This is a genomic window from Spiractinospora alimapuensis (assembly GCF_018437505.1).
GTDB lineage: Bacteria > Actinomycetota > Actinomycetes > Streptosporangiales > Streptosporangiaceae > Spiractinospora > Spiractinospora alimapuensis.
Map to the genome: position 1 here is coordinate 4,504,702 of NZ_CP072467.1, position 228,272 is coordinate 4,732,973.

Genomic DNA, 228,272 nt, shown 5'->3' on the forward strand with positions numbered 1-228,272 from the left:
GAGTCCATGACCGCCGGGTTGTGGAAGGCCGCACGGTGGTAGGGGCTGACGTGCACCAACGGGGGCGGATTCCCGTTGGCGTCCGTGGAGAACCCGTGCTCGGTCGGGAGCTGGCCGCGTGCCAGGAGTTGGGATGCGCGGACGTGGTACGACCGCGTGATCGAGGTCCAGTCCGCCACGAACTCGGAGGTCGGGGCGTCGCCGTCCAGTCCGGCCACCGTGTCCGACACCCGTCGCCGCAGGGTGGCCTCGTGGAGGCGATAGTGGTCGTCCCAGGGGCCACGAAGAGTCTCGGCCCCTGGGTACATGGCGAGAAAGGCGTCCGCGTGGGACCGGAACGACATGAACCCTGTGGTGACGCCGACGCCCGACAGGACGTGGGCGGTGGCGATCATCAGGTCCAAGGCATGGCCGAGACGGGGTCGACCGGTCGACACGTCTTGGAGTATCCGGAACGCGAGCTCGGTGGTGTCGGCGTGGAAGTCGGCGAGCAGGTCTACCGCCTCCTCACTGCCCAGGGCGCGGGGCCGACGTTCGAATGGAGCCTCGTGCAGGGTGTTGTTCGGGCGCCACGGCGTCAGCGGTCCGTGCTCGTCCTCGAGCCGTGCGAGTTCGCGGTGCCGCTGTTCGTACTCCTCGGGGGCCAACACCGTGCGGGACGGATGGCGTGAGAGGAACCCTCCGATCGTCTCGCGTGCCGCGGGGCGTACGACGCCCGCCATCGTCGCCGCGTCACAGCGCAGGTGGAGGCGTACGTGCGGTCCCAACCGCCAGTGACGCGTGAAGGACATCGCGGGAATCGTGGACGACAGGCGTCGGAAGAACGGCCGCACGGCCTCCAGGAGCAGGTGGTCCTTATCCCTGTCGTAGTACACGACGTGCAGACTGCGCCACGACACCCGTGTCCTCCCCGTTCTCGTTCCCCTCGGGAGCTTCCTCGGAGGCCAGCTCCCTGACAGCGTCGGCCGCCATCCCCCGCACCACGTCCTCGGCGTTCAGCAGCACGCCGATCCGGTTGCAGAACAAGTGGGCGCAGGTGTCCAGCACCTGGAACACCTCGATCGCCGGACGGTCCTCCGACGGGCACCGTTCCAGGGCGTCCCGAAGCGCGGTGACCGACCGGGACCAGTCGACGAAGGTTCCGGAGCGCCGCACCTGGTCCACGTGTGAGGCCAGGGTCCGCAGACTTCGCGCGATCTCGGTCGCCTCGCCGGTCGCCCCTCGGCCACCCCTGCGTGGGGAACCGCCCAGACCGAGGAGGTCCACGGACGCTGGCACCGTCGGACTCGCGGTACCGATCCGTTCGGCCAGGCTGGGCAGGTCCGGCTCACACGCCAGCCAGGCGAGCAGGATCGCCGCGTAGGCGCTGGTGGTGCGTTGCTCGGACGTCGTTCCCGGACGGAGTAGCTGGGACGCGAGCTCGCTCGACTCCGTGAAGTGGCGCTCCACGGCCTCGATCGCGGAGTTCCTCCCATACCGGTCGTGCTCACGGGAGTAGGGGAGGCACACCAGGGAGTTGTCGGGTCTCAGCTCGGTGGCGAAGGACGACTTCCGTTCCCGCCGGGAGTAGGAGGCCGCGAGGTGCAGGTAGTGGTCAAGCCGCATCCGTCCTCGGCTCGGGTTGTCGCGGAGGTAGGTCTCCAAGCGGTTCCGGAGCAGCTCCTCGACCGCACCGCGTCGACCGTCTTCCGGCAGGACGCGTAGCCGCACGTGCGGTCCGCCCTCCCAGTACCGCAGGAAGAACCAGTCGCGCAGTGCGTTCTCGGCCCGGAGTTCCCCCATCAGGGGGGCGATCCCTTCGGACACGAGCCCCTCCAGGTCGTCGTGCCGGAACACGTGGACACTGATCCAGTCCGATTCGGCCATGTCAGCTCCCTGGGTCGGAGAGTTCGACGAGAAACTCGGTCACGGCGGGGTCGGCCTCCGGGGCGCTGGCCTGGTCCGGAGCGGGCAACGCCTCCTCGAACACCGCCATGGCGGATGTGCCGCCCACCATCCGCTCGAAAGCGGCGACCAGGAACCAGTTGGCGAAGTCCACGTAGAAGGGCTTGTGGCCCTTGCCCCACAGCCAGTCCGGGTCGGTGTGTCTGCTGCCGTCGGAGCCTGGAGCGGATGCCCACACCCGCACGAAGCACTGGGTTGGCACGCGGTGGGTTCGCAGCCAACGCAACAGACGGAGCCAGTACTGGGTGTCGGACTCTCCTGACGGGCGTCGTGGAACCTGGTCCGCCGGTGCCACCCAGCACGCTCGCCGGAGAACGACGGAGCCGACGGCGACGCGCCGGTAGGCCGTCACGGACTCCGGCGTTGTCAGCTCGTTATCGGCGACGAGCGCCACGTGGGGATAGGTGTAGAAGCTGTGGCCGAACACCTGCGTGAGGAACTGGGCCGCCGAGGGAAGGAAGAGATCGCCCATCATGCCGACGTGGAGCGGCACGACACCGACCTCCCGGCTCTCGCTGCGCAGCCGGAGGAGTCCGACCGAGTCGTCGTGAACGACGACGCAGTCGCCCAGGCGGATCCGTTCCGAGTCCGGGCGCGTGCTCGAGGTGAAGGGGTAGTCGAGCTCGTGTGAGACCGCCGCGGTCCGGACGTTGACGGTCGATCCGAACTGACCGCTCAGTTCAGCCATCAGAGGGCCCGCGGCGGGTGCCGACGGCTGGCGGTCGGCGGGCGGAATTCCCCCCGCTCGGTCGACGAGGTGTGCCACGCGGCTCCTGCCCCGGCCGTGGCCGTTGTGCATGGCGTTGAGCACGAGTGACGGATCCCGCTCCCTGTTCGTTGCCTGTAGGTAGCAGGCGACGGAGGGCGAGGTCTCGACCCACCGGGGCCAGATGGTCGCCCAGGCGACCATCTCCGTCGGGTCGACGTGAACGACGCCGTCACGTACGTCGGTGGAGAGAACCGCGTCCCGCGCGGCGTCCTGGAGATGGGCCAACTCGCGAAGCCGCGGAAGCTGACTGCCGGTCAGGGGCCGGAGGAGCTGGGTCCGGGCGTGCATCAGCCGTACGACCTCCCGTGCCGCGGGAGTTCGACCGCCGTCGTCGCCGTGGCGCAACTCCTGGTGCAGGGCCCGGTGCGCCGCCAGGAAAGGCACGGCCGTGCCGGGACCGAACCGTTCGCGGAAGAACTCCGCGAAGGCCAGCTTGAGGGGAAGGGACGGGTCGAACAGAGCCAGCCAGCGGCGAACCGCGTCCAGGTCCTTAAGGGCGGGGTGCCACCGAGTGACCGCGCACGCCGTCGCGGGTTGGACATGGACGGAGCTTTCGTGGAACGCCCACTTCGCCGTCCGTGCGTCCACCTTGGTCGGTAGCGCCACGTGCGTGGCGACGCGATCGAGGAGCCGCGTCAGGTGCCGCTGGCGCTGGCCGTGCCCGGCGAGATCATCCACCGGAACGTCGCGGCCGGCCTCGTCGTGTAGTTCCCCGATCAGGGTGGCCAAAGGGGTGAGCCGCGCGTCGCGGGTTTCGGCCAACCACCGTGCCAGTGCGTCGAGGGGGGCCTTCGCGAGGTCCGGTGTGGGCGGTACCACCTCCAACAGCCCCAGCTCGACTAGCCCGTCCAGAAACGCTTCGACGTCGGCACCAGGGGCGTTCCCCAGGCGCGTCAGCGCGTCGCGCAGGTTCGCCCGGGGACACGCGGTACCACGTTCGAGGATCCCGGCGCACGCACGGAGGGCGGCGGTCGCGGGCATCGTCATGATGGCCTCGTCCGGGCGCGGCCCGACGAAGCTCACCCGGTCGCCGGTGAACGTCGCGCTCGGGTTGAGGCGCAGCGGTAGCGAACGCCTGAGCTCCGGATCGGTGGACAGGCTTCGGACCAGTCCTTGGACGAACGCCCCGTCCAGTTCGACCACAGCACGCACCCGTGGCCGGTCCACTATTCGCACCGCTGGTCCGTCGGCGCTCCACTCGCCGAGTCCGCTGACCATGAAGGTGCTGTACGGGCTGGTCTTGGCCGACGCCCGCGCGACGTACGAAGCCAGCGCGACCTGCGCGCGAAAGCGCGGAGCGCGGGGTGCCCCGCCCAACCAGGCGGAGACCTCCGCGGACAGTGAAGGGCTCGCCTGCGCGAGACCGCGGCGTAGGTTCGGGTGTCGCGCCGCGGCGCGGAGCGAGTCGAGTCTCTCCTCACGCTCGGCGGCGAACACCTCCTGAAGTCGCTCGATCTCACCGGGCGCTTCAAGGAAGTCACTGATCCACCGACGGACGTGATCGGCGAGGTCGAGGGGGAGAGCGCGCGCCACGATGGGGTTCCATTCGGTCTCCCGTGGGGCACGCGGTCTGTGCAGAGCCCTCCGGAGACCGACCATATGTGGTTTCGGTGGACCGTCCGGCAGGGTGCCGATGACGTCGTAGAGAGCGTCCGCGAGTTGTCGGGCCTCCGACTCCAGCCGGTGATGGTGCTCCGCGATCTCGTTGAGGGCTGTGAACGAACGTTCGAACCGAAGCCCCCGCAGAACCCGTACGGGAAGACCGGCCACGCGGACGACCGGGGGTGCCCCCACACGCGTACCGCCGGGCAGGGTCAGCGATGAGATCTCGGCGGCCATCGAATCGATTCTCAATTCACCGTCCATCCAGACCGTCCGCCCGTGCCATTCCTGGTGACCCGAAGGATTTGCCCTCATGGCCACCAGGGTTGTTGGGTCAGTGATTGGTCATTTTTACAGGGCGGATGTCAGGGACAGGTGGCCGGAATCGGTCAGCATGCCGGGCTGCTGCATGCGCACTTCGCTTCGTTGCAGATTGAGGAGGCACCGTTCTCTGGAAGTCCGTGGCCTTCGGTCAGGGTCTCGAGGGTGAGGCCGCGGTCCGCGAGGTCGAAAACATCGACAGGGACCGAGCTCAGGTCGAACTCGAGTTTGTCTGAGACGGATCCGTTCGGTTTGGGGTTGGGCACACCTAACTCCTCTCCTGGTCATCGTGCTTTCGCACGAAAATGCCAAGCGGATTTCGCTTGGACATCTGAGGTGCCCATGTCACCGGGTTCGGAATTTGTTCGCACCCGGCGGAGGGCTGTGACAGGGGGTAGTTGTTGGTAGCACTCTGCAGAGAGTAAGTGAGGTGGTTGGAGGGGTCAAGAGGCAGGTCAGAGTGCATGAGATGGTGAGGTCTCGGTCAATCCGAAACTGGGACACCGGATGGCTGTGTGGCGTGTGATGCCCCCGGGGGTGAGGTGATTCTAATGTCCGAGGGCGAGCGTGTCCCGTTCTCCGCGTCGTTTTCACCGGCGGGACCTGGGGGGTTCGAACGGCGCTGTGCGATCGAAGTCGATGATTTGTGGTCATGATTGGGTGTGTGCAGATTTGGGTGGCCCATCTCCTATCCCATTGTCTATTGCGCATTCCCCGAGTTTGTGTTCTTGTGGTCAATCGGAAAGGGGTAACGAGGGACTAGCTGTACGGCGACCCTGTTCTCCTGCGTAGCGAACACGCGTAACCGAGGAGACCCGACCGCGGAAATGGTGCCATGCGTCTGACGCGAGACATCGCCCGTCAGGTGAAACGTCCACCGAGTCTTCCGTATCCACGAATCGTGCAGACCGCCCTGTGGTTCCGTGACCCAAAGGGTGTGCTTACCCGGTGTCAGGAACGCTTTGGCGACGTGTTTCGTGTCGAAATGGCGCACCAGGGTACCTGGGTGTTCCTCAGTGGCCCAGAGGACGTCAAAAGCGTCTTCACCGCACCGGCGGACCAGGTCCACGCGGGCGAGGGGAACGCGATGGTGCGTCCCGTCCTCGGGGAGAACTCCATCCTGCTCTTGGACGAGTCCGCCCACCTGGAGCAGCGCCGGCTCATGCTTCCGTCCTTCCACGGAGCACGGACCAGGAAGTACGCCGACCAGATGACGGAGATCGCCGCTACGGAGATCGACGGATGGCCGCGTGCGCGTCCGCACCGGGTGCGGGCGAGCATGCAGGCGATGACGATGGACTACATACTCCACGTCGTGTTCGGTGTCACGGACGCGGAGTGGCTGGAACCACTGCGAGAGAAACTCAACCGGCTCCTCACCATCGGCGCCGACCCGAAGCACGCCCTGTTCCTGCTCGCGTTCGGACCGGACCGGCTCGAGCGGTTCCCCCCATTCCGGCGCGAGATGCGTGAGATCGACCGACTGATCTACGGGGAGATCGCTCGACGGTCGAACGCGCCGGACCTCGCGGATCGGGAGGACGTCCTCTCGATGCTCCTCCGCGCACAGCATGAGGACGGCGCGCCGATGACGCGTCGCGCGTTGCGGGACGAGCTGGTGACACTACTGGTCGCGGGGCACGAGACCACCGCGTCGGCGCTGGTCTCGGCGGTTCGTGAGTTGGTCCTTCATCCCGACGCGCTCGCCCGCTTGACGGACGACGTGCGATCCGGTTCCGACGTCTACCTCAAAGCCGTGATCCACGAGACGCTGCGTCTGCGTCCAGTGATCTCCATGATCCCGCGCACGCTGAAACGACCGATGGAACTCGGTGGTTATCGGATTCCCGCCGGCGTCAGGGTGGCACCCGCGATCTACCTGCTGCACCGTCGGCCCGATCTCTACCCCGAGCCCGACCGCTTCCTACCGGAACGATTCCTGGGCGGGCCTCCCGATCCCTACACCTGGATTCCCTTCGGCGGGGGCGTTCGTCGGTGCCTCGGCCGCGCGTTCGCGCAGCTAGAGATGGAAACCGTGTTGCGCGAGCTGGTGCGCCGCGTGGACCTTCATCCCGTCCCGCCGGGGCAAGCGGCGCGTGGCGGCGGAGCCGTGCCGACCTACGACGCCGAAGTGGTCGTCACCTGACCGAGTCGAGTACCGCGTGGTTGAGGGGTGAGCACCGTTTCCATCGATGGACGACAGGCACAGCACATCGGCTGGATCCAGCACGTCAACGGGTGGACGGAGTTCTGCGGCCTGAGGATCGAGGTTGACCCCGGGGTCTTCGTGCCGCGGCACCGCTCGGAGTTCCTCGTGCGCGTGGCGGCGGAGCTGCTCCCGCCGCGGGCCGTCGTCGTCGACCTGTGCTGTGGGTCGGGAGCGGTGGGGGTCACCCTGTGTTCAGCCAGCCGTGGAATCGAACTCCACGGCGTCGACCTCGACCCCGCCGCCGTCGCGTGTGCCCGCAGGAACGTCGCCCCTGTCGGCGGCAGGGTCTACGAGGGGGATCTCCTCGCGCCGTTGCCCGCCGACCTCACGGGTCGGGTCGACGTGATCGTGGGTAACGCGCCCTACATCACCAGTGACGAGAGCGGTCGTCTGCCCCTGGAGGTGCGTCTCTACGAATCCCGAATGGCGTTCGACGGCGGGAGCGACGGACTTGACATCCACCGGCGGTTGCTCCCGGAGGCAGGGCGCTGGCTCGCCCCGGGGGGTACCTGGTGCTGGAGTTGCATGAGAGCCAGGTCTCGTACGCGACCGAGCTGTTCACCGAGAACGGGCTCACGCCGCGCGTCATGTCCTCGGCGGAGGCCGACGCCACCGTCATCGTCGGCGTCAGGTCAGAGCCCGACGCCACGGGCGGCTGATCGACGGCGCCCACCAAACGCCCCCGGTTCGGATCTGAGGCGGCCCCGTTCCGGGGCTTTTCGTGTGGGCCCTGGAACGGGGACGGGGATCTCACGCCTGAGCTGGAGCGCGTTCCGGTTCCTGCGAGGTGACTTCGTCCTCGGCGGAACCGTCGCCGGCCTTGGGGCGGAGGTACAACGCGGCCAGTATGGCCAGTACCAGTGCGACGGCGGCGCTCAGGTAGGAGACGGTGGTCAGTCCGGTCGTGAACGCGTTCTCCGCGGCGGCCAGCAGTTCTCCCGCCTGTGCTGCGGGCAACTGTTCGGCGATCGCGGCCGCGGACGGCATCCCCTGCTCGGCCGCCGAGGTCACCGACTCCGGCAGGCCCTCGGGCAGGTCCACCCGCAACCGGTAGATCATCGCCAGTAGGGAACCGAAGACGGCGATCCCCAGCGCGGCGCCGACCTCCGCGCCGGTCTCCGACATCGACGCCGCCGATCCGCTCTTCTCCTTGGGTGCCACCCGCAGCACGATCGTGTTCACCAGCACGATCAGCGGGCTCACTCCCAAGCCGACGATGACCGAACCGAGGATGGGCCAAGGCGAGCACCGTGCCCCCTTGGGACAGTCCGTACAGACCGAAGCCGACGGCCGCGAGCAGGAGCCCCAGGGCCATCGCCCGATTCTCACCCAGTCGATTCGAGACCCTCGGGGTCAGCAGTGAACCAAGGACGGACGCCACCGCCTGGGGGATCATCCAGAGTCCCGCGGCCCCCGGGGAGAAGCCCAGAACCAACTGCAGGTACTGGGCGAACAACAACCCGAAGGCCCCCATCGTCATGGACGCGACCAGCATCGTGCCCAGGCCCACGCTGAAGACTCGATGGCGGAACAGACTGAGGTCGAACAGCGGGTTGGCGAGACGCCGCTGGAGACGCACGAAGACCCACCCGAAGGTCACCCCCACCACCAACGCGACGACCGTCGACAACTGGATCCCGTAGTTGGCGGCGTTCTTGATCGCGTAGACCGTCGGCAGGATCGCCAGCAAGGAGAGCACCACGCTCGCCAGGTTCATCCGCCCAGGGGCGGGGTCGCGGTACTCCGGAAGCAGGAACGGCCCCGCGAGAAGCACCAGCGCCATCACCGGCACACCGATCAGGAACACGGATCCCCACCAGAACCACTCCAGCATGGCGCCCCCGATCACGGGTCCCAGGGCCAGGCCGGCCATCAGCGTGGATGACCAGATCGCGATCGCCAGGCCCCGCTGCGTGGCGTCGAGGAAGAGGTTACGGATCAGCGCCAACGTGGAAGGCATCACCGTCGCTCCGGCGACGCCCAGGAGCGCACGCGTCGCGATCAGCATCTCGGCGCTGGTGGAGAAGGCGGCGAAGACGGACGCCACGGCGAAGGCGGCGGCGCCCATCATCAGCAGGCGGCGGCGACCGATCCTGTCGCCAAGCGCACCCATGGTGACCAGGAGACCCGCGATCATGAACCCGTAGATGTCCAGGATCCACAGTTGCTGGGTGTTGCTGGCGCCCAAATCCATGGCGATGGCGGGGATCGCCAGGAACAACACCGTGATGTCGACAACCAGCAGCAGACAGGGCAGAACCAGGACCGCCAACCCGAGCCACTCTCGTGCGCCGGCCCGCGGTGGGGAAGCGGAGGGCGGAGAACCGTCCGTCGTTGTGTGCATTACGTACTCCAGTGGGGAATGGGGCGACAGCGCGGACTGGGCTCGAGCCGCCCGGCCCCTGGGCGAGAGGTCAGGCCTGGTGGGGTGGCGTGCCGAACCCGTCCTCGTAGGTCGGGTAGTGCAGGCCGACGGCCACCGTGTCCTCCTCGATCTCGAAGACGGCGGAGACACCCTTGGGCATGTAGAGCATCTCCCCGGCCCGCACCCGAAAGACGCGGCCCTCACTGCGCACGGTGAACGCGCCCTGGGTCACCGCGGCGACCTCGTCGTAGGGGAAGTCGAACTCGAAGACGCCACCCCGACGGAAGTCCGAGTAGGCCATGCCCATAGGCGATCCCTCGGCCTTGTCCGCGAGGTAGCCGACGTACGCGCCGTGGTTGGCGTCCAAGGTGATCCACTGGGGCACGTCGGAGATAGAGAAGACCTGCATCGTCGTAGGATCGAAGAACCCGCCGCCCGCCTCCGGGCCACGGGGGGCGACGACGGGCGCGGACGATTCATGGTCGGTGTCGGTGTCGGTGTCCGCTTTGTACTCCGCCAGCGTCAGGCCCTGCGCTTTGGCGAACGTGGGGTAGTGCACGCAGATCATCTCCAGGTCCTCCTCGATCTCGAAGGTCCCGGGGACGCCGCGTGGCTGGTTCAGGATCTCGCCTTCCCGTGCCGTGATCCTTCGTCCGCCGGTGTGAATCGTCAGGCTGCCCTTGGTCACTACACTGACCTCGTCATAGGGCCAGGTGAACTCGAAGCGCACCCCCCTTCGGAACCGGACGAAGGCCATGCCCATCGAGACGCCTTCCTCATGGTCGGCGATGTAGCCGACATGCGTGCCCTCGTCTTCGTCGGTCCAGCTCCACAGTCTCGCGTCATCAGCGGTGTAGGCGGCGATTCGGGTGGGGTCGAAGCTCATGGTCACTACCTCTCTCTACGGGGTGAAGGGGCGTTGGTTCCGGGCGTCGCGCAGTGCGTAGGCCCACCAGTTCAATTGATCCATGAACGACTTGGCCGCGCCCTCGAGCGACACGCCGTCGGTGGTCTCGCCGTTGTCATCGAAGCGGTCCCAGTAGTTGTCGAAGCTGATGGTGTTGCGGATGGTGGCCGCGTGCACCTCGTTGAACACCGCACGCAGCTGCTCGACGGCGGACAGGCCGCCGCCGATTCCGCCGTAGGACACGAAACCGACGGGCTTGGCGCTCCACTCTTCGAAGTACCAGTCGATGGCGTTCTTCAGTGACGCGGGGTATCCGCGGTTGTAGACGGGCGTGACCACGATGAAGGCGTCGGCCTCGGCGAGTCGGGGTTGGAGTGCCTTGACCGGGGCGGGTGTGGGAGCGTTCTCGTCGTCCCCGGCCAGGATCTCCGGCAGCGCGGCGTCTTTCAGGTCGATCACGTCGACGTTGAGGTCACCGCGCTGTCGGGCGCGTTTGGCGATCCACTTCGCCGGAGTGGGGCAGAAGCGGTCCGTTCGGGTGCTGCCGATGATCACGGCGATGTTCAGGGGATTGTCAGTGGGCATGGGAGCTCCTCGTTGTTGGGCTGCGCCCCGGGGCGCCGCGCCGTCACGGCGACCCTGCGGAGTCCGTCGGAGTGGAACGCGAGCTGAGCGAACCCGGTGTCAGGCCCCGGGAGGGGCTGTGCACCGGTGTCCGACGGGGTGTGGCGTGCCGGTTCGGACCGTCGCCTCGGTTGTTCGTGCGCTCCGGCCCCGGACGTCCATCAGTCTTTCGAGGAGTGGCCGTGTGGGGTAGTTCGCTGGTCACGGATCCTGTGTGTGCGTTGGTCATGCGGTGGTGTGAATCCGTCATGCCTCCGTGGGCGGAAGCTCACGCCACCGCCGGACGGTAGCCTTTTGCGCGGGTGCGACGGGCCGCGTCACATCACTGGGAGTACGAGGGGCGGGTGCCGATGATCCGAGTGGTCCTCGTCGAGGACATGCGTATGATCCGCGCCGCGTTGGTCTCCTTGCTCAGGCTGGAGCCTGACATCGAGGTCGTCGCGGAGCTGGACTCCGGCGACGGAATCCTGCCCGCCGTGCGTGAGCACCGACCCGATGTCGCGGTGCTCGACATCGACCTGCCCGGAACCGACGGTCTCACCGCCGCCGCCCAGGTACACGAGCGATATCCACAGACCCGCACGCTGATCCTCACCGCCCTCGGCCGCCCCGCGAACCTACGGTGCGCGCTCGAGGTGAAGGCCAGCGGTTTCCTACTGAAGGACGCGCCGCCCGAGGAACTGGCCGCCGGGATCCGTGGGGTACACGCGGGCCGACGCGTCGTGGATCCCCAGCTCGCGGTGGAGGCACTGGAGAGCGAAGAGTCGCCCCTGACAACGCGCGAACTGGACGTGTTGCGGCTCACCGCCGAAGGCAGCGACGTCTCCGAGGTCGCCGGCCACCTCTTCCTCACCGTGGGTACGGTGCGCAACTACCTCACCTCGGTGGCGACGAAGCTCAACGCCCGTAACCGCGTGGACGCCGTACGCATCGCCCGCGAGTACGACTTGATCTGAGCCTCGATGGGGCTGGTGCGAGGAGGTCATCGGGCGACGCCCATCTCCCCGATCGCGCCCTCGGCGACGCCATCCAGTCGCGTCGCGCGAACCGCCGGGGAGTGATCTCCTCCGCACCGCGCTCCACGGTCCCGGCCGAGCGAGCCGGTTCACCTGACATGACGCGCGATATACCGACACCGGGAAACCGGTGAATCGGCGGACGGTGGAGAGCATCCGCGTGTATGCTACATCATGATTTGACTAATGTCAATGTGACACGCCGTATGTGGCTTCATCGTGAGTTCCTCAATATCTCGGCGTAATCGGAACACCCCAACTCATGGCATACGTTGGGCCCTACGCGTGAGGCGAACGTGCTGGTGGGGGGCACCAGTACACGCCGAGGCGCCACGGGACCACCGAGAACGGCATGCGGAAGGGGGGAGCATGTCCGAACCCGACGAGGGCGAGGAACGGCGTCCTTACCAGGGGGAAGCCGAGCAGGAGGGCGAACAGCCGAAGAAGAGGCGCATCGACCTGTCGGCGCCGCAGGTCGTCGCGGGTGGTGTGGCCACCCTGACCGCCGCCACGGCCGCGTCCTTCCTCGGTGTCTATGGGACCATCGCCGGCGCGGCGGTGATGAGCGTGATCAGTACGGCCGGGACCGCGATCACCCAGCGTTTCATCGAGGACGGCCGGGACAAGGCGAAGGAGACCGCACGGGCGGTCGCCGACCGTTCGGGTCGGACGGTCGTCCGGAACCCGCGCGAGGCCACACCCTCATACGGTGAGGGAGCCGCTGGGAGCGCACCGGATCCCGACGTCACGCGGGCGATGCCAACGGTCGACGAGACGGTGCCGGCGACGACGTCCTTCGCCGCGGGTGGCGCGGGTCACGGCGAGACCCGTGCCGTCGCGCACCACGGCGACGATGACGACGGCGAGGACGAGCGCACGTGGTGGCAGCGCTACCGCGTCTACGTGTTCTCGGCCGCGGCTCTCTTCGTCGCGGTCATGATCGTCATTCTGGTGTTCGAACTGCTCACCGGTCGCAGCCTGTCCGACACGGTTCGCGGCGAGGGGGGGCACTCGAGTCCCTCCCTGCTCGGGGGCGTCTCACAGTCCGAGGATCCTGGAGGCGACACCGACACCGGTGACACCACCGACACTGACGGCGGCGGCCCGGACGACCAGCGCGACCAGGACGACCCCGGAACGACCGACCAGGACCAGCCCGGCGGCTCCAACGAGGGGACACCCCAGACACCCGAGGGAGGGGACACCCCACCTCAGGAGGAGACCCCAGGCTCCGACGGCGGCTCCAACGGCCAACCGGACGAAGGCGTGCAGGAACCAGCGCCCCAGGAAGGGCCCGGAGCCGTCCAGCCGGAAGGTGGGGGAGCGGAGTGAGGGAACTAGGTACGCACGCCGCAGGGGAACGCTGACCCCCACCAGGGAGTCTCCACATCATCAGTGAATGCGCACAGCCATCGTGTGGTTGTGCGCATTCACTTCTTCCCGTGTGATGGGTGCGACCGCAGGCTGGGGCACAGCAGCCACAAAACACGACACAGCGCTTACGCCGCGGACCACTCCTTCGGGCGTGCGCGGACGAAGTCGGCGAAGGAGCGGGGCGGGCGGCCGGTCAGCCGGTGGACGGTGTCGGTGACGCGGGCCGCGTGGCCCTTGGCGATGGCGGTTTCCCCCTCGGCGAGCATGGCGGCGAAAGGTTCGGGAATGCCCGCCTCTGCGTTGCGTTGGAGCAACTCGGACACCGGGGCGGAGATGTGGCGCACGGGCCGCCCGGCAACCTCGGCGATGATCGCCGCCGCCTCTGAGTACCCCAAGGGCTCCGGTCCGGTGAGCACGTGCTCACCGGCGACCGGCCCCGGTGCGGTCAGCACCTCAGCAGCGGCCGAGGCGATGTCGGCCGCGTCGATCCATCCGACCTTCCCCGTCCCGGTCGCCGAACGGATCTCGCCGTGTTCCCGGATGCCCGCGGCCAGAGGGTGCGCCCCGGTGAAGTTCTGCATGAATCCCGACGGAAGCAGCACCGCCCATTCAGGGAACGACCGCACGGTTTCGGTCAGCTCGGCGGCCTCCGCGTCGTCGTGCACCGGCAGCAGGGAGCTGAGGAGCACCACGCGCCGTACCCCGGCAGCACGCGCGGCCTCCAGGAACGGACCGGCCGCCGGCATGGGGTTCAGATTCATTGGTGGTGGCACGAGGTACACCACGTTCGCCCCGGCCAGCGCCCGCGCGTGTGTCGCGTGGTCCGTCCAGTCGAAGGGCACGCCGTTCGGCCCGGGTCGGCGTGCGGCCACGCGCACGTCGGCGCCTCGGGAGCGCAGAGAATCGGTGATCGGACGGCCAGTATTACCGGTACCTCCAGTGATGAGGATCGTCATGCTTCGAGTCCTTTCCGCAGCTCCTCCAGAGCGCCGCCGGCGCGTGCCACCTGCACGGGGCTCCAGTAGTCGCGGATTTCCGCGATCATGCCGTCTTGGACCGTGACCACCTGGACGTAGTCCATCCGGTAGGCGGCGCCCGTGCGCACGGCCCGGCCCTCGGAGCTCAGCTCGACGATGATGGTCTCCGGGTCCTCGGTGCGGTGCACCCGCGCCACCGAAACACCGGTTGTGTCGTACACGTCGGGATATCTGACGAGATAGTCACGGACGGCTTCGCGTCCCTCCAGCAGCGTCGGTGCCCCGGCTTCGGCGAACGGGAACGCCGCCGTCCCGTCCGGTGCCCACAAATCGGCCATACCGTCCATGTCCTTGGCCACGAACAGTCCCAGCATCTGCCGGAACACTCGTTCGGTTGCGTGATCCATGTCGATCTCCGTGGCTCGGCGATTGCGTACATCAGTCACACTGCTGGCGTGCGGGATGTAGGGGAACGGCCGCGTTATCCCCGGACCAGCGGTCCGTGGCTCGCCGGTTGCGCGCATGGCACGCTGGACACGTGGACAAGCGTGAGCTCGGCGGGTTCCTACGCGCCCGCCGCGAATCCCTGCGCCCGGCCGATGTCGGCCTTCCTGAACTCGCGGGCCGGCGTGCACGACGCACGCCGGGGCTGCGGCGGGAGGAGGTCGCCGACCTCGCCGGGGTTTCGGTGGACTACTACGAACGGTTGGAACAGGCTCGGGCGCGGAGCCCGTCGCCGCAGGTGATTGACGCGATCGGGCGTACCCTGAGGCTGTCGGAGGTGGAACGGTCGCACCTGTCCCGGCTCGCCGGGCACGCGCTACCCGTACGACCCGGCCCGGCGGAACAGGTCCCGCGGGACGTGCTCACTCTCCTGGACCGGCTCGGCCCGGTCGCCGCCTACATCTGTGACGCCCGCCATGACATCCTGGCCTGGAACGACCTGGCGGAGGCGGTCATCACGGACTTCGGTGCGCTGCCCGCAGCCGAGCGCAACGTTCTGCGGCTGGCCATGAGCCTGGGCGAGACACTGTGCGCGGCTCCCCCGGAGGCGGCCGGCGGGTTCGAGGAACAGGCGGCGGCGCAGTCGCGAGAGGCGTTGACCCGCCGCCCACACGATTCCGCGTTGCGGCAGTTGGTCGGCGACTTCGCCGAGAGGTCACCCGGGTTCGCGGCGCAATGGCGGCGGCACGACGTCCGCCCGCGCGCGTCGCTGCGCAAACGCGTCACCCACAGCGAACTGGGCATGCTCGACCTCGACTGCCAGACCCTCGCCGTACCGGGCACAGACCTGCGCGTCGTCATGTTGAGCGCGCAACCGGGCACCCTCGACCATGACAAGCTCACCCGCCTGCAACTCCGCCTCACCCTTCCGGCAACCTCATCACACGGATAGCGAAGTTGCTTCGTGCCGGTTGACCGGTAGTGGGTTTGGGCTTCAGGTGGCTTCGCCCCGAGTGCCACGGACCCGATAGGCGCCCCCTGGGGCGCCAATAGGGTCATGACTACTCAGTGCTTGTAAGAAGTCGTCGAGAACCCGATGAATGTTGAGCCCAACGATGTCTGGGTTCCCGGGGGTCAGTTGGGCGTTTCGCTGCGCAGGCCGCGTAGGGCTATCTCTACGAAGCGTTGGGAAGCCTCTGTTTCTTCGCCGGGTGAATTGGCGATCACTCCAGCGTTGCCCTTCAGGATCAGCAACACGTCGTCGATGGTGAGGTCCTTTCGCACAACGCCTTCAGCGATCGCGCGCGCTGCCAGTGGCTCGAACGCGTCCAGGAGGGGCTCGCGCACCATGGGTTCGGACGCGGCGGACAAGAGGTGAGCGAGGGGACCGGCTAGCCCAGGGTCTTTCACTTGGTGAGCACAGCAGTCGAGTATGGGTGTGGTGAAAGCGGTCCAGGGGTCGGAGGTGGCCGATCGCGCGGTGCCTTCACGGATGTGAGCGAGCTGGGCGCGGACCACCTCGGTCACCAGAGCATCTTTAGTGGGGAAGCGACGCTGTAGCGTCGCGAAGCCCACCCCCGCCCGTCGGGCGATCTCGGTCAGCGAGACACCGAGACCCTCATCCGCGAACGCCTCGTGGGCGGCATCCATGATGAGCCTGCGATTCCGTTCGGCATCGGCGCGCAATGCCGGTTTGGACGGCTCTGTCCGGTCCGTTTGGCTCATCGCGCCTCCTCGCATGCCCTGGGCGGTGCTTCCCGATGATAGCGTCGAACAAGTGGAGTGCCTGCACCACTTAGTCGTTCTTTCGTGCGTAAGCCCATGTAGGGAGTCCCTAGTCAATCCACGAATGAGTGGAGTGTTTCCCCTCGTTTAGGAGTTATGTCATGGCTGAGCCCACGAGCAGTCCCGCCACCACCCACCCCGCTGACGAGATTCCCATGCGTCGCGGGTGTCCCATGCGGCCGCCCGCGGAGTACGCGGATCTGCGCGCCAACGGCCCTACCCGGATGCGCATGCCGGACGGCCAACCAGTGTGGGCGGTCACCCGTCACCGCGATGTCCAGGCCATCCTCGCCAGCCCGGACTTCAGCGCCGACAACAGGACCCCAGGGCTTCCCCTCATCAAGCCGGAGGCGCAGGAGGTGCTGGACAACCCGACGTTCCTCCGCAAGGACCCGCCGGAGCACACCGCCGAACGTCGGACCCTGATCCCGGAGTTCACCCTGCGCCGCGTCCGGCGGCTGCGCCCCGGGGTGGAACACGCCACCGCGGGTCTGCTGGACGAGATGCTCCGCAACGGCTCACCCGCCGACCTGGTGGAGAGTCTGGCACTGCCGCTGCCCTCCCTGGTGATCTGCCAACTCCTCGGGGTCCCCTACAGCGACCACGAGTACTTCCAGACGCGGGCAGGGGCGGTCCTGTCCCGGAGCAGCACCCCGGAACAGACCAGTACCGCGTACTCCGAGCTCTTCGCGTATCTGGACGACCTGCTCACCCGCAAACAACGCCACCCCGAGGACGACGTGATGAGCCGCCTGGCGACCGAGCACCTGAAACCCGCGGGAGATTTCGACCGGGAAACGGTGATACGGATGTGCACCCTGCTGCTCGCCGCCGGCCACGAGACCACGGCGAACATGATCGCGCTGTCGACGGTCACGCTGCTGGAGCGCCCTGACCTGGTGGCGGTGCTGCGGGACCAACCCGACAAGCGGTCTGATGTCGTGGCCGAGCTGCTGCGCTTCCACAGCATCGCGGACGTGATTCCGACCCGGGTCGCGGTTCGCGACACCGAAATCGGTGGCGTCACCATCGCCGAGGGGGAGGGTGCCATCGCCCTCCTCGCCGGGGCCAACTGGGACCCGGAGATCTTCGATGTCCCGGAGCGCGTCCAGATACGCGCGGGAGACCAGCGCCACCTTGCGTTCGGGTACGGGATTCACCAGTGCCTGGGAGCAAATTTGGCGCGTATGGAGCTGGAGGTGGTACTGCCCGCGATGTTCGAGCGACTTCCGGGGCTGCGACTGGACGCACCGGTCGCGGAACTGGACTACAAGTACGACGGCGTGGTCTTCGGCCTGCACAGCCTGCCGGTCAGATGGGAGACCCCGGCATGAGGGTGACCGCCAACCGCGAGGTCTGTGTCGGCGCCGGCATGTGCGCGCTTACCGCACCGGAGGTCTTCGACCAGGACGAAGAGGACGGCCGTGTGCATCTGCTCACCGATAACCCCCTCGATGAGCAGCGGGACAAGGTCCGCGAGGCCGAACGGCTCTGCCCCAGCCGGGCTCTGGCTATCTCTGGCTGAGCGCCCGCCCTCCGTCCCGAGGCGGTGGAGTTGGTCGCGGCGTGCGCATCCACGCAATCTTCCGCTGTTCAGGCCGGAGCACTCATCAACGATGCCCATGCTGCCCGGCAGATCTTGGCAGACAGCTGAGATCCGCCTTCCAGTCATGAGCTCGCCGCTCAACGCGTCCACCGTGCTAGAAGTTGGCTCGTCTTCTTGGGGGTGGCGTGGCCGGTAACGGTTCGGCCGTACGTCGGGTGGCGCGGCCCCGGCCGATCTCTCGAATGGAGCCGGCCGGGGGTCTGCTTCTCCCGCCTGCGCTGCGGTAAGAGAACCTGCCCCTCCCGGCGGCTCTCCACCGACCAACTCGAACAGGCGGTGCTCGACGCGCTACTGGAGACCCGCCGACGTAGCGACCCGACGGTCACCAGACACAGGTTCGCATGCCGTTCGGAATGGTGGCCCCAGCAGGATTCGAACCTGCGGCACCCGCTTTAGGAGAGCGGGCGGACTAGTCCAGGGAACTCCACTGCCCTCTACACCTGGATATATGCCAGCGTGTAGAGGGCAGTGGAGCCGCTTAGTGGGGCATCAACTGCAACCCGAACTGCAACCCAAGGGACCCACCTACTCCCGCCGCGCGCCGACCGGCCGGGGCGGGGTTCCTAGCGCCACGCCCCGTCGACGCGATCGACGTCCCGCCACTCACCGGCCGAGACCCGCCGCTGTACTTCCTCCGCTTCCCGGAGGACCCGCCGCCGGCCGTGGGGGTGGTCGGCCCAGTTGGTGCGGGTGATCGGCACGCCGCCGTATACGGGCTCGAAGGTCACCACATGGAAGCCCGGGACGTCCGGCAGCAGCGTCCTCAGCATGCTGACCGTGCGGCGGTGATACCACTTGCACACCGCCGTGATGGTGTATCCGGCCGCGATGGCCTCCCGTAGGTAGGGGAGTCCGAACTCGACGTTCTCCCATGTGCTGGAGGACTTTGATTCACGGCGAATCACGTGCTCGGGTACGCCACGCTCGACCAGCTCACCCGCGAAGGTCTCGGCTTCGACGCTCCCGTCGTGTCGGTTGACACCGCCGGTAGCAATGATCAGCGGTGCGAGGCCCGCATGGTAGCGGTCGGCGACGATGTCGACCGGCTCGGCCTGGTTGGTTCCGAACATGAAGAGCGCAGTCGGCACGCCGGCCGGCGGTGGCGCGTCCAGGTCGACGAACGCCGTGATCTCGGCGATCTCGGCCTGCGTCAGTTCATCTGCCATCGGGGCCTCCCGGGGGTAGCGACGGTGTGCTGGCGCGCTGGACCTCATCACGGTAGAGCGCGCGGTAGGAGGAGACCTCGCCGGCCCCGGCGAAGCTGTCGGCGAGCACCTGATCCAGCCGCCGGGCGAGCGCCATCGTCGCCCACGCCGGCGGAACGCCAGTGAGCGCCGCCGTCCCGGCCGCCGCCGCTTCGTCGGCGCGTCCCCGGCCGGCCTCGGCCAGGGCGAGGATGAGCAGCGCACGGGCACGAGACGGGCCAGGAGCCGCGGTGCACAGAACGCGCCCGGTCGCCGCGGCGGCGCCGTCGGCATCCCCGGACAGCAGCAGGGACGTCGCCACGTACGGCGGGCCGTCGGCGGTGAGATGGATCGAGAACGCGCCGGTGCCGGCGTAGCCCTCCGGGAGCGCGGCCACTGCCGCGTCCGCCTGGTGCCGCGCACGGGCCATGCCCTCGGTGTCCCCCAAAGCGGACCGCCCGCATCTCCTGCGCCGCGAGCCTGGCGTGCACCACCGTGCCTACGGGTGCGGCGACCCGGCCGCGTTCCGCGATGGCCGCCGATCGGCCGGCAGACCCCTGGTAGTAGGAGATGACCGCGCGTGTCATCTCCGACCACCCGACGATCTCCAGGTGTCCCGCCGCGCGGCCGTGCCGCTCGGCGTCGCGGCACCACACAACGGCCGCCGCCGTGTCGCCGGCGCCGCTGGCGGCCATCGCGAGCAGGGTGGACAACCACCCAGTGGCGACCGCCAGGTCCTTCCGGCGCGGGCCGGCGAGGCCATCGCTCAGCTCACCAGCGTGGCGTCGGAGCTGGAGCAACTCGTCATAGGCAGTCTCGGCGGCGGCGTGGGCGTAGTGATCGACGAGGTCATGCAGCGCGTCGACCGCGTCGGCGGCGTCGGCCTGGCCGATCACGTTCAGCGCGGCGACCGTCCGGGGCGTCGGCGGGGTGGGCGCGAGGGCATCCGGCGCGTCGCCATCGAGAAGACCGGTCAGCTCGTCGAGGGTAATGCCCAGCTCGGCCGCGAGCCGCGTCCGCACCCCCGGCCGTGGCGTTCCCGCCCCGCGCTCCCAGCGCGCGACGGTGCTCGGCTCGACGCCGAGAGCGCGCGCGAGGGACTCCTGGGTGTGGCCGTGCCGATCGCGCGCAGCAGCGAGTCGGCGGCGGCGGTTCGCCATGTGGCCCTCCCGGGGGTGAGGGGCTTGTGTGCGCGATGCTACCGGGCCGCGCCCAGCTCATGCCTAGTAAACGCCCAGGCGATGCTCTGGCCCGGTGCGTCGTCGCGGGGTTCACTCGGATGAGCGCGGATCCCCGCACACGAAAGGTCCCGGCGACAGCTCGCACTGTCCCGGGGGTGGCCACCAGCCGTAGGAGGGCTGATGACGCGGACGACGATACAGCCACACGGGCCGGCGCGGGACCCCGGCCGACGAAGGCGACGCCGGCACGCACGTGTGCGTCCCTACGTGGTGTGGATGCTGCACCAGCGGGCGGCGGCCGTGACCACGGCCCCGATGCGGGCGGTGGTCGTGTGATGCCCACCTACCTTCTCTTCGGGAGCGCCGGATCGCCGGAGCGCGCCGCCGAGCTGGCGCGTCGGCGGGGCGTGAGCTGGATCCGGGAACTCGGGGACGTGGTCGTCGTCTCCCCCGTCGGGCTGATCCGGCTGATGCGCGGCGGCGGCGCTCAGGAGAAGGACGGCGCGATCACCGTGAGGCCCGGGGGCGGGGCGGAACTCATCCTTCGCCCGCTCTGCGCGACCGATGAGGAGGAGTTCGCGTGACCGACCCCGACGACGACGTCGCGCCGGGCGACGTCCTGGTCGGCTGGACCGACGGCCCGACCGGGCGCAGGGTCCCCACCTACCTTCTTCGCGGCGGTCCCGCCCGTCGCTGGCACGGAGACCACTCGACCCATGCCGCACCGATCACTGAAGAGGAAGAGGCTACATGAGCGACCCCCCGCCGACCCCACCGCCCGACCCCGGGCGGTGGATATGCCCCAACTGCCGGAACCGAATGAGGTACTGCACCTGCGGGGGCGGCCACTAGACCGGCCGTCCCGCACGCCTGGGGGGCTCAGCGGGGCGGCCACCACTTCGCCGGATCCGGCGACACAGCCGGACGGGGAGTGATACGAAGGAAGTTCCCCGCCCGCGGGGACGGCCTGCCGGTTTCCTTGTCGGCGGCAGGCGGACTGAACTGCCCCCCGGTCCCCGCGAGCGGGGATGACCCGCCGGTCTGCTGGCGGCACGGAGTCGACGGATCGTCGGTCCCCGCTCGCGGGGATGTACGTTGAGATCATCCCGAGCCTGGCGCTGCTGACGAGCGCTCCCCGCGTCGCGGGGAGGCCGCCGACCACTACCGCACGGGCAGGCCGAATCCCCGCACGCGGGGATGGCCCGATGAACCGTCCCGAGTGCCATTTCCCCGCGCGCGGGGATGTTCTACACGGCCTCTTGCCTCGCCTAGGTGGCCGCATGCGGGCGTTCCGTGAGTGGGCCGCGCAGGCTAGCTTGTTGGCCATGGCTGTCCGTCGCGAACGCTTGTCCCTTCGGGGCCGTTTGAAGAAGGCCGTTTGAAGAAGGCCGTTGGAAGAGGGCCCCAGGAATCATCCGATGACGAGCGGCCCGCGGTCTGGCTGGGGTGGCTCATCGCTGCCGCGTGGGTCGTAGCCGCGACCGCGGTCCTAGCCATGGCGGGTCTCGTCTGGCTGATTCTCGGCACTCCCGGGATCCAACAAGTCCCCGATGAGCTCTCCCCCCGCGCGCTGGACGCGATCGCCACCCGGGCATTCGCGATCGTCGCCGGCCTCGGCGGTGTGGCACTGCTCGTGATCTCCTACCGGCGCCAGCTCACCACCGAAGCAGCTGAGAAACGCGCAGAGGAAGCGGCGGACCGAGAGGTCACCAAGCTCTTCAACGAACGATTCACCGCCGCCTACAGCGACCTGGGCAGCGAACACGCTGCCGTGCGGTTGGGTGCCGTCTACTCCCTTGCTCACCTCGCCGACGACGCACCCACCGACGACCTCACCCAAACCGTCATCGACGTACTATGCGCCTACATCCGCATGCCCTACACGCCAGCACCGGATCCACTGCCAAAGAACGCAAGCAAGGCTCAACGGGAAGACCACCGCAGGCAAGAACTGGACTTCGCCTCCTTCCGCGAAGTCCGCCACACCATCATCCGCATCATCGGCGACCGGCTCCGGAAGGAAACCCGATGGCGAGCCAAGGACTACGACTTCACCGGCGCCACCTTCGACCGATGCGACGTTCACGGAGCACACTTCACCGGCGGCACCGTCAGCTTCCGCGATGCCGTGTTCGCTGGGAGCGTGGACTTCTCTGGTGTGACGTTCTCGGGCGGAGTCGTGTCCTTCGACGGCACGGTGTTCTCCGGCGGATGGGTGACCTTCGCCAACGCGAAGTTCTCCGGCCAGGAAGTGTCCTTCGAGGATGCAAAGTTCTCCACGGAGAGCGTGTCCTTCGACAGCACGGTGTTCCTGGGTGAGGGCGTGTACTTCTCCAATGCAGTGTTCTCCGGCAGGGGCGTGTACTTCAACGATGCGGAGTTTTCCAGCGGAGCCGTGTACTTCGGCGATGCGGCATTCTCGAGCGCAGTCGTGTCCTTCGGCGGTGCAATGTTCTCGGGCGGGGGCGTGTACTTCCACGATGTGGTGTTCTCCAGCGAATTCTTGTCCTTCAACCATGCGGTGTTCTCCGGGGCAGACGCGAACTTCAACCAGGCGCTGTTCTCCGGCGGACGGGTGTCCTTCGACAGTGCGGTGTTCACCGGCGGAGCCGTGAACTTCCACGATGCGATGTTCTCTGGCGGAGCCGTGACCTTCGGCGGTGCGGTGTTCTCTGGTGGAGCCGTGAACTTTATCGACCCTGAAGATCCATTCTCTTGTGCGCATGGCGCATGCCCGGATGGCCTGCTGGACGGCATGCGCGCCGGAACGCCAGGCGTCGTGACTCTGCCCGCCGCGTGGCAGGAGAACGCGAGCAAGAGCGATTCGTCGACGGAGGGGACTTCAGAGGATGCCTCCTAGGCCGGGGCGAGTTATCCACAACCCGCGCACCCCCGCTGGCGGACGCCGCCCACACCGGGCACCGTGGAGTCACAGGGCCGCGTAGCGGTCACGCCCCACCGGGGGTTCATCCATGGCGCCCCGCCCGTAAGGGTCGGGCGCCGTCTACCTCGATGCTTCCGCGAAGGTCTCATCGGAATAGCGCACCGACTCCAGCCCCCCAAAGGACTCCGCACCCTTCCTTCGGGATGACACTCGAGTTGCTCACGAGTAAGTCGTGAATAGCCATCGGATAAGAAGTCGGGCCGTCAGCCCTGACCAGACGTCTCAGCAGTTGCCCTTTGACCTCTAGTTTCACATGCACATCCCGCATCCATTGGGATTGGATTCGGTGTGCGCTTCTCGTCCCTGGGTTATCCACAGGTCCTGCTGTGGTGTCAACGAAACCAGTCGCCTTTGGGTAAGTTTGGCCACGAAAAAGCCCCGGCCCGCCAGCCGGGGCGATGAACCCGGAGGTTCAGAAGTGACAGCTCACGACACTAACATGCCCCTAAAGTCCGCTGGCGAGGGGTCGCTCTTCGAAGTGATCAAGGATGTTGATGTAGACGTGCTTGACCTCATCGACCATGTCGCGACCAGCACCAGAATCGCAGTGCGACAAGCACGAAACGCGAAGGCCCAGCTTACCGACTACCAGTCGAAGGCCGAGAAGTACGACCGGTACCTCAACTCAAGCAACCTGATCACGCGCGAATCCATGGCGAAGAAGTTCGGCATGACCCAACACACCTTCGACCGCATCCTTCGCGATAATAATGTGCTGTGCAAGGACCGCCGGCTCGCCAGAAAAGGATTCGAGCACTGGTTCGCAGTGGTACACGAAGAGATCCAGATGGGGCGACACTCGAAGTGGGTCGAGGTATTGAAGGTCACGCCTGCCGGCCTCGATGGCATCGGTGACATGCTGACCAACATGGGCTATAGGACCGTAGGAGAGGGAGCTTAACCTCAACGGCGCCCGAAACACGAAGAGGGCGCCCCACCCGAAGGTGGGGCGCTCTTGGTTCGGCCGGCCTTCCCCAACCGGTCGAACGCGTGTGCGATGCTACCAGCTCATGATCATCGGGGCCAGTAGAAGACGTCCGACGTCGCGCTGGTCAGTCGGGCGGTGGTGTCGCCGAACTGGGCCACACGGACGCGTACGCGCCTGCCCGCGGCGAGGTTGCCCTTCCACGCGTAGGTGAAGTGCCCGCCGCCGCCGACGTGGGCGGGCGAGTGGATGGGCCGGTTGCGGACGATGGTCCAAGAGTCGCCGTCGTGCTCATACTCGGTGGCGCGCACCTGGACCTCGCAGCCGGGTTGGAGGTCCTGAATGGTGAGGCCGACGGAGAAGTCGTAGAACGCCCCGTCCTTCTCGTAGACGCCGACGAGTGAGTAGAGCTCCTCGTCGTTCTTGTCACCGTGGACCGAGTCGGCGACGGAGTCCATGAGCACGCTTCGCCAGCTCCCCGGTGGCAGCTCAACCTCCGTGCGTCCTTCGTAGCGGCGGTGCTTGGGCATGTCGTCCTCCAATGCGTCGTCGAGTGCGGCGCGTGTGTCCGGGCCGACGATCCCGTCGGCCTCCAGGCCCGCGCTCCGCTGGAACTTCTTCACCGCGGCCTCGGTCTCCGCACCGAAGTCACCATCAGCGCCGTACTCAGGCAGGCCGTAGCCGAGGCTGATGAGCTGCTCCTGGAGCTGGCGGACGTCAGGTCCGCGGTCGCCACGGCGAAGCAGGGAACCGCCGCCACCGCCTCCGCTGGCGACGTCGCGGTAGTTCGAGGAGCGCCACCACGAGTAGTTGCCGCTGCCCGGACACGACGTGGAGTTGATGTCCCGGTGGCCCTTGCGCGCCAACGTGCGGCCCGCCCGCCGGCATGCTTCGTCGTAGATCGCGATAACGGCGCGCTTCGCCGCGTCCGACATCCCATCGGAGCCGATGAAACAAACTCCGATCCCCTGCCGGTTACGCGGCGCCGCGTGCGCCCCCTGCACGTTCCACCCACGCCCCTCATAGGCGTTGCCGTCATTGTCGACCAGGAAGTTGTAACCGATATCCACCCAGCCACGAGAATCCATGTGGTAGTTCTGAATCGACCTCGGCGTCTGCGACGTGGAACCCGTGGAGTAGTGCAGCGTCACCTCCACCCGCTCCGACATCCCCACCGTGGTACGGCCACGGGGAGCGCGGGCGCCCCACGCGGCGCGCGAGATGATCGCCGACATCAAGCGTCCCCAGCGGTGACGACGTCCGGCCGCGGGGTGTGCGGGGCGAGGTAACCGGCGATGAACACGGCCACCGTGACCGCAGCGCCGGCCACGTCCGCGGGGACGTCGAGGCCCACCAGGCCGGCGACGAACACCAGGACCGTCGCAGCCGCGGCTGCTGCCGTCGCGGCGGTAACCTTCTTCTCCACTGTCTTCATGTGTGTCCTCCTGACATGGCGAAGCCCCGACCCATCTGGTCGGGGCGGGGATGGTCCCTCTGGTCAGCCGACGAGTGCGGCGATGATCGCCGCCACCGCCGCGGCGACCGCGCTGATGCTGCTGATGGGGAGCGCGTAGCGCCACGCCTCCAGCGACCTCAACCTGTTCTCGTGGTCGTCGAGCCGGTCGGCGTGCGCCTCTTGCCGCGCCAGCGCGGCCTCGACCTTCCCGGAGAGTTCGCGCTGTTGCCCGTAGACATCGGCCACGGTGACCACCGCGTAGGGCCTGGTCTCGTCGGTGCTCACGTGAGCCCCTGGACGAGGATGGAGCGCACCCGCACGATTCCGTTGGTGCCACTGGATACGCGGTGCATCATCCGGGTGTTGTACACGCGTCCGGGCGTGAGTCCGGTGACGACCATGAAGCCCGACCGGCCGCTGTTCGGGGAATCCGAGGAGGAGTCGCCGGCCATGCAGGAGAGGCCATCGTTGATGTTCGCGCTGGCCACGACGGGCCCCTGGCCGACGGACCCACCCTCGCGGACCTCTGGGCACATGCGGATCGTCGACCCGCCGTCGCCGGCCTTGTTGAGTTCGGCGTGGAAGTGGATCACCACGGCCCCGCTGGTCGGCGCGATGAACGAGGTCCCGCAGTCGATGTAGTCGCCGCTACTGACGCTGTCTTCCGCGCCCCACTCGCCTGTCGCGCTCACCTCGAACGTGCCCTGGTGAACGTCGTGCGCGGCAGCGGGGAAGTCAGTACTGAGCAGCCTCTGTCCTGCTCTGGGCATGGCGGTCCTCTCTATAGGCCGACGATCGCCGGGCGGTGAAGGCGGACGTCGGTGCCGCCCCTGTGCGACTTGCTGACGCCGTTCACGGCGCGCTCGACGGTGAGGACCTGAGGCCACCCCGTGCTCGCAGCCGTGACGCGCATGACCTCGCCGCCCACGGCGATGTCGAACGGCATGTCCGCGGGGTCGGTGGTCCAGCCGTGCCCAGGCACGGCCGCGGTCACGGGCAGCTCGATGGCGGTCTCGTCGAGGTCACCGACGAGGGTCGAGCCTGGCGTGTCGTATCGGTCGCGCTGGTCGTCTGGCGGCTGGTCGGGGTGGTGCCATTGGCCGATCAGCCACGGCGACGCCGGGGTGCACGTCAGCGTGATCTCCCAGGTGTGCAGGTTCAGCAGCTCTTCGTAGCCCTGCACGATGAGGTCGAGCGCGTCAGCCTGGGTCCAGCTCGGTGGATGCAGGATGCGGATCCGGTCGCCAGCGTCGAGGCGCAAGATGTCTTCAATGTGATTGCGCACCCTCGGGTTGGCCAGGTTGAGCCGGATCGACGGCCAGCGCAGAGCGTCCACGGTTCCCAGGTGGAGGCGCCACTCGGCTTGGGCTTGCGCCTGGGCGTCACCGTGCAGGTTCAAGCTCACGGATTCGTCGTACCGGCCGACCGCGGCGATGCCGAGTGGCCCGTCGTGGTCGGCGGCTTCCGCGCTCGACCCCGACGAGCGCTGGACCTCGATCTCGTTCCTAAGTGATTGGTCGTCGTCCTCTGGCTCGAACGGCTCTGAGATGACGCCGGCCTCGTAGTCGAGGACGAGCACGGGCTCGGCGCTGTACAGCGTGTCTCGCCCGCGGTACGTCAGCCCGAGATGGTGCCTGGCTTCGCCGGGCACTCCGAGGTCGGCTTCCTGTGCCTCCTCGATGATCGCCAGGGTCGACGCCTCGGGCTCGGGTCCCATCGCCTCGTCGGCCCGGCCGGTGATCTCCAGCGGGACGCCACGGTCGGCGGCGATGCGGTCGAGCCGTGCGCGGGCTGACTCGCCCGCGAAGCCCGGAAGGGAACTCAGCATCGCGGAGTGGCCGGTGTTGTCCCACACGCTGAGATGCCCGACTCCCATGCCGGACAGCTCGGGGCCGAACGTCCACTCCAGCCGTCGCAATGGAAGGGGCGGGCCGACCAGGTTGTAGACCAGGCCGCTTCCCCATTCCCCCTCTGCGGTCCAGTAGACGAAATGGATCTGGCCATCGGTCGACCGCACCCCGATCCGGCGCCACCCGCCGACCAGCCGGGGCGGCGAGTCCACGACCCTGGTCCCCTCGAAGTCGATCACATCGCCGTCGAGGCTGAGCTGGTAGATCCACAGGGTCGGTCCGCTGACGTCTCGGAGTGTGACGCGGATCCGCCAGTCGGCGGTGACGATGCTGATCAGTGTCTGCTCGGTCTCCAGTTCTGGCCATTCGTCGAGATGGATGGCAGCCGAGACCTCCCAGGTGGTGCTCTCCATCGCGAGGCTCGGGCCGATGATCCGGCCGCCTTCGCGAACCTGGGGCAGCGGCCCGGAGCCGGCGAGGGAGGAGTCCGCGGCGAAGTCGAGGCTCCTGGCCCTCACGGGCGGTACGCCTGGCACGAGTGATCGTGCCTGCTGTGCGTCGCTGCCTTCTTCCATCGGCCAGTAGGCGATTGGGAAGAACCGCGGCACTGTCCGTCTCAGCGGCGACGTGATCGGCTTTTGCCCCTGGCCGAGGCGACGGAGGATGCCGGACGCAGTGACCGGCGCCTGGACGTCGGAGTCCGACAGGTCCCACCGTGAGGGCCACGAGCTCACCTCGCCCGTGAACCGAACGTAGCCCGGATCCGGTGCCGGCGCTGGCCGCACCTCCAAGTCGCGGAAGTGCACCTCCACCGGGAGCGTGGTGGGATCGACGTTGTCGGTAGCGATCGCTCGGATGCCGAGCAGGCCGCCGCCCACGAGATCCGCATGCCACGCCTGGGCATGCCACACCTCGGGCTCGGGAGCACCGTCGGGCCAGACCCGCATCCGGATCTCGGGGCCGATCGCCTGGGCGCGCACCCGCAGCCAGTCGCCGGGGGTGTAGGGCAGGTCGGCCACGGGCGCGTCGAGGCCGCCGGTGATCGCGCCATCGCCCCCGCCATGTGAGATATGCGCCGAGATCCGTACCCGGCCGGCCGAGGCGACGCGCGTGCCGACGTTGCCCCGATACTCCACCCAGTCCGCGCCGCGCCGGCGTCGACGCATCACGATGGATCCATAGATCGCGCCGCCGGCCACGCCTCGGGGAGCGACCGGGACCATCATCGACACCGTCACGTCGACGTCACCGGCGACGTCATCGGCGGTATGGACGAGTCGCCATTGGTCGGCGCCCGCGGAGTCGAGGCGGATTCGGCCGGTGCCGTCCACGACCCGCACGGGGATACCGGCCGGGTCGGTCTCCCACGACTGCCCTGTGTCGGCGGTGCCCCACCCGCTGGTGATGGTGCGAGAGAAGGTGTCGACGAGTAGCGGTTCGGGGGCGGGCGCAGGATCGGCGACCCTCACACGTAGCGGGGTGTTCTTGCCGATCAGCCCGTAGTACGGCGACAGCGGATTGCGCGGGGAGTACTTGCCGTCACGGTTGTCGAGGGTGAGCGCGCACGACGACGGGTCGGCGCTCGCAGCTTCGTCGGCTCGGCCGCGCGTGATGTGGATGTCCTCGGACACGCGTACGTCCCCGCTGACATCCACCCACCGATCGCCGAGGAACAGCTCAGTCGTGACGCGCGGCGGGAAGCTCGGCCTGGTCCTCGTCGTCGCTTCCGCGGGCCGTGCCGTCAGCGACAGCATCCCGACCGCAGGAGTGTCGCCGATGCGACGGGACCCCACCGGCCGGGCCACCAAGCCCAGGCTGGCGCCGGCCGCCACCGTCGTGGCGCGCCGCGACGACGCCGACCCGACCAGACCCAGGTGCGCGCCCGCACCGACGCGCGTCGCCCTGGTGCTCCCCACCGGGCGAGGAGTCAGCGCCAGCGTCGCCTGAGCAGGCGACCGCCCATCAGCGATCCGGGTGGCATCGGCATGACCGGACAGGGTGAGAGTCGCCCGAGCCGAGCTGTGCCGCTGGACGACGACCGGGCCGATCCACTCGGCGGCATCGCTGATAGCGACCTCGTCGACATAGGCAGGCCCCGACCACCCCCCAGGACGGAGTAGCTGAAGAAGTGTCGCCGAGATCGTGTGCGTGGGTCCCGTGATGTCGACGTCAGGATCATCGACCGCGTGAGGATCGGTCCACCACGCACGAAGAGAGGTCGTCGCGGTACGGCCGGGACGGATCCACTCCACCCGTACCGTCCGCCCGACGAGGTCGGTCCCGACCTCCTGGCCGAGAAGTCGGTGCATGCCCTCGGCATCGCGGATCTCGATCGTGGCGAGCTGAGAGCCGCCCGTCCCGCCAGAGTTCGTGGCGCACACCAGCGACCCGCCCGCCGGGACATAGAAGTACAGTCGGGCCGCCCACGTCGCGCGACCCAGAGCAGCCCCCACCTCAACCGCCAAACCCGAAGCATCGGCGACGTCTTCTATGCGCGCCGAAGCGGCGCCGGCGGCAGTCCAGGCGGCCGAGTAGCGCACCACGCCAGCGACAGCAGCGACCGGGTCGCCATGGCCTCCGGAGTTCTCGGCCGTGACGACGGTCCCGTCGACGCCGTCGAACGAGTTCGACCAGACGACGGCCATCTACTTCTTCTTCACGCGGGCGCGCGCCGTCGCCACACCGGCCGCCATATCCAGTACCAAGGGCTCGACCGTCACCACCGACGGCGTGGGCGACGGCTGTGCCTGGGCGAGCGGAACCGGCCCAAGCCAGTTGCCCTCAGCGTCCCGCAGTCCGACGTGCGTCACCTCCGTGTCGCCCGTCATGGCCGGTGTCGAGAACGCCAGTTCTCCGGTCGCCGCGATAGATCCGCCGGCTGGCGACTCCCATGACACCGGCAGCCTTTCGTACTCGCCGCCGCTGACCTCGTCGGACCCGTCGCCGTCCGGTGCGGCCGTGTGCAGGGAGGCTTCTACCGCAGTCGAAGCGGCAGCCGACAGCATGGGGTGAAACAGATTGTTGGTGAACGCCATACGTGCGTCCTCTCTTCTACTGCCCGAAGGCTCTCTGGACGTCGCCGCGGCCGTCGGTGCGGACCATGCGGCGGATCAGTCTTTTGAATTCGCCGTCGGCGCCGGTGACGTCGATCGTCACCGTGGACCCCGACCCCCCACGGGACACGGACGCGTTGACGTTCGCGGGGATCGACCGCGCAACATCCCTCATCCCGGCGACACGAGAATCCAGCGGAGACATCAGCGCGTCGGCCGCGGCGTCGATCCGGCGAAGCTCCGACATGACGCCCTCGCCGAGGGTCTCGGCGATCCGCGCGCCGCTGACCTCGGGGGCGCCGGACCCGCTGAGCGGGCCGATCTCGGCGGGCGAGAACGGCAGGTAACTCCGGATCGTTCCGGCAATGGACGACATCGCTCCGGTCACCCGGCCGACCATCGACTGAATGCCGGACACCAGCCCGGAGATCACCTTCTTACCCGCATCCCTCAACCAAGATCCGGCGCTACCGAAGAATTTCTTGATCCGGTCGGGAATGGATCGGACGAAGTCAAGGAGTCTTTGTCCTTGCTCGCGGGCGCGGACGTACATTGTGAGGAAGTGCAGCCTGACAATCTTTGGAATCAACTTAAGCATTTCGACACGTAGCTTGATCGTGTCGATCCAACCCTGCACAAGCCCGACTATCCAGTCGACCGCACCCTGCACGATCGACACAGCCCAGTCCCAGGCGCCTTGGATAATCCCGACGACCCAGTCCCACGCCGCCTGAGCAGACGATTTGATCCATTCCCACGCGGCGGCGAGGAAACCCACGACCGCGTCGACAGCGGTCATCGTCGCGCTTTTGATCCACTCCCAGGCCCTAGACGCGGCGTCCTTGATGTCGTCCCAGTAGACGATACAGAGAATGATGATCGCGATCAGGGCGATGATCGCGATGACGATCCACGTGACCGGGGACGCCCAGAGTGCAACATTGAAGAGCATTTTCGCCGCAGCAGCGAGCTTGAAGAGCGGCACGATGATCTTCAGCAATGGGGCCAAATGCCCGATTGCCTGCATGATGAAGCCGAGCACGACCAACAGGGGGCCGACCGCAGCGAGAACACCCGCAATTATGCTGCCCCACTTAAGTAGGTGGGGATTGGTGTCGCTCAGCCCCTGGACAATTCCCGTCAGTTTCTCCACGAGCCCTGTCGCGAACTCTAGGAGTCCGCTGTCGGCGATCGAAAGCATCAGCGCCTCAGCGGCGCTGCCAAGCTCCTTGAGTGAGCCCTGCAAGCCCTCCATCCGGATATCGGCCATCTCTTCGGCCGCTCCCCCGGATCCCTCCAACTGCTCCGTGAAAGCTTCGAGGTCGTCTGCGCCGCGCTCCAGGATGGCCAGCATGGCGGGCCCGGCCTCCTGGCCGAAGATCGCGGTCATGTCGTTAACGTCGGCGCCCGCGTCCTCGAAGTCCCGGAATATGTCCGTGAGGCTCCGCATGTTGCCGTCGGTGTCATTGACCGTGACACCAAGGGCGTCCAAGGTGGACTGCGCGTCGCCCGTGGGGGACGTTAGGCTTGTCAAGGCACTACGCATCGCGGTACCACCACGGCTGCCTTGAATGCCGGCGTCGCCGAGGATGCCCATCGCAGCGGCGGTTTCTTCCAGGCTGATGCCCAGGCCCGACGCGATTGGTGCCGCGTAGCTCAACCCGTCGCCGAGCTGCTCCACCGAAGTGTTCGACGACGCGGACGCTTCCGCCAGCACGTCCGCGACCCGTGCCGCTTCGGACGCCTCGATGCCGAAGCCGGACATGATGTTCGATGCGATGTCCGCGGCGGACGCGAGTTCCAGCCCGCCGGCCGCAGCGAGGTTGAGCACGTCGGGTAGCCCGGACATGATCTCGGTGGTGTCCCACCCGGCCATGCCGAGGAACTCCATACCGTTCGCGGCCTCGGTCGCGGAGAACTGGGTGGTCGCACCGAGGTCGCGCGCCTGCTCCGTCAACTGGTCGAAGTCGCTGCCCGTGGCGCCGGTCACCGCGCGAACGCCGTTCATGCTGGACTCGAAATCACCCGCAGTCTTCAGCACCGCGGCGCCGAGCCCGACGATCGGCGTGGTCACACGGGCCGTCAGGGTCTGACCGACACTCGAAACGCGTTCCCCTGCGGAACGGACGGACCCGAGCTTTCCCTCGATTCCTTCGGCCGCGCGGTCAATTTTCTCTAGGCCCTCGACGTCCGCACCAATGCGGATCAAGAGTTCTTGGAGGGTGGCCATTTCACCCCCCGGGGCGTCTATTTCGTTGTGGTCTCGCGGCCGTTCACGGTCCCGCCGAACGCCGCATTCAGCATCTGCGCGACACTCTTCTGCTGCCGCCAGGACTGTTGTTCACCACGGCGCTTATCCCACTGCGGCAAGAAATCCTTGGGCTTCGCGGCCCGTGACTTCTTGTCCCGCTGTGCATTCGCTACGACCGCGCATAGCTGAGCAAAAAGAATGTCTTGGCGTTCCGGGCCGAGTGGCCCCGTGATCTGCTCATAGGCCATCCACTCGGTGAGCTCAGCCGAGGACGTGCGGCGAAGGAGTTCACCGACCGGTAGGCCTAAGTGGCCCGCTAGTCGGAAGTAGAAGCGTCGCTCGGGTCTGACCCGGAGTTCTCTTTTCCCTCCGCCACCGCATCCTTGCCCATGCCGGACAGCTCGCGCGCGATATCAAACAGGCGATCGACGACCGCCCCATTCTTCTGGCCGAGGACCTTGGCCTTGTCGTCGCCGAAGAGGCGCCGGCCTTCTTCGTCGACCAAACACTTAACGACCAGCTTGGCGCGGAAATTGGCCAGCCGGATGCTGGCCGCTTTTCCCTTGTTGTCGACCATGGCCGCTTCGTATGCGTCGCGGTCGGTACCGCTAAGCCCGACGACTCGGACGGTTCCGCCCCATTCCGGCACTTCCTCGTCGCGGTGCTGCCGGTCGTCGGCCGCCTCGATTTCTTCAGCAGAAAGAAGTGCCATCAGGTTCCCTCCTGGAGTGCGTTTCTGAATTCGACCTGCCGTGCGATCAGCGTCAGATGGACCTCCGGAACACCATCTGGGTCGACGGGGATCGTCACTGAGTCCCCGAGGATCGCATTTCCAGGGATCTCAATTCCATCAACCGTGATTGAGAATCCGCGGGCGTTCCGCACGACTGCTATGCGGTCGGCCAACATCAGTCCTCACCGCCGCCGTTGTCGTTCTCGGCGTCGTCGAAGTTCGGCCTGCCGGAAACCTTCCACGTCATGGACGCTTCGGCCGGTCCGTCGTGCGGGAAGTCCGGCTCGAAACCGGTCAGGCCCGCCTTAAAAGCCCACCTGCTGCCGTCGGGGAAGGTCATCCGGTAGTCGACCGGCTCGGAGGTATTGAAGTCGTCCAGGAGGGTGATGTGCTTCTCGGCGTCGAAGTACACGTCAGCGCTCACCTCACCGGAGCGCTTGATGCCGAAAATGATCTCCTCCCACTGGTCAGGTGACTGGTGGGTGGTGACGTCGTATTCCTCACGCTCCAGCCCCGGGCCGGAAATGCTGTGGATGTTGGCGACTTCCTCCCAGCTGCCCGGCCCGTTCTCGCTGCGTTCCAGCTTCACGCCGTGAGCGTCCTTGCCCGCCATAGCGGCCCTCCTTGCAAGCGAATGAGCCCCCGCCGTGGCGTGGGGCTCGTGGTCTATCTGTGTCAGGTCTGTGCTGTGCGGATCCGGAAGCGGGCCACGACGTGGCGTACCTCGGGGTCCTCATCCCGCAGGGTCTGGCCGAACTCGAACCGCAGGCTCGTGACGTACTGGCCGTCGCCGACGTCGAGCTCGGCGGGCCGGTGGTCGAGCAACGCGGTCACCCGGTTGGCGACGGCGTTGGCCTCAGCGAAGCCCCGGTAGCGGGACCACACGTGCACCGTGATGGTGGTGTCCCGGCCGATGAAACTGTGGCTGTTGGCCGGGGTTTCGATCGCCTCACCGAGCGTGACGTACGGCCAGGACGCCGCGTCCTTCTCGGGTACGTAGTCGTACACGGCCGCGCCCAGGGCCGCGTCCTCGGCGGTGAGGCGCTGATACAGGGCCGCCTGGATATCGGCCATCGGCCGGCGGGCCGGCGTGGACGCGGTCATGACGGCGGGAGCGCCCGGTTCAGCGCCGACGCCATCTCCTGCGGGAAACGCGCCTCGGCGACGCGGGCCGCCGGCTCGGCGAACGGAGACGCAGGCCGCGCGCTCGTGCCGAACTCGACCATCGCCGCGTACCACGCCCTACGCGCACCGAGCACTCCGACTTCGTGCGTGAGGCGGTCCCGCTGTCGGCTGTCGATCGCGCCCTGGAGCGTGCCAGACGCACGCGGCGCGGACGCCGACATCTCCTCCTCGACGCGACCCGCCTCAGCGGCGACCACGCGCCCGGCCTCGGCGACCACGGTCGGCCCGATCTGGCGAAGCTTCCGCTTCAGCTCGGGCAAGCCGACGATCGTCGTGCTCCTAGCCATGGTTCTCTTCCCCCTGCACAAGTTCGCAATCGCAGCGCCGGTAGACGGGCTCGGACGGCCGGTAAACCGCGGTGACCCGCCAACTACCTTCCGGTCCGCGTAGCTCATCGCCACGTCTCACGTCCGCGCGCGGGCGAACGTAGACCGGCTGGGTGTGCTCAGAGCCGGCCTGCTGTGCGGCGACCCGCTCGGCAGTCGTCGCCTGGGACACGCGGGCTCGGATCGATCCGAGGTGGACCCAGTCGGTGATGCCCCCGCCGGCCCCATCGGGCTCCTCCTGGCGGCGGTAGTGCTCCAAGAGTCTGTTCAGGTGCATGCCGATCGGCGGCATCATCCGGTCCTCATCACCGCAGCCCCACCACCGAAACGCGCCCGCAGCCGAGACCGGGTGGTCTCGGGCAGCTCGATCTCGGTCAGGGTGCCATCGTCGGCGAACGATGCCGAGTAGTCGCCGATCCTGAGCTGGGTCACGCGCTTCGTCGCCAGGCCTCCACCGGTCTCATCCGACCGCCAGGCCATCAGGGTCGTGGCCGCGATCCGGCAGACGAGAGCGATGATGTCCGCGGGCACCTCGGGCAGGCCGTGGATGTAGGTCACCTCGACCTCCGAGGCGTCCGACCCCCACCCGGCGGCCCGGTACAGCGACGCGCGCGGTCGGGACAGCCGCCACCCGCTGGCCTCGGCGTCGTCCAGGAGTACGGTGTCCACCGAGGTGATCGGCGGGCCTGGCAGAGGAAGGCGCTCCTCGCGCTGCCCGGCCAGCACCACCGTGGACGTGCCCTGACTGATGGGGCACCCAGCCGCTTCCCGCACGCTGGCGGACGCCACGGCGAGGTACCGCTCCACGATCGGCCGCTCGTCGCCCTCGACAGTGACGCCGAGCGCCTCCAGGTCCTCGACAGTGGCCAGCGAGCCCACGGCGACTACTTCTTCTTGGGCTTCGGCGGCTCGGCACCGAGGTCGGCGCTCTCCGCCTGAACACCCGCGCCACCGGCGTCGCCGGTGTCCACCTGGATCGGCTGACCGGTCACGGCGACGTCCGCGGTGCCCTCCACCGTCACAGGCAGACTGGAGTCGGTACCGGTGATGAACACCTGCTGGGTGCCACCGCCACCGTTGCCTCCGTCCACGACCTCCACGAGCGCGGTCGCCAACCCGGCGGGTTGGAACGTCTGGGCACCGAACACATGCAGACCTCGCACGATGTCAGCGAACCGCGCCTGCGCGCGGAGCGCCTCGGTCTGAGTGATCTGCTCGGCAACGCTGATCGCGTCCGGGATCCCAGCCATGACCACGCGCTCGCCGTCGTCGGTGGTCGGCGCGTTGTTGGACAGCAGGATGTCGAATCCAGCGGCGCGCCCGACGAGACCGTTCCTGAGGGTCTGGTCGGTACCTGAGGCGTCGACGCGGACGAACCGGTCATCACGCTGCAACACGCCGTGGAACTCGGGAGGCACCACGACGTACCTACCGTCGGTCGGGCAGTCTGCCTTGGTCAGCGCGACCGCCAGCTCCACGAGGATGTCGTAGGCGCCACCGGGTGCGCTCTTCGCGACCTCGATGGATCCAAGCTGGTTCGCAGTCAGGGCGCTGGTGTAGAGGCCCGCGACATAGGAGTCCAGACCGTCCTTGAGCCGGTACCCGGCCCGTGCGGTGGCCGGCCCCTGGAAGTCGCCAGCGGCTTGGACCCGGTCGACGTCGTTGACCCGGAAGCTGAAGTACTGCCCCTGGTCGATGACCAGGGATGTGCTGGAGTCGTCGAGATCCTCGGTCGTCAGATCAGTGCTCTTGTCGTAGGTCCGGATCGTGGGGTCAGCGATCGACGTCACGTGTACCGTGTCGCCCATCTGGCTGATCTCGCCCTCGTAGCGGCGGTTGGACACTGTGCCCTGGGCGTAGACCAAGGCCCGCTCGAACGGCACCTGGACGGCCGCGCTCCAGAGCTCGGGGATGAAGTTGGTGATGGCCATGACTGGCTGCTCCTTAGTTCTGCAAGAGGTTCTTCAGACGCCCTTCCTGGTGCGCCTTGAGCCGCTGGTCAGGCGTCATCTTCGCCAGGTCCTCACGGCTGGTGATCTGCTTCGGTCGTCCCCCGTTGCGGGATCCGCCGTCGCCGGTGCCCTGGAACCTCCGCGCCGTTGCGGCAGCCAGGTAGGGCTTGTTGGTGATCAGGTCGTCAATCGCGTCGGCGATCTCATCGGCATCGACTCCGCCGTCCCCGTCGACCTCGAACCCGTCGAGATCGAGGAACTTGAGTGCGTCCTTCGGGTCGGAGAGCTTCCCGGCCGCGGCGGCGCGCACCTCTGCGCGCACGATCCGCGCGTTCGCGCCGGCGACAGCCTCCTGTGTGGCCTGCTGTCGGATCGCGTCGGCGTCCGGAGCGTCCCCATCCGCAGACTGGGGCCGTCGGGCTTCCTCCAGCTCCCGCTCCAGTGCCCGGCGTCGGTCCCTCTCGGCCCGCCACTTCGCCTTGGTGGCGTCCAGCGCCTTCTTCCCCGGATCGCCGAGCGCCTCGGCGCCCTCCGGGTCGACGTCGACATCGACGTCCTGGCCATCGACGGCCTCGTCCTGGGGCTCCTCGACGGCGGGCTCGGTCTCTTCGGTGTTCACGTGTCGTCTCCCGTTGCGGGTCAATGCCCCCGTTGCGAGGGCGGTCAGTCCAGGTATCCGTGCTGGCGCAAGAGGTCGATCGCTTCGTCGCGGCTGTTCGCGTTCTGCATGATGGCTTCGGGCATGAGTCGTGGTTGGCCTTGGAGGCGCCGGTAGGCCCACCCTCGGCGCGTGGTGCCCTCGGTCGTGTAGCCGGCCGAGGTCATGCCGCGCTGAGCGTTCACTATCTGGTTCATGTCGGCGCCCTGGCGGATCGCCTCGGCGGCTCCAGCGCCGAACCGGGCGTCCTGCTCCGCAGTCGTCATAGCGTCGAAGATGCTCTGCGGGCTCTGCGCAATCTCGTAGTACTCGTCCGGCCGCATCGGCACCGTTTGGCATTTGCACTGTGGATGCCGCAGGAAACCAGTGCTCCAGCGGTACTGCCTTCCGGCGAGGACGAGACACCGGGGGCACGCGCCTGGCTCGACCACCCGCGTGTAGATCCCCACGCGGGGACGGGCAGCGATGCCCAGCTCGTCGGCGACGCGGCCGGCGTCGAAGATCTGCGTCCCAGCGAACATAAGCAGCGATGCCAGTCCAGAGGCCAAGGCGCGGGCGATCGACTCGCCGCGGCGGATGGCGCCCAATGCGACGATCGCCGGGTAGGCCATCAGGCTTACGAGGCTGCGTCCATCCGACGCCACTCCAGCCAGCGACCCCGGAACGACCCGCGCCACAGGCGCGACCGCCGACCCCGTACCGAGGACTCGTCCGAGGTAGGGCTCTGCCTGGCGCGCGGCTTGCTCCTGGGCCTGAGCGACCCGAGCGGTCACGCCCGGCACCTGGCGCGCCCACGACTCCGATATCGCGTCCGGGTCGACTCGCTGCCATGCCCGCTGAACATCCCGGGACGCCACGGCGGCTATTCGTTCGCGATCGCGGCGATGCTCGTGCGCCACGGCTGGCGTGGTCACACGTCACCCGCCGGCGGCTGCTGCCCCATGGCGTCAGTGATCGCACCGATCGGGTCCAGCGACCTTTCACGGTCGCGCATCGCAAGCACGTCGGCGATCTCCGTGGGAGTCAGCCCGTAGCGAGACGCGATGAACTCGAACGGGAACCCGATCTGCCGCAACTTCAACAGCGCGTCAGCGAGCTGCGCGTGCGACCGCGACTCAGCATCAGCCCACAGCACCCGACCCGACGTCAGGGCGCGGGCCTTGGCCTCGTCATTCTGGGCGAGAGCGATCAGCCGGAAGGCTTCGCGCAACCCCTGGCCGAACCAGAGCTGCTTCTCCTCGGTGCGCTTGACCAGGCCCGTCTCGGCCGCGATCAGGGCGTCCCCACTGAGGTTTGCCATCTTGCCAACCAAATAATGCTGAGGCGTTCTCGTCTGAGCCGCTATGTGCCCAACGCCGACCTCAATCACGGTGGTGAACGCGGACAGGTCCGCCGCGGACCACTCGGCTATCCGCGCGTTCTCGCCCTCAACCCAGAACACGCGGTCCTTGGCGAACTGTTTCAGATCCACCGGGCGTTCGCCGATGACCTGACCGCGCTCGTCGAGGATTGGCGTCTTAGGTACGTCGGCGCCAAGGATGACTCGCTGGGACAAACTGGCGTAGTCGCTGGCGGTGAACAGATGCGACCACAGGAGATTGATGGCGTCCTGCATGGCGGCCGCACCCGACACGTCCGAGAGCGGTTCATCGGCGAGCAGAGGCCGGTTCGGCAGCTCCACGACCGGCACGACGCCCATAGGGTTGGGCTGCGGGTTCGGCTCGTCCTCGCCCACCTCGCGGGGCTGCCACTCCAACACCTCATCAACCCCGGCCATGTTCATGCTCTTGGCCTGGCGCAGCAGCGGCCTCTTGAACTTCCACACCTCGGTGGGCAGGTACAGGGTGGCGAACTCGGCGCTGCCGTCCTGCCAGCGCTTGAGCGCCGCGCGACGCTTGCGGCGGGACCCCGGCTCGTAGGCCACGACGCACTCGCGCGCGTCCTCGAACGTCACCTCCGGCGTATCCGGATCGTCCGGGTGGCCCCACACGAGCACGAACGAGCGGGCCGCGATGCCCGCGCCGAGGAAGCCGAGCTGAGAATCGGCATCCAAGCCATTGGCCTGCCACACGCGCCACAGGTCCCGGTCGGCGCGCTCGGCCCGGTCGGCCTGCACGCCGGTGACGGTCAGCCGCTCCACCGGGGAGTCGGCGACCACCTGTGTCCAGTTGTCCGAGAAGCCTCGGTATCGCTGTCCGAAGTACTCACGGAACTCAGGACTCGCGAACCTGAGCGGGTGAACTCCCCCGTAGTAGTCGTTAAGTCGGCTCGCCTCGCCTGAGCGACTAACCAGTTCCGCCTCTAGGTCGTGTTTTTTGAACGGGTGAGGTCGCGGAGCCAGATCCGGATGGAGGCGATTTGCGTGGTTCCGTCGTAGATCACGGCTCGTTTGTCGTATCTGGTCGCGACCGCTCGGTTTTGCTTGAGCAGGTTGATGGACCGTTCGACGGTGTTGCGGTTTCGGTAGGTGTCCCGGTCGAAGGTCGGGGGTCTGCCGCCTTTGGCTCCTTTGCGTTTGCGGTTGGCGCTTTGGTCGGCGGGCTGGGCGATGGTCGCCCGGATGCCTCGTCTGCGCAGGTGGGCCCGGATCGCTGATGAGGAGTAGGCCTTGTCTGCCAGCAGACGGTCCGGGCGAGTCCGTGAGCGGCCGGCGCCGCGCGGCAGCCGTAGCGCGGCCATCAGCGGCTCGAACATGCGGGTGTCACCGCGCTGGCCGGGGCTGGTGGCGATGGCCAAGGGGCGGCGACGGTTGTCGGCGATCAGGTGAATCTTGGTGGTCAGTCCTCCCCGGGAGCGTCCCAGTGCTTCGGACCCGTCCGGTTCGTTCCGGGCCGCTCCCCCTTTTTTGTGGCGCCGGCGGCGTGGTGGTGGGCGCGCACGGTGGTGGAGTCGATGCCGACCTCGAGGGCCTCGCCGGTGGCGGCGTCGATACGCAGCCGTTCGGCGATCCTGTCCCAGGTCCCGTCCAGTGACCAGCGGCGGTGCCGCCCGGCAGCGGTCTCCCAGGGCCCGTACCGCTCGGGCAGATCCCGCCAGGGGATCCCGGTGCGGGTTCTGAACAGGATCGCGTTGATGACCTTGCGGTGGTCGGCCCACCGCTTTCCTTTGTGGGGGTGGGCGGGCATGAGCGGGGCGAGCAAAGCCCATTCCTCGTCGGTGAGTTCATGGCGTCGAACCATGCCACCCAACACTTCCAGACCACCCACCCACCCCGCAGACCCTCCACAAAACACGACCTAGGAGGGTAACGAGCTGGCGCGCCTGGTCGATGGAGACCACCGGGCCTCCTCTCTCAAGCGGTGTAGACGTAGGTCTTCCGGACGCGGGCCAACCCGGCGGCGACGGCGTCCATGGCCGCCTCGTGAGCGAGGATGCTGGTGACGGCGGCGTCGATCTTCTGGTGCTCGGACGCCTTGCGGAGCACGTACCGATCGCCGGGCCGGGCGGCCGTCCTTGCGTTGGCGATGTGGTCCGCGGTCATCTCGCATCCATCGTGCGTGAACGTCGAATCCTTCTTCGTCACGTCCGTGCGCAGACGCTCAGCCGCGGCGTGCATCTGCACCACCCGGCGCGTGTGCCAGCGGATGATCCGGCGCTCCCCGTACTTCTCGACCCACGTGTCGACCTCGGTCTCCCAATAGGGAGGATCCGCGTAGACAAGGGCGACGTCGTACACCCTCATGAGTTCGTCGAGGGCGGCGTCGACCTCCAGCCGCGGCACTTGGCCGTCCGGGTAGTCAGCCGGATTCCACACGGTCGGCCGCTGGTCGGGCCCATAGGTCGGCGTGAACTGGTGCCCGTCGAGGGCCTCGGCGCGGATCGCGGTGTGGTCGTCGATGTCGGACCCGTCGAACCCGAGCACGACCCGCGTGCCCGGCTTGACCTCCCGGGCCTCGGTCCGTGCGGCCCACGCCTCCGAATCCAGCCACGACCCGGTGCCGCTGACGACGCGGTTTCCGAAAAAGCGTTCCGCCTGCGCCGGGTCCTTCTCCAACAGCTCGGCGGCCTCGGCCTCGATGGCGTCCAGGTCCACGTGGCTGGATCCGGCGTAGACGTACCGGTGGATCTTCTGTCGCTGCCGTTTGTTGTCGTACTTCAAAGCCTTCGGGGCCTGCGGGTGGTACCGGAAGATGTCCTTCGCCCTGGAGGCAGCGGTGCGCTGGGCGTAGGAATCCTCGCTGGGGTCCCACGTGTTCGTGGTCTCCAACGACCGGCCAGACATACCCGCCAGGCCACGGCGCTGGGCTTCCGCGACTGGGATCATCTTGTTCGTGGTCGTGTACGTCCCGGTCTCGTCCTGCAACGCAAACACAATCGGGTTACCAAGCCGCGAACGCGCCGAGGAGGTGACGACGTCAGCACGGCCACCGCCGTCGCCGGTCAGGATGCGGGTGAACTCCTCACCCGTGGTCAACAGTTCGGCGAGCGGGCCGTTCTTGACCATCGCCTTCAAGTGGCCGTACACGTTCGTCTCGACCTGGTCAGAAGACGCACCGAGCATCTGGATCAACGGGTCGTGCCACGGCATCCCCATCGGTTCGCCGGGCTCGTAGGCGTACCACCACCCGCACCCACAGCCGTGGGCCGAACAGCGGTAGACTTCGCCACCCTTGGCCCATCCGGCGAACACGACCGGGCCGACCATCTCTGCGAGGGTGATCGCCGCGCTCCAAGGGCCCTTGCCAGTCTTCTGCGGAGCGACGACCTGGGAGCGCCGATAGTGAAACGCGGTGGAGCGCTGCCCGAACGTGGCCCGGGGCTTGATCCGGTAGTGGTTGACGGTGCACCACAGCTGCCAGGGGTAGAGCTCCATGGGCTCACCGGCTCGAAAGCCCCCGGGGATGGGCAGGTGGGATTCCATCCAGTCCGGCACGACCCACAGGGTGGGGAAGTCGACAACGAACGCGTCGGCCGCGCTAGGAGCCTTCGCCATCGCGGACGACCTTCAACCGGTCCCGCGCCGACTTGCGGGCCGTCGGCTTTGTCGCGGTTCCGGCGGCAGTCTCCTCGGCTTCGTGGTGATCCGCAGGGGCGATTTTCCACCGCAGCCGAGCCATGCCCGGCGCGGTCAGCCCCAGCGATTCGAGGTACTGGCGGGTGAGTTTGGCGTCCTCGGTGCGCGGCTTGTCGCCCTCGGCACGGGCCAAGGTGCGGGCGAACAGCGCGACCTCGAAGTGGAGGCCGTTCTCCTCCCACATGATCGCCTGCGGGCGCGTCCACAGGTCCCGCCACAGATCCCACTCGCGAGGCTGGACATCCTCCAACGGGAACTCCGGAGTCGGGCCGGTGCGCCCCTCGGCCGGGAGGGTTCGCCATCCGGCGGCGTCGCTCTTGCGGTTGCGTCGTAGCGCGGTCGGATCCGGGGCGGGGCCGGACGTTGCGCGGGCACCTCCACTGGGCATCGGGCCTCCTGTTGGTGGGCTGCGTTGCGCAGCACTGAGCGTCATCACATTGCGTGACGACTGGGGCCTTTTGATCTTGACGGAGTAGGCGAAGCCCTCCCCGGCGCCCCGGAGCAGCAGGTCAGAAGGGGGTCACCCCCCGGAGGTCGGTGACTTTCTGTCATTCCATCCGGCGGGCTGCTCGGCCGCGGTGATCCTGCTGTGACAACGTTTCGTCAGCGCCATCAGGTTCGTCCAGTCGTGACCGCGCGGTCCGAGCGGACCGAGACCATCTCGATGGTGAACCTCAGTGGCTCGCGGCCGGATGATCCACGGCTGCGCTGAATGCTCTTCGCACTCGCACAGCTCATGCACACGTAGATACTGAGCGCGCGTGCGATACCAGCGCGCGTCGTAGCCAGCGGCTGCGCTGGTGCGTCGGCGTGCGCGTGCTGTGCGGCGGCAGTCGTCGCACCGGCCGGCGCGGGTGAGGGTGGGGCATCCAGGGGTGGGGCACACCTGTAGGGCCCTGGGGGGCATGGGGGGTCACCTCCTGCGGGGGGTGCCTCCATGTGATCGGGGCAGCGCGATCTGCCCCCCGGTCGTCCTTCGCTGGCTTACTGGTCGCAGAGGTAGACCTCAGCGTGCCCGACCAGCGGCGCGGCGACCTTGCTGATCGGGGTGTCCTCACCAGCGGGCTGGAGCGACTGCACCACCGAGGTGGGGTCCATACCGTCAGCCAGGTCCTCGCACACGGCGTACCCGAGGTCCAGGTTGTCCTGGTCGCTGAGTCCGGCGATGCCGGACCCTGCCTCGCTCGCGTCGTCGTACAGCGCGTCGAGGAATTGTTGCTCGTGCTCGGGGAGGTCGGGGTCGCCGCTCCCGCAAGCGGTGACCGCGGCCAGGGCGAGAACAGTGATGGGGAGGTATGCGTGACGCATGTCTACTCCAGGGGGCTGGGGGATATACGCGTGAGACGTTCCCGCATCTGCGAAGGTTCCCCAGATCTGAGTAACTGGCCCGGCTCGACGCGTCCCCCTCAAGCCACGGAGCCGGGCCAGGCTTTGGGTGATCTGGAATGTGGCGCCGAGTTCCGGATCAATCGATTCTCGTGGGTCACACGACCAACAAGGATGCGAGAACTGAGGGGGTAGTCATTTCATTGCTGCCGGTAGATTCTCAGGGGCTAATTCGGTTCCGATGCCTATTGAATTCAAAAATGTTGCGATAGCCTCGCTGATGCTTCGAAGCTCACCAGCCGTCGATTGGCGCGCCGTCGACGGCAAGCGGCCCGTCGCGGCAGGATGATTCCAGCCGTAAAGGAACGCCCATGGTGGATGAGCCAGAGGAGCACCCGTGGTGGCTACACCCTGACGTACTGCGCGTGGCAGAGCTCCTGCTGCGTATCGTCTGGGAGGTGATGCGCCACAGGTAGGGCCACCACGATGTTCGTGGTGGCCCCTGGAGCCCCGCCGGGTGGAGTAGCTGGACGCGCCCGCCCGGTGGGGTACACATTTCAATGAGCAAGGTGTAACCCTGAGTTGCAACTTAGTGTTTCAAAATCCAGAGCGCCCTGCATGAAACATCTAGGCATGCCTGCATAAAACATATAGGCATGCCTATACATAGATAATCGCAGGACACGTTCACTGTCAACCGCATGGTTGTCAGAATGCGAACCGGGTGGTTCCATCCCGCTCAGTCCAGCAGATTTGACCGTCCGATGCCGAGCTGACTCCCAGGGGCTCGAAGGGCGAGTGCCCCGGACGCACGAAAGCCCCGCGCTGGGCGGGGCTTAAGTACAAGTCTTCGATTAGATCACTGAATCTAGCCGATGTGTCAAGTCGGCGCAACCGCCTGCGTCCGTGCTCCTCGTCGCCGGTCGGTCATGGCGGTGACGGTGGTGGTGTGGTCCGGACTGCCGCTGGTGCATCGGACGTGGCCGTCGATGCCGAGGCCGGGCGCCAGGAGGGCGACGAGGTCGCCGTCGCATGGGGTTGGCCTGCCGCCTTCGTCGAGGCTCACTGCGGGGCATCGGCGGTGAAGCGGAACACGCCGTACGGGCAGGTCCACCGCGCGCTGGGCCTGGCGCACCGCCGCGAGAACTTCGTCCACCAGCTCGGCGCCGTACGCCTTGTGGCGCGCCCATCCGACGAGTGGCGCGAGCCAGCTCGCCATGGCGCTGAGCTGATCATCGGGCAGTTCCCCGCCGGTCTCTTCGTGGATCACCCGCACCCACCCGATGAGGGTGGAACGCAGGACGTCGGCGGCTTCGCTTGCCGCGAGGTTGATCAGCAGCGGGCTCTCGGCGCTCCTGGACCGCCGACCCCCGCCGCCCCCACTGCCGCTTGTCCCCATCTTCGCGACCGCGAGGTCGAGGTCGACGTCGAGCCCGTGCACGCGCCCGTCGCCGGCGACCTGTCGGAGCGCCGCCGTGGCGCCCCCGGCGCACCCGCCGCACACGTAGGCGTCGTCCCCGCCTGCGTCGCGTCCGCACAACTGGCAATTCACTGTCGGCATCAGGACCCCCGAGTCGATGCAGTCAAGGTATGATGGCTGCGTACCTTCGGTTGGGGGGATTCCGGGGGAGCGCAGGCCCAGGTGGAGCACGACCGCCTGGGCCTTTTTCATGTGCGGCCTTCCTCGGGGAGGTCTTCGCGGGCGGGCCACGGCGCCTGGCGCTTGGGTGCGGGTGCGGTGCCGACGATGAGCCCTGTCAGGCCGGCGATGAGTCCGGTCAAGGCGTGGCGCCAGTCGCTGGCGTAGAGCGCGAAGACCAGGCCGGCGGGGAGCGCCAGGCCGAGCACGGCGGCGACGCCGGTGCGTAGGTGGGTCACAGAGACCACTCCTGTCGGTAGTCGGGGTGGTCCTGGTATCCGGCGGCGAGGTGGCGCAGGATCCGGTCGCCGATGTAGGGCTCCTCGGCCGCATCCCTGTCCCCGACGCGCCTGTCGGTGTCAACCGACATGTCCAGGCCCGACGCCTCAGCGGCGAGATCGATGATCTGCCGCTTGGCGGCGATCTCTCGGAGCACCCGCTCCGGGTCGTGGCGGGCGACGTGTTCCGCGAGGTGGCGGTGCCCCGATTGGCGGAGGAGGGTCCCGCCGAGTCGGTACCACTTGCTCCCGTCGGGGTGGTCTGGGTGGGGTGCGCCCACAGACCAGACCTCCTCTTCTGCGCTGCCGTACGCGGACCACTGCTCGTGTCGGGCCTGCGCGGCGGCGAGGTGTGCGGCCTGCTCGTCGTCGTCGAGGCGGGCGCGGAGGAACTCGACGATGTCGGTCACTGGGGCTCCTGGGTGGTGGGCCATGGGGTGGTGCCGTGTCGGTAGGGCGACCATGCGCATACGGCGCACAAGCCCACCCCGCCGATGACGTGGACCGCTCCGCTGGTCATGGCGTAGACCCATCCGACAGTGAGGGCGGGCCGGTCGCAGGCGGGGCATTGGTGGTCGTCGTCCATGCGGAGGGTCGGAGTCACCTCCTCGCTGCCGGTCACTGGGTCTCCTGGGTCGGTGTCCATCGCATGGCGTCGGGGCCAATGCTGGGGTCGGGTCGGGTGCCGTCGAGCCGGGCGAGGATCTCGCCCGCGGCGTCGGGCTGTAGGGCGTGGCGTAGGGCTTCGCCGGCGGCGTCCGCGGTGACGCCGTACGCGCGGACGGCCTCCAAGTCGGGGTCGGTCATGGTGTCTCCTTGTCCTCTCTGGGCTTCTCAGCGAGCCGTTCCTGTCGGGCCTTCTCGTTGGCCGGCGTCCCGTCGCCGCGGGGGATGCCGATCCGGTCGCAGCAGCGGCCGCACCGGGGCTGGCGCGTCCGCGACGCGTACCCGGGCATGCGCCAGGGGGCCCGGAGCCCGCACGTGGCGCGGTGTGTCGGTCCGGGGTGCTCGCACAGCAGGTCGACCTGGGCGTCGTCGTCGGGGTCGGCGACGGCGCGGGGGACAGCGTGGAGCCGGCGCCAGGAGCCCGTCACCAGCCACCAGTAGTGGTGGTTCCGCGGCGTCGGGTAGGCGGTCACTGGTCGTCCTTGCCGTCGACGACGCGGATGGTGGGACACGGCCACGGGACGGCGTACTCTCCGGGGGTGCCGCACGAGGAGCAGGAGGGGGCGATGTCGCCGTAGCCGCCATCCGGGAGGTATCCCTGCCCCGGGACGGGCCGGTGGAGGTCGCGGACGCGGTCGAGCTGGTCCACGCGGATCGCGGCCAGGTCGATGGGGTCACTCATGAGTGGTGTCCTTTCCGAGGATCGTGGCGGCGGTCTCGACCGCGGCACGTCGTAGGAGGTCGGCCGGGGACAGCTCTGGCATCGGTGTTCCTTAGGGTTCGCGGGTGTCGAGGACGACAGCGTCGCCGGCGGGGTCGGGTTCGCCGTCTTCGTTCTGGCGCTCCGTGTCACCGGTGAGCTCCTGGTAGGCGTCGTAGCCGACTTCCACCAGGAGCACTTGGCAGTGCGCCGCTGTGGGGTCTTCCTCGATCAGCCGGTCGGCGAGGTCGCGTAGTTCGGCGAGGGTCATTTGGTTCTCCTCAGAACGGGGGTTCGGCGTTCGGTTCGGCAGACGGCGCGCTGCCCCATGGGTCGTTCGCGGGTGGTCCGGCGTTGCCCTGCGGGCGGCCCCCCTGCCCCTGGCCTCCGGGGCGGGAGGTCTTGGTGACGCTGGCGGTCGCGCTCCGGAGCGAGGGGCCGACGTCGTCGACCTCGACCTCGTACACGGTGCGCTTCTCACCCTGCTGGGTCTCATACGAGCGTTGCCGTAGCCGGCCCTGCACGATGACGCGCATGCCGCGCTGGAGGGTCTCGGCGACGTTCTCCGCCGCCTGGCGCCACACGTTGCAGGTCAGGAACAGCGCCTCGCCGTCCTTCCACTCACCCGACTGGCGGTCGTAGAAGCGCGGCGTCGAGGCCACCCGGAACCGCGCCACCGCGGCGCCGTTCTGGGTGAAACGCAACTCGGGGTTGTCGACGAGGTTGCCGACGAGGGTCAACGGGGTGTCGCCTGCCATGGGGTTGTCCTGTTCTAGCTCATCCGGCGGTCGGTGCCGGTGATGTGGATGCGGGTGGTCATGCCGATGACGCGGGAGGCGACGCGGTCGCCGACCATGTCGGGGAGGTCGGCCGGGGAACGGTTGGTGGTGATCAGCGTCGGCCGCTGGTGGTTGTACCTCGCGTTGATGAGCCGGTACAGGGTCTCCTCGGTCCACGCGGACTCGCGTGCGGTGCCGAGGTCATCCAGGAGCAGCAGCGGGCTGGTCGTGGCCCGCCGCATCACACGCTCCCGGTCGGTGGCGTCGCCGGCGCCTGGGCGTAGTGCTGCGTAGAGGTCGGGCATGGTCCAGGCGGTGAAGGAGAACCGGGTCGGGCCGGCGAGGGCCACGTGCCTTGCGGCGGCGTAGGCGAGGTGGGTTTTCCCGCTGCCGGTGCCGCCCCACAGCAGGAGCGACGTCGCGGTGTCCGGGGTGGTGGCGACCTGGTCGGCCCACGCGGCGACCGCCGGGTGGTCGCACTCCACGCCGCGGTACCGAGGCGGCGCGGCGGCGTCGAACCGACTCAAGGCCGCCTGCACGCGCTGGCGCCGGTGGTACGCCGGGTGCCCCGGCTCGTCCGGCGACGGCCCATCGTCAACTGGTCCCGGCGTGGTGTCTTCGCCGCGCTCGGCGATGATTCGGGCGAGCCGGTCTAGGAGGTCGGTGTCGGAGCGGGTCATGCGTCACCTGCTTGCGGCCACGGGTCTGGGTTCGGTCCGTAGTCCGCGTTCCGATAGGGCTGGTGGCCCGAGGCGCCGACGGCGCGCTGGTGGGGCTGTTGCCACTCGGCGGCCTTGCGGATCCAGTTGCGCCAGCCGGCTTCCCAGTCCTTGAGGGCGCGGCCTTTGGAGTGCGCGTGGTCGATGAACGCCGCGGTCTCGCGGTCGACGTCGACGCCGGGCGCGTTGGCGGTTGCCCAGTCGCGCATCAGGGTGGTCGCGGCGAAGTCCGGGGGGATGCGGCGCGCGCGCCGCGTGGGCGCGTTAGCGCCCCCATTCCCTGTTCCTTTCCCTGTTCCCTGTTCCCTGTTCCGGCACTGAATCGTCAGTGAGTCCTCAATGAGTGCTCCGTGAGTGCCGTTTCCGCTGGTGAAGAGGGGAACGACGGTGCTGTCGGCGGGTTCGGCGACCGCGGTCGCGTTGTCGTCGCCACGCGTGCTCGATCCGGGCATTTCGGGCGCGTGTTGGGGGGCGCGTGAGCCTTCATCCGCCCCCGCTTGAGGACCGTGTGAGTCCTCACTGACGCCTCCGTGAGGACTCACTGAATCGTCAGTGAGCCGCCCGCCCGGTGGCGGTGGGTCGGCTTCACCGGGCGCCGGCAAGCGCGACGGTGTCGGCCGGTTGATTCGCTGGTGCTCCTCCCAGGCCGCGACCGCCAGCACCGGCCGCCCCCCGGCGCGGTACCGGCGGATCAGCCCCGCGGCGGCCAGCGCCTGGAGGTCGCCCTCGACATCAGCCGCGGTCCGGTCGTCCAGCGGCCACACGGCCGCCTTCACCAACCGGGAGTCGTCGACGGCGCGGCCCTCGTCGTCGACGTGGGTCCACAGCCCGATGAACGTCAGGCGCGCCTCGACTGTGAGGTCGGCAATGGTCAGGCTGGTGAAGAATTCCGGCTTCACCGTCCGGATCCTCGCCATGGTCCCCCCTGCTATGAGTCGGTGGCCGCCCCGGCCCCTCGCGCGGGGCGGCCTGGGTGAGTGGTCAGTTGGCGGTCGGCGCCAGCGCCGTGACGTCGATCCGCGCCCCGGGCCGGGCGAGCGCCCCGGAGAGCGCCGTCCCGTCGCCGACGTCCGGGTACGTCTTCGCGGCCGACAGGGCGACGACGCGCGAGTCGTCGACCAGGGCGCCGCCCTCGGCGAGGGCATCGAGGATCGCGCGACAGTGCTTGTCCAGGTCGCCCGCGGAACGCCTGAGCGGCCATGCGCGCGTGACTGTTCTCGGCCGCGCCACCGTGACGACCAGGCGGACCGCCACCGGCCCGTCGTGCGGCCAGACGCCGGCCGGTTCACCGAGGTGTCGCCGCTCCTGGATCACGCGCCGAACCTCGGCGGCGACCAGGTGGCGCCACGTCCGCAGCTTCGGCGAGTCGGCGACCAGCCGGCCGCCTCCTATATGGCGGAGGCTGCCTTGCGGGGCCGGCGCGCCGTACGCGGTCACAGCGAGCGCGGGGATGGGGCCGCCCCCGGTGGGGGCGGCCGTGGCGTGGGTGGTGGTCATTCCGCACCTGCTGCGAACGCGGACTCGGTCGGGGTCGGTTCGGCGCTCGTCGCCGGGTCGACCAGCTCGGCGTCGTACACCTCGCCTGTGTCTTCATCCACGGCGGGCGAGCCGCTGGAGGAGGGTGCTTGGTGTTGTTCGTTGGCGACGTCCTGGGCGGCGCGGAGCTGCTCACGCCGGTATTCACTGGAGGTGGGGATCCATTTGGCGAGCTGTCGGACAGCGGACTTGAGCCACATCGATTCCTCCCAGCGCTGCCACGGGGAGTACTGCGAGTCGGCACCATCGGATTGGGCTCGGATCTTGGCGATGTGTGCCCGGTTGAGCACGATCACCTTGCTGACGGCGCCGTCCTTCATGACGGCGTAGGCGTAGACCAGGCGCATTCGGCCGCGATCTTCGGTGTCCCAGTCGATCTCGTGCACTGGTCGGTCGTGGCGGCCCGGCGCGTAGTCGAACCTGTCGGCCTCGTGGACGATCTCGGCGACAACGGAGGAGATCGCCCCGGCGCGGTGCATCAGCTCGACTAGCCCTTGCCAGCCAGTGATGCCCTGGACTTCGAGCTGGCCTTTGCGCTTGCGTGGGGTGAGGTAGTACTCGGCGGTGCCCGGGGTGAGTCCTTGTTGGGCGGCCTCCATCAGCGCGGTCATCAGCGCGCCGGGGTTGTTGGCGGCGGCCTGGGCGAGTTTCGGGTCGCGGCGCAGTACACCTTGAGCGAGCCGGACCCACTGGGCGGGCTTGACGTGGGTCGGCATGACCTGGGTGAGGTCAGCGCGGTACTGCTCGACCATGGCGCCAGGGCCGGATTCGCGCTTGGCCACAGCGTTCGTGATGGTCTCGGTCATCGGGGCTCCTTGGCGCGTGCGGGCATGAGGGACTTCGTGGTGCCGTCGTCGCGGACGACACGGGTGGCGACCGGGGCGCCGAGGCAGACGGCACGCCGGCCAGTGCCGATCAGGTCGAGGATCGTCGACGTGGCGCGCCTCTTCTCGGCCTCTGCGTTCTTCGCGGCGGCCAGAGCTTCCCGGTACTCGTCGGCGACGAAGCCGGGAACGTCAACCTCGACGTCGTCCACGCCGTCGGGCAGTGTCTTGACGACCTGGTACGTGGCCGTGGCGCCGTCGATCGGCGGACGGGACCCCGGACGGTCCGGTCCGGGGAGGCTGGCGATGAAGTCGGTAGCGGCCCGCCGCATCAGCGCGATCTCTTCCTCGGCACCGTCACGCGTGATCACGTACTCGCGGTAGTCGCTCCCGGCGACGAGAACGGCTACGTGGGCCGTGTCGAGGTCGAGGACATCCAGGTACCACAGCACCTGGCACCGGTAGTAGACCGGGATCTGGGCCGTTCCCGGCTCGCCCCACCCGGTGTCGTCGCGGGCGGTCTTGATCTCCAGCACCGCGCGCGCCTTGCGGCCGTGACGCGTGTAGATCAGCCGGTCCGGGCTCGCGAGCCGGTCGCTGGCGACCGCGTCGCCGAGTGCCCACACGCCACCCGCACCGACCCGAAGTTCGGGGTGGGCGTCGGCGAACGCGGCGGCGATCGCGGGCTCCAGGCGGCGCCCCCAGTCCATCTGGGGGTTCTCCGGCTGCTCGCCGGCGAGCCCCGCCTTGCGATGCCACAGAGAGAACGCACTCTCCCACGGGGACAAGCCGAGGATCGCCGCTACGTCGCTACCGCCCACGCGCCGCGCGCGCTGGGCGAAGAACGCCGCGGATCCCGGAGTCCGGGGCGGCAGCGCAACCAAGTCGACGCGGCTACTCATCTTCATCCGCGACCACCGCGCCGCCGCCCTGGCCCTCGTCGGCGTCCTCCTGGTCGAAGGCGTCGCCGAGCTGAGCGGCGAGCTCTTTCATATCCATTGGTCCTCCTGGGGGTGGCCCGCCCCGCGAGGGGGCGGGCCGTGGGTGTGGTCAGGCGGGCCGCTTCCAGGCGTGGTAGCGGGCGCGGGCTGCGGCTGCCTCGGCCGCCCGGCAGTCGGCGCAGGGCTTCTCGCCGCGCCTGCGGTGGCGCCGGTATGCGGAGGTGGTGCCGCACGGGACGAGACCGCTCCTGGCCCTGGTGCGTGGCTCGGGTCGTGGCTGCTGGGGCGGCCCGGCCGCGCGCCACATGACACCGCCGGCGACCGTGCCGGCCGGGCGGGCGTCGCCGGCCCACGCCCGGCACGCGGCCAGGAGCGGGCAGCCGAGGCAGAGCCGGGCGGCCTCGATCGCGTCCGGGGCGTGGATGGACTGCGCGCGCGTCCACAGGTCGGGGTCGGGGTGAACGGCGCACACGGAGGCGGCCTCGGTGATCCACCCGGGCGCGGTCGGACCTGGCGTCACCACCACGACCACCCCCCGCCGGCGTTCGTGGCGGCCCGGAGCTGCCACGCGACGTGACCAGCGGCCACGACGAGGAGCCCGGAGGCGATCTCGGCGAGCACGAAGAGAGCGATCATCGTGACCACCGCCCTGTGCGCCGCGCCCGGTGCCGACCGCCTTCGACCTCGTCCACGACGTCGACTAGGTCCGTGAGGTCGTCGACGGCAGCGGCCGTCATGCGGCGGTGCCACGGGGACGTGCTGTAGCAGCCCAGACGAGACACGACCCGCTCGCGGGACACGGCGTCGGTGCACGCGGCACGCGTCGCCCACGCCGAGTACGCGACCAGGTCGTCGTAGGCGTCGAGCTGGCGGTTCTCCCTCGCGGCGGCGACGCACCAGCCGAGGGCGACCAGGAGAACGGCCGCGCCGACGATCGTCACCGCCAGGGCGACCGGCGGGAGGACGGAGAGGTAGCGGTCAAGGGCGTCCATCGGACCCCCCTTTGTCCTCGTCTTCGTCGTCCCGGCTTCGCCGGGCGTCCGGGTCGATGTCGCCCAAGACCGTGACGCCGTGCGCCCGGAGAAGGTCGACGACGGTCGTGGTCACATCCACGACGTCGTAGCGGCAGCACTGGTCCGTCCGCGCGATCGCACGGGCGATGGTGTCGACAGACACCCGAGCGTCAGATCCCATCGGTCGCCACCTCCTCGGCCTCGGCCGGGCGGGCCACCGCGGGACACACCGACGAGTGCGGAATCCGGGGGCACGCCCCGCAGCTCTGGCACCGGTCGGACGGGGTGCACGGGCCCCCGCGGTACGGATCGACCAGGAGGCACGAGCACGTGGGCGCAAGAAGGTCACTCATCGGCGGTCTCCCCCTCGCGGTCGACCATCGCCCACACCTCGACGGCGACGTCATCGACGACCGTGGTCGCGGTCACCTTGGTCCACGCGGGGCTGGCGTGGGTCGACCGCTCCTCGTGCGCCTCGACGCCGAGGGCCTCGGCCCACGCGGCGACGACCGCGCGCTCGGCGTCGTCGCCGGTGTGGGCGCACGTCTGGCCGACCAGCTCGCCCCGGCGCACCGTCCACTGGACGGGCGACGCGGCGGCATCGGAGTGGATGGTGAGCAGCACCATCAGGACGCGCGCGGCGTCGGCCTGCGTGGGGGTTCTCATCACTCGCCACCCCCCGCAGGGGAACCGCCGGTGAGCAGCGCGCGAACCTCGGTCTCCCGATACCGGCGATGCCCACCCAGCGTGCGGATCGAGGTCAGCTTGCCCGCCTTCGCCCAACGCGTGACGGTCTTCGGGTCAACACGGAACATCGCGGCGACCTCGGCAGGGGTCAACAGGGGCTCAGGCGTGAGCCCTCCGTGGTCTGGGATACTGGTCATTGGCCCTGTCCTTTCTCTTGGTGGTGATGGGGCCGAGCCCTCGTCCCGGCGGCATCCGGGCGGGGGCGCTTTCATGAGGGGTCAGGCGACGGCCTGGTCGACGAACTCGTCGAGGGCTTCGATCGGCACACGGCGTGCGGTGTGGATCTTGATCGACCGAAGTCGGCCGGTCTTGATCAGCGACCAGCACATGGCCTCGCTGATTGCGAGCGCACCGGCGGCTTCGTGGACCCGCAGTAGCCGGCGTGGCGTCGGCGCTGCGTCGGCGTCGACGGAATTCATGCCGCCACCTCCTCGGCATTTATCGGCATCCTGAGGATCGCGGCGCGCCGGACGCCGAGGGCGTCCGCGATGCGACCGGCAAGAACCGCCGAGCAAGCACGAGTTTCAAGTTCGATGTTGCTGACGTGCTGTGATGTGGTTCGGGCGCGGTCGGCGAGCTCGGATGTGCTCATGCCGAGGAGGTGGCGGAACTCGCGAATGGCGGTGCCGTTCACCGCCGCTGTGGGGGTCTTGGGCATGGCAGCACTATAGGCATCCATAGGCATGCATGCAAGTCAGTGAGGGCATGTTTCGGCATCATGCCCGGTGGGTTGTTACTTCAGGGGGGCCCTTACTGTTCCGCTATATACTCGTACCCAATAGGCAACAAGGATGCCTATTGATGCCTAGGGCGATATACGTAACGATCCTCGGTATGGAACACTTGCTCACGGCACGGAAGGGCAGTCCGCCATGGCGCGTCCAAGCATTGACCTTGGGGATCGCGCGGCCGAGGTTGGCGCCGCCGTGCGGGCGCGACGCGAAATGCTCGGTGTAGACCGCATGGAGTTCGCCCGGCGGGACCCCTCCGTTTCCTACCGGATGCTCCAAGACCTGGAACGCGGGAAGCGTAGTCGCTTCAGCGAAGATGTAATTGCAAAGGTCGAAGCGAAGCTTGCTTGGGCGCGTGGTTCGATCGAGCGGCTGGCCTCCGGGGTGGCGCCAGTTGATCTAATCCCTACTGGAGAAGGCAAGGTCGAAGCCGGACTGAAAGCGGCTAGCCTCGCGCAGCACATCGTTCGGGACCTCGCGGACGACATCGCGGCCGACGAGGACCTCTCTCCCGACGAGGCCAACGAACTCTTAAAGAGGGCACTGGAACAGGCCCGGACACAGGCGCTCATGATCGTTCACATGGAGCGCGAACGCCGCCGACGCGATCGATAGCACTACCCGGCGGGCGTAACAGAGAGTGTTGATTTCCAGGGCGAACAACCTGGAAAGCCTGAAATGATTTCGTTCTGTTACGGACATGTTGGGTGATCACGCTTACCGTGGCATTTCACCCCAGCAGAATCCCCCGGGGGGGCAATGTCCGTAACGCCCTTAACTAGCGCTCGTCCCCGCATTTGGATCATGCGGACGCGACTACCACCAGGAACCGCGATCATAACCGTCATCGATGCCGCTGGCGCCGGCATCGACGGCGGCTACCTGATCACCATTAACCAGACAGCCCCGACGGCAACCGCACACGCGGCCTTGGCCGCAGCCGTCCCGTCGCTCACCGATGTGGAGCTCGAAGTCGCCCTCGCCGCGGCCGAAGCTCCACCCGATCCCTAAAAAGGTGGGCCGCCGCGTTGCACCGCGGCGGCCCAGGCTCTCGTCCACAGCAGATGAACGAGGAGAACAGCATATGACCGACGAAGGACGAGGACGCGCCCCCAACCTGCGCTCCTCCATCTACTTCTCTGACTCCGACGGCCTCTGGCACGGCTGGGTCACCATGGGCGTCAAGTCCGACGGCCGCCCCGACCGGCGCCACCGGAAAGCGCAGACCGAAGCCGAAGTCACCCAGAAAGTCCAGGCGCTCGAAGCCGACCGGGACGCGGGCCGGGTCACGAAGACCGGCAGAACCCCTACTGTCGAGCAATGGTTCGAACGGTGGCTGACGAGGGTCGTTTCCCGCGAGGTCGACGAGAACACCCTCACGACGTCCTACGAGCCAACTGTGCGACGCCACATCATTCCGGGCCTCGGTCGCCACCGCATCGACAACGTGCTGCCGGACCACATCGAGGACTTCTACGAGCGCCTGGCTGACGAGAAGGGGCTCGCCCAGTCCACGATCTTGAAGGTTCACTGGAGGCTGATGGCTGGCTTCCAAGTGGCCACCGATCGGGATCTGATCAAGCGCAACCCGGTCTCATTGGTGAAGCCGCCCTCGAGTGAAGCGGTGGCCGAGGGCGAGCCGCTCGGACGGGAGGAGGCACGTGTACTCCTGAGGGCATGCCGGGGTCGACGGATGGGCATCCGCTGGTCGTTGGCACTCACCTTGGGGATCCGCCAGTCCGAAGCCCTCGGCCTCCGGTGGCCCTACCTGAAGGCCGCATGCGACCCATGCCGAGTGGTCTACGACCTCCAGGACCTGTTCGCTACCGACGCCAAGGGCTGCCCGGCGTGCAGTGGCCAGCTCCACTATGAGGCCCGGGTCGAGTGGCAGCTTAAGCACCGCCCGTTCCGTCATGGGTGCGAGGACATCGCGGCGTGTACTAAAGGTAGGCACCTCATCGCCTGCCCGACGGGGTGTAAGGGTCACCACAAGCCGAAGTGCGAGCCCGGATGCACGGCGCGGTATCACCAGTGCCCGAAGCGCCCGTGCCCGACAGCGTGCGAAGGCCACGGCCGTGAGTGTCCGGATCGGGTCGGCGGCGACTACTACTTCGGGCGGCGCAAGGCGTCGGGAAAAGGAAAGGGGAAGCAGCGCCTGGTCTTGCCCATCCCGCCCCCGTTGGTGACGGAGCTCCGGGTGCACTGGCAGATGCAGCGGCACGAGGCAGACCTTGCAGGAGAGAACTGGGAAGGCGCCACATGGGACCTGGTCTTCGCCTCTCCAGCCGGAGGGCCGATCGGGAAGCACACCGACTGGGAAGACTGGAAGCGCCTCCTGGCCGTGGCCGGGGTGCGCGACGTTCGGGTTCACGATGGGCGGCACACCGCCGCGACTATCCTCACGGAGCTTGGGGCAGACGCCAGGACCGTTCAGGAGATTCTCGGCCACTCCCAGATCTCGCAGACCGAGCGGTACATCCACGTGAGCAGCGACCAAGCGCGCGCGGCGATTGGGAAGATGTCGACGCTGTTCGACGAGTAGTAGAGGTGCATGGAGCGCTGTGGACTGCAACCTGGATTGCAACCCACAGGCTCCGTTCTTGGTGACGTTGCGAAGTGCTCGCAGGTCACCGCGTGTGGCCCCAGCAGGATTCGAACCTGCGGCACCCGCTTTAGGAGAGCGGTGCTCTGTCCCCTGAGCTATGAGGCCCGGCACACCAAGGATATCGGAACCGCCGGCAGGTCGTGCCTTTCATGCTCGGCGGGCGAGCGTGTGTGTGCGGACCGCTAGGATCGACCCTCTGTTGCGAGTAAGGTTTTAGGACGGTTTGAATCCGTAACCGACGGATCCAGTACCGCTCGAATGTGTGTGGGCCCCGGCCCCCGCGGTTGTGACCGGTTGTGGGAGACTGCCGCGCGTCGCATCGAGCGGGCGTCCGTATCGGAGACGGGTGTACGCTCTAGGCGCTGTGTCGGCGCCATCGGCGCGAGTCGCAAACCCCACCCTGACCGCGCCGATCGAGGTATGGGCAGTCGGAGGACCATTTCAGTGCCGTTCGCATCGGGAGTGCTGCCATGGACCCGCGGCACGACGACCGGCGGTTCGAGCAAGGGTGCTCTGCGTGATCACTCCAGGCTCACACGCAGCAGCGTCCTGGTGATCGCGGCCGCGTTGCTCGCCGGGCCCGTGGGCCAGACCGCGGCCGCTCCTGTCCTGTCGCCGGTCTCGGCCGACGATCTGGACGACTTGGCGGAGCAGGCCGAGGAGGCACGCGACGAGCTCGAGGAAGCCACCGACGCCTACACCGAGCGCGAAGAGGAGCTCGAGGCGGCCCAAGAGGAGTTGGTCTCGACCCTGCACTCCCTACAGCAGACCGAGCTGCGACTCGGTGAACTGCGGGAACCACTGGCCGAACTGGCGGCGACGCTCTACAAGCAGCCCGAGGCCGGCGTCGTCGGCGTACTGACCTCAGAGTCCCTCGGTACCGACCTCGAGGTGGAGTCCTACGTCCACAAACTCGCCGAGGACCGGGAAGCCGTCCTGGAAGAGGCGAGCGGGCTGCACGACGACCAGGGCGAACTGACCACGTCCGCCCAGGAGCTCCAGGCGAGCACCCAGCTCGAACGGGTGGAGCTGGAAGACGAACTGGAGGAGCTCCGCAACCTCTCCGAGGAGAGCACCGAAGCCCTCTACGCCGAGCTGGAGGCCCGCGGGATGTCCGTGGACGCCTACATGGCCGGCGTGGACTGCGACACCAGCCAGGTCGAGGCGGCCGACAACGCCCCCAACGGTCTGATCCCCGAGGACGCCCTGTGCGACGTGGGGGACGGTGACCTGCTGCGGGCCGACGCCGCGATCGACTTCCTCGCCCTGAACCAGGAGTACAACGAACAGTTCGGTGAGGACATCTGCATCACCGCGGCCTATCGTGACCTGCCGAACCAGCACCGCGTCTACGCCGAGCGCCCCGGATTCGCGGCGATCCCCGGAACGAGTACCCACGGTCGAGCCCTCGCCCTCGACCTGTGCAACGGGTTGAACAACTACCGTTCCGAGAAGTGGAACTGGTTGGAGACCAACGGGGCGCCCTACGGGTGGATCCACCCCGACTGGGCGAAGGGAAGCCCGTTCGAGCCGTGGCACTGGGAGTACGAAGGCTGAGCCGGCGGCCGCGAGGGGCGGCCGAGGACTCCGGCCAGTCCCGAACCCTCCGCCGTGGCGCCACACAAGGCGTGGGGCTTCGGGACCGCCGACAGCGCTGACCTCAGGTCGCCACCTGGGGCGTCACCTGGACGGTGCACTGCGAACAGCGCGTCGCCTCGTTCGGGATCTCGCTGCGGCATTCGGGGCACTCACGCGTGGTGCTCTCCTCCAGTCGGGTCATCCGGTCGTAGAGCGCGCCCATGGGCAGGACGACCAGGAAGTACAGGATCGCGGCGATGATGACGAACGCGATCACGGCGTCGACGAACGCGCCGTAGAGGAACTGGCTGCCGTTGATCTCGAAGTAGAGGTCCGAGAACTCCGGGACACCGCCGAAGATCCCCAGCAGTGGCGTGATGAAGCCCTTGGTGAACGCCGTGATGAGATCACCGAACGCGGCGCCGATCACGACCGCGACCGCGAGTTGGATCAGGTTTCCCTGCAACAGGAACTTGCGGAATCCGCTCACGACAGCACCCTCAATCAACCGTGTGTTTTCTACCGGCTGCGTATCGTAACGGAAAGCCGTCCGTCCACGGCGCTGGACGCCAGGGCCCGTGCCTCGTCCTCGGTCACCGCGACGAGCAGCAGCGCGTCCCCTCCGGTCGCGCCCTCGGCGTCGGGCACCGTCATCACCAGGCGGTCACTGGCCACAACGGCGGCGCCGCCCCCGCTCAGTCCCACCTCGGTCTCGGTGGTGGCGAGGACGTCGATGCGCGTCCCGGGCGCGACGAGTTCGGCGACACCGGGATCGGCGATCCGTACCGGGGCGGCCACCAGGTCGGGCCCGTAGTCGGCGGCGGCCGGTTCGGACAGCCGGGCCACGGTCAGGATCTCTCCCTCGCCCACGGGAGCGTTCAGTCGCGCCGTGGTGAGGTCGGCGTCACTGGGCAGCGCGCCGGCCGGGACCAGTGCTGGGGGAACCGAGCGCACGGTGACCGCCGAGCCGTCGACGGCGTCGCTCGCGGTCAGGTCGTGCGCGGCGGTGAGGACGGCGACGGACTCACCCTCCACCGGGCGCAGCGCGAGCACCGTGGCCGCCGCCGCGAGTAGCCCGCACAGCGCCGAGAGGCGTCGGCGATGGCGCAGGACGGACCAACGCAGGGGGAGCGTCCGCGCGGTCAGGGTGGGGTGGGTCCCGCGGGATCCACGAGAGGCCGACGGTGCCATGGCGCCTCCGACGAGGAGTGGATGGCGCCACCATAGGTCGGCGAGCGCGGTTTCGCCGTGGGCTGTCCACAGGTCCGCTCACCGCTGTCGCGAGTCGGGGCGGTTCGCGGGGGTCCAACGCGGCCACACGCGTCATGGTGGATCGGGTCCGTCGAGGACTGGGCACGCTGACGGGCCCCGCGGGTGCCGCGGGGCCGCGCACTGGGTGGGTCAGGCGTTGGCGCTGGCGGCGGCCTTGGAGCCGGAGGAGCCAGAAGACCCGGAAGAGGTGGAGGAGTCCGAGCTACCGGAGCCGGACGACGCGGTGGAGCTCGAGGAGGAGTCGCCGCCGGAGCTGGCGGTCTCCTTGGCACCGCTGTCGGAGTCCTTGGAGCCGCTGGAGCCGTTGGATCCCGCTGAGCTGGAGGAGTTCAGCGAGGAGCTGGAACCGGAGCGGCTGTCGTTACGGTAGAAGCCGGAGCCCTTGAACACGACACCGACGGCGGAGTACACCTTGCGCAGGCGGCCCTGGCACTCGGGGCAGGTCTGGAGGGGGTCGTCACTGAACTTCTGGACGGCCTCCAGCTCCTTTCCGCACTCGGTGCACGCGTACTGGTAAGTAGGCACGAACTCCTCCTCGTTGGCACTCTCGCCCGTCGACTGCTAAATGGTACGCGCACGGGGACGCCATTGCGAGTCGCGGGTCGGAGTCAGGCGTTGGCTCCGTCAGCTCACAACGCCGGGACCGGCGGATCTCTTCCCCTCCTGGGGGGTGCCGCCCGTTGCGTCGGGCTCGTGTCCGTCGATCCAGTGGATCCCGCCGCCGGGCGTCGCCACGGCCCGCACCGGGACGTCGTGCGGCTCCGCCGGAAGCCTGGACACGAACTCGGTGTCATAAATCACACCGATGGTGAGGGTGTGTGGTCCGGTGCGGGCCAAGGCCCGATCGTAGAAGCCCGCACCCTTGCCCAGCCGGAACCCACGCTGGTCGACGGCCATCGCCGGCGTCACGACGGCACTGACCCGGGCCAGGGCGTCCGGCCCGTATCGCGGTCCCGTCGGTTCCATCAGGCCGAACCGGGCCGGCGCCACACTGTCGGGGCCGTCGTAGGCCGCCCAGTCCAGGACACCGCCCGGAAGACACACCGGCAACAGCACGTACACCCCGTGCTTCCACAGGCCGGTGACCAGTTTGCGGGTGTCGGGCTCGGTCCCCACCGAGTAGTAGGCCGCGACCGTGCCACCCATGGTGAGCTGCGGAATCCCCAGGAGGATGTCCCGGAAGGCCGAACCCGCCGCGGACACCTCCTCGACCGACAAGGCCTCGCGGGCGCGTTCCAACTCCGCGCGCAACCGCGCCTTCTCCGACGGATCCCCAGCGAGTCGCTCCGTTGTCACCCCGCCAGTCTGCCACGCGGCCCCGAGCCACGCCGGGGTTCGTGGCGGCGAAGCTCCCCGCGACTACACTGCCCGGCCCGCGCGCATTCGGCTGCGTGTTACGTCGCTGCCCTAGAGTTCGCACATGAGTGTTTCCCCAGTTGATACGCATCAGATTCGCAAGGCGGTGGTGCCGGCCGCCGGCTTGGGCACGCGGTTCCTCCCCGCGACCAAGGCGATGCCCAAGGAGATGCTGCCGGTCGTGGACAAACCGGCCATCCAGTACGTGGTGGAGGAGGCGGTGGAGGCCGGACTCACCGACCTGCTGATGGTCACTGGGCGGAGCAAACGCTCGATCGAGGACCACTTCGACCGCGCCTACGAACTCGAGGAGGCGCTGCGAATGAAGAACGACACCCAGCGCCTCCACGCGGTCCGCGAGACCAGCGCGCTGGCCAACGTGCACTACGTGCGCCAAGGGGAACCGCGAGGGTTGGGCCACGCCGTGCTGTGTGCGGAGCCGCACGTGGGAGCCGAGCCCTTCGCGGTGCTGCTGAGCGACGACCTCATCGGTGGAGACCTCCTCAACGAGGACGCGACGCTGCTCAAGCGCATGATCCAGGTACGTCAGGAGCGCGGAGGCAGCGTCATCGCCTTGATGGAGGTGCCTCCGGAGCAGGTCTCCCTCTACGGTTGCGCCGCGATCGACGGAACCGAGACGGCCGATGTCGTGACCGTCACGGACCTGGTGGAGAAGCCGGCGCCCGATGAGGCGCCGAGTCGGTGGGCCGTGATCGGGCGGTACGTGTGCGACCCCGCCGTGTTCGACGTCCTGCGTGACACCGCGCCGGGGCGGGGCGGCGAGATCCAGCTCACCGACGCGCTACGGGAACTGGCCCAACGCGAGCCGAGCGAGGGGGGTCCCGTCTACGGGGTGCTGTTCCGTGGCCGGCGGTTCGACACCGGGAACAAGATCGACTACCTGCGAACGGTGATCGAGTACGCCGTGGATCGCCCCGATCTGGGCCCGGAGCTTCTACCCTGGCTGCGCGAGTTCGTGCGCCAGCGCGGATGAGGCACTGACATCGGGGGAGGGCCGCCGTGACTTCCTTCCCTCTCTCCGAAGGGAGAGGATTCCGTATCGTCGCCGGCGCCACCGGGAGGACCCCTCGCTGTCCGGCCCTCGCGCCGCCGGCATCGCCCGAGTAGCCCGGGCCGAGACTCGGCCAGCCGCGCAACGGTCCTCGCCGCGTTCAACCATGATCGTGCGGGGTACGGCAGACGGTGCGCCGACGCGTCCGGGTGAACCGAACCCACGTACGACAACCGACAGGGAAGCGAAGCATGTGTGAGCCGTGCACCGAACCCCTTACCGGCCTGAGGGCCGCGGCCTCCTTCGGGAGGAACCGGTGAAGACAGTGGATCAGCACGTCGCCGACATCGTGGGGACGGTGCGCCCGCTCGACCCCGTCGAGGTCGACCTGGCCGACGCCCACGGCACCGTGCTCGCCGAGCCCGTCACCGCTCCGGTGTCTCTCCCCCCGTTCGACAACTCCGCCATGGACGGCTACGCCGTGCGCGCGGCCGACGTCACCGAGGCGACCGAGGCCTCCCCGGTGTCCCTTCTGGTGGTCGGCGACATCGCCGCCGGGGACACCGCGGCCCACACCGTCAACGCCGGAACCACGCTGCGCATCATGACCGGGGCGCCGATGCCCAGCGGCGCCGACGCCGTGGTCCCGGTGGAGTGGACCGACGGCGGTGTGACGCGGGTGGAGATCCGGCGGCCCGCGGCTGCGGGTGGTGCCGTCCGGCCCGCCGGTGGGGACGTGCTGGCGGGTGCCGAGGTACTCACGCCCGGTACCCGTCTCACCGCCGGCGCCCTCGGGGTGCTCGCGGCCGTCGGACGACGCAAGGTCCGGGTGCGACCGCGGCCCCGCGTGGCGGTGCTGTCCACCGGAGAGGAGCTCGTCGCGCCGGGAACCTCGCTGGCCCCCGGGCAGATCTGGGAGTCCAACAGCTACTGTCTGGCCGCCGCGGCGGAGGAGGTCGGCGCGGTCGGTCGGCGCTACGACGCGGTCCGTGACGACACCTCGACGGTCCTCCGCAGGATCCAGGAGGTGCTGAGCCAGGCGGACATCGTCGTCACCTCCGGTGGCGTCAGCATGGGCGCCTACGACGTGGTGAAGGAGGTGCTGTCCGAGCTGGGGACGGTCACCTTCGAACAGGTCGCCATGCAGCCGGGCAAACCCCAGGGCTACGGGACGGTGGGCGATCCGGCCGTACCGATCCTCACGCTGCCGGGCAATCCGGTCAGTTCCTACGTGTCGTTCGCGCTCTTCGTCCGGCCGGCACTGCGAGTCTTGCAGGGCCTCGAACCCACGCCGTTGCCCACCGTGCGCGCGCGGCTGGACACCCCCGTGCGCTCGCCAGCGGGCCGTCGTTCCTACCTCCGGGGCGTTCTGACCTACGACCCCGCGCACGCCGCGACGGAGTCCGGCGCGCCGCCCTACCGGGTGGAGACGGCGAGCCGGCAGGAATCCCACCAGCTTTCCGCCCTCGCCGCCACCGACTCACTGGTCCAGGTCCCGGAGGACGAGACGGAACTCCCGGCGGGCACGGTCGTGGAGGTCGTCAAACTGCCGACGATGATGTAATTGGCGCCGAGCCCCAGACGCACTGGGGGGCCGAGCCAGACAGGGAACAGAGGAACGATGACCAACGCTGAGACCGCGCCACCGGAGCACACGGATCCCGGGGGCGAGCACCCCGCCGGGCTCACCCACCTGGACGCCAGTGGCGCCGCGCGGATGGTCGACGTCTCCGGCAAGCCGACCTCCGTACGAACCGCCACCGCGACCGGGTTCGTGCGACTCTCGGCGACCGTGACCACCGCCCTGCGCGACGGTGCGGTGCCCAAGGGTGACGCGCTCGCCGTGGCGCGGATCGCGGGAATCCAGGCCGCCAAGCGCACGCCGGACCTGGTTCCCCTGTGCCATCCGATCGCCATCCACGGGGTCGACCTCGACCTCCGGATCGAGGACTCCGGCGTCGGAATCACCGCGACGGTGCGGACCGCGGATCGCACGGGAGTGGAGATGGAGGCCCTCACCTGTGTGACGACGGCCGGGCTGGCCCTCGTCGACATGGTCAAGGCCCTGGATCCGGCGGCGGTCATCACCGACGTGCGGGTGGAGGAGAAGACCGGCGGAAAGACCGGTGTGTGGCGGCGCGACCCGTCGGACCAGCGGTGACGATCGGAAGCGCCGCGGTGATCGTGGCGTCCAACCGTGCCGCCTCCGGCGTGTACCCGGACCGGACGGGCCCACTGCTGTGTGATGCACTCGCGTCCCTGGACTTCCGGGTGAGCGGCCCCTGGGTGGTCCCCGACGGGGACCCGGTGGCCGCGGCGCTGCGCCGGGCCCTGGAGGAACGCCACGACGTGGCCCTGACCTCGGGTGGAACGGGACTAACCCCGACCGACCGCACTCCCGAGGCCACCCGGCCGCTGCTGGTTCGGGAGGTGCCGGGGATCGCCGAGACCCTGCGGTCCGTCGGGTGGAGTGCGGGCGTGCCCACCGCGGTGCTGTCCCGGGGACTGGCGGGGATCGCGGAGTTGGGCACGCACCAGATGCTGATCGTCAACCTCCCTGGCTCCACCGGAGGTGTGCGCGACGGTATCTCGGTCCTCAACGGGATCCTGCCGCACGCGGTACAGCAGCTCGCTGGTGGGGATCATCCACAGGTGTCCTGATCTCAACGGTTCCCGGTTGGCTCCCGGGAAGTGGGATACTGGACGCAAGCGCACCTCGTTGCCTCGAGGGGGCCGACACAGACGCCCCCGCCCAGTCCGGCCGTGCCGCAAGGGAGAGAATCGTGAGTCGAATCCCTGGCTGGCCCGTCACCCTGCGCGAGGGTCCCGTAGGCCTGCGTCCCATGCGGATGCGCGACGCGGGTGCGCTCCGTGAGACCCGGCGACGCAACATGGAGTGGCTGCGTCCATGGGAGCCGACCCTGCCGGAACCACCGTTGGAGCCCGCGCACCTCTCGCCCTACGTCGCGATGATCCGCGCGGTGCGCGCCGAGGCGCGCCGTGGCATGGCGATGCCATGGGCCATCACCTATGAGGACGTGTTCGCTGGTCAACTCACCGTAGGGGCGATCACCTGGGGTTCGGCGCGCAACGCTCAGATCGGGTACTGGATCGACGAACGGTTCGCCGGCAAGGGAGCGACACCCACCGCGGTCGCCCTGGCCGTCGACCACTGTTTCTTCACCACCGGTCTGCATCGGGTCGAGGCGAACGTACGGCCGGAGAACGGGCCGAGTCGCCGGGTGGCGGAGAAGCTCGGATTCCGGGAGGAGGGGATCCGTCGGCGCCAGCTCCACATCGACGGCGCGTGGCGGGACCACATCTGTTACGCGCTGACGATCGAAGACGTGCCACACGGCCTCGTCCATCGGTGGCGCCAGCGCCTGGCCAACGATGACCACCGGATCCCCGGTGGGCAGGACCCAGGTACCTCAGCGTCGTCAGCGGCTCCCTGACGGCCGAATTTTTCTTCCCGGAAGGGCTGCCGCTCGGGCGTGTCGCGCGGAATAATCTCCCGAAAGTATTGTGCCGGCCCACTGGTCATGGCACCCGTGATCACGTTCAGTGGTGAAAATACAACTCTCCGTGGGTCCCCTTTGTCTGGTATGTCGCCACATGCCGCAGAAAATATTGGATGGGGACATGCTGCAATCTCGCGACACACCGACCCGAATGCTGCGCATACGCGGACAGTGGGTCGTACGGTGCGGAATATAGACGTATTGGTGGGGGAGGGAGTCCGGAAATATACCGCACAACCCCGTGGGCGTGAAACCCGCGGTTGGCTCGTGCGAATGGCCACGGAACCGTAGGAGTCACCGGTGGCCGATAGGAACGGACGCGAAGTCACGCGCCGCGAACCAGGAATTTCACGATAACTCGGGCGTAAGCACGATGGTCGAAGGAGTGAGGGGGGCTATGACATGACCAGCTCTCCGCTGTACCTGGCTATCGTTGCGGTCTGGGCTGTCGTCCTGGTCCCCATGCTTCTTCGCCGGGACGCGGCCGACACCACCTGGGTCCCCAGGCGGGAATCCAACGGCGAAGACACCGAGACCGAAATGTACGACGAGGGCCTCGACGACCACGGCGAGGCGCCGCACGAGAACGACCCCCACGACACTCACGTCGACCTGGGGGACTCCGTCGAATCCACCGCGCCGCGGAGCGCGCCCGTGCGACGGGCCACGGTCATGGCCCGTCGCCGCCGCCGCACGTCCGGGCTGCTGCTCCTCCTGATTCTCACGGCCGCCGCCGCGATCTCGGGAATCGCCCAGTGGTGGGTCGTCGCGCCCCCGACGATCCTGTTCATCGGCCACTGCGCCCTGCTGCGCGAGGCCGCCAAGATCGACGCCGAACGACGCGTCCAGGCACGGATCCGCCGCGCGGCCCAACGCGCGGAGGAACAACGCCGAGCGGAGGCCGAACACGAGGCCAAGGTCATCGAACTCGCCTCGCGCCGCCGCGGCGTCTACGACCAGTACGCCGACGCGCACCTCCGCGCCGCAGGAGACTGAAAACCTGGTTCGCGCACGCCTCACGGACTGCTAGTCTGGTGAACGTCCAAGGGGCTGTGGCGCAGTCGGTAGCGCGACTCGTTCGCAACGAGTAGGTCAGGGGTTCGAATCCCCTCAGCTCCACGTAAAGTTGAACGTTCGAACCTTGCCCCGCATCATCGCGGGGCAAGGTTCTTTCGTTGTGTGGCCTGGGGTTGGTGGCCAGGATCGTCTGGATCGCTTCGGTCGGTTGGAGGGTGGCGTCGTCGTCGTCATCGATGGTGATGCGGTCGAACAGTGCCCGGTTGAGCATCCGCCGCTCGGAGGGTTCGGCCTTGGCGTAGACGTCGCCGATGTCGGTGAGGAGCCCGAGGATTGCGTCGAGCCCGACCTTGGCCTTGTCGTAGGTCATCTCCAACGTGTCGAGCCGGCCGGTGATCGCTTGCAGGCTCGCGCGGATGCGGTCTTGTTCGGTCTTGAGCAGGGCGATGGGGATCGCGTCGGCGTAATGGGCTTGGAGGAGCTTGACCTGTTCGGCTTCGAGCTTCGCCTTCTGCCCGGCGAGGAGCTTCTTCTCGTCGCTGGTGGATTCGGAGAGGGTGTCGAACACCTGCCCGAGCACACCCTGGACCTGCGCGGCCTCGCCAGGACTGATGGAGATGTCCTGGTAGCCGGCCTCGATGGACTGCTCGACGCGGTGGGTGAGGACGGCGGCGCGCTGGCAGTTGTTGCGCTTGAACCGACGGCCGGTGCAGGTGAAGTAGTCGTAGGCGACGCCCTGGTGGTTGCGGGGACGCTCGAACATGAGCCGCTTCCCGCAGGCGCAGTAGATCGAGCCTTTGAGGTAGTGATCGTACTTCTGCGGCTTGTCGCCGACGACGTGATTCTGCCGCAGAATCGTCTGCACCTGCTCGAACGTCTCCGGCGTCACGAGCGGATCATGTGTGCCGGGGTAGGTCACGTCACGGAAGGTGACGATGCCCTGGTAGTAGGGGTTCGTGAGGATCTTGTGCAGCGCGGTCGTGGTAACCGGCTTCGCGGGGAACGACGGCGTGGGCCGGGTGGTGAGGCCGCGGGTCTCCAGCTCGCGGGCGAGCTTCGATAGCGACCAGTCGCCGGTGGCGTAGGCGGTGAACGCGAACCGGATCAGCTCACACCGGTCGGGGTCGAGCCGGACCTCGCGGACTTCGCGCCCGTTCGCGTCGATGGTGCGGACGTTGAGGTAGCCGATGGGTGCCCGGTGCGGGGTGCCGCCGATCGTGGCTTTCTGCACGAGCCCCTTGGTGACCTCCTGGGCGAGGTTCAGGCTGTAGAACTCGGCGATCGAGGCCATGATGCCGTGCATCGACATCCCGGACGGGGTCTCGTCGATGTTCTCCATGACGGACACGAGCGTGACCCCGGCCCGGCGGAGTGTGGCGTGGATGATCGCGTCATCGAGCCGGTTCCTCGCGATGCGGTCGACCTTGTTAATGATGCAGTACCGGACGGGGTGCTCGGCGAGATAGTCGAGCATCTCTTGGAGGGCTTTGCGGCGCGCGGTCTTGCCGGACTCGCCTGGTTCGATGAACTCCGCGACGATGACCGCGTTCAGCTGGTCGGCCTTGCGCTGCGCGGCGTCGCGCTGCGCGGGGATGGAGAGGCCTTCTTCGAGACCGTTGCGGGTGGCCTGGTCCTTGGTGGAGACCCGCAGGTACGAGATCGCGGGCACCTTCCCATCAGGAAGGGCCGCTGCTTCGCTGGTCTGCTTCGGGCCGGCGGCCAGGGTGCGCAACGCGCCGAGGTCGAGGCCGGCGGGGAGATCGAGGAGCGTCATGGTCGTGACTGCCTTTCGGGCTCTCACCCAGCCCCAGCATTGGGGGTGGGTGCGGGCGCCGACGGGCGGTCACGACACAAATTGGGGAGGCCTGCCGAACCGCGACGGGTTCGGGCAACAGATGGGTAAGCCGGTAGCGCCCTGGGATGGACGTACAACTGGGATTCTACCGTTCGCTGCCCAGCAGCGCCCGGAGCTGGTCTCCGGCCCGGCCGACCGGGCTGGCGGTGCCGGCCTCGCGCAGGGCGACCCGGATGAGGACTTCGGCGATCTTCTCGGTGTCGATCTGCTCCCGCCTCGTGAACGTGACCCGCAGCCGTCGATCCGCCGAAGGGCGCTGGGTCTTGCGCTGATAGTTCCGCACCATCACCGCTCACCCGTCCTCAGAATCGGCGTCCTCGTCGGGGTCGGCGTCGATGTCGAGGTCGGCGTCGTCGAGGCGGGCGAAGAAGGCGTCTTCGGCGGCTTTGCGGCGGGCGACCTGTTCGATCACGAAGGCCACGAAGTCCTCCCGCCGGTTCGTGATCGGGATATCTTCGACCGGCGGGGCCGGGGGCTCGCCGGGCCAGGCGGTCTGCCGGTCGGGACGGTCGCGATCCAGGCGGGTGCCGGAGGCGGCGACCCAGTCGCGCAACCGCTGCCGGGCGGCGGCGAAGTCGCGATGCCACCCGATCGCGGCCGAGGCGTCCTGTTCCGGGTCGTAAGCGGCGAGCCAATGCAGATGCAACGCGGACAGCTCCCACTTGAGCGCCGGATGCCGGTGCCACAACGGCGGGATCACCGAGGCGGGCAGCGCGTACTCTCTCCTGACCCACTCGACCCACCGGTTCAGGGCGAGCCATTCCTGCTCCAGATCGTGCGCGAGCAGCAGGTTCCAGTTCACCGGCCGCGGCGGCCCCGGCACATCATCGTCGGGACCGGTCGGCCCGAAGTCTTCGTCCTCCCACTCGTCCTGCTGACCCTCGTCGTCGGGGGTCGTCTCGTCGGCGGGCGGGCGCGTGGTGTCGTCGTCCATCATCCGGCTCCTCACATGGCCCGGGCGGGCTGCTCGTGGCCGGGCTGTTCGTGCTCGGGCGGCTCGAAGCCGACCTGCCGCTGCGGCTGCTGCCGGTTCGGGGGCTCCATCTGGGAAAGCCGGCGCGGGCTGCCCACGTGGGTGTTCATGCGGGCGAGATCGTGGCCGAACCGGCTCGCGATGAACTCGGTCTCCTCGACCCCGGTCTTGGGGTGGGTGCTCGGTTCCGTGTGCCCGATCGCGAGGAACCAGTCGCCTTTGGCGAGCTTGCGATCGCCGGCTTCGGCCGCCCCGCGGAACGCGACGACATCGTGGAAGGTGGTGGGGAGCTTGATCCTGGACCCGTCGGGTGCGAACTCGTAATGCTCCTGCCCGGCCCGGAAGTACAGGCGCGGCTTGCCGTCGTGCGTGGTCGGCTTCGGATTCGAGGCGACGAACCCGTAGAAGGCTTCACTGATCTCCGGGTCGACGTTGGGCTTCTGCTCGCTCATCGTGTGCTCCTGCTCTGCTCATGCCGCCCGCTCGTCCGTGGGGGCTGCTCGTGGCAGGCAGGTGCACCCGACCACCCCGGCGGGTTACTGCTGGTGGGCGTTGTGCAGGAGCTGTTCGACCTCGGCTCGATCCGCCTGGAGCTGCGTGCCGTCGGGGCGGTCGGGCCAGGCACGCAGGTCGGTGATGATCGGCGGAGCCGACCGCAGCAGGGTGACGGCGGTGCCGAACGGGAGGCGTCGGATGTGATCGGGCGGGAGGATCGCGACCCGCCGCACGCTGCGTTGGTTGGAGCGGGAGCCGTGGTCGCCGACGGTGGTGGTGTCGGTGAGCTCGTCGCGTTCCCCGATGAGCGTGGAGAGGTCCTGGAGGTCGCGGCTGTTGGAGGCGCCGCCGAGGATGATTTTCACGATGGACGCGTCCCAGATCGCGCCGGCCTGGTGCTCGTTCCACTTGTCCCGCGCCTGCGCGAGGGACTGGAGCACGGCGAGGGTGGTGATGCCGGTGCCGCCGCCCTCGGCCATCAGGGTCGGCAGGCTGGGAAGAGGTGCCAGGTTCCCGATCTCATCCAGGCACAACAGCAGCGGCGGGTCCAACCGGGCACCGGTGGAGCGGGCGGCCATGCGGCGGGCGGTCTCCACGAGGTCTTCGACCAGTGCGGCGACGAGCGCGGCGCTGTTCCCGGCGCCGGCGCCGGTGGCGAGGAGGAACAGGGTGCCGCGATCGCGGATGAACGCCTCGGGGTCGAATTCCTCGCCCTCTGCGGGTGAGACGGCATCGAGCACCCGCGGGTCCGCCAGCGCCGCCAGCGAGAGGCTGACGCCCTGCCAGATGGAATCTCTCGTGCGCGGGTCGGCGTCGATCATCGACGCGAGCGAGTCCGCCCACCCGGTCGCCGCGTCGGGGTGGTTGGTGAGGATCGCGACCGCGTCCGCTGCGCTGGTGGGGTCGAGGGTCCAGCGGAACAGCTCAGATGGCGACCGGCTGTCGAGGGCGGCGGCGTGCAGCAGGGCCTGCAGCGCGGCTTTGGTTTTGCCTTCCCAGAAGTCGCCGCCTTCGACCCCGCCCGCGGAGAGGCCGGTCGCGGAGGCGAGGCCGGCGGCGCGGATCATCGCGGTCTGCGGGGACTCGCATCCGCGGATCGGTGACCAGCGCATCCCCGCCGGCAGGCCTTCGGCGAGATGCTGGGGGTCGAACACCGCGACCGGGCCGATGCGTTTGCGGGCGCGCAGGCACGCGGTGACGTTATCCGGGCGCGTGGAGGTGGTGACGACGGCGCCGGGGGCGTCGAGGATCGCCGGGATGATCAGGTGCAGGCCCTTGCCGGAGCGGGGCGGGCCGATCAGCAGGATCGAGTCCTCCACGCTCGCCCACACCTCCCGGCGGTGCGCGGTGCCGAGCCGATACCGGACATCACCCGGCTGCGGGTTGTCCAGGCTGGGGCGGAGGGTGCCGGCCCGCCGCATGAGCGCCTTCACTGACGCCGCCTTGGCGGCCTCATGCCGCGTGGCGGTGCCTTCCTTCCGGTGCGGATCGCCCGCGGCCTGCCGACTCAGCCGGCGGATCAGGCTCCAGACCCAGAGCCCCGCGGCGGTCAGGGCGGTGAGCATGAGGGCGGCGGTGATCCAGTAGACGACGGGGTTCAGACCCTCAGCGCCGAGCTGCCCGCCCGGGTCGGAGGGGTGGAAGAACACCGCGACCCCGCCGGTCGCCCCGGTGGTCGGCTGCGGGGTGCCGGTGAGGAACGCGGCAATACTGCCCGCGGCACGGAGCACGAACGCGACCCCGAGCAGTCCGCCGATCGCGATGAGCAGGATGTTGGTGAGTTCGTCGCCCATCGGCTGGCCGGCGCGGCCCTGCGGGCCGGTCATGACAGGCCCCTGACGGCGATCGTGCCCGAGACCCGCCCGACCAGCACCACCTCACCCGCCTTCGCCGCGGCGACGACCTCGGGGTCGAGGAGGGCGCGGGCTCGGCCGTCGGGGGTCGCGTCGGTGTGGGCGACGATGACCGCGACGGCGACGTCTTCGCCGGAGATGAACCCGTCACCGCCGTCGACCCGGATGGGGTCGGCCCCGCGACGACGCCGGCCCGCTTTCCTCACCGGCTCCGGCTCCGAGTCCGTGTGGCGCTTCAGGGCGGGACGTTTGGCGGCGGGGAGAATGTCGGTGAAGGTGCTGCCGTCGACCTCGTGCACGGTGACCCTTACCGGGATCGCCCGGTCGTGGGTGACGAGATCGATGATCTGCGCGAACATCGCCCGCCGCCACGCCCCCACACCCTCCGGCGCAGCGACCGGGTGGTGGTCGAGGGTCGCGGTGAGGGTGCCGTCCTCGTGCACGTCGAGCACGAGATGCGGCACCACCACCGGCGCAGAACTGGTCAAATCGGCGGGGCTCTGAGCGTGTCTCATGCCCGCCAGGTGCACCGCACCACCCCGGTCCGGTCAGCTGCGCGCCGCCGCCCGCGAGCTCGTGTCGAAGAGCCGATTCTCGGCCGGGTGCAGCTGGTGTTGGACGACGTAGGAGGAGCCCTTGATCTTCCACAGCCCCTGCCCGACCCCCAGCGTCGGCAGCAGGGCCTGTTCGGTGCCGGTCAGGCCGAGCGCCGCGGAGGTGGGGCCGAGCTGGTCGCTCTCTTGCCGGTAGATGATCCTCGTCTCCGCGTTCGCCAACAAGGAGTTGGCGAGGCCGCGCATGGCCGAGCCCTGATCGCCGACATTGTCGAGATCGGAGACCTTGTGGAAGATCATCGCGTTCGCGATCCCATACGCCCTGGCGAGCCGCCAGTGCGCGTCCATCCGCCTCAGCAGGGCGGGCTGGGACATGAGGCGCCAGGCTTCGTCGTAGATGCACCACCGCTGCCCGCCGGCGGGGTCGAGGAGGGCGGCTTCCATCCACGCGCTGGAGCAGGTCATGAGCGCGGAGATGAGGGTGGAGTTCTCGGTGACCTGGGAGAGGTCGAGGGAGATCATCGGCAGCGACGGATCGAACACCTCCGTCGAGGGACCATCGAACAAGCCGGCGAGGTCACCGGCGACCAGGCGGCGCAGGGCGTGGCCGACCATCCGCCCGTCCTCTCGGAGCCTGCCGTCCTCGTCGCCGGCGGGGTCGAGAAGGTGGTCAACGATCATCGGCAGGATCGGCACCGAGTTGCCGCGCATGGTCGCCGCCAGGGCGGTGTCGATCGCGGTGTGCTCCAACGGCGACATGGGCCGCGCCAGTACGGTCTCCGTCAATGCTCCGATCAGGTCGCGTCGCCGGGAGACGACGGTCGCGGTCCATTGTTCGTCGCTCATCCCGGCCGGCCGGTAGCCCTCATCGAGGGGATTCAAGCGTGAGGGCAGGCCGTGGCCGAGCTTGATCGCCCGCCCGCCGACGGCTTCCGCCACGGCCGTGTGTTCGCCTTTCGGGTCGCCGGGGATGTAGACGCGGCGACCGAACCCGAGCGAGCGCGTGTAGAGGCTCTTCGCCAGGCTCGACTTGCCGGAGCCGACGATCCCGGCGACCACGACGTTCGGGGCGGTGATGACCCCGTTCGCATACAAAACCCACGGGTCGTAAACGAATGACCCGCCTGAGTAGAGGTCCTGCCCGATGAACACGCCGTGGGAGCCGAGGCCGCCCTCGGCGAGAAACGGATACGCCCCAGACAGCATCGCCGAGGTGTCCTGATGCTTCGGGAGGCGAAACCGGCCCGGCGTGCGCAGCGTCGCCGGACCGGGCTCGCCGGCGGCGGGCAGATACCGGGTCGCCCGCAGCTCAGCCCGCTCACGCTCCCGCTTCGCCCTCGCCTCGGCCCGCTCACGTTCCCGCTTCGCCCTCGCCTCGGCCCGCTCACGTTCCCGCTTCGCCCTCGCCTCGGCCCGCTCACGTTCCCGCTGTGCGGCAACGAGCTCCGCCGCCGCCTGCCGGCGCTGCTTGCGCAGCCGGCGCCGCTCCTTGGCCGGGGCGACGAGGACGGCGGAGTGCAGCTTCTCGCGGTCGCCGCTCACCGGAACAACCCCCGGTCCTCGGCGACCTCATCGATCGCATCCGGCCGAAACCACGACGACGCCCCGCCCGATCGTGCCGTCCCGCCATGCCGCCCGCGCCGCGGCGCGGGCTCCGGGAGGGGCGGGATGGTGGTGCCGGAGGCCGGAGCCTCAGGGTTGGGGGCGTCGATGCGGCGGGACAAGCCCACGTAGTTCAGATCGAGGCTGTAGGTGAGGGCGTAGTCGCCGGACGTGGCGAGCCGGTCGGCGGCGCTCTGCGGGGCGGTGTCGTAGACGTACCCGTGCTCCATCGCATCGCTGACGGTCTCCTCGCCGTGATCCCAGCCGGCGAGGTGGGCGATCGCGGCGTCCGTGCCCTGCCGGTCGATGATCTCCATCACCGGGTCCGCGTCCTCGCCTTGGAGGAACACGATGCTGACCCACCGGTGCTGCGGATCGTCGGGCTTCCACGCGATCTGCCCCGCCTTCCCGGACGCCTGGTCGAGGGAGACTTCGGCCTGGTCCATGCGGGCGGACGCGGTGCGCAGCGCATCGATCGTGTCGCTGATGAGCGTCCGTGCGGCGAGCGGATCACCGTGATCGGTCGTCGCCCGTGCCGCACTGCGGTGATGGTTCTGGGCGAGCTGATCGGTGACCTGAGCCAGGTACCGGGTGCTGGCCAGCAGGTTCCCGATGACCTCATACATGACGCGCGGGTCCTCGATGGCGGCCGTGGCGTGCGCGAGACCGCGCAAGGCCTCAGCGGCTTCGCGGGCATCCGCTTGGGGATCGTTGAATGTCGGCATGACAGCTCCTCAGGTTTCGGCGGGCGCGGCGCGCCCCGACCCCGGCGGAGGTGAGATGGGGTCGGGGCGCTGTGTTCCCCAGGTGCGCACGGCTCTGCTCTGTCCGTGGTGCCGGATAGCGTTGCCACGCAGGTGAATCGAGAGGAGCCGAGGTGGGATCACAGCAGTACCGCGGGGAGCTGGAGCGCAAGCGCAAGCAGCGCGTCGACGCGGAGAAGAAGGCCGGTGAGTACCGGAACAAGGAGTCGAAGAAGCGTGCCGAGGCGGACAAGGCACGTCAGGAGGCGACGAAGACCAAGAGCGCGGCGACATAGAAATCGAAGTTGAGCCGGGCCGCGCAGCGTGACAAGGAGGCCGCGTCCGCCGGAAGCGAAGCGAACAAGTGGCAGGCCAAGGCCTCCGGCTACCGTAAGCAGGAAGCAGACCTCCAGACCAAGCTCGCACGAGCAGAGCGCTCCGAGGCCGACGCGGCGGAACGGAAGCGCAAGCGAGAGCAGACCGCGGCTGATCGGCGCGCAGCCGCCGAACGCGCGGCGACCGAAGCGCGCTTCGACCGCACGGAACATGCTGTCGGCGAAGCGCTCCGGGAACTGCGTGCACCCAAGCCCGAGAAGCTGCGGGTGCTGTTGCTCGGCGCGTCCTCCGAAGGCGATCTGCGCGTCGGGCGAGAGCAGAAGCGTATCCGATCCGCCGTCGAGTCCGCGCTGCACCGAGACCTGATCGAACTCGATGTCCGCCCTGCCGCGACCGCGAGCGACCTGCTGGACGGCATCACCAAGTTCCGTCCGCACGTCGTGCACTTCTCCGGACACAGCAACGAAGACCTCATCGTCTTCGAACACGACACCGACGCACCGCACGCCGGGCACGTCGTCACGGCGCGCGCGTTCTCCCGCGCCATCGCCGCCACTGACGACCCGCCCCTGCTCGTGCTGCTCAACGCCTGCAAATCTGCCGCGCAGATCGATCAACTCGTCGCGGACGTCGTCCCGTTCGCTATCGGCATGGCCGACAGCATCGACGACGGAGACGCCATCAACTACGCCGCCCAGTTCTACGCCTCCATCGCGAACGGACAGTCCGTGCGCTCGGCGCATCTGTCCGGACAGGCCGCGTTGGAGATGGCCGGCCTCGACGGTGCCGAGCTCCCGACCCTCGCCGCAGCTCCCGACGTCGACCCCGGTGCCACGATCCTGGTCGAGCCCACCGACTGACCACATCTCAGATGCGGCGGGCGATGGGCAGGGCGGCGGCGGTGAACGCGGCGGCCTGCTGCCCAACCAGGCGCCGGGTTTCGCATGACGCCTGGATCGCGGCCTGCTCGATCGCCGCGACCGCCGTGTCGAGCTCTTCGACGGTGGGGGCGGTGATGGCGATGAGGCCGGTGTAGCGCAGCACCCCGTGCCCGGCGGTCAGATCGGCTTCCTGGCGCAGCACGTCCTCGTACTCGGCGGTCTGGGAGGCGTCCTGGATCTGCCCGATCTTCGCCCGCTGGGCGCGGTCGCTGATGTACTCCACCTTCTTCTTGCGGATATCGCGCACGGCTTGGTCGGTGCGGAGCGGGGTGCAGATCAGCGAGATCGACCGCTGTATCCCTGTCGACAAGGTGATGGGGGCGAGGAACCCGGGATACACCATCGCGCGGGGCCACTCCGAGATCCAGAGCACGGCGTGATAGCCGGAATCGGTCCGCAACCGCTCCCACGTCTCGGCGACCGCGACCGGGCCGGCGGTCGCGAGGTCCTGGCCGAGCTGTCCGTGGCGTTCCAGAGTCGGCCCGATGGCGGGGTCGTAGGCGGTGCGCAGCATCACCGCCAGCTCGCCCGTGGACAGCCAGCCGGAGGGGGTGAGGTCGGCGGCGCGGAGCGCGGAGAGGAGGGTGGTCATCTCCTGGCGGAGCACGTTCGCCGCCCCTTTCAGGCCGCCACCGGCGGTGCGGATCTGCCGGCCCGCCGCCTTCATATCCAACGACAACGACAGCGTCGTGGCGTGACGTTCCCCGGCAGGCCCGGCACGGTCGATCAGCTCGCTGTAGGTGGTGGAGGCCCAGGAGTCGTCGTGGGTGCCGTGCTCGGCCCACCATTCGGCGAGCCCCTGCCCCGAATCCGGCAGCGTCCGCTCCAGGACTTGGAGGGTGGCGACCCGGCCGGAGCGGCAGATCGTGGCGAGCACGCGGCCCCAGGCGGTGACGCGGCGGTGCTGCTCGGACGGGTCGAGCAGCACGAACGCCGGATGCGTGACCGACACCACCACGGTGAGCGTGTTCGCGGTCGGGTCGTGGATCATCCCGGCCCCGGTCTCGGGATCGGTGTACTCGCGCAACCTGGCCATGTCGCCGGGCAGCGCGAGCGTGCCCTCCGGTCTCGGGGTGACGATTCGGCGGCGGTAGAGAAGCTGTCCGCCGGTGGTGCGCCAGGCCCACCAGGCGCAGACGGGTATCCATTCGACCAGGGCTCGGCCGCTGATCTTCACCCAGGTCAGGGCGATCGCGGCCGCCCAGATGGGGGCGGAGTAGGCGATGAGGATGCCGCCGCCAGCGTAGAGCGCTCCGATCAGGGAGGCGCCGCCGATGCCGAGGGCGATCATCTGCGACAGTGACAGGCCCAGGATGAGGCCGCGTCGGGTGAGGCGGGAGAACTTCACCGGCACCAGCTCGCCAGCTGACTCCGTTGTGTCGTCGGTGCGTGGCATCGTCTACTCCTTCCCTCCGGCCGGGCCGGGTTCTGCCGGTTCGGTTGGGGTGTTGGGCACCGGCGCCGACGGAGCCGGCGGCGTACCGCCCGAACCGACATCGCCTCCGGGGGTGGTGGTGTTGCCGGTGTTCTGCGCTCCCGCGGCGGCAGTGTCGGCCTGGGCGCCGACCTCATTGCCGGCCTCGGGGCCGGCCTCGGCGGCTTCTTTGGCCACGATCACGCCGGCCACGACCGGGGCGGCAGGCCCGCTGCTCGCGGCCGTCTCCGTTCCCGCCTCGGCGGTCGCGGTCTCCGTCCCCGCGGTCTCAGTGCTGGCGGGCGGCTTCGCCGCGGGCGGGCTCCCACCGCCATCCCCGTCACCACCACCGCCGCCGCTGGAGCCGTCGAGGATCTTCTTCGGGCCCTCACCGCCCCGGGTGGGGATCGGGAGGGGCCGGTTCATGGCGTTCTTCGCGTCCTGCTCGGCGCCCATGGTGTTGTAGAGGTCGAAGCCCACGAAACTCAGGAGCCGGTAGACCATGTAGGGGGCAAACGCCGCGATCCCGAGCAGCACGATCCCGGCGATCGGCTCGGTCACCGCGGTCAAGCCGGCGTCGATGGGGGTCGCGACCTGCGTGATCGCGACCAAGAACACCACGACGAGCACCAGCTTCGAGACGATCAGGGCGATCAGGAACGTCACCCACTTCCCGATCCACCCCTTCGTCACATCCCACGACGCCCCCGACAACGCCAGCGGGGCGAGGACCACGGTGACGAGGATCAGCGCCTTGCGGATCAACAAGCTGAACCAGACGATCCCGATCGCGGCGATCATCAGCCCGGCGAGGAAGATGCTGACGATCGCGCCCACGCCGGGGGCGGCGATGTTCAGCCCGGACAGGGCGCCAGCGAGGAGGAGGAGCTGGTTGCCCATCGATTCGGTGGTCTCCCCGGCGGCCTGGATGAGGCCGATGCACAGCTGGTCGACGATCTCCAGCAGCAGCACCGTCGTCAACGTGATGACCACGAAGCTGCCCAGGATCGACTTGCCCGCCCCGAGCGCGGCACGTGAGAGGGCGCCGGGGTCGCGCTGGATCATCCCCGTGATGAGTTGGAGGAAGAAGAAGATCGCGATGATGAACAGGGCGATCCCGAAGACGATGTTGTAGACCGAGACGAACCCGTCCTGGTTCAGGTCGACCAGGGTGGTGGTGTCGAAGACGGTCCACATCGTCTCCATCAGCCAGGCCGCGGCCCCGGCCATCGAGGAGGCGAGCCAGTCGAACGGGGCGGCGATCAGGGACGCGGTGCCCTCACCGACCGCGTCGCACACATTCGAGATGACGGGGATATCGCACACGCTCACGGCGCACCCCTCCTTTCACACGCCGAGGGGTTAGACCTGCTGGCCGACCGACCAGCCGAAGTTCACCAGCGCGACGGCGGCGCCGCAGATCACGGCCGCGCCACAGGAGATCAGCAGCCCCGTCTTCCCCCGCCCCGCCAGATGCGGGTTCGAGGAGTTGGAGCCGTAGGCCCAGACGATCGCGGAGACGATCAGCGCCAGCACGGCGAGGATGAGGCCGACGGTCATCACGGCGCCGACGATGGTACGCAGCTGCTCGATGCCCGGCAGTCCGCTGGAGTTGGGGTCGATGTCGATCACGATGTGCCCTTTCACGAGCCGAGAGACAGTTCCGACCGCCAGGTGCACCCCGCGACCCCCGGGCACACGAAAGGCCCGCCCCGAGGTGCCGAAGCACCCGAGGACGGGCCAGAGAAAACAGACGACGGCCGCAGCGGGGTTAGAGCTGGTTGCCGATGGTGATGAGCCAGTTCAGCCACGCCACGCCGGCGCCGGCGAGGATCGCGCCGGCGAAGGACACGAACACCCCGGCCCGGCCGCGGGCGGCGAGCTGGTAGTTGCCGTTGCTGGAGCCGATCGCCCAGCAGACGCCTGAGACGATCAGCATCAGCACCGCCACGATCAGCACGAACATCAACACCGCGCCGGCGACCTCCCGCAGATCCTCGATCCCCGACAGCCCTTCGAAATCCGGGAACACCTCCATCACGCCCCCTCCCGGACCGTGATGTGGAGGTGGTCGAAGTGCCCGCCGGTCACATCTGAGGGGTCGTGCATCCCGCCACCGCTGTAGTCGCGCCAGCCCTCATCGGCGCGGGCGAGGGACCAGATCTTCCCTTGCCAGATCAGGTACTCGACGCCGAGGATCTCGGCGTGCTCTTGGAGCCAGTCGGTGACCCGCCACCCGTACTCGAGCTGGGCCGGGGTCGGGTACTGGCCGATCGCATTCCCGAACGCCACATCACACGCACGCCCGATGGGATGCTCCGATTTCGATCCCGGCCGGGGCGAGTAGCACGCCCACGTCGACTCCGGGAACGCGGCGAGGGTCTGTTCGTAGACGCTGCGCGTCCGCACCGTGATCTGCCCACCGCTGGTGGGGTCGTCCACCAGCTCGTCCGGGTCGCCCTCCACCGGGGCCGGATCACCCGGCGCTTCGCCGTCGGAGCCGGTGTCGCAGCCTTCTTGCCCGGGCGGGGTGACGTCGGACTCGTCGAGGTCGGCGGCGTCGTGGTCGTTGAGCCACTTCGCGGGGTCGATGTACTCGCCGTCCGTGCCGCCGTCGCGGACCTCGAAATGCAGATGCGGCCCCGTCGACATCCCCGAGCTGCCGACGTCGGCGATGTGCTGCCCGGCCCGCACCGTGTCACCCGGCGCGACGTGGATACCGTGCTCCCAGGAATGCGCGTACGCCGTCGCCATGGTCTTCCCGTCGATGCGGTGCTCGATGACGACGAGACCGCCGTAGCCGCCGGAGAACTCCGAGACCGTCACGGTGCCGTCCGCGGCTGCGAGGATCGGCGTGCCGTCCGGGGCGGAGAAATCGCTGCCGGTGTGGAAGGACTGCTCCCCGGTGATCGGATGCGTCCTCGGCCCGAACGGGCTCGTCGGCACCCACGTGCCCTCCGGCAGCGGGAACACCACCCGCGAGGACTCGACCGGCTCCGCACCCACCAGGACCGGAGCACGGGTAGGGCCGGGATCGCCACTGCCAGTGCCGCTGCTGGTGAGGGCGGTGAGGATGTCTTCGGCGACCGGCTCGAAGTTGTCGTAGCGGTCCGGGAACGCGCTGACTTCCACCGACTGGGCGGCCTCGCCCTTGCCCATCTGCTCCCACCCGGGAATGTCCAGCAGCCCTCTCGGTGAGCCGCCGTTGGGGCCGCCCGGGCCACCGTAGAACGCGGCGGCCTGATAGTCGGGGTCCATGAGCTCGGCGACGGTGCCCCACCCGGAGGCCGGCCGCATCTGAAACAGCCCCAACGAGTCGTTGTCCGAGCCATCGCCGTCGTTCGGGTAGTCGCCGCTCTCCGGATACGCGGAGGTGTTGGCGAGCATCCGCATCCGCGACTCGGTCAACGCCGCCATCAACGCGATCACGATCCCATCCCGGCCGACCCCGTCAATGGTCGAACCGGTCTCGATGATCGTGGCGGCGTGGGTGAGCTCGGCCTTGCCGAGGACGATCGGTTCCCCGTCGCGGGTGGTCGAGGTCAGCTCGTCCGGCACGTCACCGACCTGCACGCTGCCGCCGGGGGCGGCGCAGGAGGCGGCGGAGGGGTTGACGAGCAGCCCGACCGAGACGAGCACGACCATCGGGCCGAGCAGGACGAGGGCGGCGAGCCCCGCGATCGTTTTGCGCAGCATCAGCGTCTCCTCCCCGGTGTCAGCGCAGGGGCTGGTCGAGGACGGACAGGCGCAGCAGATAACACGGGTCGCCGCCCGGCGGGCAGGTCAGGAAGATCGTGAACGCCACCTCATGCGCACTCGACGTCGCCTCGTCATTCCAGACCCCCTGCCGGTGGCGGACACCCTCGACCGTGTACGCGATGGTGCCGGGCGCCAGTTGCCCCGGCTGCGCCTGCGATTCCGCCTCCGCCCACGCCTCCGGCACGAACACATCGGTGAGCTCCAAGCGCTGGGTCGTGCTGTACTTGCGCAGCTCGACCCAGGTCTCCCGGTTCGGGAGATAGCCGGCGATATCCGAGGCCAGACCCGCCTGCTCGACCCCGGACGGATCGGCAACGGCCAGGAGAACGCTGGTGTAGTCCAGCGGCATCAGCCCGCTGGTCGTATCCCACCCGAACAGCGCCTCCGCAACGGCGCGGGCGAACTCCTCCGGGTCGTCGGTCTCAGGGATCGGCGCCAGCTCCCGCGGCCCCTGCTCCGTCGTGCCCAGTGCGGTCGGTGACGGGCGCGCGGGTGGCGGGTCGCTGGTGGTGCGGGGGCCGGCGACCAGGCCGTAGACGCCGACGCCGACCAGGAGCAGCACGACGACCGCGGCCGAGATCAAGACGACCAGTCGGCGGCGGGAACGAGAAGCATCTGTCGAGTTCATGCCCACCAGGTGCACCCCGACGCACATCCGCCCCAGCACCCCCTACAGGGGTCCGGGGCGGCCAAGCAACGTGAGGGTCAGAGGGCGCGCAGATGCCGTACCCCACCCTCGCCCTCTGCACGGTCGTCGTCGTTGTCGGTGTTCTGGTTGCGTGCGGCGCGGAGGGCGGTGGCGAAGCGGGCGGTGCCGTCGGCGATCGTCAGGAACATCTCGATCTGCTCCTCGGTGAGCTCGCCGGCGAGCACGGCCGGGTCGTAATGCGTCCACCAGTCGACCAGTTCGCCCCAGATCACGACGAACGAGCGGGCCGTCCACACCGTGAGCCTCGCCGGCGCGGGAGCGGCCGCCGTCTTCGTGCGGCGGGGCCGGTTCTTGGCGCGGGCGACCGCTTCCTGTGCGAGCCGGTCCAACTCCGCATCCCGGGTCCGGGCGGGGTCGTCGAGGAGGGCGCGGACCTCCTCGAAGATCGGATGCACCGGCGCGCCCGCCTCGATCCGTGCCAACGCATCCGCGACCTGGGCTCGGGTGTCGTCGGGGAGGTCGTCACGGTCGGCGGCCTGCTGGATCGCCTCGATCTTGTCCAGCGTCCGATACGACGCCGCGCCCGGGATCATCGCCGCCGCCTGCTGCCGCGCCTCACCCGCCGCACTCGGTGAAGGTGTCGGTGACGGTGTCGGAAATTTTCCGCCACCGTCCTCCCCACCCTCGCCGGTCTCGGACGGTTGGTGATCGGTGCTGAACCGGGATGCTTCCTGACGGCGGGCCGCGTCCTCGGCGAGGAGGGTCTTGAGCTCGCGGTAGAGGGATGCGGCTTCCAGTGGGGTGAGGTCCTTGTGTAGAAGGTTGTCGTCCTGCTCCGCGAGGAGTTGCCCGAGCCGGTCGGAGATCCCTTGCCGCACCCACACGTTCACGGTGCGCCAGCCGAGTTGCTGGATCGCGGCGAGCCGGCGCCTGCCGCACACGAGCACCCCGTCCGGGGTGATCGTCGGAGGCTGGAGCAGCCCGTCGCGAGCGATGGACGCGGCCAGGGCGTCGATGTCGCCCAGGTCGGTGCGGTGCCGGTTCCCGATCCTGATCGAGGACACGGCCCGTTCCAGCTCGATGCTCATCGCCGGCCCCCATTCCGGGGTGCCGCCAGTGACACTGTGAGCACGAGGTCGTCGTCGTGCAGCAGCACCGGCAGCGTCTCGCCGATCAGCAGGCGCAGCAGAATGCCCCGCCCGGCCGAGGTGGCTGCGACACCGGGGGCGGGGTTGCCGAGCAGCGCCCGCAGCAGCGCCGTCCACGAGGAGCCGGGCAGGTCGAGCAGGGCGCGGGAGTGCTGGTCGCGGCGCAGCACCTCGAACGCGGACTGCCGCGACCCAGCACGGGCGAGGGCGTGGCAGACATGCTCGACCGCGGCGCGGGCGGTCTGGGCCGGCCAGCCGAGGACCGTGACGAACGCGATCGCGTCCTCCACCGCCCCAGAGGCCGACGTGACCACCTCGGCCGGCTCCACCACCTCCCTCACACTCCCGTTCTCGTCGTGTTCGTCGTCGGGGTGGGGGTCGGTGATGTGGAACGCGGGATGGTAGTCATCCAGCGGGTTCTCGCGGTCAGAGAGGCGTTCTGCGTCATGGAAGACCGAGTAGTGCGGGCGGCGCGCCTGATGCGTCGAACAGAGCAGGCCTTGGGCGCGTTCCTCGGCGATGCAGGTGATCCGCACCGCGTGAGTGACCACGCCCCACGGGTCATCGGCCTCGCGCGCGGAGCGAGTGCGCATCACATCGAACGCGGCACCCGCCGCCTCCCACGGATCAAGGCCATGCTTACGCGCCAGAGCCGCATACTTGTCGGCCGCGTACTGCATGAGCTTCGCGGCGGTCGGGTCGGTGCGCCACGCTCCCGGTCCTTCCGCGTGCAGCCGGGTCAGCAGGGCGCGCAGGCCCTCGCCCGTCGTGTAGTCCTCGCCGCCCGGGCCGGCGGCGGTCGTTGTGTGCGGGATCATCTCGGCACCTCCTGCCAGGCAGGTGCACACCGGCTCCCACGAACAGCGGGGCGGTCAGGGAAAGAACGTCGGATCGTGGACATGACGGCTCACCCCTGGTCACTTCCTGCCCAGACCCAGCGCCTCGGGCGCGGGCTCCTCGCGGCCGAACGCCGACAGCGGCGGCAGCCGCCTCGCACCCGCGGCGATCTGCCGACCGACATATTTGGCGCTGACCGCGATGCCATGCCGGGTCCCACGAACGAGCTTGGCGTCCAGGTCGATGCCCCGCCGCGACAGAGAGCCGCCGCCACGGGCGATCAGATCGGAGGCGCGCACCCAGTCCACCCCGCGCGTCGGCCTCTCCACGTCCACGCCCTCCGCGCTCTGCTTCTCCCTGTCGACATCGGCGGCCTGGATCGCCTCCGGCGCCATCCCCGCCGACGGATCAGGCCGCTCCGGCCCTGCCGCCTCGGATGGTGGCTGCTCGGGCGACTGCTGGTCGTGCGGATGCTGTTCGGCGTTCATGACAGTTCCTCCTCGGAATGTTCAGGTGGGATGCCGGCCTCCTGCGGGCCGGACGACTCAGACACCTCGACCGCGGGTTCGGGCTTGGGCTGGGCTTGTTGGGGAAGCCAGCGGCCCACGGTGGAGGGATGCACGTCGAGCTCGCGGGCGATCTGCTTGTTCGACCAACCCGCCTCCCGCAGCCGCGCCGCCCGCTCCCGCCGCCCAGAACTAGCCACCGTCGGAGCCGGCTCGTGGGCCTCGTGGATCGCGGGCGCGGTCGGCTCTACTTCGTCTTTGTCCTCGTGCTGCGGTGAGGGGGCGTCGGGCTCCGGCGCCGGGCTCTGGGTTGGGGTCTCGGGTGCGGTGCCTGCCGGCGGGAGAGCCGGCAGCGGCTCATCGGTCTGCGGCGGGGTGGTCGTGGTGCGGGTGGAGCGGATGAGCACGACGGTCAGATGCGTGGACGCCAGCAGCACCAGGGGTGGGACGGCGGCGACGGTCGCGGCGAGCAGGCCCGGCACGGACGCCTCGGCGGTGACCAGGGCGTGCGCGGCGTTCGCGACCACCGAGACAAGTGCGCCGCCAATGAGCAGCGCCCACGGATACCACGCCGCCCGGTGCCCATCGAGAGCGACCACGGCGACGGTGGCGACGACGATCAGCCCGTCGACCAGCAGCGGCCAGATCCACGCCTGCCCGCCCCCGATCCCCGAGCGCACGGCGAGGTCGGCCAGCGCCGTGAACGACAGCCAGAACGCGCCCGCGCCGATGAGCACGGTGCCCGACGCGGCCGTGACCACCGCCCACCCGCGCCGCCGAGTCATCACAACCCCCTCGCCGGCGCGAGCCGCTGCTCCGGGGCCGCGTCATGTGACGGGCCGGGGCGGGACGCCCTCGTCTCACCTGCCGGAGCTGGGGTGCCGTGGATGCGTTTGTAGCCGGAGGTGACGGTGCGGGTGATCTCCCGAGACCCGAAGTCGGGCTGCTCGACCGTGAGCATCGCGTCCAGCGCCTCCCGATACGGCACGCCTTCCTCGGCGAGCACGCACGAGGCCCAGACCAGCTTCCGATTCCGGTCCGTGCGCTCTCCGCCCAACCAGTCCGAGCTTCTGCGGATCAGTCCGCCCCTGCCCGCGCATCCGAGGCGGGAATCGACGCGGCGGGCGGGGCGGTTCGAGAAAGCCCCGCAGCCGGCCCGCGTCCAGCGGGCGTGCGGGCTCAGTGCCGAGCTCGGTGATCCGGTACGGCACCATCTCGCCGTCGATCACGCGCAGCGAGGGTGGGGCGACGATGTAGCCGCCGTCGCCGCGGAAGTCGATCCCCGCGTCCCCGGCCTGCCACGACCGCTGCTCCATCTCGTCGGCGGCTGGGTAGTAGAGGTGCAGGCCGCCCGTCGGCGTACGCACCAGGAACTCCCACCCCATGACGAGGCCGGCTCGGTCGGCGCGGTGCAGGGCGTCGTAGCCGTTCGTGCCGTGCACGTCCACATCCACCACGACCAGCCCGGAGGCAGCGCCGGTCGGCACACCGATGTTCGCCTGCGGGAAGCGCCGCCACCACGCCTCGACCTGCCGCAGGTCAGTTGTTGCGTCCCGGAACCCGCGGCCGTGGCGGATCAGCGGCACCTTGTCGCGCGGCGCGACCGGGAACACCGGCACCCCCGCAGACGCAAGCCCGCGGGCCGCGTACGGGAGAGGCTGGTCGGTGGCGTCGAGGAAGATCGCCGACAGATCACGGACCGTCATCACAGCCCCCGCCCCGCCCGCTCGGGTCGCAGCTCCTCAGGCTCCGCGGCAGGCGCCGCCCGGCCGGCGCCACGTTCTAGTGGGCGGCGTTGGGTGTCGCGGTCGAGGCCGGGCGGGGTGCCATCGGGCACCTGGGTCGTGTCGAGCCCATCGAGGATGTTGATCGCGGTCTTGCGGATCCGCTCCCCGGCGGCCTGGACCACCTCGACCGGGTTCTTCCCATCCACGGCCGCCGCCCACCCGGCCACGTACGGGATCGTGTACTCGCTGGTGTCCATCCCGTGAGCGGCACCGATCATCAGCGCCACGGATTCGGCCTCGACCTCACCGATCCCGCGATGTCGGCGGGCCTCCTCCTGGTCGGGGCCATGCATCAGGACGTGGGCGAGCTCGTGGCCCTCGGTCTTCACCTGCGCGGCGTCGGGCATGTTCTCCCGCACGGCGACCTGGCGGGTCTCGAAGTTCGTGAGCCCGTTCGCGCCGCCGATCATGCCCTCGTGCGGCACCCACAGCAGCTCGAACCCCTCCGCCTTGATCCGTCCCGCCAGCCCCTCGCGCAGTCCTTCCGGCGCCTCCCCGGTCAGCAGCCGCGGCTCCGGCTTCTTCGGGAGCGGGTCGCCGGTGGTCTGGGAGACATCCCAGACGTAGGCCGGGCGTACCCCGACCATCTTCGAGCGCACAGTCTCGCCCGGCTTGGGCTTCTCGCCCCGGTTCAGGCGCCGCCACGACGCGGGATCGGAGGGGTTCGCCGACGCGAATCGGCCGGTGACGGGGGCGAGGATCTGGTATCCGGCCTGGCCTTTGCCGACCTGTCGGCCGAGCTGTTGCCACTGCTTGTACCCGGCGACATAGGTCGGGAACGGCTCGGGCACCCGGCCCTGCTCGAACGCGGCCTGATGCTGTTCCCAGATCAGCAGGACGTTGTTGAACGACCGCGACCGGAACCTCGCGGCGAACCGGAGCGCGTCGGCCCAGTCCTCACCGGTGACGAGTCGCTCGACCGCGCCGGTGAGCCTGTCGTGGAGCTCGTCGAGCTTCGCCTCCCGCGCCTGGCGGGCCTCCTCTTGCCTCGTCGCCATCGTCCGGCCTCCTCCAGGCGGGCCAGCCACCAGGGGCGGCGGCGGGCCCTGTACCTGCGAGGTGAGCCAGGCACATCCGGCGAGTCGAGACGGTCAGCGAACTACGGGATCGGTAGGTTGGCCGCCAGGACAACTTGTGGTCGTGCCTGACGTAGGACATACCGGCCTACCAGCGCTCCCGCCGACGGTCGACGGGAAGCGGGGATGTCCGGTCGGACGCCGGACGAAGTGAGGGTTTACCGGACCACGGTGCCGTTCTCGGGGTGATCCGTGGTGACGGGGCGCATGGCGCGGTAGCGGCTCGGGCTGAGCCCGGTGTGCTCGATGAACGCCTCCGTCGCCCGTGACCGGCTCGACCAGCCCACATGCCGGCCCGCAGCAGCCACGGGCAGGTCGGTCTCGCGCAGCAGCCGCGCCATCTCCTGCACCCGCAGCATCGTCAGGTAAGCGATCGGGGTCTTCCCGAACGCCTCAGCGAACACCCGCGTGAGCTGTTGCGGAGATAGCCGCACGGTCTCGGCCAGTTCGCCCAGCGTCCACGGGTGCGCGACGTTCTCGTGGAGGGCTTCGCGCGCGAGCATCGCTTCACGGCGCAGCGGCGCGAACCGCCGGGTACGCGGCAACACGGGACGCGAGCGCGCCCGCTGCAACGGCGTCAACCGCACCGGCGAGATACGGATGTGTGGGGCGACGACATCCATCACCGCGAACCAGAGGGCCTGCAACCGGTTGAACCGCTGCGGGAAACAGCCCTCAATACTGAGGGCGACCATCTCGTCCAGCCACGGCGTCACCATGCCCGCCCGGTCTCTGCCCAGGCGCAGGACCTGGGCCGGCTCGGAGTAGACCTTCTCGGCAAACCCTTGCGCGTCGAGCCGATCGTGCAGGACGGTCGAGTGCTGCCAGAAGAACTGATCGAGCGCGAAGTCGGTATCGACGTAGATCGCGGTGAGAGTGACGTAGTCTTCGGGTTCGGCGCTGAACAACACGTTCGGGCCGATCAGGATCGCATCACCGAAGCTGGCCGGCTGGTGCCCGAACTCGCTGAACACGATCGCGGACCCCGACCTGACGAACACGAGCTTGAGACAGTCGTAGACTATCGGCCCGACCGGACGACGGATTGAGCGGGTGCGGGCCAGGACTGGCAGAAACCGTCCGCGGTCAGGGGCCTTTACCATCCGCACCGGTCGGCCCTGATCCGCAGAGCGCGCAATGGCTCGACGCTGTCCGCGCTCGGCGTGGAGAGCAGAGCCCACGCCGCAGATACCATCTTCTTTGAAGCGCCGCGAATGAGTGTTCTGACCCATCGAGCCGATCAGTCGTCGAGCAGAGGGTTGTACTTCATACTCAGGCTGCGTTCGAGCCCGGCGGCTCCGGCCAGGATGATGAGTGCCACGTTCGTCCAGCCCGGTAGCGTCAGTGCCGGGACCTCGAACGACGGCAGTCCGACGAGCGGCGTCAGGTTCCCGGCAAGGTTGATCAGCTGGGGAAGCTCGATCCCGAGCACAGCCAGTAGGACGACGAGCGAGACCCAACCGACGACTCGGCTCGCGGTAGGGTGAGCGGTACCGACCCGCGCCCGCCATGCCTCGGCCGTTCCTTCGGCCGGTGGAAGCTGCACTGTGCCGCCAGCTTCGCCCTGTCGCAGGCGAACGTACTTCATGCCGGCCTTAGCGACCGCGGCCTCGATCCGTACGCCACCGCCGAGATGGAACGTGGCACGCCCGCGAGCAGTGTCGACGAGTCGCCCGTTCCGGTAGAGGCGGATGCGCTCGTCCAGGTCGAGGTAGTGAGCGTCGACGACGTAGGTCGCCCCGTCGTGCTCGGTCTCGAAACGGCCCCGGACCAGCCTCTCCCCGCGCCGCAGCGGCCGCAGGACCTCGGAGTCATCCGCCATGGCCGCCCTCCGTGTCGTCAGTCGTGCTCTTGCCGAGCCCGCAGGCCAGCGCCGCGTCTAGGACCCGGTGTGCCTCGTCGGCCCCGAGATGGCCGTGCAGGACTTCACTCGCGAGCCCGCCGGCCGTCGCAAGCAATCCATCAGAGATCATCTCCGGGGACGTGATGCCGGCTGCTTCCAGCGCGGAACCGGGTCTGCGTAAGACGAGCGCAACCTGATCGACCAGCAGCATGCGCAGCTCTGCGTGACCCTCCAGCAGTGCCCGCCCCAACGCCGGCTCGGTGAGCGCCAAGGTCTCAAACATGGTGACCACACGGAGATCTCTGAAGTCCTCGGGACTCCGCGGGATCATCGTGCGCAGAATCGCCGCGACCACCTCCGCAGGGCTCGGCTCGACTTTCGCGAGCGTCGCCTCCACACGAGAACGCGCCCTATCCTGCACAGCATCGAAGCAGGCCTGCACCAGCCTGGCGCGGTCGGTGAAGTAGTGCTGGACCCGTCCCGGGGATACATCCGCGGCAGCAGCGACCCGACGGAACGTCAGCGACTCGAGGCCCCCCTGCTCGACCGCGGCGCCCGCTGCATCGATGATCGCTTGCCGGACCACATCGTGATCGCGTCCGCGCCCTCGCGCCACAGCCCATCTCCCTTCCTTCCGCAGTGTAATACAAGTGTATCGAAGTAAATACGCGGTCTCCATCCCTTCTGGCAGGCGGGCGACGGCGGCAGGCCGACATTGGCGCTCTACGGTCACTTGGCGATTTCAGTGCCGTGGGAGCGACCGGACGCCAGGCGCGGTGTCAGGGTTCGGCCACGGCCGAGCCTTGAACCCCGGTCGCGAAGGGTGCCGGGCATTGGGGAGCGGAGAAAGCTGTCACATAATCTTCTTGACTCCTGGGATCGTGCGCACGACTGCAGCGAGCAGCCAGCAGGCCGGTACTGCCAGGAGGAGCAGGACGCCGAACTTCGCGATCGCCGGAGCCGTGACGTCCCGAAGCATCAGTGCAAGACCGACCAGGATTGCGGGATGAATGACGTAGACGGTGAACGCGTTCGCCGACAGAAACCTCCGGATCGGTCCGGTGTCCGGCGCGAGTCGTCTGAATATCACCAGCACTACCACGCTGAGCCCGACGCCGAGCGCGGCCGTGAGAACTCCCGCCGCGACCGCAGACACGCGAGGGTCGGGCGACATCATCCCAGGCGCGAGCGCTGAAAGCGTGACTGCGGACAGGGCTGCGGTCATCGCGGCGACTGAGGTGGGCACGCGTTCCAGCCATCGATGCCGGGACGCGAGCACGCCAGCGGCAAACATCAACGCGTACTGCGGAAGAAAGGACGGCGTCGGCAGACCCACGACTGGCCAATGAGTGCCATCGGGAACAATGAGCCGCCAGGCCGCCCCCGTTGCAGCCATGACGGCCATGAGCGCGAGGAGTTGGACGACGGCAACTCCGGGGCGAAGTTCGGAAGCGGTGTCCCGGCCAGGTGGAGGGGTTCTGCGTGCGGTGCGGTAGATGGCGTAGATCAATGAGAACACCAGCAGCACTTCGAGGAACCAGGCCGGTCCCGCATCGATAGTGCGAAGGTAGTGCAGAGCGTAGGGCGGCCGGTCCGAGTCGAGTAGCCAGGAGTGGAAGTTGGCAAGTGGCCGCACGATCAGCACGAAGCTGAGCAATGGGAGACCCAGACGGATGAGCCGATCCTGGGCGAATGTGCGCGGCCCGTGTCGGTCGACCGACACAGGAACGAAGTAGCCCGAGATGAGGAAGAATAAACCCATGAACCAGGTCTGGTTCAGCACAACCAGCGCGTCTAGCGCATAGGCCGACGGATCCTGTGGGGGCTCGTTGTAGAACCAGACGGGGATGTTCCCGTAGGTGACCGCGCAGTGGTGCGCTATGACCAGGACGGTAACTGCCACCCGGACCGTGTCAATCCACGGCAGTCGAGGACGAGCAGCGGCCTCGGCGCGGTGCAGCCCCCGCAAGTTCGGTTGAGACTCTCTATGCATCAGATTGGCATCCTGTCTTTGTTCTCGGCGGTGAACTGTCGCGGCATAGCCGAGTTGGTTCGCGTTGCTGTGGCGTGGGCAGAGACCCTGCAGGGCTTTGCCCGCCGAGGCCTAACCTCGGTTTGGGGGCTGCGGGCTTACCCCCGGGCGTCACAGCACTACGATACAATTGTATCGTTCAGGGTGTGAAGTCGATGGTTGCATCGTCGGGGTTGCGTGCATCGGGGGTTGCTCCTTCCGGGGTGGGGCGGACTGCGGGTGCGGAGAGCAGGCCGCGGACGTTCTCGATGACGACGAGCTCGGGTTGTAGCGCGTCGATCGCGGCCGCCATGTGCGACCAGAGCCCGGAGCGCGTGCCGGGTGCGAGGCCGGCGCCTCTGCCGACCGTGCTCACGTCTTGGCAGGGGAACCCTCCGATCAGCACGTCCACCGGCAGCACCGTCGCCCACTCGACGGATGTGATGTCGCCGAGGTCCGGGAAGCCCGGCCAGTGGTGGGCGAAGACGCGGATGGAGGTGTTGGTCTCGGAGAACCAGATCGTCTCGCCGCCGGTGGCGTACTCGACGGCAAGGTCGAGGCCGCCGTAGCCGGAGGACAGCGACCCGACGTGGAGAGGGCGGCCGCGAAGGGGATGGTCGTCGCGCATGAGGTGGCTCCGCAGGCTTCGTGAACTCGGGATCTCGACGCGACCGAACGGGCGCCGACGCTCCGGGCTGAACACCTGCCAGGTGTGCCACCAGACGACCGGCGCGTATCGAATGACCGCGACCCGAAGCGTCTTCGGCCGACTGCCTCCTCGAACCCGCGGCAGCGCGCGACTCGACCTCCTTCGTGACCGTCGCTCTCGCCGCCCCAACGAGCCGCCACACGTCTTTCAAGCGAGGCCCCTGCCGTCAACCTAAGTTGACAACGGGAGGTTGAGACGCTTCGCCGTTGTGAGATGCCGTCGGCTCACCTGGTCGGTATGACGGTCTCGATGCGAGTGATGAGCGCCGGCGACGGCTACGAGTACCTGCTGCGCACCGTCGCCGCCGGTGACGGCGACCGCTCGCTCTCGACCCCGTTGACGAGGTATTACACGGAGGAGGGAACTCCTCCCGGGTTTTGGATGGGGTCGGGCCTGCCGTACCTCGGCGGCGGCGAGCTCACCGAGGGCGGCCGGGTCTCCGAGGCTCAGCTTCAGCTCCTGGTCGGGATGGGTCGCGACCCGATCACGGGTGAGCCGCTGGGTGAGGCGTATCGGCAGTACGCGAGCGTGCAGGAGCGCGTCGATCAGCGGGTCGCTGACCTTGACTCGGAGCTGGGGCCGGTGTCTCGTGCGGAGCAGGTCGCGGCGATCGAGGCGGAGGAGGCTGAGCGCGGCACCCGCCGGGCGGTCGCGGGGTATGACTTGACGTTCTCGGTGCCGAAGTCGCTGTCGGCGTGGTGGGGTGTTGCGGACGGAGGCACGCAATCCCTGATCGCAGACGCCCATCATCAGGCGGTTGCGGAGGTGGTTGCGTTCCTCGAACGCGAGGTTGCGACCACGCGCGTCGGTGCCGCCGGGCCGGAGGGCGCGGTCGCGCATGTCGATGTCGCCGGCGTCCTCGCAACCGCGTTCGACCACTACGACTCACGCAGTGGTGATCCGCAGTTGCACACGCACGTCGTGGTCAGCAACAAAGTGCTGACGGTGCAAGATCAGAAATGGCGCACCCTCGCCGGTCGCCCGGTGCACGCCTCGGTCGTCGCGCTGTCCGAGCTGTACAACGCGATCCTCGCTGATCGGATCACGGGCATGTTCGGGATCGAGTGGGAGGCCAGGGAGCGGGGCCGGGATCGGAACCCGGCATGGGAGCTTGCGCCGGTGCCGGACGAGCTGATCTCGGAGTTCTCGTCGCGGTCGCGGCAGATCGAGGAGGAGAAGACTCGCCTGATCGACACTTACCGGGCCAAGCATGGCCGTGAGCCGTCGGCGAAGACGATCCTGAAGCTCCGCGCCCAGGCGACCCTCGCGACTCGTCCGGAGAAGCGGGTGCAGTCGCTCGCTGCCCTTACCGCCAACTGGCGCCACCGCGCCGGCGAGGTCCTCGGTGAGGACGCGACCGGCTGGGCGCGCACTCTCACCGGCACCGGGGAGCAGGCGGCGCTGTTGCGGGCCGACGATGTACCCCTGGACACCATCACCGACCTCGGCCAGTCCGTCGTCGCGGCGGTGGGTGAGAAACGGTCGACGTGGCGGCGCTGGAACCTCCACTCCGAGGCGAGCCGGCAGCTCATGGGCATCCGGTTCGCGACCGCCGCTGACAGGGAGGCGATCACCGGCATGGTCACCGACGCCGCCGAACAGGCGTCGCTGCGGTTGACGCCGCCGGAGCTGGCATCGAGCCCGATCGTGTTCCGCCGCCCCGACGGATCAAGCCGCTTCCGCCACCCCAGCGCCGTCCTTTACTCCACCGAAGAACTGCTGGCCGCGGAAGACCGCCTCCTCGACCGCTCCCACGCCACGACCGGGCCGACCGTGGAACTGGCCACCGTCGAGAAGATCACCAGCAGACCGGATACGGAGGGCCGCCGGCTCGGCCCCGATCAGGCCGATGCCCTACAGCGGATCGCCGTGTCGGGCCGGGTCGTCGACGTGCTCGTCGGGCCAGCAGGTGCAGGGAAGACGACAGCGATGAGCGCGTTGAAGCGGGCCTGGGAGCAGCAGCACGGCACAGGCAGCGTGGTCGGGCTCGCCCCGTCGGAGAACGCGGCACAGGTGCTCGGCGAGGAACTGGGGATCGCGACGGAAAACACGGCCCGCTGGTGGCAGATGCACCTCCTCCACGGAACCACGTTCGACAAGGACCAGCTCGTGATCCTCGACGAAGCATCCCTGGCCGGCACCGGCTCCCTCGATCGCATCACCGGCCTCGCCGAACAAGCCGGCGCGAAAGTCCTCCTCGTGGGCGACTGGTCGCAACTCCAGGCGGTGGATGCGGGCGGGGCGTTCGGGATGCTAGTCCACGACCGCGACGACGCCCCCGAACTGGTCGACGTACACCGGTTCACCCATCAATGGGAGAAGGCCAACTCGCTGGCCCTGCGGCACGGCCGTACCCCGGCCATCGACACGCTCATCGAGCACGACCGAGTGCGCGGCGGGGAACAGGACGCGATGATCGATGCCGCCTACACCGCCTGGCGGGCCGACGTGCAAGCGGGGTGGGCGTCGATCCTCGTCGCCGAAACCCGCGAGACCGTCACCCAGCTCAACGAGCGGGCCCGCGCCGACCTCATCCTCGACCGCACGATCACCCCCAGCCGAGAAGTCACCCTGCACGACGGCACCCAGGCATCCAAGGGTGACCGGGTCATCACAAGGGAGAACGACCGGCGCCTGCGGTCGAAGAACGGCAAGAACTGGGTGCGCAACGGCGACCGCTGGACCATCACCGCCGTTTCCAGCGATGGGTCGATCACCGTCCGCCCCGCCGGACGACGCTTCGGCGGCTCACTCGTGCTCCCCGCCGCCTACGTCGCCGAACAGGTCGAACTCGGGTATGCGATCACCGGGCACCGCGCCCAAGGCGTCACGGTCGACACCGCGCACACGGTCGTGACGGCGACGACCACGCGGGAGAACTTCTACGTCGCGATGACCCGCGGCCGGCACGGGAACTACGCCTACGTCGCCACCGACACCACAGACGACGCGCATGTCGCCCCGCACCCCTCCGACAACCCCGACGCCGCCGCCCGGTCCGTCCTGTACGGGGTGCTCCAGCACGTCGGCGCCGAGCTGTCCGCGCACGAGACCGTCACCGCCGAGCAGGAGCGCTGGGGGTCCATCGCTCAGTTGGTGGCGGAGTACGAGACCATCGCCCAAGCCGGCCAGCACGACCGCTGGGCCACCCTCCTCGAAACCTCCGGCCTCACCGAGGGGCAGGTCGATCTCGTGCTCGGCTCCGACGCCTACGGTGCCCTGTCCGCCGAGCTGCGCCGCGCCGAGGCCAACCATCACGACCTCGATGAGTTGTTCCCGTGGCTCGTGGCGGCGCGGGACTTCGCCGATGCCGACGACATCGCCTCGGTCCTGCACCACCGCCTTGCCCGCGCTACCGCCCGCCCCGCCGGGTCCGGACGCACCCGCCGATCACCATGGCTGATCGCCGGGCTCGTCCCGTATGCCTCCGGCGTCACCGACCCCGAGATGCACCACGCCCTCACCGAACGCGAAGAGCTCATCGAGCACCGCGCATCCGCGGTCCTCGACCGCGACCTGAACGAGGGAGAACCATGGACGGCCGCGCTCGGAACCAAGCCAGCAGACGCACGAACGGCGCAGCGATGGCGGCAGGCCGGCCGGGTCGTCGCCGCCTATCGCGACCGGTACCAGATCACCGACGACACCCCGCTCGGCCCAGGGCCCGGATCGGATGCGCAGAAACTCGACGCCGCCCGCGCCACCGCCGCGCTCACCCGGGCCCAGCAGCTCAGCCGCCACACCCCGAACACCGAGCAGCCGGACCTCACCATGGAGGCCCGGCAGGGCCGCGCGCTCTGACCCGCGGATCAGAGGGAGCGGCCGGGCCGGTACTGATCGACGGCATCGAGATCGCGACCGGCGCTCAGCCCCGTGGTTCGTGCCGGGGCCTGGCGTCGTCGGTCGCTGGTGAGGGTGGCGAGGTCGTGGTGGCCGGTGACGAGGGCGGCGGTGCCCTCGCTCAGCAGCAGATGCGTGCCGGTGCTCGCCGCGGACGTGACCGGCCCGGGCACCGCCCCAACCCCACGACCGAGGGCATGCGCTTCGCGGGCGACGTGCAGGGAGCCGGAGCGTGCCCCGGCTTCCACGATCACCGTCGCCGAGGACAGTGCCGCCAGGAGTCGGCCGCGGGCGATGAACCGGTGCCGGGTCGGCGCCGCCCCGGGCGGCATCTCACTCATCAGCAACCCCACATCGCCGACCCGTTCGAGCATGTCGCGATGCCCCGCCGGGTAGAGCCGGTCCGGCCCGCCGGGCACCACCGCGATCGTCTGCCCACCGCTACTCAGCGCAGCGCGGTGCGCGGCACCGTCGATGCCGTAGGCGCCGCCGGAGACCACGATCTGCTCCGCGTGCGACGCATCGTGCGCGAGCTCTCCGGCGACGTGATCGCCGTAACTCGTCGATGCCCGAGACCCGGTGATCGTCACCCGCGTCTCCTGCCGGACTGCGAGGAACGAGGTCGCCCCCTTCGCCCACAGCACATACGGGGCACGATCACCCAGCGCGTCCACCGAGACCGGCCAATGCGCATCGCCAGGGATCAGCGGCGCATACGACCCGTCCAGCAGCCCCGCCAGCTCATCGCCGAGGCTGCCCCGGGAAGCGAACTGCTGCGCGGTGTGGTGCAGGATCGACGCTTCCTCAGCCCGGACGCCCGGCATCGATCCGCCCGCGTCGAGGAGCCGGAGGGTATCGACGGCGCCTTCGCGGCGCAGCAGCCGACCGACGGTGCGGTCGGCGGGCTCGATCATCATCGAGAGCATCACGCGGGCCGTCCGCTCATCGGAGGCGTAGTCAGCCAGAGCAACCATGACCGGGTCCTTCCACTCACCAGGCACTACCAGCGCAGGTGCACCCGGCACCGCGACGAGACCTTCCCCTTCGCCAGGCCCCGGCGTAAACTAGGAGGTGAAGCGCAGGCATTCCATCTGTAGGGTCCTTCGGGATCGCCCCTTCCGGGGCCACCACCAACACGCCGCTTCTCGATCATTCGAACCGTGTTGAATGGAGGCCCACCGATGTTCCTCAGCGACCGCGCCCGACGCCGCTGGCGCCAGAGCGAGAACACCGCCCAGAACCTGGAACCGGCCCGCCGGCTCTTCCCGACGAACCGCATCCGCGATGCCGTCTACACCCGGCGCGGACTCAAATGGGGCGTTCCCGCGATGCTGCTCGCCGCCCCCTACATCGCCGCCGTCAAGCTCCTGAGCGATCACATCGAGCAGGGCGGTCCCGGCTGGCTCCACCTGGTCGTCCTGCTGTGCGCATGGAACGCGCTCAAGATGCTCTGGCTCGGCCCGATGAGCCTCATCGCCCTCGCCCGCGTCCGCTACCGCGAGCACGTCCAGCGCCGCGCTGCTCGCCGTGAAGATCGCCACCACACGGGGGTCGCGATAACCAGGTGCTGGGCATTCCGGATCGCCTGACGAGCCTCGACCAGATCAGGCTCGATAGGCATGCGCCGGGTGTATCCGAAGCGCAGCTGCAGGTCAAAGTCCAGATCCCGAACCGCAAGCAATCGCGCGTCGGTGGAATGGTGGGCGTAGGTACGCGCGATGGCGGCTGTCAGGCTGTCAGGATTTGGGTGGCCGTCGATGACGAGAACCGCGGGCATGAATTCCTCCGGGTCGAGGGTTGATGATGTTGACGTGGCGACTACGCCCTGCGACAAAGGCGCGTCAGATTACGGCGTCCACCCCGCCCGGTCGACGTCGAACGCCTTGCCTTCCTGGCGTTCGCCCACGAGTTCCCATTCCCCGCCGGGCTGCAACGCCGTCGTGCGCACCGGTGATCCTAGATGGCGCCGGCGGCCGGCGAGCGAATTCGGGTGTGGGCTCAGGCCTGGTCCCGCGGGCGATCAGGTGAGCCGGCAGTCGCGGGGGGACGTGGGACGCGAGGTTGCCGGTGCCTGTCACTAGGGTGAAGGTCATCGGTGCTGCTCCTGTCACGTTCACGCGTGGTTGCCCATCGACCTATTGACGGTCGAGCGAAGGAAACGTGACAGGCCCCACCGGGACCTGCTGGTCACCGAGCGGTGAGCGTGGCTCCCGCCGGAGCGGCGCTTCCGGCGGGAGCCACGGGGGCCTGATGCTCGCGTTAGGACGTGGGGATGGGGGCGGCCGCGTCCTCGGTTGCATCGTTGGGCTCGGTGTTGGTGGGTGGAGTGGGCCTGGGGCCTCGGAACAGGACGAGGAGCACCATCACGGCCATCACCGCGACACCGACCCACATGGCCTGCTGCCAGCCGGAGACGAACGCCTCCTGCGCGGCGGTGAGGATCTGCTGGGAGTGGACGCCGGCGGTCTGACTAACGGCGGTCGCGTTGGCGATCCCGTCGCTCGCGGTCGCCGCGAGGTCGTCGGGAACCCCGTCCAGGCGGTCGCTGATGGCGTTCTGGTAGCCCGCTGTCAGGAGCCCGCCGAGCAGCGCGATCCCCAGGGCGGCACCGAACTCCCGAGTGAGGTCGTTGAGCGCCGAGGCCACCCCCTGTTGTTCCCGGGGCAGGGACGAGGTGATCGCCTCGGTCGAGGGGGTCATCGCCAGCCCCGCCCCGAGCCCCATCGCGACCAGTCCCGGCAGGACGGTCAGGTACCCGCCCGAGGCGGAAACGAGAGTGGCCATCAGCGCCAGTCCGCCGGCGGCGACGGTGAGCCCGGTCGCCATCGCCGCGCGGACCCCGACCCGCGCGGCGAGTCGAGGAGCGAGGCCCGAAGCGGCCATCATCACCAACGCCATGGGCATCATGCCGAGAGTGGCGAGCAGCCCGCTCCAACCGAGGACCACCTGGAAAAACGGGTAGAGGACCAGAGAGACCCCGCCCTGCACCCCGAACAGGACCAGCAGCAGTGTGGTGCCCGACGACAGCCCGCGCGTGCGGAAGTGGCGGATGTCCAGCAGCGGGAACGGGGTACGCAACTCCCAGAGCACGAACACGACCGTCGCGACGAGCGCCGCGGTGAGGGTGAGGACGATGGCGGGGTCGCCCCAGCCGAGTGCGGGCGCCTCGTGTAGGGCGAAGGTGTACCCGACGGCGGCGACGATCGAGGTCACGGTCCCGGGTACGTCGAACCGTCCGGGTGTGTCGCCACGGGAGTTCGGGACGGCCCGAACACTGATCAGTGCCGAGACGAGCGCGAGGGCGAGCGGCAGCGCGAACAGCCACCGCCAGGTCGCGACATCCACCAGGAGCGCGGAGAGGTACATGCCGATGATGCCGCCTCCACCGGCGACCGCGGTCCACATGCCGATGGCCCGGGAACGCCGCTCGTCGGGGAAGGACGCTGTGATCACCGACAGGGTGACGGGCATGATCATGGCTGCCCCGACGCCGCTGAGCATGCGCGCCCCCAGCATCACCTCGGCGGTCGGGGCGAGCCCGGCGGCGACGTTCGCCGTCGCGAACACGGCGAGCCCCGCGAGCAGGACGGGCTTGCGTCCCCACCGGTCGCCCGCCGCCCCCAGAGGCAGGAGGAGTGCGGCCAGGGTAAGGGTGTAGGTGTTGATGATCCACAGCACCTCACCGTGCGAGGCGTCGAACGTCGCCGCCAACTGCGGCTGGGCCACGTTCAGCCCGGAGACCGACGCGACGACTGCCATCAACGCGAGGCAGACGGCCCACAGGATCGCGCGGCGGCGACGTGGGTCCTCGATCAACGGTGTGGGCGCGTCCGATCCGTCGGAGGTGGTGGAGATCATGGTCAGCTGGTCCTTTCGGCGGTGAGTCCCGCCCGGTGACGAGGCGCGGTGGGCGGCAGGCACCGGCGTCGAGGCGCGCGCCTCGACGCCGGGACGGACACGGATCAGGGCACGCGCTGGACGCGGACGACCACGTCGCGCAACTGCCGGGCGCGCCCACCCGCGTGTACGGTGCGGGTGTTCTCGTAGGCGGCGTCGACACGCCACTCCGGCGAGGGGAACAGCTCCGCGATCCCCGCCCGGGTGGCCGTGGCACCCTCGGGATGCCCGTGCCCGTGCCCGTGCCCGTGCTGTCCGTGGCCGTGGTGGCCGTGGTCGTGCTGTCCGTGGTCGTGGACGTGGCCCACGATCAGGAGGGTGCCGCCGGGGGCGACCCAGGCCGCGATGCGCCGGTAGAACGCGAGCTGCCCGATGTCGGGGTGGGCGTAGCTGGTGACCACGAGATCCCAGGCGCGTTCTGGCTTCCAGCGGGTCACGTCTGTCTCCACCCACTCCACCTGGCCGGCCAGCCCGGCGGCGTCGGCGCGACCCGCGGCGGTGGCCAACGCGTTCGCGGAGATGTCGGCGCCGGTGACGCGCCAGCCCCGCTCGGCCAACCAGAGCGCCTCGGTTCCGGTGCCGCACCCCGCGTCCAGCGCGGTTCCCCGGGGCAGGTGCGCGGTCTCGGCGGGTACATAGGGATTGACCGGCAGGAGCCGGCCGTCGCCGCCGACGGTGGGAGTCCAGTGGTCCTCCCAATAGTTCTTGTCGAACTCGTGCGTCACGTGCCCGCCACTTCCGCTCCACCGGGTGTCGTCGTCCGCCCGGCCGCTGTGGGTGGGCGTCAACGCCGCACCCTCACCGGTCACGCCACCTTCCGCACTCGCCTCGTTGCGCACCGGCGTGTTGTTCTCCGCGTTCATCGCGTTGTCCTCCCGCTCTTCGCGTTGCTGGGACCAGCATCAACGCCCACAGGGCGGACTGGCAAATATCATTGCCGAATGGCAAAATGGCCGTATGAGTGACACGGACGACCAGACTCTGGACACCGTCGGCCCCCGCCTGAAGCACCTGCGGCTGCACCGCGACGTCACGCTGACCCGGCTCGCCACGGAGACCGGGATCTCCGCCAGTACGCTGTCCCGGCTGGAAGCCGGACTCCGCCGGCCGACCTTGGAACAGCTCCTGCCGCTGGCTCGGTACTACGGAGTCACCATCGACTCCCTCGTCGACGCGCCCCGCACCGCCGATCCCCGCGTCGACCTGCGCCCATTGGCGTGCGCCGACGGGTCGGTGATCATTCCGCTCACCCGACGGCCGGGCGGTATCCAGGCCTACAAGTTCGTCCTACCGACCGGCCGCGACGACACCGTCCCCGACCCGCGTTCCCACGAGGGCTACGACTGGGCCTACGTCCTCAACGGGACACTGCGGCTGGTCCTCGGCGACCAGGACCTTCGCCTCCGCGCCGGCGAGGCCGCGGAGTTCGACACCCGCACGCCCCACTGGTTCGGCGCCACCAGCAGTGGCCCGGTCGAGTACCTCAGCCTCGTCGGCCGCCAGGGCGAGCGCGCCCACATCCGCGTCAATACGGATCCCGCCTAGCGTGACGCTGCTTCTCGTCGTGCGACGTTCGTGTGGCTGGCGACCGTCTGGGGCGTGGTCGCTATGGGGAAAACCGTGGCTGGTTGATCGATTGCGAACGCGTGTCCGAAACAGTGGTTCAATGGTGGTCCGCGCTCCGGCTCCCGTCGTCAACCAGTTCCGTGGAGATCGCCTGTGTCCAACACACCGAAGAAGACCGACCTCAAGAAGGAGCTGCCCACCTTTCGGGCGAGCGCCGGGGCGTTCGAGATCCTCGATGTTCCCGACTTCCAGTACCTGATGATCGACGGCCGTGGTGACCCCAACAGCTCACCGGCCTACGCCCAGGCACTCTCCGCCCTCTATCCGGCGGCCTACAAGCTCAAGTTCCACAGCAAGAAGGAACTCGACCGCGACTACGTGGTTCCCCCGTTGGAGGGCCTCTGGTGGGCGGAGGACATGACGTCCTTCACCACGTCCCGGGACAAGTCCCAGTGGAGCTGGACCATGATGATCATGGTGCCGGAGTGGATCACTCAGGAGGACTACGCGGCGGCGCTGGGCGGCGTGAAAGAGAAGGATCGCCCGGAACGGCTCGACGACGTCCGGTTGGCGACGCTCGCCGAGGGCCGCTGTGTCCAGACCCTCCACATCGGCTCCTACGACGACGAAACGGAGGTCCTCGCGCGCCTGCACACGGAGTTCGTGCCCGCCAACGGTCTCCGCATGGTCGGAACTCACCACGAGATCTACCTCAGCGACCCACGAAAGGTCGCCCCGGAGCGGTTGCGCACCATCCTGCGCCAACCCGTCCGGTCCGACGCGGGCCCGGACGCCTGAGGAGGTCAGAAGCCGAGCCCGGACAGTCTGGCCGTGAGCTCGGCGACCACCCGCGGCGTCCCTCGGTCGCGCGGGCGTTCCAGGAGCCCGGCGGGTAGGTGTGCGATCCGGCGGTGTCCCTGTCCGTTCGTCGTCGTCCGCCAAGACGGCGAACGCCCGCGCTCGCCGGAGGGGGAACGCGGGCGGGGGACGTCCGTCCGTCACTTGATGAGGCGGCCGATGGCGGCGGAGGCCTCTTTGAGTTTCTCGTCTGGGCCGGTGGCGGAGTGGGCGGCTCCCAGGACGCAGTGCTTGAGGTGTTCGTCGAGCAGGCCCAGGGACACGGTCTCGAGCTCGGAGGTGATGTCGCCGATCTCGGTGAGCATCTCGATGCAGTACTGGTCGTCCTGGATCATTCGGTGGACGACCTGGGTCTTGCCCTCGATGCGCTTCAGCCTGGTGATGTAGTCGTCCTTGTCGACACGGTGCCGGTCGTGGCCGGTGGGGCGGTCGGCGGTGGCGTGAGTCGTCATCGTGTCCTCCTGGGGGCGTGGTCGAGGGGAGAGGAGAGCCCCGGCCGCTTCGCTGGGGAAGTGACCGGGGCGGTGGGGCCTGGATCAGGCCGCGCTCACGTAGCGCTCGGGGTCGGCGTCGAACAGTGGCCCGCAGGACGAGCAGCACAGCCAGTACCGGGTCCCGTTGTGGTCGCGGTACAGTCCCGCGGCTTCGGCGTCCGCCTTCACCACGGTGCTTCCGCGCATCACGGGGCAGGTGGCGACGTCGTCGGCGTTGTCCTGACCGACCTGGACGGGCTGGGGGGTCGCGGCCTTGTCGTGGCCGCCGCAGCAGGAGGAGCTCATGGTTCCCGTTCTCCGATTCGTTTCAACTGTTGGTTAGACGTCCACGGTCTCGCGGCTCGGGGCCACGGGTCGTGGTTCCGCCGGCGCCTCGTCGGCGCGGGACCTGAAGGTGCGCAGTCGCAGACTGTTGCTGACCACGAAGACGCTGGAGAACGCCATCGCGGCACCGGCCAGCATGGGGTTGAGCAGACCGAGCGCGGCGAGCGGGATCGCCGCCGTGTTGTAGGCGAAGGCCCAGAACAGGTTGCCCTTGATGGTGCCCAGGGTGCGCCGGGCGAGACGGATGGCGTCGGCGGCCGCCCGCAGGTCCCCGCGGACCAGCGTGATGTCCGCGGCCTCGATCGCCACGTCCGTACCGGTCCCCATGGCCAGCCCCAGGTCGGCCTGGGCCAGGGCCGGCGCGTCGTTGACGCCGTCGCCGACCATCGCCACGACCTTGCCCTCGCCCTGCAGCCTGGCGACGACATCCACCTTGTCCTTCGGCAGGACCTCGGCGATCACCTCGTCGATGCCCACCTCCGCGGCCACCTGCCGCGCCACGGTCTCGTTGTCCCCGGTCAGTAGTACCGGAGTGAGGCCGAGTTCCCGGAGCTGCGAGATCGCCTGGGCGCTGGTGGGCTTGATCTGGTCGGCGACCACGAGGATCCCCCGAGCCTGACCGTCCCACCCGACCGCGACGGCGGTCTTGCCACCGGCCTCGGCGGCGCGCTTCGCCGCCCGCAGGTCGGAGTCCAGCTCCTGTGACCAGTCGGCCAGCAGGGCCTCCCGCCCCACGACCACCGCGTGGCCCTCGACGATGCCCTGCACGCCGCGACCCTCGACGTTCTCGAACGACTCGGGTGTGGGCAGCATCCCCACCTGCGCCGTCGCGCCGGCCGCGATGGCCTGGGCGATCGGGTGCTCCGAGGAGTCCTCCAACGCCCCGGCGATGCGGAGCAGGTCCTCACGGCTGGTGCCCGCGGCGGGAACCGCGTCGACCAGGCTCATCCTGCCGCTGGTGACGGTGCCGGTCTTGTCGAGGACGACGGTGTCGATGCGGCGGGTGGACTCCAGGACCTCGGGGCCCTTGATGAGGACACCCATCTGGGCGCCGCGTCCCGTCCCGACGAGCAGTGCGGTGGGAGTGGCGAGCCCCAGAGCGCAGGGGCACGCGATGATGAGGACGGCGACCGCGGCGGTGAATCCGGCGCTGAGCGGGAAGCCCGCCCCGATCCACGCACCCAGGGCGGCGACCGCGATCGCGATCGCGACGGGGACGAACACTCCGGACACGCGGTCGGCGAGCCGCTGGATCTCGGCCTTACCGGACTGGGCGTCCTCGACCAGCTTGGCCATCTGGGACAGTTGGGTGTCGGAACCGACCCGCGTCGCCCGGATCACGAGCCGTCCGCCCGCGTTGACGGTCGCTCCCGTCACGTTGTCGCCTTCGCCGACCTCGACAGGAACCGACTCGCCGGTGAGCATGGAGGCGTCGATCGCGGAGCTGCCCGAGGTGATCACGCCGTCGGTGGCGATCTTCTCCCCGGGACGGACCACGAACTCGTCCCCGACCGTGAGCTCCTCGATCGCGATGCGCCGCTCGGCACCGTCGCGCAGGACCGCGACGTCCTTGGCTCCCAGTTCCAGCAGGGAGCGCGCCGCGCCCGCCCGACGCTTGGACCGCTTCTCGAAGTAGCGACCCAGGAGCACGAAGGTGATGACGCCGGCCGCGACCTCCAGGTAGATGTGTCCCAGACCGTCGCTGCGCGAGATGGTCAACTCGAAGGGGTGGACCACCCCGGGTTGCCCGGCCGTTCCGAAGAACAGCGCGACGATGGACCACAACAGAGCCGCGGTGGTGCCGACCGAGATGAGGGTGTCCATGGTGGCGGAGCCGTGCCGCAGGTTCATGATGGCGGCCCGGTGGAACGGGTACCCGGCCCACACCACCACGGGGGCGGCGAGGACGAGTGAGGCGAAGCCCCAGTAGTCGAACTGCAGCGCCGGGATCATCGCCATCGCGATGACCGGCACCGCGAGCAGGGCCGAACCGATCACGCGCTGGCGCAGGGTGCGCAGTTCGGCGTCCTCACGAGCCTCGGCGGAACCGTCGTCGCTGCCCTGGTCCTGCTCCTTGGCGACCTGGGGCAGGGCGGCGGTGTACCCGGTCTTCTCCACCTCGGCGATGAGTTCGGCGGGGTCGAGGTCAGCCGGTGCCGAGACCGTGGCCTTCTCGGTCGCGTAGTTGACGCTCGCGCTGACACCCTCGAGCTTGTTGAGCTTCTTCTCGATCCGCATCGCGCACGACGCGCAGGTCATCCCGCCGATCTGCAGCTCGACCTGAGACGAGTCCGGCGCGGTGGCGCCGTCGTGGGCCATCGTCATTGTTCTCTCCTTGGTTCTCAGCGGGCGTCGAGGACGAACCGGGCGGTGTGAACCTCCCCGTCCACCTGGAAGTCCAGGTAGAGCAGGTACCGGCCCGGGGTGGGCGCGGTCGCCGCGAACGCCACGTCAGGTCCTGAGGTGGCGTCGGGTTCGGGGTCGTCCCCGTGGGGGTGCACGTGGAGGTACCCGAGGTCCTCCTCGCGCAGGGCGACCAGGTGCCCGTAGGCCCCCAAGTAGGGTTCCAGTGAGGTGACCGGTTCGCCGTCGGATTCCACGGTCGCGGTCAGCGTGGATGGCTCGCCCGCGACGAGTTCGCCGTCCAGCGCGACCTCGAAGTCGTCGACCTCGGTCGTTGTGACCTCCCCGGCGGCCTCATCCGGTTCGAAGTCCCCGGCCACCGCGACGGTGGACGACAGTGTGGCGTCCTCCCCGGTGGCGGCCGGGACGAAGTCGGCGAACACACGGTAGGTTCCCGCGGCGTCCCACTCCCATGGGACGGACCACTCGCCGTCGTCACCGCGCTCCGGGTGTACGTGCCGGAAGCCCTCACCGTCATCGCGAACCACGATGAGGTGCAGTTCCTTCTCGTGTGAGAGCTCGAAGTCCGTCAGCGCCGCACCCTCGGGGTCGAGGATGGTGAAGGACAGGGTGCCGTCGTCGTCGGGTTCCCGTGGGGCCTGGACGTCGGCCAATCGGTAGCCGTCCTGCTCCAGCGTGAGACCGAGGCTGCCCGCCTCGTGTTCGGCGCCGTCGTCGGATCGCTCCCCGCCGTGTCCGTCGCCATCGTGGTCCTGGGTTTCCTCGGTCCAGTCGTCGGCGACCTCGTCGGGTACGACCGCGCCGGCCGTCGCGAACGACGCGGCGAAGACGGCCACGAGTGCCCCGCCGTAGAGCCCGAGTCGAGTGGGGGTGCGCATGTCAGGATCGCACCGCCTCGTAGCCGGCCTCATCGACGGCGGCGATGACGTCCGCGTCCTCGATGGGCTTGGCCGCCGTGATGACCAGTCGTCCGGTGGCGGCACTGACCTCGATGCTCCGCACGCCGTCGATCAGGCTGACCTCAGAACGGATCGCGGTCTCGCAGTGTCCGCAGCTCATTCCGGTGACGGCGAATTCGGTGGTGGACATCGTCGCTTCCCTTCTCGTTCTCGATAGGACCACTAAATACCCCAAGGGGGTATCTGTCAAGCCCTGTGCTTCGACTTCGGTTCCTTGCGGTGTCGAGCGCGCGGCGCACCCCCAGGAGAGTGGGGGTGTCGAGGCTGGTGGTCGCGTGTTGCGTCCGCCCGCCCAACGATGGTACCCCTATGGGGTACTTATACCCCCCAGGGGTACACCTCTGGTTTTATATACCCCCATTGGTATCCAGTGCAACCGAGAGGAACGCGTGATGTCCGAGTACCGGATCGTCGTCGTCGGAGCCGGTGCGGCGGGAAACGCCGCGGCCCGTACCCTCGCCCGAGCGGGCGTCGACCTCGAGGTCCACCTGGTGGCGGAGACCGACACCCCGCCCTACAACCGCACCCTGGTGAACAAGGGGGTGGTCGCGGGGCTCATCGAGCCCGACATGGCGGCCCTGCCGCACCCCGAGGGCGCCACCCTGTCCCATGACTCAGCGGTCGCGATCGACGCCGACCGGGCCGTGGTCACGCTCGAGTCCGGCATGGTACTCCGCTTCGACGCCGCCATCGTGGCGACCGGTAGCGCGCCCCGACGGCTCGACCCCGACACTCCGGGGTTGGCCGGCGCGGTCACGACCGGACGGGTACACACCCTGCACTCAATGACGGACGCGCGGCGCGTACGTGACCTCACCCGGTCCGTGTCCGGCCCGGCCCGGATCATCCTGCTGGGCGCCGGGCTCCTCGCGGCGGAGACGTCCGCCCTGCTGCGCCAGGACGGTCACGACGTCACGCTCGTCGCCCGCTCCGTTCTCCCGGGAGCGACAGTGTTCGGCGCGACGATCGCCGCGGAGCTCGCCGCCCTGCACCGGGAGCACGCCGCCACTCACTTCGGGCGCGAACCGCGATCCTTCGCCGTCGACGACACCAGTGTCACGATCACCCTGGACGATGGAACGCGCATCCACGGTGACCTGGCCGTCGTCTCCATGGGTACGGTCCCCACCGCACCGGAGCTTCCCGGATCGGCCGACGGAGTCGCTGTCGACGACCGGCTACGGCACCTGGCGCTCCCCGCCATCTACGCCGCGGGTGGCGTCGCAGTCCACCAGGGCGTCGACGGCACGACCTACCGCGTCGACCACTGGGACGACGCGTCGGCGCAGGGAACCCACGCCGCCCTCGCCCTGGTCCACGACCTGGGCTGGGGAGACGACCCCGGCCCCTACCGTCCGCGCAGTGGATACGTGTCCCGCGTCTACGACGCGACTTTGTCGGGAGCGGGTCACGTAGGTGTTGGCACCACCGAGCGGGTCGTCGCCCAGTCGCCGCCACTCGCGGTGCACGAACGGGCCGACGGCGTTCCGACGGGTGTGGTCGGACTCAACGCCGGATCCGAGGTGCGCGCGTGGGCGAGCCGGTTGCACACGCGCGGATGACCCCGGTTCCCGCCGCCGAGCGGGTCGCACCGCACCAAATCCGATACCCATACCGGGTAGTAGTGCGGATGCCGATACGGTGAGATACGTGCGAAGCGTAAGAACAGGGATGAGCGGAAGACTGGTCGGTGCTCTCGCGGTCGGCGTGATCACGCTGACCGGGTGCTCCTCGACGGATGCGGAGGGCACGGCCGAGGAGACCAGCGGCGGGGGCGAGCCCACGGAACTGCTGGCCGAACACGGACTGGACGGGCTCGACGGCACGGAGTTGGTGGACCGTCTCGACACCATGGCGGTGTCGGACCGCCCCACCAACCTCGTCGCCTCGGTCCGACCGGACTCCGTGATGGTGTCGGACGGGATATCCGATGCCGAGGTCGCGATCGACGTCCCCGACGATCTCTTCTACGTCTCCGTCGCCCCCTACGTCGACCAGACGCACGAGTGCTACTTCCACAGTCTGACCACCTGTCTCGGTGAACTCCGCGACGAGGAGGTCGAGGTGACCATCACCGACGACGCCACCGGTGAGGTCCTCGTCGAGGAGACCACCACCACCTTCGACAACGGCTTCGTCGGCTATTGGCTCCCCCGCGACATCGACGCCACGATCTCCGCGGCGCACGACGGAAAGAGCGGCGAACTCCAGATCGCCACCGGCGACGAGGACCCCACCTGCCTGACCGAACTGCGCCTCGCGTAGGGCGTCACGGTGCCCTCCCTCGCCGCGTGCGGAGGGCGGAGAAGAGCGGTGCCCCCCACACGACAGAGGGCCGTCGCGCCCATGGGAGCGACGGCCCTCGACACCTCGCTAGTGCCCGGAGGACTCCACCGCGGGTCGCTCCTCGGCGTCCCCGTCAGTCGCGGTGTTCCCGTCCCTGGTGACGGCGCTGACCAGGATCAGGCCCACCAGGGACCCCGCCATCCCGAACGCCACGTAGGGGACCTCCGTCCCGCTGGCGTGCGCGACCCCCGCCGTGGCGACGCCGGCGAGCATCCCGGCGACGGCGCCGGAGCGGGTGAGGAACCGGGTCCGGCGCAGCGCGAAGCCGACCAGGATCGGCATCAGCATCGCGGACACCGAGTAGGCGAACGTCATCACCAACCACTGCAGCGCCTGCTGGTAGAACACGGCCAGCCCCACGCCGATCGCCACCACACCCACCGACGCCCAGCGGGAGAGCGACAGCATCCGCTTCGGGTCGGCGTCCGGCGCGATGTGCTCCTGGTAGATGTCCTTCGTCAGGTTCACCACGACGGACTGCACCGCGCTGCTCGCGGTGGACATGATCGTGGAGATGATGAACGCGGCGAACAGGGCGAGCAGCCAGGTCGGGATCTGTGTGAGCAGCCACCCCATGGCCATCTCCGGATTGTCGAGATCCGGCTTGAGCGCGTGGACCGTCAGACCCATCATGCTCGCCCACACGAGCGCACCCAGGTAGAGCAGCGCCGCGACCGCGATACCGGTCCGCGCGCCGCGTGTGGAGTCGGCGGCGAACACCCGCTGATAGACCTGCTGGTTGGTCAGGTTGCCCGGCATCACGGCGAACAGCCAGAACAGGACCGTCACTCCGCCGACGGCGACCATGCCCTCGGGGAAGGAGACCGCCTCGGAGGGGACACTCGCCTGGATCACCGACCAGCCGCCGGCCTCGCGCATCGAGAACACCGTGGTGAGTACGGCGAGCACCAGCATGCCCACCCCGAACACGAAGTCCGTCCAGGCCACGGAGGTCAACCCCGCGGGGATGACGAACCCCAGGCAGAGCAGACCGAAGATCGGGATCAGGACCTTGACGGACAGCCCCGTGATCAGGGCGAACAGGTTGCCGAAGGCCACCAGGTTACTGATCAACCAGCCGAACGGGATGACGACCGACATGACGATAGTGATGACCGCCATCAGTCGGCTGGGCCCGTAGAGCTTCACCAGCACGTCGGGGAGTGAACTCATTCCGCCCTGGCGCAGCCAACGCGCCATGATGATCATGGGGATGAGCCCGATGGCGCTCAGCAGGCCATAGGTCACGGCCGACCAGCCGTTCTCGTAGCCGATGCCGACATGGCCGACGAGAACGCCGCCGCCCATGAGTGTGGCGAGCTGGGTGCCCACGACCACGTACATCGGCAGGGCGCGACCACCCGTCTGCCAGTCGGCCGCCGTCGAGTGTCGGCGCGCGATGACGAGTGAGAAGGCGACAGTGCCCAGGAGCACCACCGCACCCGTCACGATCACCACAAGTATTCGTGTGTCCATGGTTCTTCCTCAACGATCGTCTGGGGCCGACTCGGGACGTCCCAGTGGTTGTGTGGGGTGGTCGCCGTAGTTCGACAGCCACCAGTCAGCGATCTCGGCGCGGCCGGCCACCCACACTCGGCTGTCCGCGGCGGCGTGCTCCAGCACGGTGCGCAGGGCCGCCGTCCGGGCCGGATGTCCGGCGATGCGGGGGTGGAGTCCGATCGACATCATCGTCGGACGCTCCTCACCCTCCTCGAGCAGATAGTCGAGGTTGCTGATCGCGTACCGAACGAAGTCGTCCGGGCTGGCGTAGCCGGTGCCGCGGACGAACTTTCCGTCATTGATGAGCTGGGAGTAGGGAACGACCAGGTGTCGGGCTCCCCGCACCTCGGTGAAGTACGGAAGGTCGTCGGCGTAGGAATCCGCGTCGTACCGGAAGCCTCCGTGCTCGACGAGGAGCTCCCGGGTGTCCACCGAGGGCCCGTAGCGGCAGTACCAGCCGTCGGGGGAACGCCCCGTGGTCCGGGTGATGGACGTCGCCGCGGCCGCGATCCGGCGCCGTTCCTCATCCCGGCCCAGCCGCCACACCTTCTCCCAACGCCAGCCGTGGGCGCACACGTCGTGGCCCCGCTCACCGATCCAGTCGGCGAACTCGCGGTTGCGCTCCAGGGCCACCGCGGAGGCGAAGACGGTCACGGGCAGCGCCATCCGGTCGAACAGTCGGGCCAGCCGCCACACCCCGACGCGGCTTCCGTACTCGTAGAGGGACTCCACGGCGAGGTCCCGATGTCCGTTGGGGACGCCGTTGGGCAGATCGACCATGCCTTCGACCTCGTCGTCGCCCAGCGGCGCCGACTGCTCCGAGCCCTCCTCGTAGTTGAGCGCGACGTTGAGCGCCACCCGAGCACCACGCGGCCACGTGACGTCCGGAGCGTGACGTCCGTACCCCACGAAGTCGCGTACCGGTCCCGCCACCGACGCGTCGCGCAGCGGGTACGGCAGCTCAGGCATTTCAGGCTCCTTCGGCAGTCAGGGACTCGGGCAGCAGCAGCGGAAGGGGGGAAGGTAGCTCGCGAAGGTCCAGGTCGGGCGGGTCGGCGTGGCGCATGGCGGTAAGGAACAGCAACGCGGCGGCGACGGGCAACAGCGGGCTGTGCCAGGTACCGGGCGCCCACCACACGCCGACGCTGTCGGCGAGGAAGGCCCGGACGTCCTCTGTCTGGGGAGCGTCGGGATGGTTCCCGGCGACGACCAGGACATAGGGCCCCGGCCCGGTCGGCAGGAAGAACTGGGCGGTATGGAGATGCCGCTCCACCGCCCGGAGTTCGAGGGAGCCGGGTTCCGATCGCAGCAGCCCCACGTTCACTGGAGACGGGAGCGACTCCGAGGGCACCACGTGGTCCCATTTCCGTCCGGCGCCCCCGTTGATGAGACGGGACGGGCCTTCGGGCGCGACGACCCCGCCGAGCCCGCGCAGAGAGTCCGCGGTGAGGCGCTCGACCACCACCGGGGTGTCGACCGCGCCGGTCACAGGGATTCCTGGATGGTCAGTGCCGCCTCCCGCAAGGCGGACAGCAGGGACTCCGCCGCGTCGTCGCTCGGCGCGGACTCACTGACGCCCACGACACTGAGCGAGGCCACGACGCCGCCCTCGACATCGGTGATGGGGACCGCGCACGCGTACAACCCCGGGTCGAACTGGTTGCTGGTGAGGTCGTACCGTCGGTCGCGGACCACCGCCAGTTGTTCCTCCAGCGCGGCGGGATCCGTCGTCGCCCCGAGGAACGGCTCGAGCTCCCCCTGGGCGTAGTAGGCCCGCCGCTCCGTCTCCGGCATCGCGGCGAACAGTACCCGCGAGGTCGCCCCCGCGTGCAGGGGGAAGAGTTTCCCCTGCGGGGCGGAGATGGCGATGGGCCGCCCCGAGGACACCGAGTCCAGGCACACCGCCCACCGATCGGTCCGTACGGCGAGCAGCGTCGTCTCACCCGTGACCTGAGTGAGCCGCTGCATCGGCCCCCGGGCGACGCGCAACAGGTCGTTGTCGGCGCGCACGATGGCCGCCAACCGCAGCAGCTTCGGCTGCAGCCGGTACACCCCGTCTTCCCCGGCGTCGATGAACCCGGAGTCGCGAAGCACCTTCACACTCCGGTACACCGAACTCTGCGGCTGCCCCACCCGCTCGGCGATCTCACCGACGGTCAGCGCCCGATGCTCGTAGTCGAAGGACTCGAGGACATCGAGTAGGCGTTCGCTCGCGCTCATCCAGGCCCCAGACGTTTTTGATAACTGATTCTCAGTTATCAATATGCGGCAGGATGTGGCCCAGGTCAAACGGGTGGCGGACGTGGAACACGCGGGAGAGCGTCAGGGGGTGCGCGGGACGCCTGTGGACGCACGGTTTCTGGGCACGCTTCGCTCGCCCGTGGCGGGGGTTCAGCGCAGGGTGCGGTGACCAGGACGACCGCGTCGACGTCCCGTGGCGGGCCGCGTCGACAGTGACGGGACGCGGCCAGAGGGACTGGGGCGGGTAGGTGGAACGCCCTGTAGGCGTGTTCGTGGCCGACGATGACGGCCGGCGGTGCGGGAGAGCTGGGAGCTACTTTCCGGTGCTGGGGCCACCACGCTTGGGCCGAGATTCCGGCGCCAGCCGCGGCTGGGTGGGTTCGGTCCGCCGCCTCTGTGGCTCCGAGCCGGGGCCCTTCGAACGGCGTTCCAGGGCGTCGCCAACCCCGTGGGGTGTGCCGGGGGGCAGGCCCCTCTTCGGACCCTGGTCACGCTGCGGTGCGCTGGGCACGGGCGGGATGGTTGTCGGCGCCTCACCGGGCCCCAGTGTCGGCCCGTCGAGAGCGGGCGCGGTGTGGCCAGCGTTGTCCTGTGTTCCGACGAGCGCCGGGTGAGCGGCCGGTAGCTCCCGCCCGTCCGGGCCCTGGACGGAGTGTCGGGCGGTGCCGGCGGCCGCCGTGGCCATGGCCCTTTCGACGTAGGCTACGGAGTCCGTTGGGGTGTAGTGGCTGAGACGTTCCCGGACCACGTGCCCCGCTTCCTGGTACTCGTCGAAGTGGTCGTACATGTGCATCATTCGATCGGCGACGACGGTGTGCCGGGGCTGTCCAGTCGCCTCGACCGAGCCCATAACGGTGCCTCGCAGACTGTGGGTGCCGGCATCGTCCATCACGAATAGGTCGGCTACACCAGCGTCCATGCGGTTCGGGTCCGAGAGCAGTTCCGCGAAGCCGTTTCCCACTCCCTTGGCGACGATGACGGGACGGCCGGTGATCGCGTACTCGTGCGCGGCCTGGCCGTAGGACTCGCTCTCCGACAGCATCACCTGTGCGTTCGACGCGGCGACGGCCCGATCCACCTCTGTCGAATCCCTGGTGAACTCGTTGAGCGTGACTCGGTCGGTCAGCCCCAGCTCCTGGACGGTGGCCTTCAGGTCCGCCGTGTACCGCTCTTCGAGCGCGTCCTCCGGGGTTATTCCCTGGAGGGTCAGTCGGATGTCGTAGCCTTCCGCCACCGCTGCCGCCAGCGCGTGCACCGCCTCGTGCGCACCCTTGTTCTCATCGTGCATCCGGCCCAGCATGATGAGTTCCAGGGGTTCGCCGCTGTTGGGTGTCCATGGCCGTGGTGCCTCGGTGGGCGTCTCGAACCCAGGGATGAACTCGTTGATCGGTGGGAGGGGCTTGTCCGGAGCCACGGCGGTGGTCAGGCGTACGGCGTCGTTCGTTGACTTGCCGCCCTGGGTGATGAGGACGTCCGACTTCGCGAAGATCTTGCCGGAGTCCTCCGCGCGTCGTCGCCCCAGCTCCGGAAGCCCGTCAGCGACGCATATCGGCTCTGGGTCGATCGTGACGAACGAGGCCAGGGCCGCGTTGGGGTAGTACCGATCCCTCAGCTCGATCGCGGTCCAGCCCGTGACGTCCTGGTGACTGTAGATCGCGTCGTAGCCGGCGGGGTCGGTGGGGAGACCGATCTCGGCGGGGGAGCGGAGCTCGAGGTGCGCGGAGAAGCGGGCCTGCAGCTTGTCGAAGAACTGCTCGTTCCCGTCCTCGATCTCGCGCACGGTACCGGCGGGGAGATCTCGGTCGTGGAGTTCGATCTTGGTGATCTTCCGCTCGTCGTACGCCTCGGTGTCACCGAGCGTCATCAGCGTGACGTCGTGCTGGTCCGACAGGGCGGTCATGAGGGAATGGGTGTCCTTGAGCGCGCCATTCACCACTTCTCCGGAACCGATGACGAAGAGGTAGCGACCCATGATCAGTCCTGTTCTAGGCAAGCGACCCAGAGTGTGATCGGCGCTGTTCGTCCACTGGCACCTGGGTCCTCATGACGACGGAGGAGAGCGGCCTCGGGCGACCGGGTGGCGAACCCCCGTCGCTCGCCTCGCGTGTCGGACCGACGGAACGATCTTGAGGTGAGGGCCGAGAGCAGGGTACTGGTCCCCGCTGGCGGGGGGTTGAGCACCCCTCCGTGAGCGGCTTGGCTACGGCGTTCGGCCGTCGTCCGGGGCGGGAGGTTGGTCGATCTGGGGTCGTGCGCTGTCGTCTGGGGTCACCGCCGCGTCCGGCTCCTCGTCTTTCACTGGTTCGGAGACGGTCGTCGTCTTGGGGGCTTGGGCGACCGGGGGGTTGGGGGCGGTGTCGCCCGTGAGAGCGACGGCGGCGAAGGGGATGGCGAGCGTCGCCGCGGCCGTGGTGACGGCGACGGTGGGGTGGGTGCGCAGCCAGCGCATGGTGGTGGCCGCGGAGACGATGCCCGGAATCCTGGGTTTGGGGCGGGAGACGTACCAGTTTGAGTGTGGCCGTTCGGCCAAGTCGCTGGAGGGCAGGACCATGATCCTGTCCAAGGCCTGGCGTCGGAGCCACCATTCACGCAGGGCGTATCCAAGCGGTAGCGTGCTCGCCACGAGCGCAAAAGCCGTGATGAGAGCGGCTTCGGGCATGGTGCGGGTTCCGTTCTGTCGTCGCTTGCGCGCCCTGTCCGATCGAGCATCCTCCCCGTCGCGCGTCAACTTCGAAGAGAAGACAGAGTGCTGACGGTTCGTGATCACATTGTTACATGACGGCGTCATGATGGGGCGCATGTGAATCGCGGGGGGCATTTTTCCCGAATGGCCCTCACGGTGGCTCACGATGCGTTATAACCGATATTTCGATGTCATCTCGCGCCCGGATTATTACTATTCGTAATCTTGCGAATACGGTCCGAAGTGAGTGATGCTTGAGCAGGACGGACGCTGAATGCGGACGCTCTAAGGGAGGGGAAAGTCGTGGTGAGGCGGCTCTGTGCCGTCTGGGTGCTGTCCGCGGCTGTCCTGTTGGGGGGAATGTGGACGACGTCGCAGTTGGCGGCGGAGTCCTCGGAGCCGACAGGTTTCACAGTCACGGACGAGGAGCCCAGCGGCGACACACTCGCTGGTCCAGGACGAGGACGAGGAGGTTGGAGTTGGTGGTAACCGACTGATGGGAGTTCAGTCGGCGCCCGCGTAGACGGGCAGGCCCAGGGAACCACGGTCGAGCGAGTCGACTACCGCCGCCGCGGCGCCCTGGGCCGCGGCTCCGAAGCCGAGAGTGGATGTCTCGATGACGTGGGACCCCTCGGCGGCCGCGATCGCGTGATCACCGACCGCGGCCCGGCACGACGGCAGCAGCCAGGGAGCGAGCGGCACGAAGTAGCCGCCCAGGATCACCACGCGGGGGCTCACCAGGTTGACCAGCGTGGCGATGCCTCGCCCCAGCCACCCTCCGGCGTCGCCCAACGTCTCCACCGTGGTTCTCTCGCCGGCCGCGGCCCGCGCGGCCACCAGCTCCACGGTCCGCCCGAGTTCCGCCGCGGAACGTGGCCCGGTCGTGGGTGCCACGTCCTGCGGCAGACACCCGCGTACGATCGTGTCGATCCCCGCCAGTGCCTCCAGGCAGCCATTCCGCCCACAGCCACACCGGGGGCCATCCACCACCAGGGGTATGTGGCCGATCTCCCCACTGTGTCCCGAGTGGCCGCGCAGGAGCCGGCCGCCGACGAGGATCCCCGCCCCGATACCCACCTCACCCGTCAGATACGCCAGGTCCGGGGTACCGGCGCGGTGGCCGTGCCGGTACTCCGCGATCGCGGCCAGGTGCGCGTCGTTGTCCACGAAGACCGGAACACCGCTCGCCGAGGTTCGGAGTCGCCGCGCGAGGTGTTCCCTGAGCGGGACGTCGCTCCACTTGAGGTTGGGCGCGGTGGTGACCGTGCCGTTCGTGGCGTCGATCAGCCCCGGGACCGCGACCGTCACCCCGATCGTCGCGCGGCGCGCGAGCGAGGGCTCCGCCTGGGTCTCCACCACGAGTTCGGCGAGGCGCTCCGCGCACGCCCGTGGTCCACTTCCCACGGCGTCGAAGGGCTCGTGCCGGCTCACCAGGACCCGCTCCGTGAGGTCGATCGCGACGAGCGTCAGGTAGTCGACGTTCACCTCCAGCCCGATGGCGCACGTCCAACGATCGTCCAGCGCCAACTGGATCGCCGGACGGCCCACCCGCCCCTCGCTGCTGCCCACCTCACGCACCACCCTGTGCTCGATGAGCTGACCCACCAGGCTGGAGACCGTCGCCTTGGTCAGGGTCGTGGTCGCGGCGACCTCCGCTCGGGAGCAGGGGGCGGCACGGCGGATCGCGCGCAGCACCACTCCGAGGTTCGCGGCGCGGACGTCGTGCGCGCCGACGGGGCCAACCGTCGAGAGTCCCGTCATCGCCGTGATCGACCCCCAGAAGATATTGACGACGAGTTTGTTCAGAGACAAAACTAATAGGCGTCCAGGGCACCGACCAACCCAGGCCGGTCCGGAACGTCGCGCGGACCACCAGCACGACCACAACGAACGCGAAGGGCGGAATCGATGGCGCTCGTGGCAGGGGTGGACTCCTCCACCCAGGGCACCAAGGTCGTGGTGCGAGACGCCACGACCGGACGGCTGGTGCGGCAGGGAACGGCGCCCCACCCGGAGGGAACCGAGATCGACCCCGAGGTGTGGTGGCAGGCCCTCCTCAATGCCTCCGACGGGGTCCTGGACGGGGTCGAGGCGATCTCCGTGGCGGCCCAGCAGCACGGCATGGTGGCCCTCGACGACGCCCGCGCGGTGATCCGCCCCGCGCTGCTGTGGAACGACACCCGGTCCGCGCGGGCGGCTGACGACCTGGTCGCCGAACTCGGTGGCGCCTCGGCGTGGGTGGAGGCCACCGGCGCGGTTCCCGTCGCCAGCTTCACCGTCACCAAGCTGCGTTGGCTCGCCCAGCACGAACCCGAGAACGCCCGCCGCACCGCCCAGGTCCTGCTCCCGCACGACTGGCTGACCTCCCGACTGACCGGCGCGGAGCAGAGCACCACCGACGCCGGCGACGCGTCCGGCACCGGGTACTTCTCGGCGGCGACCGGAGAGTACCGACCGGACCTGCTGCGGATGGCGCTCGGTTCGCGACCCGCACTGCCCGGGTCGCCGCCCCGTCCGAGGCCGTGGGGTCGGTGCGGGCACCGGAGCTCCCGTCGATCGACGTGGTGGCGTGCGGGACCGGCGACAACATGGGCGGAGCGCTGGGACTCGGTGTGGAGCCGGGGGACGTGGTGGTGTCCATCGGCACCTCCGGCACCGCCTTCGCCACCGCCACCGGCCCCGCCGCGGACCCCTCCGGCGCCGTGGCCTCGTTCGCGGACGCCACCGGCAGGTTCCTCCCGTTGGTCTGCACCCTGAACGCCGGACGCGTCCTGACCGCGGGGGCGCAGGCCCTGGGCGTGGACAGCGCGACCTTCGACGAACTCGCCCTCTCCGCACCGCCCGGCGCGGGTGGCCTGGTGCTGCTGCCCTACCTCGACGGCGAGCGCACGCCCAACCTGCCCGACGCGACGGGCGTCCTTCGGGGCATCACCCGGGCCACGATGCGTCCGGAGTACGTCGCCCGCGCCTTCGTCGAGGGGATGCTGTGCGGTCTGGCGGACGCCGTCGCCGAGCTCGAGGCCCACGGGGTGGTGACCCGCCGAATCCTGCTCATCGGTGGGGGAGCGCGGTCCGCCGCCGTCCGCTCGATCGCCCCCCAGGTGTTCGGCCGCCCGATCACCGTCCCGCCGCCCGGGGAGTACGTGGCCGACGGAGCGGCCCGTCAGGCCGCCTGGGCGCTGTCAGGAAGCTCCACTCCGCCGGAGTGGGACGCACTCGCCGCCGCCGAGACACACGAGGCGACACCCCAACCCGTGATTCGGGAGCAGTACGCCGCCACGACATGGAGATGAGGACACACGTGCCCGACTACCAGCCCACCCCCGAGGACCGGTTCAGTTTCGGCCTGTGGACCGTTGGCTGGCGGGGAGTCAACACCTTCGGATCCCCCGTCCGCGAACCGCTCGACCCCGGCGAGGCAGCCCGACGCATCGGCGACCTCGGCGGCTACGGACTCACCTTCCACGACGACGACCTCTTCCCCCCGGACGCCACCAGTGCCGAGCGGGAGTCAGTGCTGAAGCCCCTGCGCGCGGCGCTGGCGGAGAGCGGCGTCCAGGTGCCCATGGTCACCACCAACCTCTTCTCCCACCCCGTCTTCCGGGACGGCGGCTTCACCTCCAACAGCCGCGATGTGCGCCGCTACGCGCTGCGTAAGGTCATCCGCAACATCGACCGCGCCGTGGAGTTCGGAGCCAGCACCCTGGTGTGCTGGGGCGGCATGGACGGCGCCGAGAGTGAGGCGGCCAAGGACTCCCGCGTCGCGCTGGACCGGTTGCGCGAGGCGTTCAACGTCCTGACGACCTACGTGCGGGACCAGGGCTACGACCTCCGAATCGCCGTGGAACCCAAGCCGAACGAACCGCGGGGGGACATCCTCCTGCCCACGCTCGGACACGCGCTGGCCTTCATCAACGAGCTGGAGCATCCGGAGATGGTGGGCCTCAACCCGGAGGTCGGCCACGAGCAGATGGCGGGCCTGAACTTCGCGCACGGGGCGGCGCAGGCACTGTGGCACGGCAAGCTGTTCCACATCGACCTCAACGGCCAGCGCGGAGTGAAGTACGACCAGGACCTGCGGTTCGGCGCGGGCGACCTCAAGGAGGCGTTCTACCTGGTCGACCTGCTGGAGCGGGGCGGATACCAGGGTCCGAAGCACTTCGACTTCAAGCCGCTGCGCACCGAGGACTACGACGGAGTGTGGGCCGCCGCCGCCGCGTGCATGCGCAACTACCTCATCCTCCGCGACCGCGCGGCGGCGTTCCGAGCGGACCCGGCCGTCAGTGACGCCTTGCGGGCGTCTCGGGTGTTCGAGCTGCGTCAACCCACCCTCGCGGACGGCGAGTCCGTCGAGGACCTGCTGGAGGAGACGATCGACCTGGACGCCGTCGGGCCGCGGGGCTACCACATGGAGCACCTCGACCAGCTCGCGTTGGAACACCTGATGGGCGTCCGGTGAGAGGCGTGGGCACCACGCGGTGACGCCGCGGAGGAGTCGGCGTCACCAGGGCCGGTATGGCCGGTATGGCCGGTGTGGCCGCTAGGTCGCCTCGTCGTCGAAGGGTGGCCGGCGGCCGTTGAGGCCGGCGGTGGAGCGGCGACGGGGGCGGCCGCGGCTGTCGTCCTCGTCCTCCAGGAGGTGGCGGCGGACGAAGGCCTTGGGGTTGAGGTCGTTGACGTCGAAGTCCTTGAACTCCGGGCCGAGCCCGTCCTGGAGGTCCTTCTTGGCGCTGGTCGCCATCTTGCGGAGCTGGCGCAGGACCGAACCGACCTGCTGGATCGCTTTGGGAAGCTTGTCGGGTCCGAAGATGAGCAGCCCGAGGACCGCCAGGATGACGAACTCCCCGCCACTGATCCCGAACATCGCTCAGCTCCCCTCCGGAGCCGGGCCCCGGGATTGGCACCTACCAGGACCACATTATCCGCACTGGTCCGGGAGCCGGTAGACGCGGTGTGGAGCGACGCCCGAGGTGGCGTGCCGCACACGCGAACGGCCCCCACCGAAAAGGGGAGGGGGCCGAGCGAAGACCTTTAGAGCGCGCGCACGTCCTTGGCCTGTGGACCCTTCGGTCCCTGAGTAATCTCGAACTCGACTGCCTGATTTTCCTCGAGGTTGCGGAATCCACTGCCAACAATGGCGGAGTAGTGGACGAACACGTCCGATCCCCCACCCTCGACGGCGATGAATCCATAACCCTTCTCAGAGTTGAACCATTTCACGGTTCCCTGAGCCATGTGCTCTCCCTTTGGAGGACTGCAACGGGACCGCACCGTGCTGGTCCCGGGCTGCTGGGCGCCCACCCGAGGAGAGTCCTCTTGTCCAGCGCCCACGTGAAGTTCCACGGGCGCCATCGGCTCCAGGAAACTACAACCGCAACCGGTTTGACCCTACCAGTCGGCACCGCCAATTGCCGACTGTTCCTGGCTTCACATTCGCCACTCCGGTGCGCTTATCCGCAGCTTATCCCCCTGCGTTTCCACTGATCCAGGTCTCGAACCACATGCGGTCCGCCCACACCTCCCGCGGGATGATCTCCGCACTCAACACCGGGTACAAGTACACGAAGTTGATGACGATCAACAACAGTGCGGCGCCGAACACAACTCCCCCCAGCACACGACGCGTTTGGGAGAAACCCGTCGTTCCGGCGTCGGGGCCGAGCAACAGGCCGAGCGTGAGAACGATTCCCAGAATCAGGAAGGGCAGAGCGGGCAACGCGTAGAAGACGAACATCGTGCGGTCGGGAAAGGCGATCCAGGGCAGGATGGTCGCGGCCACCCCGATCAGGACGGCGCCTGCCCGCCAGTCCCGGAAGGTCATCCACCACCCGGCCATGACCACGAGCGCGATCAGCGCCATCCACCAGATCGCCGGCGTCCCCAGACCGAGGATGGTCCGCACACAGTCCTGCGCCCCGCACCCGTCGACCTCGCTGTCGAAGTGGTAGACCACCGGGACGCGCATGACCAGCCAGTCCCACGGCATGGACATGTAGTCGTGCTCGGAGGAGAGTTGGCTGTGGAACGACAACATGTTGGCGTGGTAGTGCCACAGGCTCCGCAGGGCGTCCACCACGGGCATCAACGGGCCGGGTGTGAGGTCCCAGATCCCCGGCGGCTGGTTCGCCGCCCAGTCCCGGTTGTGGCCGCCAGTCGTGAAGATCCACCCCGACCAGGTGACGAGGTACGTGGCGAACGAGACCACCACGACCTGCACGAACGCGGGGACGGCGTCGAAGACGAACCAACGCGGACCCACTCCCCGCAGGCCGACGGGCAGGCCGCCCACACGCAGCACGGAGTCCTGGGGCTTGCGTTGCCCGACGGCGCGGCGGGCCCCGTAGTCCCACGCCACCGTCAGCAGCCCGAAGGCCGCGATGAAGAACAGGGCCGACCACTTCGTGCCGAACGCCAACCCGAACGAGAGGCCGGCGGCCCACCGCCACCAGCGCATCCCCAGCCATCCCTCGGTCAGGAGACCCCGGTCGGCGAGGGAGACCAACCTCCTGCGCGTCTGGTCGCGGTCCAGGACCAGGAAGGTGAACCCAAGCAGGAGCCAGAAGGTGAGGAAGATGTCCACCATGGCGATCCGGCTCATGGTGAAGTGCAGTCCGTCCACCGACATGACCACGCCGGCCGCGCCGCCCAGCAGGATGGACCGCGTCATGCGGATCGCCAGAATGACCAGCAGCACCACCGACAAGGTGCCGAACACCGCCGCCGCGAACCGCCACCCCACCGGTGACATCGCCGTGCCGAACGGAAGAACCCCCCAGAACCAGTCACCCAGCGCGATCATCCACTTGCCCACGGGGGGATGGACGACGACGCTGCCCCCGTCGGTGAAGATGTCCGTCTGGCCCTGCGAGAGCATGTCGTCGGCCATGTCCGCGGACTCGGCGCGCTCGTCGGGATAGTCGACGGTCTCCCGCTCGTAGCCGAACTGCCACAGTCCGAAGGCGTCCTTGGCGTAGTAGGTCTCGTCGAAGTAGATCTGGCTGGGCTCGCCCAGCCGGAAGAACCTCAGCACACCCGCGAACGCCCCGATCAGTAGGGCCGGTGCCCACCTCAGCCACCACGGGCCGGGGAGCGGAGGGGCCAGCCGGGCACGGCGAGCGGTCTCACGGTCGGCGACGGGCGGCTGAGCGGAAGAAACGGCAGTGGATGACATCGTGGCCAATACTGGAAGGAGGGACACGTCGCGGTACGCCCGGCACGGCGCCGCGGTAAACGGTATCGAAAAGAGATTATGGCGGTGGCATGGCTGAGCACACGGACATCGGCGCGAGTGGGCGACTCACCCTCGCAGGGATGCCGATCGGTCAGCCGCTCGACGCCTCCCCCCGGCTCCGCGTCGCCTTGGAGGACAGCCCGATCATCGCGGCGGAGGATACACGGCGGCTGCGGCGGTTGGCCAGCGAGCTCAAGCTGGACATCGGGCGGGCGCGGGTGCTGTCCTACTTCGAGGGAAACGAACGGGGACGCGCCCCACAACTCCTGGAGGAGCTGAAACAGGGCGTCGACGTACTCCTCGTCACCGACGCCGGAATGCCGGGTGTCTCCGACCCCGGGTACCGCCTCGTGGCCGGATGTGTCCAAGCCGACATACCCGTCACGGTAATTCCCGGCCCCTCCGCGGTGACGGCCGCACTCGCCGTGTCCGGGCTCCCCACCGACCGGTTCTGTTTCGAGGGGTTCCCGCCCCGTAAGGGGCAGGCACGACGGTTCGAGGCGCTCGCTCGAGAGCCGCGCACGATGGTGTTCTTCGAGTCGCCCCGGCGTCTCGGCCCCACCCTCGACGCGATGGCCACGGCCTTCGGACCGAACCGCTCCGCTGTCGTGTGCCGAGAGCTCACCAAGACCTTCGAGGAGGTACGCCGCGGGTCCCTGGCCGAGCTGGCGACCTGGGCTCACGAGGGCGTCCGCGGCGAGATCACCCTCGTCGTCGCCGGCGACACCGGGGAGGAGCGCGGCCCGGTCACGGTCGAGGCCCTGGCGAAGGCCGTCGCCGAACGGGAGGAGGAGGGCACCCACCGGAAACAGGCCATCGCGGAGGTGGCGAAAGAGACCGGGGTACCCAAGCGCGAGGTGTACGACGCCGTGCACAAGGGGTGAGGGCGGCGCCGTAGCCAGTCGTGCGACCCCATGTTCGTGGGGCTCCACGTCCGCATACGCGCAGCGGCAGGAAAGCAAGGGATCGCCCCTCGTCTCCGCCAGCCCCTCGGGCACTGGACATGGGGTGGCCACTGTCGCGCCGTGGCAGGCGCGGCCGGTCGACAGGTCCCGTCCGGGCGGCGGGCGCGGAACCGGGCGTCGTGGTCGCCCACACGCCTCCGCGCGCCGGCACGGCGGCCTCGGAACGCACCGCGGGGGGTGCCCGGTGTGGGCACCCCCCGCGGCCGAACTCGCTGCGGCTAGACGATCGCGCCGTCGTCCTCGTCGCGCGTGCGCTCCATCTCCTTCCGGCGCTTGGACTGGCGTTCCTTGATGACGTGTGGCGCGGCCGTGCGGTCCCACCGCTGCAACCACGCCGCCAGGGGCGCCGCGATGAACACGGTCGAGAACACACCGGCGATCAGGCCGACCAGCATCGCCACCGCGAAGTTGGTGAGCGACTCCCCACCGAAGACGGCGAGGACCGACAGGATGAACACCGCGCCGATGGTGGTGTTCACCGTCCGGGGCAGGGTGTGCAGGATCGCGGAGTTCGCGATGTCCTTGAACGATCGCTTGTCGTCCTTCGCCCACTCGTCCCTGATCCGGTCGAAGACCACGACGGAGTCGTTGACCGAGAAGCCGATGACACTCAGCATCGCGGCCAGGAACACCCCGTCGAGCGGCGCGCCGAGGAAGGTGAACAGGCCGATCACCAGCACGACGTCGAAGCCCAGCGCCAGCATAGTGGCGAGACCGAACGACCAGCGGAACCGCCAGGCGAGGTAGGCCATCTGGACCGCGAGCGCGATGCCCAGGGCGAGCAGCGCCTGGTTCCGTAGCTGGTCACCCAGGCTCGGGCCGATCATCTCGTCGGAGACCCGATCCACGTCACCACCCTCGGTGGCCAGCGCGTCCTCAATCTCCTGAGCTTCGGCGTTGTCCAGCGGGCCGGTGCGCACGGCGATGTCGCCCTCACCGGACTCCTGGACGACCGCCTGCGGGTATCCCGCGTCGGCCACGATGGTGCGGGCCTCGTCGACGTCGATCTCCTCCGACACGGAGAAGTCCATGATGCGCCCGCCGGTGAACTCCACACCGAAGTTCTTCGGCATGATCGCGATACCGGCGATCGCGACGGCGGCGATCACACCGGCGATGCTCAGCCAGAGACCACCGCGCCCCATCAGGTTGGGGTTGCGCTCCACGAGCCAGGTGCGCACCCTGCTGAACTGCGAGATTCCGGTGATGTCCGGGTGACGCTTGACCACCTTGCGACGAATCGCCCACTCGGTCAGCACCCGGGCGATGATCAGAGCGGAGACCATGGAGGCGATGGTGCCGATGGTCAGCGTCCAACCGAAGCCCTGCACCGGCCCCGACGCCAGGAAGATCAACAGGATGGCGGCGAGGATGGTGGTGATGTTGGTGTCGATGATCGCGCTCCACGCGTGCTTCGTTCCGTTCACGAAGGAACGCTGCAGGTTGGGCGGGATCGCGCGACGGCGTCGGCGGGAGCGGCCTGGCTGTTCTCCGGCCTCGGCCTCTTCCTCTGTGGCGTCCTGCATGCCGGCCGACTTGTTGGAGTCGTAGACCTGTTTCTCGCGCTGGTATTCCTCTCGCGCTCGTTCGAAGATGAGCACGTTGGCGTCGATCGCCATACCGATCGCCAGCACGAAACCGGCGAGGCCGGGCAGTGTGAGCGTCGCGCCGAGCACCACCAGGGCGCCGTAGGCGATCAGGGTGTAGCACGCCAGCGCGATCGAGGCGAGGAAGCCGACCAGTCGGTAGGCGAAGCAGATGTAGATGATGGTCAACGCGAGGCCGACCAGAGCGGCCTTCCAGCTCGCGTCGATCGCGTCCGCGCCGAGTGTCGGGCCGACGGTCCGCTGCTCGATCTGCTCGACCGGGAGCGGCAGCGCGCCACCCTCGATCAGTACCGCGAGGTCCTCCGCGCTCTCCTGGTCGAAGTTGCCGGTGATGGAGGTGGATCCCCCGGTGATACCGACACCTTCCTCGACGTCCGGGTTGACCTGGGGTGAGGAGATGACCTGGTTGTCGAGCACGATGGCGACACGGCGCCGCGGGTCGCCCGGGTCGTAGGCCGCGGCTTCACCGGTGAGCTGGGCCCACGCGTCGCGTCCGTCACCACGGAAGGACACGTTGACCATCCAGGCCGTCTGGAACTCGTCCAGGGACGCCTCCGCGCTGCTGACGTCCTCGCCCTCGATCTCCGCCGGGCCGAGCTGCAGCATCTGCCCCTCTTCGTCGGGCAGTTCGAGTTCGACGTCCTCGGGGTCGGCCGGTTCGACCGCGGGAGGCATTCCGCCTCCGCCCTGCTCCTGCTGCAGTTGCTGGAGCTCCTGGATCTGCTCCTCGGTGAGCTCGCCGCCCTCCTCCGGGGCGTCCTCGCCGCCTTCGTCCTCAGGGGAGGAGGGGGCACGCGCCTCGTCGGCCTCGTCGCCGGCGTCCTCGTCGGGGGCGTCCTCGTCCTGCGGTGGCAGGCCCTCGCCCAGCTCCTCGCCGGGCATCCCGGGCTGCTGCGCCCCCGGGTCAGCCACGCCCACGACCGGGTGGAAGGTCAGTTGCGCCGTCGTCCCCAGGATGTCGGCCGCTTCCGTCGGGTCCTGGACCCCGGGCAGCTCCACGATGATCCGGTTCTCGCCGGACCGCGTGATGGTGGACTCGGCGACACCGAGGGAGTCGATGCGCTGCCGGAGGACCTCGACCGCCTTCTCGGTGTTCTCGGCGTTCGCCTCGACCCCCGAGTCGGAGTCGTGTGTCTCCAGCACGATCTGCGTGCCGCCGCTGAGGTCCAACCCCAGTTGCGGCGGTATGTAGAGCGCGGCGCCGAGGGCGCCGAGCATGACGAGCAGGGAGAAGACCGCGCGGAGAACGCGCCCCCCCGCCCCGGATGAAGTGGACAAGACCTACGACCTTTCGCGACGAAAACCAACACGGACCCACGTGCGCGCCGCGAGGCGGATCAAGGCACGTGGATCAGAAGGACATGACCAGTGGGGGTGCGGTGTGTACGGCGGCCCGTGGCGGACCGGAACATCTCACGCGACCCCGAACCGTTGCCCCTCCGGTGGTCCGCGCTGGTGGGCGCTGGATACGTGTCCCGACGCCGGGACTTCCCCGTAGGCGTCCGTCACCCAGGTGGGGGCGAACGTGGGAAGGGGAGCGACGAACTCGCCGATGATCCCGTGGTCGGCGTGGCTGGCGGGAGACGGACGCGGATCGGCGTTCCCACCCTTCACCGCGGAGGCGGCGGAAATAACCCCGCGAAGCGGACCGACACTGGGTATGCCGCCCTGGTCCGTCGCGCTCTCAGAGGCGACCTGCCCCCGATCCGCGTGGTCCGCGTGCGCCGAGCCCGCCGTGGTCGACGGAAGCAGGACCGCCACAGCGAGCAGCAGGAGAGCGAGGGCGCGCGCCATTCGCCACCTCCTACGACACGATGACCCCAGGGAACTCGGCCCGCCCAACCCTACTGGCTCACCCGCATGCTGTGCGTTCCGCGCCTACCACCAAGGTGAACAGGTGTGCTAGCCGGCCCCGTACGTCGCTTGACCCAAGGCGCATGCACCCAGAGGATCAACGGGCAGGGGAGAGGCGTTCACCAATGGCAGCCGCCGCTGCGTCCGGAGCGGCGCCGGGAGAGGCGAGGTGTGTCTGTTATGTCGGATTCTCGAGAAGTGAAGAAATTCGGTACTTTCCAGTGGTAAGTGCGCTGGTCGGCAAGTGTCTGTTCCCCGCACGCGGGGATGGCCCAATGCCCGATTTCTAACTTCCGGTATGTGGGGCGTCTGTTCCCCGCACGCGGGGATGGCCCCGCGCGAGTCGCGTCACCCACGGGGACATGGGGGTCTCTTCCCCGCACGCGGGGATGTTCCTTTCCACCGGTAGATCAGAAAAGCGATGGTGATGTCCTCTCCCCGCGCGGGGATGGCCCCGTTCACCACCACGACCACCCCCCACCGGCGGCGTCCTCTCCCCGCGCGCGGGGATGGCCACTACCGGCTGCAACTCCCCGGTGAGGTGGGGGGTCTCTTCCCTCCGCGCGGTGATAGCCCGCCGGCCGATGCTTCACCAGATGCCTCCGATGCGGTCTCCTCCCCCCCCCGTCGGGCTGGTCCTTGGCGGGGGTCGAGGCGGTGGTACAGGGGGCCTTCGCGGTGGGTAGTGGCTTGTCGCGTGTGGCGTGCGGGTGGGGCGGTGGCCGTGTGGCGCGTCTGGGGACGGCCTAGACTTCCCTGCTGTGAGCACCAGCAAGCGCGCCGGTCAGGCCGTTCGTAACCGCAACGCACAGACACCACCACCCGCGCCCGACGCCCTGGCGGTGCGGGTGCCCGACAGCCACACCCACATGGACATGCAGTCGGCGGGGGTGGGTGAGATCATCGCCGCCGCGGCGGACGTCGGGGTGGGGCCGCTGATCCAGGTCGGTGTGGACGTCGCATCGTCGCAGTGGGCGGCGGAGCAGGCGGCGCAGTTCGACGACGTGTGGGCGGCGGTGGCACTGCACCCCAACGAGGCGCCCCGGATCGTCCACGGGGACGGAGCCGAGGGGGTCGAACCGGAGTCCACGGGATGGGCGGGCAACCAGCGACCCGCCGCGGGCAAGGAAGGCCTCGAGGACGCCCTCGCCGAGATCGACCGGCTCGCCGGACTGCCGCAGGTGCGTGCCGTCGGGGAGACCGGGCTCGACTTCTTCCGGACCGGGCCGACCGGGGTCGCCACCCAGGAGGAGTCCTTCCGGCGACACATCGAGATCGCCAAGCGGCATGACGTCGCCCTCGTGGTGCACGACCGGGACGCCCACGACGACGTCCTGCGGGTACTGGCCGAGGAGGGCGCGCCGGAGCGGGTGGTCCTGCACTGCTTCTCCGGGGACGTGCACCTCGCGCGGGCCTGCGGCGAGCGCGGCTACTACATGAGCTTCGCGGGGAACGTCACCTTCGCCAACGCCGGGGCGCTCCGTGAGGCCGCACAGGTCGCGCCAGCCGAGCTGATCCTGGTGGAGACCGACGCGCCGTTCCTCACTCCCGTGCCCTACCGCGGACGCCCCAACGCCCCCTACCTGATCCCGCTCACCCTGCGGGCCCTGGCCGCCGAGCGGGGCGAGGACGAGAACGTGCTGGCCGCCAAGGTGGCCGAGAACACGCGACGTGCCTTCGGGCTGTAGCGCGCTGTCCCGCCCGAGCGGGAACCCTGCGAAAATGGGGACGTGAGTGACAGCGACACCGGTGCATCGACGTCCACCCTGCTGACAACCGCGGAGGTGCGGCGGTTGGCCCGGGAGCTGGATCTGCGCCCCACCAAGACCCTGGGGCAGAACTTCGTGATCGACCAGGGGACCGTGCGGCGCATCGTGCGCCGTTCCGGGGTGGGGCCCGAGGACGTCGTCGTGGAGGTGGGGCCGGGCCTGGGATCGCTGACGCTCGGCCTGCTGCCCGAGGCGCGCCGGGTCACCGCCGTGGAGATCGATCCGGTGCTCGCCGGCGCCCTGCCCGGCACGGTGGAGCGGCACGCGCCCGACCTCACCGACCGGCTCGTCGTGGTGAACGCCGACGCCCTGCGTCTGGGCAGCGTGCCAGGCCCGGAGCCGACCGCGCTCGTCGCGAACCTTCCCTACAACGTCGCCGTGCCGGTGGTGCTGCACCTGCTCGAGCTCGTGCCCACGCTACGGCGGTCCCTGGTCATGGTGCAGGCGGAGGTCGCCGACCGGCTGGTCGCGGGACCGGGGTCGCGGACCTACGGTTCTCCGTCGGTGAAGGCGGCCTGGTACGCCGACGCGACCCGCGCCGGATCCATCGGCCGGGCCGTGTTCTGGCCCGCTCCCAACGTCGACTCCGCGCTGGTCGAACTCGTCCGCCGTCCACCACCGGACACCACCGCGAGCCGCGAGGACGTGTTCGACGTCATCGACGCCGCGTTCGCCCAGCGCCGCAAGACCCTCCGCTCCGCCCTCGCCCGCTGGGCGGGCAGCCCCACCGCCGCCGAGTCGGCGCTACGCACCGCCGGGATTCCCCCGAGCACCCGCGGCGAGGCACTCGACATCACCGCCTTCACCCGTATCGCTGAGGCCAAGGCGGTCGAGGGCGGCGACGAGTCGTCCTAGCCGGGTGGGCTGAGGCGCCGTCAGAGGCGTGCCCCCGCACCGGGTGGGTGCGGGCGACCTCGCTGTGGCAGGTGAATGTGCCCACCCACCGGATGAATGTGGGCGAACTTCCCTGGGTGCGGAGAAATCCTGGTGGGGGAGGTACCTCGCGTGGGCTCGGGGGTCGGAAGGCTCGGCCTAGTTGGTCTCGGACACGCGGTCGGGGACGGGGATGCGGGCGCCGTCGCTGGTCTCGTTGCCGCGGAGGACGAGGTGTTCGGGGGTCTGGCCGTCCTCGATGAGGAAGACGATCGTGCCCTGGCCGTAGTCCCCGGGGCGTAGAGGCTCCCAGAGGGTGTCGTCGTCCTCGGTGGCGGGCCGCTCCGCAGGGTACTCCTGGTTGTCGGTTTCCAGGGACTGCCACTCGTGCTGGAGCCGCGTGGTGTCGCTGGAGATGTTCTCGACCTCGACCGTGAACCGGCAGAACGAGCCGTTCTCCGAGGAGAGGACACCGTGGGACTCGAGCCCACACTGTGCCTCGGCGACGGTGAAGGTCATCCAGGGGTCGCTCTCCCTGCTGGGGAACGCGCCCTCTTCCTCGGGCTCCTGCTCGGGCGGCGGGGCGTCCTGCTCGTCGTCCTGGGCGGCGCCGGCGGACTCGTCGTCCTGCCACGGGAGCGCGATCTGTCCGCTCATGCCCAGCCAGGTGAACAGGATGACGAACACCAGGAGCAGGACGCTGCCGACGATCGCGCCGGCGGTGAGCCAACGGATGCGCCGCTTCTCCGGGTCGACCGGCTTGTTCTGCTGTGGGACGGGCGGTATGTAGGGCTGACCAGGGTGGGCGTGGCCACCGTTCTGTCCCTGGCCGGGCTGAACGATGGGCACGGGGCCCGTCTGGTTGGGGGGGACCACCGGAAACTGACCCGTGTTACGCGCCGCCTGGTGTCCCGCGGGTACGGGTTGGCCGGGCTGGCCCTGCTGGCCGGGACCGGGCGGACCCGGGGGCGGTGGTTGGACCGGGGGAGCGGGGCGTTGCATCGCCTGGCTCTGGTTCGCGGGCATCCCCGGAGGCGGCCCCGGTGGGGGCGGTCCGGTCGGATGGGCACCGTAGGGCGCGGGGGCGTACGGCCCGCCAGGCATGGGGCCACCCATGGGGGGCGCGCCCGGCGGCATGGGGGGCAGGTTGGGCCGCCACGACTGGTGCAACGCGTGGCTCACCAGGGCGTTGGGGTCGTTGGGGTTGCTCTCGCCCCCACCCCCGGCCAGCTCCAGCAGGAGGTCCTGAGCCTTGGGCCGCCGCTCGGACTCCTTGGACAACGCCGCCCGCACCAACCGGTCCAGCGGACTGTCCAGCGCCCCGAGCTGCGGCTCGGCGAAGAGCACCCGCTTGCCCAGGGTCATGGCGTCGCCGTTGCCGAACGGGTGGCTCCCGGTGCCCGCGTAGGCCACCAGACATCCCCACGCGAAGATGTCGGCCTTCGTGGTGACCGTCTCCTCCAGCAACTGCTCCGGTGCCATCCAGCCGGGGCTGCCCATGACGATGCCGGTCTGCGTGTGATTGGAGTGCGTGTTCAGCGCGCGGGCGATGCCGAAGTCGATGACGCGCGGACCGGACAGCGACAACAGCACGTTCGCCGGCTTCAGGTCGCGGTGTACCAGCCCCGCACCGTGAATCGCGGCCAACGCGGCGGCGATCCCCAGAGCGAAGCCGTGCAGGGTGCTGGAGTCCAGCGGCCCGTTCTCCACGATGTGCTCGGCGAGCGCGGTGCCGGAGATGTACTCGGTCACCATGTAGGGACGGTTCTCGAAGGTGCCGTGGTCCAGCACCTTCGCCGTACAGAAGGAGGCGACGCGTCGCGCGTTCTCCATCTCGTCGCGGAACCGGGCCCGCGTCGCCTCGTCGAAAGCGAGCTCCGGGCGGATGACCTTGATCGCGACGAGGGACTCGCGTTCGGAGGAGCGGCCGAGATAGACGGTGCCCATGCCACCACTGCCCAGGCGCCCAGCAAGGACGTAGGGGCCGATGGCGGCCGGATCTCCGGCGGCCAACGACTCCAGGTTCTTAGGGAGCCCATCCGAGGCCAAGCGACCCTCCCGACGGTCAGGGCGACTCTGGTGGATATACGTCCCTACTCGGCGACGCTCAGATCACACCGCTGCGTTCTCGTCTCGTGCGCTAGGTACGACGCTGCTCCCTCTCCGGTCGTTTCATGTGACGGTTCCAAGGGACGCACCTCACGAATCCCCCTGCAGCCGTCGTTAGCACTCAGAAGTTACCCTTCTGGCCCCAAAGGTAGCGGTGATTGGTGCGCTACACCCACCCGTGAGACCTCATCTGGACGTGCGAGATCGGCACGGTACCGGCTACACATGGATTTTCCCACACCGGTCGGGATCTGGTGGTCGCCCGCCGCGGCGGCCGACCCAGGGGCGACACTCTAGGATGATGGACCCGTGACCTCCTCTTCCAGCCCCGTACGTGTGCGCGTCCCCGCCAAGGTGAACCTACGCCTGGCCGTCGGGCCCCCGCGCGGCGACGGCTTCCACCCACTGGTCAACGTCTTCCACGCGGTGTCGCTGTTCGACGAGCTCGACGCACGCCTCGCCGACCCGAGTGGTGACTTCGTCACACTCAGCGTTGAAGGGGCGGGCGCGGGTGTTCCGCTGGGGGCCGACAATCTGGTCGTCCGCGCGGCGGAACTGCTCGCAGCCGAGACGGGGAACGGGCGGCCCGTGGCGATCCGCCTGCACAAGGCCATCCCGGTCGCGGGAGGCATGGCGGGCGGTAGCGCGGACGCCGCCGCGGCGCTCCGAGCCTGCGACGCGCTGTGGGAAACCCGCCTCGGCGACGCGGAGCTGAACGAGTTGGCCGCTCGGCTCGGCAGCGACGTGCCGTTCGCGCTGCTGGGCGGTACCGCCGAGGGCACCGGTCGCGGGGAGCACCTCACGCCGTTGCCGACCGAGGGCCGGCTGGATTGGGTGTTCGCCCTGGCCGACGGTGGCCTGTCCACCGCGGAGGTTTACCGGGTCTACGACGAGATGTACCCGGAGGCGCCCGCGCCCACCTCCGACGCGGCCCTGGCGAAGGCCCTCGCCGAGGGGGATCGGGACGCTGTCGGCCGCGCGCTCAGCAATGATCTGCAGGACGTGGCGGTGTCCCTGCGTCCCGACCTTGGGGTCACGCTGGACGCGGGACGTTCGGCCGGCGCGTTGGGGGCGTTGGTGTCCGGGTCGGGGCCGACCTGTGCCTTCCTCGCCGACAGTCCGACACACGCCGCGGAACTCGCCGAGAGGCTGGAGGCGGGAGGTCACTGCGCCCGCGCCGTGACGGCACAGGGGCCCGTCCCGGGAGCCACGATCGTCGCTCCCTGAGCGGCCGTCACCTCCCGCGTTCGAGCCGGAAGCGGTGTCCGTCCGGAACCCGCACCGTCGGTTCCGGCCCCTTTCAGCGCCGGAAGAACGTCCCCGCCGCCGTGGCGATGCCCTCGACGTCCAGGCCGTGCGCGGTGTCGTGTTCCTCGGGGGTGCCGTACCGGCGCAGCTCCATGTCCCGGCTCACGCCGAGGCCGAGCTGCCGGTGTGGATGGTCCCGCAGCGCAGCGGCGATCTCGTGGGCGGAGGTGCCGGCGAGATACGGCTCCACGACGAGGACGTCGGCCGTCCCCGCCGCCGCGACCGCGCGGTTGAGGCCGGCGCGGTCGAAGGGGCGCACGGTCGAGGTGTACAGGACCGTCACGTCCAACTCCCGCGTCGCGGTGAGGACCCGGTCGAGCATCGGCCCCACCGCCACAACCACACCCGCGCTGTGCGCCGAACCTTCCCGCACCGTGACCAGGTTCGGCCCCCAGGAGTGGGACGCGGCGTTGCCCCGCGAGGACAACCGGACGTAGACCCGCTCGTCGGAGGCCAACGCGGAGAGGACGTGGGCGTCGGCCTCCTCGGCGTGACCCGGCACGTGGACGGTCCATCCCGGCAGCGTGTCGAGTAGAGCCACGTCGCCCGGCGCCATATGGGTTCGTCCGGCGGCCGAGACGTCGTAGGACCCGCCGATTCCCACCACCACCGCCCCCACGCCTTGGTGGCCGAGATCGAGCTTGAGCTGTTCGAAGGGTCGTTCCACGAGGAAGGACGAGAAGGTGTGGACCACCGGGCGCATCCCGGTCAGGGCCAGGCCACCGGCCGCGCTCACGAGGAGCTGTTCGCGGATCCCCACGTTGATGACACGATGCGGATGCCTGCCGGCGGCGCGGGCGTAGCGGTCCGTGGAGATGTCGGCGAGGAGGACGGCGACGCGCTCGTCGTCGTCCATGGCGTGGCTGATCACCGAGGCGGTGGAATCCCGCATGGGCGTGGGGCTCAGCGGGCGCGGCGGCAGGACGGGGATGGACATCAGGAGTTCCTCTCGACTTCGGCCACCACGACGAGCGGCTGTCGCGGGTGGGGTTGGGTGAACGCGTGCGCGAGCGCGTCGTGGTCGCGTCCGTTCACCACGTGGGCGGTCCAGCCCTCCGCGGTGAACCGGCTGGCGATTCCGCCTGGCCAGCCGTGGGTGGCGGAGCCGTTGTCGATCACGATTGTGGTGAGGCCGCCGAGCTCGAGGCGACCCGCGAGCTGGATCGCCTCCAGGTTGCTGCCCTCGTCCAGTTCGGCGTCGCCGACCAGGACGAACACTCGCGGCTCCGGCGCGGTGTGTTTCGCGGTCCGCGTCGTGGTCAGTCCCTGTGCGCGCAGGCCCAGCGCCGTACCGACCGCGAGCCCCAGACCGTGGCCGAGGGACCCGCTGCTGATCTCCACCCCGGGCACGAGAGCCCGGTCAGGGTGCTGGCCGAGGGGAGAGTCGAACTCCGACCATCGGCGGAGGGTGCCGAGATCGAGGAACCCCTTCGCGGCGAGCACGGCGTAGTAGGCCATCGGCCCGTGTCCCTTGGACAGCAGGAAGCGATCCCGCTGTGGGTCGTCGACTCGGTCGGGTGAGACATTGAGGATCCGGTCGTAGAGCACCCAGAGCACGTCCAGTGTGGAGGTGGCCGCTCCTTGGTGCTTCTCGTCGCCTGTCATCAGTCCGATCAGCGTTGGAAGGTCGGCGTAACGGGAGAGGACCGCCGGCGAAGCAGCTTGTGGTGTCATAGGACCAGAATGGAACCTCTACCGAACTTGAAGTCAAGCTGGTAGTTTCCTCTACATGTCCAAATCCTGGCTCACGATCGGCCAAGTCGCCGAACGCAGCGGACTGGCGAGCAGCGCCCTGCGTTTCTACGAGGACAAGGGCCTCATCGCCTCGGAACGGTCCGCCGGCAACCAACGCCGGTACCCACGCCACGTGCTGCGCCGGTTGGCGTTCATCAGCGCCGCCCAGCGCGTGGGACTCACCCTGGTCCAGATCCAGCAGGCCCTGGACAGCCTGCCCGAGGGGAGAACACCCACCACACGGGACTGGGCCATGCTCTCCCAGGAGTGGCGGGGAGAACTCGATCGGCGCATCGACGCGCTGCAGCGGCTCCGCGACCGCCTCAGCGGCTGTATCGGCTGCGGTTGCCTGTCCCTGACCTCCTGCAGCATCAACAACCCAGGCGACGAGAGCTTCGCGCAGTACGGCCCGGGTGCCCACTCGCTGATGCCCGGGGGAGACTAGGTCCACGACGGGGATGGTCCGGTCACGGTCCGGTGGCAGCGAGAATGGGATCGATGAATCTGGTCAACCTGCAGGACGTTTCCCTCGCCTACGGTCCGCTCGTGCTCCTCGACGACATTTCTCTGGGAGTCGCGGCGGGCGAACGGATCGGCGTCGTGGGACGCAACGGCGGGGGAAAGTCCACCCTGCTCTCGGTGCTCACCGGCCGCACCACCCCCGACAGCGGGCAGGTGGTGCACACCCGGGGGCTCCGCATGGGCTACCTCGCCCAGGGGGACGCCTACCCCGAGTCCACCGTGGGCGAGTTCGTGCTCAGCGGCCGTGCCGAACACGAGTGGGCCGCCAACGCCGGCATCCGTGGCATCCTCAACGGGCTCCTCGGTGGGTGGGACCTGTCCACCTCCATGAGTTCGCTCTCCGGAGGGGAACGCCGACGCGCCGCCCTCGCCCGACTCCTCGTCGACGAACACGACCTGATCGTGCTGGACGAGCCCACCAACCACCTCGACATCGAGGTCATCTCCTGGCTCGCGGAACACATCCGTGACCGTGCCGAGGCCGTGGTGGTCGTCACCCACGACCGCTGGTTCCTGGACGCGGTCTCCAACCGCACCTGGGAGGTCGTGGACGGCCGGGTGGAACGGTACGAGGGCGGGTACGCCGCCTACGTCCTGGCCAAGGCCGAACGGCAACGCATCGCCGCCGCGACCGAGGAACGCCGCCAGAACCTGATGCGCAAGGAGCTGGCCTGGCTGCGGCGCGGCCCACCCGCCCGGAGCTCCAAGCCGAAGTTCCGGGTCGACGCGGCCAACGCGCTGATCAGCGACGTGCCGCCGCCCCGTGACACCGTGGAGCTGGTCCGGTTCGCCACCGCGCGCCTGGGCAAGACCGTCATCGACGTCGAGAACGCCACCGTCCGTGCGGGCGAGCGCGTGCTGCTGCGCGACCTGACCTGGCAGCTCGGCCCCGGCGACCGGGTGGGGCTCCTCGGGGTGAACGGCTCGGGAAAGACGTCCCTGCTGCGGATCCTCGCCGCGGAGACCGAGCCCGCCTCCGGGCGGGTGCGCCTGGGCAAGACCGTGAGCTTGGCCCACCTGTCCCAGGGGCTGGCGGAACTGGATCCCACCACGCGTCCACTAACCGCGGTGGAGGAGATCCGATCTCGCATCCAGCTCGGCGACAAGGAGTACTCCGCGAGCCAGATGCTGGAGCGGTTCGGGTTCCGGGGTGAACGACAGTGGACGCCGATCCGCGACCTGTCGGGCGGGGAACGCCGCCGCCTCCAGCTCCTGCGGCTGCTCATGGGCGAACCCAACCTGTTGCTGCTCGACGAGCCCACCAACGACCTCGACATCGAGACCCTGACCGAGCTGGAGGACCTCCTCGACGGGTGGCCTGGATCGCTCGTGGTGGTCAGCCACGACCGGTATTTCCTCGAGCGCGTGAGCGACGACGTGTGGGGCCTGTTCGGCGACGAACGCCTCACCCACCTCCCCGGCGGCGTCGACGAGTACCTGCGCCGTCTGGAGAGCCGCCCCGCGCCCGGCGCGGTCACCACCGGGAGTGGCGGCCCGGCGAAGGAGCCGGCGGAGCCGGGGCAGGCCAGCGGCCCCACGGCCGCCGAGCAGCGAGCCGCGCGCAAGGAGATGCAACGCGTCGAACGCCGCCTGGAACGTATCGCCGGCCGGGAGACCGAGCTCCACGAACTCATGGCCGCGGCGGCCGAGGACTACACCCGCCTGGCCGAACTCGACACCGAACTCAAGACCCTGAGCGAGGAGAAGCAGGTCCTCGAGGAACAGTGGCTCACCGCCGCCGACTCGATCGGCGAATGACCCCCCACCGGGATCTCTCCGCTTCCAACCGGTGGGGGCGCACATTGACCCGCTATGGCGGGTGAACCAGCCCCCACACCTGTCGATGAATCACATCCCGGGCTGCCCTGCGCCGGCCGCGGAGAGTGGGCGGCGTTCGCCCCCTCTGGAAGGCCGGTGGGTGCCATCGACCCTGCGCTGGCGGGTGGGAGTGCACCCCCATCCGATGGATGTGGCTCGATTCTGACGGGGGCGGAGAAATCTCGGTAGGGGGTCAGCGGGGTAGCTCGCCGCGGAACACCTCGGCGATGAGCTGGCCGCCGGCGTCGTTGGTGTGGATGTCCGGGCCCAGGGCCGTGTCACACATCCACGTGTAGTCGCAGATCATCTGGACGTTGGTCGGGAGACCGGTGTCGGACTCCGACTCCTCGTCGTTGTCCCACTCGAACTCCCTCGCCACGTCGGCCAGGTCGACGTCGTTGGCGGCGTAGGCGTCGGCGATCTCGTCGTTCAGCTCCGCGAGGACCTCGTTTCCGTACTCGGCGAGGGCCTCACCCGTGAGCGGGGCGTCCTCGTCCTCCCCGGCGGTCTCGTCGTCGGACGCGGCGTCGGCGTCCTCATCGGTCGGTTCGTCCTCGGTGAGGGAGGCGACCACGAACGGGTTGTAATAGTTCATCCCGACGATCTGGACGTCGTCGCCCGCGGCGTCGCGAACCCGTTCCACGATGTCCGGCAGTTCGGAGTGGAGCCGGTCGAGCCCCTCGTCGACGCACTCCTCGTCGATGGTGAAGGCGTCGCCGTCCTCCTCCACACAGATCGTGAAGTTGTTGGCCCCGACGCCCAGAGTGACCAACCGCAGGCTGTCCCGGTTGTCCTCCATGAAGGCCTCGGCGGCCTCGAGCTGGGAGCCCTCGTCGTAGTGACAGAACTCCGAGCCCTCCAGCATCGAGGTGGTGTCTTCGCCAGGGCAGCCCATGGACTCGTGATCGAGCGTGGAGTCGCTGCCGTACAGGGACCGGTACAGCACCTCCGGGTAACCGTAGGGGGTCTCCCCGCCCCCGGACTCGTCGGGCTGGAAGCCGACGGCCAGGGAGTCACCGAGCGAAAGATAGGTGTCCTTCTCCAGCCCTTCGGCGTCGGCGGGCGAACACGCCGCCAACACCAGTACTCCCGCGGTCGCGAATCCAGCTATGTCCCGGCGCATGGTCACACCTCAACCTCGTCACTGAAACCAACGGATGAACGCGCGCCCCGCACGCGGCGCACGGGTTCGGGTGCGCCGCGACGTCAGTCAGCTTCGCGGATCGGAGGGCTCGACGTCGAGAGGGGACAGCAGCGACCGCAACAACGTTGCCAGTTCGGTACGCTGACGCTCCGTCATGTCCCCCAGTAGCGACTTCTCGTAGTCGATCAGGTCGGACAGCGCGGCGTCGACGCGGGAACGCCCCCGCGGCGTGAGCTGGACCAGCACTCCCCGGCGGTCCGCCGGGTCGGGGCGACGCTCGACCAGGCCGGCCATGGCCAGGCGGTCGATCCGGTTGGTCATCGTCCCCGAGGTCACCAGGGTGGCCCGCAGGAGTCTCCCCGGGGTGAGTTGGTAGGGGTCGCCGGAGCGGCGGAGCTCACTGAGAACGTCGAACTCCCAGGGCTCCAGGTCGTGCTCGGCGAAGATCTGCCGACGCGCCCGGTCGAGGTGGCGTGCGAGCCGGGAGATGCGGCTCAGGACATGGAGGGGTTGGACGTCAAGATCGGGTCGTTCCGAGGTCCACGCCTCGACTAGCCCATCCACCTCATCGCGCATAACCCCAGCTTATATCTTGATATCGAGATATAAGAGCCGGTTCACTCATCTTTTCTCTTGCGAGACAGCCCCGGCTTCTTGTCCATGTGCGACAGCCCGTTCCACGCGAGGTTCACCAGATGCGCCGCGACGACCTCCCGCTTGGGCTTGCGGACCTCCAACCACCACTGTCCCGTCAACGCGACCATACCCACGAGTGACTGGGCGTACAGCGGAGCCAGCTTGGGATCGTAGCCCCGGGACCGGAACTGTTCCGCCAGCACGTGCTCCACCCGGGAGGCGAGTTCGCTGATCAGGCTGGCGAAGCTGCCCGTCCCCGAGGCGGCGTGCGAGTCCCGGGTCAGGATCCGGAAGCCGTCGCTGCGCTCCTCGACGTAGCGCAGGAGCGCGAGCGCCGCCCCCTCCAACTGCGCACGCGCGTCGTCGGAGTCGGCGATGGCCGTGCTCACCATGCTCAGCAGGGCCTGCATCTCGCGGTCGACCACGACGGCGTAGATGCCTTCCTTCCCGCCGAAGTGCTCATAGACGACGGGGCGCGTCACACCGGCGCGAGCGGCGATCTCCTCGATGGACGCGCCCTCGTAACCGCGATCGGCGAACAGTCTCCGGCCGATGTCCAGCAATTGTTCTCGGCGCTGTCGGCCGGTCATCCGCTCCTTGCGGGAACGGGAGGTCTGCTCGCTCACGGCTCCCATAATGGCCGATTATTCTTCCACACGCTTGGCGGCGAGTCTTTCGGTGTTGGGCCAGCGTACGGTGTGGGCCCAGTTGAGTTTTTCGAAGAGCCAGATGACGCGGGCGGAGATGTCGATTTGGCCTTTGAGTACGCCGTGGCGTGCGCAGGTGGGGTCGGCGTGGTGGAGGTTGTGCCAGGACTCTCCGAAGGAGGGGATGGCGAGCCACCAGACGTTGCGGGACCGGTCGCGGACGGCGAAGTTCTCCTCGCCGATGGTGTGGCAGATGGAGTTCACCGACCACGTCACGTGGTGCAGGAGGGCGATGCGCACCAGGCTTCCCCAGAAGAACGCGGTGAGCGCGCCCCACCACGACATCGTCACCAGACCACCGATGAGGGCGGGGGCGAGGAGCGAGACCAACGTCAGCGGGATGAACAGCTTGTCCACCCGGGCAATGTCACGGTCCTTCAGCAGGTCCGGCGCGAAGCGCTTGGGCGAGGTCTTCTCCTCGCTGAGGAACAGCCATCCCATGTGGGCGTAGAAGAGGCCTTTGGCGACGGAGCGCCAGTCGTCGCCGAACCGCCAGGGTGAGTGCGGGTCACCCTCGGCGTCGGCGTACTTGTGGTGCCGCCGGTGGTCCGCCACCCACTTGACCACACTGCCCTCGACGGAGAGGCTTCCCGCCACCGCCAGCGCGATCCGCAGGGGACGCTTGGCCTTGAAGGAGCCGTGGGTGAAGTACCGGTGGTAACCAACCGTCACACCGAGCCCGCTGATCAGGTAGAACACCGCCGCGATGATCACGTCGGTGAGTGTCAGCCCCCAACCCCAGGCGAAGGGCACCGCGGCGATCAGGGCCAACAGCGGGACCAGGACGAAGAAGAAGACGGTGACGCGCTGCGCGCGACTGGTCCCCTCGGGGTCGAGATCGGGGTTCGCGGCGGGGGCTGTCGCCGCGCCGGCGGAGGGCTCGGGGGCGGTTGTCGTCACAAGGGCACCTCGGGATCCTTCGTGGCCGCGCGTCCCGGAATGCCCGTGCGCCCGGCTGGCGAATCTATACCTACGTAACTGTAACCTACAGCCGTGTAGGTCGGACAGTGTCGGACAGAAGAGGCGCGCGACCAGGGCGAGCCATGGGCATCGGGGCCGAGCCCGAGTGTCGGCAGCGGTGTTCACGCCTGGCGCCGCGCGGGCGCCGCGTGGGGGAGGTACGGATAAGGCGGCGCGCCGGATCCCCAGGTCGTGTCGGGCGCCTCCTTGTGGGAGATGGCACAACACCCAGGCGCCGGCCACCGGCGGGTGGAGTCCCCGACACCGGCGGGACGTTCCCGCCACCCCACGAACGTGGCCTCCGTCCCGGGAAACCGAGTCCAGGTTTTGGGGCGCAAAGCGCTATGGTGGTTCCTGCTTCGTCGCCGCGCGCGACGGCGCGGTCCCGGGTGGTCTAATGGCAAGACGTCAGCCTTTGGAGCTGTGAGATCTAGGTTCGAGTCCTAGCCCGGGAGCCCCCATCGTGTATCCAGGGCGGTCCTCGGTCGCCATGATCGTCCCCGTGTATCCTGCGTGTGTTGGCCCTCGGCGGGCGTCTGTTCGCCTGCGCGCCAACCGGTGTTCACTGGCGAATGCCGAGGTCAAACGCTTCCGGCGCATCGGGGCGCCGGACATGCGCGATTCCACCAGCGACACGAGGAGTCTCCGCCTTGAGCGCGAGCCGCCCCGCAGCCGTCATCGTCCTCGCCGCGGGTGAGGGCACCCGGATGAGATCCCGGACGCCGAAAGTCCTCCACGAGATCTGCGGCCGCAGCCTGGTCGCACACGTGCTCGCCGCCGCCGCCGAGCTCGCTCCGCAACGGACAGTGGTCGTGGTCGGGCACGAGCGCGAACGCGTGTCCGCGCACGTCGACGAGGTCGCCCCGGGCGTCACCACCGCCGTGCAGGACAAGCAGAACGGGACCGGACACGCGGTCCGCATGGCCTTGGACTCCCTGGCAGGGGACGACACGACGCCGGCCGACGCGCTCAGCGGCACCGTGGTGCTCTGCTACGGCGACACGCCGCTCCTGCGCGGCAGGACGCTCGGCGACCTCGTGGCCGCGCATGAGGCCGGCGGGAACGCCGCCACCGTGCTGAGCGCCCACCTGGACGACCCGACGGGATACGGCCGGATCATCCGTGACTCCTCCGGAGCCTGCGCGGGCATCGTCGAGGAGGCGGACGCCACGGCCGACCAGCGCGCCATCACGGAGATCAACTCCGGCATGTACGCCTTCGACGGAGCCGCGCTCGCCGCGGTGGTGCAGCGGCTGAGCACTGACAACGCCAAGGGCGAGGAGTACATCACCGACACCGTGGCCCTGCTGCGCGGAGACGGGCTGCGGGTGGGGGTCTCGGTGGCCGAGGACGCCGGCGAGATCGAGGGCGTCAACGACCGTGTCCAGCTCGCCGCCGCCAGAGCCAGCCTCAACCGCCGCCTACTGGAGACCCACATGCGCGCGGGGGTGACGGTCGTCGACCCCGCCAGCACGCTCGTCGACGTCGACGTGACGATCGGCCAGGACGCGGTCATCGAGCCGCAGACCCAGCTCCTGGGCGGGACCGTCGTCGGTGACGAGGCCCACGTCGGTCCGGGGGCACGCCTCACGGACACCGCGGTCGGCGCCGGAGCCACCGTGTCCCACACGGTCGCCGAGGGCGCCGAGATCGGCGAACGCGCCGTCGTGGGGCCCTACTCCTACCTCCGCCCCGGCGCACGTCTCGGGGGCCGGGCCAAGGTCGGCACCTTCGTCGAGGTGAAGAACTCCAACGTCGGTGAGGGGACCAAGATCCCGCACCTGACCTACGTGGGCGACGCCGACATCGGCAAGGAGGCGAACATCGGCGCGTCGTCGGTGTTCGTCAACTACGACGGCGTGCACAAGAACAGGACCGTCGTGGGGGACCACGCGCGGACCGGTAGCGACACGATGTTCATCGCCCCCGTCAACGTGGGGGACGGCGCCTACACCGGCGCGGGGACGGTGGTGCGCGAGGACGTCCCTCCGGGGGCCCTCGCGGTGTCGGAAGGGCATCGACAGCGCAACATCGATGGATGGGTGCGCAGTCGGCGCCCGGGTACGGCCGCCGCGGACGCGGCGGAGCGTGCCACCAGCGCCGAGGACTGACAGTGAATGAGGGGGAAAGATTTTGACCGGCATAGAGGCCGCGGGTCAGAAGAAGATGATGCTCTTCGGTGGGCAGCATCATCCACAACTGACCGAAGACGTGGCCGGTCAGCTGGGCATCGATGTGACGCCGACGAGGTTCGAGCGGTTCGCCAACTCCGAGATCTTCGTGCGGTACCTGGAGTCCGTTCGCGGATCTGACGCCTTCGTCATCCAGGCGCATTCCGACCCCGTCAACGAAGCCATCATGGAGCAGTTGATCATGGTGGACGCGCTCAAGCGGGCTTCGGCGAAGCGCATCACGGTCGTGACACCGTTCCTGGGCTACGCGCGGCAGGACAAGAAGCACCGTGGGCGGGAACCGATCTCCGGTCGTCTGGTGACGGACCTCTTCCGTACCGCGGGCGCCGACCGTCTGATGGCGATCGACCTGCACACCGACCAGATCCAGGGGTTCTTCGACGGCCCCGTCGACCACCTGTTCGCGCTGCCGATCCTGGCCGACTACGTCGAGGCCAAGCTCTCCAGCTCCGAGGTCACGATCGTGTCCCCCGACGCGGGGCGCATCCGGACCGCGGACCGGTGGGCCGACCGCCTCGGTGCCTCCCTGGCCTTCATCCACAAGCGTCGTGACCCCGACATCGCCAACGAGGTGCGGGTGCACGAGGTGGTGGGCGACGTCTCCGGCCGCAGTTGCGTCCTCGTCGACGACATGATCGACACCGGTGGCACCATCGTGAAGGCCGCCGACGCGCTATTCGAGTACGGAGCGCGGGAAGTGATCGTCGCGGCGACCCACGGCGTGCTGTCCGGACCGGCGGCGAAGCGACTTCAGGACTCCAAGGTGTCGGAGGTCGTCATCACCAACACCCTCCCGATCCCGCCCGAACGTCAATTCGATAAGCTGACCGAACTCAGCATCGCCCCCCTCCTTGCCCGTGCCATAGAGCAGGTCTTCACCGACGGTTCGGTGACGAGCCTCTTCGACGGGGCCAGCTGACGGACCAGCGCCGCGTCACGCCACATGTGCTGAGCTCTCCGGGAACACGTTAGACTTGTGCGGGCGTCTGCGCCCGATCGGGTTCGTGTTCCCGCCCAGCGCCTGCGATGGCGCGGCGAGGCCGTTGTTGCCCCCGTACGGGTTTTGTCCCATTAGGAGTTCCCTCTCCCGCATGCGCGGGATGAATCAGACCGAGGAGTATTGCCGTGTCAGAGGTACGCATCAGCGCCGAGACGCGCACCGAGTTCGGTAAGGGCGCCGCCCGTCGCGTCCGCCGCGCGGGCAAGGTGCCGGCCGTCCTCTACGGCCACGGCACAGAGCCGCGGCACATCGCACTGCCGGGCCACGACCTGATGCTCGCCCTCAAGACACCGAACGTTCTGCTTCGCCTGGACGGCATGGACAAGGACAACCTTGTTCTGCCCAAGGCCGTGCAGCGGGACGCCATCAAGGGCTTCCTGGAGCATGTTGACCTGATCGTGGTCAAGAAGGGCGAGAAGGTCACCGTCGATATCCCGCTCCACCTCACCGGCGAGATCGCCTCGGGCGGAGTGCTGAACCAGGAACTGGTCAGCCTGGAGATCGAGGCCGAGGCGACGCACATTCCGGAGTCCATCGAGTTCTCCGTCGAAGGCCAGGAGGTCGGGGCGCACATCACCGCCGCCGACATTCCCCTCCCGGCTGGTGCGACGCTGCAGACCGATGGTGAGGCCCTGGTCCTCACCATCGCCGCGGAGCGTTCGGACGAGGAGCTTGAGGCCGAGCTCACCACCGAGGAGGGCGCCGAGCCCGCCACGGCTGGTGAAGAGGAGTCCGCGTCGGAGTCCGCTGAGTAATCCCCTGAGGGGTCACCGCGATCGCGGAGGTGACGCAGGTGGTCGGTGCATGGATCCGTGGCCTCCTGCGTCGCCCGGACGATCCGGGAGAAGGAGGCGCCGGGGCGATGGGCTCCGACTCCGACGACCGGTGGCTGGTGGTGGGCCTGGGCAACCCTGGTCCGCGCTATGCCGGCAACCGTCACAACGTCGGGCACATGGTGCTCGATGTCCTGGCTCAGCGTTCGAGTGAGCGCTGGAAGGGGCACAAGACACGGACAGACGTCGCTGTGGTCAGGATCGAGGGCGTGCCCACGGTCCTGGCCAAGCCGCGTTCCTACATGAACGTCTCTGGCGGCCCCGTCGCGGGCGTCAGCGACTTCTTCTCCGTTCCCGTGGACCGGGTGGTCGTGGTCCACGACGACATGGACATTCCCTTCGGCGCGATCAAGATCAAGCGCGGGGGAGGCGCGGGCGGGCACAACGGCCTGCGGTCCATCTCCAAATCGTTGTCCGCCCCCGACTACGTGCGGGTTCGATTCGGAGTGGGGCGTCCGCCCGGCTCCCAGGACGCGGCGGACTACGTGCTGCGCGACTTCTCCTCCACGGAGCGCAAGGAGCTCGACGTCGAGCTGGAGCGGGCCGCGGACGCGGTGGAGGCCGTGTTGGCCCATGGCGTGGAGAAGGCGCAGAACACCTTCCACGGTTCCTGATCCCCACTCTCGGGTGGGGTCTCCCTTGGCGGAGCTCCGAGTACGCCCTGGTCGCCGCCGCCGAGTTCGTCGTCAGCACTCCTCGGTCGGCCGTGCGCCCTTCGGTGCGATCCCCGGAACCCCGGTTTCCTCGCGTGGATCTCCGGATCGGCACACCTCCCACAATTACTGTGTGCGATCATATTGCTACACAAAGGCAGGATTCTGTGGGGGGAATCGAGCGTTGGGAGGTGTGATGGTCGTGGTGAAACGTACGTCCCTGGGGGGTATCCGTGCGATGGGACGTATGAGCGCGATCTACGTTACGTTGAGAGCCGGTCGTTCGCGCTGTTTCGGCCGCTATGACCGGGATGGTGGATCCGTGTGCCGATCGGGATTGGGCTAGGTAGGGCAGGTGAGCGGTATCCGTAACGACCATGAGGTGGCTCGGGACTTGGCTACCGAGGCCGGCCAGCACCTGTTGCGTCTGCGGGCTCGTCAGGGGTTCGACGAACCCGACGTCCTGCGAACCCTGGGTGATCGCCTCTCGCACGAGTTCCTCTTCTCGGCGCTGGAGCGACTTCGCCCCAGTGACCCGGTGCTGTCGGAGGAGGGGGTCGTTGACGACCCCAGTCGCCTGACCGCACGGAGGGTCTGGATCATCGACCCCCTGGACGGGACCCGGGAGTTCGCGGAGCCCGGGCGCAGCGACTGGGCCGTCCACGTCGCCCTGTGGGAGGCGGGCGACCTGGTCGCCGGGGCGGTCGCCCTCCCGGCCCAGGGCAGCACCCTGTCCACCGTCGATCCGCCGTGGCTTCCGGGGGAGCGTCCGGCCGAGCAGCGACTGCGGATCACGGTCAGTCGCACCCGGCCGCCGGAGTTCGCGCGACGGATCGCCACCCAGTTGGGGGCGGAGCTGGTGCCCATGGGGTCCGCGGGGGCGAAGATCTGCGCGGTGCTCCTGGGCATCGCCGACATCTACCTGCACTCGGGGGGACAGCACGAGTGGGACAGCGCGGCTCCGGTAGCCGTCGCTCGGGCCGCGGGGCTGCACACGTCCCGCATCGACGGAAGTCCGTTGACCTACAACCAGCCGGACGCCTCGCTGCCGGACGTCCTGGTGTGCCGGCCCGAACTCGCGACGACGTTGCTGGCGAGCATCCAGTCCTGCGCGAACACCGAAAACAGCGCGTGAGAATGTGGGGCGGGTCACACCGCCCCGCCGCCTAAAACTGTATACTCCCGGTCGGTTAGGTAGGGAATAGCCGCCGGGAGTTCGGAGTGTGGCCACGTCCGGGCCACGCCCAGCCACCCCTCCCACGTTCGGGGCGACCACTCTGCCTGACCGTCCAAGGCGGACCGCTACGACGAGTGAGGCGTGGACGGACATGACGCAGGCGCCCAGCCGATACCAGATGTCCCAGCTCGACCTGCTCGAGGCCGAGGCCTTGTACATCATGCGGGAGGTCGCCGCGGAGTTCGAGCGGCCGGTCCTGCTCTTCTCCGGGGGCAAGGACTCGATCGTGATGCTGCGGCTGGCGGAGAAGGCCTTCTGGCCGGGACCCATTCCCTTCCCCGTCATGCATGTCGACACCGGGCACAACTTTCCCGAGGTCATGGAGTTCCGGGACCGACGCGTCGCCGAGACCGGCGTCCGGTTGATCGTCGCCTCGGTACAGGAGCAGATCGACGCGGGGGTCGTGCGTGAGCCCACCGGCCGGTGGGCCAGCCGCAACCGGTTGCAGACCTCGGCACTCCTGGACGCCCTGGAGCACCACCGGTTCGACGCCGCGTTCGGCGGCGCCCGCCGCGACGAGGAGAAGGCGCGCGCCAAGGAACGAATCTTCTCCTTCCGCGACGAGTTCGGTCAGTGGGAGCCCAAGGCGCAACGCCCCGAACTGTGGAACACCTTCAACACCCGGGTCGCCCAGGGGGAGAACATCCGGGTGTTCCCGCTGTCGAACTGGACCGAGCTGGACATCTGGGCCTACGTACGGCGCGAGGAACTCGCCCTGCCGTCGATCTACTTCGCACACGAACGCTCGGTGTTCGAGCGCGACGGGATCCTTCTGGCCGACAACCCGCACGTGCACCGGGACGACGACGAGACCGTGTTCTCCACCATGGTGCGCTACCGCACGGTCGGCGACATGACCTGTACCGGTGCCGTCCGCTCCACCGCCACCACCCTCCCCGACATCGTCGCGGAGATCGCCGCCACACGGATCACCGAACGGGGGCAGACCCGCGCCGACGACCGATCCAGCGAGGCCGCGATGGAGGACCGCAAGCGCGAGGGCTACTTCTAGGTCGTGCCCAGGCCACCACGAACACAGCGAACACGAGGCGGGGAAGCTTGCTGATGACCAACGACATCCTGCGATTCGCCACCGCCGGCTCGGTCGACGACGGCAAGAGCACACTGATCGGTCGGCTGCTCTACGACTCCAAGTCCATCTTCGAGGACCAGTTGGAGGCGGTGGAACGCACCAGCCGCGACCGTGGCGAGGAGGACGCCAACCTCGCGCTGCTCACCGACGGTCTGCGGGCCGAGCGCGAGCAGGGAATCACCATCGACGTCGCCTACCGGTACTTCGCGACGCCGCGCCGGACGTTCATCATCGCCGACACTCCGGGGCACGTGCAGTACACCCGCAACATGGTGACGGGGGCGTCCACTGCGGACCTGGCGGTGGTCTTGGTGGACGCGCGCAAGGGCCTACAGGAACAGAGTCGTCGCCACGCGTTCCTCGCGACGCTGCTGCGGGTGCCGCACCTGGTGTTCGCGGTGAACAAGATGGACCTCGTCGACTACGACGAGGCTCGGTTCGAGCGGATCAAGGACGAGTTCACCGACTTCGCGGCCAAGTTGGACGTCCCGGACCTCACCTTCATCCCCATCTCCGCCCTCCGGGGTGACAACGTGGTCGGCCGGTCCCCGAACATGGACTGGTACGACGGGCCCCCGCTGCTGCGCCACCTGGAGAACGTGCACATCGCCTCCGACCGGAACCTGGTCGACGTGCGCTTCCCGGTCCAGTACGTGATCCGACCGCACCGCGCGGCCGACCCGGCCCTGCACGACTACCGGGGCTACGCCGGCCAGGTCGCCGGCGGCGTCCTCAAGCCGGGCGACACCGTCACCCACCTTCCGTCGGGACTGGAGACCACGATCACCGAGATCTCCACGGCGGACGGTCCCGTGGCCGAGGCGTTCTCCCCCATGTCGGTGACGCTGCGGCTCGCCGACGACATCGACATCTCCCGCGGGGACATGATCTGCCGCCCCCAGAACCAACCGTCGGTCACCCAGGACGTGGACGCCATGCTGTGCTGGATGTCCGAGACCCGCCCCCTCACCGCTCGGAGCCGGCTGCTCCTGAAACACACCACCCGCAGCGTTCGCACCGTGGTCCGGGACGTCCACTACCAACTGGACGTCAACACCCTGCACCGCGACGAGTCCGCCGACACCCTCAGGCTCAACCAAATCGGTCGTGTCGCCCTGCGAACGACACAGCCCATCTTCACCGACGCCTACCGACGCAATCGCCTGACCGGCGGATTCATCCTCGTCGACGAGTCGACCAACGCAACCGTCGCCGCCGGCATGATCGTCGACACCTAGGCGACACAACGCTCGACTCACCCGTCCGCCCGCCGCCACCCACGACGGACGCGCTCCGCGCGCGGTTCTTGCTGGGGTCGGGGCTCCACGCGGGAACGCGTCGCCGGCGACCTGGCTGGGTGTTCCCTGACGTAAATCCGCGACGCGGGTGGGGGCGTCCGCGCGCGGCCCCCGACACAGGACCCACTGGACGCTCGCTTTGCTTTCGCCGCTGCGGACGTACGGCGCACGAGGCTCTCCCCTTGCGGGTGCATGGGGAACCGAACGGGGTGGATGCCAATGCCGACAGTGTGGGCGGTGTGTCAGAATCCTCGGCCGCGGCGGTGGAGCGTGTTGAGGATGGTGCTGGGGGACACGCCTCCGGCGATGGCGGTGGCCAGGTAGGCGCGTGGCTCGATGGGGTAGCTGCGTAGCGTGGTCGCGATCCAGCGGAGGGCCGCTCGTCGGTGGCCGGCCGCCGCCTCGGCGAAGGCGACCTGGCCGGCGACGCGTGCGTAGCCGGAGCGGACCAGACCGAACTCGGGGTACTCCGACAACAGCCAGCGCAGCGCACTGGAGGTGGCCTGCCATGCCTCGGAGTAGGGGGAGGGCAGGTGCCAGGGGACGCGTACCGCGGGTTCGGGGCACGCGCGCACGGTGCCGTTGCGCGCGATCCGCAGCAGCAGTTCGTAGTCCTTGGCGTATGTGCCGGGGATCCGTTCGTCGATGAGCCCGGTACGACTCATCAGGGTGCTGCGTCGCAGGAGGTAGGTGGAGGGGTGCACCTCGGTTCCGCGGTAGCGCAGGAGGTCGCTGAACGTGATCCGCCCCGGCCGTGGCGTGTGGTCGACCTCGCGCCGATCGCCGACCGCGCGAATGCCGCAGGCGACGAGGTCGGTGTCGGGGTGGGCCTGGAGCAGCTCGACCTGGGCCCGGAGCTTGTGAGGCAGCCACGTGTCACCGTCGTCGCAGAACGCCACATAGTCGGAGGTCGCCGCGAGGATCCCCGAGTTGCGGGCGCCGGCCAGACCAGGGCTGCGGGTGTTGGCGACGCCGGCCAGCGAGCGGTTCTCCGTTCCCGCCGGTAGTGAGGCGTCGGGCTCTCCCCGCGCCGGCACCACGAGCGTGTGGATCCGTCCGGGGTAGTCCTGGCCGGCCAAGGAGCGGAGCGTGCGACGGAGGGCGTCGGAGTGGGTCCGGGCCGCGACGACGGTGGTGACGTCGGGCCATCCGTCCTGGGGGCACACCGTCGGAAGTGGCCCGCTGCCCGCACGCCGGGGCGCGGGGAGGGACGGGGTGCCCTGTCGATGCCCCACAGAGTTCCGGTGGCCGGCCGTGACCGGGGCCCGAGGCACGGTGTCCCGGTTCACCCGGAAGTCGATGGGGTGTGCGAGGGCACGTTCCAACGCGTCAGCCAACTCCGAGGCGGTCGCGCAGCGAACGTGATCGGCGTCGGGCACGGAGAACGGGTGCTGCGCGGATCCGGCGTCGATCCGCTCCGCGTCGGTGTAGGGCCCGGCGACGATGGGAACGTGGCCGTGCCGTCGAGCCGTGCGGATGGACCGCGTGCACGGAGAGCAGACCACGACGATCGCCCGGTCCAGCGCGGCCGTGAGTCCGTCGTCCGGCGTGACGGTCGGCTCGTGCTGGACGGCCAGGGGCTCTACCCGCAGCAGGGGATGACGGGTGGCCCAGGCTTGCGTCCAGGACAGTGGGAAAGCAAAAGGAGAGTCCTCGGAATCGAGCAATACCAGGACGTTCGGCCGGTCCTGCATACTCTGTCTCACCTCGATGCTGTGTCGCCGCGCCGGGGGCCTCGAAGCTGTGGACGTACTGCGACTCGTTACATGGAATGAGCGGGCCGAGAGGAGGCGTGCGGGGTTACCGCGGGGGATCGGCCCTTATCGGCTTGCCGTAATCATGCCATAGCTAAAAGTAACTGGGTCGCTTCGTTCGGTATCGATTCGAACAGCGGTCAGGTCCGAGGATCACCAGGGGCTTTCGCCTGAGCGGCTACCGCCTCGTGCCGTTCGCACGACCCACCAGATTCCGGAGAATCGGCATCAGCCAGGGCCGAGGACTCCAGCTCGGGTCCTCACGCAGCCGTCGGGTGGTGCGGTCCGTGAGGTACAGGGCCATGGTGGTGGCCACGGTGCGGCTCGTCGGCGTCACTCCCGAACGCGCGAAGGCCGGGTCGTCGAGCAGCCTGGCCCCGCTGCGCAGCCAGGTGTCGACACCGGTGCGGGGATTGGCGCGCAGGCACTCCCGCAGGTTGTAGTGCAGCGCGTCGAAGCCGAGAGGGGCGCACACCTCGGCGCGCTCCCAGTCCCACACGAAGTCACGGCGCTGGGTACTGGACATGTTCCAACGCGTCAGGTCGCCGTGCCAGGCGCCGAACAGAAGGTTCACGTCGGGTAGTCGCGTGAGCTGCGCCCGCAGAGCGTCACCGAGCGCACCGCCGGGCAGCTCCTTCACCGCGCGGGTGAGCCGATGCAGGTACTCGCTGGCGGCGAGCGGCTGCTGCACGACACCCGCCGTGTTCGCGATCTGGATCGTCGCCCGCAGCAACCGGTGCCGGGTCGGCGGGTCGGTCTGTTCCCCCACCGGAAGGGCCTCCTGGACGAGGAAGGGCATCCCGCGCCACGAGCCGGCGTGCAGGACGCGGGGCACCGTGACGTCGGGCAGGTGACAGTGGCGCAGGGATCGGAGCGTCTCCGTCTCGGATCGGACGAGCCGTGCGGTGTGTTCGTCCACCGCGAACTTCGCGTAGCCCACGGCGCCGCCCAACGGAGTCAGGAGAAGCGCGACGGGTTTCCGGTCGCTGCCCGTGCCGCCCGTCCGCACCGCCAACACGAGGTCCCGGCGCAGCACGTCGGCGAGCATGCGCTCCAACCCGTGGGGCGGAGCGAGCCGGACCTCTCCCTCCGCCGCCAACGGCCCCAGCCCGGCGGCGAAGCTCAGCCCCAGCACGGTCGCGTGCACCCGTTCGATCCGTGGCTGCCCGGTGGTGAAGGCCATCAGTGCCCGGGCCGCCGCGTGTCGGTGCCCCGATGGGAGGAGGACTCGGTAACCGCCTCGGATCGAGGACACGAAGTAGCCGGGGCTCCGCTCGGACTCGATGCCAGGACGCACGAGAGACATCATCGTGCGCGTGGAGGTGTCCCGCCGGTACCGACCCGCCGTCCGTTGTCCGGAAGATTGGAACTTGCCGGACACGTTCGCCTGGCCGCGCGAGAAGAGAGCCCCACCCTGCGGCTGGCGGTGTTTTCGTTGGCCAGCCAGGAGGGGCGGAGCTCAGGCCACCCATCCTCCGGAGCGCAGGGTGTCGAGGACCAGATCCACCGCGTGGTCGACGGAGATCTCCGTGGTGTCAACGGTGAGGTCGGCGTCGTCAGGAACCTCGTAGGGGTCGGAGACTCCCGTGAACTCTGGGATGACGCCGGCCCGGGCCTTGGCGTAGAGGCCCTTTCGGTCGCGGGACTCGCACTCGGCCAAGGGCGTCGCCACGTGGACGAGGACGAAGTCGCCGTGCCGCTCCACCATCGCTCGGACCTCGGCCCGGGTGGCGGCGTAGGGCGCGATGGGCGCGCACACCGCGACGCCTCCGTGGCGGGCGATCTCGGCCGCCACGAATCCGATACGGCGGATGTTGGCGTCGCGGTCCTCCTTGGAGAAGCTGAGCCCCTTGGAGAGCATCCGGCGCACGACATCCCCGTCAAGGAGGGTGACCGGGCGGCCCGACTCACGGATTCGGTCGGAGACACCGCGCGCGATCGTGGACTTACCCGACCCCGACAGTCCGGTGAAGAACACGGTGAGGCCACGGTTCGGGCGTGGGGGCCACTGGCGTGCGAGTTCGTCGGCGACCTCGGGCGGGGTGAACCAACCCGGCAGGGGTTTCCCATGGGCCAGCATCCGGTGGAGTTCGGCCTGGCCAAACTCCGGACGCTCGACCGGCTCGACCAGCGTCCGGGACGCGCCGAAGCCCTGGGCGACCCCGACAGCGGTCTCGGGCGTGTACTCGGGCAGGGCGACGGCGACGACCTGGGTCCCGGCCGGCAGGTGGGACCGGGCCGCCAACACCGCGTGCATGGTCCGCTCGTCGTGGAACGGAGTGTCGACGAGGACCAGGACCTCGGCCGTCGCGGAGGTGGGGGTGCGTGTGTCCGTCTCCTCGGCCAGGTGGTGCGCGGCGGCGTGGATCTCCGCGAGCGCGCTGTGGTGGAGAGGGGTGGACGTCACCACGCACAACAGCGGATCGGACGGACGCTGCCGCCGTTCCCGGACGTCCCCGGGACTGAGGCGCAACCGGCGGAAGACCCCGTGCGCGGGTCGCTCGATCGTGGTCACGGGGCCGGCGAGGTAGGTGACCCCCGACTCCCGCCACCGCTCGGTGACCGCGAGGCGTGCCAGCGGGGCACCTTCGGGGTCGGTGAGTGTCACGGCGTCGCCCCGGGGCAGGTCGGACGGAACCGGTAGCACGACGGGGATCGACCAGGGACGTCCGTCCACGAGTCGACCGTGCTCCCGGACGCTGGCGACCTCCGCGCGGCCCATGAAACCGGACAGCGGATACGCGCCGTTCAGCAGCAGTTCCACATGTGCCAACGCGGCCGAATCCGGCGTGATCTCGACCGGCTCGCTGGAATCCACACTCGTACTGGTCACGGAATCAGCCTAGGGGGCCACCCTCCACCTGCGCCCGTCCCGCTCCCCGCATCGAGCCGATCTCGGACCCTGCGCCGTCGACCGTACGGGACACGCCGCGCGACCCCAGTCCGGCTCCGACAACCCACCCACAAGGGGGTGCTGGTCGCACGGCGACACCGTGGGTGCGGAGGGCCACCGGGCGTGACGCAGCGCCCCCGGCTGAGTGGTGGGCGCCCGCCACCACGTGCCACCCACTCGGGACGGGGCGCCACGGCTGCTCCACCCACCCGCACCCTTACCGCTGGCGCCGTGTCTCTGTCGCGTCATGGACCTCGTCGCCCAGCGCCCCGCCGGCGCCGACGAGCCAAGGGCGTCCGGCCGTGGCTCACCGTCGTGAGAAGCGGTGGGCCTCGTCGCCCGCCGAGTGTGCCCGTCGTGGGTGCGGGGCGTCGGGCTTCCGGGCGTGCGTTGACCTGTGTCCGCCGCGACGGTTCAGGGGTTCGTGTGAGGCGCTTCGTCGGCCCCGATCGCTTCGGACGCGTCCGGATCCGCTTCCCGGGCACGGTCTGACGGCCCACCGCTCCCTACCGCGGCCTACCGCGGGTGGCCGTCCTGACGTGCGAAGGGCCTCTACGTGTGGCGCGTCCACTGTGTCGATCCACTCGCGGGGGCGCACGGTGCCGAAGGGCGAGTGGCTTGTGCCGGTCGCCGCCCCGGACGGATTTCTCGAGACGTCTGTTACCTACAGGCGGTCTTCCTGGAGTCCGGGGACGTGGGGGCGCCGCACGCCGCGTTCCGTCCCACGGGTAACCCGGAGCCGGCGGGGGAGCAAAGGGATGGCCACGTGCGGTGTGTCCGTGGGTGTGTGGGGAATGGAGGGAACAGCGCACGTGGGTGGAGCGTTGCCTCTTGTGGGGCCGGGGAGTGCGTGGTGTGCAACCGCTCGGGGGCGACATAGTCTGTGCCCGGGGCTGTTCGGTCCATGTTTCCCGTCGTTGGGGTTCTGCCGTGGATCCGATGTTCGTCGTTGGCGGCGGGGGCGGTTCCGCGTCCGACTCCCACCGAGCAGCCACCGATGCTCCCGAGGGGTGTGGGTTCCCGCGGGAGGGGATGGCTGGCGCCTGGACACGCCGGCCCACGATGCGGGTGACGCATCCCGACGACGGCCCGCGGTCCCGGGGGTGGTGCGCTGGTCGGAGCGCGACACGGCGGCCCAGGCCGCACGACCCCGAGCGATCCACAAGTACAGAGCCTAAGGAACCATGAGTCTTTCTGGACTGCTCTCCGCCGTGCGCACGGATCCCGCGCTGAGTGGGGTCATCGAGGCAGCGCGCCAGGGAACCGAGCCCGAGCTGGACGTCGTCGCGCCGGGGGCGTTGCGCCCGGTGCTCCTCGCCGCGTTGGCGGCCGACGCGCCGACGGGGGGCGGTCGCCCCATCCTCGCCGTCACGGCGACCGAGCGTGAGGCGACGACCCTCGCCGATTCACTTGGTGATCTCCTGCCCGCCGAGTCGGTCGCGGTGTTCCCACCGTGGGAGACGCTCCCGCACGAACGTCTCTCGCCTCGCTCCGACACGGTCGGGCAGCGTCTGGCCGTCCTGCGCCGTCTCGCCCACCCGGACTCCGACGACCCCCTGAACCTCCCACTCCGTGTGGTCGTCGCGCCCGTGCGCAGCGTACTGCAGCCACTCGTGCAGGGCCTGGGTGACCTCGTCCCGGTGCGGGTGCGTACCGGGGACGCCGTGGCGATGGAGGACCTGGTCCAACGCCTGGTCGACGCCGGATACGCGCGCGTCGACCTCGTGGAGAAGCGGGGTGACCTCGCGGTCCGCGGTGGCATCCTGGACGTCTTCCCACCCCAGGAGGAACACCCCCTACGCCTGGAGTTCTGGGGCGACGAGGTGGAGGAGATCCGCTCCTTCCAGGTGGCCGACCAGCGTTCCATCGCCGGTGAGGACGCCGCCGCGGGCGGCCTGCTCGCGCCCCCCTGCCGGGAGCTGCTCCTCACACCCGAGGTTCGCGAGCGTGCGCGGACCCTCGCCGAACAGCACCCCGCCCTGGCCGACGTGCTGGACAAGCTCGCCGAGGGCATCACGGTGGAGGGCATGGAGGCGTTCGCGCCCGTGCTCGCCGGGGACATGGAGTCCCTCCTGCGGTACTTCCCCCGCGACGCCCACGTACTGGCCTGCGACCCCGAACGGATCCGAACCCGGGCGACCGAGCTCGTCGAGACGAGCCGGGAGTTCCTCGAGGCGTCCTGGATCACCGCCGCCGCGGGTGGCGAGGCTCCGATCGACCTCGGCGGCTCCGCCTACCGTTCCATCGGTGACGTGCGACGCGAGGCACTGGACGGGGGACTCGCGTGGTGGACCGCCAGCCCCTTCGACGCCGGCCACGTCGCGGAGGACACCGAAGGCGACACCACGATCGTCCTCAGCGCCGCCGGCGCGGAGACCTACCGCGGTGACACCGAGCGGGCCCTCACCGACGCCAAGACCTGGCTGCACGACGAATGGCGCGTCGTACTCCTCACCGAGGGACACGGTTCCGCCGAACGGCTCGTCTCCATGGTGCGTGAGGCGGGGCTCGGCGCACAGCTCGTCACCGACCTCGCCGAGGAGCCGCGCACCGCGGTGGTCACCGTAGCCACCGGACGGCTGGACCACGGATTCGTCTGGCGCTCGGTGCGCACCGCGGTCCTCACCGAGGCGGACCTGGCCGGGCAGCGCTCCTCCACCAAGGACATGCGCCGGATGCCCAGCCGTCGGCGCGGCACGATCGACCCGCTGCAGTTGAAGCCCGGCGACTACGTGGTCCACGAGCAGCACGGCGTCGGCCGCTACATCGAGATGGTCAGCCGCGAGATCCAGGGCGCCACCCGCGAGTACCTGGTCATCGAGTACGCCCCATCGAAGCGCGGCCAGCCCGGGGACCGACTCTTCGTCCCGACCGACCAGCTTGACGAGGTCACCCGGTACGTGGGTGGCGAGGCTCCCACCGTGAACCGGATGGGCGGCTCTGACTGGCAGAAAGCCAAGAGCCGAGCCCGCAAGGTCGTCCGAGAGATCGCCGGCGACCTCATCCGTCTCTACTCCGCGCGTCAGGCGTCGCCCGGTCACGCGTTCGCCCCCGACACCCCGTGGCAGCGTGAGCTCGAGGACGCCTTCCCCTACGTGGAGACCCCCGACCAGTTGGCGGCGATCGACGAGGTCAAGCGGGACATGGAGAAGTCCGTCCCGATGGACCGGCTGATCTGCGGAGACGTCGGCTACGGGAAGACCGAGGTGGCGGTGCGGGCCGCCTTCAAGGCGGTGCAGGACGGCAAGCAGGTGGCGGTCCTCGTGCCGACCACGCTGCTCGTCCAGCAGCACCTCTCGACGTTCGCGGAGCGCTACGCCTCGTTCCCCGTCAATGTGAAGCCGCTCTCCCGCTTCCAGACCGACGCCGACGTCGCCGCGACGATGGAGGGGCTGCGCGACGGCACCATCGACGTGGTGATCGGTACCCACCGGCTGCTGTCGACCGACATCCGGTTCAAGCAGCTCGGGCTGATCATCATCGACGAGGAGCAGCGGTTCGGGGTCGAACACAAGGAGTCCCTGAAGCGGATGCGCACCCAGGTCGACGTCCTCGCGATGTCGGCCACACCCATCCCGCGCACCCTGGAGATGGGGCTGACCGGGATCCGCGAGATGACGACCATCCTCACGCCCCCGGAGGAACGCCACCCCGTCCTGACCTTCGTCGGCCCCTACGAGGGCAACCAGTTGGCCGCGGCGATCCGCCGGGAGCTGCTGCGTGAGGGACAGGTCTTCTTCGTCCACAACCGAGTCGCCTCGATCGAGAAAGTCGCCGCGCAGGTCCGGGAGCTCGTGCCCGAGGCACGCGTCGCCTACGCCCACGGCCAGATGAACGAGAGCCAGCTCGAACGGGTGATGGTCGACTTCTGGGAGGAGAAGTTCGACGTCCTGGTGTCCACCACCATCGTGGAGTCGGGCCTGGACGTGCCCAACGCCAACACCCTGATCGTGGACCGCGCCGACACCTACGGGCTGTCCCAGCTTCACCAGCTCCGCGGGCGTGTGGGGCGTGGCCGGGAACGGGCCTACGCCTACTTCCTCTACCCGCCGGAGAGGCCGCTGAGCGAGACCGCCTACGAACGCCTGTCCACGGTGGCCCAGCACACCGAACAGGGCGCGGGCATGTTCGTGGCGATGAAGGACCTGGAGATCCGCGGCGCCGGCAACATCCTCGGCGCGGAACAGTCGGGGAGCATCGCCGGCGTCGGTTTCGACCTGTACGTCCGCATGGTGGGCGAGGCGGTCCGGGAGCTGCGGACGGGGGGTCCGGTCGAGGAGGAGGTCGAGACCAAGGTCGAGCTCCCGATCGACGCCCACATTCCGCACGACTACGTGCCCGGGGAGCGGCTGCGCCTGGACGCCTACAAGCGGATCGCCAGCGTCGGGGGACCGGAGGACATCGTCGCCATCCGGGAGGAGCTCTCGGACCGGTACGGGGAGCCGCCCCAGGAGGTCGACAACCTCTTGGAGGTCGCACGGTTCCGGGTCCGAGCCAAGAAGGTCGGCCTGACCGACGTCGTTCTCCAGGGGAACCAGGTCCGGTTCGCGCCGGTGGGTGAGCTGCCGGAGTCGCGCCAACTACGTATGAGGCGCATGTACCCCAAGGCGATCCTCAAGCAGGCCACGCAGACGCTCTTGGTGCCGATCCCCAAGGCCGGTGGCCTGGCCGGCAAGCCACTGCGCGACCTCGAGCTGCTGCGGTGGTGCACGGAGCTCGTGGAGGCCGTGCTGGAGTAGCCCCCGTCGTGTCAACCCCGGCGGCGACGGGTTCGCCGGGACCGATGCGGCGAACTTGATCGATTCCCCCTAAGCTGATGCGCGTCGTGTGTTGTGTGCGTCACGTGTGCCCGCTGTCGCCGTGAGAAGGGTCGTTCAATCGTGCGTGTCTCCGCCGCTGTCTGTGGCTCCTTGGGAGCGGCCGTCCTGATCGCGATCGCGGGATGTTCCCCGCAGCAGGCGGGCGCCGTCGCCGTCGTCGGCGACGACCGGCTCACCCACGACGAGGTGCGTTCGGAGATCCAGGACCTTTCCGAGACCCTCCCTGACGGGATGGATCTCACCGAGGAGGACCGGACCGCCATCGCGGCCGGCACCGTCGGCGGATGGGTGGCCGAGCGGCTCCTCGACGCCATCGCGGAGGACGACGGGATCGACGTCAGCCAGGACGCCCTGGACGCGAAGGTCGACGAGCTGGGTGGTCCCCAGGCCCTGGCCGCCAACGGGATCGGCCCCGACTCGGTGGACGAGTTCGCCAAGTTCCAGATCCTCATGACGGCGATGCTGCCCGCCGACGAGGAAGCGCAGCTCCAGGCCGAAGTGGAGTCCCAGGTTCGGGAGCAGGGCACCCTTCAAGGGTTGGACGGCGACGAACTGGAGGAGTTCGTTGAGTTCAATATGCAGCAGCTCTGGCCGCAGACGCGTGGCCAGGAGGTGCAGCAGCGCATCTCCACCCGCGTCGAGGAGCAGATGGACGTCACCGACGTCGACGTGAGCGGGCGGTACGGCGTGTTCGACGAGCAGACCCTGGGGATGCACCAGGGCGCGAGCGCGTCCACGACGGCCGGCTGGGACCCCGACGAGGCCGTGGACACGGGCAACCCGTTCGAGGACATGATGGAGCTCCAGGGAGCCAGCGGTGAGTGACGAGTCGATGCCCGCGACCTCGGCCCGTCCGCCGTCGGACGACCAGCCCGAGCTGGGGGCACGCCTGCTGGACCTGGTGCGGGTCATGGACACCTTGCGCGTGAAGTGCCCGTGGGACGCCGAACAGACCCACGAGACTCTCGCCAAGTACCTGGTCGAGGAGGCCTACGAGGCCGTCGAGGCCATCGAACACGGTGACCCCGCGACGCTGCGGGAGGAACTGGGCGACGTCCTGCTGCAGGTCGTGTTCCACGCGCGCGTCGCCCAGGAACGCGACGACGGCTTCACCATCGACGACGTCGCCGCGGCGATCGTCGCGAAGCTGGTGCGGCGCCACCCCCACGTCTTCGCCGAGACCCAGGTCGAGGGGGTCGACGACGTTCGCGCGAACTGGGAGACGATCAAGGCCGCCGAACGCGCCGCCAAGGGCGAGGAGGACGCCTCCGTCGTCGCCGGTGTCCCCTTCGGCCAACCGGCGGCGCTGCTCGCCTACGAGCTACAGAAGCGCGCCGCGCGTAACGGGATCCCCGAGGACCTCATCGCCGGTGGAGACGACACCGGTGCCGCCCTCTTCGACGCCGTCGCCGCGGAACGCCGGGCCGGATTCGACCCGGAGATGGACCTGCGCGCCGCGGCCCGTGGCTTCGACACCCGCGTCCGCGCGGCCGAGACCCGCGCACGCGCGGACGGCCACGACCCGCGTTCCCTCACGCACGCCCAGTGGCGCGAGTACTGGAGCGCGCGAGGCTGAGTGGCCGTGGTCGGACAAGTGGGGACCGCGCGGAGTCGGGGCGTTGGCGGCGTTCCCTTCGGCCAACTGGCGCTCCTGCTCGCACGCGAGCTGCGGAAGTGCCGGGCGTAACGGGATCCCTGATGACCTCATCGCAGGCGGCGATGACACCGGTGCCACCCTCTTCGACGACGCCCAGCGTCAGTGGGGCCAAGGCCCGCGCACGTGTGGACGGTCACGAGCCGCGTGCTTTCACGCACGTCCAGTGGCGTGAGCACTGGATCGCGCGGGGCTGAGTGGCCGTGGTCGGACAAGTGGGGACCGCGCGGAGTCGGGGCGTTGGCGGCGTTTCCTTCGGCATCGCCGGCGGCGACGGCACCGGTGCCGCCCTCTTCGACGCCGTCGCCGCGGAACGCCGGGCCGGATTCGACCCGGAGATGGACCTGCGCGCCGCCGCCCGTGGCCTCGACGCCCGCGCACGCGCGGACGGCCACGACCCGCGTTCCCTCACGCACGCCCAGGGGCGCGCTGTCTCGGCCGTGTTCGTCGGTGGAATCGTCGTCCGCTCCGTCCGGCCGAATCCGGCCGGGGATGGGACTGCGGTGTGGAGATCCGTGTCCGCCGTGGGTGAGTCCCTGGCACGGGTTCGACCGGGGCGCGACGGATCGGGCCGTGGCCATTATCCGCGTTGTGGAGCGCGCGGAGCTGGGCGGCTCTGGCCGGAAGCGGCGGCACCACGCCGCACAGGGGTCGAAGCGCCATATTCGTCCAGGTGGCGAAGTGGTTCATCCGGTCATGGCGGCGATGCGCGTCGGCGGACGGATCGAATCACGCCGGTCGGACGGCCTGGATCTGTGCGTTGCGCGGTATACGGGGGTTGGGGGAGTCGGGGCTACGGGGCATGCACTCAGGGCAGTGGTGACGGTGAGCGGCGACCCGCCGGAGCGTCCTTGGCCGGAGGCGGACACGACGGCCCCGAGCCGGCTCACAGGCGCCGCGTGTCCACACGCCTCGGGCCCGTCAGGCGGCCGGGGACCGTGCCGGCTCGGTGTCCCGTTGGTGTCGCAGGTGTTCCCGGGTGGACCACAGCACCGCCGCGCCCCATGCCAGGAGGAGCACCGCGTAGACGGCGAGTTGTGTGGGGGCGCGCATCGTGAAGGCCTCCATGCGCATCACGTTGTGCGCGTTCGTCGTGAGGATGAGACCGCCGACCAGAGGGCCGAGCATGCGTCCGGGGATCCGGTGCGCCAACCACGCCGCGATCGGCGCGGCGACCACTCCGCCGAGCAGCAGCGCGCCGACCCAGCCCATGTTCACGCTGCCCAGGCCCAGACCGAACGCGAAACCCGCACTGCCGGCGAGCACGACGACGAACTCCGCGACGCTGATCGATCCCACGACCTTGCGCGGTTCCAGCCGTCCGGTGGCGAGCAGCGCCGACGTCCCGATGGGGCCCCACCCTCCACCACCAGTGGAGTTCATGAAACCCCCGACGAACCCCAGTGGTGCGAGGAACCGATGGGCGAGCACCCGTCCGACCATGTCCTTGGGCGGTCCCCAGACCGTGAACCGGACCAGGACGTAGCAGCCGAGCACCAACAGGATGGTCGTCATGAGAGGCCGTGCGGCCTCCGTCGACAGCCAGCTCAGGAAGAACGCCCCGCCGAAGGCCCCGAGCGCCCCACTGACCGCCACGCCGCGCACCACCCGCCAGTCCACGTTCCCGAACCGCCAGTGCGCGAGCGCCGACACCGCTTGGGAGCCGACCTGGGACAGGTTCACCGTCGCCGACGCCAGGGCCGGCACCGTACCGATGGCCAGCAGGAATGACGTGGACGTGACGCCGTACCCCATGCCCAGGCTGCTGTTGACGAGCTGTGCGAGAAAGCCGAGGATTCCCAGCACCACCAAGCCCTGCACGCGCTCCTCCTGGTTCTCTCCGGCCACCAACGACGGGACCCCGCCCACGAGCGGACACGTGTGGGAAATGTACCGGGACGACGGGTGCGCCCTGTGTCGATAGGCTCACCTTGGCACGCCACATGCGATGCTCGGGCAAGGGCCGGTGGCTCCGGCGGCAGTGAGTCGGGGTCGAGGTCACCCCCTTCCACAGAACTGAGGAGTACAACGGTGCCGTCGATCGAGAGTGTGACTGCCCGGGAGATCCTGGACTCCCGCGGTAATCCGACGATTGAGGTGGAAGTCGAGCTGGACGACGGGACGGATGTTCGTTCCGCGGTTCCCAGCGGTGCCTCCACCGGGAAATTCGAAGCCGTCGAGCTGCGTGACGGCGGCGAGCGCTACGGCGGCAAGGGCGTCGAGAAGGCGGTCACCGCGGTCGAGGACGAGATCCAGCCCGCGCTGCTGGGCGCCGAGCCGGACGAGCAGCGTCTGGTCGACCAGACCCTGATCGACCTGGACGGGACCGCCGACAAGTCCCGCCTGGGTGCGAACGCCACTCTGGGCGTCTCTCTCGCGGTGGCCCGCGCCGCCGCGCAGTCGGCGGAGCTGCCCCTCTACCGCTACCTGGGTGGCCCCAACGCCCACTGGCTGCCGGTGCCGATGATGAACATCCTCAACGGTGGTGCCCACGCGGACACCAACGTCGCCATCCAGGAGTTCATGGTCGCGCCGATCGGTGCCGAGACCTTCGCGGAGGCGCTGCGCTGGGGGACCGAGGTCTACCACGCGTTGAAGGGCGTCCTGAAGGGGCACGGCCTGTCCACCGGCGTCGGCGACGAGGGCGGGTTCGCCCCGAACCTGGACAGCAACCGCGTCGCGCTGGACGTGATCGTGGAGGCGATCCAGAAGGCCGGCTTCACCCCGGGCGGCGACATCGCCCTCGCCGTGGACGCCGCGGCCAGCGAGTTCTACGACAACGGCGCCTACCAGTTCGAGGGCCGTTCTCGCAGCGCCGAGGAGATGACCGCCTACTACGGCGAACTCCTGGACGCCTACCCGCTGGTGTCGCTGGAGGACCCCCTGTTCGAAGAGGACTGGGAGGGCTGGAAGCACCTCACCGACCAGCTCGGCGACCGCGTGCAGATCGTCGGCGACGATCTCTTCGTCACCAACCCCGAGCGGCTGGAGCGCGGCATCACCGAAGGGGCCGCCAACGCCCTGCTGGTGAAGCTCAACCAGATCGGCACCCTGTCGGAGACGCTGGACGCGGTGCACCTGGCGCACCGCAGCGGCTTCGAGTGCATGATCAGCCACCGTTCCGGCGAGACCGAGGACACCACCATCGCCGACCTCGCGGTGGCCACGAACGCTGGTCAGATCAAGACGGGAGCCCCGGCGCGCAGTGAGCGCGTCGCGAAGTACAACCGTCTGCTGCGGATCGAGGAACAGCTCGACGACGCCGGCGACTATGTCGGCGCCCGTGCCTTCCCCCGCTTCCAGGCGGACGGCTGAGCGAGTGGCACAGCGTGAGACGCGACCATCCCGCCCGGCTCGCCGGGCGGGACCGGGCCAGGAGCGGGTGCGACCGGCACTGACGAGCCGGGCCGCCATCCTCGCCCTCGTGCTGTGCGCGGTGACGCTCAGCCTCGCCTACCCGCTGCGCGAGTACATCGCGCAGCGGTCGGAGATCGCCCAGCTCCAGGAGACACGGGCGCATTTGGAGGACAGCGTCGCCGACCTGGAGCAGCGCCGAGAGGACCTGACCTCCGACGAACACGTCGAACAGGAGGCCCGGACCCGGCTCTACTACCAGTACCCGGGCGAGAACGTCTACGTCGTGGTCGACGAGAACAGTGAGGACACCGGAGACCAGGTCCAGGACGGCGACTCCGCCGAGACCTGGTTCGCCCGGCTCTGGCGTTCCGTCGGCGAGGCCGACACCACCGACGCCCCCGTGGACGGCATCCCCGACGCCCAACCCCTCCCCCGCTGACGGGCGAGGCGGTTTCACGTACCGTGCCAGCGCCGGCGGCGCGGCGTCCCGTCCCTTCCGTCGGGTTTGGCGCGTCCCGCGCATTTGATCAGGTGTGGGACCGGACTGCTGGTAGCCTCGCCGGAGTGACGACAGCAGAGGATGTGGCCGCGATCCACACGCAGTTGGGGCGGCCGCCGCGGGGGGTACGGGGCGTCGCGCACCGGTGTCCCTGTGGGCAGCCGGACGTCGTGCGGACAGCGCCGCGGTTGGAGGACGGCACCCCGTTTCCGACGCTCTACTACCTGACGTGCCCGCGGGCGGCCTCCGCGATCGGGCGGTTGGAAGCCAACGGTGTGATGCGGGAGATGACCGAGCGCCTGGCGACCGACCCGGAGCTTCGCGAGGCCTACGGCAAGGCGCACGAGTCCTACCGCGCCGACCGGGATCAGCTCGCCGCGGAGGACGGAATCGAACCCCTCCCACCGGGTATGCAGACCACGGGTGGAATGCCGACCCGCGTGAAGTGCCTGCACGCGCTGGTCGCCCACGAGCTGGCCGCCCCGGGGGAGAACCCCCTGGGTCGCGAGGCTCTGGACATGCTGGAACCGTGGTGGACTGACGGTCCTTGTGTCGCCTCGTCCGACGAGGACGGCACCGAGGCCGGGACTGAGGAGTGAAGATGGATCCCGTCGCAGCGATCGACCTCGGCACCAACTCGATTCGGCTTCTCATCACGCAGCAGGTGGACGGGGAGAGCGAGGACCTCACCCTGGTCGACTTGGTGCGCCGGATGGAGATCGTGCGGTTGGGCCAGGGGGTCGACCGGACGGGAGCGTTCGCTCCCGAGGCCCTGGAGCGAACGTTCGCGGCGCTGCGCGAGTTCGCCACCGTGATCGACGCGCACGGTGTGGAGCGTTCCAGCGCCGGGGTGCGGATGGTCGCCACCAGCGCGAGTCGCGACGTGTCCAATCGGGACCAGCTCATCCGCGGTGTTCGTGACATCCTCGGCGTCGATCCGGAAGTGATCACCGGTGAGGAGGAAGCCGAGCTGACCTTCCTCGGTGCCACGGCCGAACTGGAGGCCACGCACGACTTCCAGCGGCCCTTCCTCGTGGTCGACATCGGCGGCGGGTCGACGGAGTTCGTCCTCGGGCAGCACTCCGACGACGCCGACACGATCGTGCGGGCGTCACGCTCGGTCAACATCGGTTGTGTGCGCATGACCGAACGTCACCTGCGCGAGGACCCGCCTTCGGCGGCGGAGATCGCCGCCGCCACCGCCGACGTCGACGCCGCACTGGACGAGGTGTCCCAGGTCGTTCCACTGGGCGAGGCCCGTACGGTGGTGTGCGTGGCCGGGACCGCCACCACGGTCGCGGGGATCGCCCTGGACCTGCCGGCCTACGACCCCGAGGAGATCCACCACGCGCGGGTCTCCGTGGACCGCACGCGCTCCATCGCCGAGGAACTGTTGGCGATGCCACGGGACCAGCGCGCCGCGCTGGGGGTCATGCACCCGGGACGAGTCGACGTGATCGGGGCAGGGGCGCTGATCCTGCAGCGCACCGTGGAACGGACCAAGGCGGGGGAGTTCGTGGCGAGCGAGCACGACATCCTCGACGGCGTCGCGTTCAGCCTGCTCCACGTCTGAGCCCGTGCCCGCTCACTCAGCGTGAGCCGGGTCACCGCAGTCGCCGCGCAGATCACATAAACAGGTCTCTGACCTGGCCAAACGGCGTGTCCGGCTGGCATATTATGGTCTAAACCACTTGATGCGGTCTTTCCTCGCGGCATGAGCTTGTGAAAGAATGCACAAGCGAGGATGGCAGGTCTGCCATTGGATGTTCGGGAAGCCAGACCAAAATTCTTCCCGGAACTAGGGCCCAACGTGACGTTCGAGAAAATTCTTCGAATATTCACGACCCCGGTCGGGGTGGGTCTGCGACGCAGGAGGACTGACGCAGATGAGCGCAACCCAGGAGAGGAACTACCGAGTCGTCCCTGGTGGCGACGAGGCCGCACGCATCCCACACATCCTGATCGTCGGTGGGGGATACCTGGGAATGACCACCGCGCTGCGCCTTCAGCGCAAGCTGGGCGCGGGGGAAGCGCGGATCACGGTCGTCGACCCCAGCTCGTACATGACCTACCAGCCGTTCCTTCCGGAGGCGGCTGCGGGAAGCATCCAGCCCCGTCACATCGTGGTGCCGCTGCGCAAGGTGCTCAAGCGCGTCAAGGTGCTCACTGGTCGCGTGGTCCGCATCAACCACGAACGTGGCGTCGTCGAGTTCGAACCCGAGGCGGGGGCGAACCGAGAGATCGCCTACGACTACATCGTCATGGCCGCCGGCGCGGTGTCGCGCACCCTGCCCGTTCCGGGACTCTCGGAGTGGGGGATCGGCATCAAGACGATCACCGAGGCCACCTACCTCCGTAACCACGTCCTGCAGCAGCTCGCGATCGCCGACTCGGCCGAGGACCCGGCGCTGCGCAAGAAGGCCCTGAACTTCGTGTTCGTCGGAGGCGGGTTCGCCGGCGCCGAAGCCATCGCCGAGCTCGAGGACATGGCCCGCGACGCCACCCGCTTCTACCCGTCCATCGGAATCGACGACCTGCACTTCTACCTCGTCGAGGCGGCCGACCAGATCCTGCCCGAGGTGGGGCCCGAGGTGGGGCGCAAGACCCTGAACCAGCTACGGCTCCGGGGTATCGACGTGCGTCTCTCCACTCGTCTGGAGTCCGCCGTCGACCAGCACATGGTGCTCTCCGACGGCACCGAGTTCGACGCGGCGACCCTCGTGTGGACGGCCGGCGTCAAGCCCAGCCCCATCGTCGAGGCCAGTGACCTGCCACGCGGCCCGCGCGGGCACGTGGACACCACGGAGTTCCTCACCATCCGCGACACCACCAAGGCGTTCGCCGCCGGGGACAACGCCCAGGTGCCGGTCCTGGACCAGCCGGGAACCTACTACCCGCCGAACGCGCAGAACGCCGTGCGGCAGGCGAAGGTGCTGTCCGACAACATCGTGGCCACCCTTCGTGGTGGCCGGCTCACGCCCTACAGCCACAAGAATCTGGGGGCCGTCGCCGGGCTCGGGCTGCACAAGGGCGCGGCACAGATGCTCGGCGGCATCAAGCTCACTGGGCGTCTCGCCTGGTACGCCCACCGTGGCTACCACCTGTCCGCACTGCCGACCTTCGGCCGCAAGCTCCGGGTCCTCACCGACTGGACGCTGGGAATGTTCCTCCGTCGGGACGTCGCCGCGCTCCCCGAGCTGAGTGATCCACGTCAGCCCTTCGAGGAGGCGGCCCAGCCGGTGGTGGAGGACGGACAACTGCTGCCCCGGTAGGTACACCCGTCGGCGGGGGAGGACGGCGAACGCTGCCCGAACCCGCCGTAGTCATCCGAACACACAGTTGTCTTTACCACAGTGGAACCCTTCCGTGCGGGGTGCTTCGTCAACCCGTGACGCAAGATCGGTATGATGATCGGGCCCTCGTAGCCCAATGGAAGAGGCAGGCCCCCTAAAAGGGTCACAAGTGTCGGTTCGAGTCCGACCGGGGGCACGGTCAGCCTCACCGCGCCACGTCACGCGAGTGCGGGTGTCGGCTTCGACGACCCGCGCTCCGTTCCTCGACGGTCATGCCCCGCATGGCCGTCTTCCCGCTGTAAGGCCACGTTTCGTGGCCCGATCACCATCGGTGTCGTCATGCGGTGCGTCTCGCCTGGCCAGCGCTGTGAAGACGTTCGCACGCGGTCACACGGGCGCGCCCAAGAGAACTCAGTGGACACGACCTGGGTCGGCGGCGTGGCGACGGGGCCTCTTCGGCGGCGCTCGCGAGGCCGCCGCCCGCGTGGCGGCTGAGCGGAGCCCCTCCCGCATGGACGCGGGGGGACGCCCGGTGGGGGGGAAGAGTCACGGGGCTCTCACCACGCATGTGGTCGTGCGGGGCGGGGTGGCCGCGCGCCGCGACGCCCGTCTGGTGGGACCGTAGAGTATGACCCCTGGTTCGACCTTCAGGAGTACGCCCATTGGATGCCGTCGCCGCGATCGTGCGGGCGTTTGGTGTGGCAGCGGACGTGGTCGGGCTCGAGGCGGAACCGGTGCCGAGGCCGGGGGCGGGCGAGGTCGTCGTGCGGATGGGTGTCAGTGTCGTCAACCCGTCGGACCTCATCACGATCTCCGGGGCGTACCCGTCGCGGACCTCCCTGCCGTTTCGCCCGGGTTTCGAGGGGGTCGGGACCGTCGTCGCCGCCGGCCACGGCGGGGGTCCTGTCTCGGTGGGGGATCGGGTGCTGCCGATCGGCACGTCGGGGACGTGGGCAACGCACAAGGTGCTGCCCGCGCGGTGGTGCTTTCCGGTCTCCGACCGGCTGGACGTGGAGCAGGCCGCGACGAGCTACGTCAACCCGGTCACCGCGTGGCTGATGCTCCACGGTGACTCCCCGGTGGCGCCGGGCTCCAGCGTTGTGGTCGACGCGGCCGCGTCCGGGATCGGGCGGATGCTGCTGCGGATGCTGAACGAGATGGACATCGAACCGATCGCCGTGGTGCGTCGGCCCGCCTCCGTCGCGGCGCTGGACTCCCGGGTGCGGGCGGTGGTCGCCACCGACGAAGGCGACGTCAGCGCACGGCTCATGGCCGCGACGGACGGTCGGCCGGTCGACGTCGTCCTGGACGCCGTGGGCGGCGAGGTGGCGGGGCGACTCGCGGGTTTCCTGCGTCCGGGCGGGCGGCTGGTGCACTACGGCCTGCTCTCCGGGGTACCGCTCCCGGTCTGGCTGCACCAGCCCGACTCCGGCGTCCGGGTGGAGCCGTTCCGACTGCGCGACTGGGTCCACTCCGCTCCCCGTGCCCAGGTCGCGTCGGTGCTGGCCACCGCGCAGGACCTGGTCGCGACCGGTGTGGCCCGGTCCGAGGTCGACAGCCGGTTCCCCCTCACCGAGGTGACCGCGGCGCTGCGCCGGCAGGAGTCACCGGAGCGTCGGGGCAAGGTCCTGCTCGATCTCGACTGACCGCCGCGTCGGCGCGTCCCGGCGGCCCCGTCCACCATTCCCATTCTGGTGCCGCGGGGAGGGTTTCCCTTGACCTGCCCGGGGTGAAAGCAGGGACAGCGCACAGTCAGCCTCAGCGTTGGGGGAGGCGTAGAGCATGACGACAGGTGGAATCGGGACGGCGTCGGTCGAAGCCGAGGTGGCGGCCGTCGTCGACGAATGGGTCAACGCGGAACGAGCCGGGGACGCCGACGCCCTGGACCGGATCATCGCCCCGGGGTTCCCGGGCATCGGCCCGTTGGGGTTCCGGCTCGACCGCGACCAGTGGCTGGACCGCTACCGGTCGGGCGACCTGACCAACGACAGCTTCGCGTTCCAGGACCCGGACATCCGTGTCTACGACAACACGACGGCCATCGTCATCGGGGTGCAGGACCAGGACACCTGGTGGCGTGGCTACCACAACCCGGCCCGCCTCCGGGCGACGTTGGTGCTGCTCCGGCGGGAGTCCGGCTGGATGATCGCGAACATCCAACTGTCCAACATGGCGGAGTCCTAGCGAGTCCTATGTTGACCGGGCAACGTGAAGCCCGCGCACACGTGTGCCCCGCGCCGGCCGGCGCGGGGCACACGTCGTTGATGGCGTCGCCTACTGGCCGCTGTCTCGCAGGAGCTGCTCGAAGGGCACGACGTCGGCGAACGGGTCCGGGCGCCGCGGGGTCGGTTGGCGCCGGATGGCGGCCACCAGTTCTCCCGCCGCCCGGGTGATCCGCTCGGCGAGCTCGGGGTCGCTGCCCCAGTCCGCGCTCGCGGCGTAGATCGCGGTCGGCACCGGAGCCGCGCGGAGGTAGGCCAGGAGCGGCCGCATGGCGTACTCCAGCACGAGCGAATGACGCTCGCTCCCGCCGGTCGCCGCGAGCAGCACCGGCTTCGCCTCCAGGGAGTCCGGGTCGAGGATGTCCATGAAGGACTTGAACAACCCGCTGTAGGACGCGGCGAAGGTCGGCGACACCAGGATCACCCCGTCCGCCGCCTCGACCTTCGCGAGGACCTCGCCCAGCCGCTCGCTGGGGAACCCGGTGAGCAGGCGGTCGGTGATGTCGTGGGCGAGTTCCCGCAACTCCACGACCTCCACGCTCGCGTCGGCCCCCAACTGCGTGTGCGTGGCCGAGCCCAGGCGGTCGGCGAGCAGTCGTGTGCTCGACGGCTGGGACAGGCCCGCCGTGATCACGACAACACTGGTCATGCTGTGGTCTCCTCCTGTGTGCGGGTGGCGAGCAGGGACTGGTGGGTCGGCGCGTCGGGAACGTGGGCGGGCTTGAGCGCCGCGAACTCCTTGCGCAGGACCGGTACGACCTCCTCGCCCAGGATGTCCAGTTGTTCCAGCACGGTCTTCAGCGGCAGACCGGCGTGGTCCATGAGGAAGAGCTGACGCTGGTAGTCGCCCACGTATTCGCGGAAGCCGAGCGTGCGTTCGATGACCTGCTGCGGCGAGCCGACGGTGAGTGGGGTCTGCGCGGAGAACTCCTCCAGGGACGGCCCTCCGCCGTAGACGGGAGCGTTGTCGAAGTACGGCCGGAACTCCTTGACGGCGTCCTGGGAGCTGGGCCGCATGAACACCTGACCGCCCAGGCCCACGATCGCCTGGTCGGCCGAGCCGTGCCCATGGTGCTCGTAGCGCTGCCGGTACAGGTTCACCATCTGCCGGGTGTGGTGCTTGGGCCAGAAGATGTGGTTGTGGAAGAACCCGTCACCGTAGTACGCGGCCTGCTCGGCGATCTGGGGACTGCGGATCGAGCCGTGCCACACGAACGGCGGGACGCCGTCCAGCGGGCGCGGTGTGGAGGTGAAGCCCTGCAACGGCGTGCGGAACTTGCCCTCCCAGTCCACGACGTCCTCGCGCCACAGTCGGTGGAGCAGGTTGTAGTTCTCCACGGCGAGCGGGATTCCCTGTCGGATGTCCTGGCCGAACCACGGGTAGACCGGCGGCGTGTTCCCCCGCCCCATCATCACGTCGACTCGACCATCCGCGAGGTGCTGCAACATCGCGAAGTCCTCGGCGATCTTCACCGGGTCGTTCGTGGTGATCAGGGTGGTGGACGTCGACAGGATGAGCTTCTTGGTCCGTGCGGCGACGTAGCCGAGCATGGTGGTCGGCGAGGACGGAACGAACGGCGGGTTGTGGTGCTCACCCGTCGCGAAGACGTCCAAGCCCACCTCCTCGGCCTTGAGCGCGATCGCGACCATCGCCGAGATCCGCTCGTGCTCGCTCGGCGTGCGGCCGTTCGTCGGGTCCTGCGTGACGTCCCCGACGGTGAAGACACCGAACTGCATGCCATCCTCCACCCAGTAGTTTAATCGTCAACTAAACCGGTGAACGTCCAGTATGACCACGCTATTCCACGCCGTCGAGCCCCGTCTGTTTGTCGTGGTCACGGCAATACCAGGCGGGTTTTGGCCGCCTTGGGGCGGGAACCGGTAACAGTACGTTGCTGACCGTTGGGCCGAGTCGGAGCGGGTGCGCGACGCGCGCCGCCGGAGCTGGGAGGACCCGATGGGGCGTGCGTTGCGGTACGGGTACGTCGCTGCCCTGCTGGCGACCGCGTGGACGATGGGGCTGGAGCTCGCGCACGTCCTCAAGCTGCCGGCCACGTCGGGATACGAGCCGGCGATGTTCGGGTGGCTGCAGCAAACCCTGTACTTTTGGTCCGGAGTCGTCAGTGGCACGGTGTGTGTCGTCGCCGTCGTCCTCACCGCCCTGGTCGCCCTGGCCACGCGTCACGACGACATCCTGCGCTGGTTCACCACCGGCGCGTTCCTCGCCGAGGGGCTCGCGACCATCATCTTCTTCGCGGTGATCTACCCCGTGAACCTGCGCTTCCCCCTCGGGGAGGACGGACAGCCCCCCGCGGACTGGGCGACACTACGTCTCCTCTGGGAGGCCGGTCACGTCGCCGGCTTCGTCCTGTTCACCCTCGCGTTCCTTCTTCTCACGATCGGGCTGGTACGCGCCGCGGCCACGACGCGCGCGTAGAGCACCCGCGCGAGGGTCCGCCGACAAGGAAGGCCGGGTGGTCGGCGCGCCCGGCCACCCGGTCTCGGGCCGTCACAACGTCACGTCCCCCACCACCTAGAACCCGAGGAGGTCCGGCAGCCAGTTGGAGAACTCGGGGACGTAGGCCACCAGGAACAACACCGCGAGCCCGGCCAGCAGGAACGGCCCCGTTCCGCGGATCACCTCCACCAGGGGGACCCGCGCGATGCCCGCGGCGACGAACAGGTTCACTCCGACCGGCGGGGTCACCAACCCCAGGGCGAGGTTCACGGTCATCAGCACCCCGATGGTGGTGACGTCCACGCCCACCGCCAACAGCACCGGCGCCACGATCGGCACGAACAGGTACAGGGCGGAGACCGCGTCGATGAACGCGCCGATGATCAGGAGCAGGATCATCACCAACAGCACGATCAGGAAGCGGTTCTCGGTGAAGGAGAGCAGCAGATCGGCCAGGTGGGCGGCGATGTGGTTCACCGTCACCACATAGGTGAAGACCGAGGCCGACCCGACGATCAGCATGATCACGGCGGACTGCGCCGCCGCGGTCACGAAGATCCGGTAGAGGGAGGAGAGCTTCAGCTCCCGATACAGGAACAGTCCCACGAGCATGGCGTAGGCGCAGGCGACCACGGCGGACTCGGTGGGGGTGACGACTCCGCCGTAGATGCCGCCCAGGATGATCACCGGCATCAGCAGGCCGGGCAGGGCGCGCAGGAACGCGGAGGCGAGGTCGCGCGTGGAGGCTCGACGCCCCACACCCGCGGCGACCTCGGCGTCGGCGGCGTCCGTGACGGGTGAGGATTCGGTGCCGACGAACGCGGAGCCCGCCTCGGTTCCGGCGGTGCCGCCCTCGGCGTTGGAGCCCGCGCCCACGGTGGCCTCGACGCGGGCGTCGCCGTCCCCCGGGTCTTGCGCGGCGGCCCGGCGGCCGTTGACCATCGCGCTGACCGTGGCCGTCGCACGGGGAAGGAACAGGCAGGCGACCATCAACGCGACCGCGAGCATGATGCCGGGGACGATGCCGGCGACGAACAGGCGGACGATGGACACACCCGCGTAGTCGCTCACCACCACGGCGAAGATGATGAAGACGATGCTCGGCGGAACGATGATGCCCAACGATCCAGCGCTGGCGACCAGCGAGGTCGCGTGCCGCTTCTGGTAACCGTGCCGGATCAGTGCCGGGATGAGGATGGTGCCGATCGCCGCCACGGTCGCCGGGCCGGAGCCGGAGATCGCCGAGAAGAAGAACGCCGCGATGATCACCACGATGGCCAGGCCGTGCTTGCGGTGGCCGACGCACGCGTTGGCGAAGTCGATGAGCCGCCGCGAGATCCCGGCGTACTCCATGATCACGCCGGCGAGGATGAAGAAGGGGATCGCGAGCAGGGTCTCGGAGGAGACGGAGCCGACGAACACGCTGGGCACCAGGGACAGGTCGCCGAGGCCGCCGACGGCGATGAGGGCGACCGCGGCGGACAGACCCAGGGCGAAGGCCACCGGTACGCCGACGAACAACAGGACGGCGAACGTCCCGAACAGGATGAGTTCGATCATCGCTCGACCTCCGCGTCGGTCTGGGGCGTTGTCTCCGCGGTCGGGGCTTTGGCGGTGCGAACCCCGGCCTCGACGGCCCGGTATCCGCCCAGCAGCGCGCCGATCGGCAGGGCGATGGTGAACAGCCACTGCGGGATCTCCATCGAGGGAGTCCCCCGGCCGCGTTCGGCCTGCTGCAGGGCCATCTCCATGCCGAAGTACAGCAGGATGGCGAGGAAGGCGAGGATCGCGGCCGTGATGAACACGGTCATCGCCGTGCGCAGGTGTCCCCGGGCCCGCTCGTGCAGGACCGCGAAGCCGAGGTGGGCGCCTTCTCGGAGGCCGATGACCGCGCCCATCATCACCATCCACACGGCGAGGTTGACGGTCACCTCACCGGTGAAGGCGAGCGAGACGTTGAGAAAGTAGCGGCTGAGCACGTTGACGAAGGCCACCAGGGCGACGACCGCGAAGGGTATCGCCGCGAGGAGGTTCTCGACCGTGCTGAGGATGCGGGAGGGCATGCGTTTCAGTCCTCGGGGGTCACGGCGTCGATCAGGTCGGTGCCCCACACTGAGGCGTAGTCGTCGTAGAGGGGCTGTACCGCCTCCCGGAACTCCGCCATCTGGGCTTCGTCCAGCACGGTGGTGTCCAGGAGTTCGGCCTGTTCCTCGAGCTGGACTTCCTCGGCGTCCCGGTTGAGCTGGATCTGGTAGGCGTTGGCCTCGTCCGCGGCGTCCTGGATGATGTCCTGGTCGGCGGGGTCCAGGGAGTCGAACAGTTCCTGGTTCACGCCGAGGATCAGGGGATCGTAGACGTAGTTCCAGACCGTCAGGTAGGCCTGCACCTCGGCCATTCCCGCCTTGTCGATGACGTCCATCGGGTTCTCCTGCCCCTCGATGGTCCCCTGCTGCAGTGAGGTGAAGACCTCGGCGAAGTTCATGGTGGAGGGGTTCGCGCCGCTCCCCCGGTAGAAGTCGGTCAGCAGGCCGATCTCGGGGATCCGGATCTTGATGCCCTCAAGGTCCTCGGGAGCCTCGATGGGGCGCACGTTGTTGGTGACCTGTCGGAACCCGCTCTCGCCGAAACCGAGCATGTGGACGCCGAACTCCGCGGTCAGCTCCTGGTAGGCCTCCTCCGCGCCGGCGGAGATGGCCGCGTCGGCCTGGTCGTAGTCGGTGTAGAGGAACGGGGCGTTGATCGCCCCGAAGCGGGGGTCGACGGCGGCGTAGATGATGGTGGAGTTGTAGGTGAAGTCCTTGTCGCCACTCATCAACTGCTCGACGCCACCAGCCTGGTTGCCGGCGGAGAGCTGCTCGTTGGGGAAGACGTCCACCGACATCCGGCCGTCCGACTCTCGCTCCAGGGTCTCGGCGAACAGCTCGGCGGCCTCGTACCAGGTGGACGCGGCGCCCACGGTGATCGTCATCTTCCAGCTATAGGTGGTGTCGTCAGACGCCGCACCCGCGGTGCCGCAGGCCGTGAGTGACAGGCCTGTCGCCGCGGCGGCCACCCCTGTGCAGAGCTTCGAGAACTTCCGCTGCACCCCAGGTCTCCTCTCGGCGCCAACCCGAGGGCCGGCTCGTCACGAGGGCGCCGCTCAGGGGAACGGCGCGTTGGTAGTGGGAGATCCATCGCGCGAAACGCCAGCGGATAAGCCGACATTCTTCGCGATTGAGACAAGTTGCCCTTCGTGGGGTGCCCGTTGATCATAGCGGGATGAGTGTTAGTGATCATCCGCTGCCTGGACAATCAGCCCGACTCGCCGGCCTCACCACCTACGTCTTCGGCGGCGGAGGCGGTCCGGACGGTGTGACCAACGGTGAGGCCGCCGCCGTCACCTACGCCCGGGCGGGCGCCGCCATCGCCGTCATCGACGTCGACCCCGACGCCGCACGATGGACGGTCGAGCACGTCCGCCGCGAGGGCGGCGACGCCGTGGCCGTGACCGCGGACGTCACCGACGAGAGCCAAGTCGCCGCGGCGGTCGAGCGGGCCTCCGACGCCGTGGGGGCGGCAGACGTCGTCCACAACAACGTGGGAGCGACAGTGATCGGGAACCCGGTCGACCTGAGCTACGAGGCCTGGCGTCGCGCCTTCGTGCTCAACGTCGACAGTGTGTTCCTGACCGCCAAGTTCACCCTCCCGGCCATGCTGGAGCGTGGGCGTGGCGCCTTCGTCAACGTGTCCTCCATCGCGGGACTCCGGCACGTCGGGTACGAGTTTCCCGCCTACATGGCCAGTAAGGGGGCCGTGAACCAGGTGACGGTCTCCCTCGCCCTGACCTACGCCGACCGCGGCATCCGCGCCAACGCGGTCGCCCCCGGATTCATCGACACCCCGCTGGTCCGCAAGCAGCTCGCCTCCCAGGCCGGTTCCATCGACGAACTCCTCGCCGCGCGCAACGCCATGAGTCCCACCGGTCAGATGGGCACCCCATGGCACGTGGCCCACGCGGCGCTCTTCCTGGCCTCCCCCGAGGCCGCCTACGTCAACGGTGTCTGCCTCCCCGTCGACGGCGGTCTCGCCATGCGGAGCGGATGAGGAGCGGTCCACGTCCCGCCCTGGGCCGGCCGGGCCCAGGGGCTTCCACCGGTTCCGGTCATGGTTAAACCGCGGCGCGTGGGACAAGAATGCCGAGCAGGGCCCCACCGGCCGTGGGGCGCTCACGACGAAAGGGGACTGCCGTGCTCCGTAAACCCCTCCTCGCGGCGGGGCATTCTCCGGTGATTCGGCGCGTGATCGAACGCGTGCCGCCGACCCGAAACCTCGTTGCCCGGTTCGTCGCCGGCGAGCGCCAGTCCCAGGCGATCCCCGTCGTCGCCACCATCACCCGCGACCGGCTCGTCACGATGGACTACCTCGGCGAGGAGGTCCGATCCCCGGAACGCGCGGAGGCGACCGCGCTGGAGTACATCCGGTTGTTGGAGGCGCTCGCCGACGCCGAGCTCGCCGACCGCGTGGAGGTGTCGGTCAAGCTCTCGGCGCTCGGGCACTTCCTGGAGGCCGATGGCGAGAAGGTCGCTCTGGAGAACGCCCGGCGGGTGTGCCGGGCCGCGTCGAACGCCGGAACCACCATCACCGTCGACATGGAGGACCACACCACGACGGACTCCACACTCGCGATCGTGGGCCAGCTCCGTCAGGACTTCCCGTGGGTTGGCGCGGTCCTCCAGGCGGCACTCCGCCGGACCGAGGCCGACTGTCGAGACCTCGCCCACGCGGGTTCGCGGGTCCGCCTGTGTAAGGGCGCCTACGACGAACCCGCCAGTGTGGCGTTCCGATCCAGGCGCGAGGTGGATCGGTCCTACGTCCGCTGTCTCCGCGTCCTGATGGAAGGCGCCGGCGAGCCACTGGTCGCCACCCACGACCCTCGGCTCCTCATGGTCGCCGACCGGCTCGCCACCCGGAACGGTCGCACATCGGACGGCTTCGAGTACCAAATGCTGTACGGAATCCGCGACGCCGAACAGCGCCGCCTCGCCGCCGAGGGCAACCGCGTCCGCGTCTACGTTCCCTACGGTGTGGACTGGTACGGATACGCCATGCGCCGCGTCGCCGAACGGCCCGCTGACCTCGCGCTCCTGCTCCGCTCCCTGGCGGGGCAGAGCTGAGCGCCGCTAGCGCACGCCGCACCGACGCCGTCCACACCCCAGCGAAGGGACGATCGCCACACGGAACGCGTCCTTCCGTCTGTCGTATGGCGATGTCCTGCCCGGGAACCATCCGTGGTCCAGGTACGTTAAAAGCGGCGTAAGCACGAATCCCCGAAAGGCTTGACTATGCGCATGCAGAGCAGCAACCCGGCGTTGAGCCGGGTGATGTCCCCGGGGCGTGGAGCGGGAAACCAGTCGTACGGGCCTTACGGAAGCCCCTACGGTCAGCCCGGCTACCCCCAACAGCAGGGGTACGGCGGCCCGGCCTACGCGCAGCCCGGAGCGGCGGGTCCCGCGAGTGAGGACAGCCGCCCGATGAGCATCGACGACGTCGTCCTGCGCACCGGCATGGTGCTGCTGGCCGTTGTCGCCGCCGCCGCGGTGAGCTTCTTCTTCCCCAACGCGCTCTTCCTGTGGGGCGGTCTGCTCGGCGGACTCGTGCTTGGTCTGGTCATCTCCTTCAAGCAGTCGACCAACCCCGCGCTGATCATCACCTACGGCATCCTCGAAGGGTTCTTCCTGGGGAGCCTCAGCTTCATGTTCGAGGCGATGGCCGGGGTGGAGGCGGGCACGCTCGTCGTCCAGGCCGTTGTCGGAACGCTGGCCGCGTTCGGCGCGATGCTCGCGCTGTACCGGATGCGCATCGTCCGGGTGACCCAGACCTTCGCCAAGGTCACCATCGCCGCGCTGATGGCTGCCGGTGTGCTGGTCGTGGTCAACCTCCTCATGGTCGTCTTCGGCGGCGGTGACGGACTGGGCATCCGCACCCCGAGCCTGCTGGGTGTCGGCTTCGGTCTGCTGATGATCGCCCTCGCCTGCGCGGTGCTGGCGATGGACTTCAAGATGATCGAGGACGGCATCGCCTCCGGCGTCCCGAACAAGTTCGCCTGGTTCTGCGCGTTCGGTCTCACCATGACGCTGGTCTGGCTCTACATCGAGATCATCCGGTTGCTCTGGATGCTCTACGCGATCTTCAGCGGCGACTGATACCGGGCGCCCGCTTTTCGGGCGTCCCCGTGATCGACATGAGGAAGGCCCCGCCGCTCCTGGGCAGGAGCGGCGGGGCCTTCCTCGTGGGTGCGTTCCTCGTGCGTCGCCAAGAGAGGTTTCGAGGGCGCTCAGGCGGTCCTCAGGACTGCCGGCCCAGAGCGACTCCGGGCCGGCAGCACTCTCGAGGTCAGTGGATCAGGCTCGCTGGCGCGGTACGAGTGGTGACCTGTTACGACGCCGGCGGTCGTACTCATGCACGATCGCCTGCGCGTAGCCGTTGCTGATCCCGTGCTCGTCGGCGAGCCAGGTGCTTCGCTCCGAGCAGCGGGACAGGGCGGGGCCACTTTCGAGGTGATCAAACCACTCGTGGAGGTCTTGGCCAGTGACTACAGGAATACGAGCGAGCAGCCGAGCGTGGATCTCCGGCGAGTGGGCTGGCGACATGTGCACCTCCATAGATGAACGGCACCTATCAGCGACACTGCGACAGGATCTCGTTTTGGACAAGACCTGGACGCCAGCTTTTTGCCGGGGTTTTACCGCGCGTCCCCCTGGAGGGCGGGAAAGTTGATGATGGTGGTGGGCACGGCGCCAGAGTGCCCACCACCATGGCGTCAGGACAGGCGCTCGAAAACGGCCGCCATGCCCTGTCCGCCTCCCACACACATCGCTTCCAAGCCGAAGGTGTGGTCGTGGAAGTCCAACCCGTTGAGCAGAGTCGTGGTGATCCGCGCTCCGGTCATACCGAACGGGTGGCCCACCGCCACGGCACCGCCGTTGACGTTGAGCTGCCCCTCGATGTCGATGCCGAGGTCGTCCGCCGAAGGCAGGACCTGCGCCGCGAACGCCTCATTGATCTCCACCAGATCGATGTCCCGGATACTCATGTTGGCGCGCCGCAACGCCTGCTGTGAGGCGGCCACCGGGCCGAGGCCCATGATCTCCGGCGAGAGCGCACTGACCCCGGTGGAGACGATCCGCGCCAGCGGCGTGACTCCCAGCTCCGCCGCCTTACGGTCGCTCATGATGATAAGCGCTGCCGCCCCGTCGTTGAGCGGGCAGCAGTTCCCGGCCGTGACGGTCCCGTCGGGCCGGAACACCGGGGCCAGCGACGACACCTTCTCCAGTGTCGTGCCGCGACGCGGACCGTCGTCGGAATCCACCACCGTGCCGTCGGGCAGAGTCACCGGAGTGATCTCGCGGGCCCAGAACCCGTTGTCGATGGAGCGCTCCGCGCGGTTCTGCGACAGCACCGCGAACTCGTCCTGACGTTGGCGCGAGATGCCCCGAAGCTGGGCGACGTTCTCGGCGGTCTGGCCCATGGTGATGTAGATGTCCGGCAGCGCACCGTCCTGCCGCGGGTCGTGCCAGGTCTCCGCACCGCCCTCGGCGCGACGTTCGGTCCGCTCGCGGGCGCCGGAGAACAGGGGGTTCTTGGTGTCGGGCAGACCGTCGCTGCTGCCCTTGGCCAGCCGGCTCACCGCCTCGACCCCCGCCGAGACGAACACGTCGCCCTCGCCCGCCTTGATCGCGTGGAAGGCCATCCGCGTGGTCTGCAGGGAGGAGGAACAGTACCTGGTCACCGTGGTGCCGGGAACGTCGTCCAGGCCCAACTGGACCGCGACGACGCGAGCGAGGTTGTGGCCTTGCTCCCCACCGGGCAGACCACAGCCCAGCATCAGGTCGTCGATCTCGGCGGGGTCCAACTGGGGGACCTGGGCCAGTGCGCTCCGCACGATCTGCTGGGTGAGATCGTCGGGACGAATGTCCTTGAGTGACCCTTTCGCGGCGCGGCCGATCGGCGACCGAGCGGTAGCGACAACGACGGCTTCGGGCATGAGTGTCAACCTTTCTCCCGGCCGCGCGGGGATCTTCGTTGGAATAGGCTACCGGCGGGTAATCGGCAACGGAGCGCGCGGACGATCCAACTTCGATCCAGTATCGAGGTCACAGGGTTGAACTCGTGCTCTGGGGTCGCCTTGGGTCGTCCCCGCACCGCCCCTGATCGGGTAAGACAGCACTGACGGCGCGATCGTCCGGCCCGCTCGGGGCGTGGAGCGGTCGGGCCGGATCCGGGGCCGGCATGATGGGCCCAACGGTGAACGACGAAGGTATCGACGCCGGTGACCAACGGCGATGGTGAGGGAGTCCGAATGCGGCTACAGAACTCCATGAGTGAGTTGATCGGCGACACGCCACTGGTGCGACTGTCCACAGTCACTCGCGGAGCCTCCGCCACGGTCGCGGCGAAAGTGGAGTATTTCAACCCCGGTGGTTCGGTGAAGGACCGGATCGCGCTCCCGATGGTCGAGGCCGCGGAGAAGGAGGGCCTGTTGCGGCCCGGCGGCACCATCGTGGAGCCGACCTCCGGGAACACCGGTGTGGGGTTGGCGCTGGTCGCCCAGTCCCGCGGGTACCGCTGTGTGTTCGTGTGCCCGGACAAGGTGGGTGCCGACAAGCTCTCCGTCCTGCGCGCCTACGGCGCTGAGGTGGTGGTGTGCCCCACGACCGTCGCGCCCGACCACCCGGACTCCTACTACTCGGTCTCCGACCGGCTCGTCACCGAGATCCCCGGTGCGTGGAAGCCGGACCAGTACTCCAACCAGAACAACCCACGTGCCCACTTCGACTCCACCGGGCCGGAGATCTGGCGGCAGACCGAGGGCCAGATCACCCACTTCGTCGCCGGGATCGGTACCGGCGGCACCATCACCGGTGTGGGACGGTACCTCAAGGAGGTGTCCGGCGGCCGCGTCAGGATCGTCGGCGCGGACCCGGAGGGCTCGGTCTACTCGGGCGGCAGCGGGCGCCCCTACATGGTGGAGGGTGTGGGCGAGGACATCTGGCCCGAGACCTTCGATCCGTCGATCTGCGATGAGATCATCGCGGTCAGTGACAAGGACTCCTTCCTGATGACGCGTCGGCTCGCCCAGGAGGAGGGGCTGCTGGTCGGCGGGTCGTGCGGCCTGGCCGTGGTCGCGGCGCTGCGTGTCGCGGAGACCGCGGGACCCGACGACGTCGTCGTGGTGCTCCTGCCCGACGGTGGCCGCGGCTACCTCGCCAAGATCTTCAACGACGAGTGGATGGCCGACTACGGATTCCTCACCGAGGAGACCGGGGAACCCACGGCCGGCGCCGTTCTCGACGGCAAGCACAACGAACTCCCCGAGATCGTGCACGTGCACCCCGAGGAGACCGTGGGCACGGCGATCGGGATCCTGCGTGAGTACGGGGTGTCCCAGCTTCCCGTGGTGAAGGCCGAGCCGCCGTTGATGGCGGCCGAAGTCGTGGGCGCGGTCGCCGAGCGCGACCTGCTCGACGGCCTTTTCACGGGCAACGCCGACCTCCAGGACCCCCTGCAGCGGCACATGGGGCCCGCTCTCCCCATCGTTGGTTCCGGCGAGCCCGTCAGCCGCTGCGTGGAGCTGCTGGGGCAGTCCGACGCCTTGATCGTGGTCCGCGACGGCAAGCCCGCCGGGATCCTGACCCGCCAGGACATCCTGGCGCACATGTCCGCGTAACCAACCACGGCCGAAGGACGGCGTTCTCCGAGAGAGGCACCCACACCCTTGCTGAGTTCGGTAATGGCAGCCCTCTGGACCACGATGCGCCGCCGCGCCGGTGTCCGGTACGGCAGCAGGGGAGCACGGAAGTTCGCCGCCTTCGGCCCCGGGACGTCCATCGCGTTCCCACCCGCCACGATCTTCGGGGAGCCCTGGATCGAGCTCGGATCCCATACCGTGATCGGGGCGGAGGTCACGATCACCGCAGGTCTCCTCCCCGACCTGGAGCTCGGTCCCGAGCCGGTGCTCCGCATCGGTGACGGCTGCACCGTGGGCCGAGGAAGCCACGTCGTGGCCCACCAGCGCGTCGAGATCGGGGACTTCGTCTTCACCGGCCCCTACGTGTACGTCACCGACCAGAACCACGGATACACCGACCCCGCCACCCCCGTGGGGCTCCAGTTCCCCCGTAACGACCCGGTGCGTATCGGACGAGGCTGCTGGATCGGCGCCAACGCGGTGGTCCTCCCCGGCGTCCGGCTCGGCCAGAACTGTGTCGTCGCCGCCGGCAGCGTGGTCCTGCCCGGCGAGTACCCGGACCACAGCGTCCTCGCCGGGGTCCCCGCCAAGATCGTGCGCTGGTACACCCCCGAATCCGGCTGGACCAACCGCCCCCGCACGACTCCAGATTCCAGCCCCGAGGACACGTAGCGCCGCGACCGTCCGGCTCCCCAGCGGATGGGCCGCATCGCCCGTCTTGTTCGGCGCGGCGTCTCGGTGGTCACCGGCACGGTCGATGCCGGCGGTCCTCCCTGCCCGCACACGTGCCGGAGGTTGGCCGGCCACGGGCGGCGTGCCCTGGTCCCGAGGCTCGCGTCGCGAGGACAGGGCGTGGCGGGGTGCCGGCACGCCGCTTCGGTGGAGAGGCGGACGCACTCGTGTCCACGTCCTAGTCTTTGGCCATGGCATTTACCGGTTTCGAGACACGCGCGATCCACGCCGGGCAGGAGCCCGACCCCCAGACGGGGGCGGTTGTGGTTCCCATCTATCAGGTGAGTACGTACGCCCAGGATGGTGTGGGCGGTTTGCGGGGGTATGAGTACAGCCGCACCGGCAACCCCACGCGTGCCGCGCTGGAAGAGTGTCTCGCGGATCTCGAGGGCGGGAGCCGTGGGCTCGCGTTCGCTTCCGGGATGGCCGCCGAGGACACCTTGCTGCGCACCATCGCGTCGCCGGGTGACCACGTCATCATCCCGAACGACGCCTACGGCGGGACTTACCGCCTGTTCTCGACGGTGTCGAGCAACTGGGGCGTGAAGTGGGACGCGGTTCCGCTGGCGGACCCGGAGGCGGTGCGGGCGGCGGTCCGGCCCGAGACCGTGGCGATCTGGGTGGAGACGCCCACCAACCCGCTGCTCAACGTCGCCGACATCGCGCTGCTCGCCGACGTCGCCCACGACGCTGGTGCGTTGCTGGTGGTGGACAACACCTTCGCCTCGCCGTACCTGCAGCGCCCACTGGTGGAGGGCGCCGACGTCGTCGTGCACTCCACCACCAAGTACCTGGGCGGTCACTCCGACGTCGTCAGCGGCGCGCTGGTGACCCGTGACCGGGAGTTGGGGGAGCGGGTCGCGTTCCATCAGAACACCATGGGCGCCGTGGCGGGTCCGTTCGACTCCTGGCTCGCGCTGCGTGGGATCAAGACCCTGGCGGTGCGGATGGACCGGCACTGCGCGAACGCCGAACAGGTCGTCGCGGCTCTCACGCACCACCCGAAGGTGACCGAGGTGCTCTACCCGGGGCTTCCGGAGCACCCCGGGCACAAGATCGCCGAGGCGCAGATGAAGGGCTTCGGTGGCATGGTCTCCTTCCGCGTCGCCGGGGGAGAGGAAGCGGCACTGCGCGTCTGCGCGGCGACGCGCCTGTTCACGTTGGCGGAGTCGCTCGGCGGTGTGGAGTCGCTGATCGAGCACCCCGGTCGGATGACCCACGCCTCCACCAGCGGTTCACCCCTGGAAGTGCCGAGTGACCTCGTGCGCCTGTCGGTGGGGATCGAGTCCGGTTCCGACCTGGTCGCCGACATCGAGGCGGCGCTGGAGACCGCCTGACCCGGCTGACGCCGGCCACGCCGCTCCCGACACATTCGGCCCCCGGGTCCGTGTAGCGAACACGGACCCGGGGGCCGTTGCCGTTGGGGGGCGCCTTGCGCCCCGTGGGGGACGCCCGTGGTCAGTGAGCCAGGGGGCTAGACCGCGAGCAGGGAGTCCGGGGAGTCGTCCTGAGATGTCCCGGATCCGCGCTCGTCGGGGCGGATGCTCAGTCCGACGAGTCGGCGGCCCACCCGGGCCAGCGGGCCCAGGCGCTCCCTGTTGCGCAGTGACCGGTATCGACCAGTGCGATCCTCTCCTCGGATGCCCAGGGAGACGGCCACGACGAATCCCAGCGCGACTCCCAGGAACACCAGGCCAAGCAGGATCAGGAGGGTGGTCATGGGGCACCTCCATACAACCCGGGCCGACAGTCATCGTGTCGGCAGGCTGAACCGGTTTATGATTGGTGTGAAGCAGATCATCCCTTTCTATGGACTCATATGATTCATACCAATCTTTTCCTCATAATCCGGGAGTCCGAACCGTGGGTCAAGGGTGTGGCGTAAATTGGTCGGCATGAACTCGGGGCGACGTTCGGTTCCCCATTCCCGGAGTAAGCGCCATCGGCTGGCCGACCACGTCCGGGAACGCATTCACGACGGTCGATACCCCGCGGGCGATCGCCTGCCCACGGAGGAGGATCTGGCCGCGCAACACGACGTGTCGCGCAACACCGTCCGGGACGCGATGAAGGACCTGGAGAACGAGGGTCTCGTCATCATCCGGCAGGGCAGCGGGACCTATGTCCGCGACAGCCGCCCCATCGTGCACCTGGCCACGTCGGTGTCCGGGGGGATCGACTCCGAACGCTTCCGCCAGGGGTTCCAGCCCGCCATGAAACTCGCCGGCTACGACCGTATCCAGGAGAAGGTCGCGATCGCGATCCTCACCGCCCAGGGCGAGGTCGCCTCCCGCCTCAACATCGACGAGAACCTCCCACTCGCCGAGCGGCAGATCGTCGAACGACGGTGTGACCGCCTGGTCGACGGTGAGTTGTGGCAGCAGCAGCTCGCCTACTACCCGGCCTCCATCGCACTCAACACCGAACTCATGATCCCGGAGCAGATCGAGCGCGGAACGCACGCCGTGCTGCGAGAGCTGGGCTACGCCCAGACGTGGTCCTACGACCTGGTCGGCGCCCGCATGCCAGAACCGCGCGAGCGGGCGTCGTTCGGGATCCCCTCCGGTGTTCCGCTGCTGGTGCAGACCCGGGTCGCCTACGCCGGCGACACCGCCGTGCGCATCACCGAGACGCTCATGCCCGCCGACCGGCACCGCCTGATGTACGCCGAAGGTGACGTGGACGAGGGCGTTCTCGTGCTCGGCACCGACGTGAACCTCATCGAACGCTGACCGCCCGGGGACGGAGCGCGGATGTCGACGACCCGGCGTGTTCGGGCATCCCCGGCGGGGCACTAACGTCGCATGGGACGTTGTGTCGGTCGATGAGGGGGCAGTGTGGCCCGGTTCGGGGATGGACTCGCGACGGGGACCGATCTCGTCGGCGCGGCCGAACGCGCGGTACTGCAGGCGCTGGAACCGTTGGACGGCGCGCCTGACCTTCTCTGCGTGTTCGTGTGCGGTGAGGACGCCGACGAGATCACCCAGGCCGGGGAACGGGCCATGGCGTTGGCGCCCGGGGCCGTCACGATCGGCTGCACGGCCAACGGCATCGTCGGTCAGGGCCGAGCGGTGGAGGGACGTGGTGGCGTCAGCGCGTGGGCGGCCCGCCTGCCCGACACCACTCTCACCCCGGTCCGCCTCGAAGTCGAGCCCGAGGACGAGTACCTGACGGTCGTGGGGATGGTCGAACCAACGCCCGCCGACTCCGCGATGATCCTGCTGGCCAACCCGTACGCCTTCCCCGTCCCGCCGTTCCTGCGCTACTCCAGCGAGTCCCTGGGTGGCCTGCCGATCGTGGGTGGACTCGCCGGTACGCTGCGCGGCGAGGAGTCGATGCGGCTGTTCAGCATGGGCGAGTCCGTGGACGCCGGAGCCGTGGGGGTCCTCCTCGGTGGGGAGGGGATCGTCGGCGCGGCCGTCAGCCAGGGATGCTCCCCGATCGGGCCCGCGCTCGCGGTCACCGGTGCGGAGGGCAACGTGATCACCGAGATCGCGGGAGTTCCGGCGGTCACCAAACTCGAGGAGATCGTCGACGCCCTCACCGATGGCGAACGCGCTCTCGCCTCACGTGGCCTGCAGATCGGTATCGCCATGGACGAGTACGCCGAACGCCATGGTTACGGAGACTTCCTGATCCGCGGCGTCGTCGACGCCGACCCCGAAACCGGGGAACTGGTCATCGCCGAGGTCGTCGAAGTCGGGCAGACCGTGCGGTTCCACGTCCGCGACTCCGCCACCGCCGAGAGCGACCTGTCGAAGAAGCTGCACGCGTTCCAGACCGACACCGAAGGGCGCTCCGACGCCGCCCTGCTGTTCACCTGCAACGGACGGGGCGCGTCCATGTTCCCCACCGCCGACCACGACGTGCGCCAGATTCGCCACGACCTGGGCATCACCCCCGTGGCGGGCTACTTCGCCCCGGGCGAGATCGGTCCCGTCGCGGGCCGGAACTACATGCACGGGTTCACCGCCTGCGTGCTCACCTTCGGTTCCTGACTCCACCGGGCCGCTCGCCCCCGCTCGTCCGCGCGGCCCGCGATGGCCCCTCCCGCCGGGCACGGTGGGGACGCCGCGATGTCCATCGGCGCGTCGCCTACGTCTCTTTGCGTAGTTATGTCATTACTTGTTGTGCGAATCGGGGTGAGTGGGGGAGAGACCGTGCGCACAACGTGGGGCATGTGGGGCGCCGTGGCGATGGGCGTGTCCGCGGCCATGGTCGCCGGGACCGCGGGGGCCGGCCACCACCCGGCGTACGCACAGGAGTGGCGCGTACTCGACCTCGACACGGCGGAGAGGGTGAACGCCGAGCTGGACGCCAACGGCCTTCGCGCCGAGAGCGCCGATCTCCTGGGGGCGGCCCTGGACGAGGAGTCGGCGCGGGCGAGCGCCCTGGCCACCTTCCCCGCCACCGAGCTCGACAGCGTCTCCTCGACGGTCGAGGTGGACGTCGATACCAGCGCCTCACCCGCTCGGCCGCGGGATCTCCTCGGCGAAGTACGTGGCCGAGACACCAGCGCGGGTATCGAGACCTGGAGCGAGTGGCGTGAACTCGACGACGTCGGCGCCGGCCCCTCCACCGTGGACCTCCCCACACCCTCCCGCGAGATCCAGGTCCGCGTCAGCCTCGGTCCCGACTCCGAGCGGGACGACGAGAGCGTTACCGCCGTACGGGTCCGCGTTCCCGACGACGCGGAAGCGCCGGAAACCGACTCCCCGGGCGGCAACGGGGAACGACGCGAGACCGGGGGAGAACAGGAACCCACCCCTGAGGCGGGGGACGACCCCGCGTTCTCGGCACGCCTGTTCGCGACCCGCATCGGTCTGGTGGGAAACCAGACCGCCAACGGGCACACCATCCGGAAGGACGACTACTTCGTGGCGCTCCCGTCCCGCCGGGGCCTGGCCCAGCGCGGCGACGGCGACTACACGGTGCGGGTGTGCACCATAGACGAGCCGCGCCGGTGCGCCTACCTGCCGGTGTGGGACGTCGGGCCGTGGAACATCACCGACGACCACTGGAACGAGGCCCGCGAGTCCTGGACCGACCTCCCGCAGGGCAGACCCCAGGCCGAGGCCGCCTACCAGGACGGCCACAACGACGGCCTCGACGGGTTCGGTCGCCGGGTGGCGAATCCGGCCGGGATCGACCTCGCCGACGGCGCTTTCGACACCGGACTCGCGCTTCCCACCAACGCGTGGGTGGACGTGGACTATCTCTGGACGGCGCAGGAGGGCGTCCCCGCGCGGGTGGCGACCGAGAGCGAGCGGGACCCGGTGGTGCTGCGTGGCGGCCCGGGGACCGACTACCCCGATGTCGGACGAGCGGCCCACGCCGCCCACGTCCAAATCGAGTGCCAGAGCGACGGCCGCGAGGTGTCCGGCCCTCAGGGGCCGAGCGACGCGTGGTACCGCCTGGGAGCCGCTGACTTCATCCCGGCCACCTTCGTCCAGACCGAAGGCGACGTGCCGGTCTGCGGTGAGTAGGGCGCCGTGACGAGTCCAGGGGGCCGCTTACGTCGGACCACCGGCGAGTACCCGGCCAGGTCGTGCCCCTCGGGCGGGTCTCGGAACGGGCTGGCTCCCCCATCAGGACTTCGCCACCGCCACCGGGATTACGCCACATCCAACCGGTGGGGGCGCACATCGACCCGCTCTACCGGAGTCGACGACACCCACTAGCGGCTGCGCACCACGTAGGTCTTCGCGGCCTTGTCGTGGATGGACTGGCCGTAGGTGTCGCTGAAGCCCACCATGCTCTCGATGAGCACGAAGATGTGTCCCAAGCACGTGATGGACTGCGGGAGGCCGAACATGGCGGCCCGGCCCAGCCCCTGTTGCTGGGTCAGCCGCTGCCCGTCGACGCTGACCACCTTGATACCCACCACGGCCTTGCCGGGTGTGGCACCCCAGGCCATCAGACACAGCCAGTCGTAGAGGCACAGCCACAGGCCCCAGGCGAAAAAGAAGAAGAAGGACCAGACGAGGTCCTCGCCGTCCCCGAAGTCGTCCGACCCCGTCACCCCGAACACCACGACGAGCATCACGAAAAGGAAGACGGCGCCGACGATACCGACGATCAGGTAGTCGAGCGCTCGCGCCACGATCCGCTGCCCGGGGGAGGCCAGCGGCGGCGACGCGGAACCGCCGCCGCCCCCTGCCGGAGGCCACGGTGGGGGCGTCGCCCCGTAGTTCGCTCCGTATGGTGCGCCATGACTCACGTCAGCCATTATGACGAACCATCCCACCACGCACGAATCGTCGCGTGCGTGGTCGTCTCGGCCAGGGGGTGATCAGGGGGCTCAGGCCCGGTCGTCCTGTTGCTCCTCGAAGTCGATCTTCGCGAACTGCCGGCGCATGCTCCTCATGATGAAGTACAGCGCGACAGCGATCGCCGCGATGACGAGAAAGCCCAACAGGCCGGGGGTGACCCGGTCGGAGAACTCGAGCGTGTCGGCGAGTACGAGTGGCATACCTCTATGCTCTCACCACGTTGTGTACCCCTGCGAACAGGTCCGTCTCTGGGAGCTCGGTGTCCACCAGTGACCGAGCCAGGTGGTAGTCCTCGGTCGGCCACGCCTCCCGCTGGATGTCCAACGGCACCGCGAACCAGAACCCGTTGGGGTCGACCTGGGTCGCGTGCGCGATCAGCGCCCGGTCGCGGGTCTCGAAGTAGTCCGCGCACTCCACCTTGGTCGTGATCTCCCACTCACGCCGGCGGCTCTCCTGGCGCTGCTTCTGCCGAGCGATCCACTCCGCGAAGGGGTTCTCCAGCCCGCGCCGCTCCAGCACCGAACTGATCGCCGCGACCCGGGGGCTGCTGAACGAGACGTGGTAGTAGAGCTTGAGCGGCTGCCACGGCGCCCCCTGGTCGGGGTAACGCTCCGGATCGCCGGCCGCCTCGAACGCCTCGACCGAGACACGGTGCGTCATCACGTGGTCCGGGTGCGGGTAGCCACCGTCCTCGTCATAGGTGGTGATCACGTGTGGCCGGAACCGGCGGATCAGCCCCACCAGCGGCGCCGACGCGGTGTCGACCGGCTGCACGCGAAGCAGCCCTCGGGCAGCGGCGGCAGCGGGTCCCCCTCGGGCAGCCCGGAGTCGACGAAGCCCAGGAACTCCTGCTCCACGCCCAGGATGCGACGAGCCTCCGCCATCTCCTCACGGCGGATCTCGGTCATGTTGGCCACGACCTCGGGGCGGTCCATCGCCGGATTCAGCACAGAGCCACGCTCGCCCCCGGTCAGGGTGGCCACCAGCACCTCCGCTCCCTCGGCCGCGTAGCGGGCCATAGTCGCGGCACCCTTGCTGGACTCGTCGTCGGGGTGTGCGTGGATCGCCATCAGGCGCAGACGCTCAGACACAGGAGGTCCCTCGCGATCGTTGACTCGGTCTTCCACCAGGTCCGGACGTCCGCCAAGTGATGGGGTGGATGTGGGGTCGCGCGAACCAGGGCTATCTTAGACAACATCGGTCCGTGAATCGGAGATTCCCGTATGGCGACGAGTGACGAGAACATTGACGATGGCTTGCCCGAGGCGACGCCCCAACCGCGGCGGCGCCGGCGAGAGCTGCCTTTCTTCGCCCTGCTGGCCATCGGCGTCGTCACCGTGATCGCCGCCGGCGGATGGGGAATCGCGACTGTGAGTTATGGCGGTGGGGCGTATGGCGTTCCTCATCAGATGGTCGCCTGGAACGCGACCTCCGAGGACTCGGTGTCCATCACCTTCCAGGTGAACAGCTCCACCGACGCCGCGTGCCTGGTCCGGGCCCTGGACGAGCGCCACGTGGAGGTCGGTCAGGACGAGGTCCAGGTGGACTCCGGGCTGCGCGACGTCACCCACACCCTGCGCACCACCCGACAGGCCGCCGCTGCCGAGGTCACGTCCTGTCGCGAACTCGAGTCCTAACCAGACCGAAACCGGCGTCCCGGGCGGCCCTCCGGTGGGTTCCCGTGACGCCATCGCGGTTTCACCGGACGCGTGTCGGGTAGCACCCCACAATCCATGTCCGACCGACACCGAAGGCAACACAAACAGAGGGGTCTTCCCGGAGCAATCCCCTGTAAACCAGGGTTTTCTCTCCCTTCCGTGTGGTGGCCTCGGTGCTAATCTCGTAAGTTCTACCGCGTCGAGAAGGCGACGCGGTGCCCAGGACGCACCAAGGGAGTTCCCGTGACCGAGACCCGCGATGACAACGTCACTTGGCTCACCCAGGAGGCGTACGACCGGCTCAAGGGGGAGCTGGAACACCTGTCGGGGCCTGGTCGCACGGAGATCGCCGATCGCATCGAAGCCGCCCGCGAAGAGGGAGACCTCCGCGAGAACGGTGGATACCACGCCGCCAAGGAGGAGCAGGGCAAGATCGAGGCGCGGATCCTGCAACTGCGCCAGATCCTGAACAACGCGCGAGTGGGCGAGGCGCCGCGGAGTTCGGGAACGGTCAGCCCTGGCATGACGGTCACCATCCGCTTCGAGGGCGACGACGAGGAAGCCGTGTACCTCCTCGCCTCGCGCGAGGAGAGTGGCGCCCCCATCGACGTCATCTCTCCCAAGTCCCCGCTGGGCGCCGCGATCAACGGCAAGCGCGTCGGCGAGACGGCCAGCTACCCGCTGCCGCGCGGCGGCGAGGCCAGTGTCGAGATCATCGAGGCCGTCCCCTACGGCGGGGACTGACCGCACGCACGCACCCGCGGGCCGTTCGATCCGCCTCCCCAGGTGACACGTTGAGGGGCCCGCCGGCCGGCGGGCCCCTCCGTCGCTCCACGGCGCACACCGCGCGTTCCGTGCGCGAGGCCAGTGTCTGGGTACACCTACCAGAGTCACCGACGGAAGGGGGCGCAATGGCGGACACACGTCGCCAGGAACCCGCGGCGAAGGTGCTGTGGCACTTCACGATGTCCCTGGACGGGTTCGTGGCCGGACCAGACCATTCGATGGAATGGATGACCGGCTTCACCCACCGTGAGGGACTGGTGGACGAGTACGCCCAGTCGACGGGGGCGATCCTCGGCGGACGCGATGCCTGGGACGTCTCACCGGACGTCGGCGCCATCTACGGTGGAGCCTGGAAGGGGCCGGTCTTCGTCCTCACCACGCATCCGGAGGACGCGGAACCCGTCGAGGGTGTCACCTTCCTGAATTGCGACGTCGCCGACGCCGTCCGAATCGGCCTCCAAGCCGCCGACGGCAAGAACCTCGAGGTGCTCTCCGCCTCCATCGGCCGTCAACTCCTCCACCGAGGCCTCATCGACGAGATCGACCTCCACGTCGCCCCCGTCCTCCTCGGCGACGGCATCCGCCTGTTCGACAACCCCGGGGGAACCCCCGTCCGCCTCGCCCGCGGCGACACCGACGACCCCACGTCCGTGGTGAACGTTCGCTACCACCCCCTCACCTCGGGATAACGCGCGGCCCACCCTGGCCATCAGACGCTCCTCAGCGGAGGAGCCGCTGCTCACCACATCGCCTCGGCCCCTGGACGGTTCACACCCAAGCGACCACTCGGTCCATCCCCGCGTGTGCGGGGCTTGCATCATCCAGATCCACGACCGAACTGCTATCCCCGGTCCATCCCCGCGTGTGCGGGGCTTGCGACACCGATCACGTAAGGCAGTAGCCCGGCATCCGGTCCATCCCCGCGTGTGCGGGGCTTGCCCGCGCCAGGGTCGACGTACGCGGCGGACAAAGCGGTCCATCCCCGCGTGTGCGGGGCTTGCCCTCACCGATGAGCAGGCGGCCGCCTACGGTCGCGGTCCATCCCCGCGTGTGCGGGGCTTGCCCCCCGGAGACGTTCATCAGGAGTACGTCATACAGGTCCATCCCCGCGTGTGCGGGGCTTGCCCGGCTGACGAGGGCGTTATCCGCGTCGCACGCCGGTCCATCCCCGCGTGTGCGGGGCTTGCCGCGCGCGGGACGGGATGGACATCCGCGGTCTCGGTCCATCCCCGCGTGTGCGGGGCTTGCGTGGCGAACACCAGCTTCCCACCGATGCTGCGGAGGTCCATCCCCGCGTGTGCGGGGCTTGCTCACCCTACGGGGTGGGGCGCTTTTCGTGTGCCGGTCCATCCCCGCGTGTGCGGGGCTTGCCGCCGAAGCCAAGATCGACGTCCTGATCATCGACGGTCCATCCCCGCGTGTGCGGGGCTTGCTACGACGCAGTTCCCTCCATTCCAGACAGGGCACGGTCCATCCCCGCGTGTGCGGGGCTTGCTGATGTTGGCCGCCGACCATAGTTTCCGCATGCCGGTCCATCCCCGCGTGTGCGGGGCTTGCTGCCCCTCCAGCTCCACCAGGATGTCGCCGACCGGTCCATCCCCGCGTGTGCGGGGCTTGCGCGAGCTCCGGTACGGCCTCCGTGAGTATCGCCGGTCCATCCCCGCGTGTGCGGGGCTTGCGTCCTCCCTTCTGGTTCAGGACAGTGACCGTCTCGGTCCATCCCCGCGTGTGCGGGGCTTGCATCGGGTCGGGCCGCAGCGCGCTGCGGTTATCCGGTCCATCCCCGCGTGTGCGGGGCTTGCGCTCGCTCACTACGCGCTGGATGAGTTGCCGGAGGTCCATCCCCGCGTGTGCGGGGCTTGCGGCTGCGTGGGCGGAGGTTATGCGTATCGCCCTGGTCCATCCCCGCGTGTGCGGGGCTTGCCCTGCGCGCGTGGGTGCAATCAGGAATGCCGTCTGGTCCATCCCCGCGTGTGCGGGGCTTGCGGTTACCCGAACCCTCCGCAGTGCTGGATGAGCGGTCCATCCCCGCGTGTGCGGGGCTTGCGAGCAGCGCGCGAAGCAGAACGCAGATGCGGCGGTCCATCCCCGCGTGTGCGGGGCTTGCTCGTCGGGGAGTAGGCATACCGTCACCCGTCCACGGTCCATCCCCGCGTGTGCGGGGCTTGCTTCCACCTCTCGCGGCGTACGGTCGGCCGCTACCGGTCCATCCCCGCGTGTGCGGGGCTTGCGCTGGCGCGTGCCTGCGAAGGAGCGCTGGACAACGGTCCATCCCCGCGTGTGCGGGGCTTGCGCCAGGGGTACTCACAATCTGAGCACCCTTCCTCGGTCCATCCCCGCGTGTGCGGGGCTTGCGCCGAGCATCCGCGCGGTCACCGGTCGGCGTCCTTCGCCTGGTCCATCCCCGCGTGTGCGGGGCTTGCGTCGGCGTCGGTCACGCGGGACCGGACGGCACCCTGGTCCATCCCCGCGTGTGCGGGGCTTGCTCAACGATGTCGCTCATGCACTCCGGCGTTCCGCTGGTCCATCCCCGCGTGTGCGGGGCTTGCAGCGAGCGACCTGGGGTTCTTTCGCGGTGTTACCGTTTCGCGATGTTCGGGGTCCGGTTTGACCGATTCCCGTTGCCCGGAAGGCGGAAAAGCGGACCAATGATGTCCACTTTCCCGGGTGGTGATTTCCGGACGGCTTCGGATTGAGGACAGGATAGGTCCTCGAAGCGGGGGCGCATCCTCACTCGATGCCGAGGCGTACGACATGTCTGGGTGCGGGGCTCTCTCTCGGATGAATCGGGGGATCGCTGGTCCGTGCTGGGGATCTCGCCGGTGGGAGCGCGCGGCCCGGGGCTCGGTGGGACATGGGGCGTCGTGGCAGAGTGGAAGTATGTCTAACCGTCTGGCCGACGCGACGAGTCCCTACCTGCTTCAGCACGCCGACAACCCTGTCGACTGGTACCCGTGGGGCGAGGAGGCGCTCGCCGAGGCGCGGATTCGGGACGTGCCACTGCTGATCTCCGTGGGGTACGCGGCCTGCCACTGGTGTCACGTCATGGCGCACGAGTCGTTCGAGGACGAGGACATGGCCCGGCGCATGAACCGGGACTTCGTGAACGTCAAGGTCGACCGGGAGGAGCGGCCCGACATCGACGCCGTGTACATGACGGCGACGCAGGCGCTCACCGGGCACGGTGGTTGGCCGATGACCGTGTTCGCGCGGCCGGACGGGACCCCCTTCTACTGCGGGACCTACTATCCGCGCCCGCAGTTCCAGCGGCTGTTGGCCGGGGTGACGGAGGCGTGGCGGGAGCAGCGCGAGGATCTCGACGAACAGAGCGACCGCATCGCCGAGGCCCTGCGCGGGGCCGGGCTTCCCGAGACCTCCGGTGTGCCCGACGCCGACGCGCTCGACGCGGCCGTGGACGTGCTGCACGGCGAGTTCGACCCCGCGAACGGCGGGTTCGGTACGGCGCCGAAGTTCCCACCGTCGATGGTGCTGGAGTTCCTTCTCCGCCATCACTCACGGCACCGGGGAGCCGGCGCCACCGCGGAGCGGGCACTGGACATGACCCGCCGCACGGCCGAGGCGATGGCCCGTGGAGGGATCTACGACCAGTTGGCCGGCGGCTTCGCCCGCTACTCGGTCGACGCCCACTGGCGGGTGCCGCACTTCGAGAAGATGCTCTACGACAACGCCCTCCTCGCCCGTTCCTACGCCCACCTGTGGCGCCAGACCGGGGATCCCCTGGCCGCCCGCGTCGCCACCGAGACCGTGGAGTGGATGCTCGTCGACCTACGGACGGAGCAGGGAGGGTTCGCGAGCTCACTGGACGCCGACAGCGAGGGCGAGGAGGGCCGCTTCTACGTCTGGACCCCCGCCGAGCTGCGCACCGTCCTGGGCGACGATGACGGTCGTTGGGCCACGGACGTGTTCGGGGTGACGGCGACCGGCACCTTCGAGCACGGAACCTCCGTACTCCAGCGTCCGCGCGAGCCGGAGGACGAGGACCGTTACCAGCGCGTGCGCCGGCTCCTACGGGAGCACCGCGAACGCCGGGTCTGGCCCGCTCGGGACGACAAGGTCGTCGCCAGTTGGAACGGCCTCGCGATCGCCGCGCTCGCGGAGGCCGGCGTGCTGTTCTCCCGGCCCGACTTCGTGCACGCCGCGCGCGACGCCGCCGAGCTCCTCGCCACCGTGCACCTGAGCGAGGGCCGACTCCTCCGTACCTCCCGCGACGGAACCGTGGGAACCAGCGCCGGCGTACTCGAGGACTACGCCAACACCGCTGAGGGGTTGCTCGCGCTGCACGCCGCCACCGGCGAGGCGCGCTGGGTGGACATCGCCGAGGCGTTGCTCACGGTGGTGCTGCGGAGGTTCGGCGACGGAGCGGGCGGCTTCTTCGACACCGCCGACGACGCGGAGCGGCTCTACACCCGCCCCCAGGACCCCACGGACAACGCGACGCCCTCCGGCCAGTTCGCCGCGGCGGGCGCTCTGCTGAGCTGTGCGGGGCTCACGGGGTCCACCGAGATGCGGGAGGCGGCGGCCGCCGCCCTGAGCCCGGCCACCCTGCTCGCCAACCGTGCCCCCCGTTTCTCCGGGTGGGGACTCGCGGTGGCGGAGGCACTGCTCGCCGGCCCCGTGCAGATCGCCGTGGTGGGTGATCCGCGGGACCCGGCGACGGCGCGGCTCCATCAGGAGGCCATGGGCACCACCTCGCCCGGTGCGGTGGTGAGTGTCGGAGACGGCCGTGACGACGTCGGGCTCGGACTCCTGCGTGGACGTACCATGGTGGACGGCCAACCGGCCGCGTACGTGTGTGAGGACTTCGCGTGCCGACTGCCGGTAACCACCGTCGCGGAGCTTCGTGCCGCCGTGCGCTAGGAGACTCTCCGCTGGGTGTCAGCGGAGAGGCCACGCCCCGTGCCCGCCCGTGTCTTAACAGTGGCGTGACGGGTGTCCTGCCATGATCTGGATCTGTCCAAGCCGGACAACTACGCGACGAGAACACAGGTATGTCCTGAATCGACGGACAACCCGGTTCGGAAGCGGCGCGTCTCCCAGACATCGGTCGGGCCGGTCACGGCCGCTCCTCGCGGCGCCGAAAGCGGAAAGGTGAACCCATGGGGCTACGTCACCCCCTCTACTGGCTGTACGAACGTCGACTCGAACGAGAGCTCGACGGCCGCGACATCCCGCGGCACGTCGGCGTCGTCCTGGACGGGAACCGGCGCTGGGCCGGCGTGAACGGGCACGAGGACGTCAACACCGGCCATCAGGCCGGTGCGGACAAGATCTTCGAGGTTCTTCGCTGGTGTGACGAGCTCGGGGTGCAGGTCGTGACCCTGTGGCTGTTGTCCACCGACAACCTGCACCGCAAACCCGAGGAACTGGACCCGCTGCTGCGCATCATCGAGTCGACGGTGGTCCGGCTCAGCAGCGAGGGGTGGCACGTCAACCCCATGGGCGCCTTCGACCTCCTCCCTGACTCCACCGCGCGCATTCTCAAGGAGGCGGGCGCCGAGACGTCGGAGAAGCCCGGCCTGATTGTGAACGTCGCAGTCGGGTATGGGGGTAGACGTGAGATCGCGGACGCGGTGCGGTCGCTTCTCCTCGCCGAAGCGGGGCGGGGGACGAGCATCGAGGAGCTCGCAGAGCGCCTCGATCTGGACGACATCGCCGAGCATCTCTACACGCGTGGCCTTCCCGACCCGGATCTGCTCATCCGGACCTCGGGGGAGCAGCGTCTCTCCGGATTCCTGCTCTGGCAGAGCGCCCACTCGGAGTACTACTTCTGCGAGGTCTTCTGGCCTGCCCTCCGCAGAGTGGACTTCCTACGCGCTCTTCGCTCCTACGGCGCACGCAACCGGCGCTACGGCGGCTGAATCGTCGCGCTCGTCCCGCCCCTCAGGGGATCCCGCCACGCGGGGGCCCGAGCGGGAGTCGTCCCTCTCCGAGTCCGCCCATGCACGGGCGGGGCCGCGAGGGGAACGCCGTGTGGGAAGGACTCGACGGTTCACCGTGCGAGCTCGACAGGCCACCAGGTCTGTTGACGCCACGGGTAGCGTCGATCTTGGTAACCGGAGCCGTTCCGGTTGCCAGGGAGGCCTCGACTCGGTGAGGGTTCTGTTGGTTCAGGAACTTCACGTAACAGGGCCGGTCCCGGTCCTGTGGGGCCGCCCGGTCCGTTTAATCCCGCGAGTCAAGGGCGCCGTTCGGTGCCCGGGGGAGAACGAGTGGCTAGTGCCTCGACCCACCACCCCGATGTCGCGTCCCACCGCGGCGTCTACGTGCTCGACACCAGTGTCCTCCTCGCCGACCCAGGCGCGGTGACCCGGTTCGCCGAGCACGAGGTGGTTGTGCCCATCGTGGTCGTCAGCGAGCTGGAGAGCAAGCGGTATCATCCCGAGCTCGGTTTCTTCGCTCGGGAAGCGCTTCGCCGGTTGGACGACCTTCGCAACGCGAACGGCTCCCTGGACGCCCCCGTCCCCGTCAACGAGCAGGGGGGAACGCTGCGGGTTGAGCTCAACCACAGCGATCCCAGTGTGCTCCCGGCAGGTTTCCGCGAGGGTGACAACGACACCCGCATTCTCACGGTGGCGTTGACCCTCTCCAGGGAGCGTGCCCCGGGGGACGGTGATGTCGTTCTGGTGAGCAAGGACCTCCCCCTGCGGATCAAGGCGTCCTCGGTCGGGCTGCCGGCGGAGGAGTACCGGGCCGAACTCGCCATCGAGCACAGTTGGACCGGGATGGCGGAGTTGGAGGTGAGCGCCCCAGAAGTCCAGGAGCTCTTCGACAACCGTTCCGTGGACATCGCCGCGGCCCGCGACCTCCCGTGCCACACGGGCGTCGCGTTGGTCTCCGACCGTGGGAAGGCCCTGGGCCGGGTTCTGCCGGACAAGTCGGTTCGCGTCGTGCGCTCGGACCGTGACGTCTTCGGGATTCGCGGGCGCAGCGCCGAACAGCGGGTCGCGCTGGACCTCCTCACCGACCCCGATATCGGCATCGTGTCCCTCGGCGGTCGCGCCGGCACCGGGAAGTCCGCACTCGCGCTCTGCGCCGGGCTGGACGCCGTGCTGGAACGCCAACTGTTCCGCAAGGTGGTCGTCTTCCGGCCGTTGTACGCCGTCGGTGGCCAGGATCTCGGCTACCTGCCCGGCACCGAGCTGGAGAAGATGGGCCCCTGGTCGCAGGCCGTGCACGACACTCTGTCGGCGGTCACGACCCAGGACGTCATCGACGAGGTGATGGACCGCGGCATGCTGGAAGTGCTGCCTCTCACCCACATCCGCGGCCGCTCCCTGCACGACTCCTTCGTCATCGTGGACGAGGCCCAGTCGCTGGAACGCGGGGTGCTGCTGACCGTGCTGTCACGTCTCGGGGCGAACTCCCGCGTGGTGTTGACCCACGACGTCGCCCAACGGGACAACCTCCGGGTGGGTCGCTACGACGGTGTGGTGGCCGTGGTCGAGAAGCTGAAGGGACACCCCCTGTTCGCCCACGTCACCCTGACCCGTTCCGAGCGGTCCCCGGTGGCCGCCCTGGTGACCGAGATGCTGGAGGGCTGAACCGGAGCTGAACCTGGCTGAGGCCGGAATTCGTCTAAGCGGCCCCGCGCGCCTGGCGCGCGGGGCCGCTTCATGCCTTCTGACCTGCGTGAATGGCAATCGATGGCGATGTGGGCTTCGCCACCCCGGTCCCCTCTTGTCTTCGTGGTGAGCACGCACGCCCGCATGGGGCGGACATCGCGCATCATGCCCCTGACCTGCACGTTAACCCTGTGATTTACGTTACGGCGATATTGGTGTTACTTGTCCGTGACCGTCAGGCAGTGTGGGGAGCTGTTAGGTAATGCGATCCCCAAGCGCCGCCAGGAGTTTTCCCAGTACGGGAGCGGCCGGGCGCATGCACCCTCCGGTTCATCGGCCAGCGGTTTTCTGAGATGTCGAGCCGGATCAGGCGTTGCGACAGTGCGTAGCAGGGGCGGGGATTCTCATCCGATCACACGCGATCGCTGGCGTGTGACTGGCGGAAGGTAATACTTTTGCTTCTCAGTCGTATTCCGCGTGGCATGGCGGCCGCCGCTGGCGCCGCCGCCGTCGTCGCCGGTACCACGTTCGGTGTCGCGGCCTTCGCTGACAGCGGGCCGGAGCCCACCGCGGCCGTCAACGAGGCCGCCGTTCCTGAGCAGGGTTCGTTCGTCGCCGACGCCGACAACGGAAACGAGGGGCAGGCCGACGAGGCCCGCACCCAGGCGGAGGACGCGCGCGCCGAGGCGGCCGACGCGGCCACCTCTGGCGCCGACGCGTCGGTCAGCCAGAAGGAGGAGAAGGAAGACCCCGAACCGCAGGCCGAGCAGGCCAGTAGCAGCGGCAGCGGCGGCGGGAGCAGCAGTAGCAGTGGCGGCGGTGAGAGCAGCAGCAGCGGTAGCAGTGGCGGCGGTGGCGGAAGCTCCGCTCCCAGCGGATCGCCGCGCGACATCGCCCGCGGCATGCTCGGCGACTACGGCTGGGGCGGCGACCAGTTCTCCTGCCTGGACAACCTCTGGGAGAAGGAGAGCAACTGGGACCCGTCCGCGCAGAACCCGAGCTCGGGCGCGTACGGAATCCCGCAGTCGCTCCCGGGTGACAAGATGGCCAGCGCTGGTTCCGACTGGCAGACCAACCCCGCGACCCAGATCGAGTGGGGACTCGGCTACATCAAGGACCGGTACGGCAGCCCGTGTGGCGCGTGGTCGCACTCACAGGCGAACAACTGGTACTGAGCACCTTCGACTAGCGCAGCGGTGTGTGCGTGTGGACGGACGACGGATGAGGTCAGTGATCCGCGTGAGGGTAATGTGATTTACTTCATACGGATTTGACTGTGACTCGGCCGTGACTTTCAGGCAGTCTTGTCCACTGTTAGGTAAAGGCCTGGAGCGTCAACGATCATCCCTTCGCATCGTTCGAACGCCCCGGTCTTCGTCCGGCTCGATGTTGAGCGGAGCGATCCGCGCCGAGCTAACTCCATGTTCGAAGGCCGTACGGGTCGATCCGTCCATACGCACACCACCTGCGTGACTGCGAAAGGTGCATTCTTGCTACTCAACCGGATCCCGCATCGGGTCGCCGCGGCAGCGGGCGCCGCGACCGTGGTGGCGGGCGTGGCGTTCGGCGCCGCGGCATTCGCGGATAGTGGCCCAGAGCCCGCCGAGGTGGCGGATGCCGCTCCCGAAGCAGAGGACATGCAGTTCTTCGCCATGGGGGAGGACCTCACCCCGGAGGAGCTGGAAACCCTGCTCTCCCAAGCCCAGGAGAGCCGTGAGAGCGCCCTTGACGGCGCGGTGACGGCGACCTCGGGCTCGGTCGAGGAAGAGGAGGAAGAAGAAGAGGAGGAGGAAGAGGAGGACAGCGAGGAAGCTGCCTCGGTCCCCTCCGGCTCCGCTCGGGAGATCGCCCAGGGCATGCTCGGCGACTTCGGCTGGGGCAACGACCAGTTCTCCTGCCTGGACAACCTCTGGGAGAAGGAGAGCAACTGGAACCACACGGCGCAGAACCCCAGCTCCGGCGCCTACGGCATCCCCCAGGCCCTGCCCGGCAGCAAGATGGCCAGCGCTGGTTCCGACTGGCAGACCAACCCCGCCACCCAGATCCAGTGGGGTCTCGGCTACATCGATGACCGCTACGGCAGCCCGTGTGGCGCCTGGTCGCACTCACAGGCGAACAACTGGTACTGACGGCCACCAGAAGTGCCGCACCGAGGCCGCGAATCCCGAGGGATTCGCGGCCTCCTTTGATTGACGCCCCTCATTCCGGACGTCGAATGTCAGACACTGAGGGAGACACGGTGCGCGGAGTGGAGGAGTGCGGTGGGCGTTCCACGGATCAGCGGGGGTTGCGTCGTGGTGGCGGCGGGGTTGATGGCCACGGTCAGTGTGCCGGCCTCGGCGGAAGAGCTGCCCTACGGCCCAGCCTGGGGCTCCTGTGGCTCGATGACAGTGGAGGTGGGCCTCTCCGCGCACTACTACGCGTTCCCAACCGGCGACGCGGAACAACCACACCTGTCCGCGAGCGTGACCGCTCAAGGTGAGGGGCAGGCGCCACCCGGAACACGCACGGGTGTTCGTGGCCAGGCCCTCGTCGAGATCGTGGAGAGACCACAGGGTTCCGCACCGCCGGAGACGGCGGAGCCGGAGGCCGAACTGACGGTACCCATGGAAGGAGACGGCACGTCGAACAGTGAGGGCGAGCTCCTCATACGGCTCTGGGGGGATGAAACGCTCCCACGATCCGAGTGGGATCCAGCCGCGCCCGCCTACGAGGCCCGACTGGTGGGGTTCGAGCTGGAGCGGCCCGCACTGGAGTGCTCGATGCCGGAGACCCGCACCGGTCCGATCGGCGTGGGACCGAACATGTACCCAACACCCACAGAGGCGGCGCAGGACGCGGGCCGCGGCCAGGACATGGACGCCGACCTGGCGATCGTGTTGGTCGCCGGGTCGGTCACCGTGGGCGCGACGGCCCTCGCGTGGTTCCTGGTGCGCACCCGTCGACGAGGGGCCGGCCGTTCGCGGTGAGCCGGGTCATGCCGACCGACAGGCCCTTCGTCAGGCGTCCAACTCGCTCGCGACGAACGTCTCCAGGGCACGATCGATGGCGTCCTGGTACTCCCGCTCCATGGACCGTGGGCCGTTCCACCACATGAAGTAGGCGTTGTAGTCGTGGTCGTGTACCTGCCACCACCGGACGAACCGCTCCGCCTCGTCGAGACCCTCGTCGACCATCTCGGGGACGGTGATGGTGTAGGTGGCCTCCCAGACGACCGTGTCCCAACTGTCGGGGAAGTTGGGGAGTTCGTCGGTCTGCTCGAGCCGGACCTGCTGGAACTCCAGGGCGTCCCCGGCGATGTCGTCCTCGATGGACTGGATGTACTCCTCGGCGGAGAACTCCAGGCCCTCGACGTCGTAGGACGACTGGTTCATGGCCGCGACGGCGAAGGACAGACCGTGGCTCGCGGTCGGGTGGGAGAACTCCGCGCCGTATTCGGTGACGTTGTCCAGGCTCACCGACCACTCCTCGGGGTGGTCGACCTGGAGCATGTCGTCCTCCCAGGAGGCGAAGCCGTCGTTGGAGCCGCCCCAGGGCACTATGACGAGCGCCGAGACGACGACGAGGACCACGGCGACCGCTCCACCCCCCATCAGCAGTACGGTGCGCCGCCGGCTGTTCGACGGGCCCGTTCCACTGCCCCCTGTTGACCGCACGGGCTCGGGGGCGTGCGGTCGGGGCGCGGAAGCGGGGTAGCCGTGTGGGGCTCCCAGACGTCCGGGAGGCCCCTGGGGTGGCGGCACTGGCGGTCCGCCGGCCTGGAGGTGGCCGTTGGGCCCGTGCGGTCCCCTCGCCCCGTGTGGAACGGGCATGCCGGGCGGTCCGGCCGGGGCCAGCGGCCCGTGCGGTCCCTGCGGCCCGGAGGGGTGTCCGGGCGGCGTGCCGTGCCACGCGGCGTGTGCGCCAGAGGGTGCGCCCGTGGGTCGGCCACCGCCGCCGGGAGGCCCCGGAAACGGCTCGGGCGGCGCCTGTGGACCGGATGGGCCCACGGTCGGCGGGCCGGGGGGCCGGAGTCCCGCCGACGGCGTAGTGGCCGTGCTCGGCTCCCCGCCTCGCGAGTTGGACAGCATCTCCCGTGCTCCGGAGGCCGACAACCTCCGCTCCGGCGCACGGTCCAGCAGTCCGACGATGACGTTCGTCAGCTCGCCGGCGTCGGGGGGCGGGATCTGGCTGGAGATCACGGCCCCGACCGTCGCGGCCATCGTGTCCCGCCGGAACGGAGTGCCCCCGGTCGTGGCCGCGTACAACGTCACGCCCAGGCTCCAGAGGTCCGACGCGGGACCGACCTCACTCGCCTCGAACCTTTCCGGTGCGATGTACTCCGGCGAGCCGAGGATCCCGGTCCGGGTGATCGCCGAGTCTCCTTCGATCGTGGCGATCCCGAAGTCGGTGAGAAGGACGCGTCCGTCGTCGGCGAGCATCACGTTGCCCGGCTTGACGTCGCGGTGCAGGATCCCCGCCTTGTGCGCGGTGTCCAGCGCGTCTAGCAGCCCCTCGGCCACCGGAGTCGCGGCGGCCGCCGACAGCGGCCCGTCGGCGCTCATGACCTGCTGCAGGGAGCGGCCCCGCACGAGCTGCATGACGACCCACGGTGCGGAGTCGACCTCGAAGACGTCGTAGAGGGTCACCACGTTGGGGTGGTCGGCCAGCCGGGCGGCGGTGCGCGACTCTCGGCGGAGCCGGGCCCGCGCGTCCGCGGCCTCCTGGTCACTCAGCTCGTCGGGGAGCAGGACCTCCTTGAGCGCACCTCCCGCTCCAGCTCGGTGTCCCAACCGCGCCAGACGACGCCCATCCCGCCGCGGCCCAGTTCGCCCTGGAGCACATAGCGTCCCGCGACGGTTCTGTTCTCGGGGGTCGGCTGCTCGACCATCTCCGGCACCCTTCTTCTGCTGCGGCGCGGTTCACGCCAGTGGGGGTTGGGGCAGTACGCGGCGTCAGCGGGGGGTCAGGCCTGGTCACCGCGCATGGAAACTCTCCAGGGTGTAGTCGATGATGTCCCGGTAGTAATCGCGTTCGTCGAGGGGACCGGTCCACTGGATCCAGTAGGCGGTGCCGTCGGGCGCGTGCGACTGCAGCGCGACCCGGAACCGCTCGTCATGGTCCAGGTTCTCCGCGTGGCGCTGCTCTCGGGTGACGTCGTGCGTGCTCTCCCAGTACACGGTGTCCCACTCGTCGGGGAAGTTGTGGTCCTCGGCCGCTGTGAGCTCCAGCCGTTCGTAGTCGCTGAAGTCCTCGGCGACGTACCCCTCCTGCAGGACGACTTCCTCGATCGCGTCGTCGTGTGTGGGTTGGTACCAGGAGATGGTGAAGTCGATGAGCCGGTCGTTCTCCCGGGGGTGGAAGACCGCGACGTAGTCCTCGGAGTCCTGGGTGACCAGCCAGTCCTGCGGATACTCGACCCCGATCGTGTCGTCGGACCAGTTGCGGTACTCCGTCGACGCCGGACGCGCGGCGAGGAAGTAGATCGCCACGCCGGCCAGCAGCACCAATGCCAGGGCGCCACCACCGATCCCCAGGAAGAGCCGCTTCCGGGACGGTGACGAACCGGTGGCCGCCGCGTTGGGGACGCGGGGGTCGGAGTACTGGGCGTAGGGCGGGGGCGTCGTCTGGGCCACCGGGGAAGGTGTCGTCCAGCCGCCCGGTCCCATCGGTGAGGGCCCGGCCGGCACTCCCAATCCGGGAGGAGTGGGCGGCACTGGAGGCCCGGGCGGCCCCTGGGGAGCCTGTCCGGGCATCCCACCACTGACGGCGATCCCCGGACCCGTCGGGTGGGTCGGGGTGTGGGTGGCCTGTGGCCCGCTCGGATGCGGCTGCGGGTTGGTGATCATGTCCTTCGCGGCGGCGGCCGTGAGCCGCTGGGCCGGGTCGCGCTCGAGCAGGCCCATGATCGCCGCGGTGAGGTGGCCCGCGGGGGGCGGCTGGATCGGGCTGGAGACGACGGCGCCGATCGTGGCGGGCAGCGTCTCCCGCCGGAAGGGTGTGCCTCCGGTCGCGGCCGCGTACAGCGTGACTCCGAGGCTCCACAGGTCCGAGGCGGCGCCCACGTCCTTGCCCTCGAACCGCTCCGGCGCCATGTACTCCGGGGACCCGGCGAGCACGCCCGTGCGGGTGATGCTGGTGTCCCCCTCGAGCGTGGCGATACCGAAGTCGGTGAGCAGGGCGTGACCGTCGTCGGCCAGCATGACGTTGCCCGGCTTCACGTCGCGGTGCAGGACGCCCTTGCCGTGGGCTTCGTGCAGGGCGTCCAGGATCTCGGTGGCGATACTGGTGAGTCGTTCCGGTGGGAGGGGGCCGCTGTCGCGGAGCACCTCCTCCAGGGAACGCCCCGACACGAGCTGCATGACGACCCAGGGGTTGCCCTCGAAGTCGAAGACGTCGTGCAGGGTGATCACGTTGGGGTGGTCGGCGAGCCGCGCCGCCGAGCGTGACTCCCGGCGCACCCGCTCGTGCGCCTCCGCCCGCTCGTCCTCGCTCATGTCCCGGGGGAGCTGGACCTGCTTGACCGCCACCTCCCGGTCCAACAGGGTGTCGCGTCCACGCCAGACGACGCCCATCCCACCGCGCCCGAGCTCCGCCACGAGCTGGTAGCGGTCCGCGACGATCCTTCCGCCCTCGTCCAGCGGCGCGACCATGGCGAACCCTTTCCAGCAGTGGGGGGCGACAGGAAAAGGCCCCCAGAAGCGTACTCACCGATCAGACGCACCAACGTGCCTCCTGGTTTCTCCCAGAAGGCAAGAGTGGCATTGGCCGCACCGGTGGGGGAGAGCGACGTACTTCCTCGGGGACTCTCCACCCCAACAGGGAGGAGAGACTCCACCCCTCGCGGGGCGGGTTTCCCGCTTCGCGCCAGGATCGCACAGTGGGGCCCGGCATCACCCGAGTGTTCCCGGGCCGCGACTCGACCAGCCGCGCCAACGTCCCTCACCGCGTCGGCGTCACGGTCGCGCCGCACACGGAGAACAGGACGCATGCGCTGGGGCGCGGGAGCGAACGCGCGAGACGCTCGACCTCCCAGCGGGAACGGACCGACGTGCGCGTCCCACGGGGATGAGCACAGGCGGCGGCCCCACGACGGGGACCGCCGCGGGATGTCACTGGCTGTTCGTCATCGCGAGGACGTCCAGCGCGGCATCGAGCTGCTCCTCGGTGAGTTTGCCCTGCTCGACGTAGCCGGCCTCGAGCACCACCTGGCGGATGGTCTTGCGCTCGGCCAGCGCGCGCTTCGCGACCTTCGCCGCCTCCTCGTAGCCGATGTAGCGGTTCAGCGGCGTCACGATGGAGGGGGAGGACTCCGCGTACTCCCGGCACCGTTCCTCGTTCGCCACGATCCCCACGACGCACCGGTCGGCGAACACGCGGGAGATGTTGGAGAGGAGACGGATCGACTCCAACAGGTTGCGCGCGATCACGGGGAGCTGCACGTTGAGCTCGAAGTTCCCGCTGGCCCCACCGAACGCGACGGCCGCGTCGTTTCCGACGACCTGCGAGACGACCTGCAGCATCGCCTCGGGCAGCACGGGGTTGACCTTGCCCGGCATGATCGAGGACCCCGGCTGGAGGTCCGGCAGGTACAGCTCGGTCAGACCGGTGCGGGGGCCGGACCCCATCCAGCGCAGGTCGTTGGCGATCTTGGCGAACCCGACGGCGATCGTCCGGAGCTGACCGGACAGCTCCACGAGCGCGTCGCGCGCACCCTGCGCCTCGAAGTGGTCGCGCGCCTCGGACAGCGGCAACCCGGTGGCCGACGCCACCTCGGCGATGACCCGCGGCGCGAAGCCCTCGGGGGTGTTGATGCCGGTCCCGACCGCGGTGCCGCCCAACGGAAGCTCGGCCACGCGCGGCAACACGGCCTCCAGCCGCTCCACGCCGTAGGCGACCTGGGCCGCGTAGCCCGCGAACTCCTGCCCGAGGGTGACGGGGGTCGCGTCCATCAGGTGGGTGCGCCCGCTCTTCACGACCGAGGCGAACTCCACCGCCTTGCGGTTGAGCTCGCCCTCGAAGTGACGCAGCGCCGGGATGAGGTCGTTCATCACCGCCGACGTCGCGGCGATGTGGATCGACGACGGGAAGACGTCGTTGGACGACTGGGAGGCGTTGACATGGTCGTTGGGGTGGACCGGCTCGCCCAGCCGCTCCGTCGCCACGGTCGCGATGACCTCGTTGGTGTTCATGTTGCTCGACGTGCCCGAACCCGTCTGGAAGACGTCGATCGGGAACTGGTCGTTGAACGTGCCGGCGGCGACCTCCTTCGCGGCGGCGCGGATGGCCTCGGCCAGCTTCGGCTTGAGCACCCCGAGATCGGCGTTGACGACCGCGGCCGCCGCCTTGATCTCGCCCAGGGCCTGGATGTGGGCGCCCTCCAGCCCCTGCCCCGAGATCGGGAAGTTCTCGACGGCGCGCTGGGTCTGGGCACGCCACTTGGCGTCGGCGGGAACCTTGACCTCGCCCATCGAGTCATGTTCGATGCGGAACTCGCTCATTGTGCATCCCAGGGCGTCCCCGCGCGTCACCGCACGAGGTCCCTGCCTCCAATCTCGCAACCGGTCAGTCAGTGCTCAGCAACAGTGCCCAACGACGGCCCCGTCGACGGTGCCGTCGACAGCGCTCATCAGATGGGGCGGACGCCCCCGGACACGGTGGCACGACCCGTTCTGATGAACACTGCGGCGCACGCGCGGGTGAACCGTGGTGAACACCTGCAAGCCTGCCAGACGCGGGCGTCAAGTCAGGGGTCAGCCCGCGGTTATGTGGCGCGCCGCCACGGACGCCAGGACCGCTTGCGCTTCGGGGCCAGCACCCACACCGACCCCAGCACGCTGAACCCCTGGATCTCCAACGTGGGGGCGTCCGGTCCGGCGACGCGCGCCGTGGTGCGCCGCCGCCCCAGGAACGTCCAGCCACGGACGCGCACCTGCACGTTGTCCGGCACATGGATGACGACACGGCCCACGACCGCTGAGATATCCAGGTGGACGTGCCGTTCGGTCAGCAGCGCCTCGCGCAGGTCGAGCTCCACTGTGCCGAACGCGGTGAAGGTGACGTGCCGGTCGGGGAGGACCCAGCGACCACCACGACTCTCGTTCCGGAACAGGGCCAGGATCGGCCCGTCGCGTAGCTGGATGGGTTGGCGTTCCGGGGAGAGCAGGTCCGTGGTGATGGGCGCCAGGTCGCCGAGCGTGCGGGCGGCGTACACCGCGTCGAGGCGTTCCTGGTGCTCGGTGGGGTCGATCCGCCCATCGGTCAGCGCGTCACGCAGGATGTCGGCGACACGCTCCCGGTCACCGTCGGAAGCGCGCATGTACTCCGGGGGCATGCTCACGCCCCAAAGGTACCGTGACCTCGGTGGCAAAATCGTTGGCGATCCGTCGCCACTTCGCCATAACGTTGCGCGTATGAGCTCTGACGCGCCCCGGTCCCGCGCTTCCGATCCTCAGGAGCCAGCGATTCTCCTCCGGGGGGTGATCAAGCGGTTCGGTTCCCTGACCGCCGTGGACGAACTGGATCTGGACGTCCCTCCCGGCATCGTCATGGGACTACTGGGACCCAACGGCGCGGGGAAGTCCACCTCGATGCGGATGCTCACCGCACAGAGCCGCGCGGACGCCGGGGAGATCAGAATCCTGGGACACCAGGTTCCCCGCGAGTCGAAGTGGGCCCGCTCGCTCATGGGGGTCGTGCCCCAGCACGACAACCTGGACGAGGAACTCACGGTCGCGGAGAACCTGCGCGTCTATACCTACCTGTACCGGGTCCCCCGCCCGGAACGACAGGAAGCGGTGGAACGCGCCCTGGCCATCGCCCACCTGGAGCACAAGCGCGACACCATCACCGAGAAGCTGTCCGGTGGGATGCGCCGCCGCCTGCTGATCGCCCGCGCGTTGGTGCACCGCCCGGAGGTCGTGCTGCTCGACGAGCCGACCGTGGGCCTGGACCCCCAGGTACGCCAGGAACTGTGGGGTCTGATCACCGCGTTGCGCGACGAAGGCGTGACGGTGTTGATGTCGACGCACTACATCGAGGAGGCCGAACGCCTCTCCGACGAGGTCGCCCTCATGGCCAGCGGCAAGATCGTGGAGCGTGGCGTGCCCTCGGAACTCATCACCACCCACGCGGGCAAGACAGTGGAGGAATACCCGGCCGGCCCGGACACCATCCGCCAGTTGGAGGAGCGGGTTCGCGGCGCGGGCTTCCAGACCCGGCGCACCGGCTCGGCGCTCGCGGTGATGCGCGCGGAGGAGATCCCCGACGCGCTGCGCGAGGAGCTCGGCCCCGCGATGCGTCGCGCCAGCAACCTCGAGGACGTCTTCGTCGCACTCACCGGAGAGCGGGTCGAGTAATGACCGTCACCGACAACGTTCGCGCCAACGCCCGACCCGCCGTCCACACCCGCCCCGGACGGATGGAGTTCGTGCCCATCCTCGGGATGCTGGGCCGAGAGTGGGTCCTCTACAAACGCACCTGGGCCCCGATCACCTTCGCCGCCATCGTCGAACCCGTGATCATGCTCCTGGCGTTCGGCATCGGGCTGGGAACCCTGATCGGCGCGATCGGTGGCTACGACTACATCGAGTTCCTGGGTACCGGCATCGTCGCCACCGCGGTGCTGTTCACGTCGATGTTCCCCGGCCTGATCGACACTTTCGTCCGCCGCGAGTTCCGCAAGTCCTACGAGGGGGTCCTCGCCGCCCCCGTCGACGTCCGCGAGATGGTGACGGCGGACGCCCTGTGGATCGCCCTCAAGGCCGGGGTGTACGGATGCGCGCCCCTCCTGGTCGCCATCGGCTTCGGCCTCCCACCCACCCCGTGGATGCTGCTCGTCCCCTTCATCGGCTTCATCACCGCGATGGGCTTCGCCCTGCTCGGCATCTTCCTGTCCGCGGTCATTCCGTCCATCCGCATGGTCGACTACGTGATCTCCGGGTTCATCACGCCCGTCTACCTGCTCGCGGGGACGTTCTTCCCTCTCGACCAGTTCCCGCAGTGGCTGCAGTACCTCACCCTGTTCAACCCCCTCTACCACTGCGTCGAACTGGTCCGCGGGACCGCCTTCGGCATCGCCCCCCTCACCGCCGCCGGCCACGTCCTCGCCATCCTGGTCTTCTGCGTCGTCACCTGGCTCCTCGCCGTCTGGCAGATGCGCCGCCGCCTGATCGACTGAACCACCGCTCACCGTCGTCGATCTCGTAGCCGTCGCATGTGACGGGCACCTCGCTGTCGATGACAGCGAGATCAACGAGAAGGAGAGGGGGCTCTCAGCGCGATTCTCGGCGTCCGCGTTGTTCGTCGGGGTCGGGGACGGGGGCCGCCGCGAGGAGGGCTTGGGTGTAGGGGTGCTCTGGTGCCCGCAGGACCCGGGCGGTAGGGCCGGACTCGACGACGCGTCCAGAGCGCATGACGTCCACGTGCGCGGCGAGGAGTTCCACGACGGCGAGGTCGTGGCTGATGAACAGGCACGCGAACTCCAGGCGGCGCTGGAGGTCGCGGAGGAGGTCCAGGACCTCCGCCTGGACCGACACGTCGAGGGCGCTCGTGGGTTCGTCGGCGATGAGGAGCGAGGGTTCCAGGGACAGGGCTCGGGCGATGCTGACGCGCTGGCGCTGCCCGCCGGAGAGCTGGTGCGGGTAGCGGTGCCGCATCGCCGGGTCCAGCGCGACGCTTCGCAGGAGCTCGTCCACCCGGTGGATCAGTTCGTCGCCTCGGGCCACGTTGAACCGGCGCAGGGGTTCGCCGACGCTGGCACCGATCGTCATCCGTGGATTCAGAGAGGACGCCGGGTTCTGGAACACGATCTGGAAGTCGCGTCGCATCGGGCGGATCTGGCGTCGGGACAGCCCGGTGATCTCGCGCCCGTTCACGGTGATCGACCCGGAGCTGGGGCTGATCAGACCGGCGGCACAGCGACCCACCGTCGACTTGCCCGAGCCCGACTCTCCCACCAGACCGTGGATCTCACCGGCGCGGATCTCCAGTCGCACGTGGTCCACGGCCCTGAAGGCTCCGTAGTCCACCACGAGGTCGTTGACCTCCAGCACGATGGGCGCCGTGTCCTCGGGGCCGGGGTCCGACTCCGTCTCCTCTGCGCGCAACGACGCCTGTTCGGGGCCCTCCCCGACGGACATCTCGCCCCCGGAGAGTCCGGGGCCGCCGCCGAGTCGGGGCACGGACCTCAGCAGGCGGCGCGTGTACTCGTGCCGTGGCGCGGTGAGTACCTGACGCACGTCTCCCGACTCCACGACGTGTCCCTGGTGCATGACCAACACCCGCTCGGCGATGTCGGCGACGACCCCCATGTCGTGGGTGATGAGCAGGATCGCCGTGCCCAGGCGTGACTTGAGGTCGCGCAGCAGGTCGAGGATCTCGGCCTGCACGGTGACGTCGAGCGCTGTGGTGGGTTCGTCGGCGATGAGCACCCGCGGGTCACAGGCCACCGCCATCGCGATCATCACGCGTTGGAGCTGTCCCCCGGAGAACTGGTGAGGGTAGGAACGCAACCTCCGACGGGGGTCGTCCAGGCCCACCAGGTCCAGCAGTTCCGCCGCGCGGTCGTTGGCCTGGCGCCGTGACATCCCCATGTGGCGGGTGAGGACCTCCCGGAGCTGCCATCCCACGGTGAAGAGCGGATTGAGCGAGGTGGTGGGCTCCTGGAAGACCACGGCCACCTCCCGGCCCCGCAGCTCCCGGAGGCTGCGGGCGTCCAGGCCGATCAGCTCCTGCCCGGCGAGTGTCGCCGAGCCCGCGACGGAGGTCTGGCGGGGAACCAGGCCCAGGACCGACATGGCGCTCACACTCTTGCCGGATCCTGACTCCCCGACCACGGCGACGACCTCCGCCGGGTGGAGTTCGAGGTCGATCCCGGACACCGCTTGGAAGGGGCCGTCCTCGGTCTGGAACCGTACGGCCAGGTCCGCGACACTCAGTACGGGTTCGGCCGGGGATCGCCTCGCGGAATCCTGTGTCTCGGTCACCGTCGCCGTCCCTTCGGGTCGAGCGCGTCCCGGAGTCCGTCTCCGAGCAGGTTGAAGCCGAGCGTGACCAGCACCAGCATCAGGCCGGGGAACACCGCCAGCCACGGGGCGTGGATGAAGAACGCCATGGCGTCCGAGAGCATCACGCCGAGGGACGGGGTGGGTGGTTGCACGCCGAGACCGAGGAACGACAGCATCGCCTCGCCGATCATCGCCGCCGGGATTCCCACGGTGATCTGCACCAGCAGCGCGTTCCCGGCGTTGGGGAGTATGTACTTGAACAGCACGACCAGGTCGCTGGCGCCACCCGCGATCGCTCCCTCCACGTAGTTCTCCTGCGACAGGCGCAGCGCCTCACCGCGCATCACCCGGATCAGTGGGGGGATCTGGGCGATGCCGATGGCGATGGCCGCGTTGGTCAGCGACGGTCCGAGGATCGCCGCGAGCCCTACCGCCAGCACGAGGAACGGGAAGGCCATCACGGCGTCGGTGAGTCGGGAGACGATCGGGTCCACGACCCGCCGGTAGTAGCCGGCCGCGAGCCCCAGCGGCACCGCCACCACGACGGCGAGCAGGACGGCGAGTACTCCCACGAACAGGGAGGACCGGACGCCGTAGATGACCCGCGCCACCTGGTCGCGCCCGAGCTCGTCCGTCCCCAGCCACGCGGTGAGGGACGGCTGGGCCAGCAGCCGGTCGAAGTCGACCGCGGCCGGGTCCTGCGGCGCCAGCAACGGGGCCGCGACCGCGACGGTGACCGTCGTCGCCGCCAACACCAGGCCAACGACGCCCGCGGGGTTGCGCAGCAGCCGGCGCCAGGGTGATCGGCCGTGGCTCGGTGCCGGAACCTGGTAGGGGGAGGCAGGCGTGGTCCGCTCGTCCGGTGCTGTGCTCTCCGCGCGGCCCGGGGTGGTCTCGGAGCTCATCGCGTCCCTCCCTGCGCCCGGATGCGGGGATCGACCACTGAGTAGAGCAGGTCGACGATCAGGTTGACCAGGATGTAGGCGGCGGCCGTCACCATGACCGTGGCCTGGATGACGGGGAAGTCGCGCGTGAAGACCGACTCCACCATGAGGTTCCCGAACCCGGCGAGCACGAAGATCTGTTCGGTCACCACAGCGCCGGAGATCAACGAACCGAGTTGCAGACCCAGGATGGTCAGCACGGTCACCATGCTGTTGCGCAGCGCGTGCACCAGGACGATCCACGCGGGGGCGAGCCCCTTCGCGTGCGCGGTGCGGATGTAGTCGGAGCTGAGCGCCTCGATCATCGACGACCGTGTCTGGCGCATGACCACCGCCGCGAGCGCCGTACCGAGCACGATCGCCGGCATGACCATGCTGGCGAGGTTGCCGCCCAGGGACTCGCCCAGGGGGACGTAGCCCGAGGCCGGCAACCACCCCAACGCCACCGCGAACAGCAGGATGCCCATCAGGCCGAGCCAGAAGTTCGGGATCGACATCCCGAGCAGGGCACCGGTGTTGGCGATCCAGTCGGCGGGACGCCCCTGTCGCAGCGCAGCGACCACCCCACCGAGGATCCCGATCACCGCCGCGACCAGGAGGCTGAGGAAGGCCAGCTCCAGGGTGACGGGCAGTCGGCTCAGGATGGTCTCCGAGACCGGAAGTCCCGTACGCACCGAGTCCCCGAAGTCCAACCGTGCCATCTGGCCGAGCCAGGTCAGGTACTGCACCGGCAGCGGCTGGTCCAGGCCCAGGCGCTCCCGGATCGCGTCGAGGGTCTCCTGGCTGGAGTCCTCGCCGGCGAGGAGGAGCGCGGGGTCGCCCGGCATCGCCCGCGTGCCCGCGAATATGGCGATCGAGACGAGGAAGAGGGTGATGACCGACTGGCCGAGTCGGCCCAACAGATAGCGCGCCATCCTCACTCCCCGGCCACGTGCCCGGCGTTGACGACCCGGATGAGCCCGTCTGGATAGGTCACGACTCCGGCCGTGTCGTCGCGATGGGCGTGATAGATCTGGTTGCGGTACAGGTAGATGATCGAGTTGCCGTCACGCAGAGTGGGGACCAGTTCGCTGTAGAGCTCACGGCGTCGCTCCTCGTCGGTCTCCTCCGCCGCGGCCTGGATCAGCTCGTCGGTCTCCTCGGTGAAGTTGCCGCCGTAGTTGTTGCTGCCACCCCGGACGTGGAACTGGCCGATGTTGCCGTCGGGGTCCGGTCGTCCCGACCATCCTTGGATGTAGGTGTCGAAGTTTCCGGCGCGCCCCTCGGCGACTCCGGTGGCGAACTCGGTCGGCTGTAGGCGGAGGTCGAAGTCGGCCTCGGCCGCCATCGCCTGGAGCACCTGGCCCAGACGCATGCTGATCGGATCGTTGGGGATCATCATCTCGATCCGGATCGGTGTCGGTAGTCCGGATTCCGCGACGAGTTCGCGGGCCCGGTCCAGGTCGTGCTCTGGGCACGCCTGGGTCTCCTCGGTCGCGTAGGCGCTGATTGGGGGGATCGGGCCACACGCCGGCTGGTAGAGGCCGCTGAACACGACGTCGTTGATGGCGTCCCGGTCCAGGGTCAGGGACAGCGCCTCGCGCAGCTCCGGGTGTTCCGCCATGACGGTCTCGGGCGAGCGGGGCTCCTCGTCGAGCCCGTCGGCGTTCAGCACGTTGACGGTGATCCCCATGTACTGCAGGGAGGGCTGGTTCAGCAGCTCGAGACCGTCCTCGGCGGAGACGGTGGTGACGTCGTCCGGGCTGACGTTCTGCACCACGTCCAGTTGGCCGGAGCGCAGGTTGGCGAGCCGGGTCACGTCGTCGGGGATCGGCCGGTAGACGACCCGCTCCAACGGAACCTCGTCGCTGGCGTAGTAGTCCTCGCTGCGTTCCAGGACGATACGGTCCTGCGCCACCCGTTCCACGTACTGGAACGGGCCCACACACACCGGGTCCTGGGCGAAGTCCTCGCCCAGCTCGTCGAGGGCCGTGGGGGAGAGGATCATGCCGGCGCGGTCGGCGAGGATCGACTGCAGCGGCGGGTAGGGGCGGGAGAGGTCCAGCTCGATCGTGTGGTCGTCGACCACCTCCACCGACTCCACGGCGCTGAGCTCGGTGGCCCGCATCGAGCCGGGGAGCTCCCGGTGCCGGTCCAGGCTCTGTTTCACGGCCTCCGCGGTGAACGGAGTTCCGTCATTGAATTGGATGTCGTCTTCGCGGAGCGGAATGGTGACGCGAAGTCCGTCATCGGAGATCTCCGGGGCGTCGGCCGCGAGTTCTGGAACGAGCTCGAGATCGGCGTCGACGTCATACAGCTTTTCGCACATACTGATGAAAACGTTGCGCCCGACCAGGGTTGTCGCCAGGGTCGGATCCAGGGCGTCGGGCTCGTCCTCAAGTCCGATGACGAGTTCGCCGCCGTCCTCCACCGGTGCGTCGACGACCGAACGCTCGGTACTGACGACGTCCTGCGGGTCGACCAGCGGAGCACAGCCCACGGCCACGAGAGCCGCTCCGACCGCCACCACTGACCAGCGTCGCGACCAGGGGGCCGGCGCGGTCCGTGGCGCACAGGGGAGACGGGAGAGCACCCCTGCACCTCCTCTTCCGTCATGATCCACGTGAGTAGGTTGGACCCTAATATGACGGAGGGCCTACTGTATACGGTGTTCATTGTTTGATCGTGTTAAATCCAGATAACCCGGACACAGAACAGTCGACAGCGGGACAGGAGTTGCCATCCGCATGGGGGAATTCACGAGTAGGCCGGAGCTGCGCGGACACTTCGGAATGGTCGCCTCGACACACTGGTTGGCCACCGGCGTGGGAATGTCGACCCTCGAGCGTGGCGGAAACGCATTCGACGCCGCCGTCGCCACGGGCTTCACCCTGCAGGTCGTGGAACCGCACCTGAACGGCCCCGCGGGAGACGTCCCCATCATCATGCAGGCCGCGGGCGGAGCCCCGACCGTAATCTGCGGCCAGGGACCGATGCCCGCCGCCACCACCCTGGACGCGTTCGCCGGCCTCGACCGGGTCCCAGGCAGCGGCGTACTGCCCGCGTGCGTCCCCGGAGCGTTCGACGCCTGGCTGCTCATGGCCCGCGACCACGGCACCATGCGCCTACGCGAGCTCATCACGCCGGCGATCGACTACGCCACCCGCGGCTACCCGGTGATGCCCCAGATCGTCGACAAGATCAACCTCGCCCGGCCGGTCTTCGAGTCCCACTGGCCGACCTCCCGCGCCCTGTGGATGGCGGACGGATCTGTGCCGACCGCCGGCAGCTTCCACCGCAACCCCGCCCTGGCCGCCACCTACCAACGGATCCTCGACGAGGCGGAGCGCGAAAGCCAGGACCGCGACGGACAGATCGACGCCGCCCGGCGAATCTGGCGTGAAGGCTTCGTCGCCGAGGCGATCCTGCGCTTCGTCGCCAGCCCCATCGCCGACGGATCCGGGGCTCCGCACACGGCACTGCTCTCCGCGGAGGACCTCGCCAGCTGGCGGGCCAGCTACGAGGACCCCGTGAGCATCGAGTACGCCGGCCTGCGGGTCCACAAGACGGGACCCTGGGGACAGGGGCCGGCCTTCCTGCAACAACTCCGCCTGGCCCAGGCTCTGGGTATCGGGGAACTGGACGTGTTCTCGCCGGAGTTCGTGCACCGCGTCACCGAGGCCGCCAAACTCTCCTTCGCCGACCGCGACGCGTGGTACGCCGACCCCGACTTCTTCGACGTCCCCCTGGACACCCTCCTGTCACCGGAGTACGCCGCGCACCGCGCCGGACTCGTCACCGACACCGCCTCCCTGGAACTGCGCCCGGGCAGCCCCGACGGCCGGACACCCTTCCTCCCCGAACTACGGCGCCCCGGCACCCTGCCCACCACCGACCTCACCAGCGGCGAGCCCACGGTGAACCCCGCCGGCGAACAGAAGGGCGACACCTGCCACGTGGACGTCGTCGACGCCGACGGCAACATGGTGGCGGCCACCCCCAGCGGCGGATGGCTCGCCAGCTCGCCCACCATCCCCGACCTCGGCTTCCCCCTCGGAACGCGTGGGCAGATGTTCTGGCTGGACGAGCGGGCACCGAGCGTCGTCGCGGCGGGCAAGCGGCCCCGCACCACCCTCACCCCGACACTGGTCACCCGGGAGAACGAGCCGGTGATCGCGTTGGGCAGCCCCGGGGGTGACCAACAGGACCAGTGGTCGCTGACCTACTTCCTGCGCCTGGTGCACGGGGGCATGAACCTGCAGGAGGCCATCGACGCGCCCATGTTCCACACCAACTCGCTGGCCGGGTCGTTCTACCCACGCGACTTCTCGCCCGGTGAGATCGTCGTGGAGTCGCGGGCGGGCGAGGCGACCCTCGCCGAGCTGCGCCGGCGCGGCCACCACGTCGTGGAGTCAGGTCCGTGGTCCCTGGGCCGCCTGTCGGCGGTCTCCCGGGATCCGGAGACGGGGATCCTGCGCGCGGCCGCCAATCCCCGAGGCATGCAGGGCTACGCCGCCGGCCGGTAGCCGTGCCTCCACGAGTTGCCGGAGCGGCCACACCACCCCCGCCCATGGTGTGGCCGCTCCGGAGGCCACGACCGGCGCATCCGGGGACGCGCCGATCGTCCTTTCGTGGTCCCAGGGTGGTTATTTCACGGCGCCCATGGACAGTCCGCGAACGAGCTGCCGTTGCGCGATCCAGCCGACGATCACGATGGGCAGGGACGCCATCAGCGCGGCCGCGGAGAGCTGCGCCACGAAGAGGCCCTCACTGGTGATGAAGCCGGTGAGGAACACCGGCACGGTCGCGGCCTGGGACGCGGTGAGGTTCACCGCGAAGAAGAACTCGTTCCACGCGAAGATCATGCAGATCAAGGCGGTCGCCGCGACCCCGGGCGCCATGATGGGCATCATGACCGACCACAGGATGCGGGGGAGTGCCGCCCCCTCGACCCGGGCGGCCTCCACCAGCGCCTCGGGCACCTCCAGGAAGAACGACCGGAGCATCCACACCGCGATGGGCAGGTTCATCGCCGTGTAGAGCACGACCAGGGTCCAGATGTTGTCCAACAGTGAGAGCCGGGACGCCGCGACGTAGATCGGCACCACGACCGCCACCACCGGCAGCATCTTGGTGGAGATGAAGAAGAACAGCGCGTCCTGGGTGCGCTTCACCGGTGCGATCGACAGGGCGTAGGCCGCCGGGATGCCCAGCAGCAGTACCAGGAACGTCGACACCAGGGTGGCGATCACGGAGTTGCCGACATAGGGCAGGAAGTTGGCGTCCCACACCGCCGCGAACCGGTCGAGGGTGGGTTGGAAGAACAGGGTCGGGGGATCGGTCGCGGCCTGGTTCTCCTGCTTGAAGGCCGTGAGCACCATCCACAGGACCGGGGACACGAAGAGCAGTCCGATCCCCCAGGTCACGATGGTGAGGGCGGCGGCGCCGGCCTTCCTGCCGGTCGCGCGGTGTGGAGGACGGGAACGTCGGGTCGGTTCCTCGTTCCGGCTGGCGGACTGTGTGGGGGCCTGGGCGGTCACGAGTTCCCCTCCCGAACGTTCATGAAGGTGCGGAAGATGAGGCGCAGCGCGAGCGTCGCCACGATGATCGTGCCGATGACGACCACGACGCCCATGGCCGCCGACTGGCCGATGTCGAAGCCCAGGAACGTGCGCTGGTAGATGTAGAACGGCAGGTTCGCGCTCGCCGTACCCGGTCCACCCTGGGTCAGGATGTAGATGGTGTCGAAGGTGTTCACGACGTAGATGGACCCCAGAAGCACACCCAGCTCGATGTAGCGCCGCAGGTGCGGCAGAGTGATCCACACGAACATCTGCCACCGGGAGGCGCCGTCGACCTGCCCGGCCTCCAGGACGTCACCGTTCTGACTCTGCAGCCCCGCCAGGACCAGCAGCATCATGAACGGTGTCCACTGCCAGACCAGGGCGATGAGCACCGAGACCACCGGGGCCTGGGAGACCCACTCGAAGTCCCCCACCCCGAACGGGGACAGCACGAAGTTGAGCAGGCCGAAGACCGGCTCCAACATGATGTGCTTCCACAGCAGGGCCGTGGCTACGGGGAGAATGAGGAACGGCGTGATGATCAGGGTGCGCACCACGCCACGCCCCAGGAAGTGGCGGTCCAGCAGCAGCGCGAGCCCGATGCCGAGCAGCATCGCCACGATCACGCACGAGGCCGTGATCAGGATGGTGTTCAGGGCCGCGCCCAGGAACTGGGCGTCGGTGAAGACCGCGGCGTAGTTGGCCAGCCCCACCCACGCCTGCGAGTCCGGGCGCAACAGGTTCCACGACCGCAGCGAGTACACGATGGTGGCGAGGAACGGCAGTTGCGTCACCACGATGGTGAACACCAGGGCGGGCATGAGCGGTCCCCGCCGTGCCCAACCGGCGGCGCGCGCCGAGCGTGCGCGTCGTGGGGCAGTGGCCGCCGCCGACGCCGTCTTCTCACTGGCGGCGGTGCTCATTCGGCACCCTCCTCGGCGTAGGTCTCACCGACGACCTCGGCGTACTGCTGGCTCTGGGCGAGTGCCTCCTCCACGGTGATCTGTCCGGCGATCGCCGCGCTGAGCTGCTGGCTCACCCGGGTTCCCAGGTCCTGGAACTCGGGGATGGCGAGGAACTGGATGCCCTCGTAGGGAACGGGGCGGGTTCCCGGGTCGGTGGTGTCGGCCTGTTCGATCGCCCGCAGCATCGGCTCCGCGTAGGCGCCGGCGACCTCCTGGTACTCCGGTACGTCGAACGTGGACAACCGGTTCCCCGGCGGGACCCGCTGCCACCCGTACTCCTCGGCCACGGTCTCCACGTAGTTCTTGTCGGTCATCCACTCCAGGAAGGTCCACGCCTCGTCCTTGTGCTCGGACGTCGCGGGGATGCCCAGCGACCACGTGTACAGCCAGCCGCCGTACTCCGTGTCGACCACCGGCGCCGGCGCGTAGCCGTTCAGCCCGGTGACGGTGCCGGACTGCTCGTCCTCGATCGTGGAGACCATCGCCGTGGCGTCGAAGAACATCGCCGCCCGCCCCTGGGCGTACCGGTTGAGGCAGTCGCCGAATCCGCTACCCGCGGCGCCCGGCTGCCCGTGGTCCTGCACCAGGTCCACGTAGAACTCCGCCGCGGCCTGGAACTCCGGGGAGTCGATCTCGGCGTTCCAGTCCTCGTCGTACCACCGGCCGCCGAAGGTGTTGAGTATGGCGTTGAACGGGGCGAGGACCTCCCCCCACCCGGCGAGTCCCCGCAGGCAGATCCCCGAGACCCCAGGCTCGAAGCCGTCCAGCTCCTCGGCGAGCGCGGCGACCTCCTCCCAGGTGGGTTGCTCCGGCATCTCCACACCCGCCTCGGCGAAAAGGTCCTCGCGATAGGCCAGGAACGACGACTCCCCGTAGAACGGCACCGAGTACATGTCCCCTTCGTAGGAGACGTCCTCCCGGATGGAGGGGATGAAGTCCTCATGGTCGTAGCCGGGGCTGTCGTCGATGTGGGGCTGGAGGTTCTCCAACCATCCGTACTCGGCCCACTGCCGCGTCTCGTAGTTGCTGATCATCACGACGTCGAACTCGCCGCCGCCCGTCGCCACGGAGGTGGTGATCTTCGCCCGGGCCTCGTTCTCCGGGAGTGACACGAAGTTGAGCTCGATGTCGGGATGCTCCTCGCGGAACTGGGTCGAGAGCGAGATCGCGTCCTGCATCTGCGGATTGGAGACGATGGCGATGACCAGACCGGTCGTATCGTCTCCCGACGTCACGGCGCCCGCGCCGGCACAGCCGGACACCAGGGCGGCCGCGGTGGCCAGTGCCGTCGTCGCGCGCAGACGGCGGGGGAAGGACGGGGCGCCGCTGGGGGGCGGCGCTGGGTCAGAGGGCACGACGTGGACCTTTCTCCGAGGGTTCAGTTGGGTGGGCGCTTGGCGGATCCTTCCGGGATGACCTGCACTTTCACTCCGGCCCCGGCGCGCATCAGCCCGAGCGCCTCAGGGAACCGTTCCAGCGGTTCGGCGTGGGTGAGCAGCGGCGCCGTCTCCACCGTCCCGGCGGCCAGCAGATCCACCGCGGCGCCGAAGCTGTGCAGGACCGCCATGGACCCGACGACGGTGATCTCGTCGTTGTAGATGCGGAAGGGAGAGAGCTGGACCCGGGCCTCGTCCGGCGCGACACCGAAGACCAACAGGCGGCCGCCGCGTCGCAAGCCGTCGAACGCCGCCTCGATGGCGCTGGGCGCCCCCGTGACGTCGACGGCCGCGTCGAACCCGGTATGGGGGAGGTCGGCGGCGTCGGTCGCGGTGGCCGTGGCCCCCAGCGAGGCGGCGATCCGGAGCCGGTCGGGGTTGCGGTCCACGACGTACACCTGTGCGCCGGCGTTCCGCAGGAGCTGCAGGAGGAGCAGGCCCATCGTTCCGGCGCCGATCATGAGGAAGCGTTCGCCCGCCTCGACCCCGACGCGACGCACCCCGTGCACAGCGCAGGACAGCGGCTCGACGAGCGCGCCCTCCTGCCAGCTCATGCTGTCGGGGATCCGGTAGCAGTTGGCGGCCGGGACCGCCACGAACTCCGCGAACGCGCCGTCCACCGTGTCGCCGATCGCGCCCCAGTTCGCGCAGAGGTTGCCTCGACCGGCGCGGCAGTACTCGCAGTAACCGCAGAACAGCGAGGGATCCACGGCGACGCGGTCTCCCACGCGCAGACCGCCGGGCGCTCGGGAGCCCACTTCCACGACCTCGCCGGCGAACTCGTGGCCGGGAACCAGCGGGTAAGGGCTGGGTGGGAACTCCCCGTCGGCGATGTGCACGTCGGTGCCGCAGATGCCGCAGGCTCCCACCCGGAGGACCACCCCGTCGAGCGTCGGCGTCGGGTCGGGCCGTTCGTCCACGGTGATCGACCCCGGCGTGGTGATGATGGCCGCTCGCACTTGGCTCCCCTCGAATCACGGTGACGCTCATATGAGCGCACCAGGTCACATATGTTTACTCATTGAAGATCCAAGGCTGAGGTGCTGTCAATGGGGACGTCACACCCGAGTAATCTGGTGCACATATGAGCAACCGGGGAACTTCGGAATCCGTCCCGCCGTCGGAGCACGGGCCCGCGGAGATGGTGCGGCTGGCCGCGATCGCCCGGCGTTTCTACCTGGACGGCCGCTCCAAGGTGGACATCGCCGAGGAGTTCGGCCTGAGCCGCTTCAAGGTGGCCCGCGCCCTGGACACCGCGCGTGACCTGGGCATCGTGCACATCGACATCCGTCTGCCCGAACGGATCGACCCCGAACTGTCCGAGCGCGTCCGGGCCACCTACGGTCTACGTCGGGCGATCGTGGTGGAGGCCGCCGCGGACCCCCTGCAGACCCGCCTCGACCTCGGCTCGGCCGCGGCGCGACTTCTCCCGGAGATCGTCCACCCGGGGGAGGTGCTCGGACTCGCCTGGAGCCGCGCCCTGCAGATCATGGGCGCGAACCTACGCCACCTACCGGAGTGCACGGTGGTGCAGCTCAACGGGGTGCTGTCGGAGTACGCGGGCGGTGGCGGATCGGTGGAGACCGTCCGGCGGGCGGCGGCCCTCGCCGGTGGTCGTGCCCACTCCATCTACGCCCCCCTGATCCTTCCCGACGCCGCGACCGCCGCCACCCTGCGCGCCGACCCCGGCATCGCGGCCGCCTTCGCCCGCTTCGAGCAACTCACCACCGCGGTGGTCGCCATCGGCGGCTGGAACGAGCAGGAGTCCACGGTCTACGACACCCTCGACCCCGACTCCCGCTCCCGCTACCGGGCCCTCGGGGTCACCGCCGAGATCTCCGCCCAACTCTTCGCCGACGACGGCACCCAGGTGCACACCGACCTCGACGAACGAGTCATCAGCGTCCGCGCCGAACAACTCCGCCGCGTCCCGGAGGTGGTGGCGGTGGCCGGGGCCGGCGGTGCCGGCAAGGCCCGAGCCATCCGCGCGGCTCTGCGCAGTGGCCTGTTGTCCACCCTCGTCACCGACACCGACATGGCGCGGGTCCTGGTGGAGGACACCGTCCGGGACGGATGATTCGTTCACGCCACGCATGGCGAGTCTCCTGGTCGTCCGTTGTCTCCGACGTCCTCCGTCGGTGCGGAGGGCTCGACCATCGGGGGCGACCAGCGGGTGGTGAACCCTTCCGCCGCCCCACCGTGGGTCGCGGTGTACGCGGCGTCGATCAAAGCTGGCGGCGAAGCCCCGCGATGAGGAGTTCGACCAGTCGACGCGGGTCGTAGCGGGGATCGCTGTCGGCGCCGATGCAGAGGTTTCCGACTCCCCGCAGGAGCTCATAGGCATCGACACCGGGATCGATCTCGCCGGCGTCGGCCGCGGCGTCCAGGAGTTGAGCGCACACGGGTATGAGGCGGTCGAGGAAGTACGTGTGCAGGGTGTCGAAGCGGGCGTTGTCGGACTGAAGTACGGCGGCTAGTCCGTGCTTGGTGACCAGGAACTCGACGAAGAGGTCGATCCACTGTGCCAGGGCGGCGTGCGGGGTCGCGCCGCTGGCCAACAGGGAGGGGCCCGCCTCGGCGCAGGTGTCGACCTGGTGGCGATAGACGGCGACGATGAGGTCCGCCCGGGTGGGAAAGTGGCGGTAGATCGTGCCGAGCCCGACGCCGGCCTTGGTCGCGATATCCCGAACTGGTGCTTCGACGCCTGACGTGACGAAGACCGCGGCGGCCGCGTCCAGCAGGGCCTCCTTGTTGCGCCGGGCGTCCTTTCGTCTGGACGGGGCCTGTCCCGTGCTCTCGTCTCCGCCACTCACCGCGTCGCTCCTTCCGGTGTCGAGCTTGCCAAAGCGGAACAGTGTTCCTTATTGTTGTCGGAACGCGGTTCCGTTTTCTCATGATGTCAGAACGGAGACCGACAACCAAGAACAGCACCGACGCCGCACCAGCGATGGAGGAACACCGTCATGCAGTACCGCACCTTGGGCGCACCGGTGTGCGGGTCAGCACCCTCGCACTCGGCGCGATGAACTTCGGCGCGCTCGGACGCACCACCCAGGACGAGGCCCACGCCATCGTCGACGCCGCTCTCGAGGGCGGGATCAACGTCATCAACACCGCCGACGTCTACAGCGGCGGCGAGTCGGAGGAGATGGTCGGAAAGGCCGTCGCGGGCCGTCGAGACGACATCGTGCTGGCCACAACGGCGGGCCTGCCCATGGGAGAGGAGCGCAACCGTCGGGGCGGTTCGCGCCGGTGGCTCGTCACCGCTCTGGAGAACAGCCTGCGCCGTCTCGGCGTCGACCACGTCGATCTCTACCAGATCCACCGATGGGACCCCACCACCAGCGACGAGGAGACGCTGTCTGCGTTGACCGACCTGCGGCGCGCCGGGAAGATCCGCTACTTCGGCTCCTCCACCTTCCCCGCACACCGCATCGTGGCGGCCCAATGGGCCGCCCGCGAACACCACCTGGGCCGTTACGTCACCGAACAGCCCAGTTACTCGATCCTCCAGCGGGGAGTCGAGACCCACGTCCTGCCCGTGGCCGAGGAGTACGGTCTCGGCGTGCTGGTGTGGAGCCCGCTGGCCTCGGGCTGGCTGTCGGGCGCGGTCCGCGAAGGCCGAGAGACCACCACCAACCGTTCAACGTTCATGCCGCAACGCTTCGACAGCACGATCCCCGCCAATCGCGCCAGGCTCGACGCCGTGGAACAACTGGCCAAGGTCGCCGACGAGGCCGGACTCACGATGGTCCAGCTCGCTCTCGGCTTCGCCACCGCGCATCCCGCCGTGACCAGCGCGATCATCGGGCCGCGCACCGTGGATCACCTGAACTCACATCTCGCCGCCGCGGACACCGCGCTCTCCGACGACGTTCTCGACGCGGTCGACGCGATCGTCGCCCCCGGTACCGATCTCGCCGCGCACGAAAAGAACGACACGCCGCCCGCGCTGCTCGACCCATCACTGCGGCGTCGCTGACCCGAAGGGGGTGCGGCCACCTCTCCGGACGCCCGTCCTCACCAGCGTGGGCGTACCTCGCGTGGTTACCGGGCAGCCGGGGGAGGGTGTCCCTGTCGGCGGGTGCCTCGCCGTGGTCGAGGTAAGGCGAGGCACCCGCGCGCCGCGTCAGCTCTGGGTCAGAACTTGACCTCGCTGTAGGTCATCAGCTTGCTCAGCCGGTGCTCGCCGCTGACACGCCGGATCGTGCCGCTGCGACCACGGGTCACGAGGGAGTCGGTCGCGGCCCCGCCATGGGCGTACCGGACGCCCTGCAGGAGTTCGCCGTCGGTGATTCCGGTGGCCGCGAAGAACACGTCCTCCGAGGAGACCAGGTCGTCGGTGGTCAGGACACGGGTGACGTCATGGCCGGCCGCTTCGGCCTTACGGCGTTCGGCGTCGTCGGTGGGGGCCAGTCGTGCCTGGATGACCCCGCCGAGGCACTTCAACGCGCACGCGGCGATGATGCCCTCGGGGGTTCCCCCCGTCCCCAGTAGCAGGTCGACACCGGTGTCGGGGCGCGCGGCCATGATGGCGCCCGCGACGTCGCCGTCGGTGATGAACTTGATGCGGGCGCCGGCGGCGCGCACCTCCTCGACCAGGTCCGCGTGCCGTGGACGGTCCAGCAGGACCACGGTCACGTCCTGCGGTGCGCCGCCCTTCGCCCGTGCGACGGCCTGGATGTTGTCGGCGACCGGCGCCTCGATGTCGACGTGCGGCGCGGCCAGCGGGCCGGTGACCAGCTTCTCCATGTAGAACACGGCCGAGGGGTCGTACATGGAGTGGCGCGGGGCGACGGCGATCACCGAGATCGCGTTCGGCATTCCCATGGCCGTCAGCCGGGTGCCGTCGATCGGGTCCACCGCGACGTCACACTCGGCGCCGCTGCCGTCGCCGACGTGCTCGCCGTTGAACAGCATCGGCGCGTCGTCCTTCTCACCCTCACCGATCACGACCGTGCCGTTCATGGACACGCTGCCGATCAGGTGACGCATTCCCCGTACAGCGGCACCGTCGGCCCCGTTCTTCTCACCCCTGCCCACCCAGCGGGCCGCCGCCAACGCGGCCGCCTCCGTGACGCGCACCAACTCCAGGGCGAGGTTGCGGTCAGGTGTGGTCGAATGTGCCGTGGTGTCGCTCATGCCGTGTCTTCCTCCCGTGTCGAGCGGACTCCATTGTCGCCTACGAAGGGCGGCGACCCGAGGCGGGGCGCGGCGACGAACAGGAGCGTCACGTCACGTAACCTGAGGGTTTCTTGACCGGCGACGGCGGCTGGGGACGGGACGAAGGTGGCTGAGGCGCAACGGTCGGTGCGGGGCGCGCACCGTGGAGACGCGACCCGACGGGCCCTGTTGGAGGCCGCGGCGCGGGTGTTCGGTGCCGTGGGGTTCGACAAGGCCGGTGTCAGCGAGATCGCGGCGGCGGCCGGGACGAGTGTGGGAGGGCTCTACCACCACTTCGGTGGCAAGGCCGAACTCCACCGTGCGCTGTTCGAGGAGTTCCAGCGTCGACAGCAGGGCCGGACCCGTCAGGCGGTGGACCGGGCGCGCGCCCAGGGCGAGTCCGATCCGACCCACCTCATGATCCTCGCCACCCACGCCTACCTCAACGGATGCATCGACGACCGGGACGCGGCGCACCTCTTCTACTGCGAGGACGGGCCACCCGGCTTCGAACGCGAACTGCGGGAGCGGCTGTGGGAGTGGACCGACCGCAACGTCGCGCTCTATCGCAAGGCCGATGAGCCGGTCGACGAAGCACTGCTTATGGTGGTGAGTGGGACGGGTGTCCTCGCGGTGACCCAGCTCGTCCGTGAGCCGGATCGCGCGCGCGCCGAGCGTCTGATCGACGACGTGCTCGCGGTGCTGCAGAGGTTGGTTCCGCCCCGGCCCCACTCCCCGGACGGGCATCCGACGCGACCCTCAGGCGAAGAAGGCAGAACCGCCCCGTGACCACCGAAACAGACGACGCTCCGGCACAGACCGCCGCACCGGCGACTCCGGAGAAGAAGCCGCGCAGTCGAAACGACGTCTTCGCCAACTACCTCGTGGTGCTCCTGGCCTTCGCGGGTATCTCGCTGGTGATCGTGCTGTTCGCGAGCTGGGGCGAGGAGGAGTCCCTCCCCGAGGTCGACTACGAGGCCGACGCGGAGCAGTTCACCGCGTTCGCCCCGTTCCCGGTCTTGGCCCCCGAGGACCTCCCCGACGACTGGGTCGCGACCAGCTCCCGGCTCACCCTCGCCGGCGCCACCGCCGGGGAGGAGATCACCGACCCCGTGAAGTGGGACGTTGGCTTCGTCACCAGCTCCGAGGAGTACGCGTCCCTGCGCATCGGCGACGACGACCCCGAGGACTTCATCGCCGACATGACCAACGACGGCGACCCCGACGGAGACCAACAGGTCGCCGACGACACCTGGGACCGTTACGAGACCCCCGACGGCGACCGCCGCTCCCTCGTCCGCCCCACCGAGGGCGCCACCCTCGTCGTCACCGGCACCGCGACCTACGACGAACTCGCCACTCTCGCCGAGTCCCTGGAACCCCAGGAGTAACCCCCCGCCGCCCCCCATCAGGGATCACCACCCTCACCAGGTGAGGGTGCACATTCACCTGCTATCGCGGGGTCAGGTCCTCCCACCCACTCCTGAGGTCCAGTGAACGAGGTTGATCTGTGGGTCGCGCAGCGTCTATTTTTAATAGACCGACCGTCGGTCTATTAAAAGGAGGGGCATGCCGCGCACCGTCGACCATCGCCTCCACGCGCACAGACGGGACGCGATCCTGGACGCCGCAGCAGACCTGGTCGCCACGCAGGGATACGCGGACATGTCCGTACAGGACGTGATCACCCGCGTGGGGATCTCCAAGGGAGCCTTCTACCACTACTTTGGCTCCAAACCCGCGCTCCTGGAAGGGCTCGTGGAGCGAATCGCCGCGGAGCTGGCTGGCCTGTGCCGTGAGATCGTCGACGACCCCACGCTTCCCGCCGGGGAGAAGCTGCGCCGTTGCTTCCTCACCATGACCCGACGCAAGGCGCGGATGCGGCCATTGCTCATGGAGATGCTGAGCGTCTGGTACTCGGACAGCAACGCCGTCGTGCGCCAGAAACTGTGTGCCACCTCCTCCGGTCAACTGGTGCCACTGATGGCACGTGTCATCCACGAAGGGGTGGACGAAAGGGTGTTCTCGGTCTCTGATCCATTGACCACGGCTGGGATCGTGTGGGGCCTCGCCCAGAACCTACGAGAGTCACTGGGCCGCCTCCTGCTCGACCAGTCCATCGGTGATCCGTTACCGGCGATGCGAACGAGGATCGCGGCGTACACCGAAGCGATCGAACGCGTTCTCGCCATGGAATCCGGAACGCTTCGGCTGATCGACGACGCCGTCGTCGCCGGGTGGGTCGACAGCTCGCTTGGGAGGTCTCGATGAGATTCGTTCTGGTGCACGGTGGTTGGCACGGGGCCTGGTGCTGGGAGCGCTTGGTTCCCCTCATGCGGGAGGCTGGGGCGACGGTCCACACGCCGTCGCTTACCGGAGTCGGGGAGCGCGCGGCCGACGCCACTCCCGACGTGAACGTGAGCACCCACATCGCCGACGTCGTCGAGGTCCTGGAAGAGGAAGACCTGTCGGACGTGGTCCTCGTTGGCCACAGCTACGCGGGATTCGTGATCACCGGAGTCGCGGATCGGGTTCCCGAGCGCATACGGCACCTCGTCTACCTCGATGCGGTGGTTCCCCGGGAGGGAAAGTCGGTGGCCGACGTGCTACCACCCCTGAACAAGGTAGTTCCTTGGGCGACCAACCGTTACGGTGACGGGTGGTTGATGCCGCACCCGCCGCTGAACATGGGGAAGGTGCCGGGCGTGCACGGCTTCTACGGAGTCACCGATGAGACCGACCTCAAGTGGATCAGCGCGAACATCACGCCGCAGCCGGTGCGTACCTTCACCGAGCCCTATCGCGGTCGTACCACGGGCTTGCTGGAAAGTCTTCCTCGCACCTATGTCCATTGCACCGGTGGCGGGCGGCTCGTGCAGTGGGCACGCAGGCCCCGTCGGGCGTTC

The 228,272-nt window shown here is 69.0% G+C and carries 219 protein-coding genes, 4 tRNA genes, 8 pseudogenes and 1 CRISPR repeat array (2 of these 232 only partly in view); of the genes and pseudogenes, 86 read left to right on the forward strand and 145 right to left on the reverse strand.

Annotated features, from left to right (window positions below):
- From J4H86_RS21060 to J4H86_RS21075, 4 genes are all read right to left on the reverse strand, one after another.
- Positions 1-899, reverse strand: partial view of a thiopeptide maturation pyridine synthase gene (locus J4H86_RS21060; protein WP_236539661.1) — the 5' portion only. It extends 211 nt beyond the left edge of the window; the window shows 899 of its 1,110 coding nt (coding positions 1-899); its start codon is at positions 897-899; its stop codon lies beyond the left edge, outside the window.
- Positions 856-1,866, reverse strand: a complete 1,011-nt coding sequence (locus J4H86_RS21065) for a thiopeptide-type bacteriocin biosynthesis protein (RefSeq protein WP_236539664.1) — start codon at positions 1,864-1,866, stop codon at positions 856-858. The genes J4H86_RS21060 and J4H86_RS21065 overlap by 44 nt, the downstream gene beginning before the upstream one ends.
- Position 1,867: 1 nt before the next feature.
- Positions 1,868-4,552 (reverse strand): lantibiotic dehydratase, encoded by a 2,685-nt coding sequence (locus tag J4H86_RS21070; RefSeq protein ID WP_236539665.1) that lies wholly within the window; start codon positions 4,550-4,552, stop codon positions 1,868-1,870.
- Positions 4,553-4,704: 152 nt separating this feature from the next.
- On the reverse strand, positions 4,705-4,902 hold the full coding sequence (locus J4H86_RS21075; RefSeq protein WP_236539667.1) for a thiomuracin/GE37468 family thiazolyl RiPP peptide: 198 nt from the start codon (positions 4,900-4,902) through the stop codon (positions 4,705-4,707).
- Between the two features lie 569 nt (positions 4,903-5,471).
- Here J4H86_RS21075 and J4H86_RS21080 point away from each other — a divergent pair.
- The 3 genes and pseudogenes from J4H86_RS21080 to J4H86_RS21085 all read left to right on the forward strand — a co-directional run bounded on the left by J4H86_RS21080 (position 5,472) and on the right by J4H86_RS21085 (position 7,504).
- Positions 5,472-6,782 (forward strand): cytochrome P450, encoded by a 1,311-nt coding sequence (locus J4H86_RS21080; RefSeq protein WP_236539669.1) that lies wholly within the window; start codon positions 5,472-5,474, stop codon positions 6,780-6,782.
- Positions 6,783-6,809: 27 nt separating this feature from the next.
- A pseudogene (locus J4H86_RS27680) lies at positions 6,810-7,205 on the forward strand (methyltransferase); the annotation flags it as partial.
- A gap of 152 nt (positions 7,206-7,357) precedes the next feature.
- Positions 7,358-7,504, forward strand: coding sequence for a hypothetical protein (locus J4H86_RS21085; protein ID WP_236544204.1), 147 nt, complete (start codon positions 7,358-7,360; stop codon positions 7,502-7,504).
- A gap of 91 nt (positions 7,505-7,595) precedes the next feature.
- On the opposite strand, the gene J4H86_RS21090 is transcribed toward J4H86_RS21085, so the two are convergent.
- The 4 genes and pseudogenes from J4H86_RS21090 to J4H86_RS21105 all read right to left on the reverse strand — a co-directional run bounded on the left by J4H86_RS21090 (position 7,596) and on the right by J4H86_RS21105 (position 10,702).
- On the reverse strand, positions 7,596-8,048 hold the full coding sequence (locus J4H86_RS21090) for a hypothetical protein (protein ID WP_236544205.1): 453 nt from the start codon (positions 8,046-8,048) through the stop codon (positions 7,596-7,598).
- Between the two features lie 109 nt (positions 8,049-8,157).
- Positions 8,158-9,189, reverse strand: a pseudogene (locus J4H86_RS21095) (MFS transporter); the annotation flags it as partial.
- 70 nt (positions 9,190-9,259) lie between these two features.
- Entirely contained in the window at positions 9,260-10,096 is an 837-nt protein-coding gene (locus J4H86_RS21100; RefSeq protein ID WP_236539671.1) for a cupin domain-containing protein, read from the reverse strand.
- 15 nt (positions 10,097-10,111) lie between these two features.
- Positions 10,112-10,702, reverse strand: coding sequence for an NADPH-dependent FMN reductase (locus J4H86_RS21105; protein WP_236539673.1), 591 nt, complete (start codon positions 10,700-10,702; stop codon positions 10,112-10,114).
- Positions 10,703-11,091: 389 nt separating this feature from the next.
- On the opposite strand from J4H86_RS21105, the gene J4H86_RS21110 reads away from it, so the two are divergent.
- Positions 11,092-11,697, forward strand: coding sequence for a response regulator transcription factor (locus tag J4H86_RS21110; protein WP_236539675.1), 606 nt, complete (start codon positions 11,092-11,094; stop codon positions 11,695-11,697).
- Positions 11,698-12,126: 429 nt separating this feature from the next.
- Positions 12,127-13,089, forward strand: a complete 963-nt coding sequence (locus J4H86_RS21115; RefSeq protein WP_236539676.1) for a hypothetical protein — start codon at positions 12,127-12,129, stop codon at positions 13,087-13,089.
- 167 nt (positions 13,090-13,256) lie between these two features.
- Here the strand turns inward: J4H86_RS21115 and J4H86_RS21120 are convergent, their stop codons facing one another.
- A complete protein-coding gene (locus J4H86_RS21120) occupies positions 13,257-14,087 on the reverse strand; it encodes an NmrA family NAD(P)-binding protein (RefSeq protein ID WP_236539678.1) in 831 nt (276 codons plus the stop codon).
- Positions 14,084-14,515 carry a nuclear transport factor 2 family protein gene (locus J4H86_RS21125; RefSeq protein ID WP_236539680.1) on the reverse strand — a complete coding sequence of 144 codons (432 nt, stop codon included), beginning with the start codon at positions 14,513-14,515 and terminating at the stop codon, positions 14,084-14,086. Before J4H86_RS21125 ends, J4H86_RS21120 begins: the two co-directional genes overlap by 4 nt.
- Positions 14,516-14,646: 131 nt before the next feature.
- Here J4H86_RS21125 and J4H86_RS21130 point away from each other — a divergent pair, with 131 nt between their 5' ends.
- Positions 14,647-15,504 (forward strand): helix-turn-helix transcriptional regulator, encoded by an 858-nt coding sequence (locus J4H86_RS21130; RefSeq protein ID WP_236539682.1) that lies wholly within the window; start codon positions 14,647-14,649, stop codon positions 15,502-15,504.
- A gap of 182 nt (positions 15,505-15,686) precedes the next feature.
- Here the strand turns inward: J4H86_RS21130 and J4H86_RS21135 are convergent, their stop codons facing one another.
- The gene (locus tag J4H86_RS21135) at positions 15,687-16,277 is read right to left on the reverse strand and encodes a TetR/AcrR family transcriptional regulator (protein WP_236539684.1); all 591 of its coding nucleotides are present in this window, start codon (positions 16,275-16,277) and stop codon (positions 15,687-15,689) included.
- A 161-nt stretch (positions 16,278-16,438) separates the two neighbouring features.
- Between J4H86_RS21135 and J4H86_RS21140 the strand changes: the two genes are divergently transcribed.
- Together J4H86_RS21140 and J4H86_RS21145 are read left to right on the forward strand one after the other, a co-directional pair.
- Complete coding sequence (locus J4H86_RS21140) at positions 16,439-17,671, forward strand: cytochrome P450 (protein ID WP_236539685.1); 1,233 nt, start codon at positions 16,439-16,441, stop codon at positions 17,669-17,671.
- Positions 17,668-17,862 carry a ferredoxin gene (locus J4H86_RS21145; RefSeq protein ID WP_236539686.1) on the forward strand — a complete coding sequence of 65 codons (195 nt, stop codon included), beginning with the start codon at positions 17,668-17,670 and terminating at the stop codon, positions 17,860-17,862. Before J4H86_RS21140 ends, J4H86_RS21145 begins: the two co-directional genes overlap by 4 nt.
- A 644-nt stretch (positions 17,863-18,506) precedes the next feature.
- Here the strand turns inward: J4H86_RS21145 and J4H86_RS21150 are convergent.
- The 3 genes and pseudogenes from J4H86_RS21150 to J4H86_RS27685 all read right to left on the reverse strand — a co-directional run.
- Entirely contained in the window at positions 18,507-19,109 is a 603-nt protein-coding gene (locus J4H86_RS21150) for a YdcF family protein (protein ID WP_236539687.1), read from the reverse strand.
- The gene (locus J4H86_RS21155; protein ID WP_236539688.1) at positions 19,099-19,557 is read right to left on the reverse strand and encodes a hypothetical protein; all 459 of its coding nucleotides are present in this window, start codon (positions 19,555-19,557) and stop codon (positions 19,099-19,101) included. The genes J4H86_RS21150 and J4H86_RS21155 overlap by 11 nt, the downstream gene beginning before the upstream one ends.
- Before the next feature lie 604 nt (positions 19,558-20,161).
- Positions 20,162-20,287: pseudogene (locus tag J4H86_RS27685) on the reverse strand (helix-turn-helix domain-containing protein); the annotation flags it as partial.
- Between the two features lie 201 nt (positions 20,288-20,488).
- On the opposite strand from J4H86_RS27685, the gene J4H86_RS21165 reads away from it, so the two are divergent.
- From J4H86_RS21165 to J4H86_RS21185, 5 genes are all read left to right on the forward strand, one after another.
- On the forward strand, positions 20,489-20,644 hold the full coding sequence (locus tag J4H86_RS21165) for a hypothetical protein (protein ID WP_236539690.1): 156 nt from the start codon (positions 20,489-20,491) through the stop codon (positions 20,642-20,644).
- Positions 20,644-20,892 (forward strand): hypothetical protein, encoded by a 249-nt coding sequence (locus J4H86_RS21170; protein WP_236539691.1) that lies wholly within the window; start codon positions 20,644-20,646, stop codon positions 20,890-20,892. The genes J4H86_RS21165 and J4H86_RS21170 overlap by 1 nt, the downstream gene beginning before the upstream one ends.
- Entirely contained in the window at positions 20,889-21,062 is a 174-nt protein-coding gene (locus J4H86_RS21175; protein ID WP_236539692.1) for a hypothetical protein, read from the forward strand. Before J4H86_RS21170 ends, J4H86_RS21175 begins: the two co-directional genes overlap by 4 nt.
- Positions 21,063-21,803: 741 nt before the next feature.
- On the forward strand, positions 21,804-23,168 hold the full coding sequence (locus J4H86_RS21180) for a pentapeptide repeat-containing protein (RefSeq protein WP_236539694.1): 1,365 nt from the start codon (positions 21,804-21,806) through the stop codon (positions 23,166-23,168).
- 502 nt (positions 23,169-23,670) lie between these two features.
- Positions 23,671-24,153 (forward strand): phage antirepressor KilAC domain-containing protein, encoded by a 483-nt coding sequence (locus J4H86_RS21185; protein ID WP_236539696.1) that lies wholly within the window; start codon positions 23,671-23,673, stop codon positions 24,151-24,153.
- Between the two features lie 113 nt (positions 24,154-24,266).
- On the opposite strand, the gene J4H86_RS21190 is transcribed toward J4H86_RS21185, so the two are convergent.
- From J4H86_RS21190 to J4H86_RS21405, 44 genes and pseudogenes are all read right to left on the reverse strand, one after another.
- Entirely contained in the window at positions 24,267-25,412 is a 1,146-nt protein-coding gene (locus tag J4H86_RS21190; protein WP_236539698.1) for a peptidoglycan recognition protein family protein, read from the reverse strand.
- A complete protein-coding gene (locus J4H86_RS21195; RefSeq protein ID WP_236539699.1) occupies positions 25,412-25,612 on the reverse strand; it encodes a hypothetical protein in 201 nt (66 codons plus the stop codon). Before J4H86_RS21195 ends, J4H86_RS21190 begins: the two co-directional genes overlap by 1 nt.
- A 63-nt stretch (positions 25,613-25,675) precedes the next feature.
- A complete protein-coding gene (locus tag J4H86_RS21200) occupies positions 25,676-25,918 on the reverse strand; it encodes a hypothetical protein (RefSeq protein ID WP_236539701.1) in 243 nt (80 codons plus the stop codon).
- Positions 25,915-26,403: a hypothetical protein gene (locus J4H86_RS21205; protein WP_236539702.1), complete on the reverse strand. Its 489-nt coding sequence runs from the start codon at positions 26,401-26,403 to the stop codon at positions 25,915-25,917. Before J4H86_RS21205 ends, J4H86_RS21200 begins: the two co-directional genes overlap by 4 nt.
- Positions 26,404-26,414: 11 nt before the next feature.
- On the reverse strand, positions 26,415-30,128 hold the full coding sequence (locus tag J4H86_RS21210) for a hypothetical protein (protein WP_236539704.1): 3,714 nt from the start codon (positions 30,126-30,128) through the stop codon (positions 26,415-26,417).
- Complete coding sequence (locus J4H86_RS21215) at positions 30,129-30,518, reverse strand: phage tail fiber protein (protein ID WP_236539705.1); 390 nt, start codon at positions 30,516-30,518, stop codon at positions 30,129-30,131.
- Between the two features lie 16 nt (positions 30,519-30,534).
- Positions 30,535-32,766 (reverse strand): phage tail tape measure protein, encoded by a 2,232-nt coding sequence (locus J4H86_RS21220; RefSeq protein ID WP_236539707.1) that lies wholly within the window; start codon positions 32,764-32,766, stop codon positions 30,535-30,537.
- 17 nt (positions 32,767-32,783) lie between these two features.
- Positions 32,784-33,047 (reverse strand): annotated as a pseudogene (locus tag J4H86_RS21225) (phage tail assembly protein T); the annotation flags it as partial.
- 56 nt (positions 33,048-33,103) lie between these two features.
- A complete protein-coding gene (locus J4H86_RS21230; RefSeq protein WP_236539711.1) occupies positions 33,104-33,499 on the reverse strand; it encodes a hypothetical protein in 396 nt (131 codons plus the stop codon).
- Positions 33,499-33,696, reverse strand: coding sequence for a hypothetical protein (locus J4H86_RS21235; protein ID WP_236539713.1), 198 nt, complete (start codon positions 33,694-33,696; stop codon positions 33,499-33,501). The genes J4H86_RS21230 and J4H86_RS21235 overlap by 1 nt, the downstream gene beginning before the upstream one ends.
- Positions 33,696-34,133: a phage tail tube protein gene (locus J4H86_RS21240; protein ID WP_236539714.1), complete on the reverse strand. Its 438-nt coding sequence runs from the start codon at positions 34,131-34,133 to the stop codon at positions 33,696-33,698. Before J4H86_RS21240 ends, J4H86_RS21235 begins: the two co-directional genes overlap by 1 nt.
- Before the next feature lie 62 nt (positions 34,134-34,195).
- Complete coding sequence (locus J4H86_RS21245) at positions 34,196-34,624, reverse strand: DUF3168 domain-containing protein (RefSeq protein ID WP_236539717.1); 429 nt, start codon at positions 34,622-34,624, stop codon at positions 34,196-34,198.
- Positions 34,621-34,992: an HK97-gp10 family putative phage morphogenesis protein gene (locus J4H86_RS21250; RefSeq protein ID WP_236539718.1), complete on the reverse strand. Its 372-nt coding sequence runs from the start codon at positions 34,990-34,992 to the stop codon at positions 34,621-34,623. The genes J4H86_RS21245 and J4H86_RS21250 overlap by 4 nt, the downstream gene beginning before the upstream one ends.
- Positions 34,985-35,326 (reverse strand): phage head closure protein, encoded by a 342-nt coding sequence (locus tag J4H86_RS21255; RefSeq protein ID WP_330932441.1) that lies wholly within the window; start codon positions 35,324-35,326, stop codon positions 34,985-34,987. Before J4H86_RS21255 ends, J4H86_RS21250 begins: the two co-directional genes overlap by 8 nt.
- Positions 35,323-35,910 carry a hypothetical protein gene (locus J4H86_RS21260; protein ID WP_236539719.1) on the reverse strand — a complete coding sequence of 196 codons (588 nt, stop codon included), beginning with the start codon at positions 35,908-35,910 and terminating at the stop codon, positions 35,323-35,325. Before J4H86_RS21260 ends, J4H86_RS21255 begins: the two co-directional genes overlap by 4 nt.
- 5 nt (positions 35,911-35,915) lie before the next feature.
- Complete coding sequence (locus J4H86_RS21265; RefSeq protein ID WP_236539721.1) at positions 35,916-36,962, reverse strand: coat protein; 1,047 nt, start codon at positions 36,960-36,962, stop codon at positions 35,916-35,918.
- A gap of 13 nt (positions 36,963-36,975) precedes the next feature.
- Positions 36,976-37,602 carry a hypothetical protein gene (locus J4H86_RS21270; RefSeq protein WP_236539722.1) on the reverse strand — a complete coding sequence of 209 codons (627 nt, stop codon included), beginning with the start codon at positions 37,600-37,602 and terminating at the stop codon, positions 36,976-36,978.
- Between the two features lie 44 nt (positions 37,603-37,646).
- The gene (locus J4H86_RS21275) at positions 37,647-38,414 is read right to left on the reverse strand and encodes a hypothetical protein (protein ID WP_236539724.1); all 768 of its coding nucleotides are present in this window, start codon (positions 38,412-38,414) and stop codon (positions 37,647-37,649) included.
- A gap of 137 nt (positions 38,415-38,551) precedes the next feature.
- A complete protein-coding gene (locus J4H86_RS21280) occupies positions 38,552-39,982 on the reverse strand; it encodes a phage portal protein (protein WP_269134596.1) in 1,431 nt (476 codons plus the stop codon).
- Positions 39,943-40,820: pseudogene (locus tag J4H86_RS21285) on the reverse strand (IS5 family transposase). Before J4H86_RS21285 ends, J4H86_RS21280 begins: the two are co-directional and overlap by 40 nt.
- A 113-nt stretch (positions 40,821-40,933) precedes the next feature.
- Positions 40,934-42,574 carry a hypothetical protein gene (locus J4H86_RS21290; protein ID WP_236539727.1) on the reverse strand — a complete coding sequence of 547 codons (1,641 nt, stop codon included), beginning with the start codon at positions 42,572-42,574 and terminating at the stop codon, positions 40,934-40,936.
- A complete protein-coding gene (locus J4H86_RS21295) occupies positions 42,558-43,043 on the reverse strand; it encodes a phage terminase small subunit (RefSeq protein ID WP_236539729.1) in 486 nt (161 codons plus the stop codon). The genes J4H86_RS21290 and J4H86_RS21295 overlap by 17 nt, the downstream gene beginning before the upstream one ends.
- Before the next feature lie 596 nt (positions 43,044-43,639).
- The gene (locus J4H86_RS21300) at positions 43,640-43,963 is read right to left on the reverse strand and encodes a DUF732 domain-containing protein (RefSeq protein WP_236539731.1); all 324 of its coding nucleotides are present in this window, start codon (positions 43,961-43,963) and stop codon (positions 43,640-43,642) included.
- An 898-nt stretch (positions 43,964-44,861) separates the two neighbouring features.
- Positions 44,862-45,653 carry a hypothetical protein gene (locus J4H86_RS21305; protein WP_236539732.1) on the reverse strand — a complete coding sequence of 264 codons (792 nt, stop codon included), beginning with the start codon at positions 45,651-45,653 and terminating at the stop codon, positions 44,862-44,864.
- On the reverse strand, positions 45,650-45,859 hold the full coding sequence (locus tag J4H86_RS21310; protein ID WP_236539733.1) for a hypothetical protein: 210 nt from the start codon (positions 45,857-45,859) through the stop codon (positions 45,650-45,652). Before J4H86_RS21310 ends, J4H86_RS21305 begins: the two co-directional genes overlap by 4 nt.
- Positions 45,856-46,308: a DUF6221 family protein gene (locus J4H86_RS21315; protein WP_236539734.1), complete on the reverse strand. Its 453-nt coding sequence runs from the start codon at positions 46,306-46,308 to the stop codon at positions 45,856-45,858. Before J4H86_RS21315 ends, J4H86_RS21310 begins: the two co-directional genes overlap by 4 nt.
- The gene (locus J4H86_RS21320) at positions 46,305-46,520 is read right to left on the reverse strand and encodes a hypothetical protein (protein ID WP_236539735.1); all 216 of its coding nucleotides are present in this window, start codon (positions 46,518-46,520) and stop codon (positions 46,305-46,307) included. The genes J4H86_RS21315 and J4H86_RS21320 overlap by 4 nt, the downstream gene beginning before the upstream one ends.
- On the reverse strand, positions 46,517-46,705 hold the full coding sequence (locus J4H86_RS21325; protein WP_236539736.1) for a hypothetical protein: 189 nt from the start codon (positions 46,703-46,705) through the stop codon (positions 46,517-46,519). The genes J4H86_RS21320 and J4H86_RS21325 overlap by 4 nt, the downstream gene beginning before the upstream one ends.
- On the reverse strand, positions 46,702-47,037 hold the full coding sequence (locus tag J4H86_RS21330; RefSeq protein ID WP_236539737.1) for a hypothetical protein: 336 nt from the start codon (positions 47,035-47,037) through the stop codon (positions 46,702-46,704). Before J4H86_RS21330 ends, J4H86_RS21325 begins: the two co-directional genes overlap by 4 nt.
- Positions 47,034-47,246 carry a hypothetical protein gene (locus tag J4H86_RS21335; protein WP_236539738.1) on the reverse strand — a complete coding sequence of 71 codons (213 nt, stop codon included), beginning with the start codon at positions 47,244-47,246 and terminating at the stop codon, positions 47,034-47,036. The genes J4H86_RS21330 and J4H86_RS21335 overlap by 4 nt, the downstream gene beginning before the upstream one ends.
- Positions 47,247-47,337: 91 nt before the next feature.
- Complete coding sequence (locus J4H86_RS21340) at positions 47,338-47,535, reverse strand: hypothetical protein (protein WP_236539739.1); 198 nt, start codon at positions 47,533-47,535, stop codon at positions 47,338-47,340.
- A gap of 10 nt (positions 47,536-47,545) precedes the next feature.
- On the reverse strand, positions 47,546-48,022 hold the full coding sequence (locus J4H86_RS21345) for a single-stranded DNA-binding protein (RefSeq protein ID WP_236539740.1): 477 nt from the start codon (positions 48,020-48,022) through the stop codon (positions 47,546-47,548).
- Between the two features lie 14 nt (positions 48,023-48,036).
- A complete protein-coding gene (locus J4H86_RS21350) occupies positions 48,037-48,723 on the reverse strand; it encodes an ATP-binding protein (RefSeq protein WP_236539741.1) in 687 nt (228 codons plus the stop codon).
- A complete protein-coding gene (locus J4H86_RS21355) occupies positions 48,720-49,661 on the reverse strand; it encodes a hypothetical protein (protein WP_236539742.1) in 942 nt (313 codons plus the stop codon). Before J4H86_RS21355 ends, J4H86_RS21350 begins: the two co-directional genes overlap by 4 nt.
- Positions 49,662-49,743: 82 nt before the next feature.
- Positions 49,744-50,259 (reverse strand): RusA family crossover junction endodeoxyribonuclease, encoded by a 516-nt coding sequence (locus J4H86_RS21360; protein ID WP_236539744.1) that lies wholly within the window; start codon positions 50,257-50,259, stop codon positions 49,744-49,746.
- Positions 50,256-51,104 carry a recombinase RecT gene (locus tag J4H86_RS21365; protein ID WP_236539746.1) on the reverse strand — a complete coding sequence of 283 codons (849 nt, stop codon included), beginning with the start codon at positions 51,102-51,104 and terminating at the stop codon, positions 50,256-50,258. Before J4H86_RS21365 ends, J4H86_RS21360 begins: the two co-directional genes overlap by 4 nt.
- Entirely contained in the window at positions 51,101-52,024 is a 924-nt protein-coding gene (locus J4H86_RS21370; RefSeq protein WP_236539747.1) for a lambda-exonuclease family protein, read from the reverse strand. The genes J4H86_RS21365 and J4H86_RS21370 overlap by 4 nt, the downstream gene beginning before the upstream one ends.
- Positions 52,025-52,172: 148 nt before the next feature.
- Positions 52,173-52,589 carry a hypothetical protein gene (locus tag J4H86_RS21375; protein WP_236539749.1) on the reverse strand — a complete coding sequence of 139 codons (417 nt, stop codon included), beginning with the start codon at positions 52,587-52,589 and terminating at the stop codon, positions 52,173-52,175.
- Between the two features lie 106 nt (positions 52,590-52,695).
- Positions 52,696-53,055: a hypothetical protein gene (locus J4H86_RS21380; RefSeq protein ID WP_236539751.1), complete on the reverse strand. Its 360-nt coding sequence runs from the start codon at positions 53,053-53,055 to the stop codon at positions 52,696-52,698.
- The gene (locus tag J4H86_RS21385; RefSeq protein WP_236539753.1) at positions 53,042-53,257 is read right to left on the reverse strand and encodes a hypothetical protein; all 216 of its coding nucleotides are present in this window, start codon (positions 53,255-53,257) and stop codon (positions 53,042-53,044) included. Before J4H86_RS21385 ends, J4H86_RS21380 begins: the two co-directional genes overlap by 14 nt.
- A 164-nt stretch (positions 53,258-53,421) precedes the next feature.
- Complete coding sequence (locus tag J4H86_RS21390) at positions 53,422-53,742, reverse strand: hypothetical protein (protein WP_236539755.1); 321 nt, start codon at positions 53,740-53,742, stop codon at positions 53,422-53,424.
- Positions 53,742-53,960, reverse strand: coding sequence for a BldC family transcriptional regulator (locus J4H86_RS21395; RefSeq protein ID WP_236539756.1), 219 nt, complete (start codon positions 53,958-53,960; stop codon positions 53,742-53,744). The genes J4H86_RS21390 and J4H86_RS21395 overlap by 1 nt, the downstream gene beginning before the upstream one ends.
- 81 nt (positions 53,961-54,041) lie before the next feature.
- Positions 54,042-54,242, reverse strand: coding sequence for a helix-turn-helix domain-containing protein (locus tag J4H86_RS21400; RefSeq protein WP_236539758.1), 201 nt, complete (start codon positions 54,240-54,242; stop codon positions 54,042-54,044).
- Entirely contained in the window at positions 54,239-54,481 is a 243-nt protein-coding gene (locus tag J4H86_RS21405; RefSeq protein WP_236539759.1) for a helix-turn-helix transcriptional regulator, read from the reverse strand. The genes J4H86_RS21400 and J4H86_RS21405 overlap by 4 nt, the downstream gene beginning before the upstream one ends.
- A 304-nt stretch (positions 54,482-54,785) precedes the next feature.
- Between J4H86_RS21405 and J4H86_RS21410 the strand changes: the two genes are divergently transcribed.
- Both J4H86_RS21410 and J4H86_RS21415 read left to right on the forward strand, forming a co-directional pair.
- The gene (locus J4H86_RS21410) at positions 54,786-55,169 is read left to right on the forward strand and encodes a hypothetical protein (protein ID WP_236539761.1); all 384 of its coding nucleotides are present in this window, start codon (positions 54,786-54,788) and stop codon (positions 55,167-55,169) included.
- 469 nt (positions 55,170-55,638) lie between these two features.
- Positions 55,639-57,096: a tyrosine-type recombinase/integrase gene (locus J4H86_RS21415; protein ID WP_236539763.1), complete on the forward strand. Its 1,458-nt coding sequence runs from the start codon at positions 55,639-55,641 to the stop codon at positions 57,094-57,096.
- Positions 57,097-57,191: 95 nt separating this feature from the next.
- Here J4H86_RS21415 and J4H86_RS21420 read toward each other — a convergent pair.
- Positions 57,192-57,264, reverse strand: a tRNA-Arg gene (locus J4H86_RS21420).
- Between the two features lie 339 nt (positions 57,265-57,603).
- On the opposite strand from J4H86_RS21420, the gene J4H86_RS21425 reads away from it, so the two are divergent.
- Positions 57,604-58,716: a M15 family metallopeptidase gene (locus J4H86_RS21425; RefSeq protein ID WP_330932442.1), complete on the forward strand. Its 1,113-nt coding sequence runs from the start codon at positions 57,604-57,606 to the stop codon at positions 58,714-58,716.
- 103 nt (positions 58,717-58,819) lie between these two features.
- Here the strand turns inward: J4H86_RS21425 and mscL are convergent, their stop codons facing one another.
- The 4 genes from mscL to J4H86_RS21445 form a co-directional block, all read right to left on the reverse strand.
- A complete protein-coding gene (mscL, locus tag J4H86_RS21430; protein WP_236539765.1) occupies positions 58,820-59,227 on the reverse strand; it encodes a large conductance mechanosensitive channel protein MscL in 408 nt (135 codons plus the stop codon).
- Positions 59,228-59,256: 29 nt separating this feature from the next.
- Positions 59,257-59,928, reverse strand: a complete 672-nt coding sequence (locus J4H86_RS21435; RefSeq protein WP_236539767.1) for an SAF domain-containing protein — start codon at positions 59,926-59,928, stop codon at positions 59,257-59,259.
- Positions 59,929-60,138: 210 nt separating this feature from the next.
- Complete coding sequence (locus tag J4H86_RS21440) at positions 60,139-60,534, reverse strand: FmdB family zinc ribbon protein (RefSeq protein ID WP_236539769.1); 396 nt, start codon at positions 60,532-60,534, stop codon at positions 60,139-60,141.
- Positions 60,535-60,633: 99 nt separating this feature from the next.
- Positions 60,634-61,305, reverse strand: coding sequence for a 5-formyltetrahydrofolate cyclo-ligase (locus J4H86_RS21445; RefSeq protein WP_394356403.1), 672 nt, complete (start codon positions 61,303-61,305; stop codon positions 60,634-60,636).
- 124 nt (positions 61,306-61,429) lie between these two features.
- Between J4H86_RS21445 and galU the strand changes: the two genes are divergently transcribed.
- The 7 genes from galU (at position 61,430) to J4H86_RS21480 (ending at position 67,017) form a co-directional block, all read left to right on the forward strand.
- Positions 61,430-62,359: a UTP--glucose-1-phosphate uridylyltransferase GalU gene (gene galU, locus J4H86_RS21450; protein WP_236539770.1), complete on the forward strand. Its 930-nt coding sequence runs from the start codon at positions 61,430-61,432 to the stop codon at positions 62,357-62,359.
- A 334-nt stretch (positions 62,360-62,693) separates the two neighbouring features.
- On the forward strand, positions 62,694-63,941 hold the full coding sequence (gene glp / locus J4H86_RS21455; protein ID WP_236539772.1) for a molybdotransferase-like divisome protein Glp: 1,248 nt from the start codon (positions 62,694-62,696) through the stop codon (positions 63,939-63,941).
- A gap of 57 nt (positions 63,942-63,998) precedes the next feature.
- Complete coding sequence (gene moaC, locus J4H86_RS21460) at positions 63,999-64,538, forward strand: cyclic pyranopterin monophosphate synthase MoaC (protein ID WP_236539774.1); 540 nt, start codon at positions 63,999-64,001, stop codon at positions 64,536-64,538.
- On the forward strand, positions 64,535-65,038 hold the full coding sequence (locus J4H86_RS21465) for a MogA/MoaB family molybdenum cofactor biosynthesis protein (protein ID WP_394356404.1): 504 nt from the start codon (positions 64,535-64,537) through the stop codon (positions 65,036-65,038). The genes moaC and J4H86_RS21465 overlap by 4 nt, the downstream gene beginning before the upstream one ends.
- 122 nt (positions 65,039-65,160) lie before the next feature.
- Complete coding sequence (locus tag J4H86_RS21470) at positions 65,161-65,832, forward strand: GNAT family N-acetyltransferase (RefSeq protein WP_236539776.1); 672 nt, start codon at positions 65,161-65,163, stop codon at positions 65,830-65,832.
- A 468-nt stretch (positions 65,833-66,300) separates the two neighbouring features.
- Positions 66,301-66,894 carry a divisome protein SepX/GlpR gene (gene sepX, locus J4H86_RS21475; protein WP_236539778.1) on the forward strand — a complete coding sequence of 198 codons (594 nt, stop codon included), beginning with the start codon at positions 66,301-66,303 and terminating at the stop codon, positions 66,892-66,894.
- Positions 66,895-66,944: 50 nt separating this feature from the next.
- Positions 66,945-67,017 (forward strand) — tRNA-Ala (locus tag J4H86_RS21480).
- A gap of 799 nt (positions 67,018-67,816) precedes the next feature.
- On the opposite strand, the pseudogene J4H86_RS27690 reads toward J4H86_RS21480, so the two are convergent.
- The 8 genes and pseudogenes from J4H86_RS27690 to J4H86_RS21525 form a co-directional block, all read right to left on the reverse strand.
- A pseudogene (locus J4H86_RS27690) lies at positions 67,817-68,689 on the reverse strand (recombinase family protein); the annotation flags it as partial.
- Positions 68,690-68,855: 166 nt separating this feature from the next.
- On the reverse strand, positions 68,856-69,056 hold the full coding sequence (locus J4H86_RS21495; protein ID WP_184398046.1) for a hypothetical protein: 201 nt from the start codon (positions 69,054-69,056) through the stop codon (positions 68,856-68,858).
- 6 nt (positions 69,057-69,062) lie between these two features.
- Entirely contained in the window at positions 69,063-69,707 is a 645-nt protein-coding gene (locus J4H86_RS21500; RefSeq protein WP_236539784.1) for a hypothetical protein, read from the reverse strand.
- Positions 69,708-69,715: 8 nt separating this feature from the next.
- Positions 69,716-70,195: a single-stranded DNA-binding protein gene (locus tag J4H86_RS21505; RefSeq protein WP_184398050.1), complete on the reverse strand. Its 480-nt coding sequence runs from the start codon at positions 70,193-70,195 to the stop codon at positions 69,716-69,718.
- Positions 70,196-70,279: 84 nt separating this feature from the next.
- Positions 70,280-72,064, reverse strand: coding sequence for a type IV secretory system conjugative DNA transfer family protein (locus J4H86_RS21510; RefSeq protein ID WP_236539785.1), 1,785 nt, complete (start codon positions 72,062-72,064; stop codon positions 70,280-70,282).
- On the reverse strand, positions 72,061-72,579 hold the full coding sequence (locus J4H86_RS21515; RefSeq protein WP_236539787.1) for a hypothetical protein: 519 nt from the start codon (positions 72,577-72,579) through the stop codon (positions 72,061-72,063). The genes J4H86_RS21510 and J4H86_RS21515 overlap by 4 nt, the downstream gene beginning before the upstream one ends.
- Positions 72,580-72,639: 60 nt before the next feature.
- Complete coding sequence (locus J4H86_RS21520) at positions 72,640-74,187, reverse strand: TraC family protein (protein WP_236539790.1); 1,548 nt, start codon at positions 74,185-74,187, stop codon at positions 72,640-72,642.
- Entirely contained in the window at positions 74,184-74,972 is a 789-nt protein-coding gene (locus J4H86_RS21525; protein WP_236539791.1) for a hypothetical protein, read from the reverse strand. The genes J4H86_RS21520 and J4H86_RS21525 overlap by 4 nt, the downstream gene beginning before the upstream one ends.
- Before the next feature lie 152 nt (positions 74,973-75,124).
- On the opposite strand from J4H86_RS21525, the gene J4H86_RS21530 reads away from it, so the two are divergent.
- Both J4H86_RS21530 and J4H86_RS21535 read left to right on the forward strand, forming a co-directional pair.
- Positions 75,125-75,286 carry a hypothetical protein gene (locus J4H86_RS21530; RefSeq protein ID WP_236539793.1) on the forward strand — a complete coding sequence of 54 codons (162 nt, stop codon included), beginning with the start codon at positions 75,125-75,127 and terminating at the stop codon, positions 75,284-75,286.
- A 9-nt stretch (positions 75,287-75,295) separates the two neighbouring features.
- Positions 75,296-76,186 (forward strand): CHAT domain-containing protein, encoded by an 891-nt coding sequence (locus J4H86_RS21535; protein ID WP_236539795.1) that lies wholly within the window; start codon positions 75,296-75,298, stop codon positions 76,184-76,186.
- Positions 76,187-76,193: 7 nt separating this feature from the next.
- Here the strand turns inward: J4H86_RS21535 and J4H86_RS21540 are convergent, their stop codons facing one another.
- From J4H86_RS21540 to J4H86_RS21620, 17 genes are all read right to left on the reverse strand, one after another.
- A complete protein-coding gene (locus J4H86_RS21540) occupies positions 76,194-77,663 on the reverse strand; it encodes an SCO6880 family protein (protein WP_236539797.1) in 1,470 nt (489 codons plus the stop codon).
- Positions 77,664-77,666: 3 nt separating this feature from the next.
- Positions 77,667-79,013: a conjugal transfer protein TrbL gene (locus tag J4H86_RS21545; protein WP_236539799.1), complete on the reverse strand. Its 1,347-nt coding sequence runs from the start codon at positions 79,011-79,013 to the stop codon at positions 77,667-77,669.
- A 30-nt stretch (positions 79,014-79,043) separates the two neighbouring features.
- Positions 79,044-79,328: a DUF6112 family protein gene (locus J4H86_RS21550; protein ID WP_236539800.1), complete on the reverse strand. Its 285-nt coding sequence runs from the start codon at positions 79,326-79,328 to the stop codon at positions 79,044-79,046.
- Between the two features lie 124 nt (positions 79,329-79,452).
- Positions 79,453-79,719, reverse strand: a complete 267-nt coding sequence (locus J4H86_RS21555) for a DUF6112 family protein (RefSeq protein ID WP_184398062.1) — start codon at positions 79,717-79,719, stop codon at positions 79,453-79,455.
- Entirely contained in the window at positions 79,719-81,377 is a 1,659-nt protein-coding gene (locus J4H86_RS21560) for a M23 family metallopeptidase (RefSeq protein ID WP_236539802.1), read from the reverse strand. The genes J4H86_RS21555 and J4H86_RS21560 overlap by 1 nt, the downstream gene beginning before the upstream one ends.
- A 19-nt stretch (positions 81,378-81,396) precedes the next feature.
- A complete protein-coding gene (locus tag J4H86_RS21565) occupies positions 81,397-82,068 on the reverse strand; it encodes a hypothetical protein (RefSeq protein WP_236539803.1) in 672 nt (223 codons plus the stop codon).
- 77 nt (positions 82,069-82,145) lie between these two features.
- Positions 82,146-83,177 (reverse strand): ParB N-terminal domain-containing protein, encoded by a 1,032-nt coding sequence (locus J4H86_RS21570; protein WP_236539805.1) that lies wholly within the window; start codon positions 83,175-83,177, stop codon positions 82,146-82,148.
- Positions 83,174-84,055, reverse strand: a complete 882-nt coding sequence (locus J4H86_RS21575; RefSeq protein WP_236539807.1) for a hypothetical protein — start codon at positions 84,053-84,055, stop codon at positions 83,174-83,176. The genes J4H86_RS21570 and J4H86_RS21575 overlap by 4 nt, the downstream gene beginning before the upstream one ends.
- Before the next feature lie 99 nt (positions 84,056-84,154).
- Complete coding sequence (locus J4H86_RS21580) at positions 84,155-84,562, reverse strand: hypothetical protein (RefSeq protein ID WP_184398067.1); 408 nt, start codon at positions 84,560-84,562, stop codon at positions 84,155-84,157.
- Positions 84,559-85,365, reverse strand: coding sequence for a DUF2637 domain-containing protein (locus tag J4H86_RS21585; protein ID WP_184398070.1), 807 nt, complete (start codon positions 85,363-85,365; stop codon positions 84,559-84,561). Before J4H86_RS21585 ends, J4H86_RS21580 begins: the two co-directional genes overlap by 4 nt.
- Positions 85,366-85,440: 75 nt before the next feature.
- On the reverse strand, positions 85,441-86,286 hold the full coding sequence (locus J4H86_RS21590; RefSeq protein WP_236539808.1) for a bifunctional DNA primase/polymerase: 846 nt from the start codon (positions 86,284-86,286) through the stop codon (positions 85,441-85,443).
- Positions 86,286-87,365, reverse strand: coding sequence for an ArdC-like ssDNA-binding domain-containing protein (locus J4H86_RS21595; protein ID WP_184398074.1), 1,080 nt, complete (start codon positions 87,363-87,365; stop codon positions 86,286-86,288). The genes J4H86_RS21590 and J4H86_RS21595 overlap by 1 nt, the downstream gene beginning before the upstream one ends.
- Before the next feature lie 236 nt (positions 87,366-87,601).
- Positions 87,602-88,417: a helix-turn-helix domain-containing protein gene (locus tag J4H86_RS21600; RefSeq protein ID WP_236539810.1), complete on the reverse strand. Its 816-nt coding sequence runs from the start codon at positions 88,415-88,417 to the stop codon at positions 87,602-87,604.
- 266 nt (positions 88,418-88,683) lie between these two features.
- The gene (locus tag J4H86_RS21605; protein ID WP_236539812.1) at positions 88,684-89,265 is read right to left on the reverse strand and encodes a hypothetical protein; all 582 of its coding nucleotides are present in this window, start codon (positions 89,263-89,265) and stop codon (positions 88,684-88,686) included.
- Positions 89,255-89,902, reverse strand: a complete 648-nt coding sequence (locus J4H86_RS21610; RefSeq protein ID WP_236539813.1) for a TetR/AcrR family transcriptional regulator — start codon at positions 89,900-89,902, stop codon at positions 89,255-89,257. The genes J4H86_RS21605 and J4H86_RS21610 overlap by 11 nt, the downstream gene beginning before the upstream one ends.
- A 237-nt stretch (positions 89,903-90,139) precedes the next feature.
- Positions 90,140-91,279 (reverse strand): acyltransferase family protein, encoded by a 1,140-nt coding sequence (locus J4H86_RS21615; RefSeq protein ID WP_269134490.1) that lies wholly within the window; start codon positions 91,277-91,279, stop codon positions 90,140-90,142.
- Between the two features lie 178 nt (positions 91,280-91,457).
- Complete coding sequence (locus tag J4H86_RS21620) at positions 91,458-91,925, reverse strand: DNA cytosine methyltransferase (protein ID WP_236539816.1); 468 nt, start codon at positions 91,923-91,925, stop codon at positions 91,458-91,460.
- A gap of 330 nt (positions 91,926-92,255) precedes the next feature.
- Here J4H86_RS21620 and mobF point away from each other — a divergent pair, with 330 nt between their 5' ends.
- The gene (gene mobF / locus J4H86_RS21625; RefSeq protein ID WP_236539818.1) at positions 92,256-95,807 is read left to right on the forward strand and encodes a MobF family relaxase; all 3,552 of its coding nucleotides are present in this window, start codon (positions 92,256-92,258) and stop codon (positions 95,805-95,807) included.
- Between the two features lie 8 nt (positions 95,808-95,815).
- On the opposite strand, the gene J4H86_RS21630 is transcribed toward mobF, so the two are convergent.
- A complete protein-coding gene (locus J4H86_RS21630; protein WP_236539820.1) occupies positions 95,816-96,820 on the reverse strand; it encodes a DNA-processing protein DprA in 1,005 nt (334 codons plus the stop codon).
- A gap of 207 nt (positions 96,821-97,027) precedes the next feature.
- Between J4H86_RS21630 and J4H86_RS21635 the strand changes: the two genes are divergently transcribed.
- Entirely contained in the window at positions 97,028-97,435 is a 408-nt protein-coding gene (locus J4H86_RS21635) for a hypothetical protein (protein WP_236539822.1), read from the forward strand.
- Here J4H86_RS21635 and J4H86_RS27695 read toward each other — a convergent pair.
- From J4H86_RS27695 to J4H86_RS21650, 3 genes are all read right to left on the reverse strand, one after another.
- Positions 97,339-97,623 carry an NAD(P)H-dependent oxidoreductase gene (locus J4H86_RS27695; protein WP_394356527.1) on the reverse strand — a complete coding sequence of 95 codons (285 nt, stop codon included), beginning with the start codon at positions 97,621-97,623 and terminating at the stop codon, positions 97,339-97,341. The two genes, J4H86_RS21635 and J4H86_RS27695, sit on opposite strands and share 97 nt — an antisense overlap.
- 482 nt (positions 97,624-98,105) lie before the next feature.
- Complete coding sequence (locus J4H86_RS21645; protein WP_236539827.1) at positions 98,106-99,704, reverse strand: MFS transporter; 1,599 nt, start codon at positions 99,702-99,704, stop codon at positions 98,106-98,108.
- Positions 99,705-99,808: 104 nt separating this feature from the next.
- Positions 99,809-100,606, reverse strand: coding sequence for a class I SAM-dependent methyltransferase (locus J4H86_RS21650; protein WP_236539829.1), 798 nt, complete (start codon positions 100,604-100,606; stop codon positions 99,809-99,811).
- A gap of 94 nt (positions 100,607-100,700) precedes the next feature.
- Here J4H86_RS21650 and J4H86_RS21655 point away from each other — a divergent pair, with 94 nt between their 5' ends.
- Both J4H86_RS21655 and J4H86_RS21660 read left to right on the forward strand, forming a co-directional pair.
- On the forward strand, positions 100,701-101,288 hold the full coding sequence (locus tag J4H86_RS21655) for a helix-turn-helix domain-containing protein (protein ID WP_236539830.1): 588 nt from the start codon (positions 100,701-100,703) through the stop codon (positions 101,286-101,288).
- Positions 101,289-101,462: 174 nt separating this feature from the next.
- On the forward strand, positions 101,463-102,107 hold the full coding sequence (locus J4H86_RS21660) for a GyrI-like domain-containing protein (RefSeq protein WP_236539832.1): 645 nt from the start codon (positions 101,463-101,465) through the stop codon (positions 102,105-102,107).
- A 200-nt stretch (positions 102,108-102,307) separates the two neighbouring features.
- On the opposite strand, the gene J4H86_RS21665 is transcribed toward J4H86_RS21660, so the two are convergent.
- The 5 genes from J4H86_RS21665 to J4H86_RS21685 form a co-directional block, all read right to left on the reverse strand.
- The gene (locus tag J4H86_RS21665) at positions 102,308-102,619 is read right to left on the reverse strand and encodes a metal-sensitive transcriptional regulator (protein WP_236539834.1); all 312 of its coding nucleotides are present in this window, start codon (positions 102,617-102,619) and stop codon (positions 102,308-102,310) included.
- Positions 102,620-102,703: 84 nt separating this feature from the next.
- Positions 102,704-102,946 (reverse strand): hypothetical protein, encoded by a 243-nt coding sequence (locus J4H86_RS21670; RefSeq protein WP_236539836.1) that lies wholly within the window; start codon positions 102,944-102,946, stop codon positions 102,704-102,706.
- Positions 102,947-102,979: 33 nt separating this feature from the next.
- Positions 102,980-105,310, reverse strand: coding sequence for a heavy metal translocating P-type ATPase (locus J4H86_RS21675; RefSeq protein WP_394356405.1), 2,331 nt, complete (start codon positions 105,308-105,310; stop codon positions 102,980-102,982).
- 17 nt (positions 105,311-105,327) lie between these two features.
- Positions 105,328-106,227, reverse strand: coding sequence for a hypothetical protein (locus J4H86_RS21680; protein ID WP_236539838.1), 900 nt, complete (start codon positions 106,225-106,227; stop codon positions 105,328-105,330).
- Position 106,228: 1 nt separating this feature from the next.
- Positions 106,229-106,438, reverse strand: a complete 210-nt coding sequence (locus tag J4H86_RS21685) for a heavy-metal-associated domain-containing protein (protein ID WP_236539839.1) — start codon at positions 106,436-106,438, stop codon at positions 106,229-106,231.
- Positions 106,439-106,700: 262 nt separating this feature from the next.
- On the opposite strand from J4H86_RS21685, the gene J4H86_RS21690 reads away from it, so the two are divergent.
- Both J4H86_RS21690 and J4H86_RS21695 read left to right on the forward strand, forming a co-directional pair.
- Positions 106,701-107,870, forward strand: a complete 1,170-nt coding sequence (locus tag J4H86_RS21690) for an FAD-dependent oxidoreductase (RefSeq protein WP_236539840.1) — start codon at positions 106,701-106,703, stop codon at positions 107,868-107,870.
- Positions 107,871-107,979: 109 nt separating this feature from the next.
- Positions 107,980-108,573, forward strand: a complete 594-nt coding sequence (locus J4H86_RS21695; RefSeq protein ID WP_236539842.1) for a CueP family metal-binding protein — start codon at positions 107,980-107,982, stop codon at positions 108,571-108,573.
- 108 nt (positions 108,574-108,681) lie between these two features.
- Here the strand turns inward: J4H86_RS21695 and J4H86_RS21700 are convergent, their stop codons facing one another.
- From J4H86_RS21700 to J4H86_RS21730, 7 genes are all read right to left on the reverse strand, one after another.
- Positions 108,682-110,130, reverse strand: a complete 1,449-nt coding sequence (locus J4H86_RS21700) for a sodium:solute symporter family protein (RefSeq protein ID WP_236539844.1) — start codon at positions 110,128-110,130, stop codon at positions 108,682-108,684.
- Between the two features lie 9 nt (positions 110,131-110,139).
- Positions 110,140-111,123: a polysaccharide deacetylase family protein gene (locus tag J4H86_RS21705; protein ID WP_236539846.1), complete on the reverse strand. Its 984-nt coding sequence runs from the start codon at positions 111,121-111,123 to the stop codon at positions 110,140-110,142.
- Position 111,124: 1 nt separating this feature from the next.
- Positions 111,125-111,643, reverse strand: a complete 519-nt coding sequence (locus J4H86_RS21710; protein WP_236539847.1) for an ureidoglycolate lyase — start codon at positions 111,641-111,643, stop codon at positions 111,125-111,127.
- Positions 111,640-112,374, reverse strand: coding sequence for an IclR family transcriptional regulator (locus J4H86_RS21715; RefSeq protein ID WP_236539849.1), 735 nt, complete (start codon positions 112,372-112,374; stop codon positions 111,640-111,642). Before J4H86_RS21715 ends, J4H86_RS21710 begins: the two co-directional genes overlap by 4 nt.
- 334 nt (positions 112,375-112,708) lie before the next feature.
- Complete coding sequence (locus tag J4H86_RS21720; protein ID WP_236539851.1) at positions 112,709-114,388, reverse strand: glycosyltransferase; 1,680 nt, start codon at positions 114,386-114,388, stop codon at positions 112,709-112,711.
- A 207-nt stretch (positions 114,389-114,595) separates the two neighbouring features.
- Positions 114,596-115,054 carry a hypothetical protein gene (locus J4H86_RS21725; RefSeq protein WP_236539852.1) on the reverse strand — a complete coding sequence of 153 codons (459 nt, stop codon included), beginning with the start codon at positions 115,052-115,054 and terminating at the stop codon, positions 114,596-114,598.
- A gap of 528 nt (positions 115,055-115,582) precedes the next feature.
- Entirely contained in the window at positions 115,583-116,890 is a 1,308-nt protein-coding gene (locus J4H86_RS21730) for an ROK family protein (protein ID WP_330932443.1), read from the reverse strand.
- A 96-nt stretch (positions 116,891-116,986) separates the two neighbouring features.
- Between J4H86_RS21730 and xylB the strand changes: the two are divergent.
- Together xylB and xylA are read left to right on the forward strand one after the other, a co-directional pair.
- A pseudogene (gene xylB, locus J4H86_RS21735) lies at positions 116,987-118,371 on the forward strand (xylulokinase).
- Between the two features lie 8 nt (positions 118,372-118,379).
- Positions 118,380-119,537 carry a xylose isomerase gene (gene xylA, locus J4H86_RS21740; RefSeq protein ID WP_236544126.1) on the forward strand — a complete coding sequence of 386 codons (1,158 nt, stop codon included), beginning with the start codon at positions 118,380-118,382 and terminating at the stop codon, positions 119,535-119,537.
- An 81-nt stretch (positions 119,538-119,618) separates the two neighbouring features.
- Here xylA and J4H86_RS21745 read toward each other — a convergent pair whose 3' ends face one another.
- From J4H86_RS21745 to J4H86_RS21755, 3 genes are all read right to left on the reverse strand, one after another.
- Complete coding sequence (locus J4H86_RS21745; RefSeq protein ID WP_236539854.1) at positions 119,619-119,942, reverse strand: sec-independent translocase; 324 nt, start codon at positions 119,940-119,942, stop codon at positions 119,619-119,621.
- Between the two features lie 167 nt (positions 119,943-120,109).
- Entirely contained in the window at positions 120,110-120,313 is a 204-nt protein-coding gene (locus tag J4H86_RS21750; protein WP_236539856.1) for a cold-shock protein, read from the reverse strand.
- Between the two features lie 226 nt (positions 120,314-120,539).
- Entirely contained in the window at positions 120,540-122,249 is a 1,710-nt protein-coding gene (locus J4H86_RS21755; protein WP_236539858.1) for a dolichyl-phosphate-mannose--protein mannosyltransferase, read from the reverse strand.
- Positions 122,250-122,338: 89 nt separating this feature from the next.
- Here J4H86_RS21755 and rsmI point away from each other — a divergent pair, with 89 nt between their 5' ends.
- Positions 122,339-123,193, forward strand: coding sequence for a 16S rRNA (cytidine(1402)-2'-O)-methyltransferase (rsmI, locus tag J4H86_RS21760; protein WP_236539860.1), 855 nt, complete (start codon positions 122,339-122,341; stop codon positions 123,191-123,193).
- A gap of 299 nt (positions 123,194-123,492) precedes the next feature.
- Here the strand turns inward: rsmI and secD are convergent, their stop codons facing one another.
- Positions 123,493-126,159, reverse strand: coding sequence for a protein translocase subunit SecD (gene secD, locus J4H86_RS21765; protein WP_236539862.1), 2,667 nt, complete (start codon positions 126,157-126,159; stop codon positions 123,493-123,495).
- A 135-nt stretch (positions 126,160-126,294) separates the two neighbouring features.
- A complete protein-coding gene (locus tag J4H86_RS21770; protein ID WP_236539864.1) occupies positions 126,295-126,675 on the reverse strand; it encodes a hypothetical protein in 381 nt (126 codons plus the stop codon).
- A gap of 821 nt (positions 126,676-127,496) precedes the next feature.
- Here J4H86_RS21770 and J4H86_RS21775 point away from each other — a divergent pair.
- Together J4H86_RS21775 and rsmA are read left to right on the forward strand one after the other, a co-directional pair.
- Positions 127,497-128,423: a TatD family hydrolase gene (locus J4H86_RS21775; RefSeq protein ID WP_236539866.1), complete on the forward strand. Its 927-nt coding sequence runs from the start codon at positions 127,497-127,499 to the stop codon at positions 128,421-128,423.
- Between the two features lie 42 nt (positions 128,424-128,465).
- Positions 128,466-129,359, forward strand: coding sequence for a 16S rRNA (adenine(1518)-N(6)/adenine(1519)-N(6))-dimethyltransferase RsmA (gene rsmA, locus J4H86_RS21780; protein WP_236539868.1), 894 nt, complete (start codon positions 128,466-128,468; stop codon positions 129,357-129,359).
- A gap of 177 nt (positions 129,360-129,536) precedes the next feature.
- Here the strand turns inward: rsmA and J4H86_RS21785 are convergent, their stop codons facing one another.
- Positions 129,537-131,426 (reverse strand): serine/threonine-protein kinase, encoded by a 1,890-nt coding sequence (locus J4H86_RS21785; protein ID WP_236539870.1) that lies wholly within the window; start codon positions 131,424-131,426, stop codon positions 129,537-129,539.
- Between the two features lie 396 nt (positions 131,427-131,822).
- On the opposite strand from J4H86_RS21785, the gene J4H86_RS21790 reads away from it, so the two are divergent.
- On the forward strand, positions 131,823-132,713 hold the full coding sequence (locus J4H86_RS21790; RefSeq protein WP_236544127.1) for a 4-(cytidine 5'-diphospho)-2-C-methyl-D-erythritol kinase: 891 nt from the start codon (positions 131,823-131,825) through the stop codon (positions 132,711-132,713).
- Positions 132,714-132,786: 73 nt separating this feature from the next.
- Here the strand turns inward: J4H86_RS21790 and J4H86_RS21795 are convergent, their stop codons facing one another.
- Together J4H86_RS21795 and J4H86_RS21800 are read right to left on the reverse strand one after the other, a co-directional pair.
- Positions 132,787-133,686, reverse strand: a complete 900-nt coding sequence (locus J4H86_RS21795; RefSeq protein WP_394356528.1) for a transketolase family protein — start codon at positions 133,684-133,686, stop codon at positions 132,787-132,789.
- 44 nt (positions 133,687-133,730) lie between these two features.
- Complete coding sequence (locus J4H86_RS21800; RefSeq protein WP_236539874.1) at positions 133,731-134,468, reverse strand: thiamine pyrophosphate-dependent enzyme; 738 nt, start codon at positions 134,466-134,468, stop codon at positions 133,731-133,733.
- A gap of 55 nt (positions 134,469-134,523) precedes the next feature.
- On the opposite strand from J4H86_RS21800, the gene soxR reads away from it, so the two are divergent.
- Positions 134,524-134,973: a redox-sensitive transcriptional activator SoxR gene (gene soxR, locus J4H86_RS21805; RefSeq protein WP_236539876.1), complete on the forward strand. Its 450-nt coding sequence runs from the start codon at positions 134,524-134,526 to the stop codon at positions 134,971-134,973.
- Between the two features lie 53 nt (positions 134,974-135,026).
- The gene (locus J4H86_RS21810; RefSeq protein ID WP_236539877.1) at positions 135,027-136,808 is read left to right on the forward strand and encodes an ABC-F family ATP-binding cassette domain-containing protein; all 1,782 of its coding nucleotides are present in this window, start codon (positions 135,027-135,029) and stop codon (positions 136,806-136,808) included.
- 253 nt (positions 136,809-137,061) lie between these two features.
- Here J4H86_RS21810 and J4H86_RS21815 read toward each other — a convergent pair whose 3' ends face one another.
- From J4H86_RS21815 to J4H86_RS21830, 4 genes are all read right to left on the reverse strand, one after another.
- Positions 137,062-137,991, reverse strand: a complete 930-nt coding sequence (locus J4H86_RS21815) for a GDSL-type esterase/lipase family protein (protein ID WP_236539879.1) — start codon at positions 137,989-137,991, stop codon at positions 137,062-137,064.
- 87 nt (positions 137,992-138,078) lie between these two features.
- Positions 138,079-138,588 (reverse strand): MarR family winged helix-turn-helix transcriptional regulator, encoded by a 510-nt coding sequence (locus J4H86_RS21820; protein WP_236539880.1) that lies wholly within the window; start codon positions 138,586-138,588, stop codon positions 138,079-138,081.
- A gap of 41 nt (positions 138,589-138,629) precedes the next feature.
- A complete protein-coding gene (locus J4H86_RS21825; RefSeq protein ID WP_236539882.1) occupies positions 138,630-139,283 on the reverse strand; it encodes a TetR/AcrR family transcriptional regulator in 654 nt (217 codons plus the stop codon).
- A 9-nt stretch (positions 139,284-139,292) separates the two neighbouring features.
- Positions 139,293-140,255, reverse strand: a complete 963-nt coding sequence (locus J4H86_RS21830; protein WP_236539884.1) for an acyl-CoA desaturase — start codon at positions 140,253-140,255, stop codon at positions 139,293-139,295.
- 443 nt (positions 140,256-140,698) lie between these two features.
- Here J4H86_RS21830 and J4H86_RS21835 point away from each other — a divergent pair.
- The 8 genes from J4H86_RS21835 to J4H86_RS21870 all read left to right on the forward strand — a co-directional run bounded on the left by J4H86_RS21835 (position 140,699) and on the right by J4H86_RS21870 (position 148,561).
- A tRNA-Gln gene (locus tag J4H86_RS21835) sits at positions 140,699-140,770 on the forward strand.
- Between the two features lie 195 nt (positions 140,771-140,965).
- Positions 140,966-142,426, forward strand: a complete 1,461-nt coding sequence (gene glmU / locus J4H86_RS21840) for a bifunctional UDP-N-acetylglucosamine diphosphorylase/glucosamine-1-phosphate N-acetyltransferase GlmU (protein WP_236539885.1) — start codon at positions 140,966-140,968, stop codon at positions 142,424-142,426.
- Between the two features lie 22 nt (positions 142,427-142,448).
- Positions 142,449-143,426 (forward strand): ribose-phosphate diphosphokinase, encoded by a 978-nt coding sequence (locus J4H86_RS21845; protein ID WP_269134492.1) that lies wholly within the window; start codon positions 142,449-142,451, stop codon positions 143,424-143,426.
- Positions 143,427-143,632: 206 nt separating this feature from the next.
- Positions 143,633-144,262: a 50S ribosomal protein L25/general stress protein Ctc gene (locus J4H86_RS21850; RefSeq protein ID WP_236539887.1), complete on the forward strand. Its 630-nt coding sequence runs from the start codon at positions 143,633-143,635 to the stop codon at positions 144,260-144,262.
- 107 nt (positions 144,263-144,369) lie between these two features.
- The gene (gene pth / locus J4H86_RS21855; RefSeq protein WP_236544129.1) at positions 144,370-144,954 is read left to right on the forward strand and encodes an aminoacyl-tRNA hydrolase; all 585 of its coding nucleotides are present in this window, start codon (positions 144,370-144,372) and stop codon (positions 144,952-144,954) included.
- Between the two features lie 394 nt (positions 144,955-145,348).
- Complete coding sequence (locus J4H86_RS21860) at positions 145,349-146,128, forward strand: 3'(2'),5'-bisphosphate nucleotidase CysQ (RefSeq protein ID WP_236539889.1); 780 nt, start codon at positions 145,349-145,351, stop codon at positions 146,126-146,128.
- A gap of 142 nt (positions 146,129-146,270) precedes the next feature.
- Entirely contained in the window at positions 146,271-147,242 is a 972-nt protein-coding gene (gene cysD / locus J4H86_RS21865; protein WP_269134597.1) for a sulfate adenylyltransferase subunit CysD, read from the forward strand.
- 53 nt (positions 147,243-147,295) lie between these two features.
- Complete coding sequence (locus tag J4H86_RS21870) at positions 147,296-148,561, forward strand: sulfate adenylyltransferase subunit 1 (protein WP_236539893.1); 1,266 nt, start codon at positions 147,296-147,298, stop codon at positions 148,559-148,561.
- A 302-nt stretch (positions 148,562-148,863) separates the two neighbouring features.
- Here J4H86_RS21870 and J4H86_RS21875 read toward each other — a convergent pair whose 3' ends face one another.
- From J4H86_RS21875 to cysC, 3 genes are all read right to left on the reverse strand, one after another.
- Positions 148,864-150,315: a glycosyltransferase family 2 protein gene (locus J4H86_RS21875; RefSeq protein ID WP_236539895.1), complete on the reverse strand. Its 1,452-nt coding sequence runs from the start codon at positions 150,313-150,315 to the stop codon at positions 148,864-148,866.
- A 238-nt stretch (positions 150,316-150,553) separates the two neighbouring features.
- A complete protein-coding gene (locus tag J4H86_RS21880; protein ID WP_236539897.1) occupies positions 150,554-151,672 on the reverse strand; it encodes an aminoglycoside phosphotransferase family protein in 1,119 nt (372 codons plus the stop codon).
- A 162-nt stretch (positions 151,673-151,834) separates the two neighbouring features.
- Positions 151,835-153,208, reverse strand: coding sequence for an adenylyl-sulfate kinase (gene cysC / locus J4H86_RS21885; protein WP_236539899.1), 1,374 nt, complete (start codon positions 153,206-153,208; stop codon positions 151,835-151,837).
- Positions 153,209-154,452: 1,244 nt separating this feature from the next.
- Between cysC and mfd the strand changes: the two genes are divergently transcribed.
- From mfd to mazG, 3 genes are all read left to right on the forward strand, one after another.
- Positions 154,453-158,007 carry a transcription-repair coupling factor gene (gene mfd, locus J4H86_RS21890; protein ID WP_236539901.1) on the forward strand — a complete coding sequence of 1,185 codons (3,555 nt, stop codon included), beginning with the start codon at positions 154,453-154,455 and terminating at the stop codon, positions 158,005-158,007.
- A 141-nt stretch (positions 158,008-158,148) separates the two neighbouring features.
- Positions 158,149-158,913, forward strand: coding sequence for a SurA N-terminal domain-containing protein (locus tag J4H86_RS21895; RefSeq protein ID WP_236539904.1), 765 nt, complete (start codon positions 158,149-158,151; stop codon positions 158,911-158,913).
- A 7-nt stretch (positions 158,914-158,920) separates the two neighbouring features.
- Positions 158,921-159,664: a nucleoside triphosphate pyrophosphohydrolase gene (gene mazG, locus J4H86_RS21900; protein ID WP_236544130.1), complete on the forward strand. Its 744-nt coding sequence runs from the start codon at positions 158,921-158,923 to the stop codon at positions 159,662-159,664.
- A gap of 999 nt (positions 159,665-160,663) precedes the next feature.
- Here mazG and J4H86_RS21910 read toward each other — a convergent pair.
- Entirely contained in the window at positions 160,664-161,590 is a 927-nt protein-coding gene (locus tag J4H86_RS21910) for a sulfite exporter TauE/SafE family protein (RefSeq protein WP_236539905.1), read from the reverse strand.
- Positions 161,591-161,773: 183 nt separating this feature from the next.
- On the opposite strand from J4H86_RS21910, the gene eno reads away from it, so the two are divergent.
- The 8 genes from eno to J4H86_RS21950 all read left to right on the forward strand — a co-directional run bounded on the left by eno (position 161,774) and on the right by J4H86_RS21950 (position 169,075).
- On the forward strand, positions 161,774-163,057 hold the full coding sequence (gene eno / locus J4H86_RS21915) for a phosphopyruvate hydratase (protein WP_236539908.1): 1,284 nt from the start codon (positions 161,774-161,776) through the stop codon (positions 163,055-163,057).
- A 67-nt stretch (positions 163,058-163,124) separates the two neighbouring features.
- Entirely contained in the window at positions 163,125-163,538 is a 414-nt protein-coding gene (locus tag J4H86_RS21920) for an FtsB family cell division protein (RefSeq protein WP_236539910.1), read from the forward strand.
- A gap of 125 nt (positions 163,539-163,663) precedes the next feature.
- Complete coding sequence (locus J4H86_RS21925; RefSeq protein ID WP_236539912.1) at positions 163,664-164,197, forward strand: DUF501 domain-containing protein; 534 nt, start codon at positions 163,664-163,666, stop codon at positions 164,195-164,197.
- A 2-nt stretch (positions 164,198-164,199) separates the two neighbouring features.
- Positions 164,200-165,171 carry a Ppx/GppA phosphatase family protein gene (locus J4H86_RS21930; RefSeq protein WP_330932444.1) on the forward strand — a complete coding sequence of 324 codons (972 nt, stop codon included), beginning with the start codon at positions 164,200-164,202 and terminating at the stop codon, positions 165,169-165,171.
- Between the two features lie 313 nt (positions 165,172-165,484).
- Positions 165,485-166,870, forward strand: coding sequence for an NAD(P)/FAD-dependent oxidoreductase (locus J4H86_RS21935; protein ID WP_236539916.1), 1,386 nt, complete (start codon positions 165,485-165,487; stop codon positions 166,868-166,870).
- Between the two features lie 143 nt (positions 166,871-167,013).
- Positions 167,014-167,087, forward strand: a tRNA-Leu gene (locus J4H86_RS21940).
- A 466-nt stretch (positions 167,088-167,553) separates the two neighbouring features.
- Positions 167,554-168,537: a zinc-dependent alcohol dehydrogenase family protein gene (locus tag J4H86_RS21945; protein ID WP_236539917.1), complete on the forward strand. Its 984-nt coding sequence runs from the start codon at positions 167,554-167,556 to the stop codon at positions 168,535-168,537.
- A gap of 136 nt (positions 168,538-168,673) precedes the next feature.
- The gene (locus tag J4H86_RS21950) at positions 168,674-169,075 is read left to right on the forward strand and encodes a nuclear transport factor 2 family protein (protein ID WP_236539919.1); all 402 of its coding nucleotides are present in this window, start codon (positions 168,674-168,676) and stop codon (positions 169,073-169,075) included.
- A 90-nt stretch (positions 169,076-169,165) separates the two neighbouring features.
- Here the strand turns inward: J4H86_RS21950 and J4H86_RS21955 are convergent, their stop codons facing one another.
- Positions 169,166-169,762, reverse strand: coding sequence for an FMN reductase (locus J4H86_RS21955; RefSeq protein WP_236539921.1), 597 nt, complete (start codon positions 169,760-169,762; stop codon positions 169,166-169,168).
- Positions 169,759-170,850: an LLM class flavin-dependent oxidoreductase gene (locus J4H86_RS21960; RefSeq protein ID WP_236539923.1), complete on the reverse strand. Its 1,092-nt coding sequence runs from the start codon at positions 170,848-170,850 to the stop codon at positions 169,759-169,761. Before J4H86_RS21960 ends, J4H86_RS21955 begins: the two co-directional genes overlap by 4 nt.
- A 220-nt stretch (positions 170,851-171,070) precedes the next feature.
- Here J4H86_RS21960 and J4H86_RS21965 point away from each other — a divergent pair, with 220 nt between their 5' ends.
- Entirely contained in the window at positions 171,071-171,550 is a 480-nt protein-coding gene (locus J4H86_RS21965; protein WP_236539925.1) for a hypothetical protein, read from the forward strand.
- 96 nt (positions 171,551-171,646) lie between these two features.
- On the opposite strand, the gene J4H86_RS21970 is transcribed toward J4H86_RS21965, so the two are convergent.
- The 3 genes from J4H86_RS21970 to J4H86_RS21980 are packed head-to-tail and all read right to left on the reverse strand — an operon-like array spanning position 171,647 to position 174,656.
- Positions 171,647-173,131: a TRAP transporter large permease gene (locus J4H86_RS21970; protein ID WP_236539926.1), complete on the reverse strand. Its 1,485-nt coding sequence runs from the start codon at positions 173,129-173,131 to the stop codon at positions 171,647-171,649.
- Positions 173,128-173,634, reverse strand: a complete 507-nt coding sequence (locus J4H86_RS21975) for a TRAP transporter small permease (RefSeq protein WP_236539927.1) — start codon at positions 173,632-173,634, stop codon at positions 173,128-173,130. The genes J4H86_RS21970 and J4H86_RS21975 overlap by 4 nt, the downstream gene beginning before the upstream one ends.
- A gap of 5 nt (positions 173,635-173,639) precedes the next feature.
- Complete coding sequence (locus J4H86_RS21980; RefSeq protein ID WP_236539929.1) at positions 173,640-174,656, reverse strand: DctP family TRAP transporter solute-binding subunit; 1,017 nt, start codon at positions 174,654-174,656, stop codon at positions 173,640-173,642.
- A gap of 173 nt (positions 174,657-174,829) precedes the next feature.
- Here J4H86_RS21980 and J4H86_RS21985 point away from each other — a divergent pair, with 173 nt between their 5' ends.
- From J4H86_RS21985 to J4H86_RS21995, 3 genes are all read left to right on the forward strand, one after another.
- Entirely contained in the window at positions 174,830-175,654 is an 825-nt protein-coding gene (locus tag J4H86_RS21985) for an SDR family NAD(P)-dependent oxidoreductase (RefSeq protein ID WP_236539930.1), read from the forward strand.
- Between the two features lie 143 nt (positions 175,655-175,797).
- Positions 175,798-176,724, forward strand: a complete 927-nt coding sequence (locus J4H86_RS21990) for a proline dehydrogenase family protein (RefSeq protein WP_236539931.1) — start codon at positions 175,798-175,800, stop codon at positions 176,722-176,724.
- A gap of 168 nt (positions 176,725-176,892) precedes the next feature.
- Positions 176,893-177,753 carry a Bax inhibitor-1/YccA family protein gene (locus J4H86_RS21995; protein WP_236539932.1) on the forward strand — a complete coding sequence of 287 codons (861 nt, stop codon included), beginning with the start codon at positions 176,893-176,895 and terminating at the stop codon, positions 177,751-177,753.
- A gap of 198 nt (positions 177,754-177,951) precedes the next feature.
- On the opposite strand, the gene J4H86_RS22000 is transcribed toward J4H86_RS21995, so the two are convergent.
- Together J4H86_RS22000 and J4H86_RS22005 are read right to left on the reverse strand one after the other, a co-directional pair.
- The gene (locus tag J4H86_RS22000; protein ID WP_236539934.1) at positions 177,952-178,200 is read right to left on the reverse strand and encodes a DUF4287 domain-containing protein; all 249 of its coding nucleotides are present in this window, start codon (positions 178,198-178,200) and stop codon (positions 177,952-177,954) included.
- Between the two features lie 170 nt (positions 178,201-178,370).
- Positions 178,371-179,594 (reverse strand): acetyl-CoA C-acetyltransferase, encoded by a 1,224-nt coding sequence (locus J4H86_RS22005; RefSeq protein WP_236539935.1) that lies wholly within the window; start codon positions 179,592-179,594, stop codon positions 178,371-178,373.
- Positions 179,595-179,909: 315 nt separating this feature from the next.
- Between J4H86_RS22005 and J4H86_RS22010 the strand changes: the two genes are divergently transcribed.
- From J4H86_RS22010 to J4H86_RS22020, 3 genes are all read left to right on the forward strand, one after another.
- The gene (locus tag J4H86_RS22010; RefSeq protein WP_236539937.1) at positions 179,910-181,277 is read left to right on the forward strand and encodes a cystathionine beta-synthase; all 1,368 of its coding nucleotides are present in this window, start codon (positions 179,910-179,912) and stop codon (positions 181,275-181,277) included.
- Between the two features lie 63 nt (positions 181,278-181,340).
- Positions 181,341-181,970 (forward strand): acyltransferase, encoded by a 630-nt coding sequence (locus J4H86_RS22015; protein ID WP_236539939.1) that lies wholly within the window; start codon positions 181,341-181,343, stop codon positions 181,968-181,970.
- A 251-nt stretch (positions 181,971-182,221) separates the two neighbouring features.
- Positions 182,222-183,367 carry a cystathionine gamma-synthase gene (locus tag J4H86_RS22020; RefSeq protein WP_236539941.1) on the forward strand — a complete coding sequence of 382 codons (1,146 nt, stop codon included), beginning with the start codon at positions 182,222-182,224 and terminating at the stop codon, positions 183,365-183,367.
- Between the two features lie 137 nt (positions 183,368-183,504).
- On the opposite strand, the gene J4H86_RS22025 is transcribed toward J4H86_RS22020, so the two are convergent.
- Positions 183,505-183,750: a hypothetical protein gene (locus J4H86_RS22025; protein WP_236539944.1), complete on the reverse strand. Its 246-nt coding sequence runs from the start codon at positions 183,748-183,750 to the stop codon at positions 183,505-183,507.
- A 175-nt stretch (positions 183,751-183,925) separates the two neighbouring features.
- Here J4H86_RS22025 and J4H86_RS22030 point away from each other — a divergent pair, with 175 nt between their 5' ends.
- From J4H86_RS22030 to J4H86_RS22040, 3 genes are all read left to right on the forward strand, one after another.
- Positions 183,926-184,762 (forward strand): GntR family transcriptional regulator, encoded by an 837-nt coding sequence (locus J4H86_RS22030; RefSeq protein WP_236539946.1) that lies wholly within the window; start codon positions 183,926-183,928, stop codon positions 184,760-184,762.
- 105 nt (positions 184,763-184,867) lie between these two features.
- The gene (locus tag J4H86_RS22035) at positions 184,868-186,028 is read left to right on the forward strand and encodes an FIST signal transduction protein (RefSeq protein WP_236539948.1); all 1,161 of its coding nucleotides are present in this window, start codon (positions 184,868-184,870) and stop codon (positions 186,026-186,028) included.
- A 162-nt stretch (positions 186,029-186,190) separates the two neighbouring features.
- On the forward strand, positions 186,191-187,516 hold the full coding sequence (locus J4H86_RS22040) for a hypothetical protein (RefSeq protein ID WP_236539950.1): 1,326 nt from the start codon (positions 186,191-186,193) through the stop codon (positions 187,514-187,516).
- Between the two features lie 191 nt (positions 187,517-187,707).
- Here J4H86_RS22040 and J4H86_RS22045 read toward each other — a convergent pair whose 3' ends face one another.
- The 3 genes and pseudogenes from J4H86_RS22045 to mca form a co-directional block, all read right to left on the reverse strand.
- Positions 187,708-188,259 carry an RDD family protein gene (locus J4H86_RS22045; protein WP_236539952.1) on the reverse strand — a complete coding sequence of 184 codons (552 nt, stop codon included), beginning with the start codon at positions 188,257-188,259 and terminating at the stop codon, positions 187,708-187,710.
- A 72-nt stretch (positions 188,260-188,331) separates the two neighbouring features.
- Positions 188,332-188,502: a hypothetical protein gene (locus tag J4H86_RS22050; protein WP_236539954.1), complete on the reverse strand. Its 171-nt coding sequence runs from the start codon at positions 188,500-188,502 to the stop codon at positions 188,332-188,334.
- Between the two features lie 4 nt (positions 188,503-188,506).
- A pseudogene (mca, locus tag J4H86_RS22055) lies at positions 188,507-189,393 on the reverse strand (mycothiol conjugate amidase Mca).
- Between the two features lie 132 nt (positions 189,394-189,525).
- Here mca and J4H86_RS22060 point away from each other — a divergent pair.
- From J4H86_RS22060 to J4H86_RS22100, 9 genes are all read left to right on the forward strand, one after another.
- The gene (locus tag J4H86_RS22060; RefSeq protein WP_236539956.1) at positions 189,526-189,939 is read left to right on the forward strand and encodes a DUF4307 domain-containing protein; all 414 of its coding nucleotides are present in this window, start codon (positions 189,526-189,528) and stop codon (positions 189,937-189,939) included.
- 264 nt (positions 189,940-190,203) lie between these two features.
- Positions 190,204-190,704: a transcription elongation factor GreA gene (gene greA, locus J4H86_RS22065; RefSeq protein WP_236539957.1), complete on the forward strand. Its 501-nt coding sequence runs from the start codon at positions 190,204-190,206 to the stop codon at positions 190,702-190,704.
- Positions 190,705-190,871: 167 nt separating this feature from the next.
- Entirely contained in the window at positions 190,872-191,435 is a 564-nt protein-coding gene (locus J4H86_RS22070) for a dihydrofolate reductase family protein (protein WP_236539959.1), read from the forward strand.
- Positions 191,436-191,533: 98 nt separating this feature from the next.
- A CRISPR array of direct repeats spans positions 191,534-193,295; the repeat unit is 29 nt; unit sequence CGGTCCATCCCCGCGTGTGCGGGGCTTGC.
- Positions 193,296-193,626: 331 nt separating this feature from the next.
- Complete coding sequence (locus J4H86_RS22075) at positions 193,627-195,624, forward strand: thioredoxin domain-containing protein (RefSeq protein ID WP_236539961.1); 1,998 nt, start codon at positions 193,627-193,629, stop codon at positions 195,622-195,624.
- A 239-nt stretch (positions 195,625-195,863) separates the two neighbouring features.
- A complete protein-coding gene (locus tag J4H86_RS22080) occupies positions 195,864-196,625 on the forward strand; it encodes an isoprenyl transferase (RefSeq protein ID WP_236539963.1) in 762 nt (253 codons plus the stop codon).
- 405 nt (positions 196,626-197,030) lie between these two features.
- Positions 197,031-198,308, forward strand: coding sequence for a PhoH family protein (locus tag J4H86_RS22085; protein ID WP_330932540.1), 1,278 nt, complete (start codon positions 197,031-197,033; stop codon positions 198,306-198,308).
- 476 nt (positions 198,309-198,784) lie between these two features.
- Positions 198,785-199,504 carry an aggregation-promoting factor C-terminal-like domain-containing protein gene (locus J4H86_RS22090; protein WP_394356406.1) on the forward strand — a complete coding sequence of 240 codons (720 nt, stop codon included), beginning with the start codon at positions 198,785-198,787 and terminating at the stop codon, positions 199,502-199,504.
- Between the two features lie 315 nt (positions 199,505-199,819).
- Positions 199,820-200,458, forward strand: a complete 639-nt coding sequence (locus tag J4H86_RS22095; protein WP_236539969.1) for an aggregation-promoting factor C-terminal-like domain-containing protein — start codon at positions 199,820-199,822, stop codon at positions 200,456-200,458.
- Between the two features lie 132 nt (positions 200,459-200,590).
- Positions 200,591-201,298: a hypothetical protein gene (locus J4H86_RS22100; RefSeq protein ID WP_236539971.1), complete on the forward strand. Its 708-nt coding sequence runs from the start codon at positions 200,591-200,593 to the stop codon at positions 201,296-201,298.
- Between the two features lie 30 nt (positions 201,299-201,328).
- On the opposite strand, the gene J4H86_RS22105 is transcribed toward J4H86_RS22100, so the two are convergent.
- The 4 genes from J4H86_RS22105 to J4H86_RS22120 all read right to left on the reverse strand — a co-directional run bounded on the left by J4H86_RS22105 (position 201,329) and on the right by J4H86_RS22120 (position 207,642).
- Positions 201,329-203,101, reverse strand: coding sequence for a serine/threonine-protein kinase (locus J4H86_RS22105; RefSeq protein WP_236539973.1), 1,773 nt, complete (start codon positions 203,099-203,101; stop codon positions 201,329-201,331).
- Between the two features lie 183 nt (positions 203,102-203,284).
- The gene (locus J4H86_RS22110) at positions 203,285-204,961 is read right to left on the reverse strand and encodes a serine/threonine-protein kinase (protein WP_236539975.1); all 1,677 of its coding nucleotides are present in this window, start codon (positions 204,959-204,961) and stop codon (positions 203,285-203,287) included.
- A gap of 459 nt (positions 204,962-205,420) precedes the next feature.
- The gene (locus J4H86_RS22115) at positions 205,421-206,809 is read right to left on the reverse strand and encodes a class II fumarate hydratase (RefSeq protein WP_236539977.1); all 1,389 of its coding nucleotides are present in this window, start codon (positions 206,807-206,809) and stop codon (positions 205,421-205,423) included.
- A gap of 263 nt (positions 206,810-207,072) precedes the next feature.
- On the reverse strand, positions 207,073-207,642 hold the full coding sequence (locus J4H86_RS22120; protein WP_236544131.1) for a DUF1707 SHOCT-like domain-containing protein: 570 nt from the start codon (positions 207,640-207,642) through the stop codon (positions 207,073-207,075).
- Positions 207,643-207,721: 79 nt separating this feature from the next.
- Here J4H86_RS22120 and J4H86_RS22125 point away from each other — a divergent pair, with 79 nt between their 5' ends.
- Together J4H86_RS22125 and J4H86_RS22130 are read left to right on the forward strand one after the other, a co-directional pair.
- The gene (locus tag J4H86_RS22125; protein ID WP_236539980.1) at positions 207,722-208,666 is read left to right on the forward strand and encodes an ABC transporter ATP-binding protein; all 945 of its coding nucleotides are present in this window, start codon (positions 207,722-207,724) and stop codon (positions 208,664-208,666) included.
- Entirely contained in the window at positions 208,666-209,487 is an 822-nt protein-coding gene (locus tag J4H86_RS22130) for an ABC transporter permease (RefSeq protein WP_236539982.1), read from the forward strand. Before J4H86_RS22125 ends, J4H86_RS22130 begins: the two co-directional genes overlap by 1 nt.
- Positions 209,488-209,581: 94 nt before the next feature.
- Here J4H86_RS22130 and J4H86_RS22135 read toward each other — a convergent pair whose 3' ends face one another.
- The 4 genes from J4H86_RS22135 to J4H86_RS22150 are packed head-to-tail and all read right to left on the reverse strand — an operon-like array spanning position 209,582 to position 214,765.
- Positions 209,582-211,294, reverse strand: coding sequence for an ABC transporter ATP-binding protein (locus tag J4H86_RS22135; RefSeq protein ID WP_236539984.1), 1,713 nt, complete (start codon positions 211,292-211,294; stop codon positions 209,582-209,584).
- Positions 211,291-212,220, reverse strand: coding sequence for an ABC transporter permease (locus J4H86_RS22140; protein WP_236539985.1), 930 nt, complete (start codon positions 212,218-212,220; stop codon positions 211,291-211,293). Before J4H86_RS22140 ends, J4H86_RS22135 begins: the two co-directional genes overlap by 4 nt.
- Positions 212,217-213,173 (reverse strand): ABC transporter permease, encoded by a 957-nt coding sequence (locus J4H86_RS22145; RefSeq protein ID WP_236539987.1) that lies wholly within the window; start codon positions 213,171-213,173, stop codon positions 212,217-212,219. The genes J4H86_RS22140 and J4H86_RS22145 overlap by 4 nt, the downstream gene beginning before the upstream one ends.
- 2 nt (positions 213,174-213,175) lie before the next feature.
- Positions 213,176-214,765 (reverse strand): ABC transporter substrate-binding protein, encoded by a 1,590-nt coding sequence (locus J4H86_RS22150; protein ID WP_236539989.1) that lies wholly within the window; start codon positions 214,763-214,765, stop codon positions 213,176-213,178.
- A 220-nt stretch (positions 214,766-214,985) separates the two neighbouring features.
- On the opposite strand from J4H86_RS22150, the gene J4H86_RS22155 reads away from it, so the two are divergent.
- A complete protein-coding gene (locus J4H86_RS22155; RefSeq protein WP_236539992.1) occupies positions 214,986-216,764 on the forward strand; it encodes a gamma-glutamyltransferase family protein in 1,779 nt (592 codons plus the stop codon).
- Between the two features lie 120 nt (positions 216,765-216,884).
- Here the strand turns inward: J4H86_RS22155 and J4H86_RS22160 are convergent, their stop codons facing one another.
- The 4 genes from J4H86_RS22160 to J4H86_RS22175 all read right to left on the reverse strand — a co-directional run bounded on the left by J4H86_RS22160 (position 216,885) and on the right by J4H86_RS22175 (position 221,162).
- On the reverse strand, positions 216,885-217,778 hold the full coding sequence (locus J4H86_RS22160; protein ID WP_236539994.1) for a carbohydrate ABC transporter permease: 894 nt from the start codon (positions 217,776-217,778) through the stop codon (positions 216,885-216,887).
- Positions 217,775-218,725 (reverse strand): carbohydrate ABC transporter permease, encoded by a 951-nt coding sequence (locus J4H86_RS22165; RefSeq protein ID WP_236539995.1) that lies wholly within the window; start codon positions 218,723-218,725, stop codon positions 217,775-217,777. The genes J4H86_RS22160 and J4H86_RS22165 overlap by 4 nt, the downstream gene beginning before the upstream one ends.
- Entirely contained in the window at positions 218,722-220,050 is a 1,329-nt protein-coding gene (locus tag J4H86_RS22170; protein WP_394356529.1) for an ABC transporter substrate-binding protein, read from the reverse strand. The genes J4H86_RS22165 and J4H86_RS22170 overlap by 4 nt, the downstream gene beginning before the upstream one ends.
- A 95-nt stretch (positions 220,051-220,145) precedes the next feature.
- Positions 220,146-221,162 (reverse strand): zinc-dependent alcohol dehydrogenase family protein, encoded by a 1,017-nt coding sequence (locus tag J4H86_RS22175; protein ID WP_236539997.1) that lies wholly within the window; start codon positions 221,160-221,162, stop codon positions 220,146-220,148.
- 182 nt (positions 221,163-221,344) lie between these two features.
- On the opposite strand from J4H86_RS22175, the gene J4H86_RS22180 reads away from it, so the two are divergent.
- On the forward strand, positions 221,345-222,280 hold the full coding sequence (locus tag J4H86_RS22180; protein ID WP_236544133.1) for a sugar-binding transcriptional regulator: 936 nt from the start codon (positions 221,345-221,347) through the stop codon (positions 222,278-222,280).
- A 148-nt stretch (positions 222,281-222,428) separates the two neighbouring features.
- Here J4H86_RS22180 and J4H86_RS22185 read toward each other — a convergent pair whose 3' ends face one another.
- Entirely contained in the window at positions 222,429-223,016 is a 588-nt protein-coding gene (locus tag J4H86_RS22185; RefSeq protein WP_236539998.1) for a TetR/AcrR family transcriptional regulator, read from the reverse strand.
- Positions 223,017-223,096: 80 nt separating this feature from the next.
- Between J4H86_RS22185 and J4H86_RS22190 the strand changes: the two genes are divergently transcribed.
- Entirely contained in the window at positions 223,097-224,185 is a 1,089-nt protein-coding gene (locus tag J4H86_RS22190) for an aldo/keto reductase (RefSeq protein ID WP_236540000.1), read from the forward strand.
- Between the two features lie 158 nt (positions 224,186-224,343).
- Here the strand turns inward: J4H86_RS22190 and glpX are convergent, their stop codons facing one another.
- Positions 224,344-225,345 (reverse strand): class II fructose-bisphosphatase, encoded by a 1,002-nt coding sequence (gene glpX, locus J4H86_RS22195; RefSeq protein WP_236540002.1) that lies wholly within the window; start codon positions 225,343-225,345, stop codon positions 224,344-224,346.
- Positions 225,346-225,492: 147 nt separating this feature from the next.
- Between glpX and J4H86_RS22200 the strand changes: the two genes are divergently transcribed.
- From J4H86_RS22200 to J4H86_RS22215, 4 genes are all read left to right on the forward strand, one after another.
- Positions 225,493-226,155 carry a TetR/AcrR family transcriptional regulator gene (locus J4H86_RS22200; protein ID WP_236540004.1) on the forward strand — a complete coding sequence of 221 codons (663 nt, stop codon included), beginning with the start codon at positions 225,493-225,495 and terminating at the stop codon, positions 226,153-226,155.
- The gene (locus tag J4H86_RS22205) at positions 226,152-226,757 is read left to right on the forward strand and encodes a DUF4245 domain-containing protein (protein WP_236540006.1); all 606 of its coding nucleotides are present in this window, start codon (positions 226,152-226,154) and stop codon (positions 226,755-226,757) included. The genes J4H86_RS22200 and J4H86_RS22205 overlap by 4 nt, the downstream gene beginning before the upstream one ends.
- A 178-nt stretch (positions 226,758-226,935) precedes the next feature.
- A complete protein-coding gene (locus J4H86_RS22210; RefSeq protein ID WP_236540008.1) occupies positions 226,936-227,637 on the forward strand; it encodes a TetR/AcrR family transcriptional regulator in 702 nt (233 codons plus the stop codon).
- On the forward strand, positions 227,634-228,272 hold the 5' portion of the coding sequence (locus tag J4H86_RS22215) for an alpha/beta fold hydrolase (RefSeq protein ID WP_236540010.1). 105 nt of this gene lie beyond the right edge of the window; 639 of the gene's 744 nt are visible here — the first part of the coding sequence; the start codon lies at positions 227,634-227,636; the stop codon falls past the right edge of the window. The genes J4H86_RS22210 and J4H86_RS22215 overlap by 4 nt, the downstream gene beginning before the upstream one ends.

Bases quoted from the DNA above. Each gene is read 5' to 3' on its own strand.
- J4H86_RS21065 (WP_236539664.1), bottom strand. From the start codon at position 1,866: ATGGCCGAATCGGACTGGATCAGTGTCCACGTGTTCCGGCACGACGAC.
- J4H86_RS21070 (WP_236539665.1), bottom strand. From the start codon at position 4,552: ATGGCCGCCGAGATCTCATCGCTGACCCTGCCCGGCGGTACGCGTGTG.
- J4H86_RS21080 (WP_236539669.1), top strand. From the start codon at position 5,472: ATGCGTCTGACGCGAGACATCGCCCGTCAGGTGAAACGTCCACCGAGT.
- J4H86_RS21100 (WP_236539671.1), bottom strand. From the start codon at position 10,096: ATGAGCTTCGACCCCACCCGAATCGCCGCCTACACCGCTGATGACGCG.
- J4H86_RS21105 (WP_236539673.1), bottom strand. From the start codon at position 10,702: ATGCCCACTGACAATCCCCTGAACATCGCCGTGATCATCGGCAGCACC.
- J4H86_RS21110 (WP_236539675.1), top strand. From the start codon at position 11,092: ATGATCCGAGTGGTCCTCGTCGAGGACATGCGTATGATCCGCGCCGCG.
- J4H86_RS21115 (WP_236539676.1), top strand. From the start codon at position 12,127: ATGTCCGAACCCGACGAGGGCGAGGAACGGCGTCCTTACCAGGGGGAA.
- J4H86_RS21120 (WP_236539678.1), bottom strand. From the start codon at position 14,087: ATGACGATCCTCATCACTGGAGGTACCGGTAATACTGGCCGTCCGATC.
- J4H86_RS21125 (WP_236539680.1), bottom strand. From the start codon at position 14,515: ATGGATCACGCAACCGAACGAGTGTTCCGGCAGATGCTGGGACTGTTC.
- J4H86_RS21135 (WP_236539684.1), bottom strand. From the start codon at position 16,277: ATGAGCCAAACGGACCGGACAGAGCCGTCCAAACCGGCATTGCGCGCC.
- J4H86_RS21140 (WP_236539685.1), top strand. From the start codon at position 16,439: ATGGCTGAGCCCACGAGCAGTCCCGCCACCACCCACCCCGCTGACGAG.
- J4H86_RS21145 (WP_236539686.1), top strand. From the start codon at position 17,668: ATGAGGGTGACCGCCAACCGCGAGGTCTGTGTCGGCGCCGGCATGTGC.
- J4H86_RS21150 (WP_236539687.1), bottom strand. From the start codon at position 19,109: ATGGCAGATGAACTGACGCAGGCCGAGATCGCCGAGATCACGGCGTTC.
- J4H86_RS21155 (WP_236539688.1), bottom strand. From the start codon at position 19,557: ATGGCCCGTGCGCGGCACCAGGCGGACGCGGCAGTGGCCGCGCTCCCG.
- J4H86_RS21165 (WP_236539690.1), top strand. From the start codon at position 20,489: ATGACGCGGACGACGATACAGCCACACGGGCCGGCGCGGGACCCCGGC.
- J4H86_RS21170 (WP_236539691.1), top strand. From the start codon at position 20,644: ATGCCCACCTACCTTCTCTTCGGGAGCGCCGGATCGCCGGAGCGCGCC.
- J4H86_RS21180 (WP_236539694.1), top strand. From the start codon at position 21,804: ATGGCGGGTCTCGTCTGGCTGATTCTCGGCACTCCCGGGATCCAACAA.
- J4H86_RS21190 (WP_236539698.1), bottom strand. From the start codon at position 25,412: ATGTCGGCGATCATCTCGCGCGCCGCGTGGGGCGCCCGCGCTCCCCGT.
- J4H86_RS21195 (WP_236539699.1), bottom strand. From the start codon at position 25,612: ATGAAGACAGTGGAGAAGAAGGTTACCGCCGCGACGGCAGCAGCCGCG.
- J4H86_RS21205 (WP_236539702.1), bottom strand. From the start codon at position 26,403: ATGCCCAGAGCAGGACAGAGGCTGCTCAGTACTGACTTCCCCGCTGCC.
- J4H86_RS21210 (WP_236539704.1), bottom strand. From the start codon at position 30,128: ATGGCCGTCGTCTGGTCGAACTCGTTCGACGGCGTCGACGGGACCGTC.
- J4H86_RS21215 (WP_236539705.1), bottom strand. From the start codon at position 30,518: ATGGCGTTCACCAACAATCTGTTTCACCCCATGCTGTCGGCTGCCGCT.
- J4H86_RS21220 (WP_236539707.1), bottom strand. From the start codon at position 32,766: ATGGCCACCCTCCAAGAACTCTTGATCCGCATTGGTGCGGACGTCGAG.
- J4H86_RS21230 (WP_236539711.1), bottom strand. From the start codon at position 33,499: ATGGCACTTCTTTCTGCTGAAGAAATCGAGGCGGCCGACGACCGGCAG.
- J4H86_RS21235 (WP_236539713.1), bottom strand. From the start codon at position 33,696: ATGTTGGCCGACCGCATAGCAGTCGTGCGGAACGCCCGCGGATTCTCA.
- J4H86_RS21240 (WP_236539714.1), bottom strand. From the start codon at position 34,133: ATGGCGGGCAAGGACGCTCACGGCGTGAAGCTGGAACGCAGCGAGAAC.
- J4H86_RS21245 (WP_236539717.1), bottom strand. From the start codon at position 34,624: ATGACCGCGTCCACGCCGGCCCGCCGGCCGATGGCCGATATCCAGGCG.
- J4H86_RS21250 (WP_236539718.1), bottom strand. From the start codon at position 34,992: ATGGCTAGGAGCACGACGATCGTCGGCTTGCCCGAGCTGAAGCGGAAG.
- J4H86_RS21255 (WP_330932441.1), bottom strand. From the start codon at position 35,326: ATGATGCCGCCGATCGGCATGCACCTGAACAGACTCTTGGAGCACTAC.
- J4H86_RS21265 (WP_236539721.1), bottom strand. From the start codon at position 36,962: ATGGCCATCACCAACTTCATCCCCGAGCTCTGGAGCGCGGCCGTCCAG.
- J4H86_RS21290 (WP_236539727.1), bottom strand. From the start codon at position 42,574: ATGGCGAAGGCTCCTAGCGCGGCCGACGCGTTCGTTGTCGACTTCCCC.
- J4H86_RS21295 (WP_236539729.1), bottom strand. From the start codon at position 43,043: ATGCCCAGTGGAGGTGCCCGCGCAACGTCCGGCCCCGCCCCGGATCCG.
- J4H86_RS21300 (WP_236539731.1), bottom strand. From the start codon at position 43,963: ATGCGTCACGCATACCTCCCCATCACTGTTCTCGCCCTGGCCGCGGTC.
- J4H86_RS21305 (WP_236539732.1), bottom strand. From the start codon at position 45,653: ATGAAAAAGGCCCAGGCGGTCGTGCTCCACCTGGGCCTGCGCTCCCCC.
- J4H86_RS21325 (WP_236539736.1), bottom strand. From the start codon at position 46,705: ATGACCGACCCCGACTTGGAGGCCGTCCGCGCGTACGGCGTCACCGCG.
- J4H86_RS21335 (WP_236539738.1), bottom strand. From the start codon at position 47,246: ATGAGTGACCCCATCGACCTGGCCGCGATCCGCGTGGACCAGCTCGAC.
- J4H86_RS21340 (WP_236539739.1), bottom strand. From the start codon at position 47,535: ATGACCCTCGCCGAACTACGCGACCTCGCCGACCGGCTGATCGAGGAA.
- J4H86_RS21345 (WP_236539740.1), bottom strand. From the start codon at position 48,022: ATGGCAGGCGACACCCCGTTGACCCTCGTCGGCAACCTCGTCGACAAC.
- J4H86_RS21350 (WP_236539741.1), bottom strand. From the start codon at position 48,723: ATGACCCGCTCCGACACCGACCTCCTAGACCGGCTCGCCCGAATCATC.
- J4H86_RS21360 (WP_236539744.1), bottom strand. From the start codon at position 50,259: ATGACCACCACCCACGCCACGGCCGCCCCCACCGGGGGCGGCCCCATC.
- J4H86_RS21365 (WP_236539746.1), bottom strand. From the start codon at position 51,104: ATGACCGAGACCATCACGAACGCTGTGGCCAAGCGCGAATCCGGCCCT.
- J4H86_RS21370 (WP_236539747.1), bottom strand. From the start codon at position 52,024: ATGAGTAGCCGCGTCGACTTGGTTGCGCTGCCGCCCCGGACTCCGGGA.
- J4H86_RS21380 (WP_236539751.1), bottom strand. From the start codon at position 53,055: ATGGACGCCCTTGACCGCTACCTCTCCGTCCTCCCGCCGGTCGCCCTG.
- J4H86_RS21385 (WP_236539753.1), bottom strand. From the start codon at position 53,257: ATGGGATCTGACGCTCGGGTGTCTGTCGACACCATCGCCCGTGCGATC.
- J4H86_RS21390 (WP_236539755.1), bottom strand. From the start codon at position 53,742: ATGAGAACCCCCACGCAGGCCGACGCCGCGCGCGTCCTGATGGTGCTG.
- J4H86_RS21395 (WP_236539756.1), bottom strand. From the start codon at position 53,960: ATGACCAGTATCCCAGACCACGGAGGGCTCACGCCTGAGCCCCTGTTG.
- J4H86_RS21400 (WP_236539758.1), bottom strand. From the start codon at position 54,242: ATGAATTCCGTCGACGCCGACGCAGCGCCGACGCCACGCCGGCTACTG.
- J4H86_RS21405 (WP_236539759.1), bottom strand. From the start codon at position 54,481: ATGCCCAAGACCCCCACAGCGGCGGTGAACGGCACCGCCATTCGCGAG.
- J4H86_RS21410 (WP_236539761.1), top strand. From the start codon at position 54,786: ATGGAGTTCGCCCGGCGGGACCCCTCCGTTTCCTACCGGATGCTCCAA.
- J4H86_RS21415 (WP_236539763.1), top strand. From the start codon at position 55,639: ATGACCGACGAAGGACGAGGACGCGCCCCCAACCTGCGCTCCTCCATC.
- J4H86_RS21435 (WP_236539767.1), bottom strand. From the start codon at position 59,928: ATGGCACCGTCGGCCTCTCGTGGATCCCGCGGGACCCACCCCACCCTG.
- galU (WP_236539770.1), top strand. From the start codon at position 61,430: ATGAGTGTTTCCCCAGTTGATACGCATCAGATTCGCAAGGCGGTGGTG.
- moaC (WP_236539774.1), top strand. From the start codon at position 63,999: ATGACCAACGCTGAGACCGCGCCACCGGAGCACACGGATCCCGGGGGC.
- sepX (WP_236539778.1), top strand. From the start codon at position 66,301: ATGACCAGCTCTCCGCTGTACCTGGCTATCGTTGCGGTCTGGGCTGTC.
- J4H86_RS21495 (WP_184398046.1), bottom strand. From the start codon at position 69,056: ATGGTGCGGAACTATCAGCGCAAGACCCAGCGCCCTTCGGCGGATCGA.
- J4H86_RS21500 (WP_236539784.1), bottom strand. From the start codon at position 69,707: ATGATGGACGACGACACCACGCGCCCGCCCGCCGACGAGACGACCCCC.
- J4H86_RS21505 (WP_184398050.1), bottom strand. From the start codon at position 70,195: ATGAGCGAGCAGAAGCCCAACGTCGACCCGGAGATCAGTGAAGCCTTC.
- J4H86_RS21510 (WP_236539785.1), bottom strand. From the start codon at position 72,064: ATGACCGGCCCGCAGGGCCGCGCCGGCCAGCCGATGGGCGACGAACTC.
- J4H86_RS21525 (WP_236539791.1), bottom strand. From the start codon at position 74,972: ATGCCGACATTCAACGATCCCCAAGCGGATGCCCGCGAAGCCGCTGAG.
- J4H86_RS21540 (WP_236539797.1), bottom strand. From the start codon at position 77,663: ATGCCACGCACCGACGACACAACGGAGTCAGCTGGCGAGCTGGTGCCG.
- J4H86_RS21555 (WP_184398062.1), bottom strand. From the start codon at position 79,719: ATGGAGGTGTTCCCGGATTTCGAAGGGCTGTCGGGGATCGAGGATCTG.
- J4H86_RS21560 (WP_236539802.1), bottom strand. From the start codon at position 81,377: ATGCTGCGCAAAACGATCGCGGGGCTCGCCGCCCTCGTCCTGCTCGGC.
- J4H86_RS21565 (WP_236539803.1), bottom strand. From the start codon at position 82,068: ATGAACTCGACAGATGCTTCTCGTTCCCGCCGCCGACTGGTCGTCTTG.
- J4H86_RS21570 (WP_236539805.1), bottom strand. From the start codon at position 83,177: ATGAGCATCGAGCTGGAACGGGCCGTGTCCTCGATCAGGATCGGGAAC.
- J4H86_RS21575 (WP_236539807.1), bottom strand. From the start codon at position 84,055: ATGATCCCGCACACAACGACCGCCGCCGGCCCGGGCGGCGAGGACTAC.
- J4H86_RS21580 (WP_184398067.1), bottom strand. From the start codon at position 84,562: ATGAACGCCGAACAGCATCCGCACGACCAGCAGTCGCCCGAGCAGCCA.
- J4H86_RS21585 (WP_184398070.1), bottom strand. From the start codon at position 85,365: ATGACTCGGCGGCGCGGGTGGGCGGTGGTCACGGCCGCGTCGGGCACC.
- J4H86_RS21590 (WP_236539808.1), bottom strand. From the start codon at position 86,286: ATGACGGTCCGTGATCTGTCGGCGATCTTCCTCGACGCCACCGACCAG.
- J4H86_RS21595 (WP_184398074.1), bottom strand. From the start codon at position 87,365: ATGGCGACGAGGCAAGAGGAGGCCCGCCAGGCGCGGGAGGCGAAGCTC.
- J4H86_RS21605 (WP_236539812.1), bottom strand. From the start codon at position 89,265: ATGGCGGATGACTCCGAGGTCCTGCGGCCGCTGCGGCGCGGGGAGAGG.
- J4H86_RS21615 (WP_269134490.1), bottom strand. From the start codon at position 91,279: ATGCATAGAGAGTCTCAACCGAACTTGCGGGGGCTGCACCGCGCCGAG.
- J4H86_RS21620 (WP_236539816.1), bottom strand. From the start codon at position 91,925: ATGCGCGACGACCATCCCCTTCGCGGCCGCCCTCTCCACGTCGGGTCG.
- mobF (WP_236539818.1), top strand. From the start codon at position 92,256: ATGCGAGTGATGAGCGCCGGCGACGGCTACGAGTACCTGCTGCGCACC.
- J4H86_RS21630 (WP_236539820.1), bottom strand. From the start codon at position 96,820: ATGGTTGCTCTGGCTGACTACGCCTCCGATGAGCGGACGGCCCGCGTG.
- J4H86_RS21635 (WP_236539822.1), top strand. From the start codon at position 97,028: ATGTTCCTCAGCGACCGCGCCCGACGCCGCTGGCGCCAGAGCGAGAAC.
- J4H86_RS27695 (WP_394356527.1), bottom strand. From the start codon at position 97,623: ATGCCCGCGGTTCTCGTCATCGACGGCCACCCAAATCCTGACAGCCTG.
- J4H86_RS21645 (WP_236539827.1), bottom strand. From the start codon at position 99,704: ATGATCTCCACCACCTCCGACGGATCGGACGCGCCCACACCGTTGATC.
- J4H86_RS21650 (WP_236539829.1), bottom strand. From the start codon at position 100,606: ATGAACGCGGAGAACAACACGCCGGTGCGCAACGAGGCGAGTGCGGAA.
- J4H86_RS21655 (WP_236539830.1), top strand. From the start codon at position 100,701: ATGAGTGACACGGACGACCAGACTCTGGACACCGTCGGCCCCCGCCTG.
- J4H86_RS21665 (WP_236539834.1), bottom strand. From the start codon at position 102,619: ATGACGACTCACGCCACCGCCGACCGCCCCACCGGCCACGACCGGCAC.
- J4H86_RS21670 (WP_236539836.1), bottom strand. From the start codon at position 102,946: ATGAGCTCCTCCTGCTGCGGCGGCCACGACAAGGCCGCGACCCCCCAG.
- J4H86_RS21675 (WP_394356405.1), bottom strand. From the start codon at position 105,310: ATGACGATGGCCCACGACGGCGCCACCGCGCCGGACTCGTCTCAGGTC.
- J4H86_RS21680 (WP_236539838.1), bottom strand. From the start codon at position 106,227: ATGCGCACCCCCACTCGACTCGGGCTCTACGGCGGGGCACTCGTGGCC.
- J4H86_RS21685 (WP_236539839.1), bottom strand. From the start codon at position 106,438: ATGTCCACCACCGAATTCGCCGTCACCGGAATGAGCTGCGGACACTGC.
- J4H86_RS21690 (WP_236539840.1), top strand. From the start codon at position 106,701: ATGTCCGAGTACCGGATCGTCGTCGTCGGAGCCGGTGCGGCGGGAAAC.
- J4H86_RS21695 (WP_236539842.1), top strand. From the start codon at position 107,980: ATGAGCGGAAGACTGGTCGGTGCTCTCGCGGTCGGCGTGATCACGCTG.
- J4H86_RS21700 (WP_236539844.1), bottom strand. From the start codon at position 110,130: ATGGACACACGAATACTTGTGGTGATCGTGACGGGTGCGGTGGTGCTC.
- J4H86_RS21705 (WP_236539846.1), bottom strand. From the start codon at position 111,123: ATGCCTGAGCTGCCGTACCCGCTGCGCGACGCGTCGGTGGCGGGACCG.
- J4H86_RS21715 (WP_236539849.1), bottom strand. From the start codon at position 112,374: ATGAGCGCGAGCGAACGCCTACTCGATGTCCTCGAGTCCTTCGACTAC.
- J4H86_RS21725 (WP_236539852.1), bottom strand. From the start codon at position 115,054: ATGCCCGAAGCCGCTCTCATCACGGCTTTTGCGCTCGTGGCGAGCACG.
- J4H86_RS21745 (WP_236539854.1), bottom strand. From the start codon at position 119,942: ATGTTCGGGATCAGTGGCGGGGAGTTCGTCATCCTGGCGGTCCTCGGG.
- J4H86_RS21750 (WP_236539856.1), bottom strand. From the start codon at position 120,313: ATGGCTCAGGGAACCGTGAAATGGTTCAACTCTGAGAAGGGTTATGGA.
- J4H86_RS21755 (WP_236539858.1), bottom strand. From the start codon at position 122,249: ATGTCATCCACTGCCGTTTCTTCCGCTCAGCCGCCCGTCGCCGACCGT.
- rsmI (WP_236539860.1), top strand. From the start codon at position 122,339: ATGGCTGAGCACACGGACATCGGCGCGAGTGGGCGACTCACCCTCGCA.
- J4H86_RS21770 (WP_236539864.1), bottom strand. From the start codon at position 126,675: ATGGCGCGCGCCCTCGCTCTCCTGCTGCTCGCTGTGGCGGTCCTGCTT.
- J4H86_RS21795 (WP_394356528.1), bottom strand. From the start codon at position 133,686: ATGCGGGATTCCACCGCCTCGGTGATCAGCCACGCCATGGACGACGAC.
- J4H86_RS21800 (WP_236539874.1), bottom strand. From the start codon at position 134,468: ATGACACCACAAGCTGCTTCGCCGGCGGTCCTCTCCCGTTACGCCGAC.
- soxR (WP_236539876.1), top strand. From the start codon at position 134,524: ATGTCCAAATCCTGGCTCACGATCGGCCAAGTCGCCGAACGCAGCGGA.
- J4H86_RS21810 (WP_236539877.1), top strand. From the start codon at position 135,027: ATGAATCTGGTCAACCTGCAGGACGTTTCCCTCGCCTACGGTCCGCTC.
- J4H86_RS21815 (WP_236539879.1), bottom strand. From the start codon at position 137,991: ATGCGCCGGGACATAGCTGGATTCGCGACCGCGGGAGTACTGGTGTTG.
- J4H86_RS21820 (WP_236539880.1), bottom strand. From the start codon at position 138,588: ATGCGCGATGAGGTGGATGGGCTAGTCGAGGCGTGGACCTCGGAACGA.
- J4H86_RS21825 (WP_236539882.1), bottom strand. From the start codon at position 139,283: ATGGGAGCCGTGAGCGAGCAGACCTCCCGTTCCCGCAAGGAGCGGATG.
- pth (WP_236544129.1), top strand. From the start codon at position 144,370: ATGGGCTCCGACTCCGACGACCGGTGGCTGGTGGTGGGCCTGGGCAAC.
- J4H86_RS21870 (WP_236539893.1), top strand. From the start codon at position 147,296: ATGACCAACGACATCCTGCGATTCGCCACCGCCGGCTCGGTCGACGAC.
- J4H86_RS21875 (WP_236539895.1), bottom strand. From the start codon at position 150,315: ATGCAGGACCGGCCGAACGTCCTGGTATTGCTCGATTCCGAGGACTCT.
- mfd (WP_236539901.1), top strand. From the start codon at position 154,453: ATGAGTCTTTCTGGACTGCTCTCCGCCGTGCGCACGGATCCCGCGCTG.
- mazG (WP_236544130.1), top strand. From the start codon at position 158,921: ATGCCCGCGACCTCGGCCCGTCCGCCGTCGGACGACCAGCCCGAGCTG.
- J4H86_RS21930 (WP_330932444.1), top strand. From the start codon at position 164,200: ATGGATCCCGTCGCAGCGATCGACCTCGGCACCAACTCGATTCGGCTT.
- J4H86_RS21935 (WP_236539916.1), top strand. From the start codon at position 165,485: ATGAGCGCAACCCAGGAGAGGAACTACCGAGTCGTCCCTGGTGGCGAC.
- J4H86_RS21950 (WP_236539919.1), top strand. From the start codon at position 168,674: ATGACGACAGGTGGAATCGGGACGGCGTCGGTCGAAGCCGAGGTGGCG.
- J4H86_RS21955 (WP_236539921.1), bottom strand. From the start codon at position 169,762: ATGACCAGTGTTGTCGTGATCACGGCGGGCCTGTCCCAGCCGTCGAGC.
- J4H86_RS21960 (WP_236539923.1), bottom strand. From the start codon at position 170,850: ATGCAGTTCGGTGTCTTCACCGTCGGGGACGTCACGCAGGACCCGACG.
- J4H86_RS21965 (WP_236539925.1), top strand. From the start codon at position 171,071: ATGGGGCGTGCGTTGCGGTACGGGTACGTCGCTGCCCTGCTGGCGACC.
- J4H86_RS21970 (WP_236539926.1), bottom strand. From the start codon at position 173,131: ATGATCGAACTCATCCTGTTCGGGACGTTCGCCGTCCTGTTGTTCGTC.
- J4H86_RS21975 (WP_236539927.1), bottom strand. From the start codon at position 173,634: ATGCCCTCCCGCATCCTCAGCACGGTCGAGAACCTCCTCGCGGCGATA.
- J4H86_RS21985 (WP_236539930.1), top strand. From the start codon at position 174,830: ATGAGTGTTAGTGATCATCCGCTGCCTGGACAATCAGCCCGACTCGCC.
- J4H86_RS21995 (WP_236539932.1), top strand. From the start codon at position 176,893: ATGCGCATGCAGAGCAGCAACCCGGCGTTGAGCCGGGTGATGTCCCCG.
- J4H86_RS22000 (WP_236539934.1), bottom strand. From the start codon at position 178,200: ATGTCGCCAGCCCACTCGCCGGAGATCCACGCTCGGCTGCTCGCTCGT.
- J4H86_RS22005 (WP_236539935.1), bottom strand. From the start codon at position 179,594: ATGCCCGAAGCCGTCGTTGTCGCTACCGCTCGGTCGCCGATCGGCCGC.
- J4H86_RS22010 (WP_236539937.1), top strand. From the start codon at position 179,910: ATGCGGCTACAGAACTCCATGAGTGAGTTGATCGGCGACACGCCACTG.
- J4H86_RS22015 (WP_236539939.1), top strand. From the start codon at position 181,341: ATGGCAGCCCTCTGGACCACGATGCGCCGCCGCGCCGGTGTCCGGTAC.
- J4H86_RS22020 (WP_236539941.1), top strand. From the start codon at position 182,222: ATGGCATTTACCGGTTTCGAGACACGCGCGATCCACGCCGGGCAGGAG.
- J4H86_RS22025 (WP_236539944.1), bottom strand. From the start codon at position 183,750: ATGACCACCCTCCTGATCCTGCTTGGCCTGGTGTTCCTGGGAGTCGCG.
- J4H86_RS22030 (WP_236539946.1), top strand. From the start codon at position 183,926: ATGAACTCGGGGCGACGTTCGGTTCCCCATTCCCGGAGTAAGCGCCAT.
- J4H86_RS22045 (WP_236539952.1), bottom strand. From the start codon at position 188,259: ATGGCTGACGTGAGTCATGGCGCACCATACGGAGCGAACTACGGGGCG.
- J4H86_RS22050 (WP_236539954.1), bottom strand. From the start codon at position 188,502: ATGCCACTCGTACTCGCCGACACGCTCGAGTTCTCCGACCGGGTCACC.
- J4H86_RS22060 (WP_236539956.1), top strand. From the start codon at position 189,526: ATGGCGACGAGTGACGAGAACATTGACGATGGCTTGCCCGAGGCGACG.
- J4H86_RS22070 (WP_236539959.1), top strand. From the start codon at position 190,872: ATGGCGGACACACGTCGCCAGGAACCCGCGGCGAAGGTGCTGTGGCAC.
- J4H86_RS22075 (WP_236539961.1), top strand. From the start codon at position 193,627: ATGTCTAACCGTCTGGCCGACGCGACGAGTCCCTACCTGCTTCAGCAC.
- J4H86_RS22080 (WP_236539963.1), top strand. From the start codon at position 195,864: ATGGGGCTACGTCACCCCCTCTACTGGCTGTACGAACGTCGACTCGAA.
- J4H86_RS22110 (WP_236539975.1), bottom strand. From the start codon at position 204,961: ATGGTCGCGCCGCTGGACGAGGGCGGAAGGATCGTCGCGGACCGCTAC.
- J4H86_RS22115 (WP_236539977.1), bottom strand. From the start codon at position 206,809: ATGAGCGAGTTCCGCATCGAACATGACTCGATGGGCGAGGTCAAGGTT.
- J4H86_RS22120 (WP_236544131.1), bottom strand. From the start codon at position 207,642: ATGCCCCCGGAGTACATGCGCGCTTCCGACGGTGACCGGGAGCGTGTC.
- J4H86_RS22125 (WP_236539980.1), top strand. From the start codon at position 207,722: ATGAGCTCTGACGCGCCCCGGTCCCGCGCTTCCGATCCTCAGGAGCCA.
- J4H86_RS22130 (WP_236539982.1), top strand. From the start codon at position 208,666: ATGACCGTCACCGACAACGTTCGCGCCAACGCCCGACCCGCCGTCCAC.
- J4H86_RS22140 (WP_236539985.1), bottom strand. From the start codon at position 212,220: ATGAGCTCCGAGACCACCCCGGGCCGCGCGGAGAGCACAGCACCGGAC.
- J4H86_RS22145 (WP_236539987.1), bottom strand. From the start codon at position 213,173: ATGGCGCGCTATCTGTTGGGCCGACTCGGCCAGTCGGTCATCACCCTC.
- J4H86_RS22155 (WP_236539992.1), top strand. From the start codon at position 214,986: ATGGGGGAATTCACGAGTAGGCCGGAGCTGCGCGGACACTTCGGAATG.
- J4H86_RS22165 (WP_236539995.1), bottom strand. From the start codon at position 218,725: ATGAGCACCGCCGCCAGTGAGAAGACGGCGTCGGCGGCGGCCACTGCC.
- J4H86_RS22180 (WP_236544133.1), top strand. From the start codon at position 221,345: ATGGTGCGGCTGGCCGCGATCGCCCGGCGTTTCTACCTGGACGGCCGC.
- J4H86_RS22190 (WP_236540000.1), top strand. From the start codon at position 223,097: ATGATGTCAGAACGGAGACCGACAACCAAGAACAGCACCGACGCCGCA.
- glpX (WP_236540002.1), bottom strand. From the start codon at position 225,345: ATGAGCGACACCACGGCACATTCGACCACACCTGACCGCAACCTCGCC.
- J4H86_RS22210 (WP_236540008.1), top strand. From the start codon at position 226,936: ATGCCGCGCACCGTCGACCATCGCCTCCACGCGCACAGACGGGACGCG.